This window comes from Gardnerella sp. DNF00747, from assembly GCF_049262675.1.
GTDB classification, from domain to species: Bacteria; Actinomycetota; Actinomycetes; order Actinomycetales; family Bifidobacteriaceae; genus Bifidobacterium; species Bifidobacterium swidsinskii.
On record NZ_CP058394.1, the window covers coordinates 461,372 to 692,057 of the forward strand.

The 230,686-nt window shown below is 42.0% G+C and carries 176 protein-coding genes, 6 tRNA genes, 2 pseudogenes and 3 riboswitches (2 of these 187 cut by a window edge); of the genes and pseudogenes, 134 read left to right on the forward strand and 50 right to left on the reverse strand.

What is annotated here, in order from left to right:
* The 9 genes from HXT32_RS01635 to HXT32_RS01675 form a co-directional block, all read left to right on the forward strand.
* Positions 1 to 914 carry the 3' portion of an ABC transporter permease gene (locus tag HXT32_RS01635; protein WP_033888459.1) on the forward strand. Its footprint begins 52 nt before the window's first position, so only the last 914 of its 966 coding nucleotides appear in the window; its start codon lies beyond the left edge, outside the window; its stop codon occupies positions 912 to 914.
* 50 nt (positions 915 to 964) lie between these two features.
* Complete coding sequence (locus tag HXT32_RS01640; protein ID WP_064621706.1) at positions 965 to 1,840, forward strand: ABC transporter permease; 876 nt, start codon at positions 965 to 967, stop codon at positions 1,838 to 1,840.
* On the forward strand, positions 1,837 to 3,519 hold the full coding sequence (locus HXT32_RS01645) for an ABC transporter ATP-binding protein (protein ID WP_004108398.1): 1,683 nt from the start codon (positions 1,837 to 1,839) through the stop codon (positions 3,517 to 3,519). The genes HXT32_RS01640 and HXT32_RS01645 overlap by 4 nt, the downstream gene beginning before the upstream one ends.
* 117 nt (positions 3,520 to 3,636) lie before the next feature.
* Entirely contained in the window at positions 3,637 to 4,131 is a 495-nt protein-coding gene (locus HXT32_RS01650; RefSeq protein WP_422119013.1) for an S-ribosylhomocysteine lyase, read from the forward strand.
* Between the two features lie 63 nt (positions 4,132 to 4,194).
* Positions 4,195 to 4,734 carry a hypothetical protein gene (locus HXT32_RS01655; RefSeq protein WP_004108394.1) on the forward strand — a complete coding sequence of 180 codons (540 nt, stop codon included), beginning with the start codon at positions 4,195 to 4,197 and terminating at the stop codon, positions 4,732 to 4,734.
* 85 nt (positions 4,735 to 4,819) lie between these two features.
* Positions 4,820 to 6,199 (forward strand): alanine racemase, encoded by a 1,380-nt coding sequence (gene alr / locus HXT32_RS01660; RefSeq protein WP_033888457.1) that lies wholly within the window; start codon positions 4,820 to 4,822, stop codon positions 6,197 to 6,199.
* Between the two features lie 62 nt (positions 6,200 to 6,261).
* Complete coding sequence (locus tag HXT32_RS01665; protein WP_422119014.1) at positions 6,262 to 7,545, forward strand: deoxyguanosinetriphosphate triphosphohydrolase; 1,284 nt, start codon at positions 6,262 to 6,264, stop codon at positions 7,543 to 7,545.
* Entirely contained in the window at positions 7,539 to 9,695 is a 2,157-nt protein-coding gene (gene dnaG / locus HXT32_RS01670; RefSeq protein WP_422119015.1) for a DNA primase, read from the forward strand. The genes HXT32_RS01665 and dnaG overlap by 7 nt, the downstream gene beginning before the upstream one ends.
* A gap of 90 nt (positions 9,696 to 9,785) precedes the next feature.
* A complete protein-coding gene (locus HXT32_RS01675; RefSeq protein WP_422119016.1) occupies positions 9,786 to 12,920 on the forward strand; it encodes an alpha-mannosidase in 3,135 nt (1,044 codons plus the stop codon).
* Positions 12,921 to 12,967: 47 nt separating this feature from the next.
* Here HXT32_RS01675 and HXT32_RS01680 read toward each other — a convergent pair whose 3' ends face one another.
* Genes HXT32_RS01680 through HXT32_RS01695 form a run of 4 tightly spaced genes read right to left on the reverse strand, consistent with a single transcriptional unit; the run spans position 12,968 to position 16,107 of the window.
* A complete protein-coding gene (locus HXT32_RS01680; RefSeq protein WP_410309273.1) occupies positions 12,968 to 13,813 on the reverse strand; it encodes an energy-coupling factor ABC transporter ATP-binding protein in 846 nt (281 codons plus the stop codon).
* On the reverse strand, positions 13,797 to 14,651 hold the full coding sequence (locus HXT32_RS01685; RefSeq protein ID WP_410309272.1) for an energy-coupling factor ABC transporter ATP-binding protein: 855 nt from the start codon (positions 14,649 to 14,651) through the stop codon (positions 13,797 to 13,799). The genes HXT32_RS01680 and HXT32_RS01685 overlap by 17 nt, the downstream gene beginning before the upstream one ends.
* The gene (locus tag HXT32_RS01690; RefSeq protein WP_102155721.1) at positions 14,635 to 15,447 is read right to left on the reverse strand and encodes an energy-coupling factor transporter transmembrane component T; all 813 of its coding nucleotides are present in this window, start codon (positions 15,445 to 15,447) and stop codon (positions 14,635 to 14,637) included. Before HXT32_RS01690 ends, HXT32_RS01685 begins: the two co-directional genes overlap by 17 nt.
* Before the next feature lie 48 nt (positions 15,448 to 15,495).
* The gene (locus HXT32_RS01695; protein WP_012914361.1) at positions 15,496 to 16,107 is read right to left on the reverse strand and encodes an ECF transporter S component; all 612 of its coding nucleotides are present in this window, start codon (positions 16,105 to 16,107) and stop codon (positions 15,496 to 15,498) included.
* A 259-nt stretch (positions 16,108 to 16,366) separates the two neighbouring features.
* On the opposite strand from HXT32_RS01695, the gene HXT32_RS01700 reads away from it, so the two are divergent.
* On the forward strand, positions 16,367 to 17,332 hold the full coding sequence (locus tag HXT32_RS01700) for a nucleoside hydrolase (RefSeq protein ID WP_012914360.1): 966 nt from the start codon (positions 16,367 to 16,369) through the stop codon (positions 17,330 to 17,332).
* 149 nt (positions 17,333 to 17,481) lie between these two features.
* On the opposite strand, the gene HXT32_RS01705 is transcribed toward HXT32_RS01700, so the two are convergent.
* Positions 17,482 to 19,233 carry an acetolactate synthase large subunit gene (locus tag HXT32_RS01705; RefSeq protein ID WP_410309271.1) on the reverse strand — a complete coding sequence of 584 codons (1,752 nt, stop codon included), beginning with the start codon at positions 19,231 to 19,233 and terminating at the stop codon, positions 17,482 to 17,484.
* Between the two features lie 255 nt (positions 19,234 to 19,488).
* Between HXT32_RS01705 and HXT32_RS01710 the strand changes: the two genes are divergently transcribed.
* The 3 genes from HXT32_RS01710 to HXT32_RS01720 all read left to right on the forward strand — a co-directional run bounded on the left by HXT32_RS01710 (position 19,489) and on the right by HXT32_RS01720 (position 23,312).
* Positions 19,489 to 20,682: an SLC13 family permease gene (locus tag HXT32_RS01710; RefSeq protein ID WP_422119017.1), complete on the forward strand. Its 1,194-nt coding sequence runs from the start codon at positions 19,489 to 19,491 to the stop codon at positions 20,680 to 20,682.
* A gap of 79 nt (positions 20,683 to 20,761) precedes the next feature.
* Positions 20,762 to 20,834: transfer RNA gene (locus tag HXT32_RS01715), tRNA-Arg, on the forward strand.
* Between the two features lie 543 nt (positions 20,835 to 21,377).
* Positions 21,378 to 23,312, forward strand: a complete 1,935-nt coding sequence (locus tag HXT32_RS01720; protein ID WP_422119018.1) for an SIR2 family protein — start codon at positions 21,378 to 21,380, stop codon at positions 23,310 to 23,312.
* A gap of 328 nt (positions 23,313 to 23,640) precedes the next feature.
* Here the strand turns inward: HXT32_RS01720 and HXT32_RS01725 are convergent, their stop codons facing one another.
* From HXT32_RS01725 to HXT32_RS01745, 5 genes are all read right to left on the reverse strand, one after another.
* Positions 23,641 to 24,045 (reverse strand): Fur family transcriptional regulator, encoded by a 405-nt coding sequence (locus tag HXT32_RS01725; RefSeq protein ID WP_004106002.1) that lies wholly within the window; start codon positions 24,043 to 24,045, stop codon positions 23,641 to 23,643.
* A gap of 20 nt (positions 24,046 to 24,065) precedes the next feature.
* Complete coding sequence (purK, locus tag HXT32_RS01730; protein WP_004108378.1) at positions 24,066 to 25,238, reverse strand: 5-(carboxyamino)imidazole ribonucleotide synthase; 1,173 nt, start codon at positions 25,236 to 25,238, stop codon at positions 24,066 to 24,068.
* Positions 25,222 to 25,686 (reverse strand): 5-(carboxyamino)imidazole ribonucleotide mutase, encoded by a 465-nt coding sequence (gene purE / locus HXT32_RS01735; protein ID WP_004108375.1) that lies wholly within the window; start codon positions 25,684 to 25,686, stop codon positions 25,222 to 25,224. The genes purK and purE overlap by 17 nt, the downstream gene beginning before the upstream one ends.
* Positions 25,687 to 25,799: 113 nt before the next feature.
* Positions 25,800 to 28,463, reverse strand: coding sequence for a bifunctional lysylphosphatidylglycerol flippase/synthetase MprF (locus HXT32_RS01740; RefSeq protein WP_422119019.1), 2,664 nt, complete (start codon positions 28,461 to 28,463; stop codon positions 25,800 to 25,802).
* Position 28,464: 1 nt separating this feature from the next.
* The gene (locus tag HXT32_RS01745) at positions 28,465 to 29,844 is read right to left on the reverse strand and encodes an alpha/beta hydrolase (protein ID WP_076002952.1); all 1,380 of its coding nucleotides are present in this window, start codon (positions 29,842 to 29,844) and stop codon (positions 28,465 to 28,467) included.
* Positions 29,845 to 30,154: 310 nt separating this feature from the next.
* On the opposite strand from HXT32_RS01745, the gene HXT32_RS01750 reads away from it, so the two are divergent.
* A complete protein-coding gene (locus tag HXT32_RS01750; protein ID WP_102703186.1) occupies positions 30,155 to 32,224 on the forward strand; it encodes an LTA synthase family protein in 2,070 nt (689 codons plus the stop codon).
* A 115-nt stretch (positions 32,225 to 32,339) separates the two neighbouring features.
* On the opposite strand, the gene purD is transcribed toward HXT32_RS01750, so the two are convergent.
* From purD to purT, 6 genes are all read right to left on the reverse strand, one after another.
* Positions 32,340 to 33,611 carry a phosphoribosylamine--glycine ligase gene (purD, locus tag HXT32_RS01755; protein WP_116431604.1) on the reverse strand — a complete coding sequence of 424 codons (1,272 nt, stop codon included), beginning with the start codon at positions 33,609 to 33,611 and terminating at the stop codon, positions 32,340 to 32,342.
* A gap of 41 nt (positions 33,612 to 33,652) precedes the next feature.
* The gene (gene purM / locus HXT32_RS01760) at positions 33,653 to 34,687 is read right to left on the reverse strand and encodes a phosphoribosylformylglycinamidine cyclo-ligase (protein ID WP_103013838.1); all 1,035 of its coding nucleotides are present in this window, start codon (positions 34,685 to 34,687) and stop codon (positions 33,653 to 33,655) included.
* 96 nt (positions 34,688 to 34,783) lie between these two features.
* Entirely contained in the window at positions 34,784 to 36,271 is a 1,488-nt protein-coding gene (gene purF, locus HXT32_RS01765) for an amidophosphoribosyltransferase (RefSeq protein WP_004105975.1), read from the reverse strand.
* Positions 36,272 to 36,354: 83 nt separating this feature from the next.
* The gene (locus HXT32_RS01770; RefSeq protein ID WP_103013839.1) at positions 36,355 to 40,110 is read right to left on the reverse strand and encodes a phosphoribosylformylglycinamidine synthase; all 3,756 of its coding nucleotides are present in this window, start codon (positions 40,108 to 40,110) and stop codon (positions 36,355 to 36,357) included.
* A 143-nt stretch (positions 40,111 to 40,253) separates the two neighbouring features.
* Complete coding sequence (purC, locus tag HXT32_RS01775; RefSeq protein ID WP_103013840.1) at positions 40,254 to 41,036, reverse strand: phosphoribosylaminoimidazolesuccinocarboxamide synthase; 783 nt, start codon at positions 41,034 to 41,036, stop codon at positions 40,254 to 40,256.
* A gap of 175 nt (positions 41,037 to 41,211) precedes the next feature.
* Positions 41,212 to 42,495: a formate-dependent phosphoribosylglycinamide formyltransferase gene (purT, locus tag HXT32_RS01780; protein ID WP_103013841.1), complete on the reverse strand. Its 1,284-nt coding sequence runs from the start codon at positions 42,493 to 42,495 to the stop codon at positions 41,212 to 41,214.
* Positions 42,496 to 42,635: 140 nt separating this feature from the next.
* Between purT and HXT32_RS01785 the strand changes: the two genes are divergently transcribed.
* Positions 42,636 to 42,711, forward strand: a tRNA-His gene (locus HXT32_RS01785).
* A 176-nt stretch (positions 42,712 to 42,887) separates the two neighbouring features.
* Here HXT32_RS01785 and HXT32_RS01790 read toward each other — a convergent pair.
* Positions 42,888 to 43,073 (reverse strand): hypothetical protein, encoded by a 186-nt coding sequence (locus HXT32_RS01790; protein ID WP_076002948.1) that lies wholly within the window; start codon positions 43,071 to 43,073, stop codon positions 42,888 to 42,890.
* Positions 43,074 to 43,172: 99 nt separating this feature from the next.
* On the opposite strand from HXT32_RS01790, the gene HXT32_RS01795 reads away from it, so the two are divergent.
* The 8 genes from HXT32_RS01795 to HXT32_RS01830 all read left to right on the forward strand — a co-directional run bounded on the left by HXT32_RS01795 (position 43,173) and on the right by HXT32_RS01830 (position 56,290).
* A complete protein-coding gene (locus HXT32_RS01795; protein ID WP_254597194.1) occupies positions 43,173 to 46,892 on the forward strand; it encodes a Rib/alpha-like domain-containing protein in 3,720 nt (1,239 codons plus the stop codon).
* A 226-nt stretch (positions 46,893 to 47,118) separates the two neighbouring features.
* Positions 47,119 to 48,756, forward strand: coding sequence for a SpaH/EbpB family LPXTG-anchored major pilin (locus HXT32_RS01800; protein WP_116431607.1), 1,638 nt, complete (start codon positions 47,119 to 47,121; stop codon positions 48,754 to 48,756).
* A gap of 89 nt (positions 48,757 to 48,845) precedes the next feature.
* Positions 48,846 to 49,859 carry a class C sortase gene (locus HXT32_RS01805; protein WP_116431608.1) on the forward strand — a complete coding sequence of 338 codons (1,014 nt, stop codon included), beginning with the start codon at positions 48,846 to 48,848 and terminating at the stop codon, positions 49,857 to 49,859.
* A 123-nt stretch (positions 49,860 to 49,982) separates the two neighbouring features.
* Complete coding sequence (locus tag HXT32_RS01810) at positions 49,983 to 52,682, forward strand: FtsK/SpoIIIE family DNA translocase (RefSeq protein ID WP_415697862.1); 2,700 nt, start codon at positions 49,983 to 49,985, stop codon at positions 52,680 to 52,682.
* Positions 52,683 to 52,763: 81 nt separating this feature from the next.
* Positions 52,764 to 53,444: a CDP-diacylglycerol--glycerol-3-phosphate 3-phosphatidyltransferase gene (gene pgsA / locus HXT32_RS01815; RefSeq protein WP_422119020.1), complete on the forward strand. Its 681-nt coding sequence runs from the start codon at positions 52,764 to 52,766 to the stop codon at positions 53,442 to 53,444.
* Between the two features lie 111 nt (positions 53,445 to 53,555).
* A complete protein-coding gene (locus HXT32_RS01820) occupies positions 53,556 to 54,245 on the forward strand; it encodes a CinA family protein (RefSeq protein ID WP_285089277.1) in 690 nt (229 codons plus the stop codon).
* A 205-nt stretch (positions 54,246 to 54,450) separates the two neighbouring features.
* Positions 54,451 to 55,590 carry a recombinase RecA gene (gene recA / locus HXT32_RS01825; RefSeq protein WP_076002941.1) on the forward strand — a complete coding sequence of 380 codons (1,140 nt, stop codon included), beginning with the start codon at positions 54,451 to 54,453 and terminating at the stop codon, positions 55,588 to 55,590.
* Positions 55,591 to 55,621: 31 nt separating this feature from the next.
* Positions 55,622 to 56,290: a regulatory protein RecX gene (locus HXT32_RS01830; RefSeq protein WP_064621599.1), complete on the forward strand. Its 669-nt coding sequence runs from the start codon at positions 55,622 to 55,624 to the stop codon at positions 56,288 to 56,290.
* A 59-nt stretch (positions 56,291 to 56,349) separates the two neighbouring features.
* Here HXT32_RS01830 and thrC read toward each other — a convergent pair whose 3' ends face one another.
* Positions 56,350 to 57,876 carry a threonine synthase gene (gene thrC / locus HXT32_RS01835; protein WP_102703179.1) on the reverse strand — a complete coding sequence of 509 codons (1,527 nt, stop codon included), beginning with the start codon at positions 57,874 to 57,876 and terminating at the stop codon, positions 56,350 to 56,352.
* A gap of 200 nt (positions 57,877 to 58,076) precedes the next feature.
* Here thrC and HXT32_RS01840 point away from each other — a divergent pair, with 200 nt between their 5' ends.
* From HXT32_RS01840 to HXT32_RS01885, 10 genes are all read left to right on the forward strand, one after another.
* The gene (locus HXT32_RS01840) at positions 58,077 to 59,354 is read left to right on the forward strand and encodes a glutamate-5-semialdehyde dehydrogenase (RefSeq protein WP_103013846.1); all 1,278 of its coding nucleotides are present in this window, start codon (positions 58,077 to 58,079) and stop codon (positions 59,352 to 59,354) included.
* Positions 59,355 to 59,392: 38 nt separating this feature from the next.
* A complete protein-coding gene (locus tag HXT32_RS01845) occupies positions 59,393 to 59,911 on the forward strand; it encodes a hypothetical protein (RefSeq protein WP_004108325.1) in 519 nt (172 codons plus the stop codon).
* Complete coding sequence (nadD, locus tag HXT32_RS01850; RefSeq protein WP_004108320.1) at positions 59,901 to 60,713, forward strand: nicotinate-nucleotide adenylyltransferase; 813 nt, start codon at positions 59,901 to 59,903, stop codon at positions 60,711 to 60,713. Before HXT32_RS01845 ends, nadD begins: the two co-directional genes overlap by 11 nt.
* A gap of 96 nt (positions 60,714 to 60,809) precedes the next feature.
* Positions 60,810 to 61,832 carry a ribose-phosphate diphosphokinase gene (locus HXT32_RS01855; RefSeq protein ID WP_032837849.1) on the forward strand — a complete coding sequence of 341 codons (1,023 nt, stop codon included), beginning with the start codon at positions 60,810 to 60,812 and terminating at the stop codon, positions 61,830 to 61,832.
* Positions 61,833 to 61,923: 91 nt separating this feature from the next.
* A tRNA-Gln gene (locus HXT32_RS01860) sits at positions 61,924 to 61,994 on the forward strand.
* A 114-nt stretch (positions 61,995 to 62,108) separates the two neighbouring features.
* Entirely contained in the window at positions 62,109 to 63,518 is a 1,410-nt protein-coding gene (glmU, locus tag HXT32_RS01865) for a bifunctional UDP-N-acetylglucosamine diphosphorylase/glucosamine-1-phosphate N-acetyltransferase GlmU (RefSeq protein WP_004108316.1), read from the forward strand.
* Positions 63,519 to 63,554: 36 nt separating this feature from the next.
* Positions 63,555 to 63,959: a ribosome silencing factor gene (gene rsfS / locus HXT32_RS01870; protein ID WP_004108303.1), complete on the forward strand. Its 405-nt coding sequence runs from the start codon at positions 63,555 to 63,557 to the stop codon at positions 63,957 to 63,959.
* 24 nt (positions 63,960 to 63,983) lie between these two features.
* Positions 63,984 to 64,802, forward strand: a complete 819-nt coding sequence (locus tag HXT32_RS01875) for a histidine phosphatase family protein (protein ID WP_004108300.1) — start codon at positions 63,984 to 63,986, stop codon at positions 64,800 to 64,802.
* A 149-nt stretch (positions 64,803 to 64,951) separates the two neighbouring features.
* Complete coding sequence (locus HXT32_RS01880) at positions 64,952 to 65,461, forward strand: LytTR family DNA-binding domain-containing protein (protein WP_004108298.1); 510 nt, start codon at positions 64,952 to 64,954, stop codon at positions 65,459 to 65,461.
* 90 nt (positions 65,462 to 65,551) lie between these two features.
* A complete protein-coding gene (locus tag HXT32_RS01885) occupies positions 65,552 to 66,001 on the forward strand; it encodes a DUF3021 family protein (RefSeq protein ID WP_004108296.1) in 450 nt (149 codons plus the stop codon).
* A gap of 315 nt (positions 66,002 to 66,316) precedes the next feature.
* On the opposite strand, the gene HXT32_RS01890 is transcribed toward HXT32_RS01885, so the two are convergent.
* On the reverse strand, positions 66,317 to 66,721 hold the full coding sequence (locus HXT32_RS01890; protein WP_004106472.1) for a pyridoxamine 5'-phosphate oxidase family protein: 405 nt from the start codon (positions 66,719 to 66,721) through the stop codon (positions 66,317 to 66,319).
* Positions 66,722 to 67,066: 345 nt separating this feature from the next.
* Between HXT32_RS01890 and HXT32_RS01895 the strand changes: the two genes are divergently transcribed.
* The 4 genes from HXT32_RS01895 to HXT32_RS01910 all read left to right on the forward strand — a co-directional run bounded on the left by HXT32_RS01895 (position 67,067) and on the right by HXT32_RS01910 (position 71,426).
* Positions 67,067 to 68,074, forward strand: coding sequence for a DMT family transporter (locus HXT32_RS01895; protein ID WP_415707494.1), 1,008 nt, complete (start codon positions 67,067 to 67,069; stop codon positions 68,072 to 68,074).
* A gap of 190 nt (positions 68,075 to 68,264) precedes the next feature.
* On the forward strand, positions 68,265 to 69,341 hold the full coding sequence (locus HXT32_RS01900) for an ATPase (RefSeq protein ID WP_285089276.1): 1,077 nt from the start codon (positions 68,265 to 68,267) through the stop codon (positions 69,339 to 69,341).
* Between the two features lie 166 nt (positions 69,342 to 69,507).
* Positions 69,508 to 69,580 (forward strand) — tRNA-Ala (locus HXT32_RS01905).
* 114 nt (positions 69,581 to 69,694) lie between these two features.
* Positions 69,695 to 69,884, forward strand: a riboswitch (Lysine riboswitch).
* Between the two features lie 150 nt (positions 69,885 to 70,034).
* Positions 70,035 to 71,426 carry an amino acid permease gene (locus HXT32_RS01910; RefSeq protein WP_422119070.1) on the forward strand — a complete coding sequence of 464 codons (1,392 nt, stop codon included), beginning with the start codon at positions 70,035 to 70,037 and terminating at the stop codon, positions 71,424 to 71,426.
* A gap of 116 nt (positions 71,427 to 71,542) precedes the next feature.
* Here HXT32_RS01910 and HXT32_RS01915 read toward each other — a convergent pair whose 3' ends face one another.
* Both HXT32_RS01915 and HXT32_RS01920 read right to left on the reverse strand, forming a co-directional pair.
* Positions 71,543 to 72,415 (reverse strand): ATPase, encoded by an 873-nt coding sequence (locus HXT32_RS01915; RefSeq protein WP_422119021.1) that lies wholly within the window; start codon positions 72,413 to 72,415, stop codon positions 71,543 to 71,545.
* Between the two features lie 181 nt (positions 72,416 to 72,596).
* A tRNA-Asn gene (locus HXT32_RS01920) sits at positions 72,597 to 72,672 on the reverse strand.
* 206 nt (positions 72,673 to 72,878) lie between these two features.
* Between HXT32_RS01920 and HXT32_RS01925 the strand changes: the two genes are divergently transcribed.
* Both HXT32_RS01925 and HXT32_RS01930 read left to right on the forward strand, forming a co-directional pair.
* A complete protein-coding gene (locus tag HXT32_RS01925) occupies positions 72,879 to 73,496 on the forward strand; it encodes a M23 family metallopeptidase (RefSeq protein ID WP_012914292.1) in 618 nt (205 codons plus the stop codon).
* Between the two features lie 142 nt (positions 73,497 to 73,638).
* Positions 73,639 to 75,450 (forward strand): AMP-dependent synthetase/ligase, encoded by a 1,812-nt coding sequence (locus tag HXT32_RS01930; protein ID WP_422119022.1) that lies wholly within the window; start codon positions 73,639 to 73,641, stop codon positions 75,448 to 75,450.
* 124 nt (positions 75,451 to 75,574) lie between these two features.
* On the opposite strand, the gene HXT32_RS01935 is transcribed toward HXT32_RS01930, so the two are convergent.
* From HXT32_RS01935 to HXT32_RS01950, 4 genes are all read right to left on the reverse strand, one after another.
* Entirely contained in the window at positions 75,575 to 77,284 is a 1,710-nt protein-coding gene (locus HXT32_RS01935) for a hypothetical protein (protein WP_064621437.1), read from the reverse strand.
* A 123-nt stretch (positions 77,285 to 77,407) separates the two neighbouring features.
* Positions 77,408 to 78,223, reverse strand: coding sequence for a fructosamine kinase family protein (locus HXT32_RS01940; RefSeq protein WP_064621436.1), 816 nt, complete (start codon positions 78,221 to 78,223; stop codon positions 77,408 to 77,410).
* A gap of 82 nt (positions 78,224 to 78,305) precedes the next feature.
* Positions 78,306 to 78,749, reverse strand: coding sequence for a DUF2871 domain-containing protein (locus tag HXT32_RS01945; RefSeq protein WP_012914288.1), 444 nt, complete (start codon positions 78,747 to 78,749; stop codon positions 78,306 to 78,308).
* A 74-nt stretch (positions 78,750 to 78,823) separates the two neighbouring features.
* Complete coding sequence (locus HXT32_RS01950; protein WP_119522712.1) at positions 78,824 to 79,264, reverse strand: hypothetical protein; 441 nt, start codon at positions 79,262 to 79,264, stop codon at positions 78,824 to 78,826.
* Positions 79,265 to 79,469: 205 nt separating this feature from the next.
* Between HXT32_RS01950 and leuS the strand changes: the two genes are divergently transcribed.
* The 22 genes from leuS (at position 79,470) to pyrE (ending at position 114,404) form a co-directional block, all read left to right on the forward strand.
* Positions 79,470 to 82,454, forward strand: a complete 2,985-nt coding sequence (leuS, locus tag HXT32_RS01955) for a leucine--tRNA ligase (protein WP_422119023.1) — start codon at positions 79,470 to 79,472, stop codon at positions 82,452 to 82,454.
* Positions 82,455 to 83,049: 595 nt separating this feature from the next.
* Entirely contained in the window at positions 83,050 to 83,838 is a 789-nt protein-coding gene (locus tag HXT32_RS01960) for a ComEA family DNA-binding protein (protein ID WP_422119024.1), read from the forward strand.
* A gap of 7 nt (positions 83,839 to 83,845) precedes the next feature.
* The gene (locus tag HXT32_RS01965) at positions 83,846 to 85,537 is read left to right on the forward strand and encodes a ComEC/Rec2 family competence protein (RefSeq protein ID WP_064621711.1); all 1,692 of its coding nucleotides are present in this window, start codon (positions 83,846 to 83,848) and stop codon (positions 85,535 to 85,537) included.
* Between the two features lie 66 nt (positions 85,538 to 85,603).
* The gene (gene holA / locus HXT32_RS01970) at positions 85,604 to 86,602 is read left to right on the forward strand and encodes a DNA polymerase III subunit delta (protein WP_421783427.1); all 999 of its coding nucleotides are present in this window, start codon (positions 85,604 to 85,606) and stop codon (positions 86,600 to 86,602) included.
* 71 nt (positions 86,603 to 86,673) lie between these two features.
* Positions 86,674 to 87,246, forward strand: coding sequence for a tRNA (adenosine(37)-N6)-threonylcarbamoyltransferase complex ATPase subunit type 1 TsaE (gene tsaE, locus HXT32_RS01975; protein ID WP_012914282.1), 573 nt, complete (start codon positions 86,674 to 86,676; stop codon positions 87,244 to 87,246).
* A 113-nt stretch (positions 87,247 to 87,359) separates the two neighbouring features.
* On the forward strand, positions 87,360 to 88,187 hold the full coding sequence (gene tsaB / locus HXT32_RS01980; RefSeq protein WP_064621713.1) for a tRNA (adenosine(37)-N6)-threonylcarbamoyltransferase complex dimerization subunit type 1 TsaB: 828 nt from the start codon (positions 87,360 to 87,362) through the stop codon (positions 88,185 to 88,187).
* Between the two features lie 25 nt (positions 88,188 to 88,212).
* On the forward strand, positions 88,213 to 88,743 hold the full coding sequence (gene rimI, locus HXT32_RS01985) for a ribosomal protein S18-alanine N-acetyltransferase (RefSeq protein ID WP_064621714.1): 531 nt from the start codon (positions 88,213 to 88,215) through the stop codon (positions 88,741 to 88,743).
* Positions 88,744 to 88,764: 21 nt separating this feature from the next.
* The gene (gene tsaD / locus HXT32_RS01990) at positions 88,765 to 89,808 is read left to right on the forward strand and encodes a tRNA (adenosine(37)-N6)-threonylcarbamoyltransferase complex transferase subunit TsaD (protein WP_064621715.1); all 1,044 of its coding nucleotides are present in this window, start codon (positions 88,765 to 88,767) and stop codon (positions 89,806 to 89,808) included.
* Between the two features lie 60 nt (positions 89,809 to 89,868).
* Positions 89,869 to 91,005: a tRNA (adenine-N1)-methyltransferase gene (locus HXT32_RS01995; RefSeq protein WP_064621716.1), complete on the forward strand. Its 1,137-nt coding sequence runs from the start codon at positions 89,869 to 89,871 to the stop codon at positions 91,003 to 91,005.
* A gap of 9 nt (positions 91,006 to 91,014) precedes the next feature.
* Entirely contained in the window at positions 91,015 to 91,572 is a 558-nt protein-coding gene (locus HXT32_RS02000; protein ID WP_004108244.1) for a SixA phosphatase family protein, read from the forward strand.
* 457 nt (positions 91,573 to 92,029) lie between these two features.
* Positions 92,030 to 94,384: a 5-methyltetrahydropteroyltriglutamate--homocysteine S-methyltransferase gene (metE, locus tag HXT32_RS02005; RefSeq protein ID WP_422119025.1), complete on the forward strand. Its 2,355-nt coding sequence runs from the start codon at positions 92,030 to 92,032 to the stop codon at positions 94,382 to 94,384.
* Between the two features lie 3 nt (positions 94,385 to 94,387).
* Positions 94,388 to 95,242, forward strand: a complete 855-nt coding sequence (gene metF / locus HXT32_RS02010; protein WP_004108239.1) for a methylenetetrahydrofolate reductase [NAD(P)H] — start codon at positions 94,388 to 94,390, stop codon at positions 95,240 to 95,242.
* 870 nt (positions 95,243 to 96,112) lie between these two features.
* The gene (locus HXT32_RS02015) at positions 96,113 to 103,021 is read left to right on the forward strand and encodes a peptidase (RefSeq protein WP_422119026.1); all 6,909 of its coding nucleotides are present in this window, start codon (positions 96,113 to 96,115) and stop codon (positions 103,019 to 103,021) included.
* An 858-nt stretch (positions 103,022 to 103,879) separates the two neighbouring features.
* Positions 103,880 to 107,068, forward strand: coding sequence for a bifunctional [glutamine synthetase] adenylyltransferase/[glutamine synthetase]-adenylyl-L-tyrosine phosphorylase (locus HXT32_RS02020; RefSeq protein WP_285089377.1), 3,189 nt, complete (start codon positions 103,880 to 103,882; stop codon positions 107,066 to 107,068).
* Positions 107,069 to 107,148: 80 nt separating this feature from the next.
* Positions 107,149 to 107,382, forward strand: a complete 234-nt coding sequence (locus HXT32_RS02025) for a hypothetical protein (RefSeq protein ID WP_004108587.1) — start codon at positions 107,149 to 107,151, stop codon at positions 107,380 to 107,382.
* Positions 107,383 to 107,517: 135 nt separating this feature from the next.
* Positions 107,518 to 107,715 (forward strand): type II toxin-antitoxin system RelE/ParE family toxin, encoded by a 198-nt coding sequence (locus tag HXT32_RS02030; protein WP_231130979.1) that lies wholly within the window; start codon positions 107,518 to 107,520, stop codon positions 107,713 to 107,715.
* Positions 107,716 to 107,858: 143 nt separating this feature from the next.
* Complete coding sequence (pyrB, locus tag HXT32_RS02035) at positions 107,859 to 109,094, forward strand: aspartate carbamoyltransferase (protein WP_033888449.1); 1,236 nt, start codon at positions 107,859 to 107,861, stop codon at positions 109,092 to 109,094.
* Positions 109,095 to 109,149: 55 nt separating this feature from the next.
* Complete coding sequence (locus tag HXT32_RS02040) at positions 109,150 to 110,562, forward strand: dihydroorotase (protein ID WP_102703164.1); 1,413 nt, start codon at positions 109,150 to 109,152, stop codon at positions 110,560 to 110,562.
* Positions 110,563 to 110,596: 34 nt separating this feature from the next.
* Positions 110,597 to 111,640: an orotidine-5'-phosphate decarboxylase gene (gene pyrF, locus HXT32_RS02045; protein ID WP_012914270.1), complete on the forward strand. Its 1,044-nt coding sequence runs from the start codon at positions 110,597 to 110,599 to the stop codon at positions 111,638 to 111,640.
* A 94-nt stretch (positions 111,641 to 111,734) separates the two neighbouring features.
* Complete coding sequence (locus tag HXT32_RS02050) at positions 111,735 to 112,631, forward strand: dihydroorotate dehydrogenase electron transfer subunit (protein ID WP_415693711.1); 897 nt, start codon at positions 111,735 to 111,737, stop codon at positions 112,629 to 112,631.
* 5 nt (positions 112,632 to 112,636) lie between these two features.
* Entirely contained in the window at positions 112,637 to 113,638 is a 1,002-nt protein-coding gene (locus HXT32_RS02055) for a dihydroorotate dehydrogenase (RefSeq protein WP_285089376.1), read from the forward strand.
* Positions 113,639 to 113,711: 73 nt separating this feature from the next.
* Entirely contained in the window at positions 113,712 to 114,404 is a 693-nt protein-coding gene (gene pyrE / locus HXT32_RS02060) for an orotate phosphoribosyltransferase (RefSeq protein WP_119522734.1), read from the forward strand.
* Here the strand turns inward: pyrE and HXT32_RS02065 are convergent.
* Positions 114,380 to 114,769, reverse strand: a complete 390-nt coding sequence (locus HXT32_RS02065; protein WP_119522736.1) for a YccF domain-containing protein — start codon at positions 114,767 to 114,769, stop codon at positions 114,380 to 114,382. The two genes, pyrE and HXT32_RS02065, sit on opposite strands and share 25 nt — an antisense overlap.
* A gap of 233 nt (positions 114,770 to 115,002) precedes the next feature.
* On the opposite strand from HXT32_RS02065, the gene HXT32_RS02070 reads away from it, so the two are divergent.
* From HXT32_RS02070 to HXT32_RS02155, 18 genes are all read left to right on the forward strand, one after another.
* Positions 115,003 to 116,208: a zinc-ribbon domain-containing protein gene (locus HXT32_RS02070; protein WP_004108607.1), complete on the forward strand. Its 1,206-nt coding sequence runs from the start codon at positions 115,003 to 115,005 to the stop codon at positions 116,206 to 116,208.
* Between the two features lie 83 nt (positions 116,209 to 116,291).
* Positions 116,292 to 116,855, forward strand: coding sequence for an elongation factor P (gene efp, locus HXT32_RS02075; protein WP_004111770.1), 564 nt, complete (start codon positions 116,292 to 116,294; stop codon positions 116,853 to 116,855).
* A 167-nt stretch (positions 116,856 to 117,022) separates the two neighbouring features.
* A complete protein-coding gene (gene nusB / locus HXT32_RS02080) occupies positions 117,023 to 117,505 on the forward strand; it encodes a transcription antitermination factor NusB (protein ID WP_004108611.1) in 483 nt (160 codons plus the stop codon).
* 86 nt (positions 117,506 to 117,591) lie between these two features.
* Positions 117,592 to 118,803 (forward strand): glutamine-hydrolyzing carbamoyl-phosphate synthase small subunit, encoded by a 1,212-nt coding sequence (gene carA / locus HXT32_RS02085; protein WP_119522737.1) that lies wholly within the window; start codon positions 117,592 to 117,594, stop codon positions 118,801 to 118,803.
* Positions 118,804 to 118,835: 32 nt separating this feature from the next.
* Positions 118,836 to 122,231 (forward strand): carbamoyl-phosphate synthase large subunit, encoded by a 3,396-nt coding sequence (gene carB, locus HXT32_RS02090; protein WP_012914264.1) that lies wholly within the window; start codon positions 118,836 to 118,838, stop codon positions 122,229 to 122,231.
* 3 nt (positions 122,232 to 122,234) lie between these two features.
* Positions 122,235 to 123,146 (forward strand): orotidine-5'-phosphate decarboxylase, encoded by a 912-nt coding sequence (gene pyrF, locus HXT32_RS02095; RefSeq protein ID WP_004106386.1) that lies wholly within the window; start codon positions 122,235 to 122,237, stop codon positions 123,144 to 123,146.
* 15 nt (positions 123,147 to 123,161) lie between these two features.
* Positions 123,162 to 123,770 carry a guanylate kinase gene (gene gmk / locus HXT32_RS02100; RefSeq protein WP_012914263.1) on the forward strand — a complete coding sequence of 203 codons (609 nt, stop codon included), beginning with the start codon at positions 123,162 to 123,164 and terminating at the stop codon, positions 123,768 to 123,770.
* An 82-nt stretch (positions 123,771 to 123,852) separates the two neighbouring features.
* Entirely contained in the window at positions 123,853 to 124,137 is a 285-nt protein-coding gene (rpoZ, locus tag HXT32_RS02105) for a DNA-directed RNA polymerase subunit omega (protein ID WP_004108619.1), read from the forward strand.
* 138 nt (positions 124,138 to 124,275) lie between these two features.
* Positions 124,276 to 125,493 carry a methionine adenosyltransferase gene (metK, locus tag HXT32_RS02110; protein ID WP_004108620.1) on the forward strand — a complete coding sequence of 406 codons (1,218 nt, stop codon included), beginning with the start codon at positions 124,276 to 124,278 and terminating at the stop codon, positions 125,491 to 125,493.
* Between the two features lie 72 nt (positions 125,494 to 125,565).
* On the forward strand, positions 125,566 to 127,986 hold the full coding sequence (locus tag HXT32_RS02115) for a primosomal protein N' (protein ID WP_064621958.1): 2,421 nt from the start codon (positions 125,566 to 125,568) through the stop codon (positions 127,984 to 127,986).
* Positions 127,987 to 128,008: 22 nt separating this feature from the next.
* Positions 128,009 to 129,217, forward strand: a complete 1,209-nt coding sequence (locus HXT32_RS02120; protein WP_415693030.1) for a shikimate dehydrogenase family protein — start codon at positions 128,009 to 128,011, stop codon at positions 129,215 to 129,217.
* 80 nt (positions 129,218 to 129,297) lie between these two features.
* Entirely contained in the window at positions 129,298 to 130,173 is an 876-nt protein-coding gene (gene rapZ / locus HXT32_RS02125; protein WP_100066708.1) for an RNase adapter RapZ, read from the forward strand.
* Positions 130,174 to 130,462: 289 nt separating this feature from the next.
* The gene (gene whiA, locus HXT32_RS02130) at positions 130,463 to 131,410 is read left to right on the forward strand and encodes a DNA-binding protein WhiA (protein WP_012914259.1); all 948 of its coding nucleotides are present in this window, start codon (positions 130,463 to 130,465) and stop codon (positions 131,408 to 131,410) included.
* Between the two features lie 684 nt (positions 131,411 to 132,094).
* Entirely contained in the window at positions 132,095 to 133,300 is a 1,206-nt protein-coding gene (locus HXT32_RS02135; RefSeq protein WP_116431645.1) for a phosphoglycerate kinase, read from the forward strand.
* Positions 133,301 to 133,464: 164 nt separating this feature from the next.
* On the forward strand, positions 133,465 to 134,262 hold the full coding sequence (tpiA, locus tag HXT32_RS02140) for a triose-phosphate isomerase (RefSeq protein ID WP_285089372.1): 798 nt from the start codon (positions 133,465 to 133,467) through the stop codon (positions 134,260 to 134,262).
* Between the two features lie 52 nt (positions 134,263 to 134,314).
* Positions 134,315 to 134,563 carry a preprotein translocase subunit SecG gene (gene secG, locus HXT32_RS02145; RefSeq protein ID WP_004127207.1) on the forward strand — a complete coding sequence of 83 codons (249 nt, stop codon included), beginning with the start codon at positions 134,315 to 134,317 and terminating at the stop codon, positions 134,561 to 134,563.
* Positions 134,564 to 134,695: 132 nt separating this feature from the next.
* The gene (locus HXT32_RS02150) at positions 134,696 to 135,523 is read left to right on the forward strand and encodes an HAD hydrolase family protein (RefSeq protein WP_116994687.1); all 828 of its coding nucleotides are present in this window, start codon (positions 134,696 to 134,698) and stop codon (positions 135,521 to 135,523) included.
* Between the two features lie 260 nt (positions 135,524 to 135,783).
* Positions 135,784 to 137,415 carry an RNA-binding domain-containing protein gene (locus tag HXT32_RS02155; RefSeq protein ID WP_012914255.1) on the forward strand — a complete coding sequence of 544 codons (1,632 nt, stop codon included), beginning with the start codon at positions 135,784 to 135,786 and terminating at the stop codon, positions 137,413 to 137,415.
* Positions 137,416 to 137,674: 259 nt separating this feature from the next.
* Here HXT32_RS02155 and tal read toward each other — a convergent pair whose 3' ends face one another.
* Both tal and tkt read right to left on the reverse strand, forming a co-directional pair.
* Positions 137,675 to 138,778, reverse strand: coding sequence for a transaldolase (tal, locus tag HXT32_RS02160; RefSeq protein WP_116994688.1), 1,104 nt, complete (start codon positions 138,776 to 138,778; stop codon positions 137,675 to 137,677).
* Between the two features lie 268 nt (positions 138,779 to 139,046).
* The gene (gene tkt / locus HXT32_RS02165) at positions 139,047 to 141,146 is read right to left on the reverse strand and encodes a transketolase (protein WP_415697880.1); all 2,100 of its coding nucleotides are present in this window, start codon (positions 141,144 to 141,146) and stop codon (positions 139,047 to 139,049) included.
* 219 nt (positions 141,147 to 141,365) lie between these two features.
* Between tkt and hrcA the strand changes: the two genes are divergently transcribed.
* From hrcA to HXT32_RS02200, 7 genes are all read left to right on the forward strand, one after another.
* Positions 141,366 to 142,382 carry a heat-inducible transcriptional repressor HrcA gene (gene hrcA, locus HXT32_RS02170; RefSeq protein WP_165845982.1) on the forward strand — a complete coding sequence of 339 codons (1,017 nt, stop codon included), beginning with the start codon at positions 141,366 to 141,368 and terminating at the stop codon, positions 142,380 to 142,382.
* A 90-nt stretch (positions 142,383 to 142,472) separates the two neighbouring features.
* A complete protein-coding gene (gene dnaJ / locus HXT32_RS02175; RefSeq protein WP_415697881.1) occupies positions 142,473 to 143,624 on the forward strand; it encodes a molecular chaperone DnaJ in 1,152 nt (383 codons plus the stop codon).
* Positions 143,625 to 143,670: 46 nt separating this feature from the next.
* On the forward strand, positions 143,671 to 144,654 hold the full coding sequence (fmt, locus tag HXT32_RS02180) for a methionyl-tRNA formyltransferase (RefSeq protein ID WP_415697882.1): 984 nt from the start codon (positions 143,671 to 143,673) through the stop codon (positions 144,652 to 144,654).
* Between the two features lie 25 nt (positions 144,655 to 144,679).
* Complete coding sequence (serB, locus tag HXT32_RS02185) at positions 144,680 to 145,333, forward strand: phosphoserine phosphatase SerB (RefSeq protein ID WP_415697900.1); 654 nt, start codon at positions 144,680 to 144,682, stop codon at positions 145,331 to 145,333.
* Between the two features lie 226 nt (positions 145,334 to 145,559).
* Positions 145,560 to 146,390 carry an inositol monophosphatase family protein gene (locus HXT32_RS02190; protein WP_004108666.1) on the forward strand — a complete coding sequence of 277 codons (831 nt, stop codon included), beginning with the start codon at positions 145,560 to 145,562 and terminating at the stop codon, positions 146,388 to 146,390.
* 564 nt (positions 146,391 to 146,954) lie between these two features.
* Positions 146,955 to 152,654 (forward strand): GA module, encoded by a 5,700-nt coding sequence (locus tag HXT32_RS02195; RefSeq protein WP_422119862.1) that lies wholly within the window; start codon positions 146,955 to 146,957, stop codon positions 152,652 to 152,654.
* 235 nt (positions 152,655 to 152,889) lie between these two features.
* A complete protein-coding gene (locus HXT32_RS02200) occupies positions 152,890 to 153,426 on the forward strand; it encodes a peptidylprolyl isomerase (RefSeq protein ID WP_004108678.1) in 537 nt (178 codons plus the stop codon).
* Between the two features lie 330 nt (positions 153,427 to 153,756).
* Here HXT32_RS02200 and thiC read toward each other — a convergent pair whose 3' ends face one another.
* The 4 genes from thiC to HXT32_RS02220 all read right to left on the reverse strand — a co-directional run bounded on the left by thiC (position 153,757) and on the right by HXT32_RS02220 (position 159,152).
* Positions 153,757 to 156,414, reverse strand: coding sequence for a phosphomethylpyrimidine synthase ThiC (gene thiC, locus HXT32_RS02205; protein WP_012914246.1), 2,658 nt, complete (start codon positions 156,412 to 156,414; stop codon positions 153,757 to 153,759).
* Positions 156,412 to 156,517: riboswitch (TPP riboswitch) on the reverse strand. Its footprint overlaps the gene before it by 3 nt.
* A gap of 64 nt (positions 156,518 to 156,581) precedes the next feature.
* Positions 156,582 to 157,262, reverse strand: a complete 681-nt coding sequence (locus HXT32_RS02210; protein WP_004108684.1) for a methionine ABC transporter permease — start codon at positions 157,260 to 157,262, stop codon at positions 156,582 to 156,584.
* A 2-nt stretch (positions 157,263 to 157,264) separates the two neighbouring features.
* Positions 157,265 to 158,113: a methionine ABC transporter ATP-binding protein gene (locus HXT32_RS02215; protein WP_004108686.1), complete on the reverse strand. Its 849-nt coding sequence runs from the start codon at positions 158,111 to 158,113 to the stop codon at positions 157,265 to 157,267.
* Positions 158,114 to 158,318: 205 nt separating this feature from the next.
* Entirely contained in the window at positions 158,319 to 159,152 is an 834-nt protein-coding gene (locus HXT32_RS02220; RefSeq protein WP_004106340.1) for a MetQ/NlpA family ABC transporter substrate-binding protein, read from the reverse strand.
* Positions 159,153 to 159,373: 221 nt separating this feature from the next.
* On the opposite strand from HXT32_RS02220, the gene HXT32_RS02225 reads away from it, so the two are divergent.
* From HXT32_RS02225 to HXT32_RS02255, 7 genes are all read left to right on the forward strand, one after another.
* Positions 159,374 to 161,086, forward strand: coding sequence for an NAD+ synthase (locus HXT32_RS02225; protein WP_004108689.1), 1,713 nt, complete (start codon positions 159,374 to 159,376; stop codon positions 161,084 to 161,086).
* 117 nt (positions 161,087 to 161,203) lie between these two features.
* The gene (pflB, locus tag HXT32_RS02230; protein WP_004108690.1) at positions 161,204 to 163,579 is read left to right on the forward strand and encodes a formate C-acetyltransferase; all 2,376 of its coding nucleotides are present in this window, start codon (positions 161,204 to 161,206) and stop codon (positions 163,577 to 163,579) included.
* 110 nt (positions 163,580 to 163,689) lie between these two features.
* Complete coding sequence (gene pflA, locus HXT32_RS02235) at positions 163,690 to 164,571, forward strand: pyruvate formate-lyase-activating protein (RefSeq protein WP_004108692.1); 882 nt, start codon at positions 163,690 to 163,692, stop codon at positions 164,569 to 164,571.
* A 143-nt stretch (positions 164,572 to 164,714) separates the two neighbouring features.
* Positions 164,715 to 165,095 (forward strand): hypothetical protein, encoded by a 381-nt coding sequence (locus HXT32_RS02240; protein ID WP_004108694.1) that lies wholly within the window; start codon positions 164,715 to 164,717, stop codon positions 165,093 to 165,095.
* 191 nt (positions 165,096 to 165,286) lie between these two features.
* Positions 165,287 to 166,717, forward strand: coding sequence for an HRDC domain-containing protein (locus HXT32_RS02245; RefSeq protein WP_119522804.1), 1,431 nt, complete (start codon positions 165,287 to 165,289; stop codon positions 166,715 to 166,717).
* A gap of 53 nt (positions 166,718 to 166,770) precedes the next feature.
* Positions 166,771 to 168,120: a trigger factor gene (tig, locus tag HXT32_RS02250; protein WP_012914242.1), complete on the forward strand. Its 1,350-nt coding sequence runs from the start codon at positions 166,771 to 166,773 to the stop codon at positions 168,118 to 168,120.
* Between the two features lie 149 nt (positions 168,121 to 168,269).
* Positions 168,270 to 169,673 carry a chloride channel protein gene (locus HXT32_RS02255; RefSeq protein WP_004108700.1) on the forward strand — a complete coding sequence of 468 codons (1,404 nt, stop codon included), beginning with the start codon at positions 168,270 to 168,272 and terminating at the stop codon, positions 169,671 to 169,673.
* A gap of 129 nt (positions 169,674 to 169,802) precedes the next feature.
* Here the strand turns inward: HXT32_RS02255 and HXT32_RS02260 are convergent, their stop codons facing one another.
* Entirely contained in the window at positions 169,803 to 170,591 is a 789-nt protein-coding gene (locus HXT32_RS02260) for a hypothetical protein (protein ID WP_004108702.1), read from the reverse strand.
* 214 nt (positions 170,592 to 170,805) lie between these two features.
* Between HXT32_RS02260 and HXT32_RS02265 the strand changes: the two genes are divergently transcribed.
* The 3 genes from HXT32_RS02265 to HXT32_RS02275 all read left to right on the forward strand — a co-directional run bounded on the left by HXT32_RS02265 (position 170,806) and on the right by HXT32_RS02275 (position 172,321).
* Entirely contained in the window at positions 170,806 to 171,417 is a 612-nt protein-coding gene (locus HXT32_RS02265; protein WP_004108703.1) for an ATP-dependent Clp protease proteolytic subunit, read from the forward strand.
* A 2-nt stretch (positions 171,418 to 171,419) separates the two neighbouring features.
* Complete coding sequence (locus HXT32_RS02270; protein WP_004108705.1) at positions 171,420 to 172,094, forward strand: ATP-dependent Clp protease proteolytic subunit; 675 nt, start codon at positions 171,420 to 171,422, stop codon at positions 172,092 to 172,094.
* 153 nt (positions 172,095 to 172,247) lie between these two features.
* Positions 172,248 to 172,321 (forward strand) — tRNA-Arg (locus HXT32_RS02275).
* A 177-nt stretch (positions 172,322 to 172,498) separates the two neighbouring features.
* On the opposite strand, the gene HXT32_RS02280 is transcribed toward HXT32_RS02275, so the two are convergent.
* From HXT32_RS02280 to HXT32_RS02305, 6 genes are all read right to left on the reverse strand, one after another.
* Positions 172,499 to 173,167: a response regulator transcription factor gene (locus tag HXT32_RS02280; protein WP_033888447.1), complete on the reverse strand. Its 669-nt coding sequence runs from the start codon at positions 173,165 to 173,167 to the stop codon at positions 172,499 to 172,501.
* 34 nt (positions 173,168 to 173,201) lie between these two features.
* A complete protein-coding gene (locus tag HXT32_RS02285; RefSeq protein WP_004108709.1) occupies positions 173,202 to 173,564 on the reverse strand; it encodes a hypothetical protein in 363 nt (120 codons plus the stop codon).
* Complete coding sequence (locus HXT32_RS02290) at positions 173,554 to 174,846, reverse strand: hypothetical protein (RefSeq protein WP_004108711.1); 1,293 nt, start codon at positions 174,844 to 174,846, stop codon at positions 173,554 to 173,556. The genes HXT32_RS02285 and HXT32_RS02290 overlap by 11 nt, the downstream gene beginning before the upstream one ends.
* A complete protein-coding gene (locus tag HXT32_RS02295; RefSeq protein WP_033888446.1) occupies positions 174,839 to 175,432 on the reverse strand; it encodes an ATP-binding cassette domain-containing protein in 594 nt (197 codons plus the stop codon). The genes HXT32_RS02290 and HXT32_RS02295 overlap by 8 nt, the downstream gene beginning before the upstream one ends.
* Entirely contained in the window at positions 175,419 to 175,943 is a 525-nt protein-coding gene (locus tag HXT32_RS02300; protein WP_033888445.1) for a hypothetical protein, read from the reverse strand. The genes HXT32_RS02295 and HXT32_RS02300 overlap by 14 nt, the downstream gene beginning before the upstream one ends.
* Positions 175,944 to 176,029: 86 nt before the next feature.
* Positions 176,030 to 176,272, reverse strand: a complete 243-nt coding sequence (locus HXT32_RS02305; protein WP_004108718.1) for a hypothetical protein — start codon at positions 176,270 to 176,272, stop codon at positions 176,030 to 176,032.
* A gap of 859 nt (positions 176,273 to 177,131) precedes the next feature.
* Between HXT32_RS02305 and HXT32_RS02310 the strand changes: the two are divergent.
* Together HXT32_RS02310 and HXT32_RS02315 are read left to right on the forward strand one after the other, a co-directional pair.
* Positions 177,132 to 178,370: pseudogene (locus HXT32_RS02310) on the forward strand (Na+/H+ antiporter NhaA); the annotation flags it as partial.
* A 73-nt stretch (positions 178,371 to 178,443) separates the two neighbouring features.
* Positions 178,444 to 179,247, forward strand: a complete 804-nt coding sequence (locus HXT32_RS02315; RefSeq protein WP_004108726.1) for a TIGR00730 family Rossman fold protein — start codon at positions 178,444 to 178,446, stop codon at positions 179,245 to 179,247.
* Position 179,248: 1 nt separating this feature from the next.
* On the opposite strand, the gene HXT32_RS02320 is transcribed toward HXT32_RS02315, so the two are convergent.
* A complete protein-coding gene (locus tag HXT32_RS02320; protein WP_422119028.1) occupies positions 179,249 to 180,343 on the reverse strand; it encodes a succinate dehydrogenase/fumarate reductase iron-sulfur subunit in 1,095 nt (364 codons plus the stop codon).
* A gap of 94 nt (positions 180,344 to 180,437) precedes the next feature.
* Here HXT32_RS02320 and HXT32_RS02325 point away from each other — a divergent pair, with 94 nt between their 5' ends.
* The 6 genes from HXT32_RS02325 (at position 180,438) to era (ending at position 186,082) form a co-directional block, all read left to right on the forward strand.
* Positions 180,438 to 181,235, forward strand: a complete 798-nt coding sequence (locus HXT32_RS02325; RefSeq protein WP_415693016.1) for a 16S rRNA (uracil(1498)-N(3))-methyltransferase — start codon at positions 180,438 to 180,440, stop codon at positions 181,233 to 181,235.
* Between the two features lie 113 nt (positions 181,236 to 181,348).
* Entirely contained in the window at positions 181,349 to 181,711 is a 363-nt protein-coding gene (locus HXT32_RS02330; protein ID WP_004106318.1) for a histidine triad nucleotide-binding protein, read from the forward strand.
* Between the two features lie 3 nt (positions 181,712 to 181,714).
* Positions 181,715 to 182,908 (forward strand): PhoH family protein, encoded by a 1,194-nt coding sequence (locus HXT32_RS02335; RefSeq protein WP_004108736.1) that lies wholly within the window; start codon positions 181,715 to 181,717, stop codon positions 182,906 to 182,908.
* Positions 182,909 to 182,911: 3 nt separating this feature from the next.
* The gene (gene ybeY, locus HXT32_RS02340) at positions 182,912 to 183,478 is read left to right on the forward strand and encodes an rRNA maturation RNase YbeY (protein ID WP_004108739.1); all 567 of its coding nucleotides are present in this window, start codon (positions 182,912 to 182,914) and stop codon (positions 183,476 to 183,478) included.
* Positions 183,479 to 183,498: 20 nt separating this feature from the next.
* Complete coding sequence (locus HXT32_RS02345; RefSeq protein ID WP_004108742.1) at positions 183,499 to 184,998, forward strand: hemolysin family protein; 1,500 nt, start codon at positions 183,499 to 183,501, stop codon at positions 184,996 to 184,998.
* A gap of 22 nt (positions 184,999 to 185,020) precedes the next feature.
* A complete protein-coding gene (gene era, locus HXT32_RS02350) occupies positions 185,021 to 186,082 on the forward strand; it encodes a GTPase Era (RefSeq protein ID WP_004108744.1) in 1,062 nt (353 codons plus the stop codon).
* 180 nt (positions 186,083 to 186,262) lie between these two features.
* On the opposite strand, the gene HXT32_RS02355 is transcribed toward era, so the two are convergent.
* The gene (locus tag HXT32_RS02355; RefSeq protein ID WP_012914232.1) at positions 186,263 to 188,311 is read right to left on the reverse strand and encodes an AMP-dependent synthetase/ligase; all 2,049 of its coding nucleotides are present in this window, start codon (positions 188,309 to 188,311) and stop codon (positions 186,263 to 186,265) included.
* Between the two features lie 326 nt (positions 188,312 to 188,637).
* Between HXT32_RS02355 and HXT32_RS02360 the strand changes: the two genes are divergently transcribed.
* From HXT32_RS02360 to HXT32_RS02385, 6 genes and pseudogenes are all read left to right on the forward strand, one after another.
* Positions 188,638 to 189,261, forward strand: a complete 624-nt coding sequence (locus HXT32_RS02360; RefSeq protein ID WP_012914231.1) for a 50S ribosomal protein L25/general stress protein Ctc — start codon at positions 188,638 to 188,640, stop codon at positions 189,259 to 189,261.
* A gap of 245 nt (positions 189,262 to 189,506) precedes the next feature.
* On the forward strand, positions 189,507 to 190,676 hold the full coding sequence (locus HXT32_RS02365; RefSeq protein ID WP_004108753.1) for a branched-chain amino acid aminotransferase: 1,170 nt from the start codon (positions 189,507 to 189,509) through the stop codon (positions 190,674 to 190,676).
* Between the two features lie 140 nt (positions 190,677 to 190,816).
* A complete protein-coding gene (locus HXT32_RS02370) occupies positions 190,817 to 191,530 on the forward strand; it encodes a trimeric intracellular cation channel family protein (protein WP_041160500.1) in 714 nt (237 codons plus the stop codon).
* Between the two features lie 154 nt (positions 191,531 to 191,684).
* Positions 191,685 to 192,080: pseudogene (locus HXT32_RS02375) on the forward strand (transposase-like zinc-binding domain-containing protein); the annotation flags it as partial.
* Between the two features lie 309 nt (positions 192,081 to 192,389).
* Complete coding sequence (locus HXT32_RS02380; protein WP_012914229.1) at positions 192,390 to 192,947, forward strand: hypothetical protein; 558 nt, start codon at positions 192,390 to 192,392, stop codon at positions 192,945 to 192,947.
* A 1-nt stretch (position 192,948) separates the two neighbouring features.
* On the forward strand, positions 192,949 to 193,227 hold the full coding sequence (locus HXT32_RS02385) for a hypothetical protein (protein ID WP_033888441.1): 279 nt from the start codon (positions 192,949 to 192,951) through the stop codon (positions 193,225 to 193,227).
* 97 nt (positions 193,228 to 193,324) lie between these two features.
* On the opposite strand, the gene rpsT is transcribed toward HXT32_RS02385, so the two are convergent.
* On the reverse strand, positions 193,325 to 193,585 hold the full coding sequence (gene rpsT, locus HXT32_RS02390) for a 30S ribosomal protein S20 (RefSeq protein ID WP_004106518.1): 261 nt from the start codon (positions 193,583 to 193,585) through the stop codon (positions 193,325 to 193,327).
* A gap of 262 nt (positions 193,586 to 193,847) precedes the next feature.
* Here rpsT and lepA point away from each other — a divergent pair, with 262 nt between their 5' ends.
* From lepA to HXT32_RS02405, 3 genes are read left to right on the forward strand one after another with little or no spacing between them, the layout of a single operon-like run.
* Positions 193,848 to 195,728, forward strand: a complete 1,881-nt coding sequence (gene lepA, locus HXT32_RS02395; protein WP_012914227.1) for a translation elongation factor 4 — start codon at positions 193,848 to 193,850, stop codon at positions 195,726 to 195,728.
* Positions 195,725 to 197,047 carry a radical SAM family heme chaperone HemW gene (hemW, locus tag HXT32_RS02400; protein WP_288231033.1) on the forward strand — a complete coding sequence of 441 codons (1,323 nt, stop codon included), beginning with the start codon at positions 195,725 to 195,727 and terminating at the stop codon, positions 197,045 to 197,047. The genes lepA and hemW overlap by 4 nt, the downstream gene beginning before the upstream one ends.
* A 57-nt stretch (positions 197,048 to 197,104) precedes the next feature.
* Complete coding sequence (locus HXT32_RS02405; RefSeq protein ID WP_415693015.1) at positions 197,105 to 197,560, forward strand: tripartite tricarboxylate transporter TctB family protein; 456 nt, start codon at positions 197,105 to 197,107, stop codon at positions 197,558 to 197,560.
* A 198-nt stretch (positions 197,561 to 197,758) separates the two neighbouring features.
* On the opposite strand, the gene HXT32_RS02410 is transcribed toward HXT32_RS02405, so the two are convergent.
* The 4 genes from HXT32_RS02410 to HXT32_RS02425 all read right to left on the reverse strand — a co-directional run bounded on the left by HXT32_RS02410 (position 197,759) and on the right by HXT32_RS02425 (position 201,437).
* A complete protein-coding gene (locus HXT32_RS02410; protein WP_012914224.1) occupies positions 197,759 to 198,208 on the reverse strand; it encodes a Panacea domain-containing protein in 450 nt (149 codons plus the stop codon).
* A 215-nt stretch (positions 198,209 to 198,423) separates the two neighbouring features.
* The gene (locus HXT32_RS02415) at positions 198,424 to 199,356 is read right to left on the reverse strand and encodes a LysR family transcriptional regulator (RefSeq protein ID WP_012914223.1); all 933 of its coding nucleotides are present in this window, start codon (positions 199,354 to 199,356) and stop codon (positions 198,424 to 198,426) included.
* Positions 199,357 to 199,536: 180 nt separating this feature from the next.
* Positions 199,537 to 200,187, reverse strand: coding sequence for an HAD family hydrolase (locus HXT32_RS02420; RefSeq protein ID WP_012914222.1), 651 nt, complete (start codon positions 200,185 to 200,187; stop codon positions 199,537 to 199,539).
* Positions 200,188 to 200,285: 98 nt separating this feature from the next.
* Positions 200,286 to 201,437 (reverse strand): ADP-dependent NAD(P)H-hydrate dehydratase, encoded by a 1,152-nt coding sequence (locus tag HXT32_RS02425; protein ID WP_012914221.1) that lies wholly within the window; start codon positions 201,435 to 201,437, stop codon positions 200,286 to 200,288.
* Positions 201,438 to 201,909: 472 nt separating this feature from the next.
* Here HXT32_RS02425 and HXT32_RS02430 point away from each other — a divergent pair, with 472 nt between their 5' ends.
* The 15 genes from HXT32_RS02430 (at position 201,910) to HXT32_RS02500 (ending at position 216,902) form a co-directional block, all read left to right on the forward strand.
* The gene (locus tag HXT32_RS02430) at positions 201,910 to 203,091 is read left to right on the forward strand and encodes a metal ABC transporter substrate-binding protein (protein ID WP_004108796.1); all 1,182 of its coding nucleotides are present in this window, start codon (positions 201,910 to 201,912) and stop codon (positions 203,089 to 203,091) included.
* Between the two features lie 144 nt (positions 203,092 to 203,235).
* Positions 203,236 to 203,958, forward strand: coding sequence for a metal ABC transporter ATP-binding protein (locus HXT32_RS02435; protein ID WP_041160582.1), 723 nt, complete (start codon positions 203,236 to 203,238; stop codon positions 203,956 to 203,958).
* Between the two features lie 6 nt (positions 203,959 to 203,964).
* Positions 203,965 to 204,921: a metal ABC transporter permease gene (locus HXT32_RS02440; protein ID WP_012914218.1), complete on the forward strand. Its 957-nt coding sequence runs from the start codon at positions 203,965 to 203,967 to the stop codon at positions 204,919 to 204,921.
* On the forward strand, positions 204,922 to 205,815 hold the full coding sequence (locus HXT32_RS02445) for a metal ABC transporter permease (RefSeq protein ID WP_004108805.1): 894 nt from the start codon (positions 204,922 to 204,924) through the stop codon (positions 205,813 to 205,815).
* Positions 205,816 to 205,997: 182 nt separating this feature from the next.
* A complete protein-coding gene (gene thrS, locus HXT32_RS02450) occupies positions 205,998 to 208,028 on the forward strand; it encodes a threonine--tRNA ligase (RefSeq protein WP_033888440.1) in 2,031 nt (676 codons plus the stop codon).
* Positions 208,029 to 208,211: 183 nt separating this feature from the next.
* Positions 208,212 to 208,868, forward strand: coding sequence for a CDP-alcohol phosphatidyltransferase family protein (locus HXT32_RS02455; protein ID WP_004108811.1), 657 nt, complete (start codon positions 208,212 to 208,214; stop codon positions 208,866 to 208,868).
* Positions 208,869 to 208,930: 62 nt separating this feature from the next.
* Positions 208,931 to 209,689, forward strand: a complete 759-nt coding sequence (locus HXT32_RS02460; protein ID WP_004108813.1) for a YebC/PmpR family DNA-binding transcriptional regulator — start codon at positions 208,931 to 208,933, stop codon at positions 209,687 to 209,689.
* Positions 209,690 to 209,695: 6 nt separating this feature from the next.
* A complete protein-coding gene (ruvC, locus tag HXT32_RS02465) occupies positions 209,696 to 210,277 on the forward strand; it encodes a crossover junction endodeoxyribonuclease RuvC (protein ID WP_012914216.1) in 582 nt (193 codons plus the stop codon).
* An 87-nt stretch (positions 210,278 to 210,364) separates the two neighbouring features.
* On the forward strand, positions 210,365 to 210,994 hold the full coding sequence (ruvA, locus tag HXT32_RS02470) for a Holliday junction branch migration protein RuvA (RefSeq protein ID WP_004108817.1): 630 nt from the start codon (positions 210,365 to 210,367) through the stop codon (positions 210,992 to 210,994).
* A 94-nt stretch (positions 210,995 to 211,088) separates the two neighbouring features.
* A complete protein-coding gene (ruvB, locus tag HXT32_RS02475; protein ID WP_217431467.1) occupies positions 211,089 to 212,093 on the forward strand; it encodes a Holliday junction branch migration DNA helicase RuvB in 1,005 nt (334 codons plus the stop codon).
* 59 nt (positions 212,094 to 212,152) lie between these two features.
* Positions 212,153 to 212,554, forward strand: a complete 402-nt coding sequence (yajC, locus tag HXT32_RS02480; RefSeq protein ID WP_004108823.1) for a preprotein translocase subunit YajC — start codon at positions 212,153 to 212,155, stop codon at positions 212,552 to 212,554.
* Between the two features lie 140 nt (positions 212,555 to 212,694).
* Positions 212,695 to 213,276, forward strand: a complete 582-nt coding sequence (locus HXT32_RS02485; RefSeq protein ID WP_012914213.1) for an adenine phosphoribosyltransferase — start codon at positions 212,695 to 212,697, stop codon at positions 213,274 to 213,276.
* 89 nt (positions 213,277 to 213,365) lie between these two features.
* Positions 213,366 to 214,739, forward strand: coding sequence for a DUF6350 family protein (locus tag HXT32_RS02490; RefSeq protein WP_033888439.1), 1,374 nt, complete (start codon positions 213,366 to 213,368; stop codon positions 214,737 to 214,739).
* A 33-nt stretch (positions 214,740 to 214,772) separates the two neighbouring features.
* Positions 214,773 to 216,443, forward strand: coding sequence for a bifunctional phosphoribosylaminoimidazolecarboxamide formyltransferase/IMP cyclohydrolase (gene purH, locus HXT32_RS02495; protein WP_004108847.1), 1,671 nt, complete (start codon positions 214,773 to 214,775; stop codon positions 216,441 to 216,443).
* A 141-nt stretch (positions 216,444 to 216,584) separates the two neighbouring features.
* Positions 216,585 to 216,902, forward strand: coding sequence for a hypothetical protein (locus HXT32_RS02500; protein ID WP_012914210.1), 318 nt, complete (start codon positions 216,585 to 216,587; stop codon positions 216,900 to 216,902).
* Between the two features lie 8 nt (positions 216,903 to 216,910).
* On the opposite strand, the gene HXT32_RS02505 is transcribed toward HXT32_RS02500, so the two are convergent.
* Positions 216,911 to 217,882 (reverse strand): MIP/aquaporin family protein, encoded by a 972-nt coding sequence (locus HXT32_RS02505; RefSeq protein ID WP_422119029.1) that lies wholly within the window; start codon positions 217,880 to 217,882, stop codon positions 216,911 to 216,913.
* Positions 217,883 to 218,128: 246 nt separating this feature from the next.
* On the opposite strand from HXT32_RS02505, the gene HXT32_RS02510 reads away from it, so the two are divergent.
* The 4 genes from HXT32_RS02510 to HXT32_RS02525 all read left to right on the forward strand — a co-directional run bounded on the left by HXT32_RS02510 (position 218,129) and on the right by HXT32_RS02525 (position 225,158).
* Entirely contained in the window at positions 218,129 to 218,902 is a 774-nt protein-coding gene (locus HXT32_RS02510; protein ID WP_004106562.1) for a pseudouridine synthase, read from the forward strand.
* Positions 218,899 to 221,103 (forward strand): bifunctional cytidylate kinase/GTPase Der, encoded by a 2,205-nt coding sequence (der, locus tag HXT32_RS02515; protein ID WP_004108854.1) that lies wholly within the window; start codon positions 218,899 to 218,901, stop codon positions 221,101 to 221,103. Before HXT32_RS02510 ends, der begins: the two co-directional genes overlap by 4 nt.
* A gap of 50 nt (positions 221,104 to 221,153) precedes the next feature.
* Positions 221,154 to 223,682: a DEAD/DEAH box helicase gene (locus tag HXT32_RS02520; protein ID WP_004108857.1), complete on the forward strand. Its 2,529-nt coding sequence runs from the start codon at positions 221,154 to 221,156 to the stop codon at positions 223,680 to 223,682.
* An 87-nt stretch (positions 223,683 to 223,769) separates the two neighbouring features.
* Positions 223,770 to 225,158: a replication-associated recombination protein A gene (locus HXT32_RS02525; protein WP_004108860.1), complete on the forward strand. Its 1,389-nt coding sequence runs from the start codon at positions 223,770 to 223,772 to the stop codon at positions 225,156 to 225,158.
* 13 nt (positions 225,159 to 225,171) lie between these two features.
* On the opposite strand, the gene HXT32_RS02530 is transcribed toward HXT32_RS02525, so the two are convergent.
* The 3 genes from HXT32_RS02530 to HXT32_RS02540 all read right to left on the reverse strand — a co-directional run bounded on the left by HXT32_RS02530 (position 225,172) and on the right by HXT32_RS02540 (position 228,597).
* Positions 225,172 to 225,477 (reverse strand): YhbY family RNA-binding protein, encoded by a 306-nt coding sequence (locus tag HXT32_RS02530; RefSeq protein ID WP_004108863.1) that lies wholly within the window; start codon positions 225,475 to 225,477, stop codon positions 225,172 to 225,174.
* Between the two features lie 190 nt (positions 225,478 to 225,667).
* Complete coding sequence (locus tag HXT32_RS02535; protein ID WP_116994702.1) at positions 225,668 to 228,007, reverse strand: energy-coupling factor transporter ATPase; 2,340 nt, start codon at positions 228,005 to 228,007, stop codon at positions 225,668 to 225,670.
* A 20-nt stretch (positions 228,008 to 228,027) separates the two neighbouring features.
* Entirely contained in the window at positions 228,028 to 228,597 is a 570-nt protein-coding gene (locus HXT32_RS02540) for an ECF transporter S component (protein ID WP_004108872.1), read from the reverse strand.
* Positions 228,598 to 228,603: 6 nt separating this feature from the next.
* A riboswitch (FMN riboswitch) is annotated at positions 228,604 to 228,750 on the reverse strand.
* 72 nt (positions 228,751 to 228,822) lie between these two features.
* Here HXT32_RS02540 and HXT32_RS02545 point away from each other — a divergent pair.
* Positions 228,823 to 229,857: a glycosyltransferase gene (locus HXT32_RS02545; RefSeq protein ID WP_004108875.1), complete on the forward strand. Its 1,035-nt coding sequence runs from the start codon at positions 228,823 to 228,825 to the stop codon at positions 229,855 to 229,857.
* Between the two features lie 93 nt (positions 229,858 to 229,950).
* Positions 229,951 to 230,686, forward strand: partial view of a polyphosphate--glucose phosphotransferase gene (gene ppgK / locus HXT32_RS02550; protein ID WP_004108876.1) — the 5' portion only. 38 nt of this gene lie beyond the right edge of the window; only the first 736 of its 774 coding nucleotides appear in the window; its start codon is at positions 229,951 to 229,953; its stop codon lies off the right edge, out of view.

Consider the following 230,686-nt stretch of genomic DNA (forward strand, 5'->3'; position numbering starts at 1 on the left):
GCATTTCTGTAGTTATTTTCATATCGTTACGTGTACTTCCAGGCGATGTTGCGCAAGTTATGGCCGGCTTAAACGCTCCTCGCGGAAAAGTAGAGGAGCTTAGAGCAGAACTTGGTATTAATAAGCCACTTTTTACGCAGTATGTTGACTGGATTTGTGGTGTTTTCCGCGGTGACTTTGGCATGTCTATGTTGACTGGTCGTTCTGTAAGTTCAATTATTGCGATGCGTGCTTCTATTACTTTTCCGCTGATTCTTTTGGGTCTGTTTATTGCTTTAGTAGTTGGTATTTCACTTGGATGTTTGCAAATTACTCATGAAGGCAAACTTTCACAGGCAATTACGCGCTTTTTGGCTATTACAGCAGGCTCTGTTCCAGCATTATGGGGTTGCATGCTACTTATTTTGCTATTAGGACGCGGTATTGGCGTGTTCAGCTTGCTGCCAACTCAAGGTTTCCCTACAGATGGCTGGAGCGAATTTCCTGAAGCTTTTGCGTCTCTTCTTATTCCGGCTCTTACAGTCGGACTTATTGTTGGCTCTAGTTTTATGCGTTACACTGCTGCAACTGTTGAAAATATTGTTAAAAGTGAAGTAGCTTCTCAAGCTATGGCTTGCGGAATGACTCGCAAACAAGTTGTGTGGCGTGTTGGTTTGCGACTTGCTCTTCCTCAACTCGTATCTGTTATTGGTTTAACTTTCGCTCATATGGTTATGGGTGTGATGGTTATTGAAAACCTGTTTTCCTTACCTGGTATTGGTACGGGAATGGTTCGAGATGTTGGTTTGCGCGATCTAATTGCAGTGCAAGGTGAGCTTTTTATGCTTGCTGCATTGTTCTTGCTAATCGGCTTTGTAGTTGACATTACGCACCGACTACTTGATCCTAGGTTATCTAAAGATAGTTTGAATTAATTTCCTATTGTTGAATCTAACATGCGAATAAGGGAGTTTTTATGTGCAATATGTCTAAAAAAAGTATCAAAGTAAAATCTACTTTATGTAAGCGCGTATGGAATGCTACTTTCGGTAAATTTGTGTGTTTAACGTTTGCAATATGGTTTTTTGTTGCTTTGCTTTCGCTTTTATGGACTCCGTACTCACTTTTAGAAACTAACGGTTTTAAAGTATGGCAGAAGCCGTCTTTTTCGCATTGGCTTGGTACGGACGGCACTGGTTCGGATATGCTTAGTTGGCTTATGGCAGGTTCAAGAATTGAGCTGATTCTCGTTTTTTCTACTGTTCTAGTTGCTGCTTGTGTTGGGTTTATTGTTTTGAGCTTTATGATTTCTAGTTCACAAATTGTTCGCACAATAAGCATTATGTCTGTTGACGCATTGATTTCTATTCCAACTGTTTTAATTGCGCTTATGCTTGCAGTTCCGTTTGGAGCTAGTGTTGTTGTGATTGTTATTGCTTGTGGAACTGGCTATGGCTTGAATTTAGCACGTATTGTACGACCTAGTGCGCAGCTTGCGTTGCAATCTGATTATGTGACTTCAGCTGTTTTGCAAGGTTCCTCGCGTAAATATGTTCTTATTCATCATGTTTTACCAAATATTATTCCTGTTGCATTTGTTGAGCTTTCTCTTTCTGCAGGAACTGTTATTTTGGCTGAAAGTGGCTTAACATACTTGGGTATTGGAGTTCCTGCTGGAGTTCCTAGCTGGGGGCGCGTGTTGGCTACTTCTGTTTCGTTAATTCACGTAAATCCTTTATCGGTTGTCTGGCCAGGTTTGATTGTGACTGTGGTTGTTGTTGCTCTTAATCTTTTTGGTGACGTATTGCGCAAAGTTTTAGATCCTTCATCAAAAAGTGCGAATAAAGTAGGGGAAAAATGAGCTTAAATATTCAAAATCTCACGCTAAAACTTGGCGGAAAACTAATTCTTGACAACGTATCAATTGAGATTTCTGACGGTGAGCGTGTTGGCTTAGTTGGTTCTTCTGGCTCTGGCAAATCTATGCTAATTCGAGCTATAACTGGATTATTGCCGTCAAATGCTGAAATTTCAGGCTCTTGTATGCTTGGCAATCTTCAAACAGTGAAAGCAAAAGATGAAAATTTAGCTTCTATTCGTGGAAAATACGTTGGTGTAGTATTTCAGCAAGCTAATAGAGCACTTAATCCAATGTTAAGCGTTGAAAAACAAATTTCTTTGCCTTTGCGAATACATTACAATCTAGATGATGACGATATTCACAATCGAGTATGCATGATGCTTGAAAAAGTAGGGTTGTCGAAAAATCTCGCATCTCAACGCACGTTTGAGCTTTCTGGAGGTCAACAGCAGCGAGTTGGTATTGCTACAGCTTTGATTACCTCTCCGCGTCTGATTTTGGCTGATGAGCCTACTACTGCGCTTGACTCGGTTACACAAAGTGAAGTTGTGCGAATGCTTGCTTCACTTGTAGATGATATGGGCGCTTCAATGCTTTTTGTAACGCACGATTTTTCTGTGCTTTCGCATGCTGCTAATCGTTGCTATGTGCTCGATTCTGGGCGTGTGGTCGATAGTGAAAATGTTAAGAATTTGCTTGATAATCCGCGTATTTCTTCTACTAAACAATTAGTGAGTGCTGCTAAAAAGTTGACTTTTAGAGCGCAAAATTTGGGTTCTAAAAATTTAGATTCTGCAAAAGTGGGTTCTGCAAATACTGGTTCTGCAAACGTTGATTCTGAAAACGCTGATTTTAAGAAATTTAATTCCCATATTGGCAACAGTGAAGAAAATTCGCTTATAAATGCAAAAAATATTCACGTTACTTTAGGTCGAGCAAAAACTCGTGCTGAAGTGTTAAGCGGTGTAGATTTAAATCTTAATATTGGCGAATCTTTGGCGATTATTGGCGGATCTGGTTCCGGCAAAACAACTCTTATACGCGCTATGTTGGGGCTTGAAACTCTTTGCGAAGGTAACGTTACTTATTGCGGTGAAATCGTAAATAATGCAAATTTATTAGAAGTAAATAAAAATGCTTGTACGCTTATGAGACGCGAATCGTCGCTTGTATTTCAGCATCCGTTTGCTGCATTGGATCCACACTGGACAGTTCAAAAAAGTGTTGCTGAGCCTCTTAGAATATGGCGAAAATCGCTTAAAATAGACGATGCAACTATTGAACAGCGTGTTTGTGAAATGCTGAAATTAGTAGGCTTAAAACCTGAAGATTTTTTGGAACGTCACCCTCACGAGCTTTCTGGCGGTCAAGCGCAATGTGTTTGTATTGCTCGCGCATTAATCAATAATCCTCGAGTTTTGCTTGCTGATGAGCCTATGAGTGCAATTGACGTTGCTGAAAGAACTCGCATTTTAGACGCTTTTGCATCCATTCGCTCTGAGCGCAAAAACATGTCATGCATATTTGTAAGTCATGATTTGGGTATGATCCGTCATTTAGCAACGCGAGTTATTGTTCTTAATGAAGGAAAAGTTGTGGAATGTGGCAGTGTAAATGATGTGCTCAATAATCCACAAAATGACTACACTCGTGCTCTTGTAAACGCAGCAATCATGTAAATAAATCTTTCAACTAATAAATCTTTCAACTAATTAGGCGACTACCGTCTACTATAGAAGTACTCAGTACGTTAAAGAGTACGTTGTTTATTGTGTAGTTAAGTGAAGGGAATACTTATGAATAAGCAGGATGAGTCTAGACCTAGACCAGAAAGTTTTGAACTAGATCATACTAAAGTAAAAGCACCTTATGTGCGCTATATCAATACGCAAAAAGGTCCTAATGGGGATGTTATTTCCAACTATGATATTCGTTTAACGCAGCCTAATGAGGAAGCGATTCCTACTGCAGCTTTGCATACAATTGAGCATATGATTGCAGTGTTACTTCGCGAGCGTATTGATGGCTATATTGATTGCTCGCCTTTTGGTTGCAGAACTGGTTTTCATCTGCTAACTTGGGGCGAACACAGCACAGAAGATGTGGCACTTGCTTTAAAGGAATCTCTTGAGTTTATTGCGTTTAATGCCACCTGGGATGATGTTCCTGCAACAACTATTGAATCTTGCGGCAACTATAGAGACCACAGTTTATTTGGTGCTAGTCAATGGTGTAAAGATATTCTAGCGAAGGGAATTAGCTCGAATCCTTTTGAGCGCAAACTTGTGTAAGTAATAATTAGCTAGTTTTGCGTAATTTTGCGTAGTTTTATTTGGTTTCTTTTAGAGGTTGGCATGGAAGATATAACATTAAGAAAAGCAACTCTTGGTGACTTGCAAAATATTGAGCATATTTATGAAAATGCTCGCAAATTTATGCGTGTTACAGGCAATCCTCATCAGTGGGGGAATAGTTTTCCACTTGTTTCAAGTGTTATTGAGGATATTCGTTTAAAACGTTTCTATTTGATTGTTGACGAGGATCCAGAATCGCATAACGAGCGTATTCTAGCGCAATTCGCATTATGCGAAGGTGTTGATGAAGTGTATGCCAGTATTGACGGTGCGTGGCTTGATGATATTTCTCCTTATGTAACAATTCACCGCTTAGCATCTTCAGGAATAAAACCCAAAATGGCAACAGCGTGCTTGCATTGGGTGCAAGAAAACTATAATAATGTGCGCATTGACACGCATCCAGATAACGTGATTATGCAAAAAGTAATTACGCGTGCGGGTTTTAGTCGTTGTGGGTTGGTCGTTATTCCAGATCGTGCACACAGTGCAGTACGTATTGCATACCAATGGTTGCAAACGCTTAATCATGTCATATGAATGCGCATGTGTTCTTAAAAAGCTTATAGAGAGTATGCAAAAGAGCATGTAGCATTAAAAGCATACTAAATCGGTTAGGTGAGTTATGAGTACAGATTTAAGTAATGCGGCAAGTAATAGTGCAAGTAATGCGGCAATGTTAGAAGCAAACTATGCTCGCGCGTTAAGCGTATACCCTGGGCAGGTAATTGTTGATTTGAAGGCGCTTCGAGACAATATGCGCACTTTGGTTGCGCGCGTTTCGCAAGATTTGCAGCCTGGTCAGAATGCGCCGGAAGTTATGGGAGTCGTAAAAGCAGGCGGATACGGCCACGGGCTTATTCCTAGTGCGCTCGCGGCTTTAGCTGGAGGCGCTACTTGGCTTGGCACAGCTCAACCGTACGAGGCGTTACGTTTGCGTGCAGTTGGTATTGATTCTAGCCGTTGTCATATTCTCACTTGGCTTACTAGCGCTCCAACTACGAGATTTGCAGATTTGATTACAGCAGATATCGATATTTCTGTAGGCTCTATTGACTCGCTTGATGCTGTGGCTTTTGCTGCACGAAAGTTAGGTAAACCTGCTCGCGTGCACGTAAAAGTCGATACTGGTTTTGGACGAAACGGTTTTACGCCAGAAGGTTTTTGTGCCGCTCTAGAAAAATTGCAACAATACTCTAGTGAAGGCGTAATCGAGGTTATTGGCCAATGGAGTCACTTAGCTGTAGCAGATTCTCCTGACGTTCCAGAATTTGTAGATGCAACCGACCGTCAAATCCAACAATTCCACGAGTTTACGAAACGCATGAAAGAAGCATCGGTTGCTCCTAAAATCCGCCATTTAGCGAATACTGCTGCAACGCTTAACCGTCCTGAAATTCGTTTTGAACTTGTTCGTCCAGGAATTGGTTTGTACGGCTACGAGCCGGATCCTGCAATGGGAAATTCCCAAACCTACGGATTGCAGCCTGCTATGACGCTTCAAGCGCAACTTGGAACTGTAAAAACTGTAGAAGAAGGGCATGGAATTTCCTACGGACGCACGTATTTAACTCCAAATAATACGAGTACTGCTATTGTGCCTCTTGGTTACGCTGACGGCATTTTGCGATCTGCTTCCGGATTCGATATGCAAGGTGCGCGTCATGTTAATAAGCCAGGCGGTCCGGTTAGAGTAGAAACAAAGAATGGTGCTCGAATTGTGAACGTTTCTGGGCGAGTTTGCATGGATCAGTTCATAGTTGATTTAAAAGGCGATGCTTCAGAGTTAGGTGTTCTGGAAGGCAATACTGTAACGCTTTTTGGTCCTGGAAGAGGCTTGGAATTTGCCGAGCCTACTGCAGACGATTGGGCAGAAGCTGCAGGAACAATCAGCTACGAAATTATGACTGGAATTGGCGCTCGCGTGCCGAGGCTTTACCGCAACGCTTACGAAGTGCTATCTTCTAGCGATATTGCAAAACTGGACGCAAAAAGTCTTATATAACTTGTTACTGCTTGTTTTAGAAGGTTAATAATAGCCTTAATTGCAAATAAAAGAGGTGCTGTATGTGCAACGAAGTAATTGCATCGGATAATGAGATCGTTGGCGAATACAATTTGCATGATACTGAGCGCTGGGCGAGTGAGCCTCATCACACTCGTGTGAGAACGCCTTTTGAACGAGATCGTGCGCGAATCATACACTCGTCTGCGCTTCGTCGATTGGGTGCAAAAAGCCAGGTTTTAGTTGCAGGTTCGGATGATTTTGCTCGCACTCGATTGACGCATACTTTGGAAGTTGCGCAAATTGGTAGGCAAATTGCAGCAATGCTTGGATGCGATCCAGATGTTGTTGATTGCGCTTGCTTATCGCATGACTTAGGGCACCCACCATTTGGTCATAACGGGGAACGCGCACTCGCAGAATTAGCGAAAAATATTGGTGGATTTGAAGGAAACGCACAAACTCTTCGCTTACTTACGCGCTTGGAACCGAAAGTTTTTCGTGAAAACGGCAGTAGTGCAGGAGTAAATCTTACGCGCGCAGCATTAGATGCTGCAGTGAAGTATCCGTGGGGATTAGAAGAAGCAAAAGCGCACGATAAAGGCGAGCGTGATTTGAAATTCTGTGTATATCCGGATGATCGAGATGTGTTTGAATGGCTGAAAATTGGTGCTCCATGCGAAGCAAAACCAATGGAATGTCAAATAATGGATCTTTCAGACGACATTGCTTACAGTGTGCATGATATTGAGGATGCGATTGTAACCGGCGCTTTTAATCCGGCTTTAGTTGCAGATTCAAAAGTTGTAGATGAAGTTATTGAAGAAACCCACGCATGGTATGGTGAGCGTTGGGATGTAGATAAACTTTTGGATGCTTTGAAACGTTTGCGCTCGCTTCACATGTTTCCTAATTCTTTCGACGGTTCTCGTCGAGCGCTAGCGCAGTTGAAAAATATTACTAGTGCTCTTATTGGTCGTTTTGCAAGCTCTGTTGAGCACGCTACGCGTGAGCGTTATGGCAACGGTTCGCTTGTTCGCTACCGAGCAAACCTTGTGATTCCGGAAAATACTTCCTACGAAATTGTGATGCTGAAAAGCTTAGCTGTGCACTTTATAATCGCCCCTCGAGAGCGTGAAGTTTATAAGCGCGAACAGAAAATTTTGACAGATTTAGTAGAAGTATTTATGAGCAAGTCGCCGCGCTCGCACGATGCAATGGAGGAAGTATTCGTGGGAGATTGGAACGAGTGCACTAACGATGATGAGCGTCTTCGTGTTGCAATCGACCAAGTAGCAAGTCTTACAGACGGTTCTGCTACAACTCTTCACGCGGCTTTGTGCTAACGAATCCACTAGGAGTTTCCAGCACTGGCGAAGAAATTTACCACTCGCCGCAGATTTGCGATAAGCTAGATAGCATGGTTGGAATGATTGTGAAAGAAGACATTGAGCGCGTGCGCGCTGCGGCAGATTTGTATGACATTGTGTCTGCAACAGTGACGCTTAAGCCTTCCGGAACTGGCACTTTTGTAGGTCTTTGCCCATTCCACGATGAAAAAACGCCAAGTTTTAGTGTGCGACCAAGCTTGGGAGTATGGCACTGTTTCGGTTGCGGCGCTGGCGGCGATGTATTTAAGTACGTTGAGCAAAAAGAGAATATTGATTTTCGTGAAGCGGTCGAGTTTTTAGCAGATCGTTATCACATTGAGATGCATTATAAGCAGGAGCAAAATAATGATTCTCAAGCGCGCGGTTCTAAGCGAGCCAGGCTTTTAGAAGCAAATGAAGAAGCGCAAAAGTTTTTCGTTTCAAATCTCGGCACTAAAGAGGCAGCTCCTGCGCGCGAATTACTTGCAGGGCGAAACTTTACTCCGCAACAAAGTGCGCGTTTTTCTTGTGGTTACGCGCCTAAAGGCTGGGATAATTTAGTTAGATATTTGGCAAATAAAGGTTTTACGCGTCAAGAACTTCTTGATGCTGGTCTCGCTAGACTCGGTCAGCGCGGAATATATGACTATTTCCGCGGTCGCTTAACTTGGCCTATTCGCGACTCGACTGGTCGAACTCTTGGCTTTGGTGCAAGAAAGCTTTATGACGACGACTCCATTAGCGCAAAATATATTAACACTCCCGATACTGCACTGTATCGAAAAACGCAAGTTTTGTACGGAATTGACTTAGCTAAAGCAAATATTGTAAAAAAGCGTCAAGTTGTAATTGTCGAAGGCTACACGGACGTTATGGCATGCCATTTAGCTGGTATTGATACTGCAGTTGCAACTTGCGGAACTGCGTTTGGCGTTGAGCATGCAAAAATTGTGCGCCGCCTTATTGCAGACGATTCTTTGGGTGCAATTCAGCTTGTTGGTCCGCTGAAGGTAGATGGACAGTCTGTAAGTTCGCGCATCGTTTTTACTTTCGACGGTGATGCTGCAGGTCAAAAGGCTGCGCTACACGCTTTTGGTTTGGATTCTGCGTTTTTGACGCAAACTTTTGTTGCTGTAGCAGACAATAATCTCGATCCTTGCGATTTGCGTATTCAGCGCGGTGATGAGGCTGTGCGTTCGCTTGTTGCACATGCAAGTCCGCTATACGATTTCGTTATTGACACAGTAATTAATCGTTTTGAGACTTCGTACACTACTGGTCAAATGGGCGCTATAAAGGCTGTCGCTCCTCTTATTGCGCAAATTCGAGACCGTTCGCTGCTTGACTTGTATATGCGCAAAGCCGTGCGCTCAATTGGCGTTGATTTAGCTGTTATGCGCAATGAAGTTGAGTCTGCGCGTAGACGTTTGAAAGTGCGTGACGACGATGCTTATGCGCAAAAGCATAACGTTATTCCGCCTTTTGGTCAGCAAATTCATGACGATCGTAATGCAGGTTTTAAAGCTTCGCGCATGGAAATTATTAAAAGTTCTGCTAAAAATCAGCATTATTATCGTGTGGATGATGCTGTATTTATGTGCGAACAACAATTTATGGCGTTACTTTTGCAAGTTCCGCTTGCTTTTGATGAGAAATTGTTTGCGCAATTGACTTTGAATAATTTTATTACATCAGTATTTCGTACGCTGTTTCAGGCATTTGTAGCTGCAGGTGGATTGCCGGTTGGCAATGTTTCGCAAGGATTGTGGCTGCACATGATGACAAAAGCTGCAGGTCCTTTGCTTGAATCCGTTATTACAGAACTTTCTGTAATGCCGTTGCCGCTTCCTTCTCCTGCAGATACATTGGAAGATACCGGCAATCGACAAAATCAGCAAGTTTCGAACGGATCTCCTTCAGATTTTTTGCGGAAAGCTACGAGTGCAGAAAGTAAGTATGCAAACGAGCTGCTTATTCGCCTTCTTGATATCGGTTATATGCGTAGAATCGGTGCTGCTAGAGTGCGTATGGCGAAACTCAAGGATGGTCAGGAAAAGCTTGAGCTTCTAGGAAAAATTACTTCAATGGAAGCTGCTCGCAAAAACTTACAATCGCAAATTCTATAAGATGTATCAATTACTTGTTTTGTCTTTATATACCGAGATACGCGATTTATATATAAATGTGTAGCTATGTAAGAAAGAAGTGTAGAAACAATGTTTTTATTACCTGAGCAGCAGTTGAATCGCTGTACAAGAGTTATGCAACAACGCCTATATCCGTATATAAATATTGTTTTATCGCACTGTAAAATTCGAGCATATGAGATTGCTGGAGAACCTATTTCTTCTAACGAATTCTTTTCTAAGCTAAAAAGAAACGATATTGTGTTTAGCTCATTTAATGTTCCAGGTGTTTGGGGAACAACTTGGGGTACAACATGGTTTGAAGTTACAGGGTCGATTGATTTTTCAAAGGTAAAAGGGCGCAAAGTTGAGCTAAATGTTGATTTAGGTTGGATTAGCAATCTTTTTCCTGGTTTTCAAGCTGAAGGATTAGTATATAATCTCGATGGAAGAGTTATCAAAGCTGTAAACCCTTGTAATCATTGGGTTCCATTGATTGATGAACATAATAATCGTTCTGTTAGTATTGATGAAAATGGTAATTTTACTTTATATTTAGAAGCTGCAGACAATCCATTTGTTGAAGGATCTACTCCATTTTCTCCTACTGATTTAGGAGATTGTGCTACTGGAAAAACCGAATGCCAATATATGTTGAAGTATGTTGACGTTACCGTTTTTAATCGCAATATTTTTGATTATTATATAGATCTTGAGACTGTAAGTTCTTTGATGCGCGAATTAAATGATGATAATCCGCGTTATTGGAAATTAGCTAAAGCTTTACAGCTCTCCTTAAACGCATATGATGAGCATGATTTTTCTACTGTTCAAAATGCTCGTAAAGAGTTGTTTAATGTATTAAGTTGCCCTGCTGCAGCGAGCTCTATAAAGCATACGGCTGTCGGGCATGCTCATATTGATTCTGCTTGGCAATGGCCTGTGCGCGAGACTCATAGAAAGGTTGCACGCACAATATCTAACGTTTTAGCTCTTATGGATGAGGATCCTGATTTTACTTATGCTATGAGTTCTGCTCAACAATACGAGTGGCTAGAAAACGAGCATCCCGATTTGTTTGAGCGTATGAAAAATAGGATTAAGGAAGGACGTTTTATACCTGTCGGTGGTATGTGGGTTGAGTCCGATGTAATGATGCCATGCGGTGAATCTTTAATTCGCCAAATGACTTTTGGTAAGCGCTATTTTAAGGAGCATCTTGGTGTTGAACCTCATGGCATTTGGCTCCCAGACAGTTTTGGCTATACTGGAGCATTGCCTCAACTTGCTCGCCGCGCTGGATTTGATTGGTTTTTAACTCAAAAGATTTCTTGGAACGATACCACTAAATTCCCGCATCATTCATTCCTTTGGGAAGGAATAGACGGTTCTAGGATTTTAGCTCATTTTCCTCCATCTAATACTTATGCTTCAGCTGTGAGCATGCATGAGTTAGTTTATTCTCAACGCAATTTTTTGGATAAAGATTTATCTGATCACGCAATATTGTTATACGGTTTTGGCGATGGCGGTGGCGGACCTACTCGCGAAATGACTGCTCGTATTAGGCGTGATTGTAATTTAGAGGGTGCTCCTAGAGTTGATTTCGGCACTCCTGATGAGTTGTTTGAAAAAATACGAAAAGATATTGTTGACGATTCAAATGGTAATACACCAGTGTTTAAAGGTGAGCTTTATCTAGAGTTGCATAGGAAAACTCTTACTTCTCAGCAAGATATGAAGCGCTATTGCCGCATGGAGGAATCATTGTTGCGCGTAGCTGAATATCTTGTTGTTTTAGCTCGAGTTTATGCGCCAGAATACCGTTTTAATAGCAATGAGCTTACTAGAATTTGGAAGACTTTATTACTGAACCAGTTCCACGATATTCTTCCAGGCTCTGCTATTGCATGGGTTCATAGGCAAGCTAGAGAAGAATATGCTAGAGATATTTCTTGTTTACGTAAGATTATCTCAGATATTGCTCATGCGATTGTAAAAGCTAACAGTGCGACTGGCACTATTAGCGCGATTAGTATGCGTGAAAATGTAAAGTTATTGACTTATACAGGTAAAAATGAGGTCGCTTGGAATTTATATCAATGCAATGAAAGCGGTAAAAATAATAAAACAACTGTAAAACACAAAAATGATGGTGGAATAATTCTTAATAATAGTGTTTTAAGTGTGATTATTGAACGCGATGGCACAGTATCTTCTGTTAAAGATATTAAATTTAATCGCGAGCTAATTCCATCTGGTTATCGCATGGCGCAATACGAGATACTAAAAGATGAGCCGTATCAATGGGATGCGTGGGATGTTGATAGAGATGCATTTATGAGGAATCGTAAGATTGATGATTCCTCAATTGCTGATGTTAAAGAACTTTTATCGGGCGGTGTGTCTGTTGAAATCTTGGCATGTAAAAAAGATATAAAGATTAAAACAAATATAATTTTAGAGCCATGTGTTAAACGACTTGATTTCCATGCACAAGTTGATTGGAAAGCTAAAGAGCAATTTTTGAAAGTAGATATGCCAACATCTATATGTTCAAATAATGCGCAATATGAGTGTCAATATGGTTTAGTTGAACGTCCAATAGTAAAAAATACTCGTAGTGATGACGCAAAATTTGAATCATGCACGCATAGGTTTGTTCGTATAGAAGATTCCTCTTATGCTGTTGCAGTTGCGAATTCGTCTACTTATGGCGCTGATGCTGCTCCTATTGGCGATTATGTTTCATCTTGTGGAACTATGCTCAGATTATCTTTGCTTTCTGCGCCTCTTTACCCAGATCCAAATACGGATCAAGGTAAGCATGAATTTACTTGGTCATTTATTGCTGATGCAAATATGGATTCAGTGCTAAGTATAGCTGATTTTTTGAATTCGCCAATTATTGATAAGCTTCCAGATGTAGATCCGCTGTTTACGATTCATAGAAACTCAGGTCTAATTGCATTAGATTGGGTTAAGCTAGCTGACGATTGTTCTGGAGATATAATTTTGCGTATTTACGAGCCATGTGGTGGCTGCGCAAGTGGGCAAATAAAACTCAATAAAATCTTGCGTGCGGCTTCGATTGAAGAAGTGGATCTTATGGAAATGCCCGTGTTGCACGGTATGCCTGTAGCTTTGCACAAGAATAATGACGTGTTAAATATAGAATTACATCCTTTTCAGCTATGCTCATTGCGCATTCACATTGCATCTTAATATTGATATTTTTTGTTTATATTTTGATACTTGTGATTGCACATACATTAATGATTATTGCGATTTGCAATATATTTAGCTAAAGCACATATAGGATTATCTGTATTTATATAGTTAATTTCGAGCGCATTCATTATCTGCACTATGATTGGTTGGTCAATATGCGCGCGTCTTACTATTTCTACATTCTGAAATGCAGATTCGATGCTCCCTTTGTATAGCACATTTCCATTATCAAGTATGAGAGCATTTTGACAATTTTTGTATGCGAATTCCATGTCATGGGTAATAAATAATACTGTTACATTTATCGTATGTAAATAATTAAGTATTTTTACAAGTCGCATTTTTTGTAGCTTATCCAACCCGCCAGTCACTTCATCCATAATAATAATATGTGGTTCTCTTAGCAGTGCAGATGCAATGTTAATAAATTTTCTTTCAGAGAATGACAAATTAAATGGGTTTGTATTTTCTTTATCGTTTAAACCAGTAAGATTCACAACGCGACGGTAAAGATCATTGTTTATATTCTTTATCCCATATGTAATCTCTTTATGCACAGTGCTGTTAAAAATTTGATCATTTGGATTCTGAAAAATATAACCAACGAGTGATGTAATATCGTGTTGCTTTAATGTTTTATATTGTTTTCCTTCGATAGCTATGTCACCAGAAGTTGGCTGTAATAAATTATCTATTATTTTGGCTAAAGTGCTTTTCCCTGCTCCATTGCTACCTATTATTGCGCATACTTCACCACTTTCGAATTCTACATTTACGTGTTTTAGAATTTTGCATGAATTTTCTTGTTTATTATTGTTCTTATTTTTTATTTTTTCATTTGAAGGATATTGAAAACTTACATCGTCCAATTTAATTGCAATGCTCATTGCATTTCTCCTTCAATAAAACTATTAATTTGCTTATATCTGTTATGCTAGGCGTTATTTGAATATCAAAATTACGTAACTTTTTTACAATTTTGACGACTTCTGGAATATCAATACAGTCAGAAGGGAAGGTTTCATCATAAAAAACATCATATTTATTCCCATAATGGGTTATAAAACCATTTTGAAGAACAATAATATTATCTGCATATTCCGCTAACAAATTTGTATCTTGTTCACTAATTATTACAGTATGTCCTTCATCTTTGTATTTTTGTAGAAAATTATAAATATTCTTAGTTTCTTTTGGATCAAGTTGTAGAGTAGGTTCGTCAAGAATTAGTATTTCTGGATTATTCACTATAACGCAAGCGATTGCAACGCGTTGAATTTGCCCGCCAGATAGGCTTAGTGGGTTTTGAAGCGCAAGCTGTTCTATGTTAAGTAATTGCATAACTTGTGTAACTCGACTCTCTATTTGTTGAGTAGGGGTGTTGCGATTTTCTAAGCTGAATGCAATTTCTTCAAATACGGTTTTTTTAATATGACTTAATTGTGAAAAAGGATCGCTAAATACAAAGCCTATGCTGCCACTTTCATTAGATTTTGCTAAATCAATCGTGTTGTTTAATAGTATTTTTCCAGAATATTCTCCCTTATAGAAATGAGGAATATAACCCTTAAGAGATAAGCATAGACTTGATTTACCTGAAGCGTTAGCTCCAATTACTCCATATATTTTCCCTGATTCTATCTGTATTGTTATGTTACTTAAAGCTGGTTTTGAAGTAAGTGGATAAGTGTATGAAAAATCGCAAATATTATATGAGATAACCATAAATTACTCTTCCTAGAATAAGAAAAACTAGTGTAATTGTTCCTATTGCTAGTACTAATTTTTCGTGACCATTATGATTAACCTGTTTAATATATGTCTTTTTTTCTGAACTAAAAAAATTTCTTGAATCAAGCATCATTATGCGCTGCTCTATGTTTATTAGTGAAGTAATAAATGCTGGAAGCAAAATCGAAGTAAATGTGCCAATTCTACGTATTAAATTTCCATTAAAGTTTATTCCACGACTTTTTTGCGAGATTATGATTGCTTTAATTTGCATTTGTAAATAATCAATAGTTTGGAAAGTAGAAAGTATTATGAAACATATTTTATTGCTCATCCCAAGTTTGCTTAAAGATATTGTAATATCTTCTATATCAGTTATTTGGAAAAACCATATGACTATAGTTGATATGTTTAAGGTATTCATTCCAAGCGTTATAGAATTAGACAATGCTGTATCTGTAATTTGCAAAAAATTAAGATTTAATATTGCATTTCCTTGTCTATAGAAAGCAACTTGAAATATTGCAACAAATAATGAGAACATGGCTATACTTGCTACAAGTTTATATCCATTCTTTTTTATTCCGCATAGAATCATCAGAATAAGTAGAGCAAGAAAATAGGGGAACAATAAAAGTCGTAAATAGTATAATGTGAATGAAAAAGTATTTAATATAATGTCTACTATTATCAAATATATGGTCAATATAAATTTTGTTGTAGGATACAGCGTTACAAACGTATTTGTATTTTTTACTTGATTAATAGTATCTATATAATGCATGTGCATAATTACTTTTATCTTTGTCTGTATATAGTAGACTCGATTTAATTTTTACTATTCAGAATCTGAATTTTTTAAGTAAAGTGAACCTAATGGGAAAAGAAGCAGTAATTTATTGGGCAAGCATTTTATAACGCTTAAACATATAATGATTGTTAATATTCTATCAGCCCAAGTAAAGAATCCTTCAGCAGAGAATACAGAAATCCAAATATTCACTCCAGATGCAGTTATTAAACCCGCTATCATAGATGATCCTCCGCCAGTAAACCCGCTAAATACTATTACTACTATCGGTGCCGCAATAATAATGGATACTATTGCCATGATTATTGAAGAAATAAAAATTTTCATATAATTTGAAAACATTTTATGTTTTGCTAGAATGCCAGCGCATAAGGCCAGAGCAATATTGACCACTATAAATGGAAGCATGGTTGGCATAGTGATTGATGAAACTATTGAAGATAGCATTCCAGTTATTATTCCTACAAGTGGTCCAAAAACCATGCATGCAAATAAAGTGCCTATAGTATCAAGGAAGATAGGTAGTTTTAGTACGCCAGCTATAGTGCCAGAAATATAATTAATAGCAACACATAATGGTATTGTGACAACTGCAGCAGTAGTAAATTCTTCCTTGAATGATTTAATTATCTGTTTCATGCAACTACCTCCTATTTTATTACTACAAATATAATCTTTTCATGGATTATAAGATACCTTTATAAAGTTTGTAAATTAATATTTAGTGTTTTTGATAAATTTTCGCGAGTATATGACATATATACGGCATATACGCGCTTGCGTATATAAATAACATTTGGTTTTATAATGCTTGCAGTATGTGTTGCTTCAGCTGCACGCTAAAGTTAGTTACATCTGAAACTACAGTTTCTATTAATTGATAGGATGTTGAGAGTTTATGGAAAATAAAGGAATTTATTCTAAAAAGAAAATAATAATAGATACAGATTGTGGTTCGGATGATGCTATGGCAATCGCCATGGCTTTAAATGATCCTAGATATGAGATATTAATGTTTTGCACTGTATCAGGAAACGTGTGCATGGAACAAGCGACTATTAATACGCTTACTACTATCGAGCATGCTGGTTCATATGAGCCACCTGTATATAAAGGAAGCAGAAGCATGCTGTTACGCGATTTGGCTTATGCTCATGAAACTCATGGTAGAGATGGAATGGGTGATATTGGTCTAGTTCCTCATCGTTTGAAAGAAAGTAATGGTAATGCTGTTTTGAAAATGATTGAAACTTTGAGAAACAGTGAAGATGGTGAAATAGATATTATTGCATTAGGACCATTAACTAACATTGCTCTAGCTATTAAGGTTGATTATGAAGCGATGAAAAAAGTTGGTCGCATAGTCGTTATGGGATCTGCTGGTTTAGGTCGTGGAAATGTTTCTCCTGTAGCAGAATTTAATATTTGGCAAGATGCAGAAGCTGCAAAGATATTAGTTGATTCTGGTCTTAAAAATATTATGTTTGTTGGATGGGACGCATGCTTGGGAGAATGTATGCTGAATCCACAAGAAATTGCTAATATTCGCAAAAGTGGAGAACTCGGTAAGTTTGTCATTGATTGTAATAGGGAATTAATGGAAATGAATGTTAGCCGTTTTGGGGATGCTTATCTAGATATGGCTGATCCATCTGCTGTTGCCGCTGCGTTATATCCTGAATGTATAAGCGAGTGCACAAAATATTATTGTCAAGTTGATGCAACTCCTGGACCAAGTTATGGCTCAGTTCTTGTTGATGCTAATTTCTTCTCTGGTAAAACTCCGAATGTTGAAATATGCAGTAGGCTTAATCCCGAAAAATATAAAAATTACATTTATCGTACTTTGCATGTTGTAGATTAGCAAAATTTATTTTTACCAACATGCTTTCTATATTGAAATAACATTTAAATACGACCGGGTTTGTTTATGGTTGTTCACAAACTTTCTCGGTCGTATTTATATTTAATGCGTATAAATTAATGCGTATATTTTTTCAGTATAAATATATTTTAGTTACTAAAGTCAATATCGCCGAGTTTTTCAATAAGCTTCATATTCTCGCTGTAATCAACTGGGCAGGAAATCACATCGACACCGTTTTTCTGATCCAGTGCTTCACGCAGCATGTTGTACAAATCCTCCGGCTTTTTAACAGCATGACCGCGCGCGCCAAAGCTTTCAGCTAGTTTTGGCACATCCGGATTATGGAAATCAACGTATTCGTGCTCGCCTGCATGAAGTTCCATCTTCCACTTAATTAAGCCATAAGCGTTATCTTCCCAAACAAGAACTACCATTCGGCTGCCAACGCGCACTGCAGTTTCAATTTCCTGCACGTTCATCATAAAGCTTCCGTCGCCCATCACAGCCAAAACCGGTTTCGTGTTAATTTTGCCGGAATTATCGCGAATAAACGAAGCTCCAACAGCTCCCGGAAGCGTCCAAGCCATAGTTGAAAGACTGTTGTCGATTATGCAAGTATTCGGGTGCATAGTTGGGTACAATCGTGCCATCCACATTTTAAGGGCGCCTGTATCTACAAGAACCTTCGTGCCTTCAGGAACAGCGCGGCGAATATCGTAAACTACGCGCTGCGGTTTCATTGGCATGCTTTCGTCGTTTTCGCAAGAATGTAATTCTTCCGTAAGCAGTTGTCGAATACGTGGGTGGCTTACGTCGAAAGTGATATTGCGTGTCTTTAATACTTCTGTAAGAGTTTTAAGCGTTTGGCCAATATTCGCCATAATATTCAGCGCAGTAGGGTAGTGCGCGTCGGTATCTTCCACAAAAGTATTGATGTGAATAATAGTTTTATCAATATTTGGGTTGATTTTCTTCGGGTCGAACTGCTGAATTGAGAAGCCGACAGCAATAATCAAATCAGCAGTATCAAACGCGAAGTTCTCGTAATCGCGATGCATGAAGCCGACTACGCCAAGTGCATTCGGATGATTATCTGGGAAAACGCCCTTACCTTCGAAAGTAGTTGCAACTGGCACATTAAGCTGCTCAGCAAAAGCAAGAAGCTGAGCCTCAGCGTGAGAGCGCGCAACGCCGTTTCCAGCCAAAATAATAGGTTGCTTTGCTTGACTAATAATTTTCGCAGCTTCTTCAATAGTGTCCGGCGCTGGCATAATATGCAGAGGATGAGGAAGTGGAAGAGGTTTTGCGTTGTCAGGTGCTGGCATTTCGCTAATATCTTCCGGAATAACAAGGCACGTGGCTCCCGGACGGTTGCGACCGGCAATAGAGAAAGCTTTTCTGACCATTTCCGGCGCAGATTCTGGAGCAAGCATCATAGAAGACCATTGCGTAATTGGCTGGAAGAGCGCAACCAAATCAATAATTTGGTGAGATTCCTTATAAAGCCTAGAAACATTACCTTGTGCGCAAATCGCTACAAGCGGTGTAGTGCTTGCGTTTGCTTGAGCTACAGGAAGCGTTAAATTCAATGCGCCAGGACCTAGAGTTGCCAAGCATACGCCCGGTTTTCCAGTAATATGAGCGTATGTTGCTGCCATAAAACCAGCGCCCTGCTCGTGGCGAGTAAGCACAAAACGAATGCGTCCATCGCGCTCAATTGCTTCAAGAAGCGGAATATTTTCCTCACCTGGAATACCGAATACTGCTTCAACGCCTTCGTTTACCAAGCATTCAACAACTAAATCTGCAGTATTGCGCTTGTGGTTTTCACGAAGATGCTTTTGACGAGCAAGTTTTTGTTCAAGCTTCTGATCTTCTGTTTTGTTTATTTCTGCCATAATTCGCTTCTTGTGTAGACAACAAATTCTTTGTTTTAATATGATATACGCAATCTTGTCTTTAAACGCAATTTTTGCGATGCGCGTGTCATAAAAAAGGGCGGAATTTTGTGTTAGCTACTTTAGGCTAAATCACGCTATTAATAGTTGCTAATTTATTGTTATTGCAACGATTTTGTCGGGAATTTAACCTGATTGTAGGACTGGGTTTCTAGTACAATAGAACCATTGTGTCTATTGCGTTACGGAGGAATGATGAAGCGCTGGCTGTTGAATCTGGTCAAGTGTGAAACCATTCTTATTGTTGCCGCAATTTTAGCGGTTATTTCTTGTTTTTTTGTACCTCCAGATCCGCAATATTTGAGTTATATTCATGTCAACACTATTTCGCAATTAGTGTGTCTTATGATGGTTGTGTGCGGATTCCAGCGCATTGGTGTGTTTCGATCTATTGGTGCGCGTTTGCTAAGGCATGTGCGCACTGAGCGCGGCTTGGTGCTCGTGCTTATGTCGTTAACATTCTTTTCAGCAATGTGGATTACGAACGACGTTGCTTTGGTTACTTTTGTGCCTTTTGCGCTATCTGTGCTCGTAATGGCGAATGCTGAAAAGCAGTCAATTCTTGTAATTACGCTTATGACCATTGGTGCCAATGTTGGAAGTATGCTCACTCCTATTGGCAATGCTCACAATCTGTATTTAAAGGCGTTGACTCATATGTCTACGCAAGATTTTTTGAAGATTATGGCTCCTTATACGATTACAGCAGCACTGTTGATGATCGTGTTTGCATTCGTATTCTTTAAGTCGCGCACAGTTGACCAGTTTGCAGGTTTGCATGGTGACGACATTGAGCAAAGCGTGTTGGCTCCTTCGCATGGTCATCCGCAGCCTGATGAAATTCGTGTTATGGGCTATGGTATGAGTTTTACTCGCTGGCGTGTTGCTGTTTATAGTTTGCTGTTTGTCGTTTGCTTGTGTGGTGTTAGTGGATGGATTCCTGACTGGATTATGGTGCTTATTATGGTTGCAGCTTTTCTTGTTTGCGACCGCCACGTATTCCGTGTTTTAGATTGGGCTTTGCCACTCACGTTTATTATGTTCTTTGTTTTTATTGGCAATATGCGCCGAGTTTCTGGATTTAGCGATCTTGCGCAAATGTGGGTTGGTGTGCATCCGATGGAAGTTTCTATTGCTTCAAGCCAATTTATTAGTAATGTACCAACGACAATTCTGCTTTCTGGATTCTGTGATCAGTGGAAGCTTCTTATTATTGGCACGAATCTTGGTGGAATGGGTACTTTGATTGCTTCTATGGCTTCGCTTATTTCTTATAAGGGAATTACGCACCAGTATTCGCATTACCGTGGGCGTTATTTGCTCACGTATACTATTGTCAATGTGTTCTTTCTTGCAGTGTTGATGTCACTTGCGTGGATTATTGAATAACAATTTTTATATAAACGTTTGATATTTATAATTTTATGGCGCGTTGATAACAGTTTTTTGGTATAATAACCATTTGTTTGCCTCTGTAGCTCAAAGGATAGAGCAACGGCCTTCTAATCCGTTGGTTGCGCGTTCGAGTCGCGTCGGGGGCACGATGAAATCTTGAAATAGCATAGTGCATTTCAAGATTTTTCAGAGTGCCTAGCTTGCTTATGGTTGAAAGCACTGTGTGCTTTCAACGCAAGCTTAGTCTGCCTTATCGGACATTTTGTGGAACATTTGCCGGGGATTTTCCGACATTTTTCTTTACAACGCTGTAAAGTTTCTGTCGCTTTTCGCAGATTTGGAAAACATTTTTCCTAGCGGCGAATGTGCAGAAAACAGATTCGATTACAGCAAAACGCTTGCATTACAAGGTCTAAGACAAGATTTTTTACACACCTTTGGTTTATAACCGAGCTTGGGCTATAACTCCAAAAGTGTGTAAAGCTGAGCTTCTGGATATTCTGTGTTATAAGGCACAGCCCAAACATTGTTGTAATACATATATAAATATATAAACTTTTGCGAAAAATAAAGTAGTGAGTATAATTCACGTTTTAGATATGTAACATTGAAGTTTTTATAGATTTTGTATTCTTCATAAAAATTAAAATATTTAGATTATTGTCAAAATTTTCTCAAAGGAGATTGTGATGGTGAATGATATCGTATTTGAAGATAGTAATAAAAAAGATAAAGAAGAATTGCTTGATTGTTTGATGAAAGAAAGAGGTTTATTTTTTACTGGATCAGGAATCAGCATTGAATCTGGGGTTGCAAAAGTTGATGATGTCTTACAACATACTTGTGATAAATTCTTGATGGAATTTGATAAATGTGGTTGGTGTGTCCCACAAAAAGAAATGTCTCGTAAAGATTATATTTGTAAAATAGTTCAACCAGAGCTATTTTATTCAGTACTACTGGAATGTACAGGGGATGACCGTGTTTTAGAAATGTGGAATTGTCTTAAAAAAGATCATTTCACGAAGGACTATGAACCGCAACCAAATATAATACATTATTTCATAGTAGCTTATTCATATTTTGCAAAGGTTCCAATTTTTACCATGAATTATGATAAAATGTTCGAATCATCTTGCGAAAAGCTTAGACTGCCCCATCTTGTTTATGTTGATTGTCCAACTGATGAATCACTTGAATCACAAGTAGTAATCTGTAAATTGCATGGAAATTTAAGAGAAAATTCAGGGAATATAGTAACAAAAGATGATATTGCAACAACAATGCCAGGTATTTCCAAAGAAAGCGATTTTGCAGATTATGTAAAAAGTAATATTAAGACGCATGACGTGTGTATTTGGGGATATAGCGGAAGAGATGTGGATTATTTTCCGATTTTGCGAAATAGTCATTATGAGGACAGAAAATTTTTCTGGACGGTTGGAAATCCTAAAGAATCTGAAATTGATAAGCTAACAGAAGAAAATGCTTCATCATTGCATAATGTAGTCAAGATAACAGGATATCCATCCAATATGAAAGATGAGTTGATGAATGTGTTATCAACTTTTGATGGCGGCAGTGATATTGTTGATCATATTCGTGAACTAACTAAGGACAGCTCAGTTTCTACAGAAGAAAAAGAAAAATTTTTAAAAGAAATTGAGTCAAACATTGATGCGAAAAATATATCTTTTAATAAAGAAATATTCTGGATGTTGCTTTTGCAAAGAACTGGGCAAAATAAAGATTTGAAATGTATGATTGAAAAGTTGTCTGAAAAATACGATGATGATGATTGTAATTCATTAACTAGTAAAGAAAGAATTATATTGCTAAAAGCGAGGATTTCCCTTGCAAGAGAAAGTGCGGATTTTGATAAATATCGTCAACTTGCGAAAGAACTAAAGAAAACAGCAAAGAAATACGGATTGTCATCTATAGACAGGCGCCAATATTTAGCAGATTCAAAAATCGAATATGTGTCTTCGTTGCAAATGCGTGTTCCATCGAGCCTTTCTTTAAAAGTTCCGTTATTAAGAAGAAAATACGGTTTATTGCTTTTAGTTAGGATTCGTTTTGCACTTGTGAATAGCATGTTTATTCGTGATGAAGAATTGTATAAGAGTAACGAAGTCATTGCACAAGAATGTGAACTTAGGTCTTTGGCAATAGACTGTAAAATTCCATTTTTAAAGAAACGTGCAAAAAGAAAACTTAGAAGTTTATTGGCAAGAGCTAAGGCTATAGGTAATCACGCAACAATAATTGGAGCTTGTAAGTATCTCTGCAGATTATATCCATACAATAAAGATGAGTATGAGCACATGGTTAAAATCGTTGGAACTATAGGAAGTGATTTGAGTGCATTGTCTATCATTTATAGGGATGAAGATGTCAATAAATCTTTAGAAGAAGCTAAGAAAAATGATAATACTTTGAACATCGTGAAAGCTATTTTTAAAAAGAAGTCTCTTATAAATGATTGTACGGATTTGACAATTAGTGATGAAGAAAAAGAATTGCTATTTAATTCCATCAAAAAGATTACTCCAAAAAGTTTGAAGAAAACGCTTTTGCACATAGGAAAACGAGAGGGTTTATTTTTAAAAAATAGCAAGTAAAAGTCATATACAAAATTTAAGTTGAATGCAACAGAATATAATAAGCTACAAAAGCATAGTTTCAATAAAATTGAGGATTATTTGTTTATTAATAAAATTAAAAAATGAATATGTGGAATAAAGGGTGATGTGAGAGTACTCATCTGCGCCAGTAACGACAAGAACGTAAAAATACGTTATTCGCGCAGAACGTAATCTGCAGGAGTAACGAAAGAACGGTATTGAGTGTTACTTGTGCAGTACGCTGACTGCGTCAGTAACGAAAAAACGTCATTGAGCGTTACTAGCGCAGAAACCAACCTGTACGTGTCTTAAAGACGCGTACAGGTTACTTATCTTCTTCGCGGCAGCTTTCGCATAAGCCAAATACTTCTAGCGTATGATCCACCACAGTGTACCCGTGAGATTCAGCTACTTTATGAATCCATCCTTCGTCGTCAGGCGGCTCAATGTCGACGGTTTTTCCGCAACGTTCGCACACTAAATGATGGTGATGAGTATTTTCATCGCAAATACGGAATAATTGCTGTCCATTAAAGCGCACGGTATCTACTTCGCCGCTTTGAGTTAAAGAATTAAGTTGACGATACACTGTTGCTAAGCCAATAATCTCCCCGTCTTTGGCGAGTATTCGGTGCAAATCTTGTGCAGAAACAAAATTACGAGACTCGCGTAAGTAGGAGAGTACTATTTCTTTTTGTTTTGTATGTCTACGCATAGGCTCACTAGACATTTCGCATCCTTTCGTCGTTTTTAGTCTAGCTCGTCGTCCCAGCAGCCTGTTGCATCTAATGCTGCAGCAGCGTCAACAGGATTATCGCATAGCACAGTAATATGACCCATTTTGCGATTCTTACGAACTTCAGCTTTTCCATAATCATGTATATGCCATTCTGGATGTTCCAAAATCAGCGAACGTGTAGGAGCCACATGTTGCCCAAGAACATTTACCATAACAGCAGGGGAAAGTAGCTTAGGCTTCTTTAAAGGCCAACCAACAATACCGCGAATATGTGCTTCAAATTGATCCATATCGCAAGCTTCAATCGTATAATGCCCGGAATTGTGAGGGCGAGGAGCAAGTTCGTTTACTACTACGCGATTATCTTTAGTGATGAAAAGCTCGATTCCTAATGTTCCTGCTAGTTCGAATCCTTTAGCTAAGCGCAAAGCTAATTCGTGAGCTGTTTTTTCAACTTCAGGATCAACTACTGCAGGAGCTAAAGTCATGTGCAAAATACTATTGTGATGCACGTTTTTTACTAGAGGATAAGTTACGAAATCCTTACCATTTCCAGAAACCAAGATTGATGCTTCAAAAGCAAAATCGACGAAACCCTCGAGAATTGAAGGAGGGAATTTTCCTCCGCGATCCGAGCGATGGTGAATGTTAGCAACGTCTTCTTCTGTGCGCAAAACATCTTGACCATGACCGTCGTAGCCGCCGCGACGAGTTTTAAGAATTGCTGGCAAGCCTATTTCGTCAATAGCAGCATCTAAGTCGTCCAAATTATTTACTTCACGCCACGGAGCTGTTTCGATTTTATGACTATTAATGAACGTTTTTTCACTGACGCGATCTTGAGTTACGCGTAACAGGTCAGTTCCTTGTGGGATTGCGGTTAAATGACGAACTTTATCAAGTGCGTCTGCGTTAACATTTTCAAATTCGTAGGTTAATACATCGCAACGTTCAGCAAGCTCACGCAAGCCTTCAGGATCGTCGTAATTAGCTTCAACCTGCAAATCTGCTACTTGGAACACAGGGCAGTCAAGCGTAGGGTCAAGAACACCAATACGAAAACCCATATGGCGAGCTGCAATAGCCATCATGCGCCCTAACTGGCCGCCGCCAATAATTCCAATAGTGGATCCTGGCATTAAACGTTCAACAGCGCCATTAGTTACTTCAGATAAGGTTGGCATTTGATTCCTCGACTTTTTCTTTTAGCTCATTGCGATATTCTGCTAGTTCTTTAGCAAGACGATTATCAGTTGTACTTAGAATACTTACAGCAAGCAATCCAGCATTTGTCGCACCAGAGTTTCCAACTGCAGTAGTTGCAACAGGAATACCTCCTGGCATTTGTACTATTGAAAGCAATGAATCCCAGCCTGATAGCGCATGCGAGCGTACTGGCACTCCAATAACAGGAAGCGTGGTTTGTGCCGCAATCATGCCAGGCAAGTGGGCGGCTCCGCCGGCTCCAGCAATAATAATGTGGAAACCGTTTGAGCGAGCATTATGCGCAAAATCTGCCATTAATTCCGGTGTACGATGTGCGGAAATAACTCGTTTCATATACGGAACTTGGAATTTATCTAGAATTTCACAAGCATGACGCATGGTTTCCCAATCACTTGAGGATCCCATTACGACAGCGACGGTTGGCTTTACTTCTGACACGATGAACCTCCCTGACGTGCACTTGTTACTTTACGCAACACTAGGGAGAACTCGCCGAAGTTTATCTAAAACTTAACAAATTATTTGTTCGCTTCATTGCTTTTTGGTCGCAACGATTTTACCATTTCTAGTATTTGTTTAGGATTAGCTTCCGGTAAATAGGCGTGAGTTACAGCTAGTGAAATCTGAGCTAATTTTGCAGAATCCATATAGCAAACATATACGGAACTTGCGGATGGCTGGAATTTTTTCTTGAAGAAATATAGCGATTTGAACCCATAAGCTGGTTCCAAAATGTCAGACATCATTTCTAGCGCATGATTAATAACGTTAGAAGATTTTTGACCATTTTCGTTCAATATGTCTTCGTTTATGCCAGCTAGAGGTGCTGCAGAAAGGCTCATAAATTCTACAGGACAGTCTGGGTTTTCTAATCCTTCATCTCTTAAACGTTCTGCCATTCTAGCAATTAATAATTCCATAATCCCATTAGGACTATCTGTGCGGTGACGCATAAAATCAAGTGTCCAACCAATAATTCGATTATTTCTATACGTTGGCATCCAGCTTGTTACTCCAAGTACCCTGCCGTCTTCATTAATAGCGTATAAAATTTTGACGCGGCTATCTTGAAGTTCGTCAAGTCCTCCGAGAGTAAATTTCATTTCTGGAAGAGCTTTTAACTCTGCCCATTCTTCTGAAATTTCTACAATTTGTTGCCGTACGTCCCAAGAGGCTTCGTTATAAGTTGTAAGTACGTCGGCAATTCCATCTCGTTTTGCTTTGTTTATAGCTGTACGAATATCTTGCCATTTTTTCCCTCGCGTCTGCCAAGTATTAGGGTCTACTAGCATGTCTGTTCCGACTTTAATAGAAGTAAATCCAAGTTTTTCTAGTTCTTGACGCGTTTTATCGTGCACAGCATAGAATGCTGGAGACCACGAATTTTGTTCGCAGAATTTAATAAATCCTCGAATATCTTGTGAATACTCTTTTTCATCTCCAAAAGGTTCTGTAAGAGTGAGCGCAATACCGTAATTTAGTCTATAGGCAATTGCAGATTGCCCGCTTTGAGAGAACCAATAATGGTTATTCGCCCAAGTTGTCATAAAGCTCATTGTGTTTCCACCAAGTTCTACTAATGAGCTTGTTTTTTTTCTATCGTTTTCGTTTGTAGAGATGCTGCTGCGGAACCACGTAAAGCAGACAATAAACAATATTGTCCAGAATATCACGCCCACGCTTTGTGCTAGTAAAGAAGATAGGGGTGTTTCAGTGCGAAGCATTGCGTTAGATCTGTTTCCAAATCCCATAGGCATCCAGCGCCCTGGTAAATCTCGCAATAAGTGGTAAATATCAGCAGATGGAGTAAATTCTTCAGGTATCATAAGACCAAAAGCAACATATCCAGCACCAGTTATATACAATGCTATAAAAATTGCTATTAGTCCCAAACGTGCCTGTAGTTTGCTCGTATGAACAGAAAAATGCTTTAAATTAATTATCAACAAAATAGTAAGCAATAATGGTGGGAGAGCGGTAAGCATAAAAGCAACAGCAACAGCATTATGTTGATGTTCCAAAATATTTTGTTTTGTGGCAATTAAAGGCAAAACAGTGAAATACATTCCTGCATATAGCACAGTCAGTGCGTTTATAAATATAGAAGTTAATGCAGCTAGTCTACGCCCTCGTAACATTCCCCACGCAATAATCATCAGTGTGATGCTTGGTAATAGAATGCGAATCCATAATTCGCCAATTGCAGCGTGATGTAGACCTGAATGAAGAAAACAATTATTTGTGCTGTAATTTGTCATGCATCGCGTAAGCCATGTCTTAGAGCCTAGTTGCGGTGACATAAACAAACCAAGAGTAGTAAGAATTCCTGCGTGAGAGCGTGAAGATAATGCCAACACTGGACCTAATGCAATAATGCTCTGAGCTACTGCAAAAAGCCTACGAATTTCGTAATCTATACCTTCCCACCAGTTTACACTTCGTCTAACGCCTTTTGTTTTGCTCATAATATTGCCGATGATGTGTCCTGTAAGGGCTGCAATAATAGTGCAATAATCGCCTGGATTTCCACTATAAAGAAGCATTGCTGAAGTAGTAGCGTATCCAATTACTAAAGTTCTTCTGCGCCACAAAATAGATTCGTAAGATGCAGAAGCCATAAAAGCGCCAATAAACAGTGTGAATGGAGATAGTCGAATAGGAATCTTGGTAATCCAATGCATGTTTCGAATAATGATTGAAAGATTACCTATGATTGTTAATCCTACAATTATGCCAACAAGTGTGCTAAATATTGCAATATAAATAATATTAAGTCTACTTATACGAGTTTCTGCAACGCCAATAAGTACGGCAACAAGTAAACAATTAACCATAAGAGATGGCATATTATTTACGAAAATAAGCGAATGGCACACTTTTATCAGCAGCTCTGTGACGTTTCCGTGCCCGAAGAATAGGCTTGGACCTTTTGAATGATGATGTCGCATAAACAATTGTGCAAGAGTAGCGCTTGTGCCATAAGTATAAAAATGCATAAGTGCTAATACGAGCCAGTGTATGCAATTTATAACAATAAAAATGCATGTAAGCGTTAATGCAAAAACTTTATGTTGCATCCAGGTTATGAAATCGTGCATCAATATTTTTGTATGCCGAATTGCTGAATGTTTAGAATCAGAATCATTTTTCTTACAACGTTTATGAAAGAAAGACAGCATCATATTAGTCTCGATTCACTTGCTGGTTGATAAGAATTTGTACATTTTGGTAGGTATTAAGTTTTGGTGCAGTGCTTGAAATACCTGTTTTTTTGCAGAATTGATCAATTGCTATTTTTAATCCAGCTTTTACTGTGTGCCAATCATGACCATTGCCTTGAGAAAGCATGGTTATAACATTCATTCCAGCGCGATGTGCGCTTAGTGCGATGGTTGCCTGATTCGCTTGAGATTTAGTATCCCATGAGCCCGCAATAGCGTAATAATTTTGTTTCAAAGGAGCATTTTTACGCATTATCACGCTAGGTACATGTCGCTCATATTCTGATGTGTTTCCATTGAAATAATGATTAATTGTTTCTTGGCGATTCTTATATGTTGGTTCTAGTTCCCCTCCGGCAGAAAAAATGTTTCCAAATATATCAGGGTGAGATGGAACTAGTTGCGTTGAGCAAGTGCCTCCTTGTGAGAAGCCGCCCATAAGCCACATTTTAGGATCTTTGCTTACTGGCAAATGTTTGCGTATCCATTTAGGAACATCATTAATTAAATATGTTTCTGCTTTGCCGAACACATGTGTATCCGCACACAGAGAATTATGCGAAGATTTACCATTTTGGTCAGGGGCTACAACAATAGGTGCAAGACCGTAGTGATTTTTCGCGTAATTGTCTAAAGTATTTGCAATATCGCTTGCTGCAAAAAAGTGATTAGGGCTACCAGGTTGTCCTGCAAACATGACCATAACTGGCAGTTTTGGTGGTTTTTTAACAAGTGCAGCAGGTGGCAAGTATACGTTTGCTATTCTGGCATTGAAATGTGAAGCAGTGTTAGGGATATAAACTGAACGAACAATACCTTTTTTAGGCAGTTTTGGCAGTTTTTGTTGTGCTGCTAACTCTCTCCATTGTTTAATACTAGAGGATGCGGATTTTTGCTTATTAACTTCTAGTTTTGGAAAACCGCCCATTCCAAATATTGAACCTATTGTCGTGTATTCCCCATAAATCATGTCTACATGAAGAGCTGTGCTTGCTAACGTCAAGATAATAGCTATTACTGCAACTAGTTTTCTCCATTTGTGTAAGAAAACAAATGCTGTTGCTGCAAAACCTATAAGCCCGAAGCCGCATGCAATAGAAAAAATAACGAGCCATCCAAGACTTACTTCGAATACAAGAAACACGTCAGAAATAAGCCAAGCAATTATTCCACCGACAAAAAATGTTATGACACCTATTGCAAGTTGTATTAGTAAGTGGAACATTTTCTTGCCGCGTTTTGTTTTCATAAAAAGCAACAAGACTAAAGAAATACCATTTACGCTAAAAAGGCTTACTGGTAGCCATCCTTGCAAAAGACTCACTTTTGCCAATTGCAGCATGTTTGACTCCTATACTTTCTAGTCTAATTTGCGTACCAGTTACTAATCTAAGCGACATATACGCACAGTAATTGCCCAACCTAGTAATGTAATGCTAGTATCTGAAATTTTCCTCAATATTTGTTTTATTTTTTATTATTTATTCTATTTAAATAATAAATATCGAAACATATATTGTAATCAGTCCTAAGTATTAAAATTGCTATTTTTTCTTGTTTCAATGCATTGTTAAAAATTTATGACGATAGCAATAAGTAAACTTGCACATTATTAGTAATAATTAGTACGTGTGTGATTTATTGAGGATAGTATGAAGTCATTTTTGCGCTTGAAAGTTCCGTATTGGCTGTATGCATTTCTTTTCTTTGTTATTGACGGCATGTCGGTAATTATTGTGCAAATGGGTGTGCAGCGCGCTGGAAGAGTTGAGATGACTTCTGCAATGTCTGGTGGACGTTGGGGATTAATAACTAAAACCTGGAAAGAACTTAATTTCGTTATTGTTCTTAGTGCGCTCGTTGTTGCGATGATATACGGTTTAATTCTTTTGATTAGTAACCGATTTTGGATATCAAGTGCAATAATTCTAAGTGTTTCATTGCTTATTGCTGTTATTGAATATATGAAAGTAAATGTTCGTTATGAAACTATTCTTCCTGCGGACTTAAACTTTTTAAAAAGTAACACTGGTAATGTCGCTTCATTTTTGCCAGATAATGCTCCTATGGTCATTGGTGTTGCTTTAGGCGTTTTTATTTTGCTTTTAGTTACAACTGTTTGCTTACACATATTTGATACAAATCATGGAAAGATTGTGCGATTTAAAGATTGGCGTTATTCTGCTGGTATTCGTGTTGCAATTGCGTTGATTTTAATAGGGAATTTAAGCTGGTATATTGGCGGCGTTGGCACAGTTGACTCTTCGGCTAATGTTTTTTCTAAAATGCTTGGTGACAGTCCTGCTATGTGGGATTCTGTTTATGACGCTCAACGCAATGGTGCTATTGTGGCATTTTTGCGTAATGTAAATCCTAAAATTATGGATAGGCCGGCTGATTACAGTGAAGAAACTATGAAGGCTGTATACAAGCGTTATAACGATGAAGCTAAACGTATAAATCGTTCTCGTACAACAAATATGAACGATAATACTTTTATTCTTATCTTGTCTGAATCGTTCTCTGATCCTACTCGTGTTCCTGGTTTGAAGTTGAACAAGAATCCAATACCATTTATTAGCAATTTAAAGAAGCATACGGATAGTGGTTTGATGCTTTCTTCTGGTTATGGTGGCGGTACTGCAAATCTAGAGTACATGTCTTTAACTGGTTTGAGCATGGCTAATTTTGATCCTTCAATGACGAGTCCGTATCAGCAGTTGGTTCCTAATGCTCAATGGTCTCCAACTATTAATCAATATTGGGATGATTCTCGTAATTCTATTAAATCTATAGCTTTCCACCCGTATGAGCCGAGCATGTATTTGCGCGCTACTAATTACAAAAAGTTTGGATTTAGTAAGTTCTACGCATTGCAAGGACCTGATGTTATTGCTCACCGTGATGTTATAGATAAATCACCGTATGTTTCTGACGCATCAGCATATAAGAGTGCGTTAGAAAAGATTAAAGAGCATAAGCAACCTAGGTTCGTACAAATTGTTACTATGCAAAACCATATGCCTTATAGGGATTGGTATGCGAATAATGAATTCGAAGTGTCTTCTAAAGATGGTGCCGCTGATCTTGGTGATGATGAAAAAACTTCTATTGAAACGTATGCTAAGGGTGTGCAGCACACTGATGAGGCAACACAAGCGTTTTTGAAGAGTTTAGATAAACTAAATAAGCCTATTACTGTTATGTTTTATGGTGACCATTTGCCAGGAATTTACGGCACTGCAAGTTCAGATGAAAAGAATTCATTGTCTTTGCATTTGACTGATTATTTTATTTGGTCAAATAAAGTTGCTTTGGAGCGTAAAGAGCGTAGTGAGAAAAAATCTTCAAACAAAAATGTAGAGCATTCTAATACAAGTAAAGATGTAGATCGTACTAATAAGTATTCTTCACCTAACTTCTTTATTTCTCAGGCTGCTTTACATATGAACGCTAAAGTTTCTCCGTATCTTGCTTTCTTAACTTGTTTACATGAGCATGTGAGCGCTATGGAGCCTCCTGTTGTAAATACTATTCAAGGCTGGGATAGAATTCCTGAGGGACAATCAATTTATTTGGATAACGATGGTAATCCTATGATTTTGTCTAAGATGGATAAGAAGTCACGTCAACTTCTTCATGACTATCGCTTAATACAATACGATATTACTGCTGGAAAGCATTATTTGCGTAATACTGATTTTCTGAAATTACCGCGCTAAAAGCTAGTTTGATTATTACAATGCCCCTCGTTTGTATTTGATACATAGTATGTTTCAAATAGCGAGGGGCTTATTGATTTGCAATTTGTTAATGAAAACTATATCAATTAACAAACTATTTTAAGGCTTTAGATGCGATATCATGCCTAAAGAACATGTGTGGAAGATTAAGCTTATTTAATATGCTGTAGACGTTGTTTTGAGCGTCTTTTACGTCATCTCCATGCACTTGCACAAGAGCTACTCTACCTGAAGAAGTAAGAAGTTTGCCGCTTTCTTCATCGCTTTTTACTCCTGCATAATACACGTGTTGACCTTGATTTTCGTCAACAGGAATTTGAGGAAGAGGAGTTCCAGTAACTAAAGTGCCAGGGTAGCCTTCGCTTGCAATAATTACGCCGAGCGTAACACCGCTATCTTTCCAAGTAAAAGTAGGATTTTTATGCTGCAAAATATCCCATATAGCTGCACCAAAATCTGAAGTAAGGCGAGGAAGCACAACTTCTGTTTCTGGGTCTCCAAAACGAGCATTAAACTCAATAACTTTAGGACCTGTTGCTGTATCAATTAAGCCAGCATAAAGCACGCCAGTAAAAGGCGTACCCTCTTTAGCTAGTCCTTCAACAGTTGGGCGCACAATTTCGTCGATAGCACGCTGAACTGTTTCGTCGCTAATTTGCGGCACAGGGCTATAAGCTCCCATGCCTCCAGTATTTGGTCCTTTGTCTCCGTCATAAGCACGCTTGTGATCTTGAGAAATAGGCATAACCCAAAAATCAGTTCCGCTTACAAAACTCATAAGCGAAAACTCTTGACCTTGCAAAAATTCTTCAATAACAACTTTTGCTCCAGCTTGACCAAAACGATGATCTACGAAGATATCATCCAAAGCATCAACTGCTGTTTGCTCATCCATAGCAACAGTAACGCCTTTTCCAGCAGCCAAACCATCCGCTTTAATAACAATTGGAGCACCATGCTCAAGAACGTATGCGCGTGCCGGCTCCAAAGCGTCAAATGTTTTGTAGGAGGCAGTTGGAACGTTGTGACGAGCCATAAGCTTTTTTGCGAAATCTTTAGAGCCTTCAATTTGAGCTGCGGCTTTGTTTGGACCAAAAGCGGCAATTCCATGCGCTTCAAAATTGTCAACAATGCCATTCATAAGGGGAACTTCAGGACCAATGAACGCAAAATCGTAGTTATTGTCTTTAACAAACTTAATAAGAGCGTCATGATCTGATTGACTTATGTTTGCAGTTTGAATGCCATCTGCTGCAATACCAGGATTTCCAGGAGCAACAGTTACTTCTTCAACGCTTTCTCCTTTAAGTAGCGCGTGTGCAATAGCATGTTCGCGAGCGCCAGAACCAACTACTAAAACTTTCATTTTTGATCCTTTATTGCTTTAAGATTTTGCTGTTTTGTGGATTACAACAATTCGACTGCAACGTTTTCGCGCTTAGCCATTTTGCCAATAATATAAGCGGTTTCGTTATGCTCTTTTAGTATTCGCATTGCCTCGTCTGCTTTGTTTTCGTCAACTGCCAAAACCATGCCAATACCCATATTAAAAACGTTGAACATTTCAGCGTGAGCAACTTTTCCAGCTTTTTCAATAACTCCAAAAATAGGTGGAACGCTCCAGCTAGTGGTATCAATTTTTGCAGCCAAATCATCTGCGTACATGCGTGGAACATTTTCAATAAATCCGCCGCCTGTAATATGAGCAACTCCCTTAATAAGATGTTCTGCAAAAAGTGGCTTTAAAGCTTTTACGTAGATTCGAGTAGGTTCAAGAAGAACTTCGCCAAGTGTTTTGCCATTAAGCTCATCTAGCTTGGTGTCAACGCTAAAACCTGCTTCTTCAAACAAAGCTTTGCGAACAAGAGAGAATCCATTTGAATGAACTCCTGAAGAAGGAAGTCCGATAAGCACGTCGCCGGCAGTAATAGTGGAGCCGTCAACAATATTCGAACGTTCTGCAACGCCTACTGCAAAACCTGCAAGATCGTACTCGTCTTCGTCATACATTCCAGGCATTTCAGCAGTTTCGCCGCCAATTAAACCTGTCTCTGATTGCACGCAACCATCTGCAACGCCTGAAACTACTTGCTCAAGTATTTCAGGATTGTTTTTTCCGCATGCAATATAATCGAGGAAGAAAAGCGGCTCGGCACCTTGAGCTGCAATATCGTTTACGCACATTGCAACGCAATCAATGCCAATAGTGTTATGCTTATTCATCATTTTTGCAATCACAAGCTTGGTTCCAACGCCATCCGTGCCAGAAATCAGCACTGGCTCTTTGTAACCAAGAGATGCCAAATCAAATAAGCCGCCAAATCCGCCAATGCCGCCTACAACGCCTGGGCGCTTTGTGCGATTTACATGAGATTTAATACGACGTACTACTTCGTATCCTGCTTCTACGCTTACGCCAGCTTCTTCATATGCGTGTGGCATATTGGTTCCTTTCGTAACAATGTTATAAGTATTTTCTTAAGTTTTATTTATAAATTGCAATGAACAATTTAATTAATAAATAATCAAGTTATTAAGTTATATAAGATTTTCGTGTGAATATTTACTGTGCTTCCTTACTTCTTGCAAATGTTCGCGTTCTTCAGGAGTAAGTGAAGCCAAGAATTCTTCGCCATAATCGTCTAGTGCAGTAGGGTAGTCGCCATTAAAGTAAGCAACGCACAAACCGCCATAAGGAGCAGGCTTTTTTAATCCAATCGACTCGACTAATCCATCTAAAGACAAAAATGCTAAGGAATCAGCATCGATATACTCGCGAATTTCTTCAACTGAATGCTTTGCTGCAATAAGTTCCTTCGTAGTTTGAATATCGATACCGTAGAAGCAAGGATATTTAAGCGGAGGGGAAGAAATACGCATATGCACTTCTTTAGCGCCAGCTTCTCGAAGCAATTGCACAATGCGCTTAGAAGTAGTTCCGCGAACAATCGAATCGTCAATAACGATAACGCGTTTTCCTGCAACTACACCACGAACAGCAGAAAGTTTCATACGAACGCCTTGCTCGCGTAATTCTTGCGTCGGTTGAATAAAAGTGCGTGCAACATACTGGTTTTTAATCAATCCCATTTCGTTTGGAATTCCGCTTGTTTCAGCGTATCCTGCAGCAGCAGAAAGTGAAGAATTAGGAACTCCAATAACCATATCTGCTTCAACAGGAGATTCTTTAGCCAAACGTGCACCCATGCGCTTTCGTACAGAATGAACATTAATACCGTAAATATTAGAATCTGGGCGAGCGAAATAAATAAATTCCATTGAGCATACTGCATGCTGCACGTGCTTTGTATATTGCTCAATAGTGTAGCCATCGTCATTAATAACAATGATTTCGCCAGGCTCAATATCGCGAATAAACTCTGCTCGCACAATATCAAGCGCACAAGTTTCAGAAGCAAGCACGTACGCGCCGTTCTTCATACGACCAAGCGAAAGAGGGCGGAAACCATTTGGATCAGTTGCTCCGATTAGTGCATCTTGAGTAAGCAATAAGTAAGCAAAACCGCCATGAACAGTTTGTAAAGCTTCTTTTAGGCGATCCATAAAAGTTGCTTTACTGGAGTGGCGAATTAAATGCATCAATATTTCAGTATCAGAATTTGAGTGGAATATTGAGCCTTTATCTTCCAAGGAATTACGTAGGCTAGTGCAATTTGTCAAATTTCCGTTATGAGCAAGAGCTACGTCTCCATCGTGGAAACGGAATAGGAAAGGCTGAATGTTATCAACGCTTCCAGAACCTGCAGTAGCATATCGCACGTGACCGATAGCCCTGTTTCCAGTAAGACGATCCATAACTTGTTCATTGCTAAATACTTGAGTTAGTAATCCCAATCCGCGATACCCATGCAGTTTGCCATTGTCGTTAGATACAATGCCGGCACCTTCTTGTCCTCGATGCTGTAGCGCATGAAGTCCAAAATATGTCAGCCTAGCTGCATCTTGATGACCCCACACACCAAATACGCCGCATTCTTCGTGAATATCTTCAAGTTCTGCAGACATTCATACCCCCCTAATAATCGATGATTGTAATCGTCGAATTTTGTAGTTATTTTGATACAAGTCTTGCAACTGTAAACTAAAGCTCATGCAGTGAAATATTCAACGCCAGCTTCAAACAATGGTTGCTCGTGGAAATCAGGAATATTGACATACAAGTCACGACCTGCGCGCTCGCAATGTCCCATTTTTCCAAAAACTCGACCATCTGGGCTGGTAATTCCTTCAACGGACATAATCGATCCGTTTGGATTCACATTCAAACTCATGCTTGGAACGCCATTGCTATCAACGTATTGCGTAGCTACTTGGCCGTTGTTAATAAGCTTTTCCATAACTTCGTTAGTAGCAATAAAACGACCTTCTCCATGAGAAATTGCAACAGTATGCATGTCTCCAACTTGCGTATTTGCTAACCATGGTGAAAGATTTGAAGCAATTCTAGTGCGAACAATCCTACTTTGGTGTCTGCCAATAGTGTTGTAGGTAAGAGTTGGGCATTCGGAATTTATTGGGATAATGTCACCAAAAGGCACAAGACCAAGCTTAATAAGCGCTTGGAAGCCGTTGCAAATTCCAAGCATTAAACCGTCACGATTATTAAGCAAGTCACGAACTGCGTCTGTTACTGCTGGATTCCTAAAGAATGCTGTAATGAATTTTGCAGAACCGTCCGGCTCGTCCCCTCCAGAGAAGCCTCCTGGAATCATTACAATTTGACTCTTTTTAATCTCTTCAACCAATTTCTCAGCTGATTGTGCAATATCTTTTGCGCTTAAATTATTAATAATAAGCGTATGAGCGTCTGCTCCAGCTTTTTCAAAAGCAGCTTGAGTATCGTATTCGCAATTATTTCCAGGGAAAACTGGGATAATAACGTGAGGATGCGAAAGCGGCTTTAGTTTTCCTGTGTGCATGTGGTTTGTAGTAGAAACATTAGTTTCGTTATTAATAGTTTCTACAATCTCGCCAGGCTTTTTATACGGGAAGATTGAGGAAAGTTCGCTTTCCCAAACTTTTTGCAAATCACTTAAATCAATTTCTTCGCCATTCGATGAAGTAATCGCGTAATTTTCAGTTGTTTCGCCAACAATCTCAACGTCAACCAAGCTTGTATTCGCTAAAGACGGAACTTCAGCGTCTTCTTTAAGCTCAACGTAGAAGTTTCCATATGCTGGCTTAAATAAATCATCGTCGCTTAAATTGTTGAATAATTTAAGACCAATATGATTTCCAAGCGTCATTTTGAATAAGCTTTCTGCGCTAGCACCGTAGCCAGGAGTAGATATAGCAAGAGCTTGCTTGTTTTTCGTAATATTTTCTACAATCTCTAGTGCTTTCAGGAAGCTTTCTTTTTCTGGAGTAATTCCGTCGGATTTATATTTTGGAGCAATACGTATAACTTTATGATTTACACCCTTAAATTCAGGTGAAACAGTTAAACGTGCATCTCCAGTAGAAACAGCAAACGAAATCAAAGTTGGTGGCACATCCAGATTCTCAAAACTGCCGCTCATGGAATCCTTGCCGCCAATAGCTCCAACGCCAAAATCAAGCTGTGCACTTAAAGCACCAAGAACTGCTGCAGCTGGCTTTCCCCAACGCTCTGGAATATCGTGAGGCTTGCCAAAATATTCTTGCAAGCTCAAGTAAGCACGTTCGCGAGTGAAACCGCTAGCTGCTAGCTTTGCCAATGATTCAACAACCGCAACATAAGCTCCAGTAAACTGATTCTTTTCCATCAAATACGGATTAAAGCCCCAAGCCATTGCGGAAGCTGTGTTTGTTTCGCCAAATACTGGGAATTTAGCAACCATGGCTTGAGCAGGAGTAAGCTGGCGACGACCGCCAAAAGGCATAAGTACAGTAGCAGCGCCAATAGTAGAATCAAATCGTTCAGATAAGCCTTTATTTGAAGCAATATTAATATCCGAAACTAAGTTATGCATGCGCTTTTCTAACGGCAAATCTGACTGATTCTGCCATGGAGTTTCGTAAGATTCTCCACTTTCAATATGCAATATCTGCTGTTTTGCAGCGCCATTAGAAGCCAAGAATGCGCGGCTTAAGTCAACAATGGTTTTTCCACGCCAAGTCATTCGCATTCGTGCTTCTTCAGTAACAGTCGCTATTATTTCTGCTTCAAGATTTTCTTCACGAGCATACTTCAAAAATTCTTCAGCATCACTTGATGCAACGTCGACAGCCATGCGCTCTTGAGATTCAGAAATAGCAAGCTCAGTGCCGTCGAGACCTTCGTACTTTTTAGAAACTTTGTCGAGATTAATAGTTAAGCCGTCGGCAATTTCGCCAGTTGCGACAGAAATGCCGCCAGCGCCGAAATCGTTGCAACGCTTAATAAGTTGACAAGCATCCTTGCGTCGGAAAAGTCGTTGCAGTTTTCGCTCAATAGGAGCATTACCTTTTTGAACTTCAGCTCCGCACTCTTCAATACTTTCAACATCTTGAGCTTTAGAAGCGCCAGTTGCGCCGCCAATGCCATCTCTACCAGTGCGTCCGCCAAGAAGAATAATCACATCGCCAGGAGCTGGAGTTTCTCTGCGCACATGGTCGGCTGGGGTAGCGGCAACAACTGCACCAACCTCCATACGTTTTGCAACATAACCAGGGTGGTATAACTCGTGTACTTCGCCAGTAGCTAAACCAATCTGATTTCCGTAAGAAGAGTATCCTGCGGCAGCAGAAGTTACAATTTTTCGCTGCGGAAGCTTACCGTTTAAAGTCTCGCTAATAGGCGTGCGTGGATCTGCAGCACCAGTTACGCGCATTGCTTGATACACATAGGAGCGTCCAGAAAGAGGATCACGGATGCAGCCACCAATGCAAGTTGCAGCTCCACCGAAAGGCTCAATCTCTGTAGGATGATTATGTGTTTCGTTTTTAAACAGGAATAGCCAATCTTCGTCGTGACCGTTTACGTCCACTTTAACTTTTACTGTGCAAGCGTTGATTTCTTCTGACTCGTCCAAATTTTTAAGCTCGCCGGTATGCTTTAAGTATTTTGCGCCAATAGTTGCCATATCCATAAGGCAAACAGGCTTATTTTCGCGATTTAGTTCTTTTCGCAAATCAAGATAACGGCTAAATGCTTCTTGAACAGTGTTATCGTCAATAGAAATATCTGTAAGCTCGGTGCCAAAAGTCGTGTGACGGCAGTGGTCGGACCAGTACGTATCAATAACGCGAATTTCTGTAATAGTAGGATTTCTATGTTCTTCACGGAAATACTTCTGGCAGAACTTTGCGTCAGCCAAATCCATTGCCAAACCGCGAGTATTAATAAAGTCTTGTAATCCAGCTTCGTTTAAATCGTTAAATGAGCTAATTACTTCTACATCAGATGGTACAACTGCTTCTCGCTGTAAACTTTTTACCTCATCAAGTGAAGCTTCTCGCGCTTCAACAGGATTAATAACGTAGTGTTTAATATCGTTTAGTGCTTTTTCGTCAAGATCACCTTTTAAAGCGATTACTCTAGCAGTGCGCACTGTTGGGCGTTCGCCTTGACTAATAAGTTGAATGCATTCGCTAGCAGATTGCGCACGCTGATCGAATTGACCAGGCAAAAATTCTACAGCAAATACGTGCTCGTCGGTTTCAATAGGCAAGTAATCGTAAGTATTATCAACTGGAGGTTCGCTTAATACTGTTTGCACAGCATTGTCGAATAAATCTTTGCTGATACCTTCAACGTCATAACGGTTAATAATTCTTGCGGAAGTAATCGCGCTTATGCCAAGAATCTCCCTAAGCTCATGTAAAAGCTGTTGCGCTTGAACGTCAAAACCAGTGCGTTTTTCCACATATACGCGAAATACCACGAGAAACCTACCTTGTTGAATGTGCGGTATGAATGCAGTGTTTATTGTTGTATTGGTTTTAAATTATAAATATTAAATTATTCAAAATCACATTAAGAATGCATGTGGCTCGCACCCCCTAAAGGTACGAGCCACAACAATCATTATCGTTCTACGCAATCGTCAGGTTTGCGCACAGAGACATCCAAGCCTTCGCTTTGAGCTAAAGATGCAAGCCTATCGTAAATCTCTTCATAAGCAGGAATGATGTCGCCTAAATCGCGTCTGAACAAGTCCTTGTCCAAATGGCTTACCTCATTCGTACCAGCATTGCGCTTATCCCAAAGTCTGCAAGTATCAGGAGTTATTTCATCAGCGAGAAGAATATTACCTTGCGCGTCTACGCCCTCTTCAATCTTGAAGTCAACAAGCTGAACATCAATCTTGGAGAAAATATCCAACAAAGCATTGTTAACAGCATGAGCTTGACGAGTGACTTCCGTCATTTCTTCATCTGTTGCTAATCCAAGAGCTACAACGCCTTCTGGATTAATAAATGGATCGCCAAGCTCGTCGGACTTTACGCAGAACTCCAACAATGGCTTCTTTAAAGGTGTTCCTTCTTTAACGCTATAACGTTTTGCAAAAGAACCTGCAGCAGTATTTCGCATAATAATTTCCAGTGGGAACATGCGCATACGCTTTACAAGTTGTTCAGTATCGGAAATTCGTCCGAGGAAGTGGCTTTTTACGCCGCGCGCCTCAAGTAAATGGAATAGTAACGAAGTAATCCGGTTATTTAAACTGCCTTTACCTGCAATCTGAGCTTTCTTCAGACCGTTACCAGCTGTTGCCTGGTTCATGTATTCAACCCATAGCACATTGGTGTCATCGGTAGCATACAGTTTTTTGGCTTTGCCTTCGTACAACTTCTCAAGTTTTTCCATGATATGCCCTCTCTTATGTGCATTCACAGTTGTAGGCGCAAACCAACAATATTTGTAGGTTTACCTGACCTTTGCCAGCACGATTAGCGTAACAATTGTTACCTACAAAATTTCCCTTCGTGCATACCGTAAATTATTATCTTTTTTAACTCTTATGCCTTAATTTTCAATGTATCTAAGCATTTGTTTGTGTAGTTTTTAGCAACATGGCGATGCGTGTCGCATTTTCTCTAGCTTCTTCCTGCGTTAATCCAGTAGCTAAAGAAACTGCCATTCGTCTGTGACCATGCACAGAAGGCTTAGCAAAAATACGCAAGTTGCATCGATGATTTTCGCCAGATTGCAAAGCTTGAGCAATATTCGTAAAACCAACAGATCCTTCCGCTTTAATAACAATGGCGTGACTTGCTGCAACTTCATTATTTTTCAAAGAAAGTTCAGTATAGTTAGCTGTAATTGGGACTCCCAAAATAGCCAATGCGTGTAATGCGAATTCACTGTAGTGCTGTGAAATCATAGTTACCATGCCAGTATCGTGTGGGCGAGGTGAAAGCTCGTTAAATAACAGTGAGCCATCTTTTAATACAAATAGTTCGACTCCATAAATGCCCCAACCTGTTTCGCCAGCTTCTTGCGCAATATCAGTCAAACTTTCTACAGCACGCTTTGCAATATCTTTCGCATTAGTGCGGATCGATTCAGGAATATTTGCAGGCTGCCAAGATTCTCTATAGTCTCCGTCTTGCTGACACTGAGCGATCGGCTCACAAGTAGTAATTCCTGCGCAAGAGCTTATTGTAAGTACTGTAAGCTCATAATCAAGCGGAGCTAAAGCTTCAACAATAACGCGTGAACACTCATTTTCATGCTCAGCTGCTGCACGCCTGCCATGCTGAGCTTCATTCCAAGCTGCGAGCAAATTTTCAGAACTACGAACTATTGACTGACCATGACCAGAAGAGCTCATAACAGGTTTAACTACACAAGGATAGCCAACTTTTTTAGCTCCATCCTCTAACTCTTCATAAGATGAAGCGAAACAATACGGTGTAGTAGGCAGTCCTAAATCTTCGTGCGCAATTCTACGCAAGCGCTCGCGATCCATTGCAATCGCGGCAATATCTGAGCTAGGAACGACTTGAATATTCTTTTTAGCAGCATCTTTCAAAACTTCAGTAGCAATAGCTTCAACTTCTGGAATAATAATGTCAGGATTCACATTGGAAATAAGTTCTTGCAATTCTTGCGGATTCGACATATCTAGCACGTGGTATTCGTGAGCTATTTGCATTGCAGGAGCGTTTTTGTAGCTATCGGCAGCGCATACTAGCACGCCTAATCGCATAAGCTCAATCGCAATTTCCTTACCAAGCTCGCCTGAGCCAAGAAGAAGTGCTGTCGTGTTGTTGCTATTTGCAGTTACGCCAAAAATGCGCTGATTTTGCTCAGAAAAACTCATACACCCATTGTTGCATTTGCCATTGTCGAATAATTGATGTTGTTACTACGACGCGCCGAAGTGTGTTGCTCTGGCGGAAATCTAGAAAATCGTGTATAGTATCCCTTTGTTGTGTGATTATGTATGTTTTCACGCGCATGGTGGCTATAGCTCAGTCGGTAGAGCATCTGATTGTGGTTCAGAAGGTCGCGCGTTCAAGCCGCGTTAGCCACCCCACTTAAACGGCAGGTAAGTATCTGCCGTTTTTTGTTTTGGATTGCAATATTTTTGCCTATAACCCGCATATAACCCCGAATTTAGGAATTTTTACGAATATTAAGAAATTTGCAAATTTTACTTGAAATTTTTCATGGGGGGGGGGTATAACAACATATGTGCTTAGCAGTAGTGCACTACATTATCTTGCGTTTAAGTTTTTGGCGTGAATTAGCCTGCTGATTTTGGGCATGATTGTGCTTGCTTGCGTTCGTATCGACGTTTGCTTTGGTGGTTTGTGATATTTCGCGTTCATTTGCTGCTGATAATGCAGTGTTCTGCACCCCGGGCAATACTTGTTGATTCATAAAACCAACAGGCATGAGTATTCGAGCAGCTTTTAGATTTTTGGAAATCGAGGCGTTAGAATGTTACGGCTTCATGGCTGTTTCTCTAACCTTATGCGTATAACTTGTAGTTTTATGAATCGTCATCATGCGCTTGATGATGTTAGCGGTTCTGTAACTTTACAAAAATCTAAAGGTTGCACTAAAGGGTGCTCTATTGCTAACGCTTCTAAATTGTATTACATTCGTCGCGCGGCTCTTGCGTTGATTGTTGCAGTGGCGACTATTCTTGCTGTTCTCGTTGTGTCAGCTAAGCCTGCAAGCGCTGCGCAGGTTATGTGGTCGTATGGTGGTTATGGATATTTTACTGCTAATGGTAATGGCGTTGGTAATGCTGTTGAAAATATGCATATTACGCCAACGATTACTAAGGATTCTAATGGTACTCATGTGCAGTATGAAATATATTTTAACTATGCTTTTCTTGAGCGTTTAGATTCTCAGCCTAGACAGCGTATTCCAGCGCGACCTACTTTTTATGTAGATCTTCCGAAACAGCTTATTACGGACACTATTAGAGTGAAAAGAGATAGGCGAAATGTTTACGAGAAAAAGTGGAATGACTGGTCAACTCAGAATGCTAGCGGCATCCCAGAAACAATGAAAACTTGGGATAAGAAATGGGGCTGGTCTCAAACAATTTCTCGTTGGCATTATACGTATGGCAATACAGATTTCAATGATCAATGGGAAGATACTGTTGGTGATGGTCATTTTGGCTGTGGGTATAATGTTGATTCTGAGTCTAAATTTAAGAATTACAGTTTATGCGAGATAAAGAAGTGGCATGACAATGGCGACTTTGGTATAATGCTGCGTTCGTTTGAGAGTGCTAATTCTACGACTTGCTACCGTTGGGTTATTACTGCAGATGTGCCAGATGGTACTGATATTCGTTACATGCCTATTATTGCTGGATATCAGGCTACGAATGCTGAATCTCATGAGCGTGATTATGCAGCTTATGGTCCTTATGATCATGATGGTGATGGCATACCAGATAACGTGGAGTGGGATAATAGTACCAATCCGACTAAGCCTGGTGGGTTGCATTTTGAGGAGTCGGAGGATTCGCAGCCTCGTCAAGCTTCTTCTGTGAGAGCTTATACCGATGATGGTCACTGGCAAGAGAATCCTGGTGATTACTTCAATAATAAGGGTAGTTTTGTTCCTGATTATGGTAGTGACGGTAAAAGAGGTAAACTGTACGATCATATTCCTAAGAATCTTACTTATTCTATTGATGGTAATGCTTATTTTGATAACAATAAGGGATCCAATGCTCAAGTTACTTTTGATGATCCTAATAAGCAGAAGCCAGAGCCTTTACAACAAGGTCATGCGTGGATTGACAAGTCTACAGGTAAAGTGTATTTTAACCCAGCAGACTCGCATAAAAATCATACAGTCTATATACCGATTAAAGTAACATACCCTAATCCAAATAAGTACAACTGTAATCATCCTCAGCCTTTTTCAGAGACGGTTGTCGCTAAATTCAAAGTTTGGCCTATGTCTCATTTTTATAAGCCTGTGTATCCAGATTATGATAAAAAACAGGTGCAAGCTGGAAAATCAATTACGTCGGTTCCAGAAAATAAGGGGATTACTAAAGGCGATTTTCCGAAAGGTACTAGGTTTGAGCTTGGTAAGAGTAATAAATATTCTAAACCAGTGCTTTCTTGGTCAAAAATGACTAATACTAGTACTGGTGAAGTAACTTTTACTCCGAGCAAACCTCAAGATCCTAATAATTACGATACTCCTGTAATTGCTCACTATCCTGATGGCTCAAGTAGTACGGATAATGGGCAGGTTTATGCTCACGTTAAAGTAACGCCACTTACTGTAGGCAATAACGATTTAGGTTTTTCTATTGCTGAGGGTGCAGGTATGCACGATTACGGTAGTAACTATTCCGACCGTATTACTTATGGTTCGTATCATACGGATCATTACACGAATCTTGATAAAGATAAGCAGATAGATAGTAGTAGGCTTCTTATACCTGACGCGTGGTCTGCTAACAATAAGTCTCCTATTAAATTCCGCGCTATTTGCCACGAAGAAAATAAGGATAATTATACGCTTCTTAAATGGGATGAAGTGAAAAACAAGCCTTTTGGTGAAGTTAACGGATTAAAGTTTACAGCTTTTCGTCAATGGAAGATTGCTACGGAAGACGAAGAAAACAAGTGCAGGAATAATAAAAACTGTAATCTTAATGATTTTAAATACTCGCATTTAACTAAAGACGAGTACAACACGAATACTATGGCTCGTTCTCGCGCGATTATTACCGGAACACCTAAGAAAAGCGGTAAGTATGAGTGTCGCGTGTTTGCTTTTAACAATGCTGGTAGTCTTAAGGTTTTCGATGACATAATTGCCAATGACACTGGCGGAAGTGTTGTTTATAAGAAAATGCTATTTGCTAATTATGGTACTCAGGATGAGACTAAGAATTCAAAGGGTAAAGATTGGAATGATCAAACTTTAAAGTTTAGTGTTAAAGCTTCTTACGCGCATAGGAATAATCCTAGTTACGTGCCGTTGAAAGTGAAGGCTGGTGAATATCATGCAAGCCTTACTAATGGTTATAAGAATATGACTGATGTGCCTACGAGTAAGAAAGGCGCTAATAATGCTACTCATCAGGATGATATAGAAGAAGGCGCACTTCCAGACGGCACTTGGTTCGAGTTTGATGAAGACCAGTATAAGAAAGATAATCCTGGTTGGTATAAGAAGGATAAGGATCATCCTTATGGAATGTCTTTCTACGATAATGGTCAAGACAATAAGCCTAGCGATGGTGGGAAGACTGGTAAAAACCATGGTACAGGTGATGGTTCTCACTATGGAGTGATGTCTTTTAAGCCGCTTAAGTGGCAGAAGCCTGGCGTGTATAAAATTCCTGTGATTGTACATTATCCGGACGGTTCAAAGTCTACGGATAAAGATGCTGGTAATGGCGATGGCATAAGTAAACCAAATCCAGTGTACGCGCAAGTGACAGTAGATCCTATGGAAGGCGATGATATAAAGCTTCGAGTGCTAAGGTCAGATTCTCCTGACGCACCTGATATTAGTGATGTTGATGGTAAGTTTGGAAGTGGTAACGGTCTTACCATTATGAGTGGTATGAGTCTTATGCATAGACCGTTTATTGACGCTTGGTCTACAAAAGACGTGTGGAATAGTGGTAATAAAACTGAGAAGAAAATAAGCTTGGAAGTTTTATGCGAAAATGATGACCGTGATTTTGTTTCAGAACTTGCGGGTATGAAAGCAAGCAATCCAATTACATGGAGTCATGTTGATACGTACTCCGAGCGTGAGAAGTGTAAGAATAATTCTAATTGCAACGCGCAGCATAAATTGTATAGCTATAACGCTAACGATAATCCGAATAATCCGTTCGATGCTGCTCAACGTACTACTGCTACGCTCGATGGTATTCCAGAAAAAACTGGTGACTATCAGTGCGTTGCTTGGGCTTTGAAACCAGACGCTAAGAAATCTTTTGATGATATGAGTAGTCATCATGGTGCTAAATATGATTTGTTGCATGATGTTCACGGAGATCAGTACACCAGGGGTAAAGATTACGAGTTTAAGACTTTCATGATTCACGTTGTGAAACCATTCAGTCTGCCAAAGACCGGCGGATGCGGCTGGAATGCGTCTTTGTGTGTTGTTTCTGCGATGTTGTCTAGTTTGATTGCTGCTGTGTTTGTAATGGATCAAACTAAGCGCGGACACGAGTTGCTTGGAAGGTGGCGACTCGTATGAAACTTTTCTGCTGGGTGCATGTTTTTAATGTGCATGTTTTTGATGCAAAATCTCATGGAATTTTGGAGCGTGATATTGCAACATAATTTCACTAAATCTAAAAAAATTTACTCATTTATGAGCAAATTGTGTAAATAATTCGGTTAAAACCAAAAACAAGTAAATACTTACATCAAAATTTCAAAACTTTTAATTGCTGGAAACAGCATTTATGAAAGGAATGAATATGAACAAATTCACTAAACAATGCGTGGCAGCATTCGCCTCGCTCGCAATGGCTGGCACGCTGTGCGTTGCCGGTGCTGTGGTGGCAAACAACATAGCATTTGCTAATAGTCCAAGTGCTGAATCTGCTAAGCCAGCACCTTGGTCTGAAGCTGGTAAGAAGCTGACTGGTTCCATTACTATCACTAAGTATAAGGATGAAACCGATGAGAAAGGTAATCAGAAGAAGGCAACTCCTGTTAAGGGTGCAAAGTTCAAGGTTTACAAAGTAACCAACTTTGATTTAACAAAATACGATCAGTGGCTTGATGTTGCTGCTAAGGTTCCAACTCTTAATGCTAATCCAAATGATTCTTCTGCTGGTTTAAGCTTTGATAATGAAACTGAAAATCCTACAAATGATAATGGTGTTGCAAAGTTTGATAAATTGGGTATCGGCTTATACAAGGTTGAAGAAACAAGTGTTCCGGATGGATACGAAAAGCTTCCGCAGCCATTCTTTATGACCATTCCACAAATCACCAATGAATCTGGTAAGACAACATACACCTATGATGTGAAGGTTGATCCTAAGAACGCTTATACCAAGGATGCTATTAAGAAGACTGTTGATACTACAGGAATGGTTGGTACAAAGGATGATTTGCCATATACTATTTCAACTTCTGTAGTTACAACTAGTGGTACGCCTGTTAAAGATCGTACGACTGATGATTATCAAGGCTTTGCTGTGTGGGATGACGCATTGAAGTCTGCTTATGATTCTAATAAAGATGTAGTTAAAAGCGTTAAGATTGGCACTACGGAAATTAAGAATTCTACCGGTAAAGAGGATAGGTATAAGGTAGCGGTTGCTGCAACGCCTGGTGATAATACTCGTCAGCGTATTACCGTATCGTTTACAGATGCAGGTCTTGGCGAAATTGCTAATGCTCTTAAGACTTCGCCTAATGCAAAGTTAACTGTTGAGCTTAAATTCACTCTTAAGGCAGATGCTCCAGCTGGCGAACTCGTTAACAAGTATGGTTATCAGCCAGGATATAAGAAAGGTACTCCTGTAAAAGATCAACCAAAACCTGTTAATCCAACTCCAAATCCAGATTCTAAGGTAACTCTTGTTAAATTCCAGATCAAGAAGATAAGCAGCACTGACGGAAAAGCTATTAAGGGTGCTAAGTTTGCTGTGTTTGCAAAGAAAACTGAGGCTGACGCATGCGCAGCTGACGCTTCTCGTTCTACAGATAAGTGCAAGAACAAGTCTTCTAAGGGCTTTGCTACTGATACTGAAACTGCTGATACTGGTTTGACAGCAGCTGGATTTAAAGCAAAGGTTGGACAAAAGTTCTACGTTGTGGAAACTAAGGCTCCAGACAACTATGTCTTGGCTCCAAAGGTTGAAGAAGTTACTATTCCTACGACTTATACCTCTGCTGCTGGCTATGATAAAAATTCGCAGACGTTTGTTTACTCGTTCAAGGATGTTCCAACGAGCAATAACATCGACCACTGGTTCAAGCTTCCAAAGACCGGTGCTTATGGCGTGTTTATTTTCGCTATTGCTGGAATTGTTTTGATTGCTGCAAGCGTGTTTATTTACACTCGTAACAATCGCAAAGAAGAAGATAAGAAGCGCGCTTAGTATTCTTCTAACGTAAATATATTATAAAAAACTCAGGGGGTTGGGCGGTATTTGCTTAGCCCCCTATTTTACTTTTTGGAAGTGGATTTATGAGTTTTACTAAATTTGCAAAAGCTTGCCGCAGTAGCTTAGAAAGAGTAGAGCGATTAGCAGGCTTACATATTCTTAAATCCACTCCCAATGAATCGTCTGCAAACGAATCTTCTGCAGACTCAAATTCTGCAAATTCCAAAAAATCTGTTTTTAAATGCGTTATTGAACCAATCATTCTGGCGCTAGCTGCAATTCTATGCTTCACCTACCCAGTGGCATCAACACTGTGGAATAATCACGTGTCTAAACAAATTTCCATAGATTACGACAAAGTAACTTATAATCAAGCCGCTAGCGTGCGACAATCTATTCTAAAAAGTGCGCGAAAATACAATGCTCGCAGAAAAAAAATTTTTACAGCCGATCCGTATGATGGTAGTGACAATTACAAAAAAACAGCAGACTATAAGTCATATATCAAACAACTAGACGAACCAATGGGAATTATGGGAATTATAAAAATCCCAAAAATAGGCGTAAAACTACCGATTTATCATGGTGCTTCGCGCGATGTTCTAGCTCGCGGAGCAGGGCACTTGTGTGGTACAGATTTGCCAGTGGGCGGCAAAAACAGGCATACTGTTATCACAGCTCATACTGGTTTGCCTACAGCAACCATGTTTGACGGTTTAATCGATATGAAGCGTGGGGACTACTTCTACATTGATGTACAGGGCTATACAATGCGCTATAGGGTGTTTCGCATTAATGTTGTAGACCCAGAAGATATTAGTTTGTTGCAGCGTGAAAAGGGTCGTGATTTAGCGACTTTGCTTACATGTACGCCGTATGGTGTTAACTCGCATAGATTGCTAGTGACGGGGTATCGTGTGCTGCCGGACCCAGCGCATGCTCCAGAAGATCATCTTCAGTGGTCATTCTGGATGACGATGTTCCTTATAGCGTTAATAAGTTGCGCGGTGGTTCTTGCCACAATGATTATTGCTATAGTTCGAAAACGTCGTAATAATAATATTGCGCCGCAAGGAATGCATGTTGGCAGTAAATAAAACTCAGCTGCAACCGCTTCATTTAGATAACCTCAGTCTATGGAGTAGACTGGTATGGTTACGAATATGTATGTTGATGATGACATGGCGTACTAAATAGCACATGGTGCAGAAGGAGTATTTATGGCTGGTAAGGCTTCACCTAGTGAACCATTGTGGGAGACAATTCTCCTGTTTGTGCCTAGAACTTTAGGAAAGTTAGTGCGCTCGCTTTTTGGTGTTGGAGAATACGATGAGGCATATCGCAGGGACGGTTTGTGCTTCGTTATGCTTGTTCTTGCGATTTTGTTCTGCGCATCAGAATGGTTTAGAGTTAGTGGGTTTATTGGAGTAGGTCTCCATTTTGTGTCTTCTAGTTTGCTTGGAATTATGAGCGTTGTTCTGCCTGTGTGGTTAAGCGTTGTTGCTTTTAGGTTGATGCGTAACAGTGGAGTTGGCTCTGGTAATCCTCGTGTTATTAGCGGATTTATTATTCTATTGTTGTCTGTTTGCTCAATTCTTGATATTTCTTCTGCACCTCGCGGAAAAGCGTTTAATTTAGACACTGTACAGAAGTCAGGTGGGTTATTAGGTTTTGTGCTCGGATCTCCGCTATCGTGGGGTCTTTCTCGTATTTTTGCAATTATTATTTTTGTAGTAGCTGCTATTTTTTCGATATTAATGATTGCTCGCCTTCATGTAACTGATATAGCTCAAAGTGTTGCTACTATTTTTGCTAAATATAACAGTAAAAAGTCTTCTGAAGATTTAGGAAACTCTGCAGAAGATAATTCTGACAGCAAAACCAATTCTTTGGAATTTGCAGATGATGTGCCAACTCACAATGAAGAATCGCCTAAAAATAATAGCAGATCTTCTCAAATGTCTTCTGTATTGAAACTGTTTAAATCATTCTTTAAGCCTAAAAACAACAATAATAATGGGGAATTGCTTGACGAATACGCCGGCGATGATGCATTTTCGCATGCTGCTTCTCACGGTAATAGTGCAGATAATCTTGAAAGAGTTGAACCTCGTAAAGCAAGAACTGTGAGCAGCTTTTCAGATAATAATGCTGCAAATAATTCTCAATTTGAAAATGCTGATAATAATTCGAGTCAACTTACACCTAGAAGTGTTTCATCTTCATCAAAGCCTGTTCCTGAAGAAATATTGCCAAAAGCTCCTATGAGTGATTCCTCTTTATCTGCAAGCGATCCGTGGTCAAGTATTCCAGCTGAACGTATGGATCAATATCGCAGGGATCAGGAAGATTCAGATGATGAAAATGCTGCCGGCAGTGAAAGTGGTGCTGGCAATAATAATGAGCCTTCTTTTGATTCTTCCTCTGAACCTTACAAGCTCCCTGATTTGAATCTTTTGGCTTATGGCAAGCCTCATGCTGCGAGAACTCCAGCAAACGATAACGTTATTCGCGCGTTAACTTCTACTTTCGAACAGTTTGACGTTGACGCTCACGTTATTGGATTCCTTAGAGGCCCATCTGTTACGCAGTACGAGGTTGAGCTTGGTCCTGGTGTAAAAGTTGAAAAAGTTACGAATTTGCAAAAAAATATTGCATACGCTGTAGCTAGTACGGATGTGCGTATTTTGTCGCCAATCCCAGGAAAGTCTGCTATTGGTATTGAAATTCCAAACGTCGACCGCGAAATTGTGCATTTGGGAGATGTTCTGCGCTCGCAAAAAGCTATGAATGACCCTAATCCTATGCTTACAGGCGTTGGAAAAGATGTTGAAGGTCATTTCGTAACTGCAGCTCTCGATAAAATGCCGCATTTGCTTGTTGCTGGTGCTACTGGTTCTGGTAAGTCGAGTTTCATTAACTCAATGCTTACTTCGATTATTATGAGGGCAACTCCTGAACAAGTTCGCATGATTATGGTCGATCCTAAGCGCGTGGAGCTTTCTGCTTATGCTGGCATTCCGCATTTGCTTACTCCGATTATTACGGATCCTAAGAAGGCTGCGCAGGCTCTTGAGTGGGTTGTTAAAGAGATGGATGCTCGCTACGACGACTTGCAATTCTTTGGTTTCCGTCATGTTAAAGATTTCAACAAGGCTGTTCGTGAAGGAAAGGTTCATGCTCCGGCTGGATCTGAGCGAAAAGTTGCTCCATACCCGTATTTACTTGTGGTGGTAGATGAGATGGCTGATTTGATGATGGTTGCTAAGAACGATGTGGAAAGTTCTATTCAGCGTATTACTCAGCTTGCTCGAGCTGCAGGTGTGCATTTGGTTCTCGCTACTCAGCGTCCGTCTGTTGATGTTGTAACAGGTTTAATTAAGGCGAATATTCCTTCTCGTTTGGCTTTTGCTACTTCGTCTGCTACTGATTCAAGGGTTATTCTCGATACTGTTGGCGCAGAAACCTTGATTGGTCAAGGCGACGCTTTGTTCCTTCCAATGGGTGCTGCTAAGCCTCAGCGTGTGCAGGGTTCGTGGGTGAGTGAATCTGAAATTCGTAAGGCTGTTGAGTATGTTCGCACGCAGCGCAAGCCAAAGTATCGTGAAGATATTGAGCAAATGGCTCAAAAAGCTGATGCTCAAGCTCAAAGCAAGCTTAAAACTAGCGATATTGGCGACGATATGGATGAGTTGCTTCAGGCTGCTGAGCTTGTTGTTAGCTCGCAATTTGGCTCTACTTCAATGCTTCAGCGCAAGTTGCGCGTTGGCTTTGCAAAGGCAGGTCGATTGATGGATTTGCTTGAATCTCGAGGAGTAGTGGGACCTTCTGAAGGTTCTAAAGCTCGCGAAGTTTTGGTTCAGCCGGAAGATTTGCCAAAAGTTTTGGCTTTTATTCGTGGTGAGTCAGATTCGTTATAAGATATTGTATTGTTGTGTACAACACCAAGTTGTGTGATGTGCTAGAAGTTTTTACTTTGCAGTAGAATGAAGGTTATGTGTATGAAGAAAAAAGCTAAGTCATCATTTTTTGCTGGCTGGAATTATGCTCCAAATATTGTGACTTATATCCGTATCGTGCTTTCGCTTGTTTTTATTGTTTTATATTTGAAAGCAGGTATATGGGGTTTTGATTCAGTTTCGTTGCGTTGGGCTGCGTTTGTGCTGTTTGTTGTAGCTGCTTCTACGGATAAGCTTGACGGGTGGATGGCTCGTAAATATCATAAGGTTACAGAATTAGGTAAGTTGCTTGATCCAATTGCGGATAAAATTCTTATTTTAGCTGCGCTTATTATTGCTTCTGTTTTCGGCGAAATTTATTGGTGGATAACCATCTTGTTCATGATTCGCGAAATTGCCATTACTCTTGTGCGAATTTATGTTGTTCATGTTCGTGGAAGGGTAATTGCTGCATCCTCTGCAGGAAAATATAAGACTCTTACGCAGTCGATTGGTATTGCAATGATTATTGCACCTCTTGTTGCAACTCTTCATGCTAATCCATTGCCTTCTTGGATGGTTTCTTACTATGCAGTTGCTTTTGGCTTGCTTGGTATTTCTTTGGGCTTTGCTTTCTATTCTGCAGTTTTGTATGTCTATAGTGCTTTCTTTGAGGGTTCTTCAAATAGCGAATCTCAAGTTGATGATGCAAAAAATGCAGTGCCTTTGTCTCCTGTGAAGTAAATAAAATATAACGAGTTAAACTTCTTGTTTGTAGCTTACGGTTTTTCATAGATTATCCCTAAAGGGTTTATGTTTTGGAAAATCGTAAGCTACAATCATATCGAGCGTATTATGAATAATTCTTCAGGTTTTAATACAGTTTCTTTAGCTGCGGATCTATTGGAAAAAAGTTTTATTAAAGGAATGCATATTGCTTCAGCAGAGTCGTTAACTGGCGGGCTTTTGGCTGATGCTTTTGTTTCTGTTCCTGGTGCGTCACGAGTTTTTTGTGGATCTGCTGTCACTTATGATATTCATGCTAAATCCAAAATTCTTGGCGTAAATTCTAATCTTTTACAATCTGAAGGCGCGGTTTACCAGGATGTTGCTTTTCAAATGGCGATTGGAGCTGCTCAAATATATCGTGGCAGTGGATGGGCGTATGAGGAAGATTGTGAGTGTTGTGCAAATTTTCCTATTATTGGCTTGTCTACAACTGGTGTTGCAGGTCCTGGTCCTGATGGTAATAAACCAGCAGGTTTAGTTTATGTTGGAATATTTTTGCCTCAAGTTAGTGATGTTATGGATTCTGTTAAAGATGTAGCTCGTAAAGAACTTGAAAATGGCTGTGTGAGTAACGTCTATGATTATGATTTTGCTCAAATCGAAAGTCAAAGCGTAACTAAAATTGCGCCATCAAGTGCTGCTTTTGTTTTTGAATTGAGATTATCTGGCAGTCGTCAAGAAGTTCGCGAATCTACTGTATTTCAGTTATTGAGAATAGCTAATGACTTGATTGCTTATGTCGAAGATTGTAAGTAGTTGGGGTGTAATCAAGACACGCGCTATCGAACAAATGTTCGCATATGTAGTATACTTATGTTTGTCGTGATGATTTAAGCTGAGTTAAGTGTTTAAGTGCTTGGATTAAATGTTTTATCCACATTGCACAAAAATGCTTGTACTTGAATCTAGTATGGAACTAAGGTCGTTCGATACATAACGGCATGCGAAAGGAGTAGCATACATGGCGCAAACAAAAAGTAAAGGCAGTGTTAATCGCCTTATTGATGCGGATAAAACAGATCCACGTCGCCAAGCAGCGTTAGAAACTGCTTTAGCCAATGTTGAACGACAATATGGAAAAGGTTCTGCAATGCGCTTAGGTGATAGACCTATGCAAGATGTAGAAGTTATTCCTACTGGTTCATTAGCGTTGGACACTGCTTTGGGGATTGGCGGTGTTCCTAGAGGGCGAATAGTTGAAGTCTACGGTCCTGAGTCTTCTGGTAAAACAACTCTTGCTTTGCATATTGTTGCAAATGCTCAAAAAAATGGTGGGGTAGCGGCATTTATTGATGCTGAGCATGCGTTGGATCCTGTCTATGCGCGAAAGCTTGGAGTAGACACGGATGCTCTTATTGTTTCTCAGCCAGATAATGGTGAGCAGGCATTGGAAATTGCTGATATGCTTATTCGTTCTGGTGCGTTAGATGTTATTGTTGTTGATTCTGTAGCGGCATTAGTTCCTAAAGCTGAAATCGATGGCGATATGGGAGATAGTCATGTGGGCTTACAAGCTCGCTTAATGAGTCAGGCGTTGCGTAAGATGACTGGTGCTCTTTCACAAGCTGGCACTACTGCTATTTTTATTAATCAGCTTCGTGAAAAAATTGGCGTATTCTTTGGTAATCCTGAAACTACCACTGGTGGTAAAGCTTTGAAGTTCTATGCGTCTGTGCGTATGGATATTCGCAGAGTTTCTACTATTAAAGAGGGCGAAGAAGCTGTTGGCAACCGAACTAAAGTTAAGATTGTCAAGAATAAAATGGCTCCGCCTTTCAAAACTGCTGAGTTTGATGTTCTTTACGGAGAAGGTATCTCGACTGAAGGTTCTGTTATCGATATGGGACTGCAAGCTGAAGTTATTAAGAAATCTGGTTCTTGGTTTACTTATGAAGGTGAGCAGCTTGGACAAGGTCGTGAAAACGTCCGTAAATTCTTGAAAGATAATCCAGCTATTACTGAAGAAATTAGCGAAAAAGTCAAAGCTTCGTTAGGTTTAATGCATCCTGAAGATCAATTCGCTGAAGATTCTGAACTAGATCAATTCGATGATGATTCTGTAGCTAAAAATTCTGCACAAAAGTCATCCGAATCGAAGTAATAATAAGATTACAGTGTAAAGCGAATGCAATATGCCTATTAGTGTAGAGAATTTTCTTCGCGATCATCCAGTAGAGCGTGCTGAAGAAAATGACGAAAGTAATAGTGTAGTGACACATACTCGCAAAAAAATATCGCATAAGTCAGTACTTTTAAGCGCAAAAAATAATACAAAAAACATGCCGTATGTAAAAAACGCTAAAGTAAGTGATTTAAGCGACGAACTTTGCAATAGTAGTGAAGATGATTGCAGGGAAGCTGCTTTAAGGCTTTTAGATTATGCTCCTCGCTCTGTGATGAACATGCGCAAAAGGCTTAAAGAAAAAGGTTACACGGAAGTTGCTGTTGACGCGGTTATTCATCGCTTGCTTGAATTGCATCTTCTTGATGACAATCAATACGCTCAAATGGTGATTCGCTCTTGCGCAGTGAGGCTTCTTGGTGCTAGAGCTACTCGAATGGAATTGCAGCGTAAAAATGTTGATCCTGCTGCTATTTCACAAAATGTAGCTTCTGCTCAAAACTCTGGAGTATTCACTGAAGCAGCGTGGGAACTCGGTCGCAAAACGGCTTCGCGCACGAGAAATCTTGAGCCTTTAGTTCGAAGACGAAGATTTTTCGCAGCAGCTGCAAGAAAAGGTCATGATTTAAACGTTATTAACGAAGTGTATGCAGCTTTATTCGAAAGTAATAACGAATGAATAGTAAAAGAGGCTGGATTATACAAGTAAACCAGCCTCTTTCGCTTAAAACTTTATGATTATTTTGCGAAATTATGCGCTTGAGCTAAAACATACTCAGGCATATCTTCAACATTAATAACATCATTAAAGCGTGGAGTTTTATTTTCAAGATTTCTAAGCATGCTTGGAGCTTTAGTTCCTGTAGCTTTACTAAGAGCGTCCATGCATTTGAAATCATTCATATCTTGCACATGCTCAATATTCAAAGCTTCAGCAACAACGCGAGGGAATTTGTATGGGCTTGCAGTGCTTAGCAATACTCTAGGTGTGCTTTCGTCATGTGGAATATTTTGCATAACGAAGAATCCGCAAGCAGTATGTGGGTCGATCACATACTTGTACTTGTTCCAGCAGTCATAAATAGCTTCGCGAATTTGATCTTCATTTGCCCAACCGCAGCCAAACAGTGAGCGAATCTTTGCAAGCACATTTTCTGGAATCTCAAAAGCGCCCCACTGCTGTAAATCGTTCATAAGCATTTGTATTAAACGCGTGTCTTTATCGCACATGTAATAAAGCATTCGTTCCAAATTAGAAGAAACCAAAATATCCATAGAAGGAGCAACAGTGTGATGGAATGAGCGCTGACGGTTATAAGTGCCGCTTACCAAAAAATCAAACAAAACATTATTGCTATTGCTTGCAACAATAAGATGTTTTACAGGAAGACCAAGCATTTTTGCGTAATATCCAGCAAGAATATCGCCAAAATTGCCGGTTGGTACGCAAAACTCAACTTCGTCTCCAAGAGCTATTGCTTTACGCTCAACAAGTTGCTTATAAGCCGCAAAATAGTACACGACTTGCGGCACGAGTCGTCCAACATTTATTGAATTAGCAGAAGACAATTCAGTATTCGCAGATTCTTCAATATTTTTATTAAGCTCACTATTGGTGAAAATCTGTTTTACGCCAGTTTGAGCATCGTCAAAATTGCCTCGAACTGCGCAAACTTTCACATTTTCGCCCACCTGCGTAGTCATTTGCAATTCTTGAACGCGGCTAACTTTTCCTTCTGGATAAAAAGTAACCATAGAAGTGCCTGGAACATCAGCAAAACCAGCCAAAGCAGCTTTACCTGTATCTCCAGAAGTTGCAGTTAGAATCATAACGCTTTTTTCAATATCAGATTCGTTTTCGTGTTGAGTTTTAGTGCGAGACATTAATTGTGGCAACATTTGCAAAGCAACGTCTTTAAACGCGCATGTAGGACCATGGAAAAGTTCCATCACAAAATCGCGAGTGTTTCCAAGCTGCTGGAGTGGAGTAATAGCGTTATTAGCCCATTGATTGCCGTATGCCAGTTTAATGCAAGAAGAAAGCTCTTCTGAAGTATAATCTGGCAGTAACAGTTGTAAAATATCTTGCGCAATTTCTTGATACGATTTGCCTTGCAATTTAGAAATATCGTAACGCTCGCTACCAAGGCTATCGGCTACAAATAATCCGCCATCTTCAGCAATTCCTTTACGTATTGCTTCTTTTGAAGTGCATGTTGGCTTAAGCGAACGAGTGCTATGGAAAATAGTTGTATCTGATGCCATAATAACTCCGTAACCGTCTGTTTATAGAGAATATTTTTTACTTACATAGATTATTTATGTAAATTATTTACACAACTTATATCAAATTATGGTACCTGAAGTGCTGGGCGAATGGGCGTGTGCTAATCTCATATGTATAAATGCTTTTGTTTTACTATTAATTAATTGGCGATTAGGCAAATAATCTATAGGGGGAAACGTTGTCTGTTGATGATTTAGTGAATGCTCGTGCGGATTGTGCGCGCAAAGCGTGGCGTAATTTTGCTCATGCAGACACTCGCGCAAAAAATGCGCTTCTCGAAAAAATGGCAGATGCCTTAGAATCTTCAGCTTCAAATATTGCTGAGGCTAACAAAAAAGATCTTAAAGAAGCTGAAGCTAAAGGAATGGATGCTGGAAAGCTCGACAGGCTTAAATTTGACGAAGAGCGAATCCAAGCTTCTGCAAAAAGCGTGCGAAAAATTGCACAATTGCAAGATCCTGTAGGAGAGGTTGTTCGCGGATACACTCTTCCTAATGGCATTAAACTTTCGCAAATTCGAGTTCCAATGGGCGTTATGGGAATGATTTACGAAGCTCGTCCAAACGTAACTATTGATGTAGCTGCTTTGTGTATTAAATCTGGAAATGCTGCGATTTTGCGTGGTGGAAGCGCGGCTCTCCATACGAATCAGGCGAGTATTGAAGTTATACAATCGGTTCTTAAAAATTCTAACTTTAGTGCTGATTTGATTCAGTCTGTTGATGATTTAGGAAGAGACGGAGCTACGTCAATGATGCATGCTCACGGTCATATTGATGTGCTTGTGCCTAGAGGTAGCGCAAATCTTATTGCAGCAGTTGTTCAAGAATCTACGGTCCCTGTTATTGAGACTGGAGCTGGAAACGTACATATTTATGTAGATAAAAGCGCTGATATTAAAAAAGCTATACCTATTATTATTAATGCAAAAACGCAACGAGTGGGCGTGTGCAATACTGCTGAAAAATTATTAGTGCATAAAGCTGTTGCGCAAGAATTTTTGCCAAAAATCGCTGCTGCTTTAGCTGAGCATAATGTAATTTTACATGCAGACGATAAATCTTACGATATTTTGCAATCCGCTAATATTCAAAGATTGCAGCTTGAGTGTGCCACTGAGGAAGATTGGAAGCGAGAATATTTGTCGCTGAATATGGGTGTGAAAGTTGTAGATGATTATACTGATGCAGCTTCTCATATTGCGAAATATTCTACTGGCCATACTGAAACCATTATTGCTGAAGATTATTCAACTATTCAAAGTTTTATTGCAAGTGTTGATTCTGCTGTAGTTATGGTAAATGCTTCAACGCGCTTTACGGATGGTGGCGAATTTGGTTTCGGCGCAGAACTTGGTATTTCTACGCAAAAATTGCATGCGAGAGGCCCTATGGGTTTGCTTGAAATGACAACAACCAAATGGATCGGCTACGGAGATGGGCAGATACGCGAGTAGTACTGGTTTTAATAGTTACGTGGCGGTAAGGTAAGAGTATGCCTAATAATGACGTGAATTTGAGTACAGCTGAGGCGCTTGATGTTGCTGCTGAACGTTTGTCCATTGTGCGATATGTTTTTTTGGTGCAAATTGAAGATGGTATTGCTTCTGCATCGCAACGTTCATCGCTTGAGTATGCTGACGCAGTGTTGATGGGCTGGCCAGATTCTGATTCGAATGATGTGACTATTCCTGATGAAACTTCGTTTAATAATGTTCTTAAAAATGTTCGCAATATGGAAAAGAATATTATTAAGTTTAGCGAATTAGAACGTGATCATGATATTGATGGCATGACATCCATGCTTGCTAAAATTTCGGAATCTGTAGCGAAAATTCGTGGTGCATATCAACCAGATTTCCCTCTTCCAACTTTTGCCGAAATCCAGCGTGTTGTAAAAGATGAGTGGGATGAAGAAATGGGCAATATTAATCCGGATAGCGCAAATGTTGCATCTGGATTAGTGAATGAAACTCAAGTGGAAGACAAGGAATCTGAAGCGAATGAGTCCTGAAATTCACGAAGATGCAGAACGTCGCATGTCTGACCTATTTCATGGCGCGTTTACTGGTAAAGAAGCGGCTCCTCCTGCGGTTGTGAATTCAGTTCATAAACGTACTTCTGCTCGTGGCAATGTGCATGAACGTCAGCGCATTGGAATTATGGGCGGCACATTCGATCCAATACACAATGGCCACTTGGTTGCTGCTTCAGAAGTTGCTTGGGTTTATGATCTTGACGAAGTTATTTTCGTTCCTACCGGTAGGCCTGTTTTTAAGCTTGATAAAAAAGTTACGAATGCAGAAGATCGTTATTTAATGACTGTTATTGCAACAGCATCAAATCCAAAGTTCACTGTTTCTAGGGTTGATATTGATCGCCCTGGAGTTACTTATACTATTGATACTTTGAAAGATATTCACGCGCAGCATCCGGATGCTGAGCTTTTCTTTATTACTGGAGCTGACGCTATTGCTGAAATAATGCAATGGAAAAATGCGCGCGAAATGTGGAATTTGGCTCGATTTGTGGCTGTTACTCGTCCTGGCTATTCGAGACCAGAAAAGCTAGCAGATTCTAATTCTCCGTTAATGCCTCGCCAAATGCATACGAATGATACTGGTATTGCGGCGAATCGTGACGATATGGTTCATTGTGATTCTACGCATTTGCCGGTTGATATTTTAGAGATTCCAGCGTTGTCTATTTCTTCTACTGATGTTCGTCGTCGAGCTGAGCATGGTGAGCCGGTGTGGTATTTAGTTCCAGATGGAGTAGTTCAATACATAGTTAAGCATGGTTTATATCGTGCGTAATTATTGATTTTGTAGGCTTGTCGTTTATCGTCTGTGCAAAAAGTTAGTATTGATTATGTTCATTTCGCGAATTAAAGCGAACTAATGTTTGGAGATATGGTGAGCATCGTCCTTGAAGGAAAGCCAGATAAAAACCTTGTTCTCGTTACCGGTCGCGCACATCCGAAGCTTGCTCGTGATGTAGCTGATCAGCTTGGAATTGATGTACTTGAAACTACGGCATACGATTTTGCTAATGGTGAAATGTATGTTCGCTATACGCAATCTGTGCGTGGTACAGATGTATTCGTGCTTCAAAGCCACAGTGATCCTGTTAACAAGTCCATTATGGAACAGTTAATTATGATTGACGCTTTGAAGAGGGCTTCTGCTCGTTCAATTACTGCAGTATGCCCGTTGCTTGGTTATTCTCGACAAGATAAAAAGCATCGCGGTCGCGAACCTATTTCTTGCCGCTTGATGTTTGATTTGCTAAAGACTGCTGGTGCTGATCGCATTATGAGCGTCGATTTGCATGCAGCTCAGTCTCAAGGATTCTTCGACGGTCCTGTTGATCACTTGATTGCTATGCCAGTTTTGGTTGATTACGTACGTGATCGTTTCCGCGATGATCTTGCAAACGTAACTGTTGTGTCTCCTGATGCTGGTCGTATTCGCGTAGCAGAACAGTGGGCTCAGCGCTTAGGTGGTGGTCCTTTGGCTTTTGTGCACAAAACTCGCGATATCACTTGCCCTAATAAGACGGTTGCAAATCGCGTCGTTGGTGACGTTGCTGGACGCGATTGCGTTATGGTTGACGACTTGATCGATACTGCAGGAACTATTGCAGGAGCTTGCAATGTGTTGAAGGAAGCTGGAGCTAAGTCTGTTACAGTTGTTGCAACTCACGGCGTGCTTTCTGGTCCCGCAGTCGAGCGTTTGAAGTCTTGTGGTGCTAGGGAAGTTGTTTTGACTGATACTGTGCCAATTCCAGAAGAGAAGCGTTGGGATGGTTTGACTGTTCTTTCAATTGCTCCGCTTCTTGCAAGCGCTATTAAAGCAGTGTTTGAGGATGGTTCGGTTGCTAAGCTTTTCGACACTTATCCTGAGCATCACGGACAAGGATTCTTATTTGCTTAAGTATTGATTTCGTACGGTTTGCTTTTCGGCACGCCAATTTGACGTTTTTCGATATTATGGCATAATAGTGACTTGGCGGTTTTTCCGCCGTTCCCTCATGGTGTAATGGCAGCACACGGGTCTTTGGAACCCTTTGTCTTGGTTCGAATCCAGGTGAGGGAGCTTACTTGAAGCGCTACTCGTTGAATCGAGTGGCGTTTTTTGTTTTGAACGCTGCTAATAAGTAATAGAATTACATACAGCGAAATTTATTAAAATAGTATAAGGAGCGTATGCGTGGAAAAGCATGATGTAACTGCGGCAATAATTTTGGCAGCAGGCGATGGGACGCGTATGCGTTCAGAAACTCCGAAAGTACTACATCCATTTGCTGGTAAAACATTTCTCAATCGTGTTATGGATGCCATGAATGGCGTAAATCCTAAAAAACTAGCTGTAGTTGTGCATGCTCAAGCTGAACGCGTAGCTGCTGCTGCTATTAGCTATAACGAAAATGTGCATATTGTAAATCAGGACGAAACTCCTGGAACCGGCAGAGCAGTGCAATGTGCTATTAAAGATCTTAACGAAATTGCTAAAAACGAAACTGGTGAAGCATTAAAAGGAGCTGTGCTGATTGCCGCAAGCGATATGCCGCTACTTGATACGCAAACTTTGCAGTCTTTAGTTGATTTTCACAATAATAATAACAATGTGGCAACAGTTCTTACAGCAGTATTAGACGATGCAACTGGATACGGTCGTATTGTGCGCGAAGCAAACGGTGACGTTTTGCGTATTGTTGAGCATAAGGATGCAAATGCTGGAGAGCTTGCTATTCATGAAGTGAACACTTCTGTATATGTATTCGATGCGACTGTATTATGTGACGCAATTGCAGATCTTAACTCTCAAAATGCCCAAGGTGAGTTCTATTTGACTGATGCTTTGGAACATGCCCGAAAGTTTGGTCATGTTGGTGCAATGTCTGCTCCAGATCCGCTTACTGTAGAGGGCGTAAATAATCGTGTGCAATTAGCTGCGCTCGCAAAAGCACATAATAAGCGTGTGTGCGAAAAATGGATGCTTGAAGGTGTAACTATTCTTGACCCTGATACTACTTGGATTGAAGATAGTGTTACGCTCGCACAAGATGTTACTGTGCTTCCTGGGTGCTTCCTTCAAGGTCGTACTACAGTTGCAAGTGGTGCTGTAGTTGGCCCTTACACGACTCTTATTGATGCGCAAATTGATGAGGATGCTGTGGTTGAACGTTCGCGCGTACAGGAATCGCATATTTGTAGGGCTGCAAACATTGGTCCTTGGACCTATTTGCGTGTAGGAAACGTACTTGGTGAGGAAAGTAAGGCAGGAGCTTTCGTAGAAATGAAGAAAGCTCATATTGGAAATGGCACTAAAGTACCTCATTTAAGCTATATTGGCGATGCTGATTTGGGTGAGCATACGAATATTGGCGGCGGTACGATTACTGCAAATTATGACGGAGTGCATAAGAATCATACTACGATTGGTTCTGGTGCTCACGTTGGCGCAGGAAACCTGTTTGTAGCACCGGTTACTGTGGGAGATGATGTTACTACCGGTGCTGGATCGGTGGTACGTCACGATGTTCCGGCTGATTCTATGGTGTACTCGGAAAATACTCAGCATGTAATCGAAAATTGGAAGCCAGCTTGGGAACGCTAAAAAGCGTTTGTTGGAGAATTAAGGAGTAGTAACGTTATGACAGCTTTAGAAAGTTCAATTAGTGCAATTCGTATTGCTGCCGCTGCTGCAGACCGTTTGAAAGCAACGAACGAGCAGGCTTTTGATGTAAGCGATTTGCTTGGTATTACGGATGCTATGTTAGTTGTTTCTGCTTCAAATGAGCGTCAAGTATTAGCTGTTGCAGAAGAAATCGAAAAAGACTTGTACTTGAAAGACAACAAACGCAAGGCTTTATCTCGTGAAGGCTTGGAATTAGCACAGTGGATTTTGCTTGATTTTGGCGATTTTGTAGTTCATGTAATGCATGAGGAAGCACGAGCATTCTACCGCTTGGAACGCCTGTGGAATGATTGCCCGGCAATCGATTTGCAGCTGCCAGAGCATGCTAGCGAAACTGAAGATTCTAGCAAAACTGAATAATAAGAAGAAAGTACGGTACAAACCATGGTTGATTTCGTAGAAAATGTTGCGAGTAACGTAAATAATTCCATTAATAGTGCGCATGAAGGAATTGCTCGTTCTGTTATGCTTATTCGCCACGGTCAAACTCCGTATAATGCACAGTTCCGTTTGCAAGGCATGATTGATATTGCTTTGGATGAGTCTGGAATGGATCAGGTAACTCGCTCTGGAAAAGCTTTGCGCGTGTTTTTTGGTGCTTCTGACTTAGAAGATCCAAAGGATCCGAACAGCGCTGAGCATGTGCGCATTACAGCGGAAGAAGCGGACGCGAGTTTTGTGGCGATTGCTTCTCCGCTTATTCGCGCGCAGCAGACAGCTCATGCTTTTGCAGATAAGATTGGGCTTCATGTGCAAGTTGAAAATGGTGTGCGCGAGCGTTTCTTTGGCGAGTGGGAAGGTTTGAATCGCCAGCAGATTAGCGAACAGTGGCCGGAAGATTTCAAAGCTTGGGTCGAAGGTAAAGGCGGGGAGCTTCGTCATGGTGCTGAAGCTAAGCAGGAAGTAGGAGAGCGCGCTGCTACTGCAGTAGAAGATTGGACTCGCAAAACTGGCGCAGACCGCGATTTGCTAGTGTTTTCGCATGGCTCTTGCCTTTCGCAAACTGTTCATAAGCTGCTTGGATTAGATAAAGTAGATCCTTCTTACAAAACGATTGGTGGCATGGGAAATGGTCGCTGGGCGCGCTTAATTCCAAGTCTTAACGCGGATGGTTCGATTCATTGGCGTTTGGATGCTTATGATCAAGGTCCTGCAGCTGACCCTACAAGCCAGCGTCTTATTCGCATTTGGGGGGCGGCTTAATCTGCGTAATATCTCCTTTTTACCGCTTAATTACCGAAAGCTACCGTTTAGCGATTTTGTAAAGACAGACTATTTACAGTGCCGTATAGTCAAAATTACAAAACAAAAAGCTAACAAACGCTAACAGTAGTGCACGGAAAGGAGGCTTGATGAAAGTAACTATTGCTATTGTTCCGCCTGAGGAAGAGCAGTCAGTTCAGTTGTCAATTCACAATATTGACGATGAGCTTAAGCGCATTATCGCTCAGTTACAAAGCATTGACTCAAATGATGCAAATGTAAGAAGTGCTGAAAATAATACTGAAATTAATACTTCAGATAAATTAAGCAATAATAATCCATTCATATACGGTTATATTAACGATTCGATTATTGTTATGCACGAGCCGGATGTGATTATGATTTGCGTTGAAAATTCGCGCGTAATCATTCACAGTGATAAAGGTGAGTGCGTTTCTTACAAGCGCCTAATGGATTTCGACAATCCGCAATTCGCGTCGTTTGTGCGCATATCTAAATCCGCAATCGTGAACTTGAATCGCATTGTTCGAGTCGATCCAGGATTCGGCGGAAGTATGAGCGTAAAAATGGACGACGGAAGCGTTGAGTGGATTAGTCGCAGATGCTTAGCAGGGTTCAAAAAGCGCTTAGGAATGTAGTTTTAAGCGTAGTTGAATATAAAACTATCAAAATTTTTAATACTAATTTTTTAATACAAGATTTTAATACTTAAAAAGGAAACGATTATTATGGAAAAGCAAGTTACAACTTTTGGTAAAACAATGGTAAAAAACATTGTTAATGGCATTGGCATAGGGTGCACTATTTTTACTGCAATCAGTTTTGTGTCGAGCTTGTTAGCAAATACTGCGGTTGGAAACAGAATTGCATCTTATGCTGTAGCAACGTTTGTTATAGGCATAAGCTATGGAGTATTCGCTATTTTTTGGTCGAATGAGCGTATGTCAAATCTTGCAAAGTTCGTTTTTGCACTAGTACCACCAATTGCTATTCAATTTATTGTATCGGTGATTGTTGGGTGGATTTCGTTCAAAGATGAGCCAGCTGTGATTTGCGGATGGATTGCGTTCACTGTTATTTTCCCGATTGCGATTGCTGCAATAATTTATTACTTCGAGAAGAAGAAAGCGGAAGAAATGAACACTAGACTGCAAGCATTGCGTAAAGAAAGCAAGTAAAATAGTTACAACTAAATAATCAAGTAAAGAATTGAGTGGTGTTCATCTTCGCCGTTGAGGACGAACGCCACTCGATATTGTATGACGCCTACTATAGACGTACTAATTCGGCGTTTTGCGCGACGACCTGCCTGAGCGTTTAAAGCGTAGCGCGCGAAGGCAACTCGGAGCGGAAACTCGCTTAAGTTGGAAGTCCAGTGGACTTCCAACGCGAGTTTCGTAGTGAGCGCGTTACCCGCGCGAGCGTCCTTCGTTCAGTGCGAAAAATCTCAAATCTCTACCACACTAATATCCACACGACTGAATGACGACGCACTAATCTTTTGCAATAGTTTTGCCGGCAGTAGCTCCAGAAGTCAAGTCCTGAATCTCAGTGATTTCCATAACTGGAACTGCAGCCGGCTTCTTCGTACCTTTTTCTTCAGCCACACGCACTTGCTCTTCGTAAATCGCGTCATCAGTGTGAAGGGTGACGGTTCCGCGGAAGCGATAGCCCTTCTTTTCTGCCAAATTAGCAACTGCTACAACCAGCTGGCTGCCGTCTTGCAAGTTCTTATAATGCTGACCTGCAGTGCGCTCGTGGTAGGCAAGGTGGTTGTCGTCGAGTACGAACATAGACATTTTTGGTCCCAAATCAAGCTCGCCATCTTTGCTTACTGTTGCAATCCAAGCCAAATTATTCGCAATAAATTCTTTCATATCTGCGCTAAGAGTTGCCATAATATTCCTTTCCTAACAAGATTGCGCACTTTCTTCGTACGCAATTTATAAGCCTACATTGCTACATTACGCTGATTTAAAAGTGTATACGAGCGTGTAGCGTAAAAAAATTGTAAGTTGTGATATAAATCACCCAATTCTTCAATAGTTTCGTGGGTGAAATTTATACAGCAAAATACTTGATTGCCACTGTTTTCTGAAGCGTATATCGGAAATTTTACGAAAGAACGCCAGAAAGTTGTACTTTTCACGATTTTACGGCTATTCTGTCTATTTTATAAGCTAAAACGCTTTATAAAAGAAAAATTTTAAAGAATCAACTTTTATAGTTGAAGGGGAAACATTATGAAGGTGAAATATGAAACAGCTAAATCTATAGCTGAACCGCTTTCGGATAAATCGGGCATGCCTCAAGGTAAAAGTGTTCATACTGCTCAGATTATGTTGTTGATTTGTGCTGCTATTTGGGGTGGCAGCTATGTTTCTTCAAAATATGCTCTTGAAGTGTTTCCTGTGCAATGGCTTATGGGCGTTCGTATGGTTGGTGCTTGCGCAATTATGGCTGTTATTTTTTTCAGTACTCTTCGTAAAACTTTTACAAAAAAGCTTATTGTTCCTTCTTTGCTAACTGGAATTACGTATTATGCTACTTTAATTTTGCAAACTGAAGGGTTACGTTCAATTGATCCAGGTCGTAGCGCGTTTTTGACAGCAGCATATTGCGTAATTACGCCATTTTCTGCTTGGTTAATCGTCAAGAAAAAGCCAACTCTTTTAGGATTAGTAGCTGCAGTTATGTGCGTTGCTGGAGTAGGTTTTGTGGCATTAAAGCCTGGAATGCTTGTGCTCACATTGTCTTATGGAGATTTTCTTACTCTATTATGTGCTGCAATTTTTGCTTTTAATCTTACGTTCCTTGCGTATTATTCTCGTAAATATAATCCAGTTACGTTAACTTTTGGGCAATTTGTTGTTTCAGGCGTACTTTTTGTAGCTGGTGCGCTTATTTGTGAGCCTTTGCCAAACTTTAACGCTGCTAATCATTTCTCTATTTTTGCTAATATGTTCTACCTTACAGTAGTAGTAACAGTAGTTGCACAAATTATGCAAAACTATAGTTTGGTGAATCTTTCTACTGCAAACGCTTCTGTGATTATGTGCACTGAAAGTTTGTTCACGCTTTTATTCTCTACTGTTCTTTTTCATGAGCATGTTTCTAACATGGCTTTTGTGGGATTTGCTTTAATATTTGCTGCAATTATTACTGCAAGCTTAGGTGAGCATTATTGTGATAAAAAAGCGAATTGTGAGCTTTCTTATAAAAATAGAGATTTTGAGGTTGCTAAGTCTTAGGCATTTCAGTTTTGTGTAGCTAAGTTTTATGTATATAAGACTTGTGATTTTGTTGTAAGAATGCTCTGACAATACTGTGCAATTTTTGCGTAGAGTGATACCATCATTGTTGTAATAATATTGGTAGTGGAATTTGCATATTTGCCATGCATTTTGGCATTATATTCGCATAAATAATTAAGGTGCATAAGTGAAGAATTTCTTCAAAGGCATATCGTTTACGCAAGTATTAGCTGGATCGCTCGCTGCAGTGACTTCGTTTTTACTTGCTTCGAAAATTGGTATTGCTGGTTCAGTTATTGGCGTAGCTATTGGTTCTATTGTCTCAGCAGTAGCATCGCAGTTGTATCAGAATGTTATTCACGCTTCATCGCGTAAACTTTCGGAAGTAAATCCGAATACTTCTACAGAACAGTCTAATTTTAGTAATGTGTCAGATTCTAGTGTGCGTTCAAATGGTTTAGAGAATGTTGATTCTAAAAGAATTGGAGATGATATTCATATGCAATATTCATCAAATTCATTGCAGTGTAATACTAATCCTTCAGATGACAAAAATATGGCTGTTCAAGATGCAAGATTTGGACGCACTGTTAGTTCGCAAGTCCGTAATCCAGAATTAGAAAATACGCGTATTTTGGAATTGTCGAAATTACGTGAACAGCATGAAGAAGACATGGAACTGTCGGAAGGCACAATTCCAGAGCCGGTGCCGTTATCTAAGGTTGTTAGTGAAAACTACGGTTACTCTTCTGGATCTTACCAAAATAGAAACGATCATCGTACAACAATTGTTGTTGCTGTTATAAGTGCTCTTATAGCTGTTATTGTTACTGCAGGTGCTGTTCTTTTGTTTACACAAGGAAAAGGCACAGACAATATTGATAAGCCTGAAGAAATTAGTCATGAGCAACAGCAAAATCAACCACAACCTAAGCAACGTCTTAATACGAATACTAATCAAGACCATAAGAAATCTCATGATGATTCTGATAGTAAAGATGGTAATGAAGATGAAAATGATGAACATGGCAATGAAAATGCAGATAGTTCGACAGGTGGTCATTCCGATAATGATTTAGGTAGTGATACTAACAATGATTCAGGAACGAATTCAGGTGATGCTGCTAGTGGGAATAGTGGATCGGGTGCTGATAGTTCTGATGCAGGTGCTGGATCTGCTGGATCTTCGGGATCTACTGGTTCTTCAAACAATGTAACTTCTCCTGGTAATGGTGATCAATCTGGAAGTGCCAATGGTAACTAATTTTCGAATTGGTTCTTGAATTGGTTTGCCGAATTGGCGACTAAATTGTTAGTAGAATTCGCAGGATTTTTAGAATTTGTAAGTTGAATTCGACACGCCGCATTTGGATAGAACGGCTATTTGTTGTAACCTATCAAAGGTTCGTTTGAACGGCATAAGTAAAAACGGGGCTATGGCGCAGCTGGTAGCGCATCTCCATGGCATGGAGGGGGTCGGGGGTTCGAATCCCCCTAGCTCCACAAATTTTAAACGTCACCTCTTTTTGGGGTGGCGTTTTTTGTTATTATTTTTTAATTTTTATGCGCCACGCCGTATTTTTTACTGTTTGTCTGCAAGTCGTACTAATAATGAACACCATCGACCAGAGGTCGCGCTCGACAAGAGTAGTAAGCATGAGCTAGGGAAAGCGTTAATTGCTTACAAAAGGGGAGAGCGCCGAAGTTTACTGCTTAATAATCCCAAAAGTAGTGAGCTGGGACTTGGCTTAATATACCAAGGACTGTCGCAGCGAGTCGGCATTCGCTGCGGAGAGCTATCGACACGCTTGCTTTTGCTTGCTTGTTTTTGCCTCTGATTGTCATGAAAGGAGGAAAAATGAGTAGCTCATTATCATCTACTGCTGCACAGAATACTCAGCAGAATACTCAGCAAAATAACGATGTTCATCGAGGATTAAAAACCCGACATATTTCCATGATTGCTTTAGGTGGCAGCATTGGTACCGGCTTATTCGTTGCTAGTGGTGCAACAATCCATATGGCTGGTCCTGGTGGTGCTTTGCTTGCTTATGGTGCGATTGGCATTATGGTGTACTTCCTTATGACTTCCCTTGGTGAAATGGCAACATTTATGCCTATTAGTGGATCGTTTGCATCGTATTCTGGACGTTTTATTGATCCTGCACTAGGTTTCGCAATGGGCTGGAACTATTGGTTTAATTGGGCTATTACGGTTGCGGTGGACGTTAGTACTGCAGCAATAGTTCTGCAATATTGGTTCCCAACAGTGCCAATATGGATTTTCTCACTGTCGGTTCTTATGCTTATTTTGGTTATCAATGTGCTTACAGTTAAGTGCTTTGGAGAAACTGAGTATTGGCTTTCTATTATTAAAGTGTTGGCAGTAATCGTATTCCTTGTTATCGGTTCGCTTACGATTGTTGGCATTGTTGGCGGCAAAGCGCCATTCTTGCAAAACTTCATTCATAAGGACGCTCCATTTGCAGGCGGTGTTCCTGCAGTGTTGTGTGCGTTCGCTATTGCAGGCTTCTCTTTCCAAGGAACTGAGCTTATTGGTATTACTGCTGGAGAGTCTGCAACTCCTGAAAAGAGTATTCCAAAAGCTGTAAAGCAAGTGTTCTGGCGTATTCTTCTCTTCTACATTCTTGCAATTTTCGTTATTGCTTGCATTATTCCTTATACTGACAAGAACTTACTTGGTTCTGATGTAACTGATATTGCTATTAGTCCGTTTACGCTTGTGTTCCAACGTGCAGGGCTTGCAGCTGCAGCGGCAGTTATGAATGCAGTGATTCTGACTTCTGTTATTTCTGCAGCAAATTCCGGCATGTATGCTTCAACAAGAATGCTTTATTCGCTCGCAAAAGAAGATAATGCTCCAAAAGTATTTGGCAAGGTAAGTCTTCGTGGTATTCCTGTTCCTGCGTTGATTGCTACATTTGTAGTTGCTTTATTTACTTTCTTTATGAGTATTTTTGGTTCGCAAATTTACATGTTCCTGGTTGCTGCAAGTGGTTTGACTGGTTTTATTGCTTGGGCTGGTATTGCTGCAGCTCATTATCGCTTCCGTAAAGCATACTTGGCTCAAGGTCATTCCTTAGATGAATTAGTTTATCGAGCAAAGTGGTATCCGTTTGGTCCTATTGTTGCGTTCTTCTTATGTATTCTTGTTATTGTTGGTCAGGATTTGCATTCATTTGCAACGCTTAACTGGCAGGCTATTGGAATCACGTACATGTCCGTGCCGCTATTTATCGTTCTATACATTGGCTACAAGATTAAAAATCATACTCGAGTAATTCCTCTTGAAGAAGTCGATTTAACTCATGTTCGAGTAGCAAAATGAACGAATAGTTTATAAAGTTCAACATCGTTTACGATGTAGAGTTAGATAATGTAAAAGCTCCCAGCGTATATCACTGGGAGCTTTTATTATTGAGTTAGATAACAGAGGAATATGTTTTATGGTTTTTGTGGAGATTCTGAAGATGGTGGAGGTCCTATTAGATCCGCTTTAGCAGAGGAATCTTGGTCGCCCTTTTTTGCTTTATCATTCGGATCTTCTTGACCATCATTTCCTTTATGGTTTCCGTCGCCAGATCCGTCTTCGCTGCCTTTTGTATCCTTATCTTTTTCTTTGTTCTTTTCCTGTTCTTTTTCCTTATCTTTGTTCTTATCTTTGTTCTTGTCTTTGTTCTTGTCTTTGTTCTTGTCTTTGTCTTTATTCTTATTCTTCTCAGTCTTCTGTTTCTTAGTGTCTTGAGTATTTGTCGTCGGCGCTGGTGTTGGCTTTGGCTTTGGTGGGACAACATTTGAACGCTGAATTACAATTCCAGTCGATTCATTTATCTCTTGCTTCTTTGTTTCTTCGTCTTGCTTGTCTTTGTCTTTATCTTTTTTGTTATTTTCATCGATTAATGTAACAGCCAACTCGCGCACTCTTTTTGCTTTGACTGCATACCATTCAGAAGCAGCTAAAGCTTCTACGCTTTGGGAACCAAGTTCTTCAGGAGAGTTTGCTGTGCAAGATACTGCGTCAGGAACCTTTTCGCTCATGATTTTAGCAAGTTCTTTTGCGTTATCAGAGTCACCTTTTGTGAGATCTGTTATTACGCTGTTGTGTACTAAACTTTTCCATACGGCTTTGGCTTTAGAAATTTGTGCAACTTTTATTTCGCACTGTTTGCGAGCTGCTTTAGTGCGTTCAGTCTGCTTCATATACCAAAGTGTGCCAACTGCGCCAAGAGCTAAAGCTAGCACAACAATTCCCACAATGAGAATAATGAGCTTTTTCTTTTGACTCTTTTCAACACTATCGGAGCTATGTTGATTCATATTTGTCCTCTGTTATCTATTGCTGCTCAACATTAGCGCATTTAAATACGCAACTTGTTTATATAATACGCCAAAATGTTTATGTTAGCCACGCTCATGAGCACTAAACAATCAAGATTTTGCTTGTGGATACAAGTCGTAATATTTAACGCAAAAAGCCACTGGAAAACCAGTGGCTTCATGGCTCCTGCGGCTGGGCTTGAACCAGCGACCATTCGATTAACAGTCGAACGCTCTGCCAACTGAGCTACGCAGGAATATCTTGTACTCAACTAAGCGCTGTGCACAAGACATTTATATTACACGTAATTTTCAAAGATGCAAATATGGCGTGTTTTGGCGTGTCGAAACAGTGATTATAAGCATATGTTTTATCCACAATGCTTTAAAAGCTTATGATTTTCGCAAATTAGCTGCAAAACTTTTATAAAAGTCGTTTTATAAAAATATGGATGGGGAATATATGTGTATTCGCAAAAATTATGAATTATATTACAAAATATCTGCCTGTTTGGGGATTTTTATAATCTCAGTTATTTTATTAGATACGCTGTTTTTACAACCCGAAATTTCGCAAAATAGTCATCATCTTAAATATTATGTTGTAGAATCTGCTGTGACATGTTGCCACAAGTGTGCTCTTTCTAAAGGCTCTTATAGCGAAAAAACATGCAAGTCAGCTATGCAATGGCCTGTAAAACCTGCACGAATAGTAAAAGCTTTTAATCCTCCGCCTAAACCTTGGATGGCTGGGCATCGCGGCGTAGATTTAGCTGCAAGCACAGGGACTCCTTTATTTGCGCCTGCAGATGGCGTTATTAGTTTTGCTGGTAAAGTCGCTGGTAAATCAGTTGTGACTATTAGGCATGGTGAACTGACATCCACTTTTGAGCCTGCTGTAACAAAGTTTAGCGTTGGTGTTTTTGTGAAAAGAGGCCAGAATTTTGCACATGTCGAAGGAGGTTCGGACCATTGCGGCACAACTTGTGTGCAGTGGGGTTTAAAACGTAAAAATCGTACATATGCTAATCCTGAAAGAATGACTGTTAAGCGTCGCATTGTGCTTAAGCCTGTGGAATAAGCAAAATACTATATTTGTATCGTAGATATTTGTAGATAAATGAACAAAATTTATTACAATCTTGTAGATATTCGCATATGCGAAGGCTTGCAAATCGCGTATAGTAAAGATATACGTCAATTCAGCAGATAGAGGAGCTAATATGCAAGAATATTCTCGTCCACTTGATGAGTCTATTGATACAGATGTTAATGTTTTCTCACTGCTAGAAGAGCGAGCAGAGCGCAATCCTAATGGTTCTTTGGTTGAATACGTTGGAGCTGACAGCGTTTGGAAGTCATATACTGCTCAAGAATTTAGAGATAAAGTAATAGCTGTCGCTAAAGGCTTTATTGCTAGAGGGGTAATGCCTGGTGACGCTGTGTCAATTATTGCTCACACTTCATGGCAATGGACAATTCTTGATATGGCTATTATGTCTATAGGCGCATTGACAGTGCCAATTTATGAAACAAGCTCTTCGTTGCAAATACAACATATTGTTCAAGATTCTCAAGTATGTTCAATATTTGTGGAGTCTCCTGAAATGTTGCCAAAAGTAGAGGCTGTTCAAGAAGAATGTCCTACTCTTCACGACGTATATGTGATGAATCGTGGTGCTATCGACGCGTGCATTGAATACGGTAAAGCAGTAACTGATGCTGAATTTTATGAGCGAGTGCACGCTGTTAATGGAAGTGACATAGCAACAATTGTGTACACTTCAGGTTCAACTGGTGAGCCAAAAGGAATTGAACTTACTCATAGCAATTTTGTCTTTATTGCTAAATCAGGTGTTATTTCTATGCCAGACATTGCGTTAAAAGGCAGCCCGCGTCTTTTGCTGTTCTTGCCTCTTGCGCACGTTTTTGCTAGGTTTATGCAATTGTTCTGCTTTGCTGGAAATATAACTCTTGGTTTGACGAGTAATTTGAAAACTGTATTGTCTGATTTTCAAACTTTTAAACCAACATTTATTCTTGGGGTTCCACGCATTTTTGAGAAGATTTACAATGCTGCTTCTCAAAAAGCAGGCAGAGGAGTAAAAGGTTTTATTTTTGCTTATGCATCTAAGGTTGCTCGCGAATGGTCTCGCGCTCAGCAGTCTAGTTCAATGGTTCCTCCAATGCTCGCTCTTAGCCATTCAATATGTAAAAAATTAGTGTATGCTCCACTACTACACGTATTTGGAGGCTCTGTTTCATACGCTATTTCGGGCGGTGCTCCTTTAGATTTGTCGATTGCACACTTCTTTAATGGCATTGGTTTGCCTCTTCTAGAAGGCTATGGAATGACAGAAACTTGTGCTCCTTCTATGGTGAATCCTACGACAGGTTATCGCATTGGTACCGTTGGTTTGCCTGTAAAGGGTGTATCTGTTGCTATTGCTGACGATGGTGAATTGTGCATTAAGAGTCCTGCAGTATGCAAAGGCTACCATAATAATCCTGAGCTTACCAAACAGCAGATTGTAAATGGCTGGTTGCATACTGGAGATTTTGGATCTTTAGACGATGACGGTTTTGTGCGTATTACAGGCAGAAAGAAAGATCTTATTATTACTGCTGGCGGTAAGAACTTATCTCCAAATGCGTTAGAAGCTTCATTAATGTCTTCACCTATTATTTCTCAAGCTGTTGTTATCGGAGACAGGAAGCCGTTTGTTTCAGCAATTATTGCGCTCGATTTATCAGAAGTAAATACTTGGCTTTCTTCGCGTGGTGCATGCCCCGTACGGTCTTTAAAAGAAGCTTCACATAACGGTATTGTGCGAGCAGAAGTTGAACGTGCTGTTAGCAAAGCAAATGAGCTAGTTTCTAGAGCTGAGTCTATTCGCAAGTTCGAAATAGTTCCAGATGAGTTTACTCAAGCAAACGGTTTGATTACGCCAAGTTTAAAGGCGCGTCGTCAAGTTGTTGTAGAGCGTTATAACGACCTTATCGAACACGTTATTTATGCTCCACGCAAACGTTAGCTGTGTGTAAATTCGTGGGGAATATAGCTTGACTATAGCTTGAAGCTATATTCAAGCTGCAGATTGCGTTCCACAACTTATATTTCACAACTTGCGTTCCATAACTTGCGTTCAGAAATTGTATTTACAAGCCTGCGTCTGCTAATGATACGTAACCTGGGTCAATTAAACGTGACTTTAGATTTGTTGCGCTTACTGCCACTAGTCGCTCGTTAACAGTAGGGACAGTTTCCCCGTGTTCAATTTTTGTTTGCACTGTAGCGATTTTTTTGTCAAGTTTACCGTTTCTGTTCAAAGAATAACAAGTAGCAGTAAGATCTTGAACAATCTGCTTATGATTTTCTATAGTTGTCATCCATTGCTTTCCGCTCACAATGTTTGGCATAATATTTTTGTACGCGCCATAACCAGTTATTACTGGCCATTTCTTTGCTTCTGATTCTTCTTCCTCATCTTTTTCCTGCTGTTGTTGTAATTCTTTTTCGGATTTCTTTGCAGAATCTTTTGGAGCAGGAACTGGTCTTTTATTAAGATCTCGTTTCCCTATGAAGTTTCCGATAACGTCCGGCAAATTGAAAGATGGGTTTATATCTGCTGCGCTTCCTTCATAACCGAGATTGTTTAGTGCTTGTACGGCTTGTAAAGCAATTTGATCATCGAGCGCAATAATTCCATCAACGCGATGCCTTGAGTGTGAAAAAAGACTTGTACTTTTCGTAATTCGTTTTGTTAACTCATTTTTCACGGAGTCAGCTACATCTGCGTCGAAAGCAACATTGGTCCAGTCTTTTTCGCTACTATTCACATTCAATCTTCCAGAAGTGCTTATTAATGTCCCAGAAGCAAAATATGGTCTCAAAACTTTCCAAATGCCAGCGAATGCTTCTTCAGCAAAATCATCATGGAATGCTGTTTCGCTATTTGCATGCGTATTGTTGTTAGAATCATCATCTTCGCTTGCTTCGTCGCTGTTATTTTGTTGATTATTATTGTTTGCATTAATATTTTTTTGATTGTGACATGGCAAAAGAACTTCAATATAGCGTGGATTTTCTTTAGTTGCACGATCTAGAGCGATTTTTTGTATCAGAGTTGTTGCTTGAATTTCGCCAATGGTTCTTGCGTCAGATAAATGGAACATCACATCAGGTTTGAAACCGCTAACATTCCGTGAGAGCATAACAACGTGGATTCCCGCCTTTTTTGCTAGGTGAAGTGAGGATGCCAATCGTTTTTCTGCATTAAGCTCATCTTTAGATGATTGAGAGTTATCGTCGTTTTGTAAATTTAAGTCCTGAGTATTTGATTTTTGTGTATTTTCAGAATTAGACGCAGGCAACGTTGCATAATCTCCATAGTTATTATTGCCGTTTTTGCTAGTCCATGGAGCTATAACAATTGTCGTTTTACTTAATTGTTTTTTGATTTTTGAATTTTCAGAAACAGAATTGTGCTTTCCTGAATTATTCTGTTTTGCATTGTTCAATGAGCTTAGCAAATTTACTACATAATCTTGCACATCGCGGCTTTGTTCTGAAAGGCTAGAAGAAGTTTTAGTAGTAATAGAATTATCGTCAAATCCCTTATCTTTTAACGATTTTATTAATTCTGGAACCAATATGTCCCACGTGCTTAGAGGCTTATTACGTGTTATTGCTAATCCGTCTGATGGAGTAAAAACAATAACGTTACCGTGATTCGCTTGTTCTTTATTTTCAGATTTTAAAGAAGTTTTTGTTGAACTTGCGCACGAGCTAACAACAAAAAGCATCGTAACTAATGCTGCCAGCATAACTAAAGAACGATGCATAGTTCTGTTGCACAAACGAATCATAGTAGTGACCTCTCGTTTCGTGGTCTATCTGTTGCTGTCTATATGTGTTCTACTTGTAACTATCTTCTAACATTGTATATAGCCGTGTGCTAAATACTTACATTGCTATTTTAGTGAGCAAAATTATCTTATAGAACTTTTTATAAGACTTTCGCACATATTACGGTATTCGCTCACGTAGCCTCCACCAAAGAACACGCAATGTCCTGCAATAGGGTAGAGCTGCCAAATAATCATGCGCTGCTCAAAACCTGCTTTAAGTGGATGAACAGACTGATAGCCGTCTAAAATCTGCTTAAAATAGCTGATTCCAAATAAATGAAGCATCGCTAAATCTTCTTCGCGGTGTCCGCCGTGAGCTGCAGGGTCGATTAGAACAGCTTCAGTGTGTTCGCCGTCTGAACTTTTAGTCCATAACACGTTTCCGCTCCACAAGTCTCCGTGAACTCGAGCAGGCTTATCTTCTGCAGCTTTTCCTAATAAATCAGGCAGCGCATCAATAACTTCGTTTGTAAGATCTAAATCGCTTTGAGTAAGCTCTCCGCGAGCAATCCCAAGCTCAACCATAGGGCGCAATCGTCCGTCCGCAAGGTAGTCAATAACATTACTCCAAGTGCCAGTTGGCATTTCAACTGGATCACTTAAAGGTCCAAAATAGCATGTGCCATCGTAATCTGCAGGTGGCTCCCCAAAATATTTTGCACCGTAATCATGCATATGAGCGAGCGATGCACCAAACTCAAATGCAGCCATTGGTGTTGCTGAGTGAGTGTCAATGCGCTCAATATTAAGGTAACTGTTTCCCCAATCAAATACTTCAGCCACTCTAGGACCGCCATATTTGTGAGCTTCAGAAAGCCATTTTAAGCCTTTACCTTCGCATTCAAAGAAACGCTCAGGAGCGTATAATCTACTTTTCTTATATACAGCGTTGTTCATAGAAGCCTTCTTAACGTAGTAGCGCATACGAAACATGCGCTACACACTTAATAAAATATTTATTAATTTATTCCCAAACTCACTATTTTACTGAAGCATTAGCACAATGAGCGATGCTGCGTTTAATTTGCAATAAGATTAGTACAATACTTACGCCAAGTAGGATGTGTCCGATTCCTGCTAAACCAGTTATGGCAAAATCTATAGATGGACTGAGATGTAGACGTAGTACTTGTGCAATTCCACGAGTAACCATCATTAGTGCTGTGAGGTTGAGTCCAATATGATAAGTTACTAAGATTCGTGTAGTTTTTTCGTTACTAAAACTGAAGTTTTTCTCAACTAATATAAGTAACAGAAAAACAACCATGCCAAGCATAAAGTAGTGTGTGTGAACTACAGCAAGCATACTTTTTGCATGGAAAGCATTAAATTTTGTAAATTCGCGATAAAAGACGCCGCCAATCATGGCGAGGACAGCATACAACAAAGACGTATTAATATAACGTTTCATAACATGATTCATAGTAACTTCCTTACGTAGAGTGATAGTCAAATATTCCTTAGTAATGTTGCTGGTGTTACAAGTGTTTGTAAGCACTATTGCATAGTATGAGTGTTTTTGTAATGCGGACATACAGTTTTAACAAATTGATATCCAAAAAGCAATCCTGCTAAGGCTAATGCGGAGCCTAATCCCGTATAAAACACGGCAATAAAGCGTTCTGGAGCGATATTTGTTGCACGAAGAACAATTCCAAAAGTCATCATAAAAGCCATGATTATAAAAGATTTAACGTCAAAGAATTTAAGGAAAAACTGCTTGTTTTCTTTGTAAGCGTTGATTCTAGACACATGCTTTTTAACAAGTTTTCCAAAAATAAACACTTGGAATATCGCAAAAACAACTAAAGATAAAGTGAAGTTAATAGGAGATAAAAAGTTTGAGTATGCACCAACACCAATCTTAAGAATGTTAAATCCAGCAAATCCCCATACAAGGCATGCGATTAATAAAAGCGTGTTCTTTGATACCTTCATAACTAACCTCGTTAAATCATATTATTTCTAGTAAATTCTTATGTTGAACTCTTAAAACAATTGTAGTAATGATTTTTATAAAAAACGCTAAATAATAGTATTTTGTGAATTGTGCATTAAAACTTTCAAAAAACACAATAAAATATGCTTAAAAGTTGTAAAAAGTGTTGCAAATTGACGATATGAGTCGCTATAGTGCTTGTTTATGGAAGACAACGATCAACAATATGCAACAGCTGACAATAAAGCTACAGTCGCTGAGCCAGCTTTTCGTTACAACGCGCAGCTCGCACAAGATATTGAGCAGCGCTGGCAAAAAACCTGGGACGAGCAGGGCACATTTTGGGCCGCTAATGTTAAGGGCAATTTGAAGGATGGCGAAGGCAGGAATGCTGACGGTCGTCCTTCTTTCTTTGCAATGGACATGTTCCCGTATCCTTCCGGCAAAGGCTTACACGTTGGACATCCTCTTGGATATTTGGCAACGGATGTTGTAAGCCGCTACCATCGCATGAAGGGTGAGAATGTTCTTCATGCAATGGGTTATGACGCTTTTGGTTTGCCGGCTGAACAGTACGCTGTGCAAACTGGTCAGCACCCTCGCATTACTACCGAAGCGAATATTGCTAATATGCGCAGGCAGCTGCACCGCATGGGCTTGAGCTTTGATGATCGTAGGTCTTTTGCAACTATTGATACGAATTATGTGCGTTGGACGCAGTGGATTTTCTCCAAGCTTTATGACGCTTGGTACAACCCTGATTTTGTGCGCAAAGACGGCGGAAAAGGTTCTGCTCGACCAATTGCTGAGCTTGTTGATGAGTTTAAGAGCGGAAAGCGCGAAATTCCTGGTTTTGCAGGCAAAAAGTGGGAAGAGCTTAATAAAGTAGAGCAAGCGGATGTATTAAACAATTTCCGTATTGCTTATATTTCTAAATCTCCTGTAAATTGGTGCCCAGGCTTGGGAACTGTGCTCGCAAACGAAGAAGTTACTGCAGAAGGTAAGTCTGAACGCGGAAACTTCCCAGTATTCCAGCGCAACCTTCGCCAGTGGTCCATGCGAATTACCGATTATGGACACCGCTTGGTGGAAGATTTGAACACTATTGATTGGCCAGAAAAAGTTAAGCTTATGCAGCGAAACTGGATTGGCGAATCTCACGGTGCATCTGTGCACTTTGAAGTGCCATGTGCGGATGACGAAACGCGCGATTTGGAAGTGTACACTACTCGTCCAGACACGCTTTTTGGCACAACTTTTGCTGTTGTTTCTGTGAATCACCCAATTCTTGAGCATGTTCCAGAAGCTTGGGGTGCAGACGTTCCAGAAGGCTGGAAGGGCGGTTACGCAAGTCTTAAAGAAGGCTTGGCAGAATATCAAGCTCAAGCTCGCGCGAAGACTGCTAAAGATCGCACGGAAGACGCAGGAGCAAAAACCGGCTTGTTTACGGGTCTTTATGCAATTAATCCTGTAACTGGAGCAAAGCTTCCACTGTTTGCTGCTGACTACGTGCTTATGGGCTACGGCACAGGTGCAATTATGGCAGTTCCTGGCGGCGACCAGCGCGATTATGATTTCGCAAAAGCATTCGGTTTGCCAGTAATTTACACTGTTGAGCCTTTGCCTGATTCCGAAGAAAAGTTGGAGGATTACGAGGGTAAAGCTCCGTTTGTTTCTCACGACGGAATTGTTATTAATTCAGCAGTAGAACATACTCATAAGCTTGGCGATGCTTTGTCTATTAACGGTTTGCGCGTGGACGAAGCTATTAAAAAGGTGACGACTTGGCTTGAAGCTGCAGGCGTAGGAAAAGGTAGAGTTTCTTACCGACTTCGCGACTGGCTGTTCTCTCGTCAGCGCTACTGGGGTGAACCATTCCCAATCGTTTACGATGAGGACGGTGTTGCTCACTTAGTGCCAGATAGTGAGCTTCCAATTGCATTGCCGGACGTTCCTGATTATCAGCCAAAAACTTACGCTCCAAACGACGCAAATTCGGAGCCTGAAGCACCTTTGAGTCGAAACGAAGATTGGGTAAAAGTTCAGCTCGACCTTGGCGACGGCGTAAAAACCTACTATCGCGACACCAACACTATGCCAAACTGGGCTGGTTCTTGCTGGTATTACATGCGCTACTTGGATCCAAACGACGCTGAGCACATGGTTGACAGTGATGAATACGACTACTGGATGGGTACGAACCGTCCAGGCAAAGAGCATGTTTCTGGCGGTGTTGACCTTTATGTTGGTGGTGTAGAGCACGCAGTTTTGCACTTGCTTTACTCAAGGTTCTGGCATAAGGCGCTTTACGATTTAGGTTACGTGGATTCTGCTGAGCCATTCCACCGCTTGTTTAACCAGGGCATGATTCAGGCTTACGCTTATACGGATGAGCGCGGACAGTACGTTCCTGCTGACGAGGTTGAAGAAGGCGCTTCAAACGGCGCTGGTGAGTCAACCTTTACGTGGCATGGCGAAACTGTGAACCGCGAGTTCGGCAAAATGGGCAAGAGCTTAAAGAATATTGTGACCCCAGACTACATGTACGAAAACTACGGTGCAGATACGTTCCGCTTGTACGAAATGAGCATGGGTCCGCTTTCTGAGTCTCGTCCGTGGAACACGCGTAACGTTGTTGGTGGCATGCGATTCTTGCAGCGCTTGTGGCGTAACGTTGTGAACGAAGAAACCGGAGCTTGCGTGGTAACTGACGACGCTTTGGATGAGAAGACGTTGAAGATTCTTAACAACACAATTGCAGAAGTGACTGTGGAAATGGAAGCAATGCGTCCAAATACTGCAATTGCTAAGCTGATTGTGCTTAACAACCACTTGACTTCGCTTCCTCACGTGCCGAGAGCAGCTGTTGAGCCGCTGGTTCTTATGTTGGCTCCAATTGCGCCGCATATTTGCGAAGAAATGTGGAGCAAGCTTGGGCATGATAAGTTTATTGCTCACGCAGATTGGCCTGTTGCAGATGCTCGTTACGTTGGTGAGGATACTGTTACTGCCGTTGTGCAAATAAAGGGCAAGGTTCGTGCAAAGCTTGAAGTTGATCCAAATATTGACGCTTCTGAGCTTGAAAAGCTTGCGCTAGAAGCTGTAGCTGATCGCTTGGGCGGTAAGGCTCCGCGCAAGGTGATTGTGAAGGCTCCGAAGATTGTGTCTATTGTGCCAGACGAGAGGTAAGATTCGGCTTAATTAATGCTGTATTGCGCGATTTTTCGCGCTTTACAGCATTTTTTGTTATTCTTGGGTTTCGTCTATGAGTTTTGTAACTGATTTAGTTTTTTGGTTTTGACGAGGCTGGAAAATTTGTGTTTGCGTGCGTTCCGTCCTTCGTGCGCTCTGGTTGTTAAAGACGCTTATTGTGTTCGCCTATATTTAAAGAATGTAGCTTCTCAGTCCTCTTTTAGCACTGAACACAATTTTTCCAGCCTCTCAACACGCTAACCGTCAACACAAAACTCATAGACTCGTGCAGAAAGTTACGTAAAGTGCGTGGTTTTACTAAGTGCAACTAAAGTCGCTTAATTAAGCTGCGCATTGACTTGCCGGAGCGCTCAAAGCGTAGCGCGCGTAGGCATTTCAATGCGGAAACTCGCTTAAGTTGGAAGTCCAGTGGACTTCCAACGCGAGTTTCGTAGCGAGCGCGTTAACCGCGCGAGCGTTCCTTCAGTCGCTTTGGCTGTTAAAGGTTTTAACCACAGGCGCGTATTTTTGTTGCGAAGTGTTAGTAAGTTGCCCAATAGTTAAGTTAAGAACTTTAAGAGTTGGGGGATTTATGGAAGACTTTGGGCAGAATTTTGGGCAGAATTATGCGCATAATTTTAGGTTTAATAAGCCTGCGTCTGATTTGCCTCGGAGACGAATTGCAACGTCTTTAGAAGAATTTTCTAACAGCAATTTTGGTAAAAATTTTAGTGACGACTATTGCGAAAAAGCTTGTAATTCTTTTGATGAAGAAATTATAAGTAGCAAAACTTCTCCTAGATTTCACATGAAGCCTGTACATACGCTTGCTTTAATGCTGATACTAGTTGCAGCTCTTTGTGCAAGCCTGACAATGCTCATTTCTCAATCCTTAACATATCAACGAGTTCAGAACGAAAAAGCAGGCGCGTTTGCAATAGAAAACGACGATACTAGTCGCGAAAAGCCTTCTTTTAATAATGTAAAAGATAAGAATAAAAATGATGATGAAGAAAAAAGCGTAAGTAATGAAAGCGACGAAAACAGCGGAAGTGATGTAAGTGACGGAGATGATGTAAGTAAAGGCAATAACGGAAGTAAAAGCAACAACAAAAGCAACAAAGGTGACAGTAATAACAAAAGCGACAGAAGCAACGAGAATACTGCTTCTCATCAAAGTAACACTGGCAGAATCAATATAAACACTGCAACGCTTGATCAGCTACAAACCTTAAAAGGAATCGGACCCAAAACTGCTGCGCGCATTATTGCTCAGCGTAAAAGAGTTGGTTATTTTCGCAGTTTAGAAGATTTGATGCAAATTAAAGGAATTGGGCCTAAAACCTTGAATAAATTCCGTGGGAATGTTGACGTCAAATAGGTGAATTATGCGAGAAAACGTAGAAAAAGTAGAAAACGTTTCTGGAAGTCGTGATTTTCGTATGATTCCTGTTGCTGCAGCGTGCTGGGCTGGGTGCTTAATTGGAAAATTCTTATGCAATTTTACTATAATTTATTGCATTTCAATAGTTTTATTCAATGCAACTATAGTTTCGATTTTTATATTTTGCAAAAAATTTAAGTTTTTTATATGGCGCAGAACAGTTTTAGTAGCAATAAACGTTTTTGTAGCTGCGTGCATGCTTTCGTACATAACTCAATATGTGATATCTGGTGACGTTATTATGCGAGAAATACGCGGCAATAATCCTACTAAAGCACTGTATTTTCAAGGAAATAATGCCGAGCACGCGCATTTTGCAGAATTTACAGTAGTTGCTCCTGTGCGCTCGTCTAGAAGTTTTAAAGGAGATTGCCAAGCGAATGTTCAAGTGCATAAGTTTGATGCGCAAAAAAGTTATGTTCAAGCGCGACTGTATGCGTATTCGCCAATATGCAAGCAACTTAGCTATGGTTCGAGCCTAAGCGTTCCTGTTAGCGTGAAAGCTTCGAGATTTGATAGTAGTAAGCCTGAATTGCATGTAGAAAAAACTCAACGAAACTTGCATGTTGTACAAGACTCAGACTTTTGGCACAAAGCCGTTAGTAATTTGTGGAAATCGTTTTATGACGTAACAAATAAGCTCGATATGCAAGGCAGAATGTTGGTTCCTGGAGTAACTGTTGGCATGCTTGGGCAAGAATATGTGCCAGTAGAGGATGCAAGTTCACTTGAGCCGGTCGACGAAACTTATGCGAATATGACGCGTCAACATTTTCAACATGCTGGAATCATGCATGTTATGGCAGTTTCAGGCGGACACTTTTTGCTACTTAGTATGATTATTCGCAAGTTTTGCGCACGATTACTGTTGCCTCATTGGTCTACATCTTTAATACAAATTACGTTGCAAATTGCTTTGGCTGCAATAGTTTACCCTTCTGCATCTGTGCTTCGAGCGTTAATTATGGGAATAATATCCGCTGTTGCATGGTGTTGTAAACGACCATACCAGTCAGCTAGTGCTTTAAGTTGGACTGTTATAGGCGTGCTTGTGGTAAATCCCTCATACGCTTGGGACTATGCTTTTGCTCTTTCTTCCGCAGCAACTTTGGGAATTGTTGTTATGGGAGTGCCGATTTCTAAAACGCTTGCAAAATATATGCCATCTTGTGTTGCTTCTGCGCTAGCTATAACGCTTTCTGCACAATTTTGGACTATGCCAGTGCAAATTCTTATGCAACCGGAAGTGTCATTTATGTCTGTGCCAGCTAATCTAATAGTTGCGCCTCTTATGGATTGGGCAACAGTGTGCGGCTTAATTTCACTAGTTTGTGCGAGCTTTAACGATGGATTATCGCTTATTTTCGCTAGAGCTTCATCAATTGGAACAAGCTTTATGCAAAAGTGCGCGTGTTGGTGCGATGAAGTATCTTTTGGCGTGTTTCCATGGATAAAAGGTGCTGCAGGAGCGTGGGCAATGTTGTGTGCAGAATTTGTGATATTGGCTTTGTTTATGCTAGCTTTGCGCGCTTTTCGCAATAAGTATTATGCTCAAAGAGCTAGCATAATTGGTCAACTGTGGTCTGCTTCGGCAAAGCGAACGTTACGAGAAGCAGAGAAAATTTTCGAAGAGTAGCAAACACGCACGCATATTCGAATGCAATATTATGATGGTTAAGAGTTGGTTGGTTTAAGGAGCATTATGGCAGCAAATGATAAGCGTGCGCAACGCGTTATGCCAGTTACGCTGGTAGTTGGAGGTGACGCTTACTTAAACGAGCTCAATGCTCGAAATGTGCGTGAAAAAGTTCAAAAAAGTGCTCCGGATGCTGAAATTATTGAACTCGATGCGTCAACTGCGGATCAGTACGCATTTGACGAAGCTGTAGGTCCTTCGCTTTTCGGTGACGGAACGATTGTAATAATAAATAATTTGCAACAAGCAGACGAGTCTTTAGTAGACGCAATCGAAAATTTCTGCAAACAAGCGCAAAATAGTGAAAATAATTTTGTAGACTCTTCTGCAACTTGGGTTATTGCACGTCACGAAGGTGGGCTTAAAGGAAAGTCTATTATTACGCGCCTTACGAAAGCTGGCGCAAACACAATTACAGTACCGGATCTTAAAAAAGACGATGCAAAGCTCAACTTCGTTATGAGCATATTTGAGCGTCACAATCGAAGTGTTGAGCCTCAAGCAGCACAACGTCTTGTGTCAGTTTTGGGAAGTAAAACGGGAGAGCTTGCAGCATTATGCTCGCAATTATGCTTCGACTATGACGATAATCCAATAACGCTTGATATTGTCGATCGATACTTGGTTGCAGATCCGCAAGTTACCGGCTTTTTTGTTGCAGATAAAGCTGTTGCAGGTCATGCAGGTTCTGCTGTGCTTGCAGCAAGAACTGCAATTGCTCAAGGAGTTGACGCCATAGCATTAATAGGTGCTTTGGCTGCAAAAGTACGCGTAATTGCGCTCGCAATGGCAATTCGCAACGGCACGATTTCTAGTGCTGAAGCGAAAGTAAACCCGTGGGCTCTGAAAATGGCAATGCGTCAGCTTGCTGGATGGAATAGTGCAGGTGTTTCTCAATGTTTGCAATCTTTAGCTTGGGCGGATGAGCAGTGCAAAGGCGGATCTAGTGACGCGAATTATGCGCTTGAAAAATGTATTATGCTCATTGCGTCTCGAGGAAATTAGAAAGCGTAAATTAAGAATCGTGAATAAGAAACGTAAATTAAGAACTGCAAATTAGAAAGATTGTGTTAACTATGAAAGAAGAAACGGTGTCAGAACAGCAAAAAGTTTGTACTGTGCCTACGGATACTGATATGCGCGAGCTTGGTAAAGCTGTTGCAAAGCTAGTTAAAGAAGGCGACGTTTTGCTGCTTTCTGGCCCTCTTGGAGCTGGTAAAACAACGTTCGCTCAAGGTTTTGGCGCAGGGCTTTCAATTAGTGAGCCGATTGTGTCTCCAACTTTTACGATTGCGCGCGAATTGCATGGCACTTTTGCGGATGGTAAGCCGGCGACGCTAATTCACGTTGACGCTTACCGTTTGGGTGGCGAAGATTTTGCTCCGGGGCAAGATACTGTTTCGCGTTTGCTTGACGAGCTTGAATCTTTGGGACTTGACGAAGCTTTGGAAGAGCCAGGAGACGGCACTGTTGTGCTTATGGAGTGGGGTGAGCAAATGGCAGGAGTGCTTGCTGCTGAGCGCTTAGAAGTTCATATTGCAAGACCTATTGACTCTTCGCAAGTAGACGATTTTACTAGCGATGGCGAGCGAATCGTAACTTTGAAAGCTGCTGGCAAGGATTGGCTTAATCGACTTGCAAAATTGTAATTAAGAAATAGGCAGAGTAATACGCGAGTAATACATAAGTAAATAACGCAGTAAATAACGCAAGTTGTGCTAAGCGAGTAAGCTAGTCTGGTACGTGACTTCGAGGAATGAACATGAGTAATACGCTGATTATTGACACATCATTTGGCTCTACTGTTGGAATTGTGGACCATGAGCCGATTGTTGAAACCGACTCTCGCACTCACGTGGAGCGTTTACAAGTAAATATTGCAAAAGTTGTGGAGGACGCTGGGTTTAAGCCTTCCGATATTAAACGCGTGGTTGTGGGAGTAGGTCCTGCTCCTTTTACAGGACTTCGCGCAGGATTAGTTGCAGCAAAAGCGATTGCGTTTGCAAATAATGCTGAAATTTTGGGGTGTGATAGTCTTCTTCCTCAAAGTTTGATGATGCGTTCTGGCGCGTTCGAAGAAGCTCGCAAAAATGGCAGTATAGAGAAGGGTTTTCTACTAAATCTTCAGAATGATGCTGATTCTTGCGACTCTAATATTCGTCACTACGTGCTTTCACTAAATGATGCACGCCGTCGTCAAGTGTACATGTCCTTGTACGACGACGAAGGAAATGCGCTAATAGATATGGATATTGACTATCCGCAAAATGTTGTATCTCGCGTAAACGAGTATTTAGCAAGACAAACTAACGAAAATTATTGCGTGGATGTGCTCGGACACGGTGCTAAAAAATACGTTGAAGACTGGCGAAATATTGCGCATGTTGGCGTTATTGCAGAAGTTTGCGCGCTTGACTTGGGTGTGCAAGGCTTGCAAATTTTCGAGCAATGCTCTTTGGAATGTGCAAATAAAGATGAGCACGTAAAAGCTGTTGAACCGCTGTATTTGCGCCGTCCGGACGTGTCTGTGCCAAATCCGCTTAAGCATGTGCTTGGCTCTGGTGAAGCGAATAAGGCAAAAGAGAAATAGAAGCGTTTTAACGATTTGAGTAATTATGATTGTTGATATAACGCGTTCTCAATTTCCAGCAGTAGCCGAGAATTGCAATATAGTTCCAAAGTGCGATTTTACTTGCGATGAGTTAGCGCAAAAAATAGCGCCTATTGAAGCTGACTTGTTTGGCAAAGGCTCATGGAATGAGAGCATGATTTCGCAAGAATTACAAGCTCCTATGCGCGCGTATTACGCTCAAATCGACGAAAATACGCATACATTATGCGGGTATGCTGGCTACTGGTTTGACGGCGATGACGCGCAAATAATGACAATTGGCGTTGCAAAACAATATCAACGAAAAAGCATAGCCTCTAAGCTTTTGTTGACAATGATTAAAACTGCAAAACAAATTGGTGCTAAACGCATGCTGCTAGAAGTGCGAGTTGACAATGTTCCTGCGCTCGCGTTGTATGAACGTTTTGGTTTTAAGAAAATGGGTTTGCGAAAACGTTACTATCAGCCGGAAGGTGTGGATGCGTACACAATGTGCGCTGATCTAACCGCAAAAAATAACGGAACTGAGGAATAACGAGGAATAACGAGGAATAAAATGAGCGAAGCAATCGTATTGGGAATTGAATCAACTTGTGACGAAACTGCCGCAGCTATTGTGCGCGGACGCACGCTGGTGTCAAATGTGGTGGCATCTTCAATGCAAGAGCATGCGCGCTACGGCGGTGTGATTCCAGAAATTGCTTCTCGTGCGCACGCTGAAGCTTTTGTGCCGGTTGTTTCTAAAGCTTTAGCAGACGCAAACATGGATTTAAGCGATATTGACGCGATTGCAGTAAGCGCAGGTCCTGGTCTTGCTGGCTGCTTAGCTGTGGGAGTTTCGGGAGCTAAAGCATTAGCTTGGGCTGCAAATAAGCCGATTTATGGTATTAATCATGTAATTGGGCATATTGCAGTAACGCAATTGCAATTCGGCGATGTGCCGGAAGATGTACTTGCTTTAATTGTTTCCGGCGGTCACACTTCGCTTCTTCACGTGAACGATATTGCTAAAAGTATTGACGTTGTTGGCACAACTTTGGACGATGCTGCCGGCGAGTGCTTTGATAAGGTTGCGCGATTGCTTGGATTCCCATACCCGGGTGGTCCTCATATTGACAGGCATGGAAGGCTTGGAAATCCGGATACTTTGAAAGTTCCGCAAGGTTTAACGCAAGGTCGTTCCGGCAAAGAGCATCCGTACGATTTCAGCTTCTCGGGTGTAAAAACTGCTGTTGCTCGTTGGGTTGAAGCGCGTGAAGCTCAGGGTCTTGAAATTCCAGTTGATGACGTGTGTGCTTCTTTGGCTAATTCTGTGGCGGAAGTGCTTTCTAGAAAAGCTATGATGGGCTGCGAGCAGTACGGTTCTAAAACGCTTATGATTGGTGGCGGATTCTCCGCTAATTCGCAGCTTCGTGAGCATTTGTTGGCTTGCGGCAAGGAGCATGGAATTGAAGTGCGTTTGCCAGAGCTTAAGCTTTGCACGGATAACGGTGCGATGGTTGCAATGCTAGGCGTGAATTTGGTAGAAGCAGGGGTTCGTCCTTCTGCTCCTGATTTTGCAATCGATTCTGCTATGCCGCTTACGACGGTGAGCTTATAATAGTAGAAATAATAAAAGTCGCGCTAAGAAATCGTGCTCTAAAAATAAGTGAGGTGTTTTGTGCAGTCAGTTAATTCGCGTAGTGGAGTGTTACGAGTAGGTGAGAAGATTCAGTTCACCGATCGTAAAGGTAAGCGAATTACCGCACAACTTATTGCAGGCGGGGTTACGCAAACTGAGCATGGTCTTATTTGTCACGACGACGTGATTGGTCAAAGCGAAGGCGTTGTAATTACTACTGTTAGCGCAAAGCGCGAAACGCAACAAACTATTGTTGATCCTTCTAAATCGTCCAACAAACCTTGGAAGGCGGCGCGCGCTATTGGTGGCTGGGATTATGTAGTTATGCGGCCGCGCATGGTTGACTACGTGCTTTCTATGCCTAGGGGTGCGCAAATTATGTATCCGAAAGATATTGCGCAAGTAATCGCTTTAGGAGATATTCGTTCTGGCACGCGCGTTTTGGAGTCGGGGGCAGGCTCTGGCGCGATGAGCTTAAGCCTTTTGGACGCAGTTGGGGAGTGCGGAAAGCTTACTACGATTGAGCTTCGTCCGGATTTTGCACGAATTGCTGAATCTAACGCAACTTTGTACTACGGAAAGCGACCAGAATGGTGGAATTTGCTTACTGGCGATTTTGATTCTGTTGCAAAAACCTTAGATGCGCACAGCGTGGATCGCATTATGCTAGACATGCTTGACCCTTGGAATCGCCTTGAACAAGCACATCGCGTTATTGTGCCTGGAGGCGTGCTTATTGCGTACGTTACGACCACTACGCAAATGTCTCGCATGGCTGAAGCTTTGCGAGAAAGTGGCATGTGGACTGAGCCAGAAATTCAAGAAACATTGGAGCGCACTTGGAAAGCTCAAGGTTTGGCTGTGCGCCCGGATCACGCGATGATTGGTCACACTGGATTTTTGATTGTTTCACGCGCAATGGCTGAAGGTTTTAGTGCTTTGAAGAAGCGTGAACACGGTACTAAAGATACTGTGAGCGATATTGACGATATGACAGCAGAAGAGCGCGCTGAACAGTTGGAAGACTTGTCTTTGCGCGATATTTCGGATCGTAAATTGCGTAAAGTTTTACGTGATTTAGATGTGCAGCTTGCGCAATTGCCGGAAGATTCGCAATCGCAAGATTTGCAAGATTCGCAGTCTGCACAACAATCAGCGCATAATCAAGCTAAGTAGGAGAGCATTATGGCATCACCAATGAAAAAGCTTATGAAGAAAGCACATCATAGTAAGTACGTTTTGTTGCTGATGCGTCATGCGAAGGCTGAAGCTCCTGAAATGGGCGACGACTGGGGTCGTGGTCTTACTGATAAGGGCTTGAAGCAGGCGAAAATTATGGCAAAAGGCTTGGAATCTTTGAAGCTTGTGCCGAATTATATTGTGTGTTCTAGTGCGAATCGCACTGAGCAAACTTTGAAACGCATGTTGAAGCGTTTTGGCGACTCTCCTGTGGTTGAGTCGCGCAAAAGTCTTTATGATGGCGGCATGCAATCTGTTATGGACGAGTTGCAAGCGATTCGAGGCGATGTTCATACGACGATGATTGTTGGGCATGAGCCGACGATGTCGATGGCTGCGCAGTGGCTTTCTTCGCCTGATTCGGATCCGGATGTGCTTGGGGCGATGCGTTTGGGGCTTGCTAATGCGTCGGTTGTGGTGCTTGTGTCTGATCGTCCATTCGCGACTTGCGGCTTGCGCGGCGCCACGGCCCTCGCAATCCTTACGCCCAAATCCTTTGCCTAGCTAAGAATGCGCTGATTTCTGTTGTTCAAGGCACACTAGCATCAGTGCTGCCGCCCACACCACGCCAAAAAATAATCCCCCCGCTGCGCACCCACCCGTAGCTTAATTGCATAGTTTATGTTATTTTGATTGGTTTGTTGTGAGCAATGGAAATTGCTTGGTCGAGCAATATAAAAGCGGAGCGATAGTAATATCTTTTTGATAAATAACTATTTTTGAAAGAAAGTAAGTAAAAAACTAAACTTAACTATGCAACCTTTAAGTCTAAATAAGGTATAAGAGCGTAGCGCTGCGAGACAAGTAATTTCCATTGCTCACATTTCGCCAAGGAAAAGAAACACGCACGAAATTAAGCATATAAATTAATCTTATAACGACACCCCAAGTTCTTGAATGACCGCATTCAAGCATTTCTTTGCTAGGCTAAAGCGAGTCAAAGAAATTTTTTGGAGGATGTATGTCTACGGTTTTTACTTCGGTTTCCGGTTTTCCACGTATTGGCGCTAATCGTGAGTTGAAGAAGATTATTGAACGTTACTGGAAGCAGGATGCTTCTTTGGATGAAGTGCGTGAAGTTGCTCAGTCTTTGCGAGCTAAGCATTGGCGTTTGCAAGCTGAAGCTGGGATTGATTTAATTCCAAGTAATGATTTTAGCTACTATGACCAAATGCTCGATACTGCTATTTTGCTTGGTGCTGTGCCTGAGCGTTACAATGCTTTGAATTTTGAGCATGCTGAGGATACGCTTTTTGCCATCGCGCGCGGCTACCAGGGTGAGCGCGGCGATGTGACGGCTTTGCCTATGAAGAAGTGGTTTACTACGAACTACCACTATATTGTGCCGGAAGTTGAGAATCCGCAAGACTTGCATTTGGCTGGAACTAAGCCTTTTGACGAGTTTTTGGAGGCTCGCGCGCAGGGTTTGGAAACGAAGCCTGTGCTGATTGGTCCGTACACTTTTTTGAAGTTGGCTCGTACTCCTGAAGCTCAGGAGTTGGAAGTAACAGAGTCTGTGATTTCGGCTCTGGCTTTTGCTTATGCGAGTATTGTTAAGCGTTTTGGCGAGCTTCACGCAACTTGGTTGCAATTTGATGAGCCTTATTTGGCGTTGGATAAAGAGCAAGGCGATTTGGAGCTTTTTGAAGCTTTGTATAAGCCTTTGCTTGAAGCCAGGAGTGCGGAAGTTAAGCTTCTTCTTAACACGTATTTTGGCAATATTGCTGACGCTTACGAAACTGTGAATGATCTTGGTTTTGACGGCGTTGGCGTTGATTTGGTGGAAGGCAAGGAAGAAAATCTTGCAGCCATTGAGCATTATGGTGTGAACGAAAAAACTACGCTTTTTGCAGGCGTTGTGAACGGTCGCAATATTTGGCGCAACGATTATGCTGTAAGCCTTGGTTTGGTTGACGCTTTGCGCGAGAATATTACGGATCGCGTGGCTGTTTCTACTGCTTGCTCGCTTCTTCACGTGCCTTTTAGCACTGTTGGTGAGGATGCTTTGGGTGCGGATGTTTTGCAACATTTTGCTTTTGCTGTTGAAAAGTTGCAGGAGATTCGCGATATTGCCAATCTTGCTACAGAAGGCGACGAAAGCCGCAAATCTAGTAACGTTTTGGCTAAAAATCAGGCTTTGTTTGACGGTTCACGCGTGAAAGCGGATGTTGCTGTTGCTAATCGTCTTGCGAATCTTAAGGATTCTGATTTTGTGCGATTGCCTAAGAGGGTGGAGCGTCAGCGTTTGCAAAAAGAAGCTCTTGGCTTGCCGGATTTGCCAACGACAACTATTGGATCCTTCCCACAAACTAAGGATATTCGTAACGCTCGTGCTGATCTTCGTAAGGGCGAAATTACTCGCGAAGCTTACGACGAGTTTATGCGCAATCGCATTGCTCAGTGCATTGAGCATCAGGAGCAAATCGGCTTGGATGTGCTTGTTCACGGCGAGTTTGAGCGAAACGACATGGTTGAATATTTTGGCCAGCATTTGCGCGGCTTTAAGTTTACGAAGAACGCTTGGGTGCAGTCTTATGGCACTCGCTGCGTGAAGCCTCCAATCGTGTGGTCGGATGTTTCTCGCGAGTCTGCAATTACTGTGTCGTGGAGCGCTTATGCTCAAAGCTGCACGAAGCATATTGTTAAGGGCATGCTTACAGGTCCTGTGACGATTCTTAACTGGTCTTGGCCTCGCGAGGATATTACGCACGAGGAGCAGACTCAGCAGTTGGCTCTTGCTATTCGCGATGAGGTGTTGGATTTGGAGCGAGCTGGTATTCGTGTGATTCAGATTGATGAGGCTGCTTTGCGTGAAAAGTTGCCGCTTCGTCGTTCTGATTGGCATAAGAAGTATTTGGATTGGGCTATTGCTGCTTTCCGCCTTGTTCATTCTGCTGTGGCTGCGACTACGCAAATTCACACGCATATGTGCTATTCGGAGTTTAATGACATTATTCGTGACATTGACGCTATGGATGCGGATGTGATTTCTTTTGAGGCTTCTCGCGGTGACTTGGTTGTGCTTGACGCTATTCACGACGCGCATTTTGAGACTGAGGCTGGCCCTGGCGTTTACGACATCCATTCTCCTCGCGTGCCTGGTAAGACGGAGCTTGTGGAGCGTATTCACGAGATTTTGCGCAAGATGCCTGCCGAGAAGCTGTGGATTAACCCGGATTGCGGTCTTAAAACTCGAGGTGACGCTGAAACTTGGCCAAGCTTGGAGAATCTTGTTTCTGCAGCTAAAGAGGTTCGCGCGCAATTGCAAGCTAACAAGCTAAGCAATCAGCAGTGCAATTCTCAGTGCAAGGGGTGAGTTATGCCATATAAACCAAAGTTTTCGCTGGAAGTTTTCCCACCTAAGCGCACATCTCCTATCGGTACGATTTATGATACTTTGGATGGGTTGAAAGGCCTTGACCCGGATTTTATTTCGGTTACTTACGGCACTGGAAAGCTGCAGGATCGTACTGCTACTGCGCGTATTGCGAATACGATTCGCTCCGAATATGGTATTGACGCGGTTGCTCATTTGACTGCTCGATACCTTGATTATGATGCTGTTGATGAAGCTTTGGAAATGTTTGATAATGCTGGTGTTTCCGGGGTTTTGGCTTTGCGCGGCGACGTGATTGCGGGCCAGGAATCGGCAGGCGTTTTTGAGCACGCTAGTGACTTGGTTTATTATATTCGTTCAAAGCACCCGGATTTGCCGATTTTGGGTGCTTGCTACCCGGAGAAGCATCCGGAAGCGGAAAGTTTGCAAGCGGATATTGATAATTTGAAGCGCAAGGTTGATGCGGGTGTTACGCATTTAATTTCGCAACTTTTTTACGATAACGAGGATTTTTTGCGCTTCCGTGATTTGGCGCGTGCGGCAGGCATTAATGTGCCGATTGAGGCTGGAGTGATGCCTGTTGCGAACGCTTCGCAAGTTAAGCGCATGACGAGTTTGTGTGCGTCTCGCATTACTTCGCAAGTTTCCGCAATGATGGATCGTTGGGGGAGTAATGCTGATTGCTTGCGCGATGCTGGCAGTATTTTTGCTTCTCAGCAGATTAACGATTTAATTGCTGAAGGTGTGGATGGTATTCACTTGTATACCATGAATCATCCGGGTATTGCGCGAAGGATTTGGGCGAATGTGAAGCCGCTTTTTACGAAGATTGGGTAGGTGGTAGCGTTTGCGAGTTTTGGGGGATTTCTTTATTTGCGGTTTTATTTTATGCAAAGGTGAGTGATAGGAATTACTTGTCTCGCAGCGCTACGCTCTTATACCTTATTTGGACTTAGCGGTTGTGTAGTTAAGTTTAGTTTTTTACTTACTTTTTCTGCAAAAATAGTATTCGTCAATAATATTATTACTATCGTTCCGCTTTTATATTGCTCGACTAAGCAATTCCTATCACTCACACGTTAATTCACTCACAATTGTTTTTGTTGTGGTGGGAAGAGTGCTTGGAGTGGCACATGCAGTAGCACGGATGTTAGTGTTCACTAATCAACAGGAATCAGCGTCTGCACAGAGCGCAACTGCAAAACTTCATAAACGTGCATGCGTCCTCGCTCAGTGCGAAAAATCTCAAATCTCTACCACGCTAATATCCACACGACTGAAGGGCAGTGAGTATTGAAATTTAACATAGAGTGTGTGAGTGTATATAAATGTATATCTATGTATATATGCACAAAATAAATGCAATTTATTCTAAACATGTGTTTAGAATCGACGTTAAAAATGTAATCTAGCTTACATTTGCTATATTAATTTTGACCGCAAAAACCTGCCGAAAACGTTGAAATAAAGTCTCGCGGGGGGGGGGTTAGTAGGCTATGCATCATAACAGATACATTGCAAAATATTCATATATTAGGTATTATTGAACATAAATCTCAACAAGGGATTCGTGCTTTTGAAAGCTGAGTGGAAGTTTTATATGTATCTGATTGTAGTTCAATCAGCGTTTGATTACTACATAAAGCTCTTCACTAATAAATTCATAAAGACTTATTCAGAGAGAATCGATATTAAGGAGATATCATTATGATAAATTCAAATTCCGGAAAGCACGCACGCAAGGTTACATTGGATGCTGCAGTAAGTAACGCGATTGCGAAGGCTGTGGATGCTCGCAAGGTGGCGGCGTTTACGGTTGGCGCTGCAGGCGTGTTAGCTGGTGCGTCGTTCGCTTTTGGTGCAACTCCGGCAATGGCGGCGGAGGTGAGTGGTACTCCTGATACTAAGCCGGATGTAGCTCAGACGCCTGTGACTGCTGGTGAGAATGCTGGGACTGGTAAGAAGGCTGAAGCTGGCGATAAGAATCAGACTGAAGCTAATAAAGAGGCTGGGTATAAGGCTGAGAATACCAATAAGCAGGCTGAGCAGAAATCCGAGAATACTGTAAATACTGATGGTACTGAAAATAAATCGACTGTTGTAAAGATTCGTGGTAAGCGCTCGTTGCCTGATGCTCAGCCAACCGACGAGACTGCAACTGAAAATCAAGATCGCGCTTCTGATGGTTCAGCAGGTCAAGATCCTAATAAAATTAATCCAGACACAACGGATACCTCTAATACCAAGATTGATATTGACGAGAATAACGCTGACACTATGCCGAACGTGTATGGCTGGGGAAGCTCAGACAATACATACAGCGTAGATGGTGAAAAGCATACTATTACTTTCCATTTTGCAAAGCCAAAAGATGGCAATATTACCAGTATCGCTATTTTCCCTGCTAAGACGAATGGTTTCAATAATGAGAAAAGTGAGAGAGGTATTGATTTTTACTCGAAAAATTCAGGTAAACACCAAGCTTATTCTGGCGAATATGAGTTTACTGCGAATAATGATGGTTCTGCTGACCTTAAGATGACAACTCTTTTTAGGGATGGTAACCTTAATGGAGGCGCTGAGAAGTATACAGCCAGTCGCTCTATTTTCGTGTACGTAACTAAAGATAATAACGAAACTGTTGCTTATAAAACAAACGTATTCCGTGCTGTAACGCTTGTGCCGCCAAAAACTTCCGGCTCTGTGGTGCTTAAGTATAACGAGCAGCTTACTCCTGAAAAGGTTCAATCAGCAATTACTGCCGCTGGCAATATTGAGACAGCGCGTAGTGATAAGAAGTCTGTAAATAATCAGCTTTCTGATAAATTTACAGAAAATATTAACGTAAAAGCTGATGGTGCTTACGACAAGACTGCATTTGAGGCTATTAATAAGGAAACCTCAGCTCAAGGCGCAACGGATAAGACTTACGTAGCTGGCGCGAATACGCTTAACACCTATATGGTTACGGATTTGGGCTTTAAGTCGCAAGCTATTCCACTTACTGTTGCGCGCTACGATACGCGTATCGAAAAGCCGATTGTGGACGACCTGTCCAAGGTTTCCGATGATGTAAAAACCGAAATTAAACGCAAGCTTGCGCACCTTAATCACGTAAGCCAAGATCAGGTGACCATTAACGACCAGGGTGAAGTCACTATCAACTTTGCTGGCGTGGATGCTAAGGACGCTCCTAAGATTGCACTCAGTGACCTTGTGTTGAAGAAGCTTGCTGAGAAGGATGTCGTCGTTCCAGCTGGCGAGAAAGCAGTCTTTGTGGCTAACCCACTTGGATACTCAAATGCTGAACTTGACCGAATCAAGCAGGCTATTTTCGAAGCTAACAAAGACAACAAAGAGCTTGGCCTTACCAGCACAGATCAGATTTCGCTTTCGTACCTTACTGGCGATCTTACTGCATCTGGTGATGCTAATAAGGGTATCTCTAATGGTCAGGCGGAAAACAAGATTACCGTTAAGATCAAGACTGACAAGTCAGTTGCTGAGTTTACATCTAATGTAAAAGAGAGCAAGCTCACCAAGCTTCCAGACATCCGCAAGGATTACGACGTTACTTGGACTAAGACTAAGATTGATGGTCGCGATACCGACGAAGGTATTTCTTGGAGTAATGATCAGAAAACCACTATTATCTACCGTTACGATCCAACTAAAGCAGAAGAATTTGATACAACAAAGATTCTTGGTTTGCTGAAAGCTAAACCAAAGGATCCAAAGTCTGGTTTGCGCGACCTTACAGGCGGCGAGACGCTTGCCTATGAAGGTACAAGTACTCATTCGCGCAAGTCGCACATGAACTATGCGTTGCAAAATGAAGAGCCAACGGGCGAGCTTACGCTTGGCAATATGGGTGGCGCTTATTGGTCTGGGAATCAGAAAGTTTCTAATTCTGACGTAGACCTCGGTGATAATTTATCAGATGCTGGTTCGTATTCATGGGATACAGAGGCTGGCTCTGTAACGGTGGCTGCTAAAAAGGGCAAGATTTTCAAGGCGCGTCTGTTTGTTGAGCCGTATGCAATGACATACTATAAGCATGTTTATCTGGAGCAAGGCCGCAATCCAGGCAATACAGCAAAGGCAATTAACGTTATCTTTGTGCCGCAGACGAATCATAAGACGAAAGACCTTTCGGATTCGATTGGCGAGCACAAGACCGAAAACGTTGAGGGCAAGGATGTTCCAACACAGTCGAAGTATTACAACGCGTCTGCTGATAAGAAAGAGGCGTATGAAAAGGCATTAAAGACTGCAACAGACTTGCTTGCAACTGTTAAGGACAAGCAAGAAAAAGACCTTACCGAAGAGCAGAAGGCGCAAATCGATAACGCTACGATTAACCTTAACAAGGCACGCGCCGAGCTTGATGGTGCTGACACCAACAAGGATAAGCTGAACGACTCGATTGATGCTAATGGTAAGGCTGCAGAAGGCACTACCGCCGCAACTGGCACGCAAGCAACAAACCAGTTCAAGAACGTAAGCGACCCTGACTTCAAGAAGGCAGACGGTTCTGATGATAAGGACAGAAACGAAGCTGCTAAGAAGGCAAAGACAGATTACGACAAGGCTCTTGAGGAAGCTAATAAGGTAAAGGAAGACAAGAACGCCACGCAGAAGGCTGTTGACGACGCTAAGGCTAAGCTTGATGCTGCGCGCGAAAAGCTTAACGACTTTACCACCAACAAGGATGAGTTGAATAATGCCATCGCTCAGCATGGTAAGGTGAACACGGGCGATGCAAAGAAGACTGATCCTGCAGAGAAGCTTAAGACCGCCGACCCAACCTACCAGAACTCTACTCCTGAGCAGCGCAAAGCCTACGATGACGCTGTAAAGAAGGCAAACGAGCTTTCTAAGGATCCAAACGCTTCCCAGAAGGAAGTGAACGAGGCTATCAAGAAGCTTAAGGACGCTAAGGATGCGCTCGACAAGAACGCAACCGACAAGGCTCCTCTTGACGCTGCGGTTCAAAAGAGCTTAGATAAAGATCCTAACAAGCATAGCGTGTTCTACACGAACGCCAAGAATAAGACTGGCGACGAGGCTGCTAAAAAGGCTGTTGAGGATTACGATAAGGCGCTTGCAGAAGCTAAGAGAGTGCTTGGTGACAAGAATGCTACAAAGGCCGATGTAGATAAGGCTAAGAAAGATCTTGAAGATGCTGAAAAGGTACTTTATGCCGACAAATACTCTACCGATAAAACCGATCTTGGTAAAGCTATTGCGGACAACTTCAGCGGTTATTTGATGCCAGCCTACTTCAACGCGTTTGATAAAGCGCAAGCAGGCGACGAGCAGGCTAAGAAAGACTTCAAAGCCTATAACGACGCTTATCACGCTGCAAAAGACTTGATGGATGAATTAAATAAGCCTGGGAGCACCGTAGATCAGAAAAAGGTTGATGCGGTTAAAGAGCAGCTAATCGCTGCTCGCAAGATTATTGACACCTACGAAACCGACACCAGCAGACTTTCGGCTGCTGCGCTTAATGACTTTGCAATACAACACAGCCCAGCCTACGCGAATTTGAAAGAACTTGCCGAAAAGCAAAATCCTAGTGAAGAAGAAAAAGCTAAGGTAGAAGCTGCTAAAAAGGCTAAGGAAGCGTATGAAAAGGCAGCAGCGAAACTAACAGCTGCGCTTACTAACACGCTTCCGAAGGATCAAGCAAATGGTCATGATATTCCTGATAACATTATCCCAAAGGAAGATGGCGACCCTAACGATAAGGACTACCTGAAAGACATTCAGGCGCACAAAAACGGTGAGCCGCTGAACAGGGATGTTGACACAATCCTTAAGGAAATGAACGAAGCAGCGAAGGCGCTGGATAAGTTTGCGACTAAGACCGACGAGCTGATTAAGTCGATTAACGAGGACGCAACCACTCATCCAAGCCCTGCGTTTAAGAACGCGTCGCAGCCAAGCTTCCAAAAGCCTGATGGCTCGGGACCGGATGATGCCAAGAACGCTGCTGCTAAAGCGGCAGCAGATGCCTACGGCAAAGCACTCAACGAAGCCAAAGACTTGCTCAAGAAGCCTGATGCTACGCAAAAGGAAGTCAATGATGCGTTGAAGAAGCTTGACGACGCTCGCAAAGAGCTTGACAAGTACAACACCGACACCACCAAGCTTGCGGAAAGCGTAAAAAAGCACGGTTCTACAGAGGGTCCTGCGCCTACGGAAGGCACGCAAACTTCTGATGCGTATCGCAATGCGTCTGATCCTCACTTCTTAACTGCTGATGGCAAGCCTGATACTAAGAAAAATGATGATGCCAAAGCGGCTAAGAAGGAGTATGATGAAGCTTTAACAAAAGCTCAGGAGCTTTTGAAGAAGCATGATGATAAAGACACGCCACTAGACGCGCAGCCAACTCAAAAAGAAATCGACGACGCACTGAAGACTCTTGACGAAGCTCGCAAGAAGCTTGAGGATAACTATAAGACTGTTACTACTGGTCTTGAGACAGAAATTAACAAGTCTACTGCTGAACATGCTCCTGCTGTTACTGAAGGCGACTTTGAAGCTACTCCAGAGTTCAAGAATGCTCAAGCTAAGACAAGCGATGGTAATGAAAATGCAGACGTTACTGCTTACAAGAATGCTCTTGCAAATGCTCGCAAGTTAGTAAGTGATGCAAAGGATACAAACAAGAAGAACAGCGAACGTCCAACGCAACAGCAGATTAACGATGCGTTCGATGCTCTTACTGCAGCTAAGAAGCAAATTACTGACAACTACAAGACGAATTTTGAAGCGTTGACTTCTGCCAAAGACTTTGCAGATGATGGCTTCAAGAAGACGCCTGAGTACAAGAATGCTCTTGCTAAGAAGACTGCTGGTGATCCAGGTGCTACAAATGACTTGGGTGAAACTGGCAAAGACACTGGCTTCGAGAATGTTCTCAATCAAATCAAGCAGAAGCTTAATGATGATAACTGGAAGAAGACAGCAACTCAGAAGTCTGTAAACAACTTGCTAAAGAAACTGCAAGCAGCTCAAGACAAGATTGCTAACAACTACAAGACTGATGCAAAGCTTCTTGAAAACGAAGTCGGCGATAAGGACGCACAGGGTCAACCTGTAACACCTCCATTCGAGGCGTCGGTTGAGTACAAGAATGCGCTTGAAAAGAAGAACGCTGGTGACGCTACTGCAACGGAAAAGCTTAAAGCTTATGCCGAGAAGCTTGCTAAAGCAAACGAGCTTATTGAAAAGGTCAAGAATCCTGATCCAAACGCAAAGCCAGAAGATCGTCCAACTCAGAAGCAGGTTGATGATGCTCTTGCGGCTTTGAAGAAGGCCAAGAAGGATATCGACGACAACTTCAAGACCAAAGTCGACGCTCTTAAGAAAGAAACGAAAGAGCTTAAGGACGACGGCGGAGCTAAGCCAGACACCGAGAAGTTCGAAAAGTCTACCGAGTACCAGAATGCTCTTGCCAAGAAGGGTGCTGACAGCAAGGATAACGCAGACATACAAGCGTACAATGACGCTTTAGCGAAAGCCAATGAACTTCTTGATCTATTCGACGAGAGTGGCAATCCAAAAGCCAACATTCCAGCTGGAAAGCAACTCCCAACTCAGCAAGAAGTTGACGAGGCTCTTAAGAATCTGAAGGAAATTAAGGATAAGATTACTAAGAACTACGTCACCAGCCCGCATGACTTGCAAGAAGAAGTTGATAAGTCGAAGGGCGGAGATACTGACACCAGAACCGACGTGTTCGAGAATACTCCAGAGTTCAAGAATGCGACTGCTAAGGGTGATGACGCTGCTAAGAAAGCTCTTGACGACTATAACAAGAAGCTCAAGGCTGCCAAGGATCTTCTTGATAAGTTTGATCGCACTACTGGAAAGCCAAAGACTGATCTTCCAGATGGTACTAAAGTCCCAACTCAAAAGCAACTTGACGATGCTCTAAAGGATCTCCAAGCCGCCAAGAAGAAGATTGCCGATGATTACAAGACTGATTCTTCCAAGCTGAAAACAGAAGCAGATGCTGATGCTAAGTTCCGTGATTCTGTATTCTTTATGATTGGAATGACTGAGGATATTGACGCCTATAACAAGGCTTTGGCTGAGGCTAACAGTGTGCTTAAGGATCCGAATGCTACTCAGGCTGAGGTTGACGCGGCTTTGAAGAAGCTTCAGGCGGCTAAGTATAAGATTAATCACCCGTTTGGCATAGGCAGTGGTGTTGGAAGCGGTAGCGGCTATGATGCTGATGCTAGTGATTCTCAGAGTGCTTCGGTTGATAAGACTGCTTTGAGAGTTGAGGTTAATAATTCTGAAGCAGATTCTTCTGCTGCGTCTAAGGCGAATACTGCTGCTGCTAGAGCTTATGTGAGTGCTTTGGCTGAGGCTAAGCGTGTGCTTGCTGATAAGAATGCTACTCAGGCTCAGGTTGATGATGCTTTGAGGAATCTTAAGGCTGCTAAGGCTGCGTTGCGTAATGCTTCCGGTAATGCTGGTGGTCTTGTTAAGACGGGTGCTGCAACTGGCTTGTTTGCAAGTCTTGCTGCAATCTTCTCCGGTCTTGGTGCTGCTGGCGTAGCTTCTCGCCGTCGTAAGCACTCTAACGAGTAGTCTATCGCGTAACTAAAATCCCTCGCAGGTTATCTTCCGATAATCCGCGAGGGATTTTTGTTTCTTCATGCTGCTGCACATGCTGTTCCTGTAGCTTTGCGCCAGTGCTTTGCAAACGGTGACTATTTGTTGCTTAAAGAACACTAGCGTCCGTGCTGAGCGAAGACATGCTCGCGCGGGTAACGCGCTCGCTACGAAACTCGCGTTGGAAGTCCACTGGACTTCCAACTTAAGCGAGTTTCCGCTCCGAGTTGCCTTCGCGCGCTAAATCGCAGCGCGAAAGCAGGTCGTCGCGCACATCATGCCAGGCACTCATACTACACACCCCACCGCAGCTTAATTTCGTGACTTTAGTTGTAGGAATTAGCGTGGTGAGATTTGAGATTTTTCGCACTGAGCACGGACGCTCGCGCGGGTAACGCGCTTGCTACGAAACTCGCGTTGGAAGTCCACTGGACTTCCAACTTAAGCGAGTTTCCGCTCCGAGTTGCCTTCGCGCGCTACGCTTTAAGTGCTTCGGCAGGTCGTCGCGCAGAGCCGCAGGCTGCTGATTCGCCAAGCGAAGAAGAAAAATCGAAAAATCTCTGCGATAGACACGGTTATTAACGATTAAATACGCAGAGTTTGGGGGATTTCTTTACGAGCACTAAAAGAGGACTGATGGAGCAACGTTCGTAGAGAACAAAGTATGCATGAGAGTCTTTAACAGCCAAAGCGACTGAAGGACGGGACGTGCGAGGAGAGAAATCCCCCAAAACTTGCGCCACGTTAAGAATGATGCCTAAAACTCGCCACGCTATGAGCGCGAAAGCAGGTAGTTTCGCAGCCTTGTACACCACCACAATGTAAAGTTGCGGTATGGAAAGTGCGAACATAACAGATAGTGCAACTACTGAAACCAACTGCAACGAAAGCTGCACAAACTCTTCCGCACTCACCTCAAGAAGCCTTATTAAAGCCGGTTTTTCTCGCCCGGATGCCGCACGTTGCGCAATGATAGCAATATGCAAAAACTGCAATAAAATATCTTTTGAAACACTACTAAGAAGCGCGCTTACAGTTGAAGATCCAGATTCTGCATTGCTTTCATTGCAAGATTTAAGTGAAGCATACCCCGAAATAATAAATAATATTTCAACTTCAAATTCGCAAGTATCTGACTCATTAACAAGCCTAATGCAAGTATTAGGTGCGTCTAACGCGTTGGCAATGCTTATGCGCACAAGACCTAATCTTATAAAAGCCGCTGCAAACGACCCGAATCATCTTTTTGCAATGACTAGGGAAGAGCGTGTAAAAGACTTACTCGAGGCAATACAAGCGTATACTGCAACAGTTGTTTCTTCTGAAAGCAGCAATTCCAACACAATTTACTTAACATCACTCGGCTTTGCGCAAGCAGTTTCTGCGCTTCGTGCGCGCTACCGTGAGCATGTTGCTGCAATTATGGCAGCTGATTTAGCGAGCACTGACCCTGTTGAAGTGCAGCCAGATATTAGTCGTAAGCTTTCCGACGCTGCCGATGCTGTTCTAGAGGCAGCGTTGTCTATTTCGCGCGGACAGGTTACTGGTTCTTCCGCATGCAGATTTGCGATTATTGCTATGGGTAAGCTTGGCGCGCAAGAAATTAACTACGTTTCCGATATTGATTTGATTTACGTTGTGGAGCCTGCGGATTTAAGCAACAAGCAGAACCAGGATGCTGCTTTGCGTGTTGGTGCTTCTATGGCGATGGTTTTGCAAAAAGTATGCCAGTCGGTGGTTATGGGCTCTGTGGAGCCTCCACTTTGGCAGATTGATACTGCGCTTCGCCCGGAAGGTAAGGATGGTCCTCTTGTTCGTAGGCTTGATTCTCATATGGAATATTATGAAAAGTGGGCGAGTAGCTGGGAGTTTCAGGCACTTTTGAAGTCGCGCCCTGCAGCAGGGGATGCGGATCTTGGAAAAGCTTATCGCGATATGGTCGAGCCGTTTATTTGGAAGGCTTCTGGTCGTGAGCATTTTGTAGCTGACTGCCAGCATATGCGTCAGCGTGTGGAGTCGCTTATTCCGGCTTCTCAACGCGATTTGGATATGAAGCTTGGTCGCGGCGGCTTGCGTGACGTGGAGTTTACTGTGCAAATGTTGCAGCTTGTGCACGGAAGTGAGGATGAGTCGCTTCGAGTAAGGGATACTATTTCCGCTTTGCAAGCGTTGGCTCAAGGTGGCTACGTCTCTAGGTCTCAGGCGGCGCTTTTGGCAGAACACTACCGTTTTGAGCGTGTTCTTGAGCATCGTCAGCAAATGTGGAGTATGCATCGCACGCATTTGTTCCCAGATTTGGGTGCGCAAGGAAACGGCGGCTTGGATCGTGCGCGCACAATTTCTACAGAGCAGCTTAACAATAATGATCAGATTTGCCGTCTTGCTCGTGCTGTGCGGCTTCGTCCGGAAGAGTTAGTTGCGCGTTTTGATAAAGCTCGTCGTGAAATTCGGCACTTGCATAAGGATATTTACTACCGTCCGATGCTTCCTATTAACGCTCAAACGGATGCGGATCCTATTGTGCTTTCGCCGGAGGCTGCTTGCGCGCGTTTTGCTTCTATTGGTTTTGCGGATGCTCGCGCCGCGCAATTGCATGTTGAAGCGCTTACGGAGGGGCTTTCTAGGGCTGCTAAAATTCACAGAATTTTGCTTCCAGCAGTGTTGAAGTGGCTTGGCGATGGGCAGAATCCGGATATGGGTTTGCTTGCGTGGCGGCGTCTTGCTGAGCGTTTTGGCGGAAAGAACACATATCTTGGTTTTTTGCGTGATTCTCCTTCTGCAGCTCAGCGTCTTTGCCACGTTTTGGCGGATTCGCGCTACTTGGGCGACGCTATGATGCAGTCGATGCAATCTATTACTTGGCTTGGTGACGACGAAGCGTTATCTGCGCGAGATAGGGCAAGTCTCGACATGCAAACTAGCGCAATGGTTGCGCGTTATGCAAGTAATATTGAGGATTTTGCGCAGTCTTTGCGCGCGCTTCGCCGGCAGGAAATTGAGCGAGTTGCTTTAGCTTGGATGTGTGGTCTAATTGATGACGATACTTCTATGCTTGCAATGAGTGATGTGTTTGATGCTATTTTAGATGCGACTTTGCAATGGTCCATGCGTGAAGCTGTGTCAGTCATGAATTTGAATGCTCCTCAAGCTGAAATTGCTATTATTGCTTTAGGTCGTTACGGTGGTAGAGAAGTAAACTTCTGTTCTGACGCAGATATTATGGTAATTTACAAGCCGGTTGGTGAAGATTGCGATTTAAACGCAGCTCACCGCTTTGCGCAAAAAACTGTAGATATTTTGCGTAATATTTTGCAAGGTCCTCTTACACTTGAACCAAAAATCATGGTCGATTTGGATTTGCGTCCGGAAGGAAAAGACGGTCCGCTTGTTCGCTCGCTAGAATCTTGCGAAAAGTATTATCGTCAATGGGCTAGCACTTGGGAGCATCAAGCGTTGTTGCGAGCGCGTTTTGCTGCAGGTTCTAAGGAGTTGGCGGATGCTTTGCTTAACGGAGTTGTAAACGAATTGCGTTACGCTGCAAATCCTCTTAGTGAATCTCAGCTTGCTGAAATTCGTAAGCTTAAAGCTCGCATGGAAGCGGAGCGTTTACCTCGAGGAGTTAGTAGGGACAGGCATTTGAAGCTTGGTCGTGGCGGTTTAAGCGATGTTGAGTGGACTGTGCAATTGATGCAATTGCAATATGCTTCAAAGCATGAGTCTTTACGAGTAGTTGGAACTATGCAAGCGTTGAAAGCATTGCAATCTGAGCATTTTATAAGCGACGAGGATGCTGAAGTTTTAAGCCGCTGCTGGCATATGTGTTCCGCGGTGCGCAACGCAAACTTCTTGTGGTCTGGCTCAATGGCTCGCGCAGATATTATTCCAACTGACTCGTATTCTTTGGGCGGAATTGCAACTTACCTTGGCTACGAGCCGAACCAGGGCCGCGTTTTTGAAAACGATCTTTTAGCAACTATGCGTCAGTGCCGTGAAATCATGTCTCGTCTTTTCTACGCTCGCTAATTTCTCAATCTTTAGTCGCTTCACATTTATTGTTGCATTCTCTTCTTTAGGTTATAATTGCAGGACGGGAGGTGATTTTAATGAAAAATGCAGTAATGAGTAATAATGTAAAAGAAAGAGCCAACACTTCAGTTTTTTATGCTGATGTTTCTGCGCCTATAAAACAAGCAGTCAGTGGTGAAAATTTAGAAGAAAATGACGAATTATTATCTACTGGTTTTGCTGCAAAACTTATGCATAGTTATAAGCAGTCAGTTTCTGGTTTAGTGCGTCCGTATGCGGATGTTTTTGCTGAGTTAGAAAAGGGCTTGTAATGAGTTCCTTTGATATTCTTGTTACTCAAGATGCAGAAAACGATTTAAAAAATATAAGAGACTATATTGCATCTAATATCTCTAAGAAAACTTCCGTAAGAATTTATTAATTTTATTAAATCTAGTATCGAAAGACTGTCTCTTTTTCCTCAGTTTGCACCTGTAGTTAAGTATGAGCCTTGGAATTCACTTGGTGTGCGTCGTATTATTGTAAAGAATTTTCTTGTTTATTATAGAGTTGTTTTAGAAGAAAATACAGTTTATATTTTGAAGGTTACTTATGGTAAACGTAATCAACAAACTGTATTGGAACAAATAGATTTATTGGATTAAGTACTTATTAAATGTTGCATAATAAGTTATAGTTCTCCGCCACTCCGGGGGTGGGGGATTCGTCAACGCTAATCAGTAAAATTACGTAGGTCGCGTGTGGTTGCGACCGTTTGCCAATTGACGGAAGGTGAGCGGTACTTATTATGACGAACGCAATTTCTAGTTCTTTACATCAAACTTTTTCTCTAAGCACAATTGCAAATTCTCTAGCTGGCAAAAGTGTTGTTACATTAGACGATATTTCAACTGCGCAAATACGAATGCTTTTAGACAAAGCGCGATACATTGATTCGCACCGTAAAGAAGTGGCTCACACTTGCGATGGCAGAGTGTTGGCCACTCTTTTTTATGAGCCGAGCACGCGCACTCGCTTAAGCTTCGAAACAGCAATGCTGCGTTTAGGCGGAAAAGTAATCGGTTTTGCAGGTGCGCAACTTTCCAGCGCGAGCAAAGGTGAGACTGTAAACGATACTTTGAAAGTCGTATCTAACTATGTTGATGTTGTTGCAATGCGTCACCCAAAGGAGGGTGCTGCTTTTGTTGCAACGCAAGCTGTGAGCACGCCTATTATTAACGCTGGCGACGGCGGTCACATGCACCCAACTCAAACTCTTGCAGACTTGGCAACGATTCTTGCGCGTTTCGGTCGCCTTAATAATCTCACTGTCGGCTTGTGCGGCGACTTAACATATGGTCGCACGGTTCACTCGCTTATTGAAACTTTGTGCCGCTTTGGAAACGTTCATTTTGTGCTGATTAGCCCGGATGAGCTTAAAACTCCGCAGTACGTAATCGACCGTATTATTGACACTCCTTCGTGCACTTACGAAGAAACTCGCGACTTGATGGAAGTTATTGGCAAGCTTGACGTGCTTTACATGACTCGCGTGCAAGAAGAGCGTTTTACAGATCGCGAGCAATACTTGCGACTTCGTGACACGTACATTTTGACTGAAGAAAAATTGCAAAAAGCAAAGCCGCATATGCCTGTGCTGCATCCGCTTCCTCGAATTAACGAGATTGCTGTTGACGTTGACGACGATCCTCGCGCAGCATACTTTGAGCAGGTTAAAAACGGTATGCTTATGCGTATGGCTTTGGAAAGTTCCGTTCTTGGAGACGAGCTTTGCGGCTACGAGCCAACTGATTTTGTAAACGTGCCAGAAGACGAATTGCGAGCAGTTGACGCACATGGAATTTCATTAACGGATCCTCGCGTGCACGTAACGGACGTGAATGCGCCTGAAGATCTTACTTGCCCGAATCCTCGTTGCATAACAAACAGCGAACTAACTCTTAAACGCAAGTTCTACAAAGCTGATTCTGTAAGGCACGAGTATCGCTGCATGTATTGCGACGAAGAAGCAGAAACTAAATAAAAAATTTAATAATATTATTATATAACTGTAAAAATTACGCAAAACCAGGAGTGAAATGAACGAATCAGGCACCTTAACTTTGCGCAATATCTCTGTGTGGGATACTGGCGAACGTATTGATCTTATTGTTGATGGCGTTCGTCAGGATGCCCTTATAGAGCAGAATGCGCGCGTTACTGGCGACATTGACGCAAGCGATTGGGTTGTTGCTCCTGGCTTTGCAGATCCGCATGTACATTTTAGAGATCCAGGGCAAACAGCAAAAGAAACAATGATGACAGGCAGTGAGGCTGCTGCGGCTGGCGGTTATACGCAAGTTTTGATTATGCCAAATACTGTTCCTGCGGTAGACGGTGAGCCTTGGGATGACGCTCCATTTGATGTAGAAAATGTAGTTGACTATTTGCAGCGTTATGGTTGCATTTACGGCGTAAAATTGCCAGTTCGCTACGATTTAAGCGTGTGCGCATCATTGGGACGTAAAGGCTTAAAACCAAGCAATATTGAGCTTTGGAAAAAGTATGTTGCTGGAATCGACGACGACGAAAAAACTTCTCCTATGAAAAAGCACCCGATTACTGCTATAAGCGACGACGGTGCTGCAGTACCTGAACCGATTTTGCGAGATGTGTTAGCTATGGCAAAACAAACTGGTTTGCCATTCGTGGAGCATTGTGAGCATCATGATACGGGAGCTGTGAACGAGGGTCCGATTGCAAAAATGCTTGGTGTTGGTGGAATTCCAGCTTCTACTGAGCTTGCAATTGTTCAGCGAGATATTGATGCTTCCCGCGAAACTGGCGTACATGTGCATTTCCAGCATGTGAGCACTGCTGCTGCTTTTGAGGCGATTCGTAAAGCGAAGAAAGAGGGATTGCCAATTACATGCGAAACTGCGCCTCACTATTTAGCTTTATGTGATGAGGATGTTTTGCGATATGGTGCTATGGCTAAGATGAATCCTCCTCTTCGTTCAAAAGCGGACAGGCAAGCAACGCTCGCTGCTATTGCGGATGGCACAATTGACATGATTGCAACAGATCACGCGCCTCACACTGCGGAAGAAAAGTCAGGAGATTTTGCAAGCACTCCTAACGGAATTATTGGGCTTGAGTGCGCGTATGGTGTGTGCCGCAAAGTGCTTGTTGATGCAGGATATACGGACGATAAGCATTTAATCGAATTGATGGCAGTAAATCCAATGCAATTGATGAGCAGAAGACCTACTGATATTGCGGCTTTGCTTAACGTTTCTTCGCGATGCGCAAACAAGCGAACGCTGCGTTTAAGTATTACTGAGCACCCTGAAAACGTTGATTTAGTGCTGATTAATATGCGCGAAAATTGGGCGGTTGACGCAAATTTGTTCCATTCAAAAGCTCGAAACACTCCTTTTGATGGATGGCAACTTACAGGCAGACCTGTTGCGACGATTATTGGTTCAGAAATTGCTTTCTCGAGAATGTGATTGATTAAATATAAATTTGGAATGGTAGTAAATTATGGACGAACTTATTGAAGCGATTGCAGCCAAGCAAAATCCTAGTGTTGTGGGCTTGGACCCTAAGCCAGGTATTGTACCAGCCGAAATTATTAGCTCTCTTGCGGACGAAGTTTTGCAAGAAGTAGAAGGCGAGGATGCGCTGCCAACGCTTTTAGCTACAGCTTATTTTGAGTTTAATCGCGCTATTATCGACGCGGTTGCAGATTTTGTGCCGGCTGTAAAGCCGCAAATTGCGATGTACGAAGCACTAGGTTCCGCTGGAATGGACACGTACGCAATGACTTGCGAATACGCAAAATCGCAAGGATTAGTTGTAATAGGTGACGCAAAGCGCGGAGATATTGGCTCTACAGCTGGTCAGTATGCTGCTCATTTAAGCGGTTTCGCTAATCTTTCTTCATATTTTGAAGACGAAAATGCTACTGGTAACGCGCTTCCTCAATCTCTTAAAAATCTTCTAAAAAGCTCTAAAAATCTTGACGTTTGGCATGAAGATTCGCTTACAGTAAACCCTTATATGGGTTCGGATGGCGTGAAGCCTTTTATCGATGAAGCGGTAGCGCACGATAAAAGCATTTTTGTGCTGCTTCGCACTTCGAATCCTTCTAGCAAAGAGCTGCAGGAGCTTATTTTGCAAGATGGCAAGCCAGTGTATGAGCATATGGCTGATTTGATTGAGAACTGGGGTGCTTCAAGCATTGGTAAGCACGGTTATTCAAGAGTTGGTGCAGTTGTAGGTGCCACGCATCCGCAGGAGGGCAAGCATTTGCGCGAGATTATGCCGCACACTTTCTTCTTGGTTCCAGGCTATGGTGCTCAAGGCGGTACTGCTCAAGATGTTGCTGGAATGTTTGATGCAAATTCTGAAGGTGCTATTGTCAATTCTTCGCGCGGTATTATTGGTGCTTGGAAAAAGTCTGAAGATTACGCTAAAAATCAAGGGCACATGTCTCTCGATGACATTCTTGATATTGTGCGTGATTCTGCAGCTGTTGCTGCGAAAAATATGCGTGACGACTTGAGAAATGCAGTGTATCGCTAGAATGTATAACTAAAATAAATATAACTAAAAATATAATTAAAATTAAAAATAAAACGCAACGGTACAAAACACATACAAGGGTAGGGGAAACCACATGAGTGATGGCATGTTTATTCCAACGCGAAAAGCCTCTGGAAACGCCATAATTACGTTACGTGAAGACGCTTTTGATTCTTCCGGCTCAAGTTCTGCAGACGAAAGCAATAATGCAAAATATTCGCGCCTTTGGGGGCGTAGAGCTGTAGAAGTACTCAATAATGAGAAGCTAGACGAAGGCGTGTACCGTTTGACTTTGCGAGATTCTGAGATTGCTAAAAAAGCTGCTCCTGCGCAATTTGTGAACTTGTATTCCCCTGATCCAACTGCTATGCTTCCGCGTCCTTTTGGAGTTGCAAGCGTAGAAGGCGATACTTTTACTTTGATTTTTGCTGTGATTGGCAAAGGCACTGCTAAGTTTGCTGAGCTTAAGCCAGGAGATAGCATTGACGCTCTTGGACCTTTAGGACTTGGCTTTAATATTTCCAAACCTGCACATTATGTGTTGGTTAGTGGTGGCTTGGGCGTGCCACCTATTTTGTGTGCTGCTCAAGCGCTTTCAAAGCGTGAAGATTCTAGCGTAACGGCAGTGCTTGGCTACCGTAACAAGCGTTTTGCGGATGATTTAACGAAAGAATATATTTCAGACGTACACAGTATTACGAATGCTGAAGGAACTGTTATTACACTTCTTGACGAACTTGAAGAAAGTCAGCATTTTAATTTTGAAGACGATTTGCCAACGGTTATTTTGTCTTGCGGTCCTTTGCCTATGATGAAAGCCGTAGCTCACTGGGCGCATGAAAGAAATATTGAATGCCAACTCAGTTTAGAAGCGCGTATGGGCTGCGGATACGGAACTTGCGTTGCTTGCGTTGTTGACACTTTGGAAGGCAGGCTGAAAGTTTGCAACGACGGTCCTGTTTTTGATGCGAATCGTTTGGGTTGGGAGTAAAAAATATGAGTGCTGTAAATAATGCCGAAAATAATTCTGTAAATAACGCAAATTCCGCAACAAATTCCGCTGAAACTTTCGGTTTCGATAAAAGTCACGTTTGGAAGCATCCAACTCAAGTTGCAGGCGTTAAGTGGAAAAACATGGTTGGAACTGCTTCTGGAACTTTCCAGCTTGCAGCTTGCCGACGCTTTTACGACGTAAGCCAACTCGGCGCAATTTGTACAAAAGGTGTTTCCCCTGTTCCTTGGGAAGGAAATCCTTCTCCGCGCACTGCAGAATCTCCTTCTGGAATGGTAAACGCAGTTGGATTGCAAAATCCTGGTGTCGACCATTATTTAGTAGACGAGTTACCGAAACTAAAATCCATGGGAGCGCTTGTTATTACTAATGTTGCAGGGCACAGTGACGACGATTATGCGCAAGTTGTTGAAAAGCTTGCAGATTCTGCTGCAGACATGCTTGAAATTAACGTAAGCTGCCCAAACGTAACTCACGGCGGAATGAGCGTTGGCACGGATCCTGTGGCGCTTCACCGCTTAATTAAGCGTCTTCGCGCAATGACAGATAAGCCAATGATTGTAAAAATGACGCCAAATGTGACGGATATTGTTTCGATTTGCAAAGCTGCAGTTGATGCTGGAGCAGATGCTTTAAGCATGATTAATACGCTAGTTGGTTTGCGAATTGATATTCGAACAGGCGAGCCTATTATTGCAAACCGCACAGGCGGTGTTTCCGGTCCTGCAATCTTCCCGATTGGTCTTGGATTTGTGTGGCGAGTTCGTCAAGCTATGCCAGATATTCCAATTATTGGCATTGGTGGCATTGATTCCGGCGAAAAAGCTTTGGAATACTTGTATGCTGGCGCTAATGCTGTAGAAGTTGGTGCTGCCGCTTTGGTGGATCCTACTGCTCCTATTCGCATTGCTCGCGAGCTTGATGATTTGCTTGATTCTCGTCCAAAGCTTGCGTCTTTACTTGCCGAAGGAAAGACTTGGCGCTGAAATTAAGTATTTAAAAAGTATTTAGAAATTATTTAGAAAGTATTTAAAAATATTTTAAGAAAGAGAGCTAATTATGGCAGAATTAGACGAACGTTTTACAAAGTTTTTGCTTGATTCAGGCGCGCTTAAATTTGGTGACTTTACACTGAAATCTGGTCGTCAATCACCTTATTTTATTAACGCTGGAGCTTTTGACGACGGCATGAAAATCGCAAATCTAGGCGCATACTACGCTGAGCGCGTTGTTGCAGCAATCGAAGACGGCAAACTTCCGCAAGATATCGACACTGTTTTCGGTCCTGCTTATAAGGGCATTCCGCTGGCAGTTTCTACGGCAATGGCTTTGACGAATAATCACAATATGCCTGTTGGTTTTACTTTCGACCGTAAAGAGCGAAAGGACCACGGCGACGGCGGAATTATGGTTGGAAAGCCGCTAAAAGACGGCATGAAAGTTCTGTTAGTTGACGACGTAATGACAGCTGGAACTGCAGTTCGCGAAACTTTGCCAAAGCTTAAAGCGGAAGCAAATGTGCAAGTTGTTGGCTTGATTTTGGCAGTAGACAGAATGGAACGCACGAAAGACAGCGAGCTTTCTGCAGTAAAAGCAATAGAGCAGGAGTTTGGATTCCCAGTTTTGCCAATTGCAAACGTGCGCGAAATTTTCGCTGCAGCAAAGCGTTTAGTTAATGCTGACGGTAAGCCAGTTATGGATGAGGAATTAGCTTCGCGCGCTGCCGATTACTTGCGTACGTACGGTGCGTAATTATCCTCTACAATTTCGGAACCAAACGGCCACAACGCAAGTTTTGCCATTTTGAAAGATTGTATGCCAAATGGAATGCCAACAATTGTGCAGCAGCAAATGAATCCTGAAACGATATAGCCTAATGCAAGCATTGGCCCAATGAAAAATACAATCCATAGTATGTTCCAAATTGTGCTAGTGCCGCCTCGGTAAATAACATGTTTTCCAAATGGCGTGAGCGTGAGCTTTGCCATTTTGAATGCTTGAATACCGAATGGTATGCCAATAACGGTTATGCAAAGAAGGAAACTTATAAGTAACCAGCTTGCAGCAATGAAAAGACCGCCGAATATCAGCCACACAATATTGCCAAGAAGTTTCATAAAAGTAGTATATTAGTTTTTTAAGTTTTAATGAAGTATGATTTTGTTCGGTATTTATAGTGTGTTATGGCATTATGATTGTATTGCTGTATGTAGGTATGCTAGTGTTGCGTTATTGCTACGCAGTCTTTGTAGTTAAAGAGAAGGCAATTTTTATAAAGAATTTGAAATATTTATTGTAGGCTGGTGTAAAATCATGCGTTGCAATAGATGCATTTGTTTAAAGGAAGAATATGTTCTGCACGCAATGTGGTAATAAAAATGATGATAATAGCAAGTTTTGCAATACTTGCGGAGCGCTTTTAGAAGTTACGCCAGCAGTCGAGTCAGCAATCCAAAATCAACAATACGAATTGCCTACTAACGAAGTGCCTACTACTGTATTTCCTGCGCAGGAAGCTTTATCGGATAATCTAAGCGTTTCAGGTTCTCCTATTATGGGTTCTTCGAACGAACAGCCTTCTATGAATAATTCACCTTACGCACAAGGCGAAGCTCCGGCTAATTATTCTCATTCAGATGATGATAAGCGCAAGAAGAAAGTAATTATTACTTTAATAGCCGCTATTATTGCCTGTGTTTTGGTGATAGGTGCTGGTGCATGGTGGTATGTAAATAATGCGCGAACAGCTCAATCAAATAATAAAACTGAATTACAATCATCAAAATCAAAAAATAATAAATCTAAGCAGCATGTTCTAACCAATGATGATTTAGATTCAGACGATGAAGATAGTGATACTAGCAGCGATAAGGATAACGCTATTGGAGCGAGTGAAAAGCTCAATACCAAAAAAATCAATAAATTAGTAAACAATTTTGCTTCAAATAATAGCGTATCTGTAGCAATTTCTGGCAAGAAGGGCATATTGTATGAGTCTTCTAATTCTCGTAAAACATTCCCTGCTGTAGGTTTTTACTTCCCTGTTGTTCTTTATACTAAGGATAATCCACATCATGATTATGAAGATAAATGTGAAGATGTTATTAAGACAATGAGTAATGATTCCGCTAATGAACTTTTAGATGATCAAGGTGGCATAGACGGATTAGATCAATGGCTGTCAGATAATGGCTATGCAAATACATCTTTTACTCGCAAATATGGTGATATTGATGCATCGAACGATGGTCACGAAAATCTTACTTCTTCTCATGATGCTGCGATGATGCTTTCAAAAGCTATGCAAAATTCGACTATTGCCAATGCGACGGGTTACGATATTTCTGCTGATGGCGTGAACGTTCCAGACGGCATAGAGGTTATGGCTCATCGTGGTCAAGGAATTAAGAATGTTTATAACTATTTCTTGATTCTTAAGAAGGGCAAGAACAAGATTGGAGTGTCTGTTTTAACAAAAAGTGCAGATAAAGATGACGTTGCTGAATTTGTTTCAAAATTGTTGAATTTGCTGAAAAATAATCTTCAAATATATTAAGTTGACACTTTGTGGCATAATAAGCAAGGTTTATTTCTTAGCTGCTTAACTTGCAGCCTATTAGCGAAAGAAACGGGTAACTCGTGGCACAGACTACCAATGATATTAAGAATGGATCGGTTTTGAACCTTGACGGTCAGCTTTGGACCGTCGTTAAGTTCCAGCACGTGAAGCCAGGCAAGGGTCCTGCTTTTGTGCGCACCACCATTAAGAACGTGCTCTCGGGCAAGATTGTCGACAAGACTTTTAATGCCGGCATGAAGATGGAGTTCGAGACCGTTGATAACCGCACGTTGCAATATTCATACGAAGATGGTGACAACTTCGTCTTTATGGATATGACCACTTACGACCAGGTTTATATTCCTAAGGTTTTGGTCGGCGAGCAGAGCAAGTATTTGCTTGAGGGCACCGACTGCATCGTAAGCTTCCATGACGGCACTCCTTTGAGCGTTGAGCTTCCAGCTTCAGTAATTTTGACTATTACTCACACTGAGCCAGGCTTACAAGGCAACCGTTCTAACGCTGGTACTAAGCCTGCAACCGTGGAAACCGGTGCTGAAATCCAGGTTCCACTCTTCGTAGGTGAAGGCGAAAAGGTGAAGGTCGACACTCGTGACGGCTCTTATCTTGGTCGTGAAAACTAAAGAATTAATTATCTAATTAAAATAATTAGTTATCTAATTAAATTAGCTATTTATTTCTCAATAATTTTTATAGAGTGACCCGGTGGCGATTATTCGTTGCTGGGTCGCGTAATTTTTGATACAACTTTATTAAGTAATTTTTATACGTTACACAGAAGGGCGTTACGATGGCACGTTCTACCGCTCGTAAAAGGGCTTTGAATACGCTGTATGAGGCGGATGAGAAGAATCAGCATATTCTTTCTTTGCTTGAGGAGCGAGTTAAGGAGCCTGGCGCTCAAACTCCGCTCCCAGAGTACGCTGTTGAGATTGTTCGAGGCGTAGGAGAGCGACGTAACAGAATCGACAAGACGCTAAACCGCTATTCGACTGGCTGGAAAGTTGGCAGAATGGCTGTTATCGATCGCAATATTTTGCGCATTGCGGTGTGGGAAATGCTTCTTAACGATGAGATTCCAGATAAAGTTGCTATTGATGAGGCGATTGCGCTCGCAAAAATGTATAGCGATGACGAAGCTATTGCGTTTATTCATGGCTTACTAAGCGCGATTATGGCAGATAAAGATGCTTGCTTGGCAAAGTTTAACGGCGAATCTTCTCCTGAAGACGCTGCTACGGAAGAGTCTACGGAAGAAGCTGCTGCCGAGTAAGAAGCAATAACTATCGCCGGCGCGTCGCCCGTCCGCCAACCTGAGTAGACTTGCCACGAATATCCTAAAGCCATAAGGGGGTTAAGGTGGATTACAACGACACCTTTGCCGGATTCGGCAGTGATGATGCAGTATTGGTGTTGGAGGATGGTCAGGTTTACGTTGGTAAGCCTTTCGGTGCGCAAGGTTCTACGCGCGCTGAGATTGTGTTCTCCACGGGCATGACTGGTTATCAAGAAACATTAACTGATCCAAGTTATGATCAACAAATCGTAGTTCAAACATTCCCACATATAGGTAATACGGGAATGAATCACGAAGATTCAGAATCTGCCCACATTTGGGCTGCAGGTTACGTGGTTAAGGAGCCAAGCCCAGTAGTTAGCAATTGGCGAGCTGAAGGTTCCTTGGAAGACGATTTACAAAAGCAAGGTATCGTTGGCATTAGTGGTATTGATACTCGAAAGCTGGTACGTCATTTACGCTCGGTAGGCGTTATGCGTGCCGGCATTTTTTCTAATAAGGCCCTGGTTGATCCGTCAACCGGGGCTTTTCGTACCGTTGCTTCTTTCGTTGACGAAATTAAGCAGACTCCTCAAATGCAAGGCTTGCGCTTAACGGATGAAGTCAGCACTAAAGAAACGTATACGATTGAGCCTTGCGGTGATTTTGAAGGAAAAGATCCGCTTTACACGGTTGTAGCAGTTGACTTTGGTATTAAATCCATGACTCCTCACCGTTTGGCTGAGCGCGGCTGCCGTGTGCACGTCGTAAGCTCCTCAATAAGCTTCGAATCGCTGCAAGCTCTTAACGCGGACGGCGTATTCTTCTCGAATGGTCCTGGAGATCCTGGCCAAGCAAATCGCGAAGTTGAGCTTTTGCGTAAAGTGTTGGATGCAGGATACCCGTTCTTTGGTATCTGCTTTGGAAACCAGTTACTTGGTCGCGCGCTCGGCTTCGGAACTTACAAGTTAAAGTTTGGTCACCGCGGTATTAATCAGCCTGTAAAAGACGTTACAACCGGAAAAGTGGAAGTTACGGCTCACAATCACGGCTTTGCTGTGGACGCACCTCTTGACGGTCCTGTGCAATCTCCTTACGAAAACGGTCACTTTGGTCGCGTGCTAGTTTCGCATATTGACTTGAACGACAATGTTGTAGAAGGCTTGCAATGCCTCGATATTCCAGCGTTCTCAGTGCAATATCATCCGGAAGCTGCAGCAGGCCCGCACGACGCTTCCTATCTATTTGACCGTTTTGTGCAATTGATGCGCGAAAACGCTCGAAAAAGCAAGTAAGATTTTAATATTTACGGAAAGAGAAGTTTACTATGCCAAAACGTACTGATATTAAGTCGGTTATGGTAATTGGTTCTGGTCCGATTGTTATTGGTCAGGCTGCAGAATTTGATTATTCCGGAACGCAGGCTTGCCGAGTTCTTCGCGAAGAAGGTATTCGCGTAATTTTGGTCAACTCTAACCCGGCTACGATTATGACCGATCCGGAGCTTGCGGACGCAACATATATTGAGCCAATTGACACTTCGATTTTGGAGCGAATTATTGCGAAGGAGCGTCCGGATGCGCTTCTTCCAACGCTTGGTGGTCAAACTGCGCTTAATGCTGCAATGGATTTGGGTCGTGCAGGAATCCTAGAAAAATATAACGTTGAGCTTATTGGTGCTTCTTTGGAAGCAATCGACCGCGGAGAAGACCGAGAGCTTTTCAAAAAAGTCGTTGAAAAAGCCGGAGCTGAGTCAGCAAAATCCTTTATTGCTCACTCAATCGAAGAAGTAGACAAAATTGTTGAAACTTTAGGATACCCGGTAGTAGTACGTCCAAGCTTCACAATGGGCGGCTTGGGTTCTGGTATTGCTCATAACGAAGAAGAGCTTCACCGCATTGCAGGAGCTGGCATTCACTATTCTCCAACCAACGAAGTGCTTATTGAAGAAGGCATTGAAGGCTGGAAAGAGTTTGAGCTTGAGCTTATGCGCGACGCAAAAGATAACGTCGTAGTTGTTTGCCCAATCGAAAACGTCGATCCTGTAGGTGTGCACACTGGCGACTCGATTACAGTAGCTCCTTGCTTTACACTTACAGACCGCGAGTATCAGAAGATGCGCGATATCGGTATTGCTATTATTCGAGGCGTTGGCGTCGATACCGGCGGTTGCAATATTCAGTTTGCAATCAACCCTCAAACTGGTCGCATTATCGTCATCGAAATGAACCCGCGCGTGTCCCGTTCTTCCGCGCTCGCATCTAAAGCAACCGGCTTCCCAATCGCAAAAATCGCAACGAAACTTGCTCTCGGCTACACTTTGGACGAAATTCAAAACGATATTACGCGTTCAACTCCTGCAAGCTTCGAGCCAACAATCGACTACGTTGTAACGAAGATTCCGCGCTTTGCTTTCGAAAAGTTCCCAGGAGCAGACACCACGCTTACAACTTCTATGAAGTCAGTTGGCGAAGCAATGGCTTTGGCTGGAAACTTCCAGGAATCCCTTGGAAAAGCAATGCGCTCAATCGACAAGCGTCACGCGTGCTTTAGCTGGGATGGCGAGCGTCCAAGCAAGGAAGAAGTTAATAAGCTTCTTGAAGAAATGCACACTCCAACGGAGCACCGCTACTTGCAAATTCAGCGCGCGCTTTGGGGTGGAGCTACGCCGGAGCAGATTTTTGCAGCAACAAAAATCGACCCTTGGTTTGTAGAGCAGCTGGCTCAAATTAACGAAACTGCGCTCGCGGTTCGTGAAGCTGAAACTTTAACTCCTAAAGTTTTGAAGCGTGCTAAGCTTGCTGGTCTTTCGGACGTGCAGATTGCGCATTTGCGTAATCTTGGTGACGAAGGCGAAAACATGGTTCGTGAGCTTCGTTGGGCTTACGGTTTGCGCCCTGTTTACAAGACTGTTGACACTTGCGCAGCTGAGTTCGACGCAGCAACTCCGTACTACTATTCTTGCTACGCTGACGAAAGCGAGTTGAAGAAGCGCGATCGCGAAGCTGTGATTATCCTTGGCTCTGGTCCAAACAGAATCGGCCAGGGTATTGAGTTTGATTACACTTGCGTTCACGCTGTTCAGGAATTGGGCAAGGATTACGACACCATTATGGTTAATTGCAATCCTGAAACAGTTTCTACAGATTACGACATGTCTGACCGCCTTTACTTTGAGCCTCTTACTTTCGAAGATGTGCTTGAAATTTACGAAGCAGAAAAGAAGCTTGGACCTGTTAAGGGCGTGATTGTGCAGCTTGGTGGCCAAACGCCACTTTCGCTTGCTGCTCGTCTTAAAGCTGCAGGAGTTCCAATTTTGGGAACGACTCCTGAGGCTATTGATTTGGCTGAAAACCGTGAGCTTTTCGGCGAGGTTCTTCGTCAAGAAGGCATGAACGCTCCTCGATACGGTACAGCTTTAAGCCTTGAGGAAGCAAAAGATGCAGCTCACGCAATCGGCTACCCGGTTCTTGTGCGTCCAAGCTACGTACTCGGCGGTCGCGGAATGGAGATTGTGTACGACGACGCTCAGCTTGCAAAGTATGTTGATCGCGCATTGGATGAAGCTCGAGCAGACACTGTTGTTTCTGGCAGATTGCCTTCGCCGCTTTTGATTGATAAGTTCCTTCAGGACGCTATTGAAATTGATGTTGACGCGCTTTACGACGGCAACGAGCTTTATATTGGCGGCATTATGGAGCATGTTGAGGAAGCTGGCGTGCACTCTGGTGACGCTGCTTGTACTCTTCCTCCAAGCACGCTTTCGGACGATCAAATTCGCCGCCTTCGCGAAGGCACGCTTTCGATTGCGCGCGGCTGCTCAGTTCGCGGTCTGATTAACGTGCAGTACGCTTTTATGGCAAACACTTTGTATGTAATTGAAGCAAATCCTCGAGCGTCTCGTACTGTTCCGTTTGCTTCTAAAGCTACTGGTGTTGCTCTTGCTAAAGCTGCTGCTCGAATTATGGCTGGTGAAACAATTGCACAGCAGCGCAAGCGTGGACTTCTTCTTCCGCAAGGCGATGGTGGTGATATTCATCCAGGTCAGCAAGTTGCTATTAAAGCTTCTGTGCTGCCGTTCAAGCGTTTCCGCACTCCTGTTGGTCGTACGGTTGATATTTTGCTCGGACCAGAAATGCGTTCTACCGGCGAAGTTATGGGCTTCGATCGTGACTTCCCACATGCTTTTGCTAAGAGCCAGCTTGCAGCATACAAGGGTGGTTTGCCTACCAGCGGCAACGTGTTTGTGTCTGTAAGTGATGCAGATAAGCGTCAACTTCCGCTTCTTGCAGTGCGATTAGTGGAGCTTGGTTTTACGATTTGGGCTACTGAAGGTACAGCTTCTGTGCTTCGTCGTTATGGTATTGATTCCGTGATTGTCGATAAGCTTTCTAGTCAGGGCGACACGGCGAAGGATATGCCAAATAGTGAGAAAGCGCATGAAAGAATCGGTAAGAATGTTGTAGAGCTTATCGAAAATGGTAAGATTGATATGGTATTGAATACGCCGAATTCAAGGGGATCGCGCACTGATGGTTATGCCATTCGTGCAGCAGCTGTAGCAGCTGATCTTCCGCAATTCACTACTATTACCGAATTCGCACCAGTATTAATGGCTATTGAAGCTGTTAAGAACAACGATTATCAGGTGATGAGCATACAAGAACATGCTCAGCAGTTGTTTGCAATTGAACAGGCAGAAAGTCAAGAAAGTCGGGCTTAATACATGACCGAGAGCATTCGTGATCAAGAAGTGCAGGCGCAACGATCCGATTTTGGTTTGCGTTTGAAGAACGCTATGGCAAAATATGGACCATTGTGTGTTGGAATCGATCCTCATCGCAAAATGCTGCTTAATTGGGGATACAACATGGATGCTCTTGGAGCTGAACTTTTTTCTATGCGCATGCTGCAAGCTATGAATGGTAGGGCAGCGGCAGTTAAATTCCAATCCAGCATGTTTGAGCGCTATGGTTCTAAGGGTTTCGCAGCGCTTGAGCGTGTGCTGTATGCCGCTCGTCAAATGGATATTATTACTATTGTTGATTGCGGTCATGGAGGATTGTCTACTACTATTTCTGCGCTTGCAGACGCATATTTTAAGCCTGGAGCTCCGCTTCTTGCTGATGCTATTACTTTGCTTCCTTATTATGGCGCACGTTCTATGGGCGGCTTAATTAACGAAGCTCTTAATAACGGTCGCGGTGTTTTTATTGCGTCTCTAACTTCTAATCGCGAAGGCGCAAGTTTGCAAACTGCTATTAGGCAAAGCGGAACTTACCGCGGAACTACTGTAGCTCACGGAATTGCTCAAACGGCTCAAAGTTTTAACAATAAAACTAAAGGAATGGGTTCTGTTGGTTTAATTGTTGGAGCGACTATTGGCGACTGGATGAACGGTGGTGGAATTGACGTAACCAGTTTTACTGGTCCAATTCTTTCTCCTGGTTATGGGTGGCAAGGTGCAGAAGCTGACGATTTAAAGCGTGTTTTTGCTGGTACACATGGTAATGTATTGGTAACTGTTTCGCGTTCGATTGCGTCGCATGGTCCAAATATTGGTGAACTTTCGGCTGCAACTGAACGCATAGCATTGGATATTCGTCAGGCTCTTGTTGATTCAGGCGAATGTGTGTAAACGAGAGGTAAACAAATGGGTGCCACGGATGAGACTGCAGTTTCGCAGTCTAGACGTCGATTAATCGTATTAACGGGTCCTACTGCGGCTGGTAAAGGCACAGTAGAAGGCATACTTCGTGAGAAGCATCCACATATTTGGCTATCTGTTTCTGCTACCACTCGTGCGCCTAGACCTGGTGAATTTAATGGTATTCACTATTGGTTCTTAGATGAAGAAGAATTTGAGCGTCGTAAGCGTAATGGCGAATTCTTGGAAACTGCGCTGGTTCATGGCATGGCTCATTATGGCACCCTTCTTCAGCCTGTTTTGGATCATCTTACGCAAGATATTCCTACTTTGTTGGAAATAGATTTGCAAGGAGCTAGGCGTGTAAAACAAGAGGCAGCTCGTCTTGGATTAGAAGTCGTGTACGTGTTCATTGCGCCTCCGAGCTTTGAAGAGCTTAAGCGTCGTCTTATTGGTCGTGGTACTGAAACTCCTGAGCAGCAAGCAAAACGTTTGGAAACCGCTAAAGTTGAGATTGCTGCAGCTAAAGAGTTTGATGTTGTTATTGTGAACGATAATGCTGAGCGTGCCGCAGATGAACTGTGGAATGTTATTGCAAGCGAATACGACTTATAGTTAAAACTTACGCAATATCCAATCGATAGCATATAATAAGCCTTTTGGAACTATTGTGGCACCATAGAATTTGGAGAATATTATGGCATTAGGCACTCAGCCAACACCTACTGGTCTTGCGAATCCACCGATTGATGATTTAATGCAACATGCGGATTCCAAGTATGCGCTTGCCTTATTTGCTGCAAAACGAGCACGTCAAATTAATGCTTATTTTACTCAGCTTAATGAAGGTTTGCTTCAAAATGTTGGCCCACTAGTTGAGTATCAAAATCAAGAAAAGCCTTTAGCTATTGCTTTCCGCGAAATTAATGCTGGATTGCTTGAAGAGACTCTTGGTGAGGACGATTTAAGCGAAGGTAATTAATAAGCCTTGCTAATAAACGTCTTTATGGGTATTCGCAGTCGCGTATCATCCGTGCTCAATAAAGCGGATGCACGGCTGCGTTTTTCACTTTATTTAGCCTGTATTTAGCCTTATCGACTATAAACGTAAGGGGGAAATGTGGAAGAACGTAAATTAATTTCTGCAGAATCTGTAACTGAAGGTCATCCTGACAAGTTATGCGATCAAATTGCTGACGCTATATTGGACGATATGCTTCGTCAGGATTCTCATGCGCATGTTGCTGTAGAGGTTTGTGCTTCCGTTGGTCAGTTTGTGGTTTTTGGCGAAGTGCGTGGTGAAGTTTATAGCGATATTCCGGGAATCGTGCGTCAAGTTGTTCGTAATGTTGGCTACACGAGCTCCACAATTGGTCTTGATGCTGATTCTTGTGGTGTTATGGTTTCTTTAACTGAGCAAAGTGCAGAAATTAATCAAGGTGTTGCTAGGTTGGATGCTTCTTGCGAGAGTGCATCTTCTCGTGAGGAGCACTACGCTGCTCAAGGTGCAGGCGATCAAGGTGTTATGTTTGGTTACGCTAGCGACGAAACAGATACTTTAATGCCTTTGCCGATTTATCTTGCTCATCGTTTAGCTCAAAAGCTTGCTAAAGTTCGTAAAGATGGCACTGTTGCGCATTTGCGTCCAGATGGGAAAACTCAAGTAACGATTGAGTATGATTCAAAAGGATTGCCTAAACGTTTGGATACTGTGCTTATTTCTACTCAGCATGACCCAGAAGTTTCTAGAGACTGGTTACAAGATCAGCTTGTTGAACATGTTGTTAATCCTGTGTTGGACGAAGTTCTTGCTCAAAAAGTTGCGCACGATTCGTACCGTATGCTTGTAAACCCTACTGGCTCCTTCGTTTTGGGAGGTCCTGCAGCTGATTCGGGCTTAACTGGTCGAAAAATTATTGTTGACACTTATGGTGGTGCTGCTCATCATGGTGGTGGAGCTTTTTCCGGTAAGGATCCTAGCAAAGTTGACCGTTCTGCAGCTTATGCAGCTCGCTGGGTTGCAAAAAATATTGTGGCAGCTGGTTTAGCTCATAAGGCAGAAGTTCAAGTTGCTTATGCTATTGGTATTGCTGATCCTGTAAGCGTAAACGTAGAAACTTTCGGAACTGAAGCTGAAGGTATTACGCGTGCAGATATTGCGCGTGCTGTGCGTGAAGTATTTGATTTGCGTCCGGCTGCGATTATTGACGAGCTTAACTTGCTTCAGCCAATTTATGCTCCAACTGCAGCTTATGGTCATTTTGGCCGTACGGATGTTAAATTCCCTTGGGAAGAAACGAATCGTATTGAGCAATTGAAAGATGCGCTAAAAAAGTAGTTTTATTGATAAATTTTGCTGTAAAATAACAGTAATTATGTGATGTAATTCAAGTAAAACTAAGGGTTATTTATGGCAGAGCAACCTTCGCTAGACGGCTTAGCGCGTAAAACGAGACGTAAGCGCAATGCTGTTTCTCTAGTGCCTGCTAATGAATGCCCTATTGCGCATGTGATGCTTGATGTTCAAGCTTCACATTTAGGTCGTACTTTTGATTACTTGATATCGCAAGATCAAGATGAATCTGCTCAGCCTGGGGCGTTTGTACGCGTTCGTTTTGGAGCACAAAAGCTCACTGGAGTTATTTGGTCTCGTTCTTCGCATACAGACACCCCTCATACTGCTTTAAGATTTTTAGAGCGCGTGTTTCCTCCAGATGTTTTGCTTTCTAAATCTTTGCGAGACGATATTGACGCCATAGCTAAAGCTTATGGTGGAACTAGCTCAAATATTTTGCGTCTTGCTGTGCCTCAACGCGTAGCTCGTGTTGAGCATGAGGAAGTTTTTGACAACATACGCTTGCAACGCAGAAAACAGTGGCGTGAAAATCTTAAGAAGCGTTTGCAAAACGATAACAATACAAACCCAGGTTACGCTACAACTTCTCGCATGATTTATGATTACGAAAATGCAAATATTTTATACAATGCATTAATCAAAAAATCTATTGACGCAAGTTTTAGTGAAAATAAAACAGAAAATCAATTAGTCAAGCAAGCAGAAAATAATTCTTCTCAATCTTTTATTGTAGACGCTTTACCAGGTTCTTGCCGACTTGCACAAGATTTAGCGTGGATGATTGTCACTGCTTTAAGCGCGTGTAAGCAAGCTGTTGTAGTTTTGCCGACGCTAAGAGAAGTAAATGATGTAATGCGCGCGCTAATGGTTTACGGATTAAAGCCATATAAGCGTGTCAGTGAGAATCATCGTGGTTTTTCTGCTGGAAGTTTTGATGGCGATGTAGCTCGACTTTGTGCTGCGGATCCTCCAGCTGATAGATATAGAGCTTGGCGTGCAATCGCGTCCGGAATAGTTCCTTGCGTTCTTGGCACTAGAGCTGCAATGTATGCTCCAGTTGAGGGAGATGCTTTATTTGCGATTGTTGAAGATTGCGCGTACCAATATGCTGATGGCATGATGCCGTATGCTCAAGCGCGTGGAGTTATGCGGCTTCGTGCGAAAAGGCATGGCGGCGTATTTGTGTCAATGTCGTATTCCAGAAGCGCGCTTAGTCAAAGTGAAGTAGACTGCTATATGTCAAATGCGCAAGATGCGCAAGGTGAGCAATCTGTTCAAACTACTAAAGTTATTCAAACTACTCAATCTGCTAAAACTGCTGAAACAATAAGCGGATCTAGCATCCCTGTAAGTGCGAGTAAACTTGCTCGCGAAAAGTTAGTTCCGTGGGTTCGTTGGCTTAATCGTGAAGCTTTATTGAAATTAGCTGACCCAAGTATTGGCGCTCGCATACCGCATAGCGCAGTAAGAGCTATTAATGATGCTCTTTCGGATGGTAAGCCTGTGCTGCTTTCTATTGCGCAAGATGGTGTGACGCAATCGGCTATATGCTCTTCTTGCAAACGTCAAGCGCGCTGTAGACGATGTACCGGGCCTCTCGATGTTGCAAATAGTCAGCAAACAGCACGTTGCTCGTGGTGTGGTGCTAGTGCAATAAATTGGTCTTGTTCTAATTGTGGCAGTAGCAATATGCGAGTTATACAAGTTGGCGCTGCTGGTGTTGCAGAAGAATTATCTAAACTATTTCGCAACGTGCCTATTATTATTTCGTCACAACACCAACCGAACGGAATTATCCAGTGTATTGATGAAAAACCTGTAATTGTTGTTGCAACTCCTGGATGTGAGCCTCGCGTACAAACGCAAGACGCAAATTGTAACGGAGAATATGGTGTTGTAGCAATACTCGATACGTGGGTAAGTTTGTACGCTTCGGGGCTTGATGCGCGAATAGATACACTTAATTCGTGGATGAAAGCTTCTGCTTTATGTGCTCCTAGAGCGCGCGGAGGAAGTGTGCTTTTGATTGGCGAAACGTATCCTGTTCTTGCGCGTGCGCTTACATTGTGGGATACGACTCAACTTTCTTGCAATGAGCTTTCAGAAAGAGCTCAAGCAATATTGCCGCCTTGTGTAACTGCAGCATGCGTATGGGGTGCTCGTGATGCGGTTATGCATGCGCTTGAAAACATTGGTGCAATGCAAGAAAATCTTGGGTGCGAAAGTAGTCAAGATGCTGATTTTTCAGCAATTTCTCCATTATTAGGAATTGTTCCAATGCATCCGCCTGTTACAGACAGATACCAGCATTTTGACGATATTTACGACCGTGTAAAAGCTGTAGTAAGAGTTCCGCTTTATTTAAGACAAGAATTAGTGAACCGATTGCACAAGGAAGTAGCTCGTCACGTAGCAACACGTGCTGCAGGAGAGTTGCGTTTTTGTGTTGATCCAAAAGATTTATTAGCGTACTAACTTACTAATAGGGGAGAGAAAAATGTTAAAAACATATCATTGCGCAGTTTTGGGAGATCCTATTTCACATTCGCTGTCGCCTGTGCTTCACAACACGGCTTATAAGGCTTTAGGTCTTACAAATTGGCAATATAGTAAGGAAAAAGTAAGCGAAACAGAGCTTCGCGATTTTATTGCGCATCTTGACGATTCTTGGAAAGGCTTAAGCCTTACTATGCCGCTTAAAAAAACCGTAATGAAACTCGGTACACCTTGCGACTACTGGTCGCGCGCGCTTAACGTGGCAAATACTGCAGTTTTTACTAGCAACCCAGCAACAGCTTCGCAATCGCAAATAAAGCTATACAACACTGACGTAAGTGGCATATTAATAACATTTATGCAAGCATTACATGAGCGCATATGCGAAGTAAAAAAGGCTGTTATTATTGGCAGCGGCAACACTGCGTCCTCTGCATTGGCAGCTTTAATTGAAATTGCGCAAGTAGCAAAGCTTGAGCAGGTGCAAGTTGTTGCTAGAACTGAAGATAACGGTAGTGTAAAAGGCGTTGAACGTTTTAATAATCTTATACAAAAGTATTGCGCTGATTTTCCAAATAAAATAAGCATAGGTCAAAATAATAAAAGCGAAGAAAATGACGCTATGTATGAGCCTGTGCAAGGTATTGAGTTCCCAACAATAAGCGAAGAAGTATTTTCAAAATTTGCAGACTATAGCGCAGAAAAATTGAGTGCAGAAAAATTGAGTGCAGAAAAATTGTCAGAATGTGATAAATCTCTCATTTTGAAATCTTTAAATTCACTCGAAGCTGTTCGTGCAATCGCAGAAGCAGACATAGTCATAAGCACAGTTCCAGCGCATGTAGCAGATCCAATTGCGCTTGCGTTGAAAGCGTACTGTCAAGATAGTGCGAATAATCAAACGAAATTAGGAACATTGCTTGACGTAGTTTACGATCCTCGCCCAAGCATGCTACTTAGTGTATGGCAACAATACGGTTGCGCTATTGGCGGAGAAGAAATGCTTTTGCAACAAGCTTTAGCACAAGTAAGTCTTATGACGATTGAGTACAGGCAATCTAAAGAAAATTTTGGGAATTGTGCTAAGACTGGCGCTGAGGATTGTGCTGAGACTGGTTCTGAGCTTGGTTATAAACCTAGTGCTGACAAGGCTAGATATTACGATGACTTAAGTAGTCTCATGCGAAAAGCCTTACAGGAGGCATTATGAGCGATAATACGCAACATACTACGCAAAGTGATGTGCAACGTGATGCGCAACATACTACGCAACGTTCCGCGTCGACTAGTATGCAACTATCTGACAGATTTGAAGTTATGCTAATTACAGGCATGAGCGGAGCTGGGCGCTCGCACGCTGCTAACGCGTTGGAAGATATGGGATGGTATGTTATCGATAATCTTCCGCCAAAACTGCTCATACCGCTAGTAGATATGATGACTTCATCCGGTTCTAAAGTGCATAAGCTTGCTGCTGTTATTGACGTGCGTTCTAGAGGATATTTCGACGACCTGTTTGCAGTTCTTGCGCATATTGATGACCTTGGTGTAAAAACGCGAATTCTGTTTCTAGATGCTTCAGATGCTGTGCTTATCAAGCGTTACGAGTCTGTGCGTAGACCGCATCCTTTGCAGCGCGGTGGCAGACTTATTGACGGTATTCTAGAAGAGCGAGAGCTGCTCAGTCATCTGAAAGATTGCGCAAATATTATTATCGATACTTCTGCACTTAGTATTCACCAACTTTCTACAAAGCTTTACGAAGGATTGCTTGGAAAAGGCTCTTCTACTGTTTCTGTGCATATTTTCAGCTTTGGATTTAAATACGGCATGCCAATGGACGCTGATTTTGTTGCCGATATGCGATTTTTGCCGAATCCTTTCTGGGTTCCTGAATTAAGGGAGCTTACAGGTAAGGATCAAGCTGTGCAAGATTACGTTTTATCGAATTCTGCGGCAATTACATTCTTAGATTCTTACGAAAATGCGCTTCTTACAGCTATCGACGGATTCGCTAAAGAAGACAAGCATTACGTGACTATTGCTGTAGGATGTACTGGCGGTCAGCATCGTTCTGTTGCCGTAAGTATTGAGCTTGCTAGACGTTTGAGATTGCACGGTTTGCAAGTTACAGTATCTGCAAGAGAGCTACAGAGAAGATCATAATAAGTGGAGAAGTAAAGTAGCAAAAAGTAAAGTAGTGAAAAAGTAAAGTAGTGAAATGCGATTATGAAACTAATCAATTAAAATTAATTAAAAAATTAAATAAAAATTGTGTAAATTATATAAAATATAAAAAATCTTGTACTAAAAGCATGTAAAGCATGTGCAAAAACCGGTAAAATGTCCAACGTATTCTGTATCACAGAAAGCCGGGCATGTCGTGTGCCACAGCATCATGCAAGTACCCAACAGCACTCATATTTTAAGAAGAACAAAAGTAGGAGGTTGTCCCTTGGCTCTTCTTGACGACGTCAAAAATGAACTCGTTTCAAACAACAATGAGCTCCCGACTGTCATTATGGCTCAAGCTGCAGCAATGATGCGCTTTGCTGGCGGCTTAAGGCCAGTAAATAATCAAGCTGTTATTCGCGCTCAGTTGGATTCTCAGCGCGCAGCTCAGTGGCTTGTTGAGGTATTGAAAACTTATTTCCAGAGGGAAGCAACAATTGCTCAAGTTTCTCGGCAAACTCCTACGGGCACTGTAGTTCGCTATGACGTGGTAGTTGAGCGTGGTGCTGCAGCACTGGCTTTGCAATCTGGTCTTCTTGATCGACGTATGAGAATTGTTGCAGGTCTTGCACCTGAGATTGTTGGTGGAAGTATCGCCCAAATCAAAGCAGCTTGGCGTGGTGCTTTCTTGGCTCACGGTGCTATTTCCGACCCTGGCAAAGCTAGCTATTTGGAAGTTGTTTGCCCAACTCATGAGGCTGCAAATGCTTTGCAAACTATGGCGGCGCGACTTGGCATTAGTGCCAAGGCTCGTCAGGTTCGTAGCTCTGAGCGAGTGACGTTGCGCGATTCTGACGCAATTGAGCGAATGTTGATTTTGATTGGCGCTCCTCGTTCTGCTCGCGAATGGACCGGTAAGCGTTCGGACGGTGAAGCTCGCGGAAAAGCAAACCGTTTGGCTAATTTTGACGATGCGAATATGCGTCGTAGTGCTAAGGCTGCTGCTGAGGCATGCGAAAAGGTTCGTCACGCATTCGATATTTTGGGCGACGATATTCCAGATAATTTGTTGATGGCTGGAAAGCTTCGTCTTGAGCATAGCGACGCAAGTTTGGAAGAGCTTGGTCACTTGGCTGATCCTCCTATTACAAAGGATGCGATTGCAGGGCGAATTCGTAGACTTTTGCAGCTTTCAGCGAAGGTTGAGAAGTCGCGTATGCAGCAGCTTTAATGCTGATTTTGCGTGGTTTGTAGCTGTATTGGCTGGCGGGTTTTTTTATGTGGCTGTGAGCGGTGGGTGTTACTTGTCTCGCAGCGCTCCGCTCTTATACCTTACTTGGACTTAGCGGTTGCGTAGTTAAGTTTAGTTTTTTACTTACTTTCTCTGCAAAAATAGTATTCGTCAACAAGATTATTACTATCGTTCCGCTTTTATATTGCTCGACCAAGCAACACCCACCCCTCACTCGTTAATTCCAATCGCAGTTGTTTTTGGTGTGGTAGGAAGAGTGATTGGTGTGGAGTGTGCAGCAGCACCGATGTTAGTGTTCGCCAAGCAATAAATACTCAACGTCTGCAGAGCATTAATGTCAAAGTTCACTAAGCAACATATAGTCGACGTTTGCAAAGCATTACTGCAAAGCTTCAGACGCAACGTTTGCAAAGCGCAACTGCAAAGCTACAAAACCACTTTTCGCAGAAGCATTACTGCAAAGCTACAGACGCAACGTCAGCAGAGCACTGGTGCAAAGCTGCGTTGTTCATAGGGATTGTTGAAGATGTGCGGTATAATTGCACCCGGCAATGTGTTGATGTTTGAGGCTGATTTTGCGTTTTGTTGAACGAAGTAAGCCGGCACGGTAAGCCAGTATGTAAGTCAAATATGGTAAGCCAATATGGTTTGGAAAGGATACCAATGAAGACACTGAAAGATTTGGGAGATTTGAGTGGTAAGCGCGTATTGGTTCGCGCTGATTTTAACGTTCCTCTCAAGGGTACGACGATTACTGATGATGGTCGTATTCGTGCTGCTTTACCAACCATTAAGGCTTTGCGTGAGCAGGGTGCTAAGGTGATTTTGATGGCTCACCTTGGTCGTCCAAAGGGTCAGGTTGTTCCAGAGCTTTCCTTGGCTCCAGTTGCGCAGCGTTTGGGTGAATTGCTCGGCACAAATGTTGTTTTGGCTGCAGACACTTACGGCGAAGATGCTCAAGCTAAGGTAGCTGCCATGAATAATGGCGACGTTGTTTTGCTTGAAAATGTGCGCTTCAACGCGGAAGAAACCAGCAAGGATGCTTCCGAGCGCGCAGCTTACGCTAAGAAGATTGCTTCTCTTGGCGAAGTATTTGTTTCCGACGGCTTTGGTGTTGTGCACCGCGCTCAGGGTTCAAATTACGATGTTGCTGCCGATCTTCCAGCAGCTGCAGGCTTGCTTGTTGAGAAGGAAGTTAAGGCACTTTCTCGCGCAACTGAAAACCCAGAGCGTCCTTTGACTGTTGTTCTCGGCGGCTCTAAAGTTTCCGACAAGCTCGGCGTTATTGAAAACTTGCTTTCTAAGGCTGATCGTCTTGTTATTGGCGGCGGTATGGTGTTCACATTCCTCAAGGCTTTGGGTAACGAAGTTGGTACTTCCTTGCTCGAGGAAGATCAGCTCGAAAAAGTCAAGGGCTACATTGAAACCGCTAAGAAGAACGGCGTTGAGCTTGTGCTTCCAACCGATATTGTTGTGAACGCTGGCTTCCCAGCAGGGGATACTCCAGTTGCTCCAGAAGTAGTTCCAGCAGACGCTATTCCTGCAGACAAGATGGGCTTGGATATTGGTCCTGACTCTCAGAAGCTTTTCCACGACAAGATTGTTGACTCCAAGACTGTTGTTTGGAACGGTCCTATGGGTGTGTTCGAGGTTCCAGAGTTTGCAGCCGGTACTCGCGCTGTAGCTCAGGGCTTGGTCGATGCAACTAAGAACGGCACTTTCACTATAGTCGGCGGTGGTGATTCTGCTTCTGCAGTGCGCAATCTTGGATTCCCAGAAGATGGCTTCTCGCACATTTCTACTGGCGGCGGCGCTTCTCTCGAGTTCTTGGAAGGCAAGACTCTTCCAGGTTTGAGTGTGCTTGAGTAAGTAATATTGCTTGAGTAAGTAATATTTACGCGAGCAAGTATAAACTAAATATTTTCGCTTATGCCGACTTTCGATTTTATGAATCCGCTTTGTAAATCGAGGTCGGCATAACACTAATTTGCGCAATACTATTAATCTCAATCGTAAATTTTTTAAGGGTGATTATGGTTTCCAAAAGAAAGCCGTTAGTCGCTGGTAATTGGAAAATGAATTTCAATCACCGCGAAGCTACGCATTTTATACAAAAATTTGCGTGGCTACTGCGTGACGCGCATTACGACTATCACGATTGTGAAATTGCACTTATGCCTTCTTTTACTTCAATAAGAAGCGTGCAAGTTCTTGTTGAGTCTGACCATTTGCCAATATTGTACGGAGCTCAAGCTGTTTCTGTTACTGCTCAAGGTGCTTTTACTGGTGATGTTTCTGCAGATATGCTTGCAAGTCTTGGATGTTCAATGGTTATTGTTGGTCATTCTGAAAGACGCAAGTATCATCCTGAAGATGATGCAAATATAGTTGATCAAGTTCGAGCTGTTCTTGCCGCAGGAATGCAGCCAATTCTTTGCGTTGGTGAAAGTCTTAAAGAACGTCAACAGGGTGTTGCGCTCGATTTTGCTGTAGGGCAAGTGCATGATGTAACGCGCGATTTAGACGCGAAGCAAGCTAAGCGTTTAATTATTGCGTACGAGCCAGTTTGGGCAATTGGTACTGGTATGGTTGCCACTGCTAATTCAGCTCAGGAAGCTGCATTGGCTATTCGTGAAGACTTGCGCGTTACGTTCGGTGACGATGTTGCAGATACTGTCCGTATTCTTTACGGCGGATCTGTAACTTCTTCTAATGCTTCAAGTCTTATTGCTGAGCCTGATGTTGACGGATTTTTGGTTGGTGGAGCTTCTTTGGATGCAGAGGAGTTGTCGAATATTGTGCGACTCACCGCAGCACAATCGCGTCTATAGGTCAACGGTTCTTATTAAGATTAATCGGGTACTCTAAGACAGGAGGTTACTTGTGTCCGCTCTGAAAATTGTTTTGCAAGTGTTGCTTGTGCTCACCAGCATTTTGTTAACATTGTTGATTTTGATGCACAAGGGCAAGGGCGGCGGCCTTTCCGACATGTTCGGCGGCGGTTTAACGAAGAACGCCGGTAGTTCTGGTGTTGCAGAAAAGAATTTGAACCGTTGGACAGTGATTATTGCACTGATTTGGGTTGCGGTAATTGTTATTTTGAACTTAATGACTAAGTTCTCTCTAATTTAAGTATTCTTTTTGTAAAAAGCGTATGGTCAGTAGATTGTGCGCTTTTTGTTTATTTGGCTTCGTTTATTTAGGTCCTTACAATGCTTCGTTTATTTAGGTCCTTACAATGCTTCGTTTATTTAGGTCCTTACAATGCTTCGTTTTTCTCCTTCTTTATTAATTGCTGATCTTGACGGCACTATGCTTCACGATTCCGATACTTTTGAAGGCCGCTTTTTAAGCCGCGAAACTATGCAAGCTGCTGAGCGTTTGCATGAATCTGGGATTCCGCTTGCTATTATTACGGCTCGTCCTGTTGGAAGTGCTTTTGATTTTGTTCACGATTTAAAAGCTCAAGTTTGCGCGTATCTAAACGGTGCTCTTATTGATTTTGATTGCGCTCACAGCACTGTTTCTGAACTTACTTCGCAGCGAAGCATTGATACTCTTACTCGCTTTGGTTTTGACTCTAATCTTGCTGCTGATGTTTGCCTGCAATTGCTTGATAAAATACCTACACTCCGTCTTGGTATTGTTATGAACGATGTTCGTTACACTAATTTTGATGTTCGTATGCTTTGGAACGAGCAGGATTTTATTATTACCGATTTTTCTAATGTTCCGAGTGGCATTGCAGACAAGATTATTATTGTTCCTCGAGAGAGTGAGAAGGAAAAACTTCAGAGCATTCTTCCAAGCGATTTTTCATTGCATATTAGCGAAGACGTGTTGTGGATGCTCACGAATCCTCTTGCAAACAAAGGACACGCGCTGAACGTTATTTGCGATCGTTTGGGCGTAAAGACGAGCCGCACAGTTGTTTTTGGCGACGATATTATTGACATCGACATGTTCCGTGCTGGTGGTTATGGGGTAGCGGTGGCGAATAGTAATCCGCGTTTGCTTGCGATTGCGGACGAAGTTTGCGATTCCAACAATGACGACGGTGTTGCCAGCTGGCTTCAAAACGAATTGCTCTAGCGGTTTATTGCAATCATCATAATCGGACGCAAATAGCAGTAAATCGGACGCGTTCTACAGAATACGGACGTTTAGGCAAAATTTACGGACGTTTTCTTGTTTTTTGGACGCAAAACAAGTAGAATCGGACGAAAAGGATGTAAAATCGGACGCAAAAAATATTTTTAAGCTTTAAAATGTCCGATTTTAAATGCAAATATAAATACAAACTTAACTAAAAACGATATTGCAACAAACCTAACTTACGAAGCGAGACTGCAATGTTCAATATAAATTCGCTGTCTTTACTAAGAGAGAGTAATCAATTAGAAGCGAAAGCGGCTTCAAACGGTACGCCGAGAAGTATGTGGGAAACGTATTGTGCTTTTGCTAATACGAATGGTGGAACTATCTTGCTGGGTGTAGGCGAAGATGCTCAGCATAATTTACAGCTTGTTGGCGTAAATAACCCTGAACATATGGTAAAAGATATTTGGGATACGCTAAATAATAAGAATAAAATTAGTTCGAATATTCTTATTGAAGAAAATATTTCTATTGAACAGATGGATGATAACAAATCTATTATTCGCATAACCGTTCCAAGAGCAAATCGTTCTGATAAACCGATTTATATTAATGGAAATCCTATAGGCGGTACGTATCGTCGTAATTTCGAAGGCGACTACAAATGTTCGCAAGAAGAGTATCAAGCGATGGTCAGAGACAATGGTTCGAGCGTAAATTCTATGGATCAATCTCCACTGTTGCAACACAGTGTTGACGATTTTGATATGGAGACTGTGCGCTCTTACCGCAATATGCTAAGTGCAGTGCGTCCTCAACATCCTTGGCTTACGCTTGATACAGATGAATTTCTTATGAGAATCGGAGCGTTAGCAAAAGACGAGTCGAATAAATTGCATCCTACTCGATCGGGTCTTTTAATGTTTGGTCAGGAGTGGTGCATTATTACGGAATTTCCGTACTATTTTCTCGACTACAGAGAAATTACCAATGCTGATAGTAGGTGGAGTCATAGGATTGTCAGCTCGGATGGTTCGTGGAGTGGAAATCTTTATGATTTTTGGAGTATTGTATGGCAGCGTCTTTCTCGTAAAATTGATGTACCATTTTTGCTTAATTCGCAGTCATTACGAGTTGATGATACTCCGTTGCATATGGCAGTTAGAGAAGCCCTTGCAAACACGTTGATTCATGCTGATTATTATATGCGAGGTAATACTGTTATTACATATAATGATGCTGTGAGTACTGATGTTGATGGTTCTTCACAATCTTCTATAGAAACAAATAGCGCAAATGATGGTTTTAAGCTTTCTTTTGCAAACCCGGGTTGCTTACGTATGCCTGTAGAAGTGGCTTTAGCTGGAGGTTTTTCTGATTCTCGGAATCCAGCACTGCTTAAAATGTTCGCGCTGATTTCTGTTGTTGAACGTGCTGGAAGCGGATTTGATGCTATGAGAGCTGGTTGTGATTGGGCTGGAATACGCTATCCAATGTTAAGTGAGTCCTTTAATCCAGACCGTACTACTCTTGAATTTTTTGTAAGCGATAAGAATAACTTTGTATCTGGTTCTTCAAAAAACAAAACTGAACTTAATGCTAATTCATTGAATTTAGTGAACGGTACTTATAATTCAGAACTTACTACAAATTCACTTTCGCAAGATTCTAATAACTCGCATAAACGTATGAGCGTTGACGATTGCTATAAAAAGATTATTGAAGCAGTACATAATCATGGAACAATAAAGCGTGAGCAAGTGCAAAATATTCTTAACGTGGGTAGTACCAAGGCTAAGCAATTGTTATCTGATTTAGTTAGTAGAGGAGATATTTCAGTTTGTGGAAAAGGTCGAGCTACTACCTACGTTTTTAACCGCAGTTAAACAAAAACCGCACATGTGTGAATTAATCGCTTATGCACGAAACTCGCGTGCGCTATCGTAACGTTTTAACCAAATCTCGCTGGCAAACTCTTTCTGGCAAGTAATCACCGTTATTTTCTCAGTTGGTTAATCTGCTTGAGTGCTCCAATTGTAGGGAGTTTTCCTCTCGTTTGGAGTGCTCCGCAAACAAAAACCGCACATGTGTGAATTAATCCACGAACATGTGCGGTTTATGTTTGTTTATTACTGATTAATCAAATCAGGCGTTTACGCGATCAATACCAGACTGCACGTCAGCAATCACGGAATCCCAAGACTTGATGAAGGCGGCAACACCGTCAGCCTCAAGCTTGTCGGTAACGTCCTTGATGCTGATGCCAAGCTCAGCGAGCTTGTTCATAACAGCGTGGCTCTCTTCGTAAGTGCCCTTAACGGAAGCAGCGCCGTTGCCGTGATCAGCAAGAGCGTTCAAAGTCTTTTCTGGCATGGTGTTAACAACATGCTCAGCAACCAACTCGTCAACATACTTGCAATCGGAGTAAGCTGCGTTCTTGGTGCCAGTAGAAGCCCAAAGTGGACGCTGCTTCTTAGCACCCTTGGCTTCAAGCTCAGCCCAACGTGGATCAGCTGCGAACTTCTTCTCGAAGAGTTCGTAAGCCAAGCGAGCATTAGCAACAGCAGCTTTGCCTTCAAGAGCCTTAGCTTCTTCAGAACCGTTAGCTTCGAGGAGCTTGTCAACAGCGGTATCAACGCGGGAGACGAAGAAGGAAGCTACGGAACCAATGTGCTTCAAGTCGTGGCCGTTAGCGGCAGCCTGAGCGATACCTTCGATGAAGGCGTCGATAACCTGCTCGTAGCGCTCGAGGGAGAAGATCAAGGTTACGTTCACAGAAATACCCTTAGCAAGGGTAGCGGTGATAGCTGGAAGACCTTCCAAAGTTGCTGGAATCTTAATCATAACGTTTGGACGATCAACCTTTGCCCAAAGCTCTTCAGCCTGCTTCTCAGTGTTAGCAGTATCGTGAGCCAAGCGTGGGTCAACTTCGATGGAGACGCGGCCGTCAACGAAGTCGGTCTTTTCAGCGATCTCGCGGAAGATATCGGTTGCGTTACGAACGTCGGTGGTGGTCAACTCGCGGATAGCGGTTTCAACGTCGACCTTGCCGAGTTCCTTAAGCTGTGCATCGTATGGACCAACCTGGCTCAAAGCCTTCTGGAAGATGGATGGGTTGGTAGTAACGCCAACAACATTCTTGTTAGCAATCAAATCCTGCAAAGAGCCGGACTCAATGCGGGTGCGGGACAAATCGTCCAACCAAATAGAAACGCCGGAATCGCTGGTGCGCTGCGTTGCTTCAGTCATGTTATCTCCTTAACACTGTGCTCCACCAATTGGGGCACGTCGGTATTTTGGCGTTTTTACAAGAAACAGCGGTTGATGTCGAACCAACGGTAGCTCGGCATCAACACGCCGTCGCTGTCTCTTGTGAAGTGTTTCGTTAGCACTTCTAGTTTTGTGACATACCAATTTTATTTTGATACATCAAGCTTTTTATTCGCTACCTATTTGCGATTCTCTACTATTTGCGATTTGCTTTTAGTAGCAATCTACTTTTAGTAGCAAGTTTCGCTTAGGCGCGAGCTTCTTCGATAGAAGCCTTAGCAGCTTCTACTACGTGCTCAGCAGTAATGCCCAAGTCAATCATGTTCTGACCGCCGTCACCCTGCAAGCCGTACTGTTCGATAGAAACAGCCTTGCCGCAATCGCCAAGATACTTGTACCAAGGCAATGCCAAGCCAGCTTCGATGGAAACGCGAGCCTTGACGGACTTTGGCAAGATTGCTTCCTTGTACTCTTCGTCCTGCTCTTCGAACCATTCGAGGGATGGCATGGAAAGAACGCGAGCCTTAATGCCTTCAGCAGCCAAAGTCTTGGCGCCAGCAACAGCCCACTGAACTTCGGAACCGGTTGCCATGATGATTACGTCTGGAGTGCCTTCGCAATCAACCAAAACGTAAGCGCCGTGCTTCACGCCTTCGCGAGCCTTTTCAGCAGTCTCAGCGAGGGTTGGAACGCCTTGGCGGGTCAAAATCATAGCGGTTGGGTAGCTGTTCTTCTTTTCGAAGAAGTAACGGTAAGCTTCAGCAGTTTCGTACTCATCTGCAGGGCGCACAACCTCAAGCTGAGGAATAGCACGGAAAGCAGCCAAGTGTTCGATTGGCTGGTGAGTTGGACCATCTTCGCCCAAAGCTACGGAATCGTGGGTCCAAACGTAGAGATTTGGAATCTCCATCAAAGCAGCCAAGCGAACTGCTGGGCGCTCGTAGTCAGAGAACTGGAAGAAGGTGCCGTTGAATGGGCGAGTGTCAGAACCAAGCAAAATACCGTTGGTAATAGCACCCATTGCGAACTCGCGCACACCGAAGTGAAGCTGACGACCATGCTCGGAAACGTTTGGCCAAGTGCGAGTTGCGTCCTCGGATGGACCGAAGGAGTCAGCACCCTTAATGTTGGTGTTGTTGGAGCCACCCAAATCAGCGGAACCGCCCCAAAGTTCTGGCATAACAGCAGCAATTGCGTTAAGAACTGCGCCGGAAGCCTTACGGGTAGCGACCTTAGAGCCAACTTCGAAGCCAGCAACCAAGTCGTCAATAGCCTTGTCGAAACCTTCAGGAAGCTTGCCAGCCTTAATGCGCTCGTAGAGAGCAGCCTTATCTGGGTTGGCGGCAGCCCACTTTGCAAGAGCTTCGTCCCAAGCTTTGTGAGCAGCCAAGCCGCGCTCTGCAACCTTGCGAGCGTGAGCCAAAGCTTCTTCGTCGATTGGGAATTGAACTTCTGGGTCGAAACCGCAAAGTTCCTTCAAGCCCTTCACAGCTTCTTCGCCAAGCTTGGAGCCGTGGGAAGCTTCGTTGTCGGTCTTGCCTGGGGTTGGCCAAGCAATCAAAGTATTAACCTTAATGAAGTGAGGCTTATCGGTAACTTCCTGAGCCTTTTCAATAGCTGCAGCCAAAGCCTGAACGTCTTCCTTGTAGGAGCCGTCTGGCTGGATGAAGCTAACTTCATCGGTGTACCAACCGTATGCACGGTAACGAGCAAGAATATCCTCAGAGAAGGTGAGCTTAGTGTCACCTTCAATCTGAATGTGGTTTGCATCGAAGATTACAGTCAAATTGCCAAGCTTCTGGTTTCCAGCCAAGGAAGCAGCTTCAGAAGAAACGCCTTCCTCAACGTCGCCTTCGCCGCAGATAACCCAAACCTTGTGATCGAATGGGGAAGTGCCAGCTGGAGCTTCTGGATCAAGAAGACCGCGCTCAAAGCGCTGACCATAGGCAAAACCAACAGCAGAAGCAAGACCCTGACCGAGTGGGCCAGTAGTCATTTCGATGCCTGGAGTCAAGCCGTATTCAGGGTGACCTGGAGTACGCGTGTCTGCACCGCCACGGAAATACTTGAGATCGTCAAGAGTCAAGCCGTATCCAGAGAAGAACAACTGCACGTATTGCGTAAGCGAAGCGTGACCGCCAGAAAGAATAAAACGATCGCGGCCAGCCCACTTTGGGTCAGCTGGATCGTGCTTAATGAAATGCTGGTACAATGTGTACGCAATCGGTGCTAATGAAACAGGGGAGCCAGGATGTCCGTGTCCTGCTCGCTCAACAGCATCAGCCGAGAGAACCTTCGCCATTTTTACGGCGCGCTCGTCTAATGCAGACCAGTTGAAATCGGTCATGTGATCTACTTTCCTTCCAATAATCCGGGTTTTTAAGCACAGCTTACGCTGGCTTTTTACCCTCTCATTGCCCTTCAATCCTATCTTTCGCGCGCGACGAATATGTTACAAAGTGTGTCAAAAGTTTGCTTTTATGTTCTGTTGCGTGCTAAGAAATAGACTACTATAGGAATATAGTATTTAGAGTGTTTGTAAGGAGTGGTAATGCAGTCACGACGCATGATGATTTTGCGCGCAGTTGTTGAGGATTATATTCGTTCTCAAGAGCCTGTTGGTTCTGCGGCTCTTGCAAAGCATCATCAGCTTGGTGTGAGTTCAGCTACTATTCGTAACGACATGTCGGCTTTGGAAGAGGAGGGATACCTTGTTCAACCGCACACTTCTGCAGGTCGTATTCCTACTGAAAAAGGCTATCGCTACTTTGTTGACGGTTTGGCTTCTGTTATTCCGCTTTCTGAACCGCAGCGTCGCGCTATACGTAACTTTTTAAGCGGATCTGTTAGTTTGCAAGATACTTTGCAACGTTCCGCGCGTCTTCTTGCAAGTATTACGGGTCAAGTCGCTCTCGTAGCATCTCCAGCATTGTCTAAGTCAAAAGTAAAAAGAATTGAGATTGTTCAAGTATCGTCTTCTACGCTTTTGGTTGTTGTGATTACAGATACTGGAGGCGTAGCTCAGCACATGATTCAAGCAACTACTATAAATTCAAATGACTTATTGCATCTAACTAATATGGTTAATGAGTGCTGCATTGGGCTATCTCTTTCATCTGCTTCACAACGCGTTTATGCGCTCGCAAATCGCAAGGATTTAGCGTCAGCTTTGCAAATTATTAGTCAACTTGCTAACGCTTTAGAAGATATGCATGACGGTGAGCATACTCACGACTTATATATGGCTGGAGCTTCTCAACTTGCGCATAGACAAAGTATTGTTGATTTTGCTTCACTTTTTGACGCACTCGAAGAACAGGCTGTTATTATGCGACTGATGACTTCGTTAAGTGAGGAAGCAAGCGATTGTGCAAGTGGTGTTAGTGTTGCAATCGGCTCGGAAACGCACACTCCTGGTTTGCTTAACGCTTCTGTTGTAACAAGCACTTACGGATACAATGCTGATTCTGACTCTGCGTTTATTGGATCAATTGGTCCTACGCATATGGATTATGCTGCAACGATGACTGCTGTTAAGGCTGTTGCGCGCTACCTTAATTCGTTTATATCCGAAAATTCATAAAACGTGGCTGGTTTATGGCTGGTTATTCGGCTTATGTCTGGCTGTGCCTTATGCAAGAATGATTTTAGAAAAAGGTAAAAGGGGAATTAATTGACTGATTACTACAAAGTTCTAGGCGTTGATCACAATGCTAGCGACGACGAAATTCGCAAAGCCTATCGCAAAATGAGCCGCAAATATCATCCTGATATTGCAGGCGCTGAGTTTGAAGAAAAGTTTAAGGAAGTAAATGCTGCCTACGACGTGCTTTCTAATCCTGAAAAGCGTCGAATGGTAGACATGGGTGTTGATCCTAACGATCCTTCTGCAGGAAGTGCCGGAGCTTCAGGTGCTGGTTTTGCAGATATGGGCATGGGCGACATTTTCAGCCAGTTCTTTGGCGGTTCTTTCGGTAATTCGCAAGGACCAATTTCGCGTGTGCAGCCTGGCGATGATGCGTTAGCTGAGGCTCGTATTGATTTGAAAACCGCTATTTTTGGCGGAAATGTTAGCGTACGGTTAACTACTTTTGGCGTTTGCAAGGATTGCTCTGGTTCCGGTTCTGCCGACAATTCCGCTCCAGAACAGTGCTCTGTGTGTCACGGTTCTGGCTTCTGCCAAAAAGTTGTGCGCACTATGCTCGGTCAAATGATGTCTTCGATGCCTTGTGAGCATTGCGAAGGTCACGGCACGATTATTAAGAATATTTGCCAAAACTGCCACGGTCATGGTCGTGTGCGTTCAATTCGTGAAGTTGGAGTGAACGTGCCGGCTGGAATTCGTGACGGTAGTCGTTTGCGCTTAGCTTCCCAAGGAAGCGTTGGTAAGTGCGGCGGTCCTGCCGGCGATTTGTACGTTGATATTCATATTCGTGCAGATAAGCAATTTACTCGTAACGAGGATGATTTGCATTGTTGGATTACAGTTCCTATGAGCTGGGCTGTTCTTGGTCGTAGCCTTGAAATCGACACTTTTGATGGTGCTCAGAAAATAACGATTCCTGCAGGCTGCCAAAATGAAGACACTATTACTTTGCCAAATCTTGGTGTGACGAAGCTTCGTTCTAAAGATCGCGGAAATATCGTGGTTCATGTGCTAGTGCAAACGCCTTCTAAGTTGAATGATGAAGAGCGTGCTTTGATTGAAAAATTTGCTAAATTGCATGATAGTTCTATGAAGCAAGTGCAGCAGCATTCGTTAAGTGAGCAGTCGAGTGAGCGTAAAGGTTTCTTTAGTAAATTAAAGGAAGCTTTTGCCGGCTGATTTTACGGATTTAATTTACTGCTTTAATTTAAAATAGTGGGGAAATATGGCATTACCAATATTGTTTGCTGGAACTCCGGAAGTTGCGGTTCCGTCTCTTCGCGAGTTAACTAAAGATAGTGAGCATTTTGATGTTCGCGCTGTTCTTACGCGACCGGACGCTCCGACTGGTCGCGGTAGAAAGCTTGTGCCAAGCCCTGTGAAACAGGCTGCTCTTGAGCTCGGCTTGCCAGTGCTTGAGTCGGATCCTAAAAATGAAGATGTGTTTCTTGAACAGCTTGCGGCAACCGGTGCAAAAGCTGCAGCAGTTGTAGCATACGGCAAGATTTTGCGACAGAATGTTTTAGACGCGTTGCCGCTCGGCTGGTATAATCTTCATTTTTCGCTTCTTCCGCAATGGCGAGGTGCAGCTCCTGTGCAGCGCGCAATTTGGGCTGGGGATGATATTACAGGTGCTACGGTTTTTCGCATTACGCGCGGCATGGATTGTGGGCCTATTTTGGCGCAGTTTACTACAAAAATTGAGTCTCACGAAAATTCTGGCGATCTTCTTGCACGACTTGCAAACGACGGCGCGCCGCTTCTTGCAGCATCTCTTCGCGGCATGGAAACTGGTGAAATTGTGCCGGTTGAGCAAGATCAAACTCCTCAAGAAGTTGCGCAAAAAATCACTGTTGAAGATGCTCATATTGATTTTCATGCGCCAGCTTTTGCAGTCGATCGTCAAATTCGCGCTTGTACGCCAAATCCGGGCGCGTGGTGCGAGCTTCATGCGGACGATGAACATAATGCGGATCTGATTACTTTGCATGTTTTACGCGCAGTTCCGGCAGATGCTAACGATCCGCATGCTCAAGATTTTAATCAGCTTGATCCTGGAAAATTGCTTGCTGGTAAGAAGCAAGTTTGGGTCGGTACTTTAAGCGGCGCACTTGAGCTTTTGGAAGTAAAAGCGCAAGGTAAGAAAGCTATGAAAGCGGCAGACTGGGCGCGCGGAGCTAGGCTTTCGGCAGCAGCTTACTGCGCATAAAATTATGATTATGAACTTTTCTTCGATGTTGCCAACTTTGTCTAAACCAGGGCTTTTGGTTATGGATGTTGATGCAACGCTTATTGAGGAAGAAGTTATCGATTTGCTCGGTGCAGAAGCTGGATGCGGCGATGAGCTTTCTGCGATTACAGCGCGAGCAATGCGTGGCGAAATTACTTTCGATACTTCCTTGCGTTCGCGCGTGAGTATGCTTCGCGATTTGAATATTGACGAGTGCAAAAAGCGTATTATTTCTAAAATTCATGTAACTAAAGGCGCGAATGTTTTAATTGACACGCTTCATGCGTACGGATGGAAAGTTGGCGCAGTTTCTGGCGGTTTTCATGAGATTTTGGACGAATTTTTGCCGAGTTTGAATATTGATTTTTGGGCGGCTCACCATTTAGAGTCTATTGACGGCAAGCTTACTGGCAACGTACTTGGAAATATTGTTAATGCTAATGCAAAAGTTGAAGCGCTTAGAACTTGGGCAACTAATCTTGGAATTGATCGCGAACAAACTGTTGTAGTGGGGGATGGAGCGAACGATATTTCAATGATTAAATTCGCTGGATTAGGCGTAGCTTTTTGCGCAAAACCAACAGTTCAAGCGGCTACTCCTTACTGCATTCTTACTCGCGATTTAAGCGCTGTCTTACGTTTTTTGAATGCGAATTAATACGTTTTTAAAAGTAAAAGTTGAGTAATGTACGTAGGCAATGTAAAATTGCGAATGATGATTAAAGATTAATGATTAAATTTTTTGTGAAAGTTCTGTATCTTTTAACCGCAGAGCTTAAATGTGTTGGTGAATCTTTCTATTGTTGAGTAAAATAAAGTTAATTTATGGGAGAGAGAGTGTGCATAAATACGGGAATTTATGCATTTAGGGTAGGGAGTGTAAGTTGAATTTACGAGAAGTTGCGCTTGAAGTTGCGCGTATTTTGGAAGATGTTGGTAAACATGCGTATCAGGATCAATTAAGCCCTCAAGATATGACGTCGATTGCGTTGGGTGATCCTAATAAATCTGAATCTGGTTTTGGTGATAAGCTCGTGCGTTTTATTCAAAATCGTTTGACTTATGTGAATCCTTTCCAAGGTTTTTGGCAAACTAAGCCGGAGCAGTGCAATCCGGGAGAACGTTTTTGGTGCGTTGGAAACGTTGACGGTGCTATTAATTTTAATCGCGATATGGCTGAGTGGACTCTTACGGTTTCGCTTTTTGAGTTTAACGATGAAGGCTCCGCTCGTCCAGTTCTTGGCGTTGTGCACGCTCCTGCGTTGGGATTGACTTATTTGGCTGCAAAGGGTCAGGGTGCTATTCGTATTCGTAGAACTCCGCAAGGAGAGAAGCGTGAGAAGATTACGCCTTCCACAACTTCTACTTTGCAAGGATCTGTGGTTTGTTATGGAATGTCTTATATACCTGGTGAATCTAAGCGCGCGCTTGACGTAGTCGCTTCTGTTGAAGAGGGCTGCCCTGCGGATATTAAGCGTATTGGACCTGCGTCGCTCGACTTGTGCAAGGTGGCAGATGGCACTTATGACGCTTATTTTGAGCCTCACTTGCATCATTGGGATATTCCAGCTGTTTCTGCTGGTGCCGTGGTTGTGCTAGAAGCGCAGGGTCAGGTTTGCCAGTGGGATGGAAACCCTATTCATTGGCGACGCGAAAATGACGTAGTCGCTTCTAACGGTTTGCTTATTAACGAGTTAAAGCCGTATCTTAAATAAGCAATATTCTTGCGTAAGTAACTAATATTCTTGCGTAAGCAGTTAATAGTCTTACGTAAGTAGGTCAATAACCTTACGCAAGTAACTCGTAGCCTTGCGTAAGCATTCAATTATCTTGCGGCGTGTCGTAATTTTTTTTCATAAATATTATGACGTCTTAACATGTAATTTATACGTATTCATGCGTGATTTGCGAATTATGTGATTTACGCTACACAAATTATTGCATGAAAAGGTTTGCAATGTATGAATAGTTGAGTACCATATAGCTTGTAGGAATGTCAGTTTGCACATTTTTATGCATGCTTGAAATGTATTAAGAGAGTATGAAGCGTTGTGTAAATAGCAAATTGGTATGAAACAAAGAAGCGAATGCTAATTTGTTTGGCTGCTGCATTATTGCATATTACAAGTTATGCATAAGCAGAAACATAAAGAATACACATTATTGAAGTGAGGAATAATGACGAAGAAGATTATGAGTGCGAAGCATCTTGCCGATTTGCAAAAGTCTATGCAAAAGTCGAGTAACAGCGTTATTTACGCGCCACTTTCTAAGAGCGTGTGCGCAGCTATGCTCGCAGGCGCAATGGTGCTCGGGGGGGGGTATTCGTTTCCTCGCCTGCCTATGCTGACGGTTATGTAGACGGCACTGGCAACAATGTTTATTACGGTTTCAAAACTGATGCAAAATATGCCGAGGCTCATTTCAACATTGACGTTGAATATTACGATACTCTAGATCACGCCAAAGCTGGCGGTACTGAAGGCATAGACCCTCTTGGTAAATTTGTTCGCGTTCATTATCTTTCTAATTGCCACAACAATGCTACAGCTGACGATTGGCGATTCCGTCCAATGTGGTGGTTTGGTGTTCCTGCTGGTTTGAAAGATCCTCAAGATATTCAATTTAAGCGTATTGAAAAGTTAACAAAAAATGGCAAGGAGCAGGTTAAACCTGCTGGTTCTTCGCAATATATTACAACCGACGCAAACGGTTATGGCGCTGTTTCTGACAAACATTTTAATAGTCCTAAGGAATGGACTAATATTTCTAATTATTATTTTAGTGACGAAAAAATTCTTGCCAGCAAAGGCTGGAAACAGCTTGTGGGCTTGGATTCCAAAGACAATAAAGGCTACGATAATGCGGGCAATACCGCACAACAATGGGAAGAATACCAAAAGCAAACTCAAGGCCTTAAGGGTATTTTTGTAGACTGGGAATCTGCTGGTCAGCGCTGGTATGACATGACTTACGTTTCCGAAATGGAAGACAAAGCATGGAAAGAGCGTGACACCAATCCGCTTCGTTTTGCTGCTGGCGTGTATCGTTTTGCTGGAAATTGGCACTATGCGGTTGGCCAAAAACACAATACGCCAAAGATTGCGGACCATTTGAAGCTTGTGTATCCAGAGGTTACGAAGGTTAAGAAGACTAACGATTTAAGTGACGCCGAGCAAAAGGCTATTAAAGAAAAAATTGAAAATGCAAACGCAAACACAAAGCACTATAAGGAATTAGTTGCTGATAATGGTGTTGTGGTAAATAAGGACGGCTCTGCAACTATAACCTTCAAAGACAAGACGACTCGCACGATTCCTGCGAGCCTGCTTGTAACAAAAGACGAGTCCGATAGTGATAAGTATAAGCCAACTTTGCCTGATGCAATTCCTGTTGTAAATCCTAATTCATTAAGTGATGAAGATAAAACGGCTGTTATTGCTGCGTTCAAGAAGGCGAACCCTGATAGCAGCGAATTTAGCAAGCATCTTGCTAAGGATAATGCTATTGCTTTCGATAAAGACGGCAAGAACCTTGTTGTGACGTACAAGGACGGCTCCAAGGCTACTATTCCTGCGTCTGAGCTTGTATTCCAGGGGCCAAAAATCTCCGACTGGGCGCCGTACGTTGTGCCAGATGCGATTGAGGTTGATGACCTTACAAATCTTAAGCAAGAAGAAATAACTAAGATTGTCAATGCTTTTGATACAGCCAACACTGGTATTACGCCGTATGATGAGGCAAAGGAAAAGAATACAGAGAAGAAAGCTCCTGTATCGGTTGATTCTAAGACGGGCGACGCAACAATCAAATGGGCAGATGGCTCAACCACTACCATCGCCGCGTGGCAATTCCTAAAGCAGAAGCCAAAGGCTCCAGCTCCAGAGCCTCAGCCACCAACTCCAACTCCTGCTGCTGAAAAAGAGTTCATTGTTGAAGCGCCTGCAACCCAAACAAACGTCAACTTTGATCCTTTAAAGATGACGGAAGCTGATTTAACTAATCAACAAAATACTAAGACACTCGATGGTGCTAAGGCTTTATATATTGGTGAAAAGGGAAAAGACGCTAAGGATCCTTCCAAGAAAGTGAATATTAAAAGCGTCGAATATAGCGTTGACGACAATGGAGTGGGTTACATCACCTTTAACGCTGATGGCTATAAACCCGCAAAATATCCAATGAGCGTATTCTTCAAGCAAAAAACCGATAAGCAAAAACCAACCCCAGATGCCACTTTGCACCATCCAGGTCAGATGACTGCATATAACTATTATGTAGATCCAGTTGAAGTAGATAACGTTAATTCTCCTTCGCCAAAAGATCAGATTGCGGCGTTTAAGAAGTTTATCAAGAAGAACTATAATGTGGATATAACCGATCAAGAGGCTAGGTCTGCTTACAGTCTTAAAGAAAATGATAAGCCTGTAGCTGGTGTTACAAATATGCAACGCTATGTTAAAGGTCAAAATAATGGTGCAGGAGTTGTATCGTTTAGCCTTAATGCGGACGGAACCATAGCTGTTCAAGGTTTTGAAACTGGTGAGAATAGCTCAAAGAAACTGTTTGATGTTCCTCTGAAGGATTTATATGTTGCCAAATCACAGCAACAAAAAGATAACACCATTGATCATTTGAAGGCTCAGGCAAAAGCGCTGTTAGATAAACGCAGGAATACTGACAAGCTTACCAACGACGACTTGAAGCGCGCTGGTATCGAGGACCCTGATCAGCTGAATAATGACAAGATTGACGGTATGAGTGAAAAGGAGCTGCGCGATCTTATTCGCAAGCTTACCGATGCCAAGAAGGCTGAGCGCAAGTACAACGCACCTGCTGCAATTGAGGTTAAAGATCCATCTAAGCCTACTGAAGATGATTTCAAGAAGGCTGTTAAAGCATTCTTTGACGCTAATTATGATGGGCAGAATAATTTCCAAGTTACAACGAATGGCATGACTATTCCGTACCTTCCATCTGCTTCTGATCTTAAGCCAAAGTCTGGCACTGTTGACATGGAGATTGCTGACGATAATATCAAGTCAGTGACCTCAAGTGAAACTGGTAGCACGAAAGACTATAAGTCAATCGTCTTTAAGGATTCTAAGGGTACTCAGCTTTTCACTGTTGCTATTAGCTATAAGAAGAAGGAAGAATCTAAGCCTGCTCCAAATCCTGGTGAGGATGTCCTTAAGAAGATCAAGGAACAGGCGAATCAGCAAATCGACCGTAATCCTAACTTAACGAAAGAGCAAAAAGAAGAATATAAGAAGCAGATTGGTGATGCTACCACTGCAGACAAGATTAAAGAAATTCTCAAGAATGCTGCTGATAAGGGCAAGGAGAATGCAAAATCTACCGACCCGAATACTCAGCAAACTATAAACAACAACAAGGGTGGCGGTGACGCAAAGAAAGACGCCGAAAAAGAGCAAAAAGAAAAGGAAGATAAAAAGAAGGAAGAACAGAAGAATAAAGAGCTACAAGATAAGAAAACAGAGGTTTCTAATAAGATCGACAAGCTCGATAATCTAACTAAAGAAGAAAAGGATAAGCTCAAGGAAAAGCTGAATGGAAAGAGTGGGGATGCTACCAAGCCTGGTGCTAAGACTCCTGAAGAAGTTCAGCAGATTTTAGATGAAGCTAATAATCTTAATAAAGCGCACAAGGATGTTAGTGCTGGCGCGCTTCCATTCTTAAGCCACGGCAATGCTAACAGCGATGACGATAAGGCTCTTAAGGAGTTAATCGGTTCTGATCCAAGCAAGAAGGATGCAGCACTCACCGCTTTGGAAGCTGATCTTGCAAAGAAGGATCCTGCTGCTACTGCAGAAGAGATTAAGAATGCTCTTGATGCAGCCAAGCGCCAGAATGCGATTAACGAGCAGAATGCTAAGAATGCTGGTATTGCCAAGCTTGATGCTAAGAAGGCAGAACTTGATGCAGCATACAATGCTTTGACTGATGAGCAGAAAGCAAAAGCTAAAGATAAGTATGAAGCTGCCACTAAAGCAATCGATGATGCCAAGAACACTGTTAACAGTGCAACCAAGCCTTCTGATATTAAGAATGCTGTTGATGGCGTGAAAACTTCGTTTGATGAAGCAAACAAGGCAATCGAAGATGCTAAGGGCAAGCGCGATACTTCTCAGAACACATACGATGATCAGTCTGTACTTAATAAAGAAAAGGAAGATCAGAAGAAACGTATCAACGATAGTGATCTTCCAGAAGCTGACAAGCAGAAGGCCATTGATGACATCAATAATGCAAAGAAGATTGGCGACCCAACTGCTATTGCTAATCGCGCTCTGAAGGCTCAGAAGATTAAAGATGCGCTTGAAGCGATTGACAAGCTTGAGCATTTGAATGATGCGCAAAAGAAGGCGTATAAAGACATTGTCAACGGCACAGATGCTGGTAATCACAAGGATGATGACGGCAAAGACACTGGTGTTGACGACATTGACGATGCGCTCGCAAATGCTGCAAACACCGATAATGCTATGGCTCGTCTTGAAAAGCTGAAAGAGATCGCTGATAAGTTCGCTAAGGGCGACAAGTATAAGGGTCTGCAAGAAGGCAATGAGCAAAAGAAAGCGTTTGACGATGCTGCTACTGCTGCTGGAGCCGTGCTAGACAAAGCTAATGGCGATCCTAAGGATGCGGATCAGGTTAATGAGCTGTATAAGGATCTTCTTAAGGCAATGCAGGCGATTGATGACAAAGTTAAGGGTGCAGGCGTTAGTACTGATGCACTTCAGGCTGAAGTAGATAACGATTCTAAGCTTAAGCCAACGCCAGCTGATCCTAACGATTTCACTAAGCCGGCTACACCTGGCGATCCTCTGTACACGACCGCTTCTAAGGAGAAGAAAGAAGCATTTGACAAGGCACTCTCTGACGCGGAAGCGGCATTGAAGAAAGCTAAAGAAGATAACGAAAACGATAAGAATCCAGACTCTACTCCGCGCACTCCCGAGCAAGAGGCTAAAGATCAACAAGCGGTAGACGACGCACTTCAGAAGCTTGAAAATGCGCGTAAGGCGCTTGATGGTGTTGACACCAAGCCGTTGCAAGATGAGATTGATAAGGACAGCAAAGTTAAGTCGTCTGTAAAGTACACCAATGCCGATAAAGAAAAGCAAAAGGCGTATGACGATGCTCTTGCAGCTGCTAAGAAGCTCATTGCACAGTTGACTGGTAAGGATACTCAGCAGGGCGGTCAAGGTGGTCAGCAGCCAGATCTTAGTACAAAGGACGCTAAGCAGAAGGCTTTGGACGCTGCTCTTGCAAAGCTTAAGGCAGCTGAAGAGGCTCTTGACGGTAAGAAACCAACTCCGACCCCAACTCCAAGTCCACTGCCAACTCCTGGTTCTGGTTCTGAAGCTGGTTATGGTGTGAATGATAATGCGCCTACTACTGTGGATAAGGGTGAGTTGAATGTTCAGATTCAGGGTGCTGAATCTGATTCACAGCCTGGAAATGCTGGTAATGGTAACGCTGGTGCTGGCGTAAACTCGGGTAATGCAGGTAACGCTGCTAACACCAATGCTGCCAACGCTAACGCTAATAATGCTAATGGTGCAAGTTCTGCTGCTGTGAACGCTGCTGTTGAGAATAATCCTGCTGTGAAGCAGGCGGATGCTAAAGTTTCTAAGGCTCAGGCGGCTTTGGATGCTGCTTTGGCTGAGGCTAAGAAGGTTGCTGCTGATCCGAATGCTACCCAGGCTCAGGTTGATGCTGCGGTTAAGAATCTTTCTGCTGCTCGTAAGGCTTTGGCTGCTGCTAAGGCTCATGCGGCTGATGTTCGTGCTTCTGTGCGCGCTCAGGTGTTGAAGAGTGGTAGTGTTGCTCAGCTTAGTAAGACTGGTAGTGACGTGTCTGTGTTTGGCTTGTTTGCTGCAACTCTTAGTGCTGCTGGTGCTGCGCTTTTCTCAGCTAAGCGTCGTGGTACTTCTCGTCACAGTAGTAAGTAGAATATTTGCTAGCTGGTCTGGTTATTGCAGATCAGCTAGTTTAGAGCTGTTTAATGTTTGCTTAATTGTATTCAGTAAGTTTGCTGAGTATTGAGTTAATTAGCATAATGAAGTTAATGTAAAATGTGCCTTACTTTGCGTCTTTCTTTACTACGCAAAGTGAGGCATTTTTGTATGCGAATATTTTTATCTAACACGAATTGAAACAGTCGTGAAAATATGGGAGAATTACCACATGACTACAGTTATTATGCATACTTCTGAAGGCGATATAAAAATCAATTTGTTTGACAGTAAAGCGCCTGAAACCGTCAAAAATTTTGTTGGCTTAGCTACTGGTGAGCGCGAGTGGCTTGACTCATTCAGTGGAAAACCTTCGCATGAGCCATTCTACGATGGTTTAACTTTCCACCGCATCATTAAGGATTTCATGATTCAGGGTGGCTGCCCACTCGGCAATGGAACTGGCGGTCCTGGATACGAGTTTGACGATGAAATTGACGCATCCTTGAAGTTCGATAAGCCTTATTTGCTCGCTATGGCAAATGCTGGAAAGCGTCGCGGTCGTGACGGTCGTTTGCATGGCACTAACGGTTCGCAGTTCTTCATTACAACTGTGCCAACTCCATGGCTTGATGGCCACCATACAATTTTCGGCGAAGTTGCTGACGATGAATCGAAGGCGGTTGTCGATAAGCTCGAGGCTGTCGCAACGGATCGATCTGATGCTCCTCTTGAGCCTGTAGGTATTATTTCTATTGAAGTTTTGTGATTAAACGTTATTTGATTTAATACTCTTTAATATTCTTTAATACTAAAGTTCTTAATTGCTAATCCGACATTTTCTATACGCTTGTGTACAGAAAATGTCGGATTTTTGCTGTAAGGCGGCAGAAACTTTACAACGCATGCAACGGAAAGGTTGTATTAATAGAATTTAAATGCGGATATAAAGAAAGCGAGTCTTATAGCAAGCATAATAGCTCACTATAAAACTCGCTTTGGTTCATATCAACCTTCTTCTATTATTATTCGTTGTAAGTATTGTTATTGAAGCACTTGCAATTCAGTTTTTGCTTCCGCACTTCCGTACCTCATCATTTTATGCTTTCACGCTTTGATACAACGATGAGCCGGATTCTTGGAACTTTTTGCTCATCTCTTTCATACCATCGGCAATTGCCTGACTGCGTGCTTCTTCAACGAGCTGCTCCTGCTGAGCTGCTCCGCCAAAACGCTTACGAATATTTTGCGAAATAGCCATCGAGCAGAACTTTGGTCCGCACATCGAGCAGAAGTGCGCCATTTTTGCCGGTTCTGCAGGAAGTGTTTCGTCGTGGAAGGCGATTGCGGTATCTGGATCATAGCTTAAGTTGAACTGATCCAACCAGCGGAACTCAAAGCGAGCCTTACTGATTGCGTTGTCGCGATCCATAGCATGTGGATGATGCTTAGCAAGATCAGCTGCGTGGCAAGCGATCTTATACGCAATCACGCCTTGCTTCACGTCATCCTTGTTAGGCAACCCCAAATGTTCCTTAGGAGTCACATAGCAAAGCATTGCGGTGCCGTATCGCGCAATCTCCACGCCACCAATTGCGGAAGTAATGTGGTCATAGCCAGGTGCGGTATCCGTAGTCAAAGGACCAAGCGTATAGAATGGAGCATTCTGGCAAATTGCCTTTTCCATCTCAATATTCATACGCACAGTGTCGAATGGCACGTGACCAGGACCTTCAATCATCACCTGTACGTCATGCTTCCAAGCGATCTTCGTAAGCTCGCCAAGCGTCATAAGCTCGGAAAGCTGAGCCGCATCGTTAGCATCAGCCAAGCTACCTGGACGCAAACCATCACCCAAAGAGAATGCAACATCGTACTTTGCGAAAATCTCGCATAATTCTTCAAAGTGCGTATACAAGAAGCTCTCTTGATGATGTTGCAAGCACCATTCAGCCATAATTGAGCCACCACGAGAAACAATACCGGTTACGCGGTTTGCAGTAAGCGGCACGTAGCGAAGAAGCACGCCAGCGTGAATAGTCATGTAGTCAACGCCCTGCTCGCACTGCTCAATAACAGTGTCGCGGAAAAGCTCCCAGCTGAGCTTAGAAGCATCATCCTCAACCTTTTCCAAAGCCTGATACATTGGCACTGTTCCAATTGGCACAGGGGAGTTGCGCAAAATCCATTCGCGCGTTGTGTGAATATCGTTACCGGTGGAAAGATCCATAACGGTATCCGCACCCCACTTCGTGGCCCACGTAAGCTTTTCTACTTCTTCGTCGATAGATGACGTAACAGCAGAATTACCCATGTTTGCGTTGAGCTTAGTCAAGAAGCGCGAGCCAATAATCATAGGTTCAGCTTCAGGATGGTTAATATTGCAAGGAATTACAGCACGTCCGGCTGCAACTTCTTCGCGAACCAGCTCTACATCGCAATTTTCGCGCGTTGCAACATATTGCATTTCCGGAGTAGTGATTCCGTGGCGAGCGTACCACATTTGTGTAATCGGATGATCCGCGCCCTTCATTGGCTTATGCGTGCGTCCACGCCATTCTTTAGAAGCTTTGCCTCGCTTAATTGCGCGCTTGCCGTCGTCTTGAAGATTGCGCCTGCGACCCTCATATTCCACAACGTCACCGCGGTCGCGAATCCAGTCAAGGCGAAGCGGAGCCAAACCTTCCTTCGGATCGCACTTTGGACCTTCTGTATTGTAATCCTTAAAAGGCGGGTTAGGACCTACGCCAGGAGTATCCGAAAGCTTAATTTCCGTATAAGGAACTTCCAAATCATAAGAACCATATTCATACTCAAAATGAATTGGAGTTGTTTTGCGAATATGAGCTTTATCGCGCTGAGTGCATCCGCGAGCTGCAATGTCAACTCGCTGTTGTTTAGCTAATTTCGCAGCATCCTTTGCTTCTTTCGCATTAATAAAAGTTGGCTTCTTTTCTTGAGTTTCTGAAGATTTTGATTCAGAATTTTCTGCAACTATCACTCGCTTAGCGTAGCCGTGCTTTTCTTCACCTCGCACAGCTTTCCAATGTTCAACAAATTCACGCATAGTTGATTCTGGTGTTTCTGAAGAATACAATGCTTCAGAAACGAACCATCCTGCAGCCTTGGTGTGAGCGATTGTATCGATATCGTCGAGTGCAGTTCTTCCGCCAACTAGAACTGGAAAATCACTTGCGGAACAAATCGTATTAATTTTCGCTTCGTCCAGCGTTGTGTGATTTGCTTCCAATTCGTAAGCGGCAGTAGTGCTTTCGCATCCTTCTTCAGGATTGCGCATTGCTGTTACGCAAATGTAATCAATGCATCCATCTGGAAGTTCGTTTATTACTTTAACTAAGCTTTCGGTTTCAACAGATAAGCCGATTACAGCATCTTCGCCAAGAAGAGCGCGAGCCTCTCTAGGCTCCATGTCGCTTTGTGCTAAATGCACTCCGTCAACTTTGATGCTTTGATTGCGAGCTTGCCAAACGACATCAACACGCTCGTCGATAACAAAAGTTACAGAATCGCATTTGTTATTGTCTTCGATGATTTGTGCAATATCGCGTGCAATAGTAGTGATTTCTTTAGCGTTTTCATTGTTGCAATGAAGACGAATAAAAGTCGCTCCAGCGCGCAAAGCATCATCGACAATATCGGTAAGCGGACGATTATTACAAGCTTGTGGGTCTGCAATAAAGCAGGCGCTTAGATTAAATTGATTACGCATTGATGCGTACGGATAATTCGATGTCATACTAAAATCGTTGCTCCCTACGTTGTATTAACTAACAGGTTCGAAGGGTTAGGCAAACTAATACCATCTCAGCCTTCTTTCGAAAGCACCCCTGCAAAATGTCGAATTACCAGCAAGTTTACACGATTATGTGCATTTAATTGGTGGTGGGTATGTTGCGAATTTCTTTAGCGTTCGTGATGATTGATTGCGCGTGAAATAAAATCTCCCAAGCTTTGCACAATCTGCACGAGAATAATACAAAGGATAACAGCAACTGTCATCACATCGTATTGATAACGCTGGTATCCGTATCGTATTGCAATATCTCCGAGTCCGCCTGCGCCAACTGTTCCAGCCATTGCGGAGAATCCAAAAAGCGTAATAAATGTAAGCGCAGCTCCGCGAATTAGCGAAGGTAAAGCTTCCCACAGCAACACTTTGCAAACAATTTGCAATTTGCTTGCTCCAAAGCTTTGTGCTGCTTCAATTAAGCTTCCGTCAACTTCGGCTAAAGATTGTTCAACTACTCTAGCAACGAATGGTGCAGCCGTAATCACCAGAGGCACAATAGCCCCAGGAACTCCCAAAGAAGTGCCAACTATGAGACGAGTGAAAGGAATTATTGCAACTAATAAAATAATAAACGGCACAGAACGCACGATGTTAACAATCCAGCCTAGAACTGCGTTAATTGGCGCGTTGGGGCAAATGCCTTTTTTGTTTGATGTAATGAGAAGTACGCCAACTGGAAGTCCAATAAGGTATGCAAAAAGTGTTGCAACTGATGTCATTACGAGTGTGTCTTGCACGCCTTCAATAAGTAAGTTGCCGTAGTCGTTAAAAAATTGTGTAGCAGCTTCTAACATTGTTATTTCACCTCGTTGGTAAGCGCGTTTGTTTGTTCGTCTGTTTGTGCGTTTTCTGGCTTATTGTTAAGCTCGCTTGCAATCGTGCTTGTAATTTTAGCGCGATGATTTTCCTGTTTTTCATCTGCAATAAGAGTTCGCAAAATATCGCTTTGTGGATTTGCAAAAAGCGTATCAGTGTCACCTAATTCCACAATGCGTCCGCCATCAATCATTGCAACTCGGTCGCAAATATTTCGTGCTACAGCCAGCGAATGCGTAATAATAACAAGCGTTACGTTGAGTTCGCGGTTAATTCGGCTCAATAAATCAAGGATTTGCGCAGTAGTTGTGGAGTCAAGTGCGCTTGTTGCTTCGTCGCAAAGCATAATCGACGGATTATTCGCCAATGCTCGTGCAATTGCTACGCGCTGCTGCTGTCCGCCTGAAAGCTGGCTAGGGTAGCGGTTTGCAAAATCTTGTAAACCAACTAAGTCAAGTAAGTAGTTTGCGCGTTCTTCTCGTTCCTTTTTTGCAGTGTGATTCAGCTCTAATGGGAAAGTGACGTTTCGCAATACTGTACGCTGCTGGAAAAGGCTAAAATTCTGGAAAATCATGCCAATATTAGTGCGTACTTTTGCAAGTTCTTTATCTTTTACTTCGCTAATATCATTTCCGTCAATAATAATTTTGCCGGAAGTTGGTCGCTCAAGCAGATTCATGCAACGAACTAGCGAAGACTTTCCTGCACCAGAAGAACCAAGGATTCCGAATACTTCTCCCGATTCAATAGTCAGATTAATGTCGTGTAATGCTTCGTTCGCTTTGCTACCTTTGCCGTAGCTTTTGTGAAGATGTTCGATCTGAATCATGCTTTTCCTTAACAGATTATTGCTTTCTGTGTGAAATATACTTCGTTACTAACTAGAGTTACTAACTAGAGTTACTAACTAGCGTCATTAACTAGATTATTAACTAGCACGCACATTACGTATATTACACGCTTATAAAATAATGCCGCAAAGCATACACGAAGCATACACATGCGGCATTAGGTGGCTACATTGTGAGTATTTTTTAGAAAACAGGGAGCACAGCGCCTTTGTAAGTTTTAGTAATATAGTCGCGCACTTCGCTTGTCTTCAAAGCTTTGAGTAAGGCTTTGATTTTTGCAAACTTTTCAGAGCCCTTCTTTACTACAATAATATTTTCATAAGTTTTAGCCGCAATGCCTCCAACTTTTTCTGAAGTAAGTGGGTCTTTAGTTGGGTTAAAACCAGCTTGAATAGCGTAATTGCCGTTCATGGCAGCAAGATCCACATCCTTAATGGCAGTAGGAACTGTTGCCGCTTCAAGTTCTTTAAACTTCAAATTCTTAGGATTCTCAGTAATATCTTTTGTAGTAGCGTTAATATCCTTTGGATTCTTCAACTTAATCAATCCGGCATCTTGCAAAAGAAGCAATGCGCGAGCCTCATTAGTAGGATCATTTGGAACTGCAACAGTTGCTCCGTTTGCTAATGCTTTAATCGTCTTGGTTTTTCCTGGATACAATCCAAATGGTTCAAAATGAATTCCACCTACTGAAACAAGGTGAGTTCCCTTTTCCTTATTAAAGTTGTCAAGATAAGGCAAATGCTGATAGTAGTTTGCGTCAACTTCGCCTTCTTCAGTAGCTGTATTTGGCTGCACGTAGTCAGTAAATTCCTTTACTACTAGCTTGTAGCCTTCTTTTTGCAAGATTGGCTTTACAACTTTATTTAAGATTTCAGAATGCGGGGTAGGTGAAGCTGCAACAGTAATGGTCTTGTCATCCTTTGCGCCTGCTTTTGAGCTACCGCAGCCACTTAAAGTGAAAGTCGCTAATGCTGCCAGTGCTGTAATTGATGCAATAACTTTAATTTTTCGCATATTTCCTGCTCCTTGTTCGGTGAAATTTGTTTAAAGTTAAATCCCCTTCGCGAGTAACGAATTATCAATATAGGCGAGAAAAATCAATAATTCTACACTTTGCTTATTAGTATTATTTATGACGTGTTAATAATTCGCATACTTGCAGTGTGGAAAGAGAAAAAATAAGTTTTTCAACACGTCGCTTACTTGCAATGAAGCTATCTACTAGACTGTAATGTATGAGTTTTTTGCGATTGGCGTTAGCGCAGATAGATACCTGCGTTGGGAACATTGATAGCAACGTTGAAAAAGTTTTGAAGTATGCTGCGCGCGCAAAGCAGTCGGGTGCTCGCATGGTTGTGTTTCCTGAGATGACTTTGACTGGGTATCCTATTGAAGACCTCGCCTTGCGTGCCACGTTCCGCACAACTGCACAAAAAGCTGCAGACTTGCTTGCAACAAAACTTGCGGAAGAAGGCTTGGGGGAGCTTTACGTAGTAGTTGGAACTGTTGGCTTTGACGAGTCTGCTGGAAAGCCTCGAAACAGGCTTCTCGTATTGCATGAAGGTAAATCTGTGTTGCAATACGACAAGCATTTCTTGCCAAATTATGGTGTTTTTGACGAGTTTCGTATTTTCTCTTCTGGCAATAAGTGTGAGCTGCTGGAAGTAGATGGAATGCGTCTAGGTTTTGCTATTTGCGAAGATATTTGGCAAGACGGCGGTCCTGTTGCGCGTTTGGCAAAACTTGGTATCGATGCGCTAATAACTATGAACGGTTCTCCATATGAGGAAGGTAAAACTCATGTGCGCTTGAGTTTGGCTCAAAAGCGCGCTGTTGAAGTCAATGCGCCAGTCGTATATGTGAACCAAGTCGGCGGCCAAGATGATTTGGTTTTTGACGGTGGAAGTTTTGTTGTTGATGCTGACGGAACTTTACTTGAACGCTCGGCAATGTTTGATGAAGATTTGTCGTTTGTTGATTTTGATAACTCGCTGAAAAAGCAGAAAGTTTCAAGCATTGCTCCAAAACTTGACGCAGACGAAGAAGTGTATTGTGCGTGTGTTGTAGGTCTTAGAGATTACATGCGTAAGAATGGTTTTAAGGGTGTGTGCTTAGGACTTTCTGGAGGAATTGATTCTGCTTTAGTAGCTACTATGGCTGCCGATGCTTGCGGTGGAGCAAATGTGTATGGCATTTCTATGCCAAGCATGTACTCTTCGGACGGTTCTAAAGACGATGCGCGCGATTTAGCAGAGCGAATTGGCGCTCACTATGATGTGCAACCAATTGAACCGCTTTTTAAAGCTTTCCAATCGCAACTTTCATTAGAAGGTGTTGCAGCAGAAAACTTGCAAGCTCGCGTTCGTGGCGTAATCGTAATGGCTTACTCGAATTCGCGCGGTGTTTTGGCGCTCGCAACTGGTAATAAATCGGAGCTTGCTTGCGGATATTCTACTATCTATGGCGATGCGGTAGGAGGGTATGCTCCTATTAAGGATTTGTTTAAGACGCGCGTTTGGGCACTTTCTCGTTGGAGGAATCGCGCTGCGAATGCTGGAGTAGGCATTGGTATGCTGCCAATTGTTGGATATGAGGATTCTGAGCAAACAGAAGTTACGAAAGCGAAAGCTCCGCAAGATGGTGTGCTTATTCCGGTTAATTCTATTATTAAGCCTCCGAGTGCAGAGTTGCGTCCAGGGCAAAAGGATTCTGATTCTTTACCTGAGTACGATTTGCTTGATCGTGTTTTAGAGGCTCATATTGAGCTTGCTCATGGTAGAGCGGATTTGCTTGAAGATGGTTTTGACGAGCATACTGTTGACACGGTTATGCGTTTAGTTGATCGCGCAGAATGGAAGCGCAGGCAGTATCCGCTTGGACCAAAAGTAAGTGCTATTGCTTTTGGCAGGGATCGCAGAATGCCTGTTACCACAGCTTTTCGTGAATAAATGTGATATATTTCACTAGATTTTTTGCAAAACTACTCGTGTATGCGTTTACTTATGCTCTAACATTGTTATTAAGGCAGCGTGAAGATGCGTTGCGGGTACAAAAGGAGTCTAAACATGACATCAGTTGATGCGCCAGTTCTCAGTGAAGAGGATCTTCGTACCGAAGCGTGGAATGGTTTTACTGACGGCAATTGGAAGAAAGACATTGACGTACGCGACTTTATAATAAAGAACTATACGCCATATGAAGGTGACGAAAGTTTCTTGGCAAATGCCACTGAAAAAACGAAGCACATGTGGAAGTATCTCGACGACAACTACTTAGCTGTTGAACGTGAGCGTCGTGTTTATGATGTTGAAACTCATATCCCAGCAGGTATTGACGCAATGCCAGCAGGCTACATTGAAAGCCCAGAAGTAGATAACGTAATCGTCGGTTTGCAAACTGATGAGCCTTGCAAGCGCGCTATGATGCCAAACGGCGGTTGGCGCATGGTTGAGCAAGCTATTAAAGAAGCTGGCAAGGAAGTAGATCCTCAAATCAAGAAGATTTTCACCGTCTACCGTAAGACTCATAACGATGGCGTGTTTGGCGTTTACACCAAGAATATTAAGATTGCTCGCCACAACAAGATTTTGACCGGTTTGCCAGATGCTTACGGCCGCGGTCGTATTATTGGCGATTATCGTCGTGTTGCTCTTTACGGCGTGAACATGCTTATTGAGTTTAAGAAGCGCGACAAGGATTCGATTCCATACCGTAACGATTTTACCGAGACCGAAATTGAGCATTGGATTCGCTTCCGCGAAGAGCATGACGAGCAGATTAAGGCTTTGAAGCAGCTTATTAACTTGGGTAACGAGTACGGTTTGGATTTGACTCGTCCAGCTAAGACCGCTAAGGAAGCTGTTCAGTGGACTTACATGGGCTATCTTGCTTCTGTTAAGAGCCAGGATGGCGCTGCAATGAGCTTCGGTCGCGTTTCCGCATTCTTCGATTGCTACTTTGAGCGCGATTTGAAGGCAGGTTTAATTAACGAAACCGACGCTCAGGAAATTATTGACGCTCTTGTTATGAAGCTTCGTATTGTGCGCTTCTTGCGTACTAAGGATTACGACGCAATCTTCTCTGGTGATCCTTACTGGGCAACTTGGTCCGATGCAGGCTTCAGCGAGGATGGCCGCACTTTCGTAACCAAGACTTCGTTCCGTTTGCTCAACACTTTGACTCTTGAGCATTTGGGACCTGGTCCTGAGCCAAATATCACTATTTTCTGGGATCCAAAGCTTCCAGAAGCTTATAAGCGTTTCTGCGCACGAATTTCTATCGACACTTCTGCAATCCAGTACGAGTCCGATAAAGACATTCGTGAGCACTGGGGTGACGACGCTGCTATTGCTTGCTGCGTTTCTCCAATGCGCGTCGGTAAGCAAATGCAGTTCTTCGCAGCTCGCGTGAACTCTGCAAAAGCTTTGCTTTACGCTATTAACGGCGGCCGCGATGAAATGACCGGCATGCAAGTTATCGATAAGGGTGTTATTGACCCAATCAAGCCAGAAGCTGACGGCACTCTCGACTACGAGAAGGTTAAGGCTAACTACGAGAAGGCTTTGGAATGGCTTTCCGAGACTTATATTGAGGCTTTGAATATCATCCACTACATGCACGATAAGTACGCTTACGAGTCCATCGAAATGGCTTTGCATGATAGGGAAGTCTACCGTACGCTTGGTTGCGGCATGTCCGGCTTGTCTATTGCTGCAGATTCCTTGGCTGCTTTGAAGTATGCAAAGGTTTACCCAATCTACAACAAGGATGCTAAGACCACTGAAGGCCACGAGTACGAGTACATCGAGGGCGGCGACGACGACTTAATCGTTGGCTACAAGACTGTTGGCGAGTTCCCAGTTTACGGTAACGACGACGATCGTGCAGACGACTTAGCAAAGTGGGTTGTAAGCACTGTTATGGGTCAGGTAAAGCGTTTGCCTGTGTACCGTAATGCTGTTCCAACTCAGTCCATCTTGACTATTACTTCTAACGTTGAGTATGGCAAGAACACTGGTTCCTTCCCATCCGGTCACAAGAAGGGCACTCCGTACGCTCCAGGCGCAAACCCAGAAAACGGCATGGATTCGCACGGTATGCTTCCTTCAATGTTCTCCGTTGGAAAGATTGATTACGATGATGCTCTCGACGGCATTTCGCTTACGAACACTATTACTCCTGACGGTTTGGGTCGTGACGAAGACGAGCGCATTAGCAACTTGGTTGGCATTTTGGATGCTGGCAACGGTCACGGCTTGTACCACGCAAACATCAACGTGTTGCGTAAGGAACAGCTTGAAGATGCTGTTGAGCACCCAGAAAAGTATCCGCATTTGACGGTTCGAGTTTCCGGCTACGCAGTGAACTTTGTAAAGCTCACTAAGGAGCAGCAGCTCGACGTTATTTCTCGTACATTCCACCAGGGTTCAGTTACTGACTGATTTGGTTGATTAGTAAACACCGCCGGGAGCGAGGCTAGTTTCGCTCCCGGCTTTTGTTAATTGCGTATATTATTTATTATTTATTTATAAATAGTTTGGAGGGCAGTTAGATGGCTGAAAACACAGCGTTTCGTACCACAACTCAGCATATGTTGAAGGAGTCAAAAGAGTATGCTCGCCAAACTTTAATGGGTGGACTTTCTGGATTTGAGTCGCCAATTGGGCTGGATCGTAAAGATCGCTTAGTTGCTCTTAAAACTGGCGATATTGGATTTGTGCATTCGTGGGATATCAATACTTCTGTTGATGGTCCTGGAACTCGTATGACGGTGTTTATGAGCGGTTGCCCACTTCGTTGCCAGTATTGCCAAAATCCTGATACTTGGAAAATGCGTGACGGCAAGCCAGTCTATTTGGATGCAATGATTAAAAAAGTTGACCGCTATCAAAGTCTTTTTAAAGCAACAGGTGGAGGAATCACATTTTCTGGCGGCGAGTCCATGATGCAGCCAGCTTTTGTATCTAGAGTATTTCGCGCTGCAAAAGAGATGGGCGTTCATACTTGCTTAGATACTTCGGGCTTTTTGAATCGCAATTATACAGATGAAATGATTGACGACATTGATCTTTGCTTGCTTGACGTTAAATCAGGAACTGAAGAAACGTATAAAAAAGTAACCGGCGGCTTGCTACAGCCAACTATTGATTTTGGTCAGCGCTTGGCGAAGGCTGGTAAGAAGATTTGGGTGCGTTTTGTGCTTGTTCCAGGTTTGACTTCCAGCGAAGAAAACGTTGAAAAAGTTGCCGAGATTTGCGATTCGTTTGGTGATGCTGTTGAGCATATTGACGTGCTTGGATTCCATCAACTAGGACGTCCAAAGTGGCATGAGCTTCGAATTCCGTACCCTCTTGAGAATCAAAAAGGGCCTTCTAGGGCGCTTAAAGAGCGAGTTGTAAACCAGTTCAAAGACCACGGTTTTGTTGTGTACTAGACTGCGTTTAGATTGCATTTAGACTGCATTTAAATTGTGTCAAAAATGTAACTGTAATTTAGGCAATCTTTGCGTATCGTATTGTTTTTTGAAGGATTTTTGTATAATTATACAAATACTCTTTTTTAGAGAAAGGATACGCAATGAAGCGCAGAATAGGTTGTTGGATTGCATTAGCTTTTACATTAGCGTTAGCTGTTTTTGTGCGGTGTAACGATCAGTTTGGTTTTGCTACAGCGCTTACTATTTTCGTTATTTTGCCAATAATTTTATTGCCAATAAACATTGTTGCATCTTTCGATAAGAAACTTCTTATTGAAGTGCCAATAATATCTATTGTTATAGCTGTTGTTACAGAACTTGTCACTTTTCCAATAGTCAACTTTTCGGATTTAGGTTTACATGCTGGCTACGTTGTTCCAACAGTTTTAGCTTCGGTAGTCGCATTTACTCTTACTAGATTCCTTAAAACTAGGCTTGTTAAGCGCATAAATGACGAAGTAGCAAACAATAAAACAGATTGATTATTTAATTGATTATTTATTTGATTTTTTATTTTTGAATAGTCGTAGTTGTGTGCGAAAGTTGAAGCCGTGTTAAAAGATGCATAATCTATAACACGGCTTAAATATTTTTTACGGATATTTTGCAAAAAGTACAGAATAAGTTGCAAAAGCGTAAGAATTTGGGTAAAGCATGCAATCGGGAGGCGTACTTGAACGAGGGACCAAAGCTTTTAAAAGAGCCTAGAGAAGGAGTTCCAGAAGTCATTGATACGCTTGAAGCATATAAAGATTATTGCAGCTTGTTGGCGGCAGGCTCCGGTCCTTTAGCTGCAGACGCTGAGCGAGCTTCCGGTTTTCGCTACAGTCATGAAGATTGGTTGATTCAGTTCAAACGCAAGGGTGCAGGAATTGGATTATTAGATCCTATAGAACTTACAAAACTTGGAGCTGATTGGAACGAATTTAACAAGGCAGTAGGGGATGTGCCTTGGATTATTCACGATTCGATGCAAGATTTGCCAGGATTTTTCGATATTGGTTTGCGCCCGCGTGCTTTATTTGATACTGAGATAGCGGCTAAATTACTTGGTAGAAAGCGCTTCGGTTTAAGCTCTGTAACTGAATATTATTTGGGTCTTACTCTTGCAAAAGAACATTCTGCAGCAGATTGGTCTTACCGCCCACTTCCTAGAGATTGGCGAAATTACGCAGCTTTAGATGTTGAATTACTTATTGAGCTAGAAGAAGTAATGCGCGTCGAACTTAAAAAGCAAGGTAAACTTTCTTGGGCGGAAGAAGAATTTAAACACTTACTTAGTAAGGGTGCACAAAAGAAAGCTCCGCATCCACGTCCATGGCTTAAAATATCGCATATTAGCGTACTTATGCACGATCGTGTTGGTTTAGTTATTGCGAAAGCATTGTGGCAAAAGCGAGATGCTTTAGCGCGTGAATATGATATTGCGCCAACTCTGCTACTTTCTGACGCTGCGATTATTGAAGCTGGTAAGCGTAAACCTAGTAATGCGCGTGCGTTTCGTGCTATTCGTTCTTTGAATGAGCGAGTGCGAATGCACACTGGCAGTGAGCAAGACAAAATGTTCGAGCGTTACGCTCCAATTCAGCGCAAAGTTAAACCATCTATTTGGAAAAACGTTATAGAGAATGCTATTTTGCGCGCTAAATCTGGTGAAACGGCTATGGATGATGTGCATCCAGTATTACCGAATGGAGCTATTCAACTTAATTCGCGCGAATCTCGTAAAACGAACGTACTTAAGTCAACAGATACTGACGAGTCGCAAGGTTCTAATGATTGTCAGGATTGCCATGATTTATCGGATTCGCAGTACTTGCAGGATATGCAAGATTTCCAAAGCGCTCCTAGATCTATGAAATATTGGCGAGAACATCACCCTAAGCGTTACGAGCGTTTACAAAGAGTAAAAGCTGAGTTAAATCAAATTTCTGAATACACTCATACTCCTGCAGAAATTATTATCAAACCACAGATTATTCGTAATCTTTGCTGGCATGATGATGCGCAAGATATTGATGTTAAAACATTCTTAAGTGAGCATGGTGCTCGCGAATGGCAAACCCGATTGGTAGCTGAGTCCGTAACTCGCGCTATCATGTAACGGTTGTGCCATACGGCAGAAGCTAGAAAAAACGTAATTTCAGGAGCGCAAGCGTGAAAATCAGCGTCAGGAATCTTGAGCCAACTAAAGTTAAGCTCACCATTACCGCAGATCTCGAAGACTTCAAGCCATTCTTGGAAGAAGCTCGTAAGGAGATTGCTAAGCAAATTAACGTGCCAGGTTTCCGTAAGGGACATGTGCCAGGCAAGATTGTAGATCAGCGCGTCGGTTTCGCAGCTGTTGCCGGCGAAGCCGTAAATTCCGCTGTACCAGAGCTTTATTCCAAGGCTTTGGAAGAAAAGAAGATTCGCCCAATGGATCAGCCAGAATTTGACGTTCAGGAAGTTCCAACGTCGACTGATGCAGATGCAAGTCTTAAGTTTGTAGCAACAGTTGAGCGTCGTCCAGATTTCAAGTTGAACAAGTTCAAGGGCGTTGAGATTGAAGTTGAGAAGCCAAAGGTTTCCGACAAGGATGTCAAGGAGCGCTTGGAAAGTCTCCGTCAGCGTTTTGCTACTTTGGTTGGTGTTGACCGTCCTGCAGCTAAGGGTGATTACACTAACATTGATTTGGAAGCTCGTATCGATGACGAAGTAGTTGATGCACAAGAGGGCGTAAGCTACGAAATCGGTTCCGGTGTGTTGCTTGACGGTTTGGATGAGGCTTTGGATAGCCTTTCTGCCGGCGAAGAAACCACCTTTGAAGGTACTCTCGAGTCCGGCAAGCATAAGGGCGAGAAGGCTCAAATCAAGGTTAAGGTTAATTCCGTAAAGACTCAGGAATTGCCAGAGCTTGATGATGATTTTGCTCAGGAAGCTTCCGAGTTTGATACTTTGAAGGATTTGAAGGCAGATATTCGCAAGGCTTGCGAGCAGGCTGCTGAAGGTCGTCAGGCAACTAATGCCCGTGACGCATTCCTTGTTAAGCTTCAAGAAGAAGTTGAAATTCCTGTACCAAAGGGTGTTTTGGATAAGGCTGTTTCAGAGCATTTGAAGGGCATGACCCCTGATCCTGAAAAAGCTACCAAGAAGCAGAAGGACGAAGCGCAGCAGGCTGCTGAGAAGGAACTTCGCGACCAAATGGTTCTTGACGCTTTAGCTGAACAGATGGATGTGACTGTTTCCCAGGCTGATGTCACCAACTTCTTGGTTTCTGTTGCTCAGCAGTACGGTATGGATCCAAACCAGTTCATTAACGCAATCGTTAACAACGGTCAGCTTGGTTCTGCTGTGCAGGAAGTTGCTCGCTCTAAGGGCTTGCTTGCTGGTATGCGTGCTGTAAAGTTCGTTTCTGGCGGAGAAGCTCTTGACTTGAGTGCATTCTTGTCTGAGGATGATGACGAAGACGAAAGCGTGAAGGCTGCTTCTGCTGCTGCAGAAGTTGCTGACGAACTTTCTAAGTAGTATTTTTCAAATAAGAAAAAGTTTATACTTTCTCATATTCGCTAAAAACCCAGGGCTTTTGCTCTGGGTTTTTGTGTTGTTGTTATACTTTAAAGAAAGTGAAAAACAAATAAAATGAAAAACAAATAACATAAGGAAGGCTGCTGCTAATGGAAAAACGCAATTTGCAAATAGTAGGCAGTAAAAAACCTAGTAAATGTTTGAACTATGTTTTTACATGTTTACGATTAAGTCTTATTGCTTTTTTTGTTGCAGTTATGGCTGGGGTTGGTGCAATATTATTAACTCTGTTACTACATGCTGTGCAAAATGTAATGTTCGGATTTTCAGAATCTGCTCTTAAACCTTCGCCAGTTGGATTGCCAGTATTGCACTACGTTGCTGTTGTATTAATTGTCATATCTGTTGCTGCAATTATTTGGATGTGGTTATGGACAAAATCTTCTAATCGTATTGTCGATATAGCTCATGCTGTTCGTGGTCAATCAATGCCATGGCATACAACGATTATCCATGTATGTTTACAAATTTTTATAGTTGCTTCTGGCGCAAGTTTAGGTAGGGAAGTTGCGCCTCGAGAATTGGCTGCAATGCTTACTCAGAAGTTACTCTGCTTTATCCGAGTCAGTGAATTTCAAGCTCGCGTTTTGGTTGCAAGTGCTGCTGGTGCTGGTTTAGCTGGAGTTTATCGCGCTCCAATAGCGGGTGCGATTATGACGCTAGGTTTGGTTGCAATTCCACGTTTTTCTCATGACTCGAAATCTTCTTTAAAGCGTTTGAAATGGTATTGGTTTATACAAAAATTTAGTATTTTTGCTATTGCGTTATGTATAAGTGAAATTGCATCATTGACTACTATTTTTGTGCTTGGGTATGAGCCTTACTATTGTTTGTCAAGTCTTGATGACATCCATATTGTCAATACGACTGTGTTGCTGCTTGCAATTATAGTTGGCATTCCTTGTGGTATTGTTGGCACTCTTTTCCATGAGATGATTCGTTGGGCTCGCTCTAAGTGTGCTCGCAATTACCAAATTTTATATTTTTTGCCATTAATGGGCTTAGTAACAGGATTAGTTGCATCATGGAATCCAGCCATTATGGGCAATGGTCGAGCTTTAGCGCAATACGCATATAACATTGCAAAAACAAGTATTGCAATTGACAAAAACTCTTTGGTAACTTTGCTTCTACTGGTTGTTGCAAAAATAATTTTAACAAGTTGCACTCTTCGAGCTGGCGCAAGTGGTGGTGTGCTTCAGCCGAGTATGTCGTCTGGAGCTTGCGTAGGGCTGATTATAGGTTTTATAAGTATGAACATTCCAGTTGTTGGTGGCATGTTATCAAGTCAGCCCAAAATATTGGTAATAGCTGCTATTTTCGGTGCTGCAAGTCTGCTAACTGCAAGTCGAAAGTCATTGTGGTTTGCGCTTTTTTTGGTAGCACAATTAGTGAATTTGCCTATGATTATGATTATTCCAATGGTTGTTTCTTGTGCTGTATCTAGAAGCATAACGATGATACCAAAATTTTTAGCCGCAAATAATGTTTAAATTTTTTTAGTATAGAAAATACAATATATGCAAAATAAATGCGCCTATGCTAGTTCAGTATTAGCAAAGGCGCATTTGTTATTAGTAAATATTTTTTTAGTTATGTTGGTTATTTTAGTTATTTTTTAATTAATTATTAGAACTGAATTCTTTATCTGCAATAAAAGTTCCATCATCGTTTGAGAAGGAGAAATGTATGCGCACTGGTGCAATAATTTTTTCTTTCATTTCATCCGATGCTGATTGTGGCATCAAGTTCGAGAGGCTATCGCCGTATGTTTGCATTCCAGTCTTTAACGCTGTAATTTCTAAATCAGATAGGTGCTTTTTGAACTTTGCATTTATATTGAGCTGATCACCTTTAGTGGCAAACGTTATGTTGAATGGTGAGCTGCTAGTGGCATCATTAAATCCATTAGTGAGTTTTTTAGCTTCTTCTGAATGGCAATGTACGTATTCTTCAATATTTGCGCTTTTAGGTGCAGAGCAATTGTAATGTGGCTTAAGATTAGTTGAATTGTAATGTGGTTTTGAAATTACGTAGCCACCTACTGCAACTATTGCTACTACTATGACAACAATAAGCCAAGTGTATTTTGACTTATGAGCACTTGTATTTGTTGCATTTGGATAAGCGTTTGCAGGATAGTTGTTGACTGGTTGTTGATTATTCTGATATACGTTTGGTTGGTAACCATTATTTAGATTTACATTATTAGGGTAATTGTTGTTCTGGTATCCGTTATTTGGGTATACGTTGTTTTGATACTCATTGTTTTCATAACCATTGTTTGGGTATCCGTTATTTGGATTTACATTATTTGGGTATGTATTATTTTGGTAACCATTATTTGGATACTCGTTATTTGGCATCGGAGCAGGCGAGTAGTTGTTATCTGGCAATTGGTTAGAATCCATAATTACTCCTTATAATGAATTGATAATCCGATAAAAATATACTCAATAATGCATACTAGTGTAGGATAATAAGTAAAAATTACATCTGTTGATATGAATAAAATTCTAGAAATTTGGTGTAAAACATTCAATTCAAATCATATTCGCAATATTTTCTATGTGGTCATGCGCACAAGGTAATGTAGAAATAATTACGTGGTAACAAGGAGATATAGTGACTGAGCTTTTTACAGCTTCTCCTGTGATGGAACAGGCTGAAGCGTCTACATCAACTGATTCTATTTTTAATCGATTGCTAAAAGATCGCATTATTTGGTTGGGATCTGAAGTAAAAGACGAGAATGCCAATGTTATTTGCGCACAAATGTTAATGCTTGCTGCGGAAGATCCTAAGAAGGATATTTGGCTGTATATTAATTCGCCTGGAGGTTCAATTACTGCTGGTATGGCAATTTACGATACTATGCAATTAATTGAGCCAGATGTTGCGACTATTGCTGTTGGCATGGCTGCATCTATGGGTCAGTTCTTGCTTAGTTCTGGCACTCCTGGTAAGCGTTATATTACCTCGCATGCGCGTGTGCTTATGCATCAACCTTCTGGCGGTGTCGGTGGTACTGCTACAGATGTACGAATTAATGCAGAGCTTATTATGGATATGAAAAAAACGCTTTCTGAATTGACTGCAAAGCAGACTGGTCATACGGTAGAGGAAATTTACCGAGATAATGAATACGATCACTGGTTTACAGCTCAGCAAGCTTTGGAGTATGGTTTCGTAGATAAGATTGTGACCACTCCTGCTTCTATGCGCGGTGAGGAGTAATTATGGCAAGTGAAGAAGCAAAGTTTGTTGCGCGTGCCGAGCGTTTAGCTGGTTTTGGCGGTGTTACTTCTGCTCAGCGCATTACTAATCGTTACGTATTGCCTCAGTTTGGCGAGCAAACTCCATACGGCATGAAAACTCAGGATCCTTACACTAAGCTGTTTGAAGATCGCATTATTTTCATGGGTGTGCAAGTAGATGACACTTCTGCTGATGACATTATGGCTCAGTTGCTTGTTTTGGAGAGCATGGATTCTGATCGCGATGTGATGATGTACATTAATTCACCTGGTGGTTCGATGACTGCTATGACTGCGATTTATGACACCATGCAGTACATTAATCCAGATGTTCAAACTGTTTGCTTGGGTCAGGCTGCTTCTGCTGCTGCTATTATTCTTGCTGCTGGAGCTGCTGGTAAGCGCATGATTTTACCAAATGCGCGTGTGCTTATTCATCAGCCTGCAATGGGCCAAGATTTTGGTAAAGCTACTGAAATTGAGCTTCAGGCTAAGGAAATGTTGCGTTTGCGTTCTTGGTTAGAATCAACTCTTGCAAAACATACTGGTCAAGATATTGAGCGTATTCGTAAAGATATTGAAGTTGATACTATTTTGACTGCTTCAGAAGCCAAAGCTTATGGAATGGTTGACGAAGTGCTTGAGCGTAGAGCATAATTCAATCTTTACAACTTAGCGGATATTTATCAATATTTGTATTTCTTAACAACAAACCCTGGTCGACACGCCGGGGTTTGTGTTTTAGTGCGGATAGTTGTATATTAGTTGAGTTGCCGGAAACAAGGACATGGTTCTTGAGACTGGAAACATGCGCCAGTAGCCCAACGGATTAGAGCATCTGACTACGGATCAGAAGGTTGCAGGTTCGAATCCTGTCTGGCGCACAAATGAAACATGAAGCTTAAGGGAATTCACTTAGGGATTTAATTTCTAAAAAATTATCGGCGTAGTCGGTAGTAATACCGACTACGCCGATTTTTGGCTTATAGGTCAAAAGGGGCTTAGGAGGTAATTCTGTACACACCTTTGTCTGCTAAGCGCATTTTTCAACAAGATAAGAATTATTTTATAAACCAATATTGTTCATGTAATAATTCAGCAATAAGTTGATTGCGGTTTTTTACGTGTAGCTTTCTGCAAGCACGATTTATAAAAGTTTCAACAGTTCCTTTGGTAATGTGAAGTTGCTTGCAAATTTCATCAGCAGTAAATCCTGTAGCAAATAATTCAATTACCTCTTTTTCGCGTTTGCTAAGAGACAAATAAGTAGTTTTCATTCTGACTTGTAATCTATCGCATGCTATTTTACTGTTGTCAAAATGTATGCCATTTATATCTTTTGGCACGAATAATTCATTCTTTATATCTGTAAGTATGTCTAATAGATTTTTTGGATCATTTTTACTTACAATAGACTGCGTTCCTGCAATCGCTGCCAAATATGCATAATCTTCTACCGGCAATGAAGTAATAGCAATGATAATAATCTTAGAATAATTTTTTCTAAGATTATATATTAGATTTAAGCTAGATATGCTTGACATGTACATTTCTACCAATAGAACATCTGGTGGTGAAGAATTGCACTTTTTAAAAATATCTTTTTCAGAAGACGCACACCAAATTTTTGTTGAGAATCGTAAATTTTTATTTAAATAGGAACACAATCCATATAGTGAAAAAAAGTCATTTGTTATGATACCTATAGAAAAAAATTTCGATTCAAGCATGGCTACCCTTCTGATGCTTCGTCACATTTTCAGTTTACAGCTTAACTTGTGAAGTTTTACGATATATGTAACCATCAAATATAGTTTTTTTCCAAGATTTTATATCTTCAAAATTCCACTGTGAGAGTGAGGCTATCTGTTTAATTTTTCCTTGTATTACAGCAACAATAAGACCATTATTGTTAGAAGCAATGAGATAATAGTGTCTTGCAAGATTATCTCCAATTTCGTCTAAATCGCTTCCTGCACCAGTGAAAATAATAAGATCTAGCAATTGAATAATCCAAGAGCGTTTTTTAGTACGAATCAAACTATAAACAATTACATCGTTATTTTTATGTCCAAGTGTATTAATTATGTATTCACTTAGTAATTGTTCATCTTCTTTATAACTCATAGTGTTGCCTATTTCCTTTCTTTACTTTGCAACGACCGAATTGGTAACAAGAATTTACTGTAGGTAAATAAAGTAATATTGTTATTGTTAGAAAAATTAATGGAACCCAATCTGGTGCTTTCATAAACCACGTGCATATAACTACTGCGCTTGTTAAATATTTAACAAGCGCGCGAAGTGTACGTATTAATAAATCAGATTCTGTTATACAAGTAGTATCTATAACAAAATTAGTTAACAACAGCAATTCCAGAAATATTATATCATGTAAATTAAAATTGTCAACAGCAAGTAAAAAGCATATTGCAATTATTGATACAATAGGTATATTAATTGCTAGTATGAGTAGTTTTCCTCTAAGCAAATGATGAGAATCTAAAGGAAATCTCGTATATGAAAATTGATGATCATCGGTAAGGAGATATAACTTTCCTTGGTTTCTTGTCATAACAATATTCGTTTGACAGATTGTGAAAATAATAAGGGGGAAAGCCGCATTTCCTAAATTAGTACCAATACTAAGCAGTATGAGAATAGATAATTGACTTAATGATGCCAAAAGTATTCTTTGTCTTTGCAAAAGCACATCTCTAAACAACATTACAGAGAATGTGCGTATCCAAGACCAATATTTTCGCGCGTTGCAACGTGTGCCAAATCTTACTTTTATTTTGTGGCCAGTATAGTAAAGTATTAAACAATAAATCAAAGCTATAAATGGCAATATCGCAGTTGTAGTATAAATGCTACTAAATAAAGTATAAGAACCTGCTATTTGAAAAACAACTAATAACAATATCGGCAACAATAATCCTATAAGCCATATTGTTCGTGCTTTAGCGGTAAGGCGAGATGAAAAAAATATTTGAGCAGGAATTATGAGCAGATTTAATAAATAGCTTACTAGAAAGCAAACAAAATATGAAAATTTTCCAAGTAAAGACAAGCTTATCGCCAGTATAGATAAACATACTATATTCGCATAGTACATATCACGAAGTACATAATGAATAATGTAAAGTATGTGAAATCTAATAGAGCCAGAATGAATATGAAAAATATCTAAATCATGCTCATTTAGAAAAACTGTATTTGTATGAACGGAAATTACTTGTATAAGATAACAATAAAACCAGAGGAAAAATATAAGCCATTCTGGATAAAACCAAGCAAATATTGTAAGTATAATTGATACGAATATACCTGTAACAAGTTCTCTCAGTATATTGTGATTGAAACGACGTATACAGGTAGATGCAAAGACAGTGTAAATATTACTCATAATTTTGCTCTTTGCTCAATGTTTGATTTTCAATCATATATGTAGTTTCAACGCAACGTTTAAGCCAATTAAAATCATGACTGACAATAATATAGTTACCTTTCCTGCGTAACAATTGCTGAATAAATCCTTCGTTTGACCAAGAATCCACAGATTCGAATGGCTCATCTATGAGTAAAAGTTCAGATGTTGAACACAAAGCTAGAAGTAAAGGTATTTTCTTTTGTGTGCCTTTTGAGCATTCGCCTAGTGGAGTATTAGTAAAAGGTTGTAATCCTAAACTTTCAATATATTCATGAACATGTTCTAATGTGAAAGAATGCATTGTTGCGCATATGTCGAGTAAATCTGTATATAAGAAATTTCGGTATTTACTCATATCGCTATCTGCATAATAAACAGATTTAGTTGTTGATATAGTTCCTGAATTAGGTGTTATATATCCTGCTATTAGACGAAGTAGTGTTGTTTTTCCTACGCCATTACGTCCAACAATACCAACATGTTTTTCTGGAATGTTTAATGTAATGTTTTCTAGTAATGGCTCTGCATTGAAGCTAAAAGTCATTTGGTTAAAGCACAACATTTGCACTCCATTCTAAGCAAGCTCCAAAAAATGTAATAATAACAATGACAAAATATATTAAGAGTAAATGTTTAAGAACACGTTTTGTTTCATTTGTTGTAATTTTGTCAATCGTGTAGTCATTAGCTAAAATTAGCAAGCGATAGCTTATATAAATAGACAGTAATAATGCAAGAACTTCAAAAATAGAATGACGAAATAGTAAAATGAATTGTTGTTGTATTGATAAATGTTGAATTGTGTATATGACACTTCCCATTACAAAAAATTGGAAAATAAAAAATATTGCATTTACTACTGGTGTTATTGCTACAAGTGAAAATAAACAAATATTATTGCAAAAAATTTTGACTAATTCGTTATTCGTTACTGTAATTTTAACAAGATTATTATTAAAAAAATAACTATTTAATGAAAGATATGAGTTTAGCATTTTTTGCATAAAAAATCCGAATATTATGAGTGCAATAGCGCAGAGAATATGCACTCGTAGAATATCTTTTATGCGCATGCTCTATCCTTTCCAATACAATAGTAAGAGTGGTCAAGTAAACATCTAAGATTGAAGCGTTGATGTCTGCTTGACCACTCTTAACTTTACAGCCAGCCTCCAACGCCGCCAACAATTGCACCAAGTGGTCCTGCAATACTTCCACTTGCTCCAAGTAGACCAGCAATATACCCTGCAGCAGCAGTAACACCAGCTTGAGCCACTTTAGTAACTATTTTTTTGGCAACCATTTTCCCTACAGATCCTGACAGCCAAGCAATCACGCCATTGGTTCCCAATTCTTTTAACTTACCTTCAACAAATTTTCCAACTAAGTATCCAGCTTCCATTTTTACACCTCCTTTCTCTCCTATAACACATATTATAACCATAAGTGTTTTTTGTTAAAATGAGTTTAATTGTATATAGAATCATTACAAAATAATATAAAGATAGAAAATCAGCATATACTGAAACTTGTGGGGTATTGCAAAATTTGAGGAGTAACAATGGAGAGATTTCATTTGTTGAAAAATCCAGTACAATTGTTCACTCTTAGCTTTTTTTATTTGATCTACTTGGTATCCGTAGTTTGTTTTAATTATACGCATGCTGCTAATACTATTTTAGTATTAGTTAATAATAAACTTTTATTTTTACTGTTACTTTTTTCTATAAATATTTTATTAACATTGCCAGCAATATGGTTGATAACAAAATTTACTGCATTTACTTACAAACTTTCCTCGATTGAGCACAGAGTTGATAAGTACTGTGTATTTTTAACTTGTTCTTCAATATTTATTATTGAGTTGTATAGTAAATTGATTTTTCTTTCATTGTATGCTTTTTTCAAATTCTCATTATTATTTATTATTCTTTTTGTTCCTGTTATAACAGTTTTTGTTGTATCGATATTAGATAAATCTTTGATTAAATGCAAAAAAATAACTGCATACATACCATTATTATTATACTTTTTAGTTGACATAGTTATTGTGTTTTTAATTGATTAGTTTCTGTTGTATACAACAATATTTTTACGTTAGTGTGTAGTTTTATTAACTCATAATATGAAAGAAAAAGTGAGTGTGTTAATATCTCAGTTTATACCTTTAAGATATACTAAAAATATTAATAAATTTTGGTATTGTGCTTCTTATGTTCTACATAATATGTATACCTATTTAAGGAGGAAATATTTACAATATGATACGACGCAGTTGGAGAATAGCTTGCAATATTGCAAATAATGAGCGAATTTCTGGATTAATTATGCTTGGCTTTGCTCTTACTGGCTTATTGCTTGCAAACATTCCTTTAACAGCGCCAATATTTGAAGCCATATCGCATACTCATGTAGGCATTCCGTGGACGAATATACATATGTCAATTGGTCATTGGGTGCAAGACGGCGTGCTTACTATTTTCTTCCTGTCAGTTGGCTTAGATTTAAAACACGAACTTATTGCTGGTTCGCTTTCTGATCCTCGTGCAGCTGCAATGCCAATGATTTGTGCTGTTGGTGGAATGATTGTACCTCCTTTACTGTTTGTTGCTACAGTAACTGTATTTTCTGAATTGCATGCCGGGCAGGAGATTATGCGTCTTACTTCTGGCGCTTTACCTTCGCTTGATATGGTTCGTGACGGGTGGGCGATACCTACGGCAACGGATATAGCTTTCTCTCTTGCTGTTCTTGCTTTATTTGCAAAAACTTTGCCACATGCTTTGCGCGCATTTCTTATGACTCTTGCTACAGTAGACGATTTGCTTGGAATAGCACTTATTGCTGTGTTCTTCTCGTCTCTTAACGCATGGTATTGGTTTGCTGGAGTAGTTGCTTGTGGTTTGGTTTGGACTACTTTAGTGCGTTTAAAGCGTGTTCCGTGGCCGTTGGTTGTAATAGTAGGAATTATGGCATGGATTATGATGTATGAAGCTGGTGTGCATCCAACTTTAGCTGGAGTAATGGTGGGTTTGCTAACTCCGGCGCATTTAGTTCATGGTGAAAAAACGCTTCGGGCTGAACGCTATCGTGAAAAAATTCAGCCTGTTTCTGCGCTGCTGGCTCTTCCAATTTTCGCTCTTTTTGCTACAGGAGTGCATTTTGAAACATTGACTTGGGAGTTGTTCTTCTCGCCAATTTTGATTGCTATCACTATTGCTCTTGTTGTTGGTAAACCTGTTGGAATTATGGTAACTGCTTGGATATCAAAGCGTGTTCTGGGCTTGAAAGTTCCTGATGGTCTTCGAGTAGTAGACTTAATGCCTACAGCATGTGCCTGTGGAATTGGTTTCACTGTTTCTCTTCTTATTGCTTCTCTTGCGTATTCTGACGCAGATTTGTCTGCTGAAGCACGTTTTGGCGTTCTTGTTGCTTCTATTATTGCTGCAGGAGTTTCTGGATTCTTACTTTCTATGCAATCAAAGCATATGGAAGAAGAATTAGATGAAGTTGAAGACTAATTTCAATTATTATTCTTAACATCTTTGCAAGTAAGTTTCTAATGGAGTAATTATGTCTAATAGTAAAGAGGATTTTTCAGTAGATGTTCCACCTTGGAATAACACGTATCATCGTGGTTCTGTTGTAATGCGCGGTTCTATGATTCCTAAGGAGAGCACTACAGAAACGCTTCTTCGTAACGATAACAATCAGCAGCTTGTTTCTGGAGTTGGTGTAGAAGTAGATAAAAGATGGGATTGGCGTAGTGCGGATCCGTGGCGTGCGCTTCGTATTCAAGCTGAGTTTGTTGATGGTTTTGACGCGCTTGCATCGTTAGGTAAAGCTGTTAGTATTTTTGGTTCTGCTCGAATAAAAGAAGATGATCCTGACTATTCTTTAGCTCGCACTATGGGTTCAGAGCTTGCAATACGTGGTTTTGCTGTTATTACAGGTGGCGGTCCTGGAATTATGGAAGCTGCAAACCGTGGTGCTGCAGAAGCTGGTGGTACGTCTGTAGGATTGGGGATTGAGCTTCCTCATGAGCAGGGTTTGAATAAGTGGATTAATCTTGGCATGCAATTTCGGTATTTTTTCGTACGCAAAACAATGTTTATGAAATATTCTTCTGGAATTATTGTGTGCCCTGGCGGTTTTGGCACAATGGATGAAATGTTTGAAGCTTTGACTTTAGTGCAAACGCATAAGGTTGCGCGCGTGCCTGTTGTTCTTTTTGGTACTTCGTACTGGAATGGTTTGATTGACTGGCTGAAGTCTACAGTAACTCAACGAGGTTTTATTTCTTCACTCGATCCGCACTTGTTTGCTGTTACAGACGACCCAATAGAGGCGGTGCGCATAGCATCTGGAATTGAATAATCTAAGAGTTTTTGCGTTCGTTTACAAGCGTTGTAAGCTGCCAAATTTCTTCGCCAATATCAATTCCGCGAGGGCATTGTCTTGAACATGCTCTAACTGACTGGCATGCGCTAATACCGTCACTGCCGTCTATTAGATCAAGGCGATGCTCTGTTGCGTTGTCTCTGGAATCGTAAATAAAACGAGCCGCGTTAACCAATGCTGCAGGACCAATAAAGGCTTCTCCGCCTGCATAAATTGGGCAAATTCCTTCGCAAGCACCGCACATAATGCAATTGCTCAAAAGCTCAAACTTTTTAAGTTCCTCAGGATGTTGCAAAAACTCAATAAGCTGGAGTTTCCCTTCAATATTTCTCGTAGAAACGTTAGATGCTTGCAAATAAGGTTCTAAGCGTTTTATTTGCGAAATCATAGGCGAAATATCGCAAATAAGATCTCGCTGAACTGCAAATCCTGAAAGTGGAGCAAGCTCAATAACACCAAAAGTGCCATTTTGCAAAGTGGTAGTCTCTTTAGATTTTTGCTGTAAAGTTGGCGATTTTGTCGACTGTGAGGAGCTGCTAGTAGTGCCAGTTTTTCTAAAGCCTCGAGATTGCACGCTATTTGTGCTTTCAGAACGTGCGTTTGCGCCAATAGTTGCACTGCATAGTAAGGTTGGCATGCCATTTACGTTTGCAGCGTCAGAACCGCAAACGCCGTGACCGCATGAGTAGCGGAAAGCTAAAGTTGGGTCGATTGTGCGTTTAATAGCTAGTAAACAGTCAAGAATAGTGTCAGTAGAATGAACGCGTAAACTGTAATCTTGAACCCAATGCTTACCTTGAATTCGTTTTGGAGAAGATTCGTAAGGTCCGGAAGATTCACTGGATTTACTAGATATTCTGGATTCACTAGATTCTGAAGAATTGTTTATGTTATTTTCTGAAGACTCTAGTTTTGCGAAAGGATTACTGCGCTTCCTGCGCGCAAAAGGACTTTCTCTGCGCTTGTGCTCCGTCTGTTTACTGTTTGAATTATCTTCAGATTTATCAAATGGAGTAAAACGTGAAATACGCAAAGTAACAAGCGCAGTGTTATCACCAAGCTCATTACTCATTGCAAACCTCCAATACGTACTGTTCTAGTTTGCCACAATACTTGCACAGAAACATTTTTTAGTACTTGGCGCATCCTCACGTTAGGCTTGAACTATGACTGACGCTTTATTTTTGCTTGATACTAATCACGATAATGCTCCTGTGCTTGCAGAAGGAATCGAAGAAGGGTGGACGATTGCGCTTCCATCTCAAGTAAAACGTCACGCTATATCCGCCATGCGGTTATCAGAAGGCGATGCTTTGCAACTTTCTGACGGCAAAGGCTTGCGCATTCACGCAAAGGTGACGGATGCCGAAAACGGCTTAGTCCGTGTAGAAGCATTTACTAGGGAAGCTCCTCGCACGACTAGACTTGCGCTTGTTCAAGCTTTGGCAAAAACAGGGCACGATGAGCAAGCAATTGATATGGCTACGCAAATTGGCGTGGATGAACTAATCCCTTGGTGTGCGGATCGTTCAATTGCAAAGTGGAAACCTGGTCGCACAGATAAGCGTTGGAGCCAAGTTTTACAGTCTGCTACAGAGCAATCGCGCCGAGCATGGATGCCTGAACTTCAAGAATGTGTTTCAAGCAAGCAAATAGTTGCAATATGTAGGCGTGCGTGCGTTTACGGAAATCTCGTAATTGTATTGCATCAAGACGCAACTGATTGCTGGAATCAAATAGAGCAAGCAGTAAATACTCTTAGCGAGCGCTGTTTGGAGGATGGTAAAGAGCGCACTGTTTACGTTTTAGTTGGGCCAGAAGGTGGTATTAGTGATGACGAAGTGTCAATGTTTATTGATGCTGGTGCTAAAAGCTGTGTTTTAGGTAGCAATATTCTTCGCGCATCTACTGCAGGTCCTGTAGCTCTTTCTCTTCTTTCGCGCGCTTTAGGACGTTACGAATAATCGCATAAATTGTATCTAAAAGTGCTCATAATTGTGTAAAATAGTAAGAAGCATGTCGATTGCTTTTTGGCTTTTGGCGTTGATTTCATTTAGTAGCAAATAGGGGAGAAACCATGAGTGATATCACTTACAATACTGATGCTGATTGCATTTTTTGTAAAATTGTTGCTGGAGAAATACCGAGCAGCAGAGTTTATGAAGACGATTCGGTAGTTGCTTTTAAAGATATTAATCCGCAAGCAAAAGTGCATGTGCTGATTGTGCCGCGCAATCACTATAAGAATGTTGCTGAGCTTGCTAGTAAGGCTCCTGAAACTTTGGCTCATATTGCTGGTGTTGCGCAAAAAATTGCTGATGATGAATTCAACGGTGATTATCGACTCGTATTTAATACTGGTATTGATGCTGGTCAAACAGTGTTTCATGTTCATGCTCATGTATTGACTGGCGAAAAACTTGTAGAAGGTAGCTTGTAAACCGTGACGAAAAGTACTACGCGTTTTGTGCAAATTCCTAGCGAATTAAGCTCGGTTGCAGTTTTAGGTGCTGCAGATGCTGGTTTGCGTGAAGTAGAACATGCTTTTCCAGAAGCAGATATTACTGTGCGAGGCAAAGATGTTCAAATTGTTGCTCGTTCAGCTAGAGCAGATGAAGATGCAGCTAAAGCTGAGTATGCGTTTAGGCGCATGATTGATGCAGCTTACGAGCAACCTATGGATGCGTACGAAGTAAGACGCATGCTTGAGCGTGATATTTTGCATAACGATGAACACAATGTGCGTATAAACCGTATCGGTCATGATGGTGGAGTGCTTGGGAATAGTATTATTTCTTCGTCGTATGCAATTAATAATTCTGTTTCGCGCGCTGAAAATGAGTTTTCAAGAGATTCAAGTGAGCTGTTGCCTTCTAGTGAAGAAGCTCATCGCCGTGCTATGAGCAGAAGAGCTCGAATGAGTAAAGGCGTGATTACGTTTGCTGGAGGAAATCCTGTTCGCGCAAAAACTGCTGGTCAAACAGCGTATGTGCAAGCAATGGATTGCAATATTGTAACGTTTGGAATTGGTCCTGCTGGTACTGGAAAAACGTATTTAGCAGTTGCTAAAGCTGTTCGTGCATTGGAAGATGGAAGAGTCCGCAGAATTGTTCTTACTCGTCCTGCTGTTGAAGCTGGCGAAAACTTAGGATTCTTGCCTGGTACTTTAAACGATAAGGTTGATCCATATTTGCGTCCACTCTATGATGCACTTTCTGATATGCTTGGATCTGCACAATTAAAACGCTATCTTGACGAGAATGTTGTTGAAGTTGCTCCTCTTGCTTATATGCGAGGTCGCACATTAAACGATGCTTTTGTTATTCTTGATGAAGCGCAAAATGCGACTGTTCAGCAATTAAAAATGTTCCTAACTCGACTCGGTTTTAATACAACCATGGTGATTACAGGAGATAGTACGCAGGTTGATTTAGCAGTTGTGCGTTCTGGTCTTGTTTCTATTGAGAAGATTTTGGGCGAAGTTAAAGATATTGCTTTTGTGCATTTGCAAGCAGAAGACGTTGTGCGTCATGCTTTGGTTGGTCGTATTGTGGAAGCATACGAAAATTACGATGCAATGCTTGAGCGTAAAAAACGTGAACGTACTAAAGAATCTACTGAGAGGAATAACAGATAAATCATGAGCATTGAAGTCATGAATGAAACAGTGTGGAATATTGACGCTAAAATCTTCTCAGATCTTGGAATGTGGGTTCTTCAACAAATGAAAGTAAGTACGCATTCGGATTTATCGATTACTTTTGTTGATCCAGAGCCAATTGCCTGTTTGCATGAACGTTGGATGAACCTAGAAGGCCCAACGGATGTTATGAGTTTTCCAATGGACGAGCTTACTCCTGGAAGCGATGAAAAAGTTTCTGAAGGAATGCTTGGAGACTTGGTGATTTGCCCGTGGGTTGCTCAACAGCAGGCGCTCGCAGCTGGGCACAGTACTATGGAAGAAATGTTGTTGCTAACTATTCACGGTATTTTGCATTTGCTTGGCTATGATCACACTACTCCGGAAGAAGAAAAGCAAATGTTTGGTTTGCAACGTCAACTAATGCTTACTTTTTTCGCTGCTCGATCTGGAGAATTGTATGATGCTACGTTGCCGGAAGGTGCAATAAACGAGCTTGAGCGTTACGATGCTGAGCATGAAGCGAGTAGCGTCAAAAATAAAAATAAAAATAAAAAACAGCATTAAAGCGCATTAAGAGCATAATTATGGAATATATTAAACGAATATTTTCTAGCATATCAGTTCCGCAATTGCCGTTGCATGTCTGGATTGGTTTAGCCGCATTGCTTGTGCTGGCAATGCTGCTTGTATGGCTTTCGCTTGCGATGGCTGCTGCAGAAGGTGCAGTGCCTAGAGTTACTCGTGCAAGCTTAAATAATCTTATGATTGAAGCGCAAACGCATGATGATGAAACTAGTGCCATAGTGCGTATGCGTCGAATTGCTAGAATCCATCGTGTAAAAAAACTGATTGCTGACCGTTATACAACTTCTGGAGCATGCGCTTTTGTGCGTGTGCTATGTAACGTTTTAGATGGAGTTTTGTTTGCTTCTTTAGCTGCATTTTTCGGCTCGCCTTTATGGGTAACTCTTATTATTGGTGTTGTTGTTTCAGTAGTTGTAGCTGTGATTTCTATTCTTGTTCGCCCACGTTCGGTTGGTGCGGCTCAACCTGTAGCAAAGTTGATGCGGCTTTCTCGCATTGTGTCTATTGCTATTGCGATTAATCCTTTAGTGCATATTGCTAGCGATGTTGACGTCACTTCTAGGAAAAAGCATGTTGATCCGTCAGATGATGAAGCTTTGGAAGATATTCAGCTGGATCAAGCAAAGGCTAGTATTGACCGACTTGTTGAAGCGAATGATTTCGATCCGGAAGTTTCGGAAATGATGCGCAATGTGCTCACGCTTTCAGATACTTTGACTCGCGAAATAATGGTACCTAGAACCGATATGATTTGCGTAAAAAGCGACGAAACGCTGGAAAATTTCCTTAAATTATGCTCTCGCTCAGGATTTTCTCGAGTTCCCGTCATTGGAGATTCTGTAGATGATTTAGTAGGTGTTGCTTATTTGAAGGATGCTGTACGCGCTACTGTGTTTAATCCTGCAGCATCTTCTAGAGCAGTTGAAACAATTAGCCGAGACCCTATGCTTGTTCCTGAGTCGAAGCCGGTTGACGATTTATTCCACGAAATGCAGCGAATTCGCCAGCATGTGGCAGTAGTGGTTGACGAATATGGTGGAATTGCTGGTTTGGTTACTATTGAGGATGCTATTGAGCAAATTGTTGGCGAGTTGGAAGATGAGCACGATCGCACTCAGCATGCAGATCCGGAAGAAATACGTGACGGCGTGTGGAAGATGCCTGCTCGAACGTCAATCGCAGATTTGGAAGATATTTTTGAAGTTCATATTGACGAAGACGATGTGGATACTGTGTTTGGTTTGCTTACGAAGTTGATTGGTAATGTGCCGATTGTTGGTTCCAGTGCTATTACAAGAGGACTAAAATTAACTGCTGTAGATTCAGCTGGTAGGCGAAAGAAAGTATCTACTATTTTAGTAGAACGAGATGCGCAAGTTTTGGAAGAGTCTAAGGATAATCAAAATGACATTAGCTCTTCCGAAAAATCTGCTGAAAGCAAACAAACCAATGCTTTGAAGCAAGCTAGTACTATGAAACAAACGAATATGCTGAAATAAAGAACTGGACGGTAAGAATAACGTGAATAATATTAACAACTTTGACGATACTGATGACTTCGATGACACTGATGACTTTGACGACGAGATGTTTGCAAATCTAGACGCTTCAACTTGCGCAACGATTTCTACTCCTGATTTTCACGGTTATCGTTCCGGTTTCGTAGCTGTAGTTGGTAGACCAAACGTTGGTAAGTCTACGCTTATGAATGCTCTTATTGGTACGCAAATTGCTATTGCGTCTTCTCGTCCGGAAACTACGCGTAAGGCTATTCGAGGGATTGTTACTACCGATAATGCACAAATGGTGTTGGTTGATACTCCTGGTATTCACCGTCCTCGTACGCTTCTTGGTCAGCGTTTGAACGATATTGTTGACGAGTCGCTTGCAGATGTTGACGCGATTGCATTTTTGCTCCCAGCAGACCAGGAAATAGGACCAGGAGATAGGCGAATTTTAAGCCGTCTTCGCTCTGATTTTGCTAAAAAAGATGAGAAGGGCAATTGGACTTGGAAAGTTCCGCTTATCGGTATTGTTACGAAAATCGATACGCTTAGTCGCAGTGAGTTAGTTACGCATTTGCTTCAAATTCAGCAGTTTGCTGATTTTACGGATATTGTGCCTGTGAGTGCGTTGGAACGTGACAATGTTGACGAAGTTAAGAATGTTTTGATTCAAAACTTGCCGGAAGGTCCGCAAATGTATCCGGCGGATCAGCTTAGTGAGGAAAGCACAGAAAGCATGATTTCGGAGCTTATTCGCGGCGCATTTTTGGAAGAGTTGGACGACGAGTTGCCTCATTCTTTAGCTGTTGTAGTTGACGATATTGTGTATCCGGGGGATGGCGAAGATACTCAATACGAAGACAACAAAGCGCATGTGCTTGTATCTGTTTATGTTGAGCGTGATTCTCAAAAGCCGATTATTATTGGTCATCGTGCGGAGCATTTAGTGCGCGTAAAGAAGCGTTTGCGCACGGCGGTAAATCGTATTACTGGAACAAAAGCTGTGCTTGAATTGCACGTGAAAGTTGCAAAAGGATGGCAGAGCGACCCTAAGAAGCTTGAGCGTTTAGGGTTCTAGTAGAGCATATTTTGCTTATTTCGATATTATTGGACAATTACTTAATTTTATTGTGCCTTAAGCCTAATGTGTTTGCACAAAATTGTCGTAAATTAATGCAAAACCGCGGCGAGCAAGTTGAATAAAACAAGTTAAGCCGCGGTTTTGCGATATGCACTTAGTTAAGTTAATTTAAACAAACTACTTTTTGCGCGTCGTATACATTTGTGTATTAAGTAAAGTAGTGTAACGCTTAATAACTCGTGGACGAATAATCTTCATAGACGCAGTCATTAAGCCGTTTTCTTGCGTAAACTCTTCTGGCAAAATAATGAACTTTCGCACAGATTCTGCGCGTGACACGCCTTCATTGGCAAGATCTATAAATTTTTGCACTTCAGCACGAACAACAGCATTATTAGCAGCCTCTTCCATGCTCATAGTGGCGTCAAGACCCTTGAGTTTAAGCCAATTTCGTAAAGTTTCTTCGTCTAAAGTAACAAGTGCAGAAATAAACGGACGCTTATCTCCAAGAACGAGAGCTTGAGACACAAGTTCGCATCTCTTAATCATCTCTTCAATAGGTCCAGGAGCAACATTCTTACCGCCAGCAGTAATAATCAAATCCTTCTTACGTCCGGTAATATAAAGCATGCCATCGTCGTCAATTCGTCCCAAATCGCCTGTTGCATACCATCCGTCTTTAGTAAATGAAGTTTCTGTTGCTTCATCGTTTTTGTGATACTTATGGAATACGCAAGTGCCTTTAATTTGAACTTCGCCGTCGGATGCGATTCGCAAAGTAAAAGCTGGGAATGCGATGCCAACAGAACCTTCTCGGAATGGAACTCCAATAGGAGTAAACGCGCATGGTGCAGTAGTTTCTGTAAGACCATAACCTTCGTAGACAGGAACTCCTGCTCCGCGGAAGAATGAAAGCAATTCAGGATCTAGAGGAGCTCCACCTGCAACAATCCAGCGTGCGCGACCGCCAAGAGCTTGACGAAGTGGACGATAAACAAGCGGATCGTAAGCAGTGCGGCGAGCTTTAGTAAGAGCTTTAGCATCACCAAATTCCTGAACTTCCTTCATATACTGTTGAGCCGTCACAACAGCACCCTGGAAAGCCAAGCCTTTAGCACCGTGACCAGCCTTCTGCGAAGCTGCGTTATAAACCTTCTCAAGAACTCGAGGGACAACGATCATAACCGTAGGTTTTGCAACTTGCAAATCAGAAATCAAAGTAGGAATACCTTGAGCAATATAAATGCGCAACGTACTTGCAACAACAATATAGTTAATTGCTCTTGCAAAAGAGTGTGCTTGAGGAAGGAACAAAAGCACAGAACCGTCTTTTTCGCTAAGCAAATTTGGCAAGTAAACAGGCAAATTCAACGCTGTAGTGCAATAGTGTTCGTGAGTCATTTCCACGCCTTTAGGTGCAGCTGTGGAACCAGAAGTGTAAACAATAGAGCACAAGTCTGTTTTCTTTACAGAATCAATGCGAGCATCTAGTTCCTCATCGCTAACAGCGTATCCGAAAGCTTGAAGTTCTGCTAAACCGCCTGTTTCAATGCAAATAATGCGTTCCAAGCTTGGGCATTCTTCAATAGCTCCATCAGCTTTATCTCGCATGTCAGTTGTTTCAACAATAAGGAAACGCGAGTCGGAATTATTCACAATATTGCGAATTTGCTCAGCTGAATCCGTGTCATAAATAGTTGCAAGAACACCACCACAAGCCATAACTGCTGCGTCGGTGACGTCCCACTCGTATGATGTTTTGCACATAAGGGCAACGGCGTCGCCTTTGCGCAATCCGTAGTGCATCAAACCTTTTGCAGCATCGCGTACTTCTTGAAGGAACTGATTAGCTGTTTTTGTGACCCACTTATCGTTTTCTTTATAAGTGTAAAGCGGATCGTCACCCATACGTGCTGCGCGATCTGCATATAAGTCATAAATGCTTGTGCCTTCGTCAAGAGGTGCTGCGCTTTCGGTTTTTGTGGTCAGCAAGCCTGTTTCCGGATCGATAAACGTCGTTGTTGGCATTTGCGCGCCCCACTCTTCTACGTGTGGAAGGCGTTGCTTTTGTGAAAGTAAAGTATTTGTGTTTTCTTGATCCGTATTAAGGTAGTCTGGTTCGCCTGCACGGTCATCGCTGACTGGGTGCGCGAAGTTACTGCCAATACGCAATGCTTTACGGGCAAGATTAAACGCTTGCTGTTGGAGTGCATTAAAAACGGACACATTTGCTCCTTCATTATGCCAAACGGCTTGCGGATTAAGCGCACATCATAGTATCATGCTATGCACTTGCATACTATTAACTATAATAATCGTTCGTATGCTCAAGTAGCAGTTATATTCGATTTGATTAGTAATAATTTTGTATTTGCCATAAGTCGTAGCCTGTCGTTAGAATGGCAAAGTTGCTTTGGCGAGGGAATATGCCGCTAGCTTTGTGGCAGAGTTCCGTTATCGACTGGGCTGATAGCCTCTTATGGTTTTCGGCGCGTCGGTGCGCCTGAAGCTGGATTAACAAACTAAACTATCCAGACCATAAGGAGACCGATATGGCTACAAAAATTACTCTTGAAGGCGAATTGCGCACTGAGTTTGGTAAGGGTGTTGCTCGTCGTTTGCGCGTAGCTAAGCTGATTCCAGCAAGCCTTTATGCTGGCGGTGCTGAACCAGTGCATGTTACTCTTCCAATGCGCGAAACCACTTTGGCTTTGCGTCACGCTAATGCTTTGTTCACTATTAAGTTTGGCAAGGAATCTCGCATTGCAGTTGTTAAGGATGTTCAGCGTAACCCTGTTAAGCGCATTGTAGAACACATTGACTTCTACGAAGTTAAGGCTGGCGAAAAGATTGACGTTGAAGTTCCAGTCTTCGTTGAAGGCACTCCAAAGGGTGCTGCAGTTGCATTCGTGGATGTCCAGGAGCTCAAGGTTCGCGCAGACGTTGCTAACTTGCCAGAGCGTTTGGTTGTTAACGTTGATGGTTTGACCGACGGCATCAAGGTGTTTGCTAAGGATGTCAAGCTTCCTGAGGGTGTTGAGCTCGATATGGATGGCGAAGAATCCGTTGTGAGCGTCACTGTTCCTGAAGATGCTGCTACAGCCGAAGCTGCTGCTCCTGCTGCAGATGCTGCTGCCGCCGCTCCAGCTGCTGCTCCTGCTGCAGAAGAAAAGTAAGTTAACGTATTCACTTATAACTTATAAAATAGTTTAAAATTTTAAGCCGCATAAGTCAGTTCTTATGCGGCTTTTTGTATAAATCAATGAATTTGCTAAATAAATTTTAGTTTAAAGCGTATTTCTTGAAATATTTTTTGAAAAATTTTGGCGTGTAAGTTTTGCGAAAAACAAGAATCGTATTATTCTATACGTTAATTGCGGTAAAAGGCAAGTAGAAATAATCCACATAGAAAAGAGACATAATGGCTGATTTAGAAGTAGCTCCAGAGTTTTCTGACGCTTATGAGTCTTATGATCATAGCGATACAACTCTGTTGAACAAATTGGCTGGCAACTTTGAAGTTCTGCCGAATGATAATCCAGTTTCGGACGCAAAGCGCAACGAACTTATTGATAAGCCTGCTTTCGGTCAGATTTTCTCCGACAATATGGTTCATATGTCTTGGACTAAAGGCGAAGGATGGTCTGATCGTCGTGTAGAGCCTTATGGTCCATTGAAAATGGATCCAGGTGCATCTGTGTTGCACTATGCTCAGGAGTGCTTTGAAGGTTTGAAGGCTTATAAGCGCGCCGACGGCTCTATTTGGCTTTTCCGCCCAGATATTAATGCTGCTCGTTTCCAAAATTCTGCTAAGCGTTTGTATTTGCCGGAACTCTCTATTGATGATTTTATTGGATCGGTTGCAGCCTTGGTAAAGCGAGATAAGCAATGGGTTCCGAGCCGTCGAGAGTATACGCTTTACATGCGTCCATTCATGTTTGCTTCCGAGCCGTTCCTCGGTGTGCGCGAAGCTCACGAAGTTGAATACTGTGTTATCGCTTCTCCATCCGGCCCATACTTCAAGGGTGGTTTGAAGCCTGTTAGCATTTGGGTTGAAGATCAGTGGTTCCGTACTGGTCCTGGTGGTACTGGTTTTGCTAAGTGCGGTGGAAATTACGCTGCTTCCTTGCTTGGTGAATACAAGGGTATTGAGCACGGTTGCGAGCAGGTGTGCTTCGTCGATGCTGCAACTAAGACTTATTTGGAAGAGCTTGGTGGCATGAATATGTTCGCACTCCACAAGGATGGCCATTTGGAAACTCCATCTCTTACTGGCAGTATTCTTCCTGGCGTTACGCGTCGTTCTTTGATTCAGCTTGCTGAGGAAGCAGGACATAAGGTTGTTGAAACCATGATTCCTCTTCAAGGGTTGCTTGACGACATTCGTTCTGGCGAGGTTACTGAAGTCTTTGCTTGCGGTACTGCTGCAATCATTACGCCAATTGGTCGCTTTAAGTCCGATGAATTCGATCTTAAGGTTGCCGATGGTGGTGTTGGTGAGTTGACTCAGGCTTTGCGCGATGAGTTACTTGGCATTCAACTCGGTGATGTCGAAGATAAGCATAACTGGATGTGGAAAGTTTGCGACTGATTTATATAAGTTAGTTAATATTATCTAATCTAATGTTGCTTATGGCGCGTTGTACTCTATATTTAGATATCGTATAGAGTACAACGCGTTTGTTTGTTATGCGCGCAGTGTTTTGGTGAATTTATTTGAAGGGAAATGCTTTGGAAGGTGCGTTAGGGGATAACATCTTTTTTCTTATAGTTGAGTATGTTGCTATGGGATGTTGTGGCATGGTTGGCGGCATGTGGGCTATTCGTAAGAATTATGATGTTTTTGCGATTATTACTACGTCTTGGATAACTGCATTGGGTGGCGGTATTGTTCGTGATGTGTTGCTTGGAGCATTGCCGCCTGTTGGTATTGCTGATCGTGGTTTTGTTATTACAGGTTTGCTTTCTGGTGTTATTGTGGCTGTTGCTCACCCTGAGATTGATAAATGGCGTTGGCTTATGCTTACGCTTGATGCTTTGGCATTGGGTTTGTTTGCGGTGAATGGCACAGCAAAAGGCTTGGATTTCCACATGTCTGGTATGGCTTCAGTATTTTTAGGAATGGCAACTGCTTTAGGAGGCGGTTTGATTCGCGACATGATTTTGAACCAAGTTCCTGTTATTGTGCGGGATAAGCATTGGTACGCTTTCCCTGCTTCAGTGGGATGTGTACTAACCGTTTTTGTTGTAAAAGCAAGGCATGCAGGTTATTTTGGTTTAACTGTTGAAATATTGCTTGATGTCCTTATTGTTGCTCTTGTTGTTGCAATGCGTTTGTTGTCTGTGAAACTAGATTTAACTTTATTTGGAGCAATGAACCGCACGGAACCTATTAAGGTTAGACGTCCTCGTATTCGTCGTATTAATAATCGTCGTCATCGTTAATATTGGGTAAGCGGCAAAAAAGTGTGTCTAAAAACCCGAGTTTTCGTTGAAATACCAAGGGAAGCTCGCTGTCATTAAGCTAAAAAGCTTAACATTTAGTATTACTTGACATTGAAAACAAATAGAGGTATAAGGCGTGCGATGTGCTTAATACATGCCTAGATTAAGTAGTAAACGCTGCCCAATATGCTCTCATTCAATGAAGAGAAATGGTAGAACACGTAAAGGTGCTATCCGTTGGAGATGTACTGCATGTGGAATGTCTTTTACAAGGAAACGTGAAGATATTACACATGTAGCACAATTTGATAAATTCATTCATTGGATTATGGGAAACCAGACTCAATGTGAAGCCTGTCCTAGTGGTTCTGATAGAACATGGCGATATCGGATTGAATGGTATTGGAATGTTAAACCAGAATTACCCGAGACAGGCGAAATTTATGACTATGTTCAAATCGATGGAACATACCTTCCATACGGGTGGTGTTTATTAACCGCGGCAAGCAAGGGTAAAGTTATTGCTTTGCAATGGTGTAACAAAGAAAATTATTGATGACCAGCAATCAATTGGGTCTTCGGGTTTCGATACAAGCTTTGACTTATGTAGGGCAGATTACTACCCAGATATATCAATTAGAAAAGGAACACTACACTAACGACACGCCTGAATAAACACGTTTACAGACACACTTTTGCCGCTTACCTGATTATGACGGCGTTTCTATCAATCAAGTATTATATTATCGCCTTGTGAGCATAACAACGTGAATCGCTCACCACATGTTTGGCCAACATGCTGTTTACTGGAATACGCTTACTCACTAATTGATAAGGCCAATATTAGAGAGGTCATCTTATGATGAAGAAAGTTAGTTCATTGTTAATAGCTGCAGCATCATTACTTGGAAGTATGGTGTTTGCAACTCCATCTTTTGCAGTTCAATCAACATCACAATATGGGAATTTTAAGTCTGAAATGAGAGGATTGCGTTCTCCAGATGGTCGACGTTCAATTGTTCCAGTATCTGGACAAGGATTGAATGTGCATACGCTAGCTGGTGATACTATCGTAGTAAAGAATAATATAGCTACTTGGAGAGATGCAACAAATCATACTATAGCAACTATCAATTTAACAGTTCATGACGGGCAGCATGTTGATTTTGGTTATAGCAAAGTTCTTCATAGGATTGCTCCTACTGTTTCCTTAGAGACAGCTTTAGAACGTGGTGGAAAGAAACATCATTGTATTCCTAAATGGATTGGTGTGGGATGGAATGTTTTATGGGATGCAACAGTTTGTACTCCATTATCACTTGGTATTTCTGGATTGGCGTCACCAATTGCTGGTGTTTCGGCTGATATAGCTTGTAGCGCTGCAGGTGGCACTTTGACAGCAGCATTGGGGTGTTAATATGGATGATGCAACTATTTCGAAGAAGCATGCCACAACAGGGCATCGGTCATGGCTTGCTTCGTTTGCTACCATTTGGCTGACGAGTGTTGTTTTCTCGTGCATCAATCATTTACCTTGGTATGCCAATGCTATTTCAGGGGTAATCTTGCTGATCGCAGCGTTTGTATGCCATGCATTGTTGCAGCATCACCATGTGAAGCCGATGGATTACGTGGTGTTTGCTGCTGCCGTGGCAGTTATACTCGTAGTGGTACTCGTATTGGCGTATATCGTCTAAATTACGTTGCCGATAGAGTGATATAAATAATCCCCAGCACCGATTGGTACTGGGGATTTTCCTTACATGCTGTGTTATGCAGTTACCTGCACAAACTTCACAGAGCGTTAATCGCTACAGCAAGACCAGACTTGCGGTTTGCAGCCTGATTCTTATGAATCACGCCACGACCTGCAGCCTTGTCAAGCTTCTTAGCGGCTACTGCGAAAGCGGCCTGCGCTGCAGCCTTATCACCAGCGGTGATGGCTTCACGAGTAGCACGAATAGCAGTCTTCAAAGCAGACTTTACTGCTACGTTACGCTTATGTGCTTTCTCGTTAGTGAGAACACGCTTTTTCTGCGACTTAATGTTTGCCACTGTTACTCCAAACGACGTTTGCTATATAAGGACATACAAATGATAAGTGTATCATGCTTATTAGATAAATATAGTAGTTTATATAATTAATTTGTTATTGTTGGTTTAATTAAAAACTTATTGAATATGCTATTTAATAAATAACTTTCGTATTTTGCACTTTACGCTAAGGTAGTAGATTTGCTAATATTGATTAGTTATAGTGCTTGATTTATGTTTGCATGTTTTCATGTATTCGCATTCTTAAAAGGAGATATTTGCCTTGATTACACCGCATAACCAGCCAGGATTTACGGATCAATCGTTGATACGCAATTTCTGCATTATTGCGCATATCGATCACGGCAAGTCTACTGTAGCTGACCGCATTTTACAACTTTCAGGAATCGTGCCAGAGCGTGAAATGCGAGACCGTTTCTTGGATCGCATGGATATTGAGCAAGAGCGCGGTATTACTATTAAATCTCAGGCTGTTCGAGTGCCGTGGACTTTTGAAGGCAAAGAGTATTCGCTTGGCATGATTGATACTCCTGGTCACGTCGATTTTACTTACGAGGTTTCACGCGCGCTGGCAGCATGCGAAGGTGCGGTGCTGCTTGTTGACGCAACTCAGGGCATTGAAGCGCAAACGCTTTCTAATCTTTATATGGCAATCGACCACAATTTGACGATTATTCCTGTGCTTAACAAAATCGACTTGCCAAGCGCAGAGCCAGACAAGCATGCTGAAGAAATAGCTGGATTAATTGGTTGCAAGCCGGAGGACGTGTTGCGCGTTTCTGGTAAAACCGGCGAAGGTGTTAAAGACTTACTTGATCAAATTGTGCTGGAAGTTCCAGCCCCAAGCGGAAATCCTGATTCTCCTGCTCGCGCGCTCATTTTTGATTCAGTATATGATTCGTATCGCGGAATTGTCACCTATATTCGTATGGTTGATGGCGAACTTAAGTCGCGCGAAAAATTGCATATGATGGGAATCGGCATGACGCACGATCCTATTGAAATCGGCGTTATTAGCCCAGATATGACTCCAACAAAGGCGCTTGGAGCTGGGGAAGTAGGTTACGTAATTACAGGCGCAAAAGACGTGAGTCAATCTAAAGTCGGCGACACTATTACTAGCGCCGTAAATCCTGCATCTGAGCCTTTGGATGGCTACCGCGACCCTAAACCTATGGTTTACGCAGGTCTTTTCCCAATTGATAACGCTCAATTCCCAGATCTTCGAGATGCTCTCGACAAGCTAAAACTTAATGATGCAGCTCTTATTTACGAGCCAGAAACGTCTGTTGCGTTGGGCTTTGGTTTCCGTTGTGGATTCTTAGGTCTTCTACACATGGAGATTGTTTCAGAGCGCTTAAGCCGCGAGTTTGGCTTGGATCTTATTTCCACTGCTCCTAACGTAACTTATGACGTCACTAGCGAAGATGGTAAAGAACATCACGTAACAAATCCTAGCGAGTTTCCAGAAGGCAAGATTAAGCGCATTATTGAGCCAATGGTTGCTGCAGATATTATTACGCCGAAAGAATTTATTGGTGCTGTAATGGATTTGTGCCAGGATCATCGCGGAGAAATGGGCACAATGGAATACATTAGTGCAGACCGCGTGGAAATGCATTACAGGATTCCTCTTGCAGAAATCGTTTTTGACTTCTTTGATCAGCTTAAAAGCCGCACAAAAGGCTATGCTTCTCTTGACTACCACGAAGATGGCGAGCAAGCTGCCGATTTAGTGAAAGTTGATATTCTTATTCAGGGAGATAAGGTTGACGCTTTTAGTGCGATTGTGCACCGAGATAAGGCTTATTCTTACGGCGTTATGATGACTAAGAAGCTTCGTGGACTTATTCCTCGTCAGCAGTTTGAAATTCCAATTCAGGCTGCAATTGGCTCTAGAATTATTGCTCGTGAAACTATTAGCGCTCTTCGAAAAGACGTGCTCGCTAAATGCTACGGCGGCGATATTACGCGTAAACGTAAGCTTCTTGAAAAGCAGAAGGCTGGTAAGAAGCGCATGAAGATGCTCGGACATGTTGAAGTTCCGCAGGAAGCATTCGTTGCGGCTTTGGCTACAGACGAGAGCGCAAACGATCGCGATACTAAAGATAAGATTCGCGCAGCGCAAAAGTCTGAAGGATGAGTTTAGAGTTGGATGCTGAATTAAATAAATCAGCTATGCAAACTGAAAGTATGCCTTTTGAAGTGTACGTGCACGTGCCGTTTTGCTTGCGCCGCTGCGGTTATTGCGATTTTAACACGTATACTGCTCGCGATTTGGGTGAAGGTGCAAGTCGCGAAGGTTATGCGGATGTTGCGATTCAAGAGATGCGTCTTGTAAAAAAATGGCAGGAATATCACGGAATTTTCGAACCTAAAGCGCAATCTGTTTTCTTCGGTGGAGGCACTCCAACAGTTCTTAAAGCGCAAGATTTAGTGCGAATTTTGCAAGAAATACGCAACTTGTGGGGGTTTAATAAAGACGCGGAAATAACTACTGAAGCAAATCCGGATACTGCAGACGAAAAGTATATTGAAACGCTTGCAGAAGGCGGATTTACGCGAATATCTTTCGGAATGCAATCAGCAGTGCCGCATGTTCTTAAAACTCTTGACCGCACGCATACTCCAGAAAACGTAACTCGCGGTGTAAAAGCAGCAAACGCATGTGGTTTGCGTTCAAGTGTTGACTTGATTTATGGCGCTCCGGGAGAGAGTCTAGACGATTGGCGAGAGTCAGTAGAAATGGCTTTAAGCCTAGGTGTTAACCATATTTCTGCATATGCGCTAACGGTAGAGCCGCGCACAAAAATGGGTCGTCAAATCGCTGCTGGCACTATTCAAGCGCCAAACGACGATGATGAAGCTCAAAAATACGAGTTGGCAGACGAACTTTTTAACTCTGCTGGATTACAATGGTACGAGATTTCTAATTGGGCGCGTCCGGGTTTTGAATCTCAACATAATCTTGGCTACTGGCGAAATATTGATTGGGCTGGAATTGGTCCTGGAGCACATTCGCACTACAATGCTGCCAATCGTATTAGTAAACAAAGCATGGATGATAGTGCTTCTTTAGCTAATCCAAACGAGTTTTATAACCTTCGCTCATGGGATATTTTGCACCCAAAACGATGGGCGCATGCTATAAATCTTGGAAATGTGCCGTGGCAAAACTACGAGTGTATAAATGCTGAAGATGCGCTTATTGAAGAAGTAATGCTTGAGCTTCGCATTAAAGAAGGTCTTAATATTTTGCAATTGTGCGAAAAGATGCGCGAAACTAATAAGGTGTTCGATGATTCGCATTTGCAAAAAGTGTTACGCGAAGTGTGTAAGGAAGATTTGGCAGTGTTGCACGAAAATCGCATTATCGCAACACGCAAAGGTAGGCTGCTCAACGATTTATTAATAGAAAGAATTGTCGACGCGTGTGAAGAAGGCCTTACCGTGCTAAAATAGTGCGTATTGTGTCATAAATGCTTGATATACGAAAATTCAATGTAGAAAGGAACAATCATGGCAAACCGCAAAGAGCGTCGCGCGAAGGAAAGGCAGAGCCGCAAGGGGATTCCTTCTCAATATGATGAAACAAAAGGTCGCGCTCGCGGAGGCATGATTGACGAATACAATTTACAAGAACGCTCTAGAAGACTTCAAGAGAGGGGAACTGGTCCTTGGAAGCCAACTTCTAACGTGACAGCTGAGGAGGAGAGACTGGCTCGCAATGTTAAGCGATCTCAGTTGGGCGATGATACTTGGAATGTTGTTCGTAAAGTTGTCGGAGTGTTTTCCTGGGCTGTGATTTTGCTTTCCGCGTTTGCTTTCTTGGTGATTATGTGGCTTCCTAGCCAGCCTATTGTGCTTGTTGTGGTAGTTTCCGTTTTGTTTGCATTAGGCGTGTTTGGCTTGTTCTTTAGCTTTAGTAATTCTAGGCAGAATCCGCGCCTTGACGAGCACGGCACTGCGATTTAGATGTACTTATAAAATAAGAATGTTTTTTAATGATTAAGGTGGGCACTTGCTAATAACAACGTGCTCGCCTTAATTATTTGTGTGTTACAATTTGTGCATTGTGTATTCTCTGCTTTTTGTATGTTGCACTTTCTACCTGTTATGTCTATTGCGATTACGTACTTTTTAGCGAGTGCTATTTCAAGAAGGATTTTGCTACTACGCAATCGGATGTTTCAAATAATAATCTCGCATTGACTTCTTGGAAATTATTTCCTCGCTGCCTTGATTTGCAGATATGCCGATTCTCGCGCGAATCCACGGATCTTCTTTATGCGTTCTTTCGCTGAGCTGATTTCCTGTAAGATTTCCAAGTTTTGCGCACACTTCCTCTATAATCTTGACCTGCTCATATTCTAAAGTTGCGCATCTTTCTGGAAGAGAAATCAGTAGTTCTTCTTTGCGAATTGTGAATCTTCCTCGATGCCTGTTAAATAGTTCCAATGAAACCGGACCGTTCGTCCAAGCTTCAAAATCTTCCGGAAATAGTGACAATCCAGTTGTAGCTAAGCTGTGCGCTTGAGAATAATACACAAGCTTCTGCAGCTTCATAGTTGTCATTGGTCCCATAATTTCCAATATTTTTGCCGCTACATTAATAATGCCCATCACGCATCTCCTTTTTCTTTGCAACAAATTAATAGCGATTTTATGAATGGAAAAAGTGAGCGTCAATTCGATTAAAGAAATGTGGACAACTTGTATTATGAGTTATTTTTTAGTTTGTGTTATTTTGCAAGTTCAACTTATTTGATTGTTGTTTTGCGAACTAATCATTTAATAGTTCAACATGCAATAAGTTAATAAGCGAGTAAGTTAATAAACTAATTTCGTGAATCTATAAGCGCGTAGCCATGTCTTACAAGCACAGATTTAAGTTGCGTAAGATAAGCGAGTGAAGCTCTTGAAAGCTTCGTGCGCTCGTTGGTAATCCAGCCAACAAGCATAGTGTCATCACATTCAAGCGGAATAGTGACAATTTTTTCATTGTTTAAATCGCCGTTATCTATTCCAGTGCAAACAGTGTAACCATTCAACCCAATAATAAAGTTTAAAATGGTAGCGCGGTCAGAAACGTTGATCTTTTTCGGTGGGCGAGTAGGCCAAACCGCTTCTTCTGCGAAGAAGAAACTTCCTTCTTCTCCCTGTTCGTATTGAATAAACGGATACGGTTTCAAATCTTCCAAGCTCAAGCTTTTTCGCACTGCAAGCGGATTATTTCTAGAAAGAAAAACATGCAATTTTGCTCGGAAAAGCGGGTGGAATTCCAAATGTTTTTCACGAAGCAGCTTGCCGATTACATCCTTGTTGTAGTCAGAAAGATAAAGAATTCCAAGGTCTGCGCGCATATCGCTTACTTGCTTAATGATATTTTTTGTGCGCGTCTCGCGAATTGAAAACTCGTATTCGTTAGAATGAATACTGCGAATCATATCGACGAATGCTTCAACAGCAAACATGTAGTGTTGTGTTGCAACGCTGCATAATTGTGGGCGAGGCTTCGTACTTTTGTATCGTTCTTCAAGAAGATCCGCCTGCTCAATTACTTGTCGAGCGTACGTCAAAAACTCAGCTCCATCAGCTGTTAATGCAATTCCTTGAGTGGATCTAGTGAAAATTTCAATGTTAAGTTCTCTTTCAAGCTCTTTTACAGAAGAGCTCAATGCTGGTTGTGAAATATATAGTGCTCGTGCTGCTTCATTCATTGAACCGCAGTCAACGATTTTTACAATATACTTCAGTTGTAGCAAAGTCATACGAGCTTCTTTCGTGAGCTAAAAGTTACGATAATCATCAAAAATCACATAAATGAGCCGCTAACGAATCTAGCAAAAGGTATAGGCATAACCTAATTCTTAGTTGTCATAACCATAGTTCCACATAACCATAGTTTTATATATAATCTTAGTAGTATAAGCTAAATATTTAAGCAATTATTAAAGATTTACTCCTATTGAAGCTAAATCCTTACGCGCTTGCTCTGCAGTTGTAAAAACAAATCCATGCATGCCAACTCTATGAGCTCCATCAATATTTGCTGGCTTATCGTCGAAGAAAACAGTTGTTTGCGGATTTAATCCAAATCTACTTATAGCAAGTTCAAAAATTTCCGGTTCTGGCTTATGCAAATGCTCAACACCGGAAATAATGGTTCCTTGCAAAAGAGTAGAAAGTTCTGGGAATTTGCGTAACGCAAGTGGGAAAGTTTCTTTAGACCAATTTGTTAAGCCCCATACGCCGTATCCAGCTTTACGTAAATCATGCAATAAATCAACCATTCCAGGCATCATTCGTGTCAAAACTTGGTCATAATGAGCGCAATACCAACGGAAAGCTTCAGCAAGTTCGCTTCCAAAGCGACGTTCGTATTCAGGCATAAGATCTTTCAAAAGCTCGCCGCCATCCATGCGGTCCTCAAATTCATAGAACCCGGCTAAATCGTTCTTTCCAAAGCTTCCATTAGGGCAAATAGTATCAACTAAATTCGGGAACTGGTTTTGCAAACAGTTTCGGCAATTCCATTCGAGTAGAACTCTGCAATAATCAAACATGACGTCATGGATCTCAATATTTTGTGCGTTAGTCATTTATTTCTACTCCTTCTATTTTGTTTCATACGTTATTTTACATTCGCGTATTTTGTTTCATGCGTTAATTTTGTACACTGCTGATATTATTCCGCGCGCTACTTTATATTAATAAGAATCCCAAGAACATGCGGTAATGCATTTATAATGTCGCTTGCCACAATTGGATGTTCCAAAGTTAAAGCACGCTTTGATTTCACTATGTCTTGCACTAGTTGAGTGTAATTGTTTCCTCCGCTACTGCGTGACGCAAATACTGCGCAAACTCCATGAATCACAGCTGCGCTCGCTGCAATAAGTGCGTAATTTTTGTTGTTCGCATTGTTTTTCTCGTTGTTGTTCGCGTTGTTTTCGTTATCTTTTTCGTGCTGAGCCAGCAATGCTCCTAAAATTCCTGCTAGCACATCTCCTGAGCCTGCAGTTGCTAGCCAGGATGGAGCGTATTGTGCAATATAAATAGGAGAGTGCAATTTTGATGGTGATGCAACTGCTGTTGTTGCGCCTTTAACTAACACAGTTGCTCCAGTAAGATCGGCTGCTTTTTGAGCGTAGTGTGTTGGGTTGCTGGCTATTTGTTGTGCGCTTACTTCTAAATCGTATCTAGTAAAAAGCGAGCTTAATTCTCCTGCGTGAGGTGTGAGAACTACTTTTTCGCAAACTTGTTTTGGTAGTAAGTCTAATGCTCCAGCATCTACGCATATTGGCGGAAGATTGTTATTTAATTGCGTTTCAGCGTTGTCGTTTTTGTTGTCGTTTTTGTTGTCGTTTTCGTTTTCGTTGGAGTATTTTGCAAGTATGCTAGCAATGTATTTTCTTTGAGATAAAGCCGTTTCGTCGTTGCAATGGCTTTCGTCTGGTATGCCGCATCCAACTGTTATTGCGTCGATTTTTCCGTTTAATTGTTCGTATGCTACTACTTCAGGGGATGCTTGCAATACTAAATTTTGTGCACGAAGAGGACCTGAATAACGGACCATTCCAATATTTGCATGTATTGCAGCGCTTGTGCTTAACACTGCTGCTCCGGGATAGTCGTTTGAACCGGTAATTACGCCTAGAACGCCTCTTGAATATTTATTATCGCTTGCATGAGGCGTGCGCAATGGTGTGGAAGCAAGATGAATATCTACTGATATTTCATTATTTGCAGAGTTTTTAGCGTCAGTGTGCGAACTGTCAGGTTTTGCAATGTAATTCATACCATCTGTATTGCCAAACATAGTATTAAGTGTAATCGTCATTAAGCACATGCAGAGTTGGCTAAACATGTGTATTACTGTCTAAACTTATGTATTGTTACAATTTGTAAACATTTTGAAAATATTTGTAATTTTTTTGTTATTCTGCGTGTCGTGAATATTATGGCGTGTCGCTACTAGTTTTGCGTAAAAAATAAACAAAAATGCCTGATTAATAAATTTGTCCAAATGTTATAATCACATTTATTTTTTCGTTGGTATATTAACGTTTTTTAATGCAAGATAAAGCAGAAAGCAGCATGGTCTTTTTTGAAATTTTGCATTATAGCAGATGAAAAATTCACGAAACGCATTTTTGCAAAAATAATTATATTTTTTCACATTTTTTATTGACCGTCACGTATATTTTTCTTATGCTATAAGCGTTATTGCGAATGATTATTTTTTTCATGAATAGCTTTCATGAGTACCTCTCACAATCAACCCATGCAATAACAGTTAAAGATTCCCGAAAGGAACGAGTGTGAAAACTTCACGAATTTTCGCAACTGCAGCTGCGGTTGCATTATTAGCAACTTCTATGGGTGCTTGCGGCTCCGCAAAAAATGCCGAAAATAAGGCGAAGGGCAATCAAGTAAATGTAGTGGCAACTACAACTCAAATTTGCGATTACGTAACTCAAATCGCTTCAACTGCTGACGCAAAATCTGGATTGAGCCTCAATAAGACTGATTCTCAGGGCAAGAAGTCTGTAATCGGAGCTCCTCAAGACAAAGCAAAGTCAACAATTAATTTGACCTGCTTGCTTGCGCCAAACGCTTCTGCTCATGAGCATGAAATGACTCCAGCTCAATCTAAAGCTCTTTCTAAGGCTGATTTGATGCTTGTTTCTGGTGTAGATCTCGAGCACTTCTTGGATCAAGCTGTGAAAGCTACCGGTTTTAAGGGCACTATGGGTGTAACTTCCGGTATTCTCACTGCTGACGAAATCAAGGATCCAAAGGCTGAGACTGCTAAGGAAAAGGATCTTCCATACAAGGTTGATCGCGGTATCGCTAAGGTGCATGCTGAAAAGTGGCCATTCCCTCCAGAAGAAGGCGAGAAGGAGCCTGAATTCCAGTACGATCCACATATTTGGACCAGCACGAAGAACACGATGATTCAGGTTAAGAATATCGGTTATTTCCTCGGAAAAGCTCTTCCTAAGAGCAAATCTATTTTCGATGAGCATGTTGAAAAGTTCGTTAAGTCTTTGACTGATTTGGATGCTTGGGCAACTAAAGCTTTGAATAGTGTGCCACAAAAGCATCGTGTTCTCTTCACTTCTCACGATGCATTCGGTTACTTCTCTCGTGACTACAATGTGAAGTTCATTGGTGCAGCACTTTCTGATTTCAACAGCCAGCAGGATGCTACTGCAGATCATATTCAGAAAGCTGCAGAAGATGTCAAGAAGTCCGGAGCTGTTGCGATTTTTGCTGAGAATTCTAACAATTCCAAGTCTATCAAGGCTGTTGCTGCAGCAGCAGGAGTAAAGGCTGTTATTGGCGACGACGCACTTTATGGAGATTCGCTTGGACCAGTCGGATCTGCAGGCGAAACTTACATCGGTTCCATTGTTCACAATGTTGAAACATTGGTGAAAGCTTGGAATGGTAATGTTCCTGAACTTCCAGATTCAGTTAAGACTGCATTGAAGAAGTAACATATAAATAACAGTAAAAATAATAGTATCGTAACAGTAACTTTAATAGCGAAAGTTTAATAGCGAAAGCAAGAAGTTACTGTTACGAATACTTATTAATAAACTGAAAAGACTGGAAATATAGTGAATAAGAGCGTCCTTGCAATGAAAAATTGCGACCTGGCATACGGTTATAAAACTGTAGTGACTGGTATTAATGGCAGTGTGCAAGCCGGGGAAGCTTTGGCTTTAATAGGTCCAAATGGTTCTGGGAAAACAACGTTTTTGCAGGCTATTATTGGTATCGTGCGCGTAAGTCGCGGTGAACTGAAAATGCCTAAGGCTTTGTCTATTGGATATGTTCCACAGCAGGTTGATTTGGATTTAACGTTCCCGATTACTGCACGGCAAGTTGTTGCAATGGGCTTAAGTAGACAGACAGGTTTTCTTGGATTGCTTAAAAAAGATCAGAAAAAAGCTGTTGAGGATGCTCTTAATCATGTTGGTTTATTCAATCGCGCAGATGTGCGATTTGGTGACCTTTCTGGCGGTCAGCGCCAGCGCATTCTTCTTGCGCGCGCGATTGTTGCAAAGCCAACGCTTATTTTGCTCGACGAACCTTTTAATGGTCTTGATGAACCGAATCGCCGAGAACTTCTTAATATTATGAAATCAGCAAAGCAAGAAGGTATTGCTTTTGTTGTATCTACGCACGATTTAGTTATTGCAGATGCTATTTGTGAAAAAGCGCTACTTTTAGCTGGCAAGCAGATTGCTTTTGGCGCGCTTAAAGAAGTAATGACTAAAGAAAATATTACTCGTGCATATGGTGGAAGCATGCCTGCTGCTTCTGCAGGTCTTACTTTTTCGGAAATTGCGGAAGGCTGATTTTCAATGCTTGCCCAATTAGTTGAGTCATTAAGAAAAGTTCTGGAACCAATTCCTGGTTTTGATTTTATTGCTTCTGCTCCTTATATTTTTCGCCCGTTCTGCTTACTTATAGTTCTATCTATAGCTAGCGGAATCGTTGGTGTATTTGTGAACTTGAGATGTGCTGAATTTAATGCGGAAGCTATTGTGCATGGCATATTTCCTGGAATTGTTGTAGGCGCTTTATACGGTGGCATAGATCAAATTATTCCTGGTGCTGCAATTTGTTCAGTATTTTTAGTTGCTGCATTAGTGTGGGCTTCTCGTTCAACTCGCATAAATGAATCAATTATCGCAACTGTTTTAACTACTTTCTTTGCTCTTGGTGTAGTAATTTCACTAAAAAAAGGTGATATGTCAGGTCAGCTCGAGGCATTGATGTTTGGTAGGCTGCTCGATGTCACTGATGAGCGAATGACTCAAGCAATGTGGATTTGCTTGTTTGCAATTATTGTGCTTTTGGCAACTTGGAAACAGCAGATTATTGTTGCTTTCGATCGAGCTAGTGCTCCATTAATGGGAGTGCATACTCTTTTTGTCGATATTGTTCTTAACGTTGGTATTGCTGCGGTTGTTGTTTCTGCATCTTCAGCTGTTGGTGTTCTTCTTGTGATCGGGTACCTTATTATTCCAGGAGCTAGTGCTCGTTTAGTGTCTAGAACAGTTGGGCGCATGGTTGCAGTTGGTATCTTTGTTGGTATTGCTGGAGTTGTTCTTGGTATGTACGTTATGAATTTGGAGCTTGATCATCCTATTTCTCCTCAAGCTGCAATTGCATTAAGCATGTGTGCAATGTTCGTAGTTGTGCTTATTGTACGCTGGCTATTCCAAGTTATTTCATCTATAGTTTTTGCGCATAAAACTCATACAAGCGGTACCGATATGCATGTTTTAGCAAAATCTTGTAAAGGTAGGGAATAGATGGTAAGTATTTGGCAAATTATTGCTCTACCTATAGTTGAAGCAATTGTTGTAGGTGCTCTATGTGGTTTTGTTGGCTCTCTCGCGCTTCTTAATCAGCGAATATTCTTTACTGAATCTATTACTCATGCTGCTTTTCCTGGAGCAGTATTAGGTGTAGTTTTAACTTCTGCTTATACAATAGATCAAAATATTTTGTCGCTTGGGCTTTTTGTCGGTGCTGCTGTTGCGTGTGTTGTACTTTCTTTAGTAATGTATGCACTTTCGCATCTTAAAGGCATTTCTTCGCAAGCTGCAGCTGGTATTACTTTAACTGTTGGCTTTGCTAGTGGATACTTTTTAAATAAGTGGTTTGCTCCATTGCCATTGCGTATTGAGGGATTTTTAACTGGATCATTGCTTAATTGCACTCCTGCAGACGTAATTTCAGCCTCTGTTGCTTTCTTGCTTGTTTTGGGATTATGGATTTTTAATTCTGCTAATCTTGTGCATTGCTCGTTTGACCCTATTAATTACCGTGCTGCAGGCGGAAGATCAGGTTTTATACAAGGCATGGTTCTTGCTTTGATTATTATTACTGTTTCCGTCATTATTCCAGCAGTTGGTACAGTTGTTTCAGTATCTCTTATTGCTGCTCCTGCTGCAGCATTAAAGGGAAGAATTGCTTCTATAAATAAATTCGTACTTGCATGCGTAATTACTGCTGTTTCGATTGCTTTAATTGGACTAGCTTTAGCTGTAATACTGAAGCTTTCTGCCGGTGGCACTATTGCTATTTGCGCTGGAGCTTTCTTCTTAATAGTCAAGATTGGCGAAAGCATTTTTATAAAAATTAATGATTTTTCATCAAGATTGCATGCAAGGCGAGAAAAAGTAGCCGAAAACGCTATTTAGCAAAAGAGTTTTAAAAGTCGCTCTGTTGTCCTAAAATGTCAACGAATTGCGCGTGAAAAATGCGCGCGATTGACGTCGTTTTTGCGCGTTTTGTTGATTGTTTAATCGCGTAAGTTTATCGACGCCACACAAGTCCAGGTCTGCACATTAGTAACGCAAGACCCCGATAGAAAAGGACAATTATGGCTGAAAATACCATCTCCATCACCGTAAACGAGGAACGCAAGGAGGTGGATGCAAGCTTCACTGGCGTTGAACTTTTCGCGGAAGATAAAAATATTATTGCCGTGCGTTTAAATGGCGAGTTGCGTGATTTGTACACGTCTCTTCATGACGGCGATACCGTGGAATCAGTGGCCCTTGATAGTGAAGATGGCATCGCAATCATGCGTCATTCCGCTACTCACGTGATGGCTCAAGCTGTTCAAGAAATTCGACCAGACGCAAAGTTGGGCGTAGGTCCTGTAATTAAAGACGGCTTCTACTACGATTTCGATGTTGATACTCCATTTACGCCAGACGATTTGAAGCAAATCGAAAAGCATATGCAGCGCATTATTAAAGAGTCTCAAAGCTTCCGTCGTCGCGTTGTAACAGAGGACGAAGCGCGCGAAGAAGAAGCAAATCAACCTTATAAGTTGGAGTTGATTGGGGATAAGGAAGCAGCTCTTGATCCTGCTGCCTCTGGCGAAATCAGCAAGCATGAGCTTAGCATGTACGACAATGTAGATCGCGAAGGAAACAAGGTTTGGAGCGATTTGTGCCGCGGACCTCACCTTCCAAACACGCGTTACATTAAGGCTTTTAAGCTTGAGCGTGTGGCTGCAGCTTACTGGCGTGGCTCGGAGCAGAATCCTATGCTTCAGCGCATTTACGGCACTGCTTGGCCTAGCAAGGAAGAACTTAAAGCTTACACAACTCGCATGGAAGAAGCTGCTAAGCGCGATCACCGCAAGCTTGGTCAAGAGATGGATTTGTTCTCCTTCCCAGACGAGATTGGCCCAGGCTTAGCCGTATTCCATCCAAAGGGTGCTGCAATTATTAACGCAATGGAAGATTATTCGCGCGAGCAGCACAGAAAGCATCACTACAGCTTCGTACAAACTCCGCACATTACTAAGGGTGGCTTATATGAGACTTCCGGCCACTTGCAGTGGTACAAGGATGGCATGTATCCTCCAATGAAGCTTGACGAAGAGCGCGACGAAAATGGTAACGTAACTCGCCAAGGTGCTGACTACTACTTGAAGCCAATGAATTGCCCAATGCATAACTTGATCTTCAAGTCTCGCCAGCGTTCTTATCGCGAGCTTCCTTTGCGCTTGTTTGAGTTTGGTACTGTGTATCGCTACGAAAAGTCTGGCGTTGTGCATGGTTTAACTCGTGTTCGTGGATTGACTCAGGATGATTCGCACATTTATTGCACTCGCGAGCAGATGCGCGATGAGCTGAAGAGCTTGCTTAACTTTGTGCTTGGTCTTCTTAAAGACTTCGGTTTGAACGACTTCTACTTGGAGCTTTCCACTAAGGATGAGCATAAGTTCGTCGGTTCCGACGAGATTTGGGAAGAAGCAACTAATACTTTGGCAGAGGTTGCTAAAGAGTCTGGTTTGGAACTCGTGGACGATCCAGGTGGAGCTGCATTCTACGGCCCGAAGATTTCCGTGCAAGCTCGCGATGCAATCGGTCGCACTTGGCAGGTTTCTACTATTCAGCTCGACTTCAACTTGCCTGAGCGCTTTAAGTTGGAGTACATTGCGGCTGACGGTAGCCACCAGCGTCCTGTGATGATTCACCGCGCACTCTTTGGCTCTATTGAGCGTTTCTTCGCTATTTTGCTTGAGCATTATGCAGGTGCATTCCCAGCATGGTTGGCTCCAGTTCAAGTAACTGGCGTTCCTGTTGCAGACGAGTTCGCTCCACACTTGCAAAAATTGATTAGCGATTTGGAAGAGAATATGGTTCGTTGCGAAATGGACAACTCTGACGATCGCTTCGGCAAGAAGATTCGTAACGCTTCTAAGTCTAAGGTGCCTTTCACTTTGATTGCTGGAGAAGAGGATGTGAACAACAATGCTGTGAGCTTCCGCTTCCGCGATGGCAGCCAATTGAATGGCGTTCCTGTTTCGCAAGCTAAAGAGTGGATTTTGTCCATCATTAAGCAGCGCGTTCAGGTCAATACTGCAGAAGATTTCGAGCGTTACACTAAGTGATTTAAGCTGGCTAGCCTAAATCTAAATGTAAGCTGAATCGTAAATAAAAAGCCCACACTTCTTAGCGTTGTGTGGGTTTTTACTATCTTCTTACAGTCGCTTGGATAGTATGGTTGACTAATATGGGATTGTTTATTGAATCCAAGTTTTATTTGCTTGATTACGCTAGGAAGGTTGCATTCAATGTTGGAATCATTACGCAGCGGGTTTAAGCGCACTATTTCTCCAATTGCAAAATTGCTAGTCCGATTAGGCATAAGTGCTAACTGTGTAACAATTGTCGGCACAATAGCTGTAGTTATTATTGCTTTTGTTACTGCTTTTACTAAACAGTTTGTTGTTGGCACTATATTTTTAACTATTTTTGTGCTTGCAGACAGTTTAGATGGTTCTGTTGCTGCTTTGACAACAGGCGGCACAAAATTTGGTGCATTTCTTGACTCAACTCTCGATCGCATTGCAGACTGGTCATTATTTTCCTCTGTATGCATTTGTTTGTATGAAGCTCACGAAAAAGATATGTGCACTTGGATTTCAACTTTGAATGGCAATGCAATAAAGTGTGTGGGATTATTAAGCTGTTTGGTTGCTCTTATGGCAGCTTTCGTAACTTCATACACTCGCGCTCGCGGTCAGTCAATAAATGTAGATCCTAAAAAAGGTTTAATAACTCGTGCAGATAGAGTTGCTGTGATTCTTGTTGCTATGGGGCTTGTTGGTCTTACAAATCAACTTTTTTGGTTAAGTTTTGCTATGATTCTGCTTGCTATTGGCGGTATTATTACAGTTTTCCAGCGTATTTTTGAAGTAAAGCATGGGCTTGATATAAAAGATAAATAAAATTTGTCGCGAAAGCGCAATAAAATCGTTTCGTTTGATTAACTGTACGTTTTAGGAGTATCATGTCAGGTCATTCCAAGTGGGCGACTACAAAGCACAAGAAGGCCGCTATCGACGCAAAGCGTGGCAAGCTTTTTGCCAAGCTTATTAAGAACATTGAAATTGCTGCACGTTTGGGTGGTGGCGATCCTGATGGTAACCCTACGCTGTACGATGCCATCGTTAAAGCTAAGAAGGCTTCCATGCCTGCTGACAATATCAAGCGCGCTGTAAAGCGTGGTTCTGGTGAAGAAGCTGGCGGCGCAAACTATGAAGAGATTGTTTACGAAGGTTACGCTCCTGCAGGTGTTGGATTGATTATTGAATGCCTTACTGATAACCGTAATCGTGCTGCTGCTGATGTGCGTTCAACTCTTACTAAGGGCAACGGTTCTTTGGCAACAAGCGGTTCCGTGAGCTTCAACTTCGAACGTAAAGGTTTGATTGAAGTTCCATCCGAAGGTGTTGACTACGATAAGCTTTTCGAAGTTGCAGCTGAAGCTGGAGCTGAAGATGTTGCTGATGATGGCGATGTTTATTCTGTTTACACCAATTCCAGTGATTTGGTAACTGTGCGTAAGGCTTTGCAGGAAGCTGGTTTCGACTATGATTCTGCAGATATTATTATGCATCCAAATAATGAGGTTGAATTGAGCTTCGAAGATGCTCAAAAGGTTTCTCGCTTAATCGATAATCTCGATGACTTGGACGATGTTCAGAATATTTACAGCAACTGGACCGCTTCAGATGAAGTTATGGCTCAGCTTGAGGAAGCTGAATAGTCTCCTATGATGATTTTGGGCGTTGACCCCGGGCTTACTCGCTGCGGGGTCGGCGTGATTGAAGCCGGCGTCTCGCGTCGGCTTTCTTTTATTCACGTCGATGTGTTGAGGTCTGAGCCTGATCTTTCGCAAGATTTGCGACTTTTAAAGATTTATAATGGATTAGTTGAAAAAATTGAGCGTTTTTCGCCTGATACTGTGTCTATTGAACGTGTTTTTGCGCAAGAAAATCGAAATACTGTTCTTGGCACTGCACAGGTTGCAGGTATTGCAATGCTTGCTGCAGCTCAGCGCAATATTCCTGTTGCTTTACACACTCCTACTGAAGTTAAACTTGCTGTAGCTGGAAACGGAAAAGCTCAAAAACCTCAAGTAGAGCGCATGGTCGCGCGACTACTTGGACTTAATGTTTTGCCTACTCCTGCTGATGCTGCCGACGCTTTAGCTCAAGCTATTTGTCATGCTCTTCGTCCTTCTGGTGCTTTACAAGGTGGCGAGCGCGAGCAGCATCTAACTGCTGCGCAGAAACAGTGGGCTTTAGCTCAAGCTCAGGCGCGTAAATCTTCTTCTGTCGTTCGAGGCATGTAGGATATTAATAGAACAGATGTTCTATTATAATTGTATTTGACTTTATGTGCTTTAAGCTATGAGTTTTTGTTAAGTGGGAGTGAGTTTATGATTGGAATGCTTGTTGGACAAGTTGCGTCAATTGATGCTCGTTCTGCTCTTATTGTTGTTTCTGGAGTTGGCTATGAGACTTATATGCCTTCTCAAGATTTGTCTTCTTTGCATGAAGGCCAGGAAGTTCGCGTTTATACGTCGCTTCAAGTTTCGCAAGATGCTTTAACTCTTTATGGTTTTACAACTCAAGCTGCTAAACGAATGTTTTTGCAAGTGCAAAAAGTTAGTGGAATTGGTCCTAAAGTTGCTCTTTCTATGCTTTCAACTTTGAATGTTGATCGTCTTTTACAAGCTATTTCTGAGGGAGATGTAACTTCTCTTTCTTCTGCTCCTGGTTTAGGGAAAAAGGGTGCGCAGAAGATTATTTTGGAATTGAAGGGTTCTCTTGATTCTTCAATACTGGCAGATAGTTCTAATGATTCTACTCAATCTAATAAGCAGATTGTTGATTCTAGCGTGCAATGCGTAATAGAGGGTCTTGTTTCATTGGGTTGGAGACAAGTTGACGCTCAAAGAGCAGTTGAGCAAGTTTGTGCAGAGAATAATATTTCAATTCCTATATCTGATGCAGATTTGCCTAATGTTTTACGAATGGCATTAGCTTCACTTGATAGGGGTAGGTAATCATGTTTGTAAAGAATCTAGTATTGGGGGAGTTGAAGTGAGTGAAGAGTATACTTCTGCGCTAAATACTGGTGTTGCTGAAGAATCCTTACGCATGGTTTCTTCAACGCCTTTAGGAAATGAGCAACTCAGTGATGAGGAACTTCGTCCTCGCGCATTAGAAGGTTTTATTGGTCAACCAGTTTTAAAAGCGCAATTGCAACTGTTTTTAGATGCTGCTAAAAAGCGTGATGTTGCGCCTGACCATATGTTATTGGCTGGCCCTCCTGGATTGGGAAAAACTACATTAGCAATGATTGTTGCTAATGAATTGCAAGTTCCTATTCGAATTACTTCAGGTCCTGCTATCCAGCATGCTGGAGATTTAGCTTCTATACTAAGCGCGCTTGACGCAGGTGAGGTGTTGTTTATTGACGAAATCCATCGTTTGCCTCGTGCTGCAGAAGAGTTGCTTTATATTGCTATGGAAGATTTTCGCGTTGACGTTATGGTCGGCAAAGGTCCTGGTGCCTCATCAATACCGCTAACTCTTCCTCGTTTTACTGTAGTTGGAGCTACCACTAGGGAAGGAATGTTGCCTTCTCCATTGCGCGCTCGTTTTGGTTTTACTGCTCACCTTGATTTTTATCCTCACGAAGAGCTTGAAAAACTTATTGAGCGATCTGCTAAAGTCTTAGGAATTCGCCTTATAGATCAAGCTGCTAAAGAGCTATCGTTACGCTCTCGTGGCACTCCTCGTATAGCGAATCGCTTGTTGAGACGTGTCAGAGATTGGGCTATTGTGCATGATTTGTCAGAAGTAAATCATGAAGCTGTTGTTGAAGCGTTAGCTTTATACCAGATTGATACACAAGGTCTTGATCGACTTGATATTGCAGTTTTGAAGGCTATGGTTTGTCAGTTTAACGGTGGACCGGTTGGTCTTAATAATCTAGCTGCAATGGTTGGTGAAGAAGCTGAAACTGTTGAAACAGTATGTGAACCATATCTAGTGCGTGAAGGATTCTTAATTCGCACTCCTAAAGGTCGTGTTGCAACTAGTAAAGCTTGGAAACATTTGGGCTTTAAAGAGCCTAGTAATGTCAGTGAGCTAGCCTAAAATAATTAAATTGGACGGCATTTCGACCGTCTTAGGGTTGGATACTTAAGGAGTTTACTTTGCCTCAATTTTTCCAGCAGTATGGCATGCTTATTATTCTCGTTGTAGCAATGGTTTGCATGATGATGTTCCAGACTCGCAATGCTAAGAAGCGTCAAGCTGAAATGCGTTCCTTCCATGAATCTTTGGAACCAGGTACTGAAATTATTACAATCGGCGGCATTATCGGCAAGATTGTAAGCGTAGATACTCAATATGAAGAGATTGTTATCGATTCAGAAGGTAGCTTGATGCGAGTATCTTTCCGCGCTGTGAACAGATTGTATGTGCGTCCAGCATTTATTAGCGATGAAGAAGCAGAAGAAGCTGCACAAGCTGAAGAAGCTAAGCAAGATGATGCAAATAAATCTGTAAACGAAGATAACGAGCCAGTATCAGAATCTGCAGCTTCTGAAAAGTAATAACTTTTATCTCATAAATTTATAATTTAATACTTAAGTCGTGATGTGTGAGTCAGCACATGTCTCACGCATCACGCGAATATGTGACATTCTTTCCATATTCCAATAACAAGTCTTGTGAAGAAAAGAACGTTAGGATTATGACAGCAACGGATATTACAGTGAAAACGTTGAAAACAGTAAGCAACGATGATGCCGCTTATCTTGCTTCTTTGATTCGTACCGTTCCAGGATTCCCCAATCCTAGTATTATATTCCGTGATTTTCTTCCTATATTTTCAAATGCGCGCTCTTCGCGAATTCTTATTGATTCTTTGATTGATGCCTTGCCTGTGCCAGCTGATTCAATTGATTTGATTGCTGGGCTTGAAGCTCGAGGCTTTCTTTTTGGACCATTATTGGCATCTCGGTTAGGCAAAGGTTTTCTTGCTATTCGTAAAGCTGGTAAGCTACCTCCTCCAGTTATTACTGAGTCATACATGCTTGAGTATGGTCAGGCAAGTATTGAAATTGAAAGCGACGCTATTAAGCCAGGTCAACGTGTGCTTATTGTTGACGATCTTATTGCAACTGGAGGCACTGCAAAAGCTGCTGCAAATATTGTCAAGCGCGCTCAAGGAATAGTTGCAGGTTTTAGTTTTGTTATTGAACTTACTGGTATTAGTGGAATGAGTGAATTATGCGATTATCCTTGCAGCAGTTTAATTACTATGCCAGCTTAAAAGTTTATTATTATCGCTTATTATTAAAGTAATATCCTATTTAAAACAATATATTGGTTTTGCACCTAAAAGAATTGAAAGGAAAAGGCATGGTTGAAAAGCTTAAGTCATCCTTAATAAACATGTCTAAAGGTGTAATAACTCCTGTTATTGTTATTCTTATTTTTTCTCTTACGATAGGTCTTTTCTTATCTCTCACACTTCTTGTGGTTTCTATCGAAGAAGGAACAGGTAATCTTTCTGAATCTGCAATGTCTATGACTTGGGCTGTGTTTATGTTTGCTCAAGGCGTGGGTCTTACTTTTGGAAATTGCATTCTTACGATTATTCCTTTAGGCCTTACTTTTCTACTTATTTCAACGCTTGTATGCTTAATTCGTCGTATTAAAGGTGGGAATATAGCATATTTTACTGGGCTTGTAGTCTGGGCTGCTATTAATGCGATACTTTCTCAAAATACGCATGTTACTTTACTTGATTCTACTTTTATTGTTGCTTGTAAATCTTCTTGTGTTTATTTAATTTCGTTACTTATAGCGGTTTTTCCAAGCAGCTCACTGTTTGTATCTGCTAAGCAGCGTTATAAGCAAATATGTCCTGAGTATATTCAAAAAAATATTCGTATTACTAAGCGAACTGCGGTAATTTTGTTTGGTTTATATGCTTTTGTTGCACTAATAACTGTTGTGGTTTGGGCTTGTACAAATTTTGGTTATGTTAATTCATATTTCAATAAACTAGGCATGCAAAATGGTTCGCGTATTCTTACAACTATTGCTTGCTTAGTTTGGTTGCCTAATGTTGCTATTTGGGCATTATCTTGGATTTGTGGATCTGGATTTAATATTGGATCTGTTGCACAATTTACTTTAACAGTTTCTCAACGTAAATCTTTGCCGCCTATTCCGGTTTTTGGAATATTTCCTGATGCTGTTATTGACGTTGTGCATCGCACTGTTTTTTACTCTATAGTTCCAACTTTATGCTTTATTGTAATGCTTGTAACTTTATTGCATAAAAGCGGCTGTGGCTTGCGCCTAAAAAATATTATTGATAAAACTGAGCGGGAGTCTTTTATGTTGAACGCTATAGAAGCTGCAACTGATAGTGTTGGCGTATCCGCTTTAATTACAATTATGTGGACTGTTGTTTTTTCAATAGCAAATGGTTCATTAGGGGAATGTCGACTTTCTTATATTGGAGTTGACATTATTGAAAGTACTAGAGCTGTTGGTCATCTTACTCTATACGCTTCTGCTGTAGCATTGGTTATTTCAATTTTTAGTATTCTACTTATTTGTGGTGCGAGATATTGCTTAAATCTTATTGTTGCTAGTAAGTCGAATAAACCTGTAAAATTTGCAGAATTAATCGAAAATAAGGCTAGTAATAAAAATAATCAACCTTTGCCTTTGAAAAAAGCCGCTCCTAGGACGGTTTCATCGAAGGCTAAAAGAAAATAATTCCTCACTACTATTTTGGGAAGGAAGGCCGCCGTGCAACAGACACAGAGCAAAGAATCAAACGCAAATGTGCTGATAACCACAGGTGAAAGGCAAATTCGTAGAGTTCTTGTTTCAGTTTTTCATAAAGAAGGACTTGAAATATTAGCTGAAGCATTTAGAAAGGCTGATACTGAAGTAGTTTCAACCGGCTCTACTGCTGCTAAATTGGCGGAACTTGGCGTTCGTGTTACTGAAGTTTCTGACGTTACTGGTTTCCCAGAAAGTCTTGATGGAAGGGTGAAGACTTTAGATCCGCATATTCACGCTGGAATTCTTGCAGATATGAGTAATGCTGATCATGTAAAGCAACTTGAAAAGCTAAACATAAAGCCGTTTGATGCTGTAGTAGTTAATTTGTATCCGTTCGTAGACACTGTAATGAGCGGTGCTGATAGTGACGCAATTATTGAAAAAATTGATATTGGTGGACCTTCTATGATTCGTGCTGCAGCAAAGAATCATAAGTCTGTTGCCGTTATTACAGATCCTGCAGATTACCAGCTTTTAGCTAATAGAATCGTTTCAGGTGAAGGCTTTAATTTGCAAGAGCGCGAATATTTGGCTGGTAAAGCATTTGCTCATACAGCAGCTTACGATGCTTCTATATCTGAGTGGACAAGTAAAGCATGGCAGAAGCCTGAAAGTTTGAACACAAATGATGAAGAAGATAGTAAAAATGCTGAATCTGTAAAGCTTCCTGCAAACTACACGCGCACTTGGAGCTTAGAGCATACGCTTCGATATGGCGAGAACCCTCATCAGCAAGCAGGATTGTATTTAGATCCTCTGCATAAGGGCGGTTTAGCTCAAGCTGAGCTTCTTGGCGGAAAACCTATGAGCTACAACAATTATGTGGATGCGGATGCTGCTTGGCGTGCGGTTTGGGATTTTGCTCCACAAATTGCAGTTGCTGTTTGCAAGCATAATAATCCATGCGGTTTAGCTATTGGAACTAATGCAGCTGAAGCTCACAAGAAAGCTCACGCTTGCGATCCTGTAAGTGCTTACGGTGGTGTGATTGCTTCAAATACTACAGTCACTTTAGAAATGGCAGAAAGTGTGCGTCCAATTTTCACAGAGGTTATTGTGGCTCCAGACTATGAGCCTGAAGCTTTGGAATTGCTTCGCACTAAAAAAAAGAACCTCCGCATTTTGAAGGTTGCAACTCCGCCAGTTTTAGGTTTGCAAGTTCATCCTATTGACGGCGGTGCTTTAGTTCAGTCTGCAGATAAGATTGATGCAGTTGGTGATAATCCTGAAAACTGGACGCTTGTTTCTGGAGATCCTGCTGATGCTGATACTTTGCGCGATTTGCAATTTGCCTGGCGTTCGCTTCGTTGTGTAAAGTCTAACGCAATTCTACTTGCGCATGATAATGCTACTGTTGGCATTGGTATGGGGCAGGTTAATCGCGTGGATTCGTGCCATTTGGCTGTTGAACGTGCGAATACTTTGGCTGATGGTGCTGAACGTGCTCGTGGAGCTGTTGCGGCTTCGGATGCTTTCTTCCCATTCGCTGACGGTCCGCAAATTTTGATTGAAGCTGGCGTTCGCGCAATCGTGCAGCCTGGTGGCTCTATTCGCGACGAAGAAGTGTTCGAAGCTGCGCGCAAATCTGGTGTAACGATGTACACTACCGGTACTCGTCACTTCTTCCACTAAAATTGCTTTAGCTAAGATTCATAGACAAATAAATTAATCAATATTATGGATGCAGCGTTTGTGTACTTCAAGCGCTGCATCTTTGTGTTAGTACCTAAAACAACTCATGTTTTCTTATCGCGGAGCAGGTATGATACAAGTATGACAGATAGTGAGCATCAGACTAGAAGCACTAAAACGGAACATCCGTACGTGTCGGAAAAACGTGAGGGTAAACCTTATGCTGAATGGATTGTAGCAATTATTATTGGACTTTGCGCATTATTGGCATTTATAGGATATGTAAAAGCCGCCACAGTTGTTATTTCTGTGACGGCTGTACTTCTAGGAGTTATGCGCTTAATTATGCGTCAGCGTAGTCCTTGGAAAGTTCGCTCAGTTGGCTTTGATTCTTTCATCAGTATTACGCTCGGCATAGGTTTGCTTATAACATACGCTTCAATTATATTTTTGCTATAATTTTATTCTTAAAGATTGTTCGCAACGTTATTGTCAGATACGTTTTGAACGTATTCATAGCTCATATCTGGTGCTACAGGAGCATCTGCTTTTGTGTCTGCAAAGTTTTGTATTGGTGCAGGATTTGTTTCATTTGATACAGCAGGTTTTTGTGCTGAGTTTGAAAGAAGCTTTGTTAATAGCAAAACTAGGCTAACAAGCGCTGCAGCAAAAATTGGAGCAATCCAGAATACCCACAATTGACTTAGTGGTTTAACTTCCAAATCATGAGAGTTTGCGAATAATGCAATGCCGGTAGAACGAGCAGGATTCAAACCAGCTCCTGTAATTTGATATGTAATGAAAGCGCCAGCTGCGTATGCAATACCGATGTGTGTTGCATAACCGCATTTAGTATTACCTTCATGGTCTGTGCTGCGCAATGCAGTGGCAACAATCAAAATAACAGCAATAACTTCAACTAATAACGCAGATACTATTCCGAAAGACAAGTTTATTTCTTTTAGTTGACGTGCAGAAAGAGATGCCTTTTCGAATCCGTTTACTATTGAAACAAACCAATACTTTTTGTCAAAACCTGAGCCTTGGCCAACTTGTGATGGATTAATGCTTGAATTCTGCTGAGGAATAATAAGAATGAACAATCCTGCAGCTGCAATAGCACCAAGAACTTGGGCAACAATGTAGCATAATCCTGCAGTGTATGAAGTGCGTCCAGTAAGCATCGAAGCAACTGTTACTGCAGGGTTAAGGTGGCCTCCAGAAACTTTAGATGCAATATATGTCGCTGCAGCATAAGCGATACCAGTGCCGGCAGCAATCATTAAAACGTTGATTCCGTACATTACGGTAGTAAGAGAATAAAAAGTGTAAACAACGAACATCGCTAAAGCTGTAGCAATAAATTCAGTACCAATACGAACAATAAGTGGCGCAGCAGTTTTAGTTGTGCTGCGCGGTGTATCTGTAGTTTTAATCATAACTTTCCTTAATTTTAGTTGTGCCGCTTTGTTAATGATTGCAACACAATGAAACCTAGGCTATATTATCACGGCTATGCCATACGGTAACATAGAAAGACGTGGTGTTTTTTGATTTATTGAAAATTTAATAAATTGCCACATGCATTAGTAAGTTAATGAGTAATGAATTGCTTATACTGCGTATTCTTGAGTAAATTCTGGCGCAAGTATGTATGTAATTCTTTAGGTCACGTTGGGAGAACGATGCCAAACGCATATTCCCGCGCCAATCAGGCGCATTCAGATGACAACAACGCCATTCGACTGCAGAAGCTGCTTGCTGAAGCGGGATTTGGTTCAAGACGCAAGTGTGAAGAGATTATTCTTGACGGGCGTGTTGAAGTAGACGACGAATTGGTTACAACACTTGGTACTCGAGTAGATCCAAAACGTCAAAAAGTGCGCGTTGATGGATCTCGCGTAAAGTTCAACACAAAGCTAGTAACGCTCGCATTGCATAAGCCTAAGCGAGTTCTTAGCGCAATGGACGATCCAAAAGGTCGCTTTACTTTAAGAGATATTGTTGGAGACAAGTACGAGCGAATTTTCCACATGGGACGCTTGGATTACGATTCTGAAGGTCTTATTTTAATGACCAACGATGGCGAGCTAAGCCAGCACGTAATGCACCCAAAGTATGAGGTTGAGAAAACTTATATTGCAACTGTTGAAGGCAAAATCAACGGTATGGTTTGCCGCCGCTTGGTTTCGCAAGGCGTGAATCTTGAAGATGGTTGGATTAAGCTCGACCGCTGCGCAATAATCGACCAGAATCACGACACAACCATGGTAAAAGTTGTGTTGCATTCTGGCAAAAATCGTATTGTTCGCAGGATTTTTGGAGCCGTAGGATACCCTGTAAAGCGTCTTGTTCGTACGCAAATTGGCCCTATTAAATTGGGTGACTTAAAAGCTGGATCGTATCGCGTGCTTTCTCAAACAGAAGTGCGTTCGCTTTCTAAGGAGGTTGGCCTGTGATTTGTGTAGCAATTGATGGACCAGCAGGAGTAGGTAAGTCTTCTACTTCTCGTGCTTTAGCACAATACTACGGTTTTGCGTATTTAGATACGGGTGCAATGTATAGAGCTGCTGCTTGGTGGTGCTTGAAACAAGGTATTGACTTAAGCACGAAGCTTGAATTGGATGAAGAAGGAAATCCTGTAAATCCAGCGGATACTGAACGTTTTAATCAAATCATTGAAGCTGTTGGAGCCTTATTTACTGAAAGTGACGCTGACTTTAGTGTTGATCCTAAGAATCCTGTAGTGACTGTCGAAGGTGAAGATATTAGCGAAGAATTGCGTTCCAGCGAAGTTTCTTCGCATGTGTCTACTGTATCTTCGATTCCTGTAGTTCGCCGTATGCTTATTGCTGCTCAGCGAGCGTATATTGCTTCAGAGTCAGATGAAGATTCTTTCTCAGGCGGAGAGGGAATAGTTGCAGAAGGACGCGATATTACTACTGTTGTTGCTCCTAATGCTCAAGTTCGAGTGCTTCTTACTGCACGCGAAGAAGTGCGTCAAGCTCGCAGAAACAAGCAGAATATTGCGCAAGAAAATTTGCAAAATAATGAATCTAAAAATAATGAATCTGAAGAAGACGATATTCGCGCTCGTGACGCTAAAGATGCTAAAGTTACGCATTTTCTTCAAGCAGCAGACGGTGTTACAACGCTAGATAATTCTGATTTGACTTTTGAGCAGACTCTCGATGCTCTTGTTGAAATGGTTGACGCTGCTATCGAGCAAGATGAGTACGACCGCTATGCTGCTAATCTTGAAGGCTACGATCTTGACGATGAAGACCGTGCGTTTCTTCGAGGCGGCGAAGTAAGTCAAGACGATGCAAAAGACTCTAAAGCTGTTGGAGTAATCGCCATTATAGGTCGACCAAACGTTGGAAAATCAACGCTTGTAAATCGTATTTTGGGTCATCGTGTAGCTGTTGTAGAAGATACTCCAGGTGTTACGAGAGATCGCGTAAGCTACGACGCTGAGTGGGCTGGAACCAACTTCAAGCTGGTTGACACTGGCGGCTGGGAAGCAGATGTTGAAGGCATCGATTCTTCTATTGCTCAACAAGCGCAAGTAGCAGTGCGTTTAAGCGATGCTGTGATTTTCCTAGTAGATGGTCAAGTTGGTTTAACAGCTACAGACGAGCGTATTGTTTCAATGCTTCGCGCTGCAGGTAAGCCTATTACTCTGGCAGTTAACAAGGTTGACGATGCTAGAAGCGAGTATTTGACTGCAGAGTTTTGGAAGCTCGGAATGGGTGAGCCTTACGGAATTTCTGCAATGCACGGCAGAGGCGTTGGAGATTTGCTTGATGCAGCTCTCAATTCTTTGAAGAAAGCGAATAAAACTTCAGGATTCTTAACTCCAGAAGGACTTCGCAGAGTTGCTTTAGTAGGTCGTCCAAACGTTGGTAAGTCTTCGCTTTTGAATCATTTAGCTCATGAAGAGCGATCTGTTGTAAACGATTTGGCTGGAACTACTCGTGACCCTGTTGATGAGGTTGTGCGAGTTGACGGCGAGGATTGGCTGTTTATTGACACTGCTGGTATTAAGCGCAGGCAGCACAAGCTTACGGGTGCTGAATACTATTCTTCACTTCGTACGCAAGCTGCGATTGAACGCTCGGAACTTGCTTTGATTCTTTTCGATTCTTCCCAGCCTATTGCAGAGCAGGATTTGAAAGTTATGAGCCAGGCTGTAGACGCGGGTCGCGCAATCGTACTTGTGTTTAACAAGTGGGACTTGATGGACGAATTTTCCAGACAACGTATGGAACGCTTGTGGAAAACTGAGTTTGAGCGCGTAACTTGGGCTGAGCGCGTAAATCTTTCCGCAAAAACAGGATGGCATACGAATCGTCTTGCGCGCGCTATGCGAACAGCTTTAGACAGCTGGGATAAGCGTATTCCTACAGGCAAGCTCAACGCTTTCTTAGGTCGTATTCAGTCTGCTCATCCGCATCCTTTGCGAGGTGGAAAGCAAGCGCGAATCTTATTTGCTACGCAAGCTTCTACGCGTCCTCCGCGTTTCGTAATATTCACAACCGGCTTCTTAGAGCACGGATACCGTCGCTTTATTGAGCGATCACTTCGAGAAGAATTTGGATTCGAGGGAACTCCTATTCAAATCTCCGTAAAAGTACGAGATAAGAAGAAGCGCAAATAAAGCGCGATTAAGTCACAAGTAAGTTGGTGTTAAGTAAAGTAGGAGCGTATATGGCTGGTTTGAGCGAGTTAGCTTTCGATTTGCATCATGCTAGCGAAGATGAGATTTTTCAAGCATTTGTTGATTGGGTTAAAGATAACAAACATGTAGATTTGTGGCCGCATCAAGAAGAATCCATCATGGATTTGCTTGCAGGAGACCACGTTATTTTAAACACTCCAACAGGTTCTGGAAAATCTCTAGTAGCACTCGGCATGCATTTCACAGCACTCGCCACCGGCAGACGCTCCTACTATACTGCGCCAATTAAAGCTCTCGTATCCGAAAAATTCTTCGATTTAGTAGCTATTTTTGGGCGTGACAACGTTGGTATGATTACAGGCGACTCGCATATTAATGCGGATGCTCCAATAATCTGCTGCACGGCGGAAATCTTAGCAAATCAAGCTTTACGTGAAGGCGTAAATGCTGAAGTTGATTGCGTTGCAATGGACGAATTCCACTACTATGGTGATCCAGAGCGTGGATGGGCTTGGCAAGTTCCGCTGCTTACACTTCCAAATACGCAATTCTTACTTATGAGTGCAACTCTTGGAGACGTAACGGATATTGCGGAACGCTTAGAAAAATCAACAAAAAGAAACGTAGATATTATTGCAGACGCTCCAAGACCAATCCCGCTCGAATACGAGTACACAGATAAGCCGCTTGCAACAACTGTAGAACTCTTATTTAACAAGGGTTTAACGCCAATTTACGTAGTTCATTTTTCGCAAGATGCAGCTCTTGAAACAGCGCAAGCGCTCGCAAGTACGGGAGTTTCAAGCAAAGAGCAGCGAGACAAAATTGCTCAAGCCATTAAAGGTACTAAATTTACTACAGGTTTCGGCAAAATTTTGCAAAGAATACTTAGAACCGGCGTTGGAGTGCATCATGCTGGCATGCTTCCGCGCTACCGCAGACTTGTCGAACAGCTGGCTCAGCAAGGACTGCTACCAGTTATTTGCGGCACAGACACTCTCGGCGTTGGCATTAATGTGCCAATTCACTCTGTTGTGCTTACAGCGCTAACAAAGTTTGATGGGAATCGTAGTCGCAAGCTTCGCGCTCGCGAGTTTCATCAAATTGCAGGTCGTGCAGGCAGAATGGGGTTTGATACAGAGGGCTTAGTAGTTGCAGAGGCTCCAGAGTTCGAGATTGAAAACGCGCGCGCTGTTGCAAAAGCTGGCAATGACCCTAAAAAGCTTAAAAAAGTTAAGCGTAAGAAGGCTCCAGAAGGATTTGTAGTTTGGGGCGAGCCAACGTTTACTAAGCTTATTGAAAGTGCTCCAGAAACTTTGAATCCGCATATGGTTGTAACGCATTCAATGATTTTGAACGAAGTTACGCAAGGCGGAGACGCTAGAGCACGCGTTGAAAAACTTATTGAAGATAGTGCACAAAAGCCGCAAGATAAAGAGAAATTGCTTGAGCGTTGCAACGATATTTTCCAAACTCTGCTCGATACTCAAGTGATTGAATGCAGAGAGTTTTCGGATGGTTCTTGCGATTATGATCTTGATGTTGCTATGCCAGAGGGTTTTGCTCTAGATCAGCCGCTTTCTCCGTTCTTGCTCGCAGCTTTGGAACTTCTTGACCCAGAATCTCAAAGCTACGCGCTTGACGTAATTTCTATGGTTGAAGCAACTTTGGATGACCCTAAGCCTGTGCTTCGTGCTCAAGAGCGCAAAGCTCGCGACGCTGCAATGGCTGGCATGAAAGATGATGGCGTTGACTACGAGGAGCGCATGGAACGCTTGGCGGAAGTCAGTTACCCTAAGCCTCTTGGAGATTTGCTTGAGCCTGCTTTTGCACAATATCGCAAGGATGTTCCTTGGGCAAACGACTACTGGATTAAGCCTAAATCTGTGCTTCGAGACATGGTTGAAACTGCTTCCGATTTTACTGGATATATTTCGCGCTATGGCATTGCTAGAAGTGAGGGAACGCTTCTTCGCTATCTTTCGGACGCTTACCGTTCGCTTGCTCGCACTGTGCCAGAAGATATGTTTAACGAAGAATTGCGTGACATTATTTCGTGGCTTCGTCTTGTTGTGCGCTCTATTGACTCAAGTCTTGTTGACGAGTGGGAGAGCGCAGGAGGGTCTGACGCTGAAGCTAGTGCAGTAACTACGGCTGCACCTTCAACTGCTGAGTCTGTTGTTGAGGATCGTCGTGGACTTATTGTGTTGATTAGAAACGCAATGTTCCGCCGCGTGCAGCTTATGGATTTGGAAGATGCGGATACTTTAGGAGAGCTTGACAAAGCTTGGGGTTACGGCGTTCATGAGTGGAATGATGTGCTTGACGACTATTATGATGAGCACGAGTATGTTGGTATAGATGCTAAAGCTCGTAGTGGCGACTTGTTTATTTTGGATGATTCTCTAGAAAAAAGTGAGCATTCTTGGAAAGTTCGGCAAATTATTGACGATTCAGACGGGGATCATAATTGGGCTATTACTGGCGTTGTCGATTTAGATACAACGCAAGATGAAGGTGAAGTTGTGTTCTTCGATTACCAAGTTTCGCACGTGTGATTTTTAAAAATGTGCTAACAGAATGCGAAATGCAAGACGCAAAATGCAATCGAACGTTTGTTCTATATGTAGTGTAAGCTGGTATTTATGGAGCAGGATTTATTTGCAGCAAGTAGCGTGCCGAGTGATGTAACTCGTCCGCTGGCAGTGCGTATGCGCCCGAGCAGTATTGAAGACGTGCTAGGGCAGTCGCATGCTCTAAAAGAAGGTTCGCCTTTGCGTAGGCTTGCAAATCCGCAATCTAAAGGTTCTCTTACTGCTCCAAGTTCTGTTGTGTTGTTTGGTCCTCCGGGAGTCGGTAAGACTACGCTCGCTTATATTGTTGCTCGTCAGTCTGGTCGAGTGTTTGAAGAGCTTTCTGCTGTAACGTCCGGAGTTAAAGACGTTCGTGCGGTACTTGATCGAGCGCATGAGCGTTTAGTGAGTAATGGTCAAGAAACAGTTTTATTTATTGACGAAGTTCACCGTTTTTCTAAATCTCAGCAGGATGCTTTGCTTCCAAGCGTTGAAAATCGCGACGTAACTTTTATTGGTGCTACTACCGAAAACCCAAGCTTTTCAATCATTAAGCCGTTACTTAGCAGATCAGTAGTTGTTAAACTTGCGTCGCTTAGCGTTGAAGATTTGCATACGCTTATTGAACGTGCGCTAACTAGCGAAAACGGTCTTAATAATCAGCTTAAAATCAACGATGACGCTATTGATTCTATTATTCGTTTAAGTGGGGGAGATGCTCGTAAAACTCTCACCATTTTAGAGGCGGCTGCAGGGGCAGTAACAGGAGATGTTGCGTTACAGCACGGCAAAAAGAAGCCTGTAATTACTGCTGATATTGTTTCTAACGTAATGGATACTACTACAGTTCGTTACGACAAAGATGGCGACGATCATTACGATGTGATTTCTGCTTTTATTAAATCGATGCGTGGAAGTGATGTTGACGCTTCTTTGCATTACTTAGCGCGAATGCTTAGAGCTGGGGAAGACCCGCGTTTTATTGCCAGGCGAATTATGATTGCTGCTGCAGAAGAAGTTGGTATGGCAGCTCCGCAAATTTTGCAAGTAACTGTTGCTGCAGCTCAAGCTGTTGCTTTAATCGGCATGCCGGAAGCGCGCATTATTCTTTCTGAAGCTGTGATTGCTGTAGCAACTGCTCCTAAATCAAACGCAAGCTATAACGCTATTAATAAGGCTTTGCAAGACGTTGATGCTGGAAATATTGGTCAAGTGCCTCTTCATTTACGCAACGCCCCGACTGCTTTGATGAAAAGTTGGGGAAACCATGACGGGTACAAGTATGCTCACGATTATCCGGGTGCTGTGGCATCGCAACAGTATATGCCAGATGAGCTAGTTGGTCGCGAATACTATCAGCCGTCGAATCGTGGCTACGAGCATGAGCTTACTCAACGCTTATCTCAAATCCGTGCCATTCTTCACAATTCTGAAAATAAAAATAATAAAACTAATTCGTAAATGTTTTATTCATTTATTCACGCACAAGCATAATGTGTTCAACGCTGTCTAATGGGGATACGCGGAACAAAACAAAACGATTGCCGATTACTTGCACGACTTCGGCACCGAGCTTTTGAGCAAGTGCATCAGCAGCTTCTTTGGCGCTTAATCCGGAACCATCTTGCACAGCACACTTCATGAGCTCGTGGTACTGCATGGTTTCGTCTGCTTGCTTCACAGCTGCATCAGTAATATCGTTCTTGCCAACGTATAAAAGTGGGCTAAGCGTATTAGCGAGCGCGCGAAGCTGCTTAATCTGCTTCTTTGTCAATGCCATAAGGAGTCCTTTCAAATGCAAGTTTTATAACGCAAATATTACATAAATTACATAGTGCTTAACGGATTATACAGTATATTGCGAATTGTTGCATGTGATAATACAAATTTATTTATTGCGCATTTATTCCGTAGTTATTCCGTATTTATTGCGCTTGCTGCAAAAGGTGAAATATTTTCAAAATTTTTTATTACAAAGGTAGCATTTTGCACACAATAATCGCGCTTACAACACCAAGAGTAACTACTAATAGCAGTACATCTTTTATACGCATTTTCCATGAGTGCAAGTGAGTTCTTTCAGCTCCAGGCGTGTAACAGCGTGCATCTAATGCGAGCGCAAGAATGTCAGCATGGCGAATTACTCCTGCAAAACCTGGCACAATTAAAGCTGTTATGGCGTGTACTCGTTGTTTAAAAGAACCATCTCGAATGCTACTTCCTCGAGCGATTTGCGCTAGTGCCACAGAGTGCGCCTCTACACTAAGTGTTGGCAAGAACCGTAGTGCTAGGCTCATAATAAGTGCTATTTCTTGCGTTGGTATTCCAATATGTCGAAGTGGTGATAGTAATCGTGTGCAAGATTCGTTAAGCGTTGTTTGACTCATTGTTAGTACTAGAACTGCTCCAATGATAATAACAAGCGAGAATCGTGTTGCAAAAAGTATTGCGTAATTAATTCCGTCAGTTGTAATAGGAATAGTTGCAATATTTGCTAGCACTGTGCCGGTTCGCACTGCCAGAATGTTAAGTAATCCAGAGAAAACAAATATTGCAATAATCATGTGCAGTGAAGAAATAAGCTTAATAAATGGTATTTTTGCGGCAACAGTTAGAGTAAATGTTACAAAAGCAAGAATAGCTAACTGTATGTAGTTAGTAATACTAAAAGCACTTAGCATAAGAATAAAGCATGATAGCAGCGTCGCGCGTGGGTCAAAAGATTGAAGTAGCGAAGTTGTTTTTGCTTTTGTGGAACTTTCTTTGTTTTTGTTATTTTCAGTATTTTTTGCTGTGTTGCTTGCTTTGTTGTTTGCTTTTAATGTTACTAATCTTGCGCCTAAATCTTCTGCTTCTTGAAGATTATGCGTAATAAGTATTATGGTTACACCTTGATTATGTAGCATTCCAAGAATTTTTCGAATACGCAACGAAGCTTCAAAATCTAATCCAGCTGTTGGCTCATCCAGTACGAGTACGCGTGGCTTGCAAGCTAAAACGCCAGCTATTGCAACAAGACGCTGCTGACCTCCAGAAAGCGCAAAAGGTGATTTTTCAGCCAAATTCTCAAGGTTCAATAAGCGTAGGGTTTCATCCACACGTTCTTTGAGAGCATTGCCTTTCAGCCCAAAATTTTTTGGCCCATAAGCGACATCGTTCCGTACTGTATCAGCAAAAAGCTGTTGTTCTGGCAGTTGCATAACGTAGCCAATTGTTTGATGTAGTTTTTGTCGTATTATTCTAGAAGTTTTACCTCTAACAGATATGCCATGTACTGTTATATTTCCTGAATTGGCTTTTAACAATCCACACATTGTTTTAGCAAGAGTTGATTTACCGCAGCCGTTTTCGCCCATTATTGCAACTGTTTCGCCACTTTTAACAGTGAGTGAATAATCGTCAATAACAGCTGGAGAAGTTTTATCATATTGAACAGTTAGTCCGGAAATTTCCACAGCGAGATCTGACTTATTTTCTTTGAATCTGCTATCTGTTAAGTTCTTGTTCTCGCTAATTTTAGTTACATGATTATTAGCCAACTCAATATTAGAAAAGTAAGTTTTTAAACCATTAAAGCTTACTTCTTTCAGTATGCCATTTTCTAGTAGGAGTATGCGATTGGCTCGTTTGCATTCCTCAAAATTATGTGTAATTTGAACAATAGTAGTGCCATTTTTGTGCAAATTATCAAATAAAGCATCAACGTCTTTACGTGCGAACGAGTCGAGCATAGAAGTAGGTTCGTCAAGAACAAGCAGTTTAGAATTCATAGCAATAGCACTTGCTAAAGCTACTCGTTGCTGCTGTCCGCCGCTCATAGTGCTAGGGTCAGCGTAACGCTTATCTTCCATGTGAACAGTTTTTAAAGCTTCACTGATACGCTTATACATTGCTTTTTGAGGGAATTGCAAATTTTCTAGTCCAAAAGCAACATCTTCTTCAGTAATTGTGGTAATAATCTGGTCTTCAGGACTTTGGAAAAGTGCACCAATATATTTTCGTGCATTTTTATATGATTCAGCACAAGCAGTAGTATTTTCAAAAACTTTTTCGCCGCACAATGTAACATAACCGCTATCTGGAGCTGTTAAACCTGCAATAATTTTTGCTAAGGTTGATTTACCAGAACCGTTTAATCCCACAATTGCCACGCGTTCGCCAGGATTAATTGTAAGACTTAAATTATTAAGCGTCCAAGTTTTTCCATCATCGTAGCTAAAGCAAATATTTCGCAACACTACTTGCGAATTGTTTTCAATCATGTGCTTCTTAGCTTCGTTTATGCTATTACTTGTGCTGATATTATGCATAACTATTCCGTTTGGGATAATTATTTATTTTCGTGTAGCAGGTTAGAAATTGGTTTGTAAATAAGCATAGTTACTACTACGTGCAAAGCAAGTTTAATAATATTAAATGGCAGTAATGCTGGAAGAATAAGAGCCGCAACCTGCGAAACAGTTATGTGAGCGTAAAGAGGAGTAATAACAAGATTTCCACCTATTGCAAGAGCAATAGCAACAATCGAGCCTGCCAAAAGTGCAATGATTGCGCCTTTTTTGGTATGCATTTTTTTGTATACGATTGCTGCTGTAACGCTAGCTCCTAAAGATACTAGCACTGCCATAACTGTGCCGAGTGGATTGGTAAATAAGTGTGGTGCAAAGCCGAGTATGCTTACGATTGCTGCAGCTGCAGGACCATACGCGAATCCTGCTACGAGACACACGATTCCAGAAGGATCGTATTTAAGATAGCTGAGGTCTGGAATAAGTGGAAATTCTATGAAACTTACAGCCATTGAAAGTGCCACGAATAGAGCGTATTTTGCTATTTTTTCACTAGACCAGTTAGAATTCTTTGCATAAGTTTGGTGATTATTTGTATTAGAAATGCCCATGATGGCTCTCCGTTTCTTTCATCCGGACTGTAACCGTTGGCTTCGGAATTTAACCGAATCAGCAGCTCGTAAGCCGCTCGCGGGCTTCAAAAACGCATGAAACACGTATTTTGTTACCGCCAGTAAGGATTTTCACCTTCCCTGAAACTAACTATTCTTTTGTATCTCATGCTAAGAACATTGTTGTGATAATTGTGTGGCGAGGGTAGGTGCGAGAATACAAGTATGAGCAATACGAGTGCATCAAAAAAAATTAGTACTAATAACGCAACTAGCATTGATAAATTAGCTATTGTTGTTGTCACTTATAAGCGTCAAGAGCTTTTGGAGAATTTATTCCATTCGTTTGAATGTTTAAAAGAATGCCCTTGGCGTATTGTCGTTGTTGACAATGAGTGCAGTGACAAAACCGGCGAAATGGTTGCTCGTCTTGAAGCTTCTTTAACTAATCGTTGGGGTAAAGCTCAAAAAGATTGTGAAGGCAATGAACTTCATGTTGTGTATGCTCCGCAAGATGAAAATCTTGGTGGTGCTGGCGGTTTTAGTGCTGGTGTTAAAAAAGCTTATGAACTTGGAGCTAAGTGGTTCTGGGTTATGGATGACGATGTTGAAACAGTGCCTGAATCTATTGAGCGTCTTGCTCCTTGGACTAAGCGTCACGCTGTTGTTCAAGGAAGTCGTTTAGATTACGACGGCGGTAATTTCTACTGGCAGTATGATTTTTTGGTTCCGCTTGGTATTCCAAATCCTATTGCTCCTGCTGCTTTCGGCAGAGCTGGATACAAAGTTATGAATACGATGTGTTTTGAGGGCGGCTTGATTCGTCGAGATATAGTTGAAAAAATCGGCTTCCCGGATTCGCGCTACTTTATTTACTGGGATGATACTACTTACGGGTATCTTGCGAGTAAGGTTACTAACCCTATTGTTGTTCCGGATATTATTCTTCGTCGCACTCGTGATATTCCTAATTGGGATATTGCAGGAGTGCGTCAGCTAAATTCAACATCTGACATGAATCGTTATCATATTATGCGAAATAGAGGCTTTATGGCTCGCTACTTTATGGTTTATGGTGATTTTCGTCCGTTTATGTTTGCGCTTGGAACTGCTTTAACAGCTGCTAAAGAGATTATTCGTTTGATTGCTGTCGATCGTGAGCATATTATTTCGGGTATTGGTAAATTGTTTACCGGTTGGATTGATTCTCGAAAAATTTTGCACGATCAAGACTGGAAACCTATGCCTTCGTTGAAGTAGAAGTTAGTAAACAGTAAGCGTGTCGTATCAGATATACGATAGAATACTGGTAATTGTCCATACAGCACACATTCAGAGGGGAGTGTTAGTGAAATGATTGACACTGCACAAGCATTTGGCGTCGATATTGGTGGATCCGGTATTAAGGCTGCTCCAGTAAATTTGGAAAAGGGAGAGTTCGCAGAACCTCGATACAAAATTCTCACTCCTGCGGTTTCTACGCCTCAAGCAGTTGCAGATATTGTTCGTCAGCAGCTTGAACATTTTGAAGTACCTGCAGATGTTCCTGTTGGAATTGCGTTCCCTGCTCCAATTAAGCCTGGTAAGAAGCTTGATTTTATGGCAAATCTTGACCAGTCTTGGATTGGTGTTGATGTTACTGAAGTCTTTAGCGAGGCTTGTGGTCGTCCTGTAACAGTAGTTAACGATGCCGATGCTGCTGGTTTAGCTGAGCAGCGTTTTGGTGCAGCAAAAGACAAGGATGGCTTGGTTATTGCTACTACTCTGGGCACTGGTATTGGCACGGCTTTGATTTACAACGGTGTGCTTATTCCAAACACTGAGCTTGGTCATATTCAGCTTGAAAAAGGTAAAGGCGATGCTGAAAAGTACGCTGCTTCTTCTGTTCGTGAAAAGTTGGATATGGGCTATAAGAAGTGGGCTAAGCGTTTGACTAAGTACTACGGCTTGATGGAAAAGTATTTCAACCCAGATTTGTTTGTTGTCGGTGGTGGTGTTAGCCGCGTAAGCGAAAAGTTCTTGCCGCATATCGATATTAAAACTCCTATTGTTGTTGCAACATTGCATAATGAGGCTGGAATTATTGGTG

Excerpts from the sequence above, each read along its gene's own strand:
- HXT32_RS02120 (WP_415693030.1), top strand. The coding sequence starts at position 128,009 with ATGTTAAAAACATATCATTGCGCAGTTTTGGGAGATCCTATTTCACAT.
- HXT32_RS02525 (WP_004108860.1), top strand. The coding sequence starts at position 223,770 with ATGGAGCAGGATTTATTTGCAGCAAGTAGCGTGCCGAGTGATGTAACT.
- alr (WP_033888457.1), top strand. The coding sequence starts at position 4,820 with ATGAGTACAGATTTAAGTAATGCGGCAAGTAATAGTGCAAGTAATGCG.
- HXT32_RS01845 (WP_004108325.1), top strand. The coding sequence starts at position 59,393 with ATGCCTAATAATGACGTGAATTTGAGTACAGCTGAGGCGCTTGATGTT.
- purK (WP_004108378.1), bottom strand. The coding sequence starts at position 25,238 with ATGCCAACCTTATCTGAAGTAACTAATGGCGCTGTTGAACGTTTAATG.
- HXT32_RS02545 (WP_004108875.1), top strand. The coding sequence starts at position 228,823 with ATGAGCAATACGAGTGCATCAAAAAAAATTAGTACTAATAACGCAACT.
- HXT32_RS02295 (WP_033888446.1), bottom strand. The coding sequence starts at position 175,432 with ATGTTGTGCTTTAACCAAATGACTTTTAGCTTCAATGCAGAGCCATTA.
- purM (WP_103013838.1), bottom strand. The coding sequence starts at position 34,687 with ATGCCACACGCATATGAAGAAGCTGGCGTAAGCGTAGAAGCAGGATAC.
- HXT32_RS01795 (WP_254597194.1), top strand. The coding sequence starts at position 43,173 with ATGAATCGTCATCATGCGCTTGATGATGTTAGCGGTTCTGTAACTTTA.
- pyrF (WP_012914270.1), top strand. The coding sequence starts at position 110,597 with ATGGACGAACTTATTGAAGCGATTGCAGCCAAGCAAAATCCTAGTGTT.
- HXT32_RS02215 (WP_004108686.1), bottom strand. The coding sequence starts at position 158,113 with ATGATTCAGATCGAACATCTTCACAAAAGCTACGGCAAAGGTAGCAAA.
- ruvA (WP_004108817.1), top strand. The coding sequence starts at position 210,365 with ATGATTGGAATGCTTGTTGGACAAGTTGCGTCAATTGATGCTCGTTCT.
- purE (WP_004108375.1), bottom strand. The coding sequence starts at position 25,686 with ATGGGATCCTCAAGTGATTGGGAAACCATGCGTCATGCTTGTGAAATT.
- HXT32_RS01740 (WP_422119019.1), bottom strand. The coding sequence starts at position 28,463 with ATGATGCTGTCTTTCTTTCATAAACGTTGTAAGAAAAATGATTCTGAT.
- rimI (WP_064621714.1), top strand. The coding sequence starts at position 88,213 with ATGATTGTTGATATAACGCGTTCTCAATTTCCAGCAGTAGCCGAGAAT.
- HXT32_RS01655 (WP_004108394.1), top strand. The coding sequence starts at position 4,195 with ATGGAAGATATAACATTAAGAAAAGCAACTCTTGGTGACTTGCAAAAT.
- serB (WP_415697900.1), top strand. The coding sequence starts at position 144,680 with ATGTTGCCAACTTTGTCTAAACCAGGGCTTTTGGTTATGGATGTTGAT.
- HXT32_RS02290 (WP_004108711.1), bottom strand. The coding sequence starts at position 174,846 with ATGAGTAATATTTACACTGTCTTTGCATCTACCTGTATACGTCGTTTC.
- HXT32_RS02260 (WP_004108702.1), bottom strand. The coding sequence starts at position 170,591 with ATGGATTCTAACCAATTGCCAGATAACAACTACTCGCCTGCTCCGATG.
- rpoZ (WP_004108619.1), top strand. The coding sequence starts at position 123,853 with ATGGCATTAGGCACTCAGCCAACACCTACTGGTCTTGCGAATCCACCG.
- HXT32_RS02150 (WP_116994687.1), top strand. The coding sequence starts at position 134,696 with ATGCTTCGTTTTTCTCCTTCTTTATTAATTGCTGATCTTGACGGCACT.
- HXT32_RS01690 (WP_102155721.1), bottom strand. The coding sequence starts at position 15,447 with ATGCACATGCATTATATAGATACTATTAATCAAGTAAAAAATACAAAT.
- HXT32_RS02380 (WP_012914229.1), top strand. The coding sequence starts at position 192,390 with ATGATGAAGAAAGTTAGTTCATTGTTAATAGCTGCAGCATCATTACTT.
- pflA (WP_004108692.1), top strand. The coding sequence starts at position 163,690 with ATGGCTGAAAACACAGCGTTTCGTACCACAACTCAGCATATGTTGAAG.
- HXT32_RS02500 (WP_012914210.1), top strand. The coding sequence starts at position 216,585 with ATGACAGATAGTGAGCATCAGACTAGAAGCACTAAAACGGAACATCCG.
- ruvB (WP_217431467.1), top strand. The coding sequence starts at position 211,089 with ATGGTTTCTTCAACGCCTTTAGGAAATGAGCAACTCAGTGATGAGGAA.
- HXT32_RS01935 (WP_064621437.1), bottom strand. The coding sequence starts at position 77,284 with ATGATTCGTTTGTGCAACAGAACTATGCATCGTTCTTTAGTTATGCTG.
- HXT32_RS02220 (WP_004106340.1), bottom strand. The coding sequence starts at position 159,152 with ATGCGAAAAATTAAAGTTATTGCATCAATTACAGCACTGGCAGCATTA.
- HXT32_RS02210 (WP_004108684.1), bottom strand. The coding sequence starts at position 157,262 with ATGTTAGAAGCTGCTACACAATTTTTTAACGACTACGGCAACTTACTT.
- HXT32_RS02420 (WP_012914222.1), bottom strand. The coding sequence starts at position 200,187 with ATGACTAACGCACAAAATATTGAGATCCATGACGTCATGTTTGATTAT.
- HXT32_RS01650 (WP_422119013.1), top strand. The coding sequence starts at position 3,637 with ATGAATAAGCAGGATGAGTCTAGACCTAGACCAGAAAGTTTTGAACTA.
- HXT32_RS02435 (WP_041160582.1), top strand. The coding sequence starts at position 203,236 with ATGAAAAATTGCGACCTGGCATACGGTTATAAAACTGTAGTGACTGGT.
- HXT32_RS01745 (WP_076002952.1), bottom strand. The coding sequence starts at position 29,844 with ATGCTGCAATTGGCAAAAGTGAGTCTTTTGCAAGGATGGCTACCAGTA.
- hrcA (WP_165845982.1), top strand. The coding sequence starts at position 141,366 with ATGATGATTTTGCGCGCAGTTGTTGAGGATTATATTCGTTCTCAAGAG.
- HXT32_RS01675 (WP_422119016.1), top strand. The coding sequence starts at position 9,786 with ATGTTTTTATTACCTGAGCAGCAGTTGAATCGCTGTACAAGAGTTATG.
- thrS (WP_033888440.1), top strand. The coding sequence starts at position 205,998 with ATGGCTGAAAATACCATCTCCATCACCGTAAACGAGGAACGCAAGGAG.
- HXT32_RS02460 (WP_004108813.1), top strand. The coding sequence starts at position 208,931 with ATGTCAGGTCATTCCAAGTGGGCGACTACAAAGCACAAGAAGGCCGCT.
- rsfS (WP_004108303.1), top strand. The coding sequence starts at position 63,555 with ATGACAGCTTTAGAAAGTTCAATTAGTGCAATTCGTATTGCTGCCGCT.
- HXT32_RS02330 (WP_004106318.1), top strand. The coding sequence starts at position 181,349 with ATGAGTGATATCACTTACAATACTGATGCTGATTGCATTTTTTGTAAA.
- tpiA (WP_285089372.1), top strand. The coding sequence starts at position 133,465 with ATGGTTTCCAAAAGAAAGCCGTTAGTCGCTGGTAATTGGAAAATGAAT.
- nadD (WP_004108320.1), top strand. The coding sequence starts at position 59,901 with ATGAGTCCTGAAATTCACGAAGATGCAGAACGTCGCATGTCTGACCTA.
- HXT32_RS02520 (WP_004108857.1), top strand. The coding sequence starts at position 221,154 with ATGGCTGGTTTGAGCGAGTTAGCTTTCGATTTGCATCATGCTAGCGAA.
- HXT32_RS02325 (WP_415693016.1), top strand. The coding sequence starts at position 180,438 with ATGACTGACGCTTTATTTTTGCTTGATACTAATCACGATAATGCTCCT.
- HXT32_RS02440 (WP_012914218.1), top strand. The coding sequence starts at position 203,965 with ATGCTTGCCCAATTAGTTGAGTCATTAAGAAAAGTTCTGGAACCAATT.
- HXT32_RS01960 (WP_422119024.1), top strand. The coding sequence starts at position 83,050 with ATGGAAGACTTTGGGCAGAATTTTGGGCAGAATTATGCGCATAATTTT.
- HXT32_RS01725 (WP_004106002.1), bottom strand. The coding sequence starts at position 24,045 with ATGTCTAGTGAGCCTATGCGTAGACATACAAAACAAAAAGAAATAGTA.
- purC (WP_103013840.1), bottom strand. The coding sequence starts at position 41,036 with ATGGAAAAACTTGAGAAGTTGTACGAAGGCAAAGCCAAAAAACTGTAT.
- HXT32_RS01885 (WP_004108296.1), top strand. The coding sequence starts at position 65,552 with ATGGAAAAGCAAGTTACAACTTTTGGTAAAACAATGGTAAAAAACATT.
- HXT32_RS02405 (WP_415693015.1), top strand. The coding sequence starts at position 197,105 with ATGGCAAACCGCAAAGAGCGTCGCGCGAAGGAAAGGCAGAGCCGCAAG.
- carB (WP_012914264.1), top strand. The coding sequence starts at position 118,836 with ATGCCAAAACGTACTGATATTAAGTCGGTTATGGTAATTGGTTCTGGT.
- HXT32_RS01750 (WP_102703186.1), top strand. The coding sequence starts at position 30,155 with ATGAAGTCATTTTTGCGCTTGAAAGTTCCGTATTGGCTGTATGCATTT.
- pyrB (WP_033888449.1), top strand. The coding sequence starts at position 107,859 with ATGACGAACGCAATTTCTAGTTCTTTACATCAAACTTTTTCTCTAAGC.
- HXT32_RS02510 (WP_004106562.1), top strand. The coding sequence starts at position 218,129 with ATGCCAAACGCATATTCCCGCGCCAATCAGGCGCATTCAGATGACAAC.
- HXT32_RS02415 (WP_012914223.1), bottom strand. The coding sequence starts at position 199,356 with ATGACTTTGCTACAACTGAAGTATATTGTAAAAATCGTTGACTGCGGT.
- HXT32_RS01915 (WP_422119021.1), bottom strand. The coding sequence starts at position 72,415 with ATGAATCAACATAGCTCCGATAGTGTTGAAAAGAGTCAAAAGAAAAAG.
- HXT32_RS02255 (WP_004108700.1), top strand. The coding sequence starts at position 168,270 with ATGGAAAAACGCAATTTGCAAATAGTAGGCAGTAAAAAACCTAGTAAA.
- nusB (WP_004108611.1), top strand. The coding sequence starts at position 117,023 with ATGGCACGTTCTACCGCTCGTAAAAGGGCTTTGAATACGCTGTATGAG.
- metF (WP_004108239.1), top strand. The coding sequence starts at position 94,388 with ATGCCATATAAACCAAAGTTTTCGCTGGAAGTTTTCCCACCTAAGCGC.
- HXT32_RS02455 (WP_004108811.1), top strand. The coding sequence starts at position 208,212 with ATGTTGGAATCATTACGCAGCGGGTTTAAGCGCACTATTTCTCCAATT.
- HXT32_RS02200 (WP_004108678.1), top strand. The coding sequence starts at position 152,890 with ATGACTACAGTTATTATGCATACTTCTGAAGGCGATATAAAAATCAAT.
- HXT32_RS01965 (WP_064621711.1), top strand. The coding sequence starts at position 83,846 with ATGCGAGAAAACGTAGAAAAAGTAGAAAACGTTTCTGGAAGTCGTGAT.
- rapZ (WP_100066708.1), top strand. The coding sequence starts at position 129,298 with ATGCAACTATCTGACAGATTTGAAGTTATGCTAATTACAGGCATGAGC.
- HXT32_RS01710 (WP_422119017.1), top strand. The coding sequence starts at position 19,489 with ATGAAGCGCTGGCTGTTGAATCTGGTCAAGTGTGAAACCATTCTTATT.
- HXT32_RS02300 (WP_033888445.1), bottom strand. The coding sequence starts at position 175,943 with ATGCGCATAAAAGATATTCTACGAGTGCATATTCTCTGCGCTATTGCA.
- HXT32_RS02365 (WP_004108753.1), top strand. The coding sequence starts at position 189,507 with ATGGCTGATTTAGAAGTAGCTCCAGAGTTTTCTGACGCTTATGAGTCT.
- HXT32_RS02000 (WP_004108244.1), top strand. The coding sequence starts at position 91,015 with ATGGCATCACCAATGAAAAAGCTTATGAAGAAAGCACATCATAGTAAG.
- leuS (WP_422119023.1), top strand. The coding sequence starts at position 79,470 with ATGGAAGACAACGATCAACAATATGCAACAGCTGACAATAAAGCTACA.
- HXT32_RS02280 (WP_033888447.1), bottom strand. The coding sequence starts at position 173,167 with ATGCTTGAATCGAAATTTTTTTCTATAGGTATCATAACAAATGACTTT.
- HXT32_RS02345 (WP_004108742.1), top strand. The coding sequence starts at position 183,499 with ATGGAATATATTAAACGAATATTTTCTAGCATATCAGTTCCGCAATTG.
- HXT32_RS02360 (WP_012914231.1), top strand. The coding sequence starts at position 188,638 with ATGGCTACAAAAATTACTCTTGAAGGCGAATTGCGCACTGAGTTTGGT.
- HXT32_RS02065 (WP_119522736.1), bottom strand. The coding sequence starts at position 114,769 with ATGAAACTTCTTGGCAATATTGTGTGGCTGATATTCGGCGGTCTTTTC.
- tsaB (WP_064621713.1), top strand. The coding sequence starts at position 87,360 with ATGAGTAATACGCTGATTATTGACACATCATTTGGCTCTACTGTTGGA.
- HXT32_RS01645 (WP_004108398.1), top strand. The coding sequence starts at position 1,837 with ATGAGCTTAAATATTCAAAATCTCACGCTAAAACTTGGCGGAAAACTA.
- HXT32_RS01790 (WP_076002948.1), bottom strand. The coding sequence starts at position 43,073 with ATGCCTGTTGGTTTTATGAATCAACAAGTATTGCCCGGGGTGCAGAAC.
- HXT32_RS01705 (WP_410309271.1), bottom strand. The coding sequence starts at position 19,233 with ATGGCAGAAATAAACAAAACAGAAGATCAGAAGCTTGAACAAAAACTT.
- HXT32_RS01695 (WP_012914361.1), bottom strand. The coding sequence starts at position 16,107 with ATGAAACAGATAATTAAATCATTCAAGGAAGAATTTACTACTGCTGCA.
- HXT32_RS01685 (WP_410309272.1), bottom strand. The coding sequence starts at position 14,651 with ATGGTTATCTCATATAATATTTGCGATTTTTCATACACTTATCCACTT.
- HXT32_RS02540 (WP_004108872.1), bottom strand. The coding sequence starts at position 228,597 with ATGGGCATTTCTAATACAAATAATCACCAAACTTATGCAAAGAATTCT.
- recA (WP_076002941.1), top strand. The coding sequence starts at position 54,451 with ATGGCGCAAACAAAAAGTAAAGGCAGTGTTAATCGCCTTATTGATGCG.
- HXT32_RS02320 (WP_422119028.1), bottom strand. The coding sequence starts at position 180,343 with ATGAGTAATGAGCTTGGTGATAACACTGCGCTTGTTACTTTGCGTATT.
- purF (WP_004105975.1), bottom strand. The coding sequence starts at position 36,271 with ATGTCTGCAGAACTTGAAGATATTCACGAAGAATGCGGCGTATTTGGT.
- HXT32_RS01940 (WP_064621436.1), bottom strand. The coding sequence starts at position 78,223 with ATGAACAACGCTGTATATAAGAAAAGTAGATTATACGCTCCTGAGCGT.
- HXT32_RS02240 (WP_004108694.1), top strand. The coding sequence starts at position 164,715 with ATGAAGCGCAGAATAGGTTGTTGGATTGCATTAGCTTTTACATTAGCG.
- metE (WP_422119025.1), top strand. The coding sequence starts at position 92,030 with ATGTCTACGGTTTTTACTTCGGTTTCCGGTTTTCCACGTATTGGCGCT.
- holA (WP_421783427.1), top strand. The coding sequence starts at position 85,604 with ATGGCAGCAAATGATAAGCGTGCGCAACGCGTTATGCCAGTTACGCTG.
- HXT32_RS02020 (WP_285089377.1), top strand. The coding sequence starts at position 103,880 with ATGGAAAGTGCGAACATAACAGATAGTGCAACTACTGAAACCAACTGC.
- HXT32_RS01855 (WP_032837849.1), top strand. The coding sequence starts at position 60,810 with ATGGTGAGCATCGTCCTTGAAGGAAAGCCAGATAAAAACCTTGTTCTC.
- HXT32_RS01680 (WP_410309273.1), bottom strand. The coding sequence starts at position 13,813 with ATGAGCATTGCAATTAAATTGGACGATGTAAGTTTTCAATATCCTTCA.
- HXT32_RS01640 (WP_064621706.1), top strand. The coding sequence starts at position 965 with ATGTCTAAAAAAAGTATCAAAGTAAAATCTACTTTATGTAAGCGCGTA.
- HXT32_RS01925 (WP_012914292.1), top strand. The coding sequence starts at position 72,879 with ATGTGTATTCGCAAAAATTATGAATTATATTACAAAATATCTGCCTGT.
- HXT32_RS01800 (WP_116431607.1), top strand. The coding sequence starts at position 47,119 with ATGAACAAATTCACTAAACAATGCGTGGCAGCATTCGCCTCGCTCGCA.
- HXT32_RS01805 (WP_116431608.1), top strand. The coding sequence starts at position 48,846 with ATGAGTTTTACTAAATTTGCAAAAGCTTGCCGCAGTAGCTTAGAAAGA.
- HXT32_RS02425 (WP_012914221.1), bottom strand. The coding sequence starts at position 201,437 with ATGTGCTTAATGACGATTACACTTAATACTATGTTTGGCAATACAGAT.
- HXT32_RS02050 (WP_415693711.1), top strand. The coding sequence starts at position 111,735 with ATGAGTGATGGCATGTTTATTCCAACGCGAAAAGCCTCTGGAAACGCC.
- HXT32_RS01880 (WP_004108298.1), top strand. The coding sequence starts at position 64,952 with ATGAAAGTAACTATTGCTATTGTTCCGCCTGAGGAAGAGCAGTCAGTT.
- pflB (WP_004108690.1), top strand. The coding sequence starts at position 161,204 with ATGACATCAGTTGATGCGCCAGTTCTCAGTGAAGAGGATCTTCGTACC.
- ybeY (WP_004108739.1), top strand. The coding sequence starts at position 182,912 with ATGAGCATTGAAGTCATGAATGAAACAGTGTGGAATATTGACGCTAAA.
- thrC (WP_102703179.1), bottom strand. The coding sequence starts at position 57,876 with ATGGCATCAGATACAACTATTTTCCATAGCACTCGTTCGCTTAAGCCA.
- HXT32_RS01810 (WP_415697862.1), top strand. The coding sequence starts at position 49,983 with ATGGCTGGTAAGGCTTCACCTAGTGAACCATTGTGGGAGACAATTCTC.
- HXT32_RS02135 (WP_116431645.1), top strand. The coding sequence starts at position 132,095 with ATGAAGACACTGAAAGATTTGGGAGATTTGAGTGGTAAGCGCGTATTG.
- HXT32_RS01830 (WP_064621599.1), top strand. The coding sequence starts at position 55,622 with ATGCCTATTAGTGTAGAGAATTTTCTTCGCGATCATCCAGTAGAGCGT.
- HXT32_RS02285 (WP_004108709.1), bottom strand. The coding sequence starts at position 173,564 with ATGAGTTATAAAGAAGATGAACAATTACTAAGTGAATACATAATTAAT.
- HXT32_RS02485 (WP_012914213.1), top strand. The coding sequence starts at position 212,695 with ATGACAGCAACGGATATTACAGTGAAAACGTTGAAAACAGTAAGCAAC.
- tsaE (WP_012914282.1), top strand. The coding sequence starts at position 86,674 with ATGAAAGAAGAAACGGTGTCAGAACAGCAAAAAGTTTGTACTGTGCCT.
- HXT32_RS02445 (WP_004108805.1), top strand. The coding sequence starts at position 204,922 with ATGGTAAGTATTTGGCAAATTATTGCTCTACCTATAGTTGAAGCAATT.
- HXT32_RS01820 (WP_285089277.1), top strand. The coding sequence starts at position 53,556 with ATGAATAATTCTTCAGGTTTTAATACAGTTTCTTTAGCTGCGGATCTA.
- HXT32_RS02535 (WP_116994702.1), bottom strand. The coding sequence starts at position 228,007 with ATGCATAATATCAGCACAAGTAATAGCATAAACGAAGCTAAGAAGCAC.
- HXT32_RS02270 (WP_004108705.1), top strand. The coding sequence starts at position 171,420 with ATGGCAAGTGAAGAAGCAAAGTTTGTTGCGCGTGCCGAGCGTTTAGCT.
- gmk (WP_012914263.1), top strand. The coding sequence starts at position 123,162 with ATGGGTGCCACGGATGAGACTGCAGTTTCGCAGTCTAGACGTCGATTA.
- HXT32_RS02315 (WP_004108726.1), top strand. The coding sequence starts at position 178,444 with ATGTCTAATAGTAAAGAGGATTTTTCAGTAGATGTTCCACCTTGGAAT.
- HXT32_RS02505 (WP_422119029.1), bottom strand. The coding sequence starts at position 217,882 with ATGATTAAAACTACAGATACACCGCGCAGCACAACTAAAACTGCTGCG.
- HXT32_RS02040 (WP_102703164.1), top strand. The coding sequence starts at position 109,150 with ATGAACGAATCAGGCACCTTAACTTTGCGCAATATCTCTGTGTGGGAT.
- HXT32_RS01895 (WP_415707494.1), top strand. The coding sequence starts at position 67,067 with ATGAAGGTGAAATATGAAACAGCTAAATCTATAGCTGAACCGCTTTCG.
- HXT32_RS02155 (WP_012914255.1), top strand. The coding sequence starts at position 135,784 with ATGTTCAATATAAATTCGCTGTCTTTACTAAGAGAGAGTAATCAATTA.
- pgsA (WP_422119020.1), top strand. The coding sequence starts at position 52,764 with ATGAAGAAAAAAGCTAAGTCATCATTTTTTGCTGGCTGGAATTATGCT.
- HXT32_RS02225 (WP_004108689.1), top strand. The coding sequence starts at position 159,374 with ATGAGTTTTTTGCGATTGGCGTTAGCGCAGATAGATACCTGCGTTGGG.
- purD (WP_116431604.1), bottom strand. The coding sequence starts at position 33,611 with ATGAAAGTTTTAGTAGTTGGTTCTGGCGCTCGCGAACATGCTATTGCA.
- HXT32_RS01720 (WP_422119018.1), top strand. The coding sequence starts at position 21,378 with ATGGTGAATGATATCGTATTTGAAGATAGTAATAAAAAAGATAAAGAA.
- ruvC (WP_012914216.1), top strand. The coding sequence starts at position 209,696 with ATGATGATTTTGGGCGTTGACCCCGGGCTTACTCGCTGCGGGGTCGGC.
- HXT32_RS01945 (WP_012914288.1), bottom strand. The coding sequence starts at position 78,749 with ATGAATCATGTTATGAAACGTTATATTAATACGTCTTTGTTGTATGCT.
- HXT32_RS02305 (WP_004108718.1), bottom strand. The coding sequence starts at position 176,272 with ATGGAAGCTGGATACTTAGTTGGAAAATTTGTTGAAGGTAAGTTAAAA.
- HXT32_RS01665 (WP_422119014.1), top strand. The coding sequence starts at position 6,262 with ATGTGCAACGAAGTAATTGCATCGGATAATGAGATCGTTGGCGAATAC.
- fmt (WP_415697882.1), top strand. The coding sequence starts at position 143,671 with ATGGCATTACCAATATTGTTTGCTGGAACTCCGGAAGTTGCGGTTCCG.
- HXT32_RS02410 (WP_012914224.1), bottom strand. The coding sequence starts at position 198,208 with ATGGGCATTATTAATGTAGCGGCAAAAATATTGGAAATTATGGGACCA.
- HXT32_RS01700 (WP_012914360.1), top strand. The coding sequence starts at position 16,367 with ATGGAAAATAAAGGAATTTATTCTAAAAAGAAAATAATAATAGATACA.
- HXT32_RS02025 (WP_004108587.1), top strand. The coding sequence starts at position 107,149 with ATGAAAAATGCAGTAATGAGTAATAATGTAAAAGAAAGAGCCAACACT.
- HXT32_RS01875 (WP_004108300.1), top strand. The coding sequence starts at position 63,984 with ATGGTTGATTTCGTAGAAAATGTTGCGAGTAACGTAAATAATTCCATT.
- tkt (WP_415697880.1), bottom strand. The coding sequence starts at position 141,146 with ATGACCGATTTCAACTGGTCTGCATTAGACGAGCGCGCCGTAAAAATG.
- HXT32_RS02115 (WP_064621958.1), top strand. The coding sequence starts at position 125,566 with ATGGCAGAGCAACCTTCGCTAGACGGCTTAGCGCGTAAAACGAGACGT.
- HXT32_RS01950 (WP_119522712.1), bottom strand. The coding sequence starts at position 79,264 with ATGAAGGTATCAAAGAACACGCTTTTATTAATCGCATGCCTTGTATGG.
- HXT32_RS02055 (WP_285089376.1), top strand. The coding sequence starts at position 112,637 with ATGAGTGCTGTAAATAATGCCGAAAATAATTCTGTAAATAACGCAAAT.
- hemW (WP_288231033.1), top strand. The coding sequence starts at position 195,725 with ATGAGTTTAGAGTTGGATGCTGAATTAAATAAATCAGCTATGCAAACT.
- HXT32_RS02015 (WP_422119026.1), top strand. The coding sequence starts at position 96,113 with ATGATAAATTCAAATTCCGGAAAGCACGCACGCAAGGTTACATTGGAT.
- HXT32_RS02530 (WP_004108863.1), bottom strand. The coding sequence starts at position 225,477 with ATGGCATTGACAAAGAAGCAGATTAAGCAGCTTCGCGCGCTCGCTAAT.
- tal (WP_116994688.1), bottom strand. The coding sequence starts at position 138,778 with ATGACTGAAGCAACGCAGCGCACCAGCGATTCCGGCGTTTCTATTTGG.
- HXT32_RS01890 (WP_004106472.1), bottom strand. The coding sequence starts at position 66,721 with ATGGCAACTCTTAGCGCAGATATGAAAGAATTTATTGCGAATAATTTG.
- purT (WP_103013841.1), bottom strand. The coding sequence starts at position 42,495 with ATGAGTTTTTCTGAGCAAAATCAGCGCATTTTTGGCGTAACTGCAAAT.
- HXT32_RS02385 (WP_033888441.1), top strand. The coding sequence starts at position 192,949 with ATGGATGATGCAACTATTTCGAAGAAGCATGCCACAACAGGGCATCGG.
- HXT32_RS01930 (WP_422119022.1), top strand. The coding sequence starts at position 73,639 with ATGCAAGAATATTCTCGTCCACTTGATGAGTCTATTGATACAGATGTT.
- thiC (WP_012914246.1), bottom strand. The coding sequence starts at position 156,414 with ATGACATCGAATTATCCGTACGCATCAATGCGTAATCAATTTAATCTA.
- HXT32_RS01910 (WP_422119070.1), top strand. The coding sequence starts at position 70,035 with ATGATTGCTTTAGGTGGCAGCATTGGTACCGGCTTATTCGTTGCTAGT.
- tsaD (WP_064621715.1), top strand. The coding sequence starts at position 88,765 with ATGAGCGAAGCAATCGTATTGGGAATTGAATCAACTTGTGACGAAACT.
- pyrE (WP_119522734.1), top strand. The coding sequence starts at position 113,712 with ATGGCAGAATTAGACGAACGTTTTACAAAGTTTTTGCTTGATTCAGGC.
- HXT32_RS02490 (WP_033888439.1), top strand. The coding sequence starts at position 213,366 with ATGGTTGAAAAGCTTAAGTCATCCTTAATAAACATGTCTAAAGGTGTA.
- HXT32_RS02070 (WP_004108607.1), top strand. The coding sequence starts at position 115,003 with ATGTTCTGCACGCAATGTGGTAATAAAAATGATGATAATAGCAAGTTT.
- pyrF (WP_004106386.1), top strand. The coding sequence starts at position 122,235 with ATGACCGAGAGCATTCGTGATCAAGAAGTGCAGGCGCAACGATCCGAT.